The organism is Halorarum halophilum (genome assembly GCF_013401515.1).
In the GTDB taxonomy this organism is placed as follows: domain Archaea; phylum Halobacteriota; class Halobacteria; order Halobacteriales; family Haloferacaceae; genus Halorarum; species Halorarum halophilum.
The window spans coordinates 1-221,222 of the sequence record NZ_CP058529.1 but is presented as its reverse complement, the minus strand read 5'-3'; the positions used below and the strand labels follow the sequence as shown (position 1 = coordinate 221,222).

The following is a 221,222-nucleotide window of genomic DNA, read 5'->3' as shown; positions in this document are numbered from 1 at the left end:
GTAGGTGCCGTCGGCTCCGTCCGCGTCCGGGTGGTTCTCCGACCGCAGGTGGAGCCCGCGCTCCCTGGTCGGCAGTTCGGTCGGCGGCGAGTCGTACTCGTCGAACGGGTCGATCGTCAGCTCCGCCGGGACGAGGTGCTCGGCGGTGACGTTCGGCAGTTCTGGGAGGTCGTACACCGGCGTTCCGTCCAGTTCCGGGACGGCGTAGGGCAGCGCGAACCCCTCGTCCCGGGGGAGCCCGTACGCCGCGGGGATGTCGATCAGGTCGAGGACGCTGTTCGTGATGTCGGCGATGTCGCCGCCGAGGGGGAAACGCTGGAACGTGTCGCGCTCTTGGTTCATCCCCAGCGCGCTCGAGTGGCTCCCCACCTCCGAGATGACGGCCGGCCGCGTCTCGTCGGGGTCGAGGAACTCGTTGTTGGGCACCTTCCGCGAGTGGGAACTGGCGACGAACAGTTCGGGCTCCTCGCTCTCGAGGTCGAAGAACACGTGGAGCACCTCCCAGTCGTGCCAGTGGAAGTTCACGGAGAACTGGTCGAACGCGGAGTAGAACCAGAACTGGATCACGCCGAGGTCGGTCCCCTCGTAGAACCGGCCGTGGTAGAACGCGATCGGCGCGGGCAGGCCATCCGCCTCCGTGACCTCCCTCGCGTAGCCGTCGAGGGCGTCGAACCCGTCCACGATGGTCCTCCCGTCGTCGGTCTCCGACTCGTAGTTCCGCGGGTCGGTCGGGTACCACGCCTCGGCGGCGCCGAAGTAGAGATCCGGCGCGAACAGTTCGGCGAGCCGTCGCTCGCGATCCTCCTCCATCTGTTTCGTCGGTGGCGGGGTCGGCGACCCCCTTTCGGAGAGAAGAGCGGCGGCGCCGATGGCCGCCGCTCCCGTCGCCCCCCCTACCAGTAGCTTGCGTCGCGTGAGTTGCACGGTCGTCTCCCCCCGTCTAGTCACGGCTTACCCGCTCCGGGATGAAAGGTCCGTCGCCGTCAGGACACCGACGAAGTGATACCGCGCGGGGCGGTGGTAGTTCACATGCAGGCCGCGCTCGTGATTCTCGACGGCTGGGGGCTCTCGGAGCGGGAGTCCCCCGAGCACAGGGACGCCGTGCGGGCCGCCGACACCCCGACGTTCGACCGGCTCCGTTCGGTAGGCGCGTTCGGGACGCTCGGGTCGTACGGGCGGAACGTGGGGCTCCCGAACGACCAGATGGGTAACAGCGAGGTCGGCCACGTGAACATCGGCGCCGGACGCACGGTGTACCAGGAGTACACCCGCATCAACGACGCCATCGAGGCCGGCGACCTCCCGACCAACGAGGCGATCGCCGGCGCGTTCGACCACGTCGAGGCCACCGGCGGCCGCGTCCACTTCGCCGGACTCGTCAGCGACGGCGGCGTCCACTCCGACGAGGAACACCTGTACGCGCTCGTCGAGGCCGCCGCCGACCGCGGGGTGGAGGCCGTGACCCACGCCTTCACGGACGGCCGCGACACGGCGCCCAAATCCGGCGCCGGCTTCCTGGCCGATCTCGAAACCGTCGTGGAGGCGCGGGGAACCGGCGACGTCGCGACGGTCACCGGGCGCTACTACGCGATGGACCGCGACGAGAACTGGGACCGGACGAAGCGGGCGTACGACGCCATCGTGAACCGCGAGGCGGAGCACGTCGCCCCCTCGGCAGTCGAGGCCGTCGAGGCGAGCTACGAGCGCGGCGAGACGGACGAGTTCGTCGAGGCGACGGTGATCGAGGGCGGGCCGGCCCTCGCCGACGGCGACGCGCTCGTGTTCTTCAACTTCCGGGCCGACCGCGCCCGCCAGCTCACCCGGATGCTGGCGGACATCCGCCCGGAGGACTGGGCGGCAGAGGGCGTCGTGACCAGTCCGCCCGCCGTCCACGTCGCGACCATGACCGACTACGACGCGACGTTCGACCTCCCGGTCGCGTTCCCGCCCCACCAGCCCGCGAACACGCTCGGTGAGGTGATCTCGGAGGCGGGGCTCACCCAGCTCCGCATCGCCGAGTCCGAGAAGTACGCCCACGTCACCTACTTCCTGAACGGCGGTCGCGAGGTGGAGTTCCCCGGCGAGCGGCGGGAGATCGTCCCCTCGCCCGACGTTCCCACCTACGACGCGCGCCCAGAGATGAGCGCCGTCGAGGTGACCGACACGGCGGTCGACATCGTCCGCTCGGACGACCCCGACCTACTCGTGCTCAACTACGCGAACCCCGACATGGTCGGGCACACGGGCGACTTCGACGCGGCGGTCGCGGCCGTCGAGGTCGTCGACCGCGAACTGGCCCGACTCGCGGAGGCGGTCCGGGAGGCCGGCGGCCACCTGCTCGTCACCGCCGACCACGGGAACGCGGACGACATGGGTACCCTCGAGAACCCGCACACTGCCCACACTTTTGCGCCGGTGCCTTTCGTCTACGTTGGCCCGGATGGGACCGACGGCGGCCGCCGGATTCGGACCGGCGGGTCGCTCCCCGACATCGCGCCGACGATCTTCGAACTCGTCGGTCTCGAGAAGCCGGCCGCGATGACGGGCGAGTCGCTGCTGGAGTAGTGGCGTGACGGGGGAGCAACGGGACCGTCGCGACGGGGGTCGATCCGGTAGCTAGGGGGAGAGCGCGTCGGCGGTGAGCACCCGCACCGACGTTGGGCGCTTCACGAACTCGCCCTCCGTCTCCGTGACGATCTGTTCGACGCCGCGTTGGGCCGCCACGTCCAGCACGCGCTGGGAGAGTTCGCCGTCGAGGACGAGCGCGATAGGACGACCCTCGACCCCGGAGACGGCGTCGAAGGCGTCCGCTGCCGGGACGTCCGCGAGGACGCCGTAGTCGGCGTCGAGCACGCGGGCGCGGTTCGAACCGTCCCGGATGACTCCACGGACGTGGTCCTTGAGCGTCGTCGTGGAGCCCGCGGACTCCGCCGCGGCGGCGCCGTTCGAGTCGACTCGCCCCCGGTCGGTCGGACCGTCGGCGACTTCGTCGTCGGCGGTGGCGTCGGCGTCCGCGTCGACGTCGTCCTCGGTGATGGCGTCGACTTCCGCGTCGTCCGCGACGGCCGGTTCGCTGTCCGGGGCGTCGGTAGCGCTCGACTCCCCCTCGGTACCGTCAGGGTCGATCTCCGACAGGTTCGGTCCGGGCGGGGTTGCAGTCCCGTCAGCCGATTCGGTTCGCTCCACGCCCGAGTCGCGGGAGTCGGCGTCCGGCGCCGGTCGGGCGCTACCGTCGGTCGCCGCCACGGACCCCGCGTCTGCACCGGGGCCTGACGGCTCGGCCCCCGACTCGTCGAACTGGACCCCGTCGAGTTCGAGCGTGTCGAACGGGACCTTGTCGCGGAGCCCGGCCATCACCTCGTGTCGGGCGAGGTCCTCGACCGAGCGGCCCTCGGGGGCGAACGCGACGTAGTCGACGTCGCCGACCTGCGCGAGTTCGCGGAGGATGAGTTCGCCGCCGCGGTCGCCGTCGAGGAACGCCGTGACCGTGCGCTCGGCCGAGAGGCTCGCCACCGCGTCCGGGACGTTCGTCCCCTCGACGGCGACGGCGTTCTTGACGCCGTACTTCAGGAGCGTGAGCACGTCGGCGCGGCCCTCGACGACGACGACGGCGTCGGAATCGCGGACGCGGGGGCCGGCAGGCAGGTCCTCGAACTCGCCGATCCGTTCGACCCGCTGGGCCTCGCGGACCTCCTCGAGGATCTCCGTCGAGTCCATGACGGACTCGTCGAAGGAGTCGGCGAGCAGTTCCTTGGCCCGTTCGACGACCTCGCGTCGCTTGGCGGCGCGCATGTCCTCGATGTTCGTCACCTCGACGCGGGCCTCGCAGGGCCCGACGCGGGTGATCGACTCGAGGCTGGCCGCCAGGATGGATGTCTCGACCTTGTCGAGGCTCGACGAGATGGTGATCTGTCCGAAGCTCTGCCCGTTCTCCGAGCCGACGTGGACGTCGATGCGGCCGACCTTGGAGGACTGCTGGAGGTCCCTGAGGTCCAGCTCGTCGCCGAGCAGGCCCTCGGTCTGGCCGAACACCGCGCCCACGACGTCGCTGCGTTCGACGACGCCGTCGGCCGTGATTCGCGCGTGGATGAGATATTTTGCTGAGTCGTCCATGTGAGACCCCTCCTCGGGGCGATGATGGTGATATGATGGTGACGCGTGTCACCGTTGAATATATAAGCTCGCCGTCGTGGAAATACCTGTCGTACCACGGCCCCAGCGTGTGCACAGTTCAGCGAGAGCTGTGACCGAGTCCATCCGCCGAATTCCCCCGAATCGAACCCGTCTCGCCGGCCGACCCGCCGCGATGTGGACGAACGGTCAACCTACCGAGCGCAGCGTGTCCAGGGAAACGCGCAGCGACTCGCGGGACCCTACAGCGGGGAGCCGTTCGAGGAGATCGTATCGTCGTCACCTCCCGGACAAGCGTGGGAAGCCACCGGCACGATCAGCGTTCACTCGGTTCCGACTCCCATCGTCGCACCTTTATAAATCGGCACCGAAACACTCCCGACATGACCATGCGCCGCGCCAAGATCGTCTGCACCCTCGGGCCGGCCTCCGACGACCGCGCCACGGTCCGGGCGCTGGCGGACGCCGGGATGTCCGTCGCGCGCCTGAACGCCAGCCACGGCACGACGGAGGACCGGGGGGAACTCATCGACACGATCCGGACGGTGGACGACGCGACGGACCGACCGCTCGCCGCGATGCTCGACCTCCAGGGGCCGGAAGTCCGGACCGCCGAGATCGACGAGCCGATCCGACTCGAAACCGGCTCCCAGGTGCGGTTCGTCGAGGGCGACACCGCGACGCCGGAGGAGGTCGGCCTCAGCTACTCCATCGCCAGCGCCGAGGCCGGCGACGTCGTGCTCCTCGACGACGGGCGCATCCACACCACGGTCGACCGGGTGACCGACGACGGCGCCGTCATCGCCCGCGTCGACTCGGGCGGCCAGTTGAGCTCCCGGAAGGGGGTGAACGTCCCCGGCGTGGAGCTGGGACTCGACACCATCACCGAGCGCGACGAGGCCGAACTCGACCTCGCCGCGGAGGCGGAGGTCGACTTCGTCGCCGCCTCGTTCGTCCGCGACGCCGAGGACGTGTACGCCGTCAGCGACGCGCTGGACGAGCGCGGCGCCGGCGACATCCCCATCGTGTCGAAGATCGAACGGGCCGGGGCCGTCGAGAACCTGGCGGGAATCGTCGAGGCGTCCTACGGCGTGATGGTCGCACGCGGCGACCTCGGCGTCGAGTGTCCGCTGGAGGACGTCCCCATGATCCAGAAGCGGATCATTCGAACCTGCGTGAACTCCGGGACGCCCGTCATCACGGCGACCGAGATGCTCGACTCAATGGTCCACTCCCGGCGACCGACCCGCGCGGAGGCCTCCGACGTGGCCAACGCCGTGCTCGACGGCACCGACGCCGTGATGCTCTCGGGGGAGACCGCCGTCGGCGACCACCCGGTCCGGGTCGTCGAGACGATGCACCGCATCGTCAGGCAGGTGGAGAACAGCGAGGAGTACGCCGAGACGCGGGAGGCCCGGGTCCCGAACGCCGAAGGCGACTCCCGGACGGAGGCGCTCGCCCGCTCTGCCCGCTATCTCGCGCGCGACACCGACGCCGCAGGGGTCGTCGCCGCCTCCGAGTCCGGCTACACCGCCCGGAAGACGGCGAAGTTCCGCCCCGGCGTCCCGGTCGTGGCGACGACGCCGAACGACCACGTCCGCCGCCAGCTCGCCCTCTCGTGGGGCGTCCGGCCGATGTACTCCGACTACTCGGCCGGGGTGGAGTCCATCATGGATTCTGCCGTGTCGGCCGCGCTCGAGGCCGGCGTCGCCCGGTCCGGCGACACGCTCGTCGTGCTCTCCGGGATGATGACCGAACTCGAGGGGACGAACACGACGAACACGCTGAAGCTCCACGTCGCCGCCGAGACGGTGGCGACCGGCCGGACCGTCGTGGGCGGTCGCGTCGCCGGGCCGATCCGCCGCGTCCGCGACGGCGACCTCTCAGAGTTCCCCGACGGCGGCCTCGCGATCCTCTCGGCCGACTTCGAGGGCGAGTTCGTCGGCGACACGGGCAAGCTCGGCGGCATCGTCGACGCGCGGCCCGGCATGACCGGGTACCCCGCGCTCGTGGCCCGCGAACGGGGGATTCCGATGGTCTCCGGGGCGCCGATCCCGCCGGAGATCGCCGACGACTCCACCGTAACCCTCGACGCCGAACGCGGCGTCGTCTACGAGGGGAACATCATGGCCCACGCAGGAGAGCGGTGACGGCCTACTTCGGCGGTGTACGTCCGATTCTGGCGACGTACTGGAACGCTGCCAGGCGACCCGGGGACCCCGAGGACGGCCCGCCACCCCTTTATCGCCGCGCGACGAACACCATCACATGACTGACGACTCCGACGGCTCCGACGACTCTGCCGACTCCGACAACGGATGGCGCTTCCAGCTCGACGAGGTGGACGAGAACGGGATCGTCCAGCCGGAGGCCGAACCCATCGAGCCGGAACGGATCACCCTCGAGAACGCGCTGTTCGTCACCGTCGGCGCCCTCGGCACGCTGCTCGTGTTCGTCGCGGCGCTTTAGTACCAGCCACCCAACACCCCGCTATGCTCCTGCAGTCCGACCTCCTGGGGCCCGACACGCTCCCGCTGTTGCTCGTCGCCTCCGGCCTCGTCATCTCCATACTCGAGGCGCTCGCACCGGGCGCGCACCTGATCGTCATCGGCATCGCGCTGCTGGCGGCGGGGCTGGTGGGGCTGCTCATCCCCCCGCTCGCGGGTCCGTTCGTGCTGGGGCTGTTCGTCATGCTCTTCGGCGCGCTGGCGTTCTACGGCTACCGCGAGTTCGACATCTACGGTGGGAAGGGTCAGGCGCAGACGTCCGACTCGGCCTCCCTGCGGGGCGAGACTGGGCGCGTGACCGAGACGGTGACGCCTACCGGTGGGCAGATCAAACTCGACGGCGGCGGGTTCAACCCCTACTACTCGGCGCGGTCGGTCCACGGCGATATTCCCGTCGACACGGAGGTGATGGTCGTCGACCCCGGCGGCGGGAACGTCGTCACCGTCGAATCGCTCGAGGGCGATATGGACGACATCGACCGGGAACTTGCACGCGGGCGACGCTCCCGGTCGGCCGGGAACGGCGACGGCGGACGGGCGGGCGTCGAGCGGGAACGCGAGACCGAGCGGGAGTGAGGGCCGAACCCTTAAGCCCCGGGGCGAGAAGGCTCGCACATGGTCCCGCTTCCGTTACAGTTCGCCGGACTCACCGCGGCGTTCCTCGGGCTGCTGTTCCTGCTCGTGGTCGTCGTGGCGCTGTACTCCGCGATCGTCATCGTCGACGCCTACGAGAAACAGGCCCTCACGGTGTTCGGCGAGTACCGACAGCTGCTCGAACCGGGTATCAACATCGTCCCCCCGTTCGTCTCCCGGACGTACACCTTCGACATGCGCACGCAGACCCTCGACGTGCCGCGCCAGGAGGCGATCACCCGCGACAACTCGCCGGTGACCGCCGACGCCGTCGTCTACATCAAGGTGATGGACGCGAAGAAGGCGTTCCTCGAGGTCGAGGACTACAAGACCGCGGTCTCCAACCTCGCCCAGACGACCCTCCGTGCGGTGCTGGGCGACATGGAACTGGACGACACGCTGAACAAGCGCCAGGAGATCAACGCGCGCATCCGGAAGGAGCTCGACGAGCCCACCGACGAGTGGGGCATCCGCGTCGAGTCCGTCGAGGTCCGCGAGGTCAACCCCTCGAAGGACGTCCAGCAGGCGATGGAGCAGCAGACCTCCGCCGAGCGCCGTCGCCGCGCCATGATCCTGGAGGCGCAGGGTGAACGGCGCTCCGCCGTCGAGTCCGCGGAGGGCGAGAAGCAGTCGAACATCATCCGCGCCCAGGGTGAGAAGCAGAGCCAAATCCTCGAGGCGCAGGGTGACGCCATCTCGACCGTGCTGCGCGCCAAGTCGGCCGAGTCGATGGGCGAGCGCGCCATCATCGACAAGGGACTTGAGGCGCTCGTCGACATCGGGCAGGGCGACTCCACGACGTTCGTCCTCCCGCAGGAGCTCACCTCGCTCGTCGGCCGCTACGGCAAGCAGCTGACCGGCTCGGACGTCCAGGATTCCGAGGGGCTGGATTCGATGGAGTTCGACGAGGAGACCCGCGAGATGCTCGGACTGGACGACATCGAGGAGATCCTCGGCCAGATCGACGAGGCCGCCGAGATGGACACCGAGGCGCTCGAACAGGAGGCGGCGGCGGTGAAGTCCGGCGACATCCCCGGCGACATCAAGTCCGCCGACGAGATCATCTCGGAGTCGAACTCCGAGGACACCATCAAACCCGCCGACGAGGTCATCGACGAGAGCGACGGATCGGCCGCCGGCGAGGCCGAACCCGAGTCGGAGACCGAGTAGCGACCGAACCCGGACGGGTGGTGACGCCCCCGGACCGGCGACGACATCCTTTTGCGGACCCCCACTCTACGAGGGCGTGTGACGCGCGAAGTGGACGCGAACAAACGGGCGACCCTCCGGCGGTTCGCCGCCCTGGGGGCGGCGACGCCGCTGGTGGCGAGCGGCACCGCGGCCGCCGAGGAGGACACCTCGGCCGTCCGGGACGCCATCCGCGGCTACCTCGCGACGACGCCCGGCGCCCACTTCTCGAAGCTCCGCGACGACCTCCGCCTCGGCACCGGCGAGACCCAGCATCACCTCCGCCGACTTGAGTCGACGGGCGAGGTGACCTCCACGAAGGACGGCGACTACCGGCGGTACTACCCCGCCGGACGCTTCTCGTCGTTCGAGATGGTCGCGCTCGGCTACCTCCGACGACCGACCCCGCGGGGAATGCTCGTCGAACTCCTCCGCGACCCGACGGCGACCGGTGCGGACGTGGCCCGCGCGCTCGACGTGTCGCGGGCGACCGTCAGCAACTACGCGGGCGAACTCGAGACGGCCGGCCTGCTCGACCGCTCGGACGGCTACGCGGTCGCCGACCCGGAGACGGTCATCGCCCTGCTGGTGCGCTACGCCGACTCGTTCGGGCCGGACGCGGCGGCGTTCGCCGACGACGCGGCCGAGTACATCAGCTACGACGGGTAGAACGGGGTCCGGCGGGAGGGCGAACAATCGGTCGCGGGGAGGCGAGGGGAGGACGAGCGTCAGCGTGGCGGACGTCTGTCGGGCCTCAGGCCGTGACCATCCAGGTCGTGCCGGAACTGTACCCCCACTTCTCGATGTCGAGGTCGAACTCGGCCTCGCGGATGGCCGGCATGTTCGCGCCCACCTCCTTCGCGCTCATCCCCAGTTCCTCGGCGATGAGCCGCGACTTGAAGTACGTCTGGTCGCTGGCGCGGTCACGAAGGTAGCCGAGGATGCGGAGTTGCTTGTCGGTCAGGTCGGTCACCGCGGGGGCGGACGCGGCGTCGGGCGTGCCGGTTGCACTCATACACGAAAGTGGGAACGGTTCCGGCATAGGGGATTTGGTACGTCACCTTAACACGGCACAGTCCCTCGGTTTTCCTCCCCCCGGGTTGGTTCTCGCTAGCCGCGACCCCCCACCTCGGTACGGTCGTCAAACGTCACCCTACCTGGAACCACCGGGGGCGGCGGATCGAGAAGGCGAATCATGCCGAACGATACTGTACGACCGCGTCCGGAGGGTACGGAAGGTTCTTTGACCGCCGAGGCCGACTAGTGGGGTAATGAGTCGCGCCGGTGGCGACGCGATCCCGGCCGGGGACCCCGGCCCTGTCGCGGTAAGCGTCGTCCTTCCCGCCTACAACGAGGAGCGTACCATCGAAGCCACGGTGCGAACGACCGTGGAGACGCTGTCGGGGTTCCTCCCGGACGACGCCTTCGAGGTCATCGTCGCCGAGGACGGCTGTGACGACAGGACGCCGGAGATCGCCGACCGGCTGGCGGCCGAGGACGACCGCGTGCGCCACTTCCACAGCGACAAGCGGCTGGGGCGGGGTGGTGCCCTGGAGTTCGCCTTCGAGCGGGCCGCCGGCGACACCCTCGTCTACTTCGACACGGACCTCGCGACGGACATGCGCCACCTGGAGGAACTCGTGGAGACGGTCCGCTCGGGCGAGGCCGACGTCGCCACGGGGTCGCGCTGGATGCCGGGGCGACGGGCCGACCGACCGCCCGAGCGCGGCGTGCCCTCACGCGGGTTCAACCTCCTCGTGCGGACGGTTCTGCGCTCGGACCTCCGGGACCACCAGTGCGGGTTCAAGGCCCTCTCCCGCGACGCCTTCGACCGGCTACACGACGAGGTGGAGGACGAGCACTGGTTCTGGGACACCGAACTGCTCGTCCGCGCCCAGCGGGCCGGCATGGACGTCGCGGAGTTCCCCGTCGACTGGGAGCCGAAGGGCGACTCGAAGGTCGACCTCGTCCGCGACGTGTTCGGGATGGGGAGCCAGATCCTCAGATTGTGGTGGCAGCTCTCGGTCACTCCGCACGTCACGCGGCGGCGGACCGTCGGCGCAGGCGCCCTGCTCACGTTCGCCGCGCTGGCGCTGATGACGCTGTACCTCGACCCGGATCAGGTGTTCGAGGCGTTCGGCGAGGCGGACATGGGGCTCGTCGCCGCGGCGGCGGTCGTGTACACCCTCTCCTGGCCGCTCCGCGGGCTGCGGTACCGAGACATCCTCTCGGAGCTGGGCTATCGCGAGAAGCTCGGATTCCTCACCGGGGCGGTGTTCATCAGCCAGATGGGGAACCTCGTCTTCCCCGCCCGGGCCGGTGACGCCGTCAGGGCGTACGTCGTGAAGGCACGGCGCGGCATCCCGTATCCGACGGGGTTCGCCTCGCTGGCCGCCGAGCGCGTGTTCGACCTGCTCACCATCACCGCGATGGCGGGGGTAGTGCTCGCGGGCCTGCTCGCGACGGGGAGCACGGGCGATCTGGCCGCCGCGGTGTCGGGCAACGTCTCCGGCGACGTCGTGACGGCGGGCGCGATCCAGACGGCCGTCCGCGTCGCCGCCGCCGTCGGGCTCGCCGCCGCCGTCGGACTGCTCGTCATCGTCGCCTCCGCCCGCACGGAACGCAACTACGTGCGGGAGGTCGTCGGCCGGTTCTCCTCGGACTCGTACGTCGACTACGTCGCGGGCGTCCTCGAGGAGTTCGTCGCCGGCGTCCAGACCGTCGCCGGCCAGCGCCGGTCGTTTCTGCTCGTCGGCGCCGAGTCGGTCGCCATCTGGACGCTCGACGTCGTGACGGCGCTGCTCGTCCTCGCGGCGTTCCCGGACGCGGTCGCGTCGATGTCCACCGTCCAGCTCGTCGCCGTCGGCTTCTTCGCCGTCTCGGTCGGCAACCTCGCGAAGGTGCTCCCGCTCTCACCGGGCGGCATCGGGCTGTACGAGGCCGCGTTCACGGCGTTCGTCGTCGCGCTCGGTGGCGTCGCCGCGCCTGTCGCGTTCGCCGCCGCGGTGCTCGACCACGCGGTGAAGAACGCCGTCACGGTCGTCGGCGGCGTCGGCTCGATGCTCGGGCTGAACGTCTCGCTCACCGCGGCGGTGGACGAGACGGAACAGATCGACACCGACGTGGACACGGCCGACGAGATCGACCCGACCGACGACTGAGGCCGGAGAACCGACCGACGACTGAGGCCGGAGAACCGACCGACGACTGAGGCCGGAGAACCGACCGAGACCGGGACCGCAGGAATTTCTGGTGCAGTCCGACGCACATCATCGTCGCGAGCCCGAGAAAACCGGAGGTCTTGGGGATACGTGTGGTGGTACGTCTGCCAAATGAGAATGTCAAATATTTAGATAATTTACACTACTACGGCGGCGATCGCCGCGGAATCGGAAGTCCGGTCAGTAGAGCGAGCTTACGAACGGGCCGAGCGCCCCGGCGACCGCGGTCCGAAGGGCGTCCGTCCGGTCGACGCGCCCAGCGGTGAGCGCTCCCGCGGCACCCTGTCGCCTCGCCACGTCGTCCTCGCCGAGCGTGTCGTCCATCACCGGCCCGAGTTCCTCGCCGGCACGGACGCGGTCGGCGATGCCGTCCGGGAGGGTCAGGCTCGGACCGGCGCCGCGGCCCCGCAGGTCACCATCTGTCACGACCGCCCACATCACGAGCACGAGGTGGCCGTCACCGCCGTCGGCGACGCCGCCCTCGATGCCGACGCCGAGGTCGTACCCCTCCGCGAGTACGGCCTCCGCCCGGTTCGCAGCGCCGCGGCGAGTCTCCTCGCGGCCCGACGGCTGTTCGGGGACGCCCGACGGAACCGAGCACGCCTCGACGGTCGCGTCGGCGCCGAACTCGTCCGCCTCGCTCGTCAACGCCCGTCTCGTCGCCTCGACCTTGACCGGGTTCCCGGAACCGACGCCGACTCTCATGGCGAACGTGATTCGACGGCGTCCACGTCGGTGTTGCGGTTTCGGGGATCGCCTCGGACGGCCACCTGCCGGACGACCACGAAGGCATCCGCGGCCCCTCCACCTCCACCCGGGGTTCTCGAGGCGGATCGTTCGTCGTCAGCCGAGGTCCACGCCGTGAAGTTCCCCGGCGAGCGCCTCGACGCCGTCGACGAGGCGGGGGCTCGGCTGGTTGAGCAGGTCGTCGTCGAAGGTGTGGACCGCCGCGTCGAGGTCCCAGTCGCGCTCGTCGACGACCGCGGGGTCGGAGCGGTCGCCGGCGCCGCAGACGTGGAGGACGACGTAGTCCGGGTCGGCGAGGGGCACCTCCCCGTCGTCGACCTCGCGCGACCGGTCGCCCGGATCGACGAAGGGGTAGCGCCCGCCCGCGGCGGCCACGGCCTCCGGAACCCAGTTCCCGGCCGCCATCGGCGGGTCGGACCACTCCTCGCAGTAGACGACCGGCCGGTCGCGACCGGCGACCGCATCGCGGACGCGCTCGACGCGCTCCTCGCACTCCCGGGCGAGGCGTTCGCCCGCGTCGGGGCGGCCGATCGCGTCGCCGACGGCGGCCATCGACTCGAACACGTCCTCGAGCGTCCTCGGCTCTCGGTGGTGAACGTCGAGTCCGCAGTCGCGGAGGTCCTCCCGGAGGTCCCGCTGGAGCGCGTCGTTCGTGAGGACGACGTCCGGGTCGAGGGCGGCGACCCTGTCGGGGTCAGCGTTCAACCAGCCGCCCAGGATCTCCGCGTCGTCGTGATCGCAGTAGGCAGTTACGCCGACCACCGCGTCGCCCGCACCCATCGCCGTCACCGTGGCGGTGGCGCTCGGGGCGAGCGAGACGACGCGGATCGCGGGATCGTTCATGGGTGGAGGTCGCTCCATCGGCTCAAATACCTCACGTCCGGTCGCCCCCGTTCGGGCTCGCCCGTTTGGTTCGTGTTCGCCAAGAACGGTGAAGTCGTGGACGACGGGCGTTCGACCGGAGGATGGAACGCACGCACGACACCGTTTGATTTAAACGTCTCACTCGTTTCCTTTGTACACAGAACTCGCCCGGGCCTTTTTCGGCAGTCACCCGGGAGCTTTCGCCCTACCAAATGAGCGAGAAAACAAACGCCCGTCGACAGACGACCGAACAGGAGCGGACCGAACGAGAGACGACCGACGAGACGCTATCGTGCCCGGAGTGTAACGGTAACGTCATCCAGGACGAGGAGCACGGCGAGACCGTCTGCGAGGAGTGCGGACTCGTCGTCGAGGAGGACTCCGTGGACCGCGGGCCGGAGTGGCGCGCGTTCGACGCCGCCGAGAAGGACCAGAAGAGCCGCGTCGGCGCCCCGACGACGAACACGATGCACGACAAGGGCCTGTCGACCAACATCGACTGGCGCGACCAGGACGCCTACGGACGGTCGCTCGGCTCCCGCCAGCGCCAGAAGATGCGGCGGCTCCGCAAGTGGAACGAGCGGTTCCGGACGCGCGACTCGAAGGAGCGCAACCTCAAGCAGGCGCTCGGCGAGATCGACCGGATGTCGAGCGCGCTCGGCCTCCCCGACAACGTCCGCGAGACCGCCTCCGTCATCTACCGTCGCGCGCTCGAGGAGGACCTCCTGCCGGGGCGCTCCATCGAGGGCGTCTCCACGGCCTGCACGTACGCCGCCGCGCGGATGGCCGGCGTGCCGCGGTCGCTCGACGAGATCTCGGACGTCTCCCGCGTCGAGAAGGACGAGGTCGCCCGGACGTACCGCTACGTCGTCCGCGAACTGAAGCTGGAAGTGAAGCCCGCCGACCCCGAGCAGTACGTCCCGCGGTTCGCCTCCGCGCTGGGGCTCTCCGACGAGGCCGAGCGCCGCGCGAAGGAGCTCCTGCGGAACGCGAAGCAGAAGGGCGTCCACTCCGGGAAGTCCCCTGTCGGCCTCGCCGCGGCCGCCGTCTACGCCGCCGCGCTCCTCTGCAACGAGAAGACGACCCAGGCGGCCGTCTCGGACGTCGCGGACATATCCGAGGTCACGATCCGCAACCGGTACCACGAACTCCTCGAGGCCGAGGAAGGCCTCGTCGCCTGAGAGCACGGGACCACCTCCCGGAACCAACCGGGCCGACCCGCTCCGAGAGTCCGACGGTCGGGAAACCATTTTGCGATGCGGGGGCGACACCAAGCCATGAACGTCGAGTCCTTCCTGCTCGCGGCGGCCACCGCCGACCCCGCCGAGGAACCCAATGCCCGGGACCACGCCGACTGCATCGAGTTCCGGATGGACCTGGCCGACGAGCCGCTGGACGCGCTCGACGACTACGACGGCGAACTCCCGCTGCTCGTGACCAACAGGGCGACGTGGGAGGGCGGCGAGGCGCCGCCGTACGGCCGGCTCGACGCCCTCTCGACCGCCGTCGAACACGACGCCGTCGAGGCGGTCGACGTGGAACTGGCGACCCTCCGGGGTCGCCCGGTCGGGACGAACGACGCGACGCCCGCGGACCTGGTCGGCGCCGCGCGCGAGCGCGACGTGACGGTCGTCGCGTCCGTCCACGACTTCGAGGGGACGCCCGCCCCGGGGACGCTCGACGCGCTCCTCTCGGCCGCGGCCGACGCCGGCGACGTGGGGAAACTCGCGACGACGGCCCACGGGAGGGACGACGCGCTGGCCCTGCTTTCCGCGACGCACCGGGCGGATGCTCGCGGCGAGACGGTCGCGACGATGGCGATGGGTGAGGCCGGGAAGCACACCAGGGCAGTGGCGCCGGTGTACGGCTCCAGGATCGGCTACGCGCCCGTGAGGGCCGAGGCCGCGACCGCGCCGGGACAGTACGACCTGGCGACGCTCCGGGACCTGGTCGACGAACTGCGCTGACCGGGCGGACATCGAGTACGGGACGATAAAGGAGTGCAGAAGGGTAGCGCGGAGGAGGAACCGCGAGGGGACCGGCCGTGCAACCGCGTCGGCTACTGCTCGATGATGCTTTCCTCGACTTCCTCGCCGAAGTGGCGCGCGACGTCCTCGTAGTAGACGAGCACCTCGTCCCCCTCGGCGAGGTCCGTGACCGCGATCCGGCCGTTCGCGGTGGCGACCTTCACCGTCTCGGCGTTCTGGATGAGCGTCTCGATGACGTCCACGCCCTCGTCCGTCTCGACCTCCGCCTGCACGCGGAACATCGGGCGCTTCTCGATCTTCACGCGGCCGACGATGGCGTCGCGGGTCCGGCCGTCGGTGTTCAGGAGCTGTACCTTGTCGCCGCTGCGGAGCTCCGAGAGGTACTTCGTCCCGCCGTCGGGCGTGCGGACGTAGGCGTGGACCGCGCCGGCGTTGACGCGGAACGGGCGGGAGGCGACGTACGGCGAGTCGGCCGTCTCCGCGTGGACGAAGAACAGCCCGCGCGACATCGAGCCCACGAGCATCCCCTCGTCGTCGGCCATGATGCTCCCCGTGTCGACGCAGACCCTGTCGGCCGAGCCGGTCTGCTCGACGGCCGTGACGGTGGCGTGCTGGAGGTCAAGCGACTCCCGTTCGGCCTCGTCGCGCACCTCGACGGTCCGGCGGATCTCGTCGGGGTCCTCCGTGTCGAGCAGTACGCCCTCCGCGCCGAGTTCGAGCGTCTCGAACGCGGTGCGGGCCTCGTCGGCGGAGGTGACGCCGGCGATGAGGTTCGTCTCGTCGCCGATGCGGGCGATGAGGTTCTCCAGCGGGATGATCTTCCAGTCCTCGCCGACGACGACGAGGAACTCCGCGTCGCGGGCGGCCTCCTCGGCGAACTCCTCGTACTCCTTCTCGAGGATGCGGACGTAGGCGCCCTGCGCCCGGTTGTCGGAGCGGCGGAGCGTCGTCAGGTCCGCGGAGCCGGAGAAATCCGACGGGAGTTCGACGGTGCCGTCGCCCTCGCCGTCCTTGCCGACGACGTAAGCGTCGGCGAGCGCACCCTCCTCCTCGGCGTCGCCGATGAGGTCGACGTCGGCGTCAGAGCGGAACGCTGCAACGTTCACCGCCCCGAGTTCCCGAACCTTCGCCACGTCGCGCTCGTCGACCAGGACCCAGTCGACCCCCGCCTCGAGCCCGGCGGTGATGCGGTGTTTCCGTCGCTCCCACTCCCCCACGCCGTCGTCGGCGCGAAGCCAAACGCTCCGCTTTCGTGTCATTGGGAAAGTGCTCACATCGGGGCCGCTTGAACTTGGCGGATACGGGTGCGCCGGGGAGGGTGGAGTGGTCGACGGCTATTCGATGGTGTCGAGGCGGCCGGTGGCCCGTCGAAGACAGCCTCGGGAGCGGTCGTCGCAGGGAACGTCACGGCAGGACGACACCGAGATCGGCCACCGCAGCGACGAAAACGGGGCAACCGTGCGTTTAAATCCGACCACCACCTCTCATCGATCAGAAGTGACGGTCCTCTTCGACCTGGACGGGACGCTCTGCGTCCACGACCAGTCCACCGACGCCCTCCTCGACGCGGCGTTCGACGCCGTCGGTATCGACCGGTACTGCGGCCCGACCGACCTCAGAAGCGCCGCGGCGGCCGTCGAACCGGCCGAGTCCGACGTGGAGTTCTACCGGCGCTGTCTCCGCGTCGCCGCCGAGCGCGCCGGCGCCGACCCCGCCGACGCGGGCTCGATCGCCCTGGCGTACGACGACGCCATCGACCACGGAGCCGTCTCCTTCCGCGACGGCGCTGCCGACGCGCTGGAAGCCGCCATCGACTCCGGTCGGCGGGTCGGCCTCGTGACCAACGGCGCCAGGGGCACCCAGCGGACGAAACTGGACGCGCTCGGCATCACCGACCGATTCGAGACGCGCGTGTACGCCGAACCCGAGTTCGGCGTGAAGCCCGAGCCGTACCCCTTCGAGCGGGCGCTCGGGAACCTGGAAGCCGATCCCGCGACGACGACCTACGTCGGGGACTCGCTCCGGGCGGACGTCGCTGGCGCGAACGCCCTCGGCATGGAGACCGTGTGGACGCCGACCGACGTGACGGAACTGGGTCCCGACGACCCCGAACCGGACCACACGCTCCCGTCGCTGGCGGGGCTCGCGGCGCTGGTGTAGAACGCACCTCGTAGGCGTAGAACTCCACCGAAACAGTCCGACGACCGTACTCCGTTCCCCGGTTTCCGACGGCCCGCGGCCTCTCCCCCCTATAGCCCGGCCGCGGCGAGCGCGTTCTCCACGTCCGCGTCCTCGTGGACGACCGCCGAGACGGCCGTCGCGATGGCCTCCGGGTCGTCGTGCTGGAAGACGGAGCGGCCCATCGAGACGCCCGCCGCGCCGCCGTCCATCGCGCCCCGGACCATCTCCACCGTCTCCCGGTTGGTCCCCCGACTCCCGCCCGCGATGACGACGGGCAGTCTGGTGGACTCGACGACGTGCTGGAAGCTGGCGCCGTCGCCCGAGTAGCCCGTCTTCACCACGTCGGCGCCGAGCTCCTCGGCGAGCCTGACCGCGTGGCCGAGCGCCTCGGGGTCGTCGCCCTCGACGCCGGGGCCGCGGGCGTACGCCATCGCCAGCACGGGGAGGCCGTAGTCCGCGGCGTCCTCCGTGAGCTGTGCGAGGAACTCGATCTGGTCGGGCTCGTACGTCGAGCCGACGTTGATGTGCATCGAGACGGCGTCGGCGCCGGCGCGGACGGCACCCTTCACGGTCCCCGTGACGCGCTTGTCGTTCTCGTCCGGCCCGATGGTCGTGGAGCCGTTCAGGTGGACGATGTAGCCCGCGCCGTTCGTGTTGGCGTGGACGCGGGAGGCGATGCCCTTCTGGGTGAGGACGGCATCCGCGCCGCCGCGCGTCACGCCGTCGATGGTCGCCTCGATGTCCTTCAGGCCCGTCACGGCACCCATCGTAATGCCGTGGTCCATCGGGACGATGAGGAACCTGTCTGCTGTCGAGATCCTGTCGAGTCGTGCGTCGAATCCTGCGAACGTCATCTGGGTGTGGTACTCTCTTCCAAGGGAGCGTAAATGGCTTGCGAACGGGTCATTCTGATGTGCCTTCCGGTCGCGGTGCTCGTTGCGCGAACCCGCGCTCGACGCCGGCCGTCAACTCGGCCGCGAGCGATTCCAGCCGCTCGGCGACGGCCGCGGTCGGGTCGTCGTTCTCGACGCCCTGTGCGACGACGTCGACGAGCGCGGAGCCGACGATGACGCCGTCGGCGCCCGCCTCTATCACCGTCGCCGCCTGGTCGCCCGAGGAGATGCCGAACCCGACGGCCTTCGGGAGGTCGACGTGCGAGAGCCGGTCCAGCGACGCGGCGGTCTGGCCGGACACCGACGACTGGGCGCCCGTCACCCCGAGCCGCGCCTGGACGTAGAGGTAGCCCGAGGAGACCGCCACGAGCTTCTCCAGCCTGTCCTCGTCGGTCGTCGGCGCGACGATGGCGATCAGGTCGAGCCCGAACTCGTCGCAGGCCTCGCGGAGCGGTCCGGCCTCCTCGGCGGGGAGGTCCGGGACGACGAACCCCGAGAGGCCCGCCTCGGCCGCACGCTCGACGAACGGCCGGGGACCTCGTTCCCGGCCATACTGGTAGACCAGGTTGTAGTAGGTCATGCAGACGAGTGGCACGTCCACGTCGAGGTCCTCGACGAACTCGAAGAACCGCTCGGGCGTCATCCCCGCCGCAAGCGAGCGCACGACCGCCTCCTGGATCGTCGGCCCCTCCGCGATGGGCTCCGAGAACGGCAGGCCGAGTTCGATCACGTCCGCCCCGCCGCGCTCCAGCGCCTCGACGTACGCGAGCGAGGACTCGTAGTCCGGGTCGCCGACGGCGAGGTAGGGGACGAACGCCGGGCCGTCCGCGAACGCCGCCGCGAGGTCGCTCATCGGTCCCCCCCGAACACGTCCATGTCGGGCGCGTTCGGAACGTCGCGTCTGGATGTCTCCTCGATGACCGACTCCAGGTCCTTGTCGCCGCGCCCGGAGACGTTGACGACGACGAACTCGCCGAGTTCATCGTGGTGTTCGTGGAGGTAGCCGAACGCGTGGGCCGTCTCCAGCGCCGGGATGATGCCCTCCTCCTGGGAGAGCCGGTGGAACGCCTCGACGGCCGCGTCGTCGTCGACGGTCACGGGCGTCACCCGCTCCTCGTCGACCAGGTGGGCGAGTTCCGGGCCGACGCCCGCGTAGTCCAGCCCCGAGGAGACGGAGTGCGACTCGACGATCTGGCCGTGACGGTCCTGCAGGAGCTTCGTCCGCGCGCCGTGGAGCACGCCCTCGGACCCGGTCGAGAGCGAGGCCGAATTCGGCGCGACGCCCTCGTCCTCGTCGACGTCGAGCGAGGAGCCGCCGGCCTCGACCGCGTAGAGGTCCACGTCCTCGTCCCCCACGAAGTGGTGGAAGGCACCCATCGTGTTCGACCCGCCGCCCGCGCAAGCCAGGACGGCGTCGGGGAGGCGGCCCTCCTTCCCCTCGGCCTGGCCGCGCGCCTCCTCGGAGATGAGCGCCTGGAAGTCCCGGACCATGCTCGGGAACGGGTGTGGGCCGACGACCGAGCCGATGACGTAGTGGGTGTCCTCGACGTTCGTCGCCCAGTCGCGCATCGTCTCGGAGATGGCCTCCTTCAGCGTCCCGCGGCCGGTCGTCACCGGGGTGACGTCGGCGCCGTTGAGCCGCATCCGGAACACGTTCGGCCGCTGTCGGTTGATGTCGCGCTCGCCCATGTACACCTCGCAGGGCATCCCGAGGTGGGCCGCCGCCATCGCCGTCGCCGTGCCATGCTGGCCCGCGCCGGTCTCTGCGACGATGCGCTCCTTGCCCATGTACTTCGCGAGCAGCACCTGCCCGAGCGCGTTGTTCAGTTTGTGCGCGCCGCCGTGGACGAGGTCCTCGCGCTTGAGATAGACGTCCCGTCCGTATCGCTCGGAGAGGCGGTCGGCCCGCTGGAGCGGCGTCGGTCGCCCGCCGAAGTCCGCCATCCTCCCGCGGAACTCGTCCACGAACCCGTCCTCGTTGCCGAGGACGTACCGCTCGTAGGCGTCCGTCAGTTCCTCGATCGCCGGCATCAGCGCCTCGGGGACGTACTGCCCCCCGTAGCCGCCGAAGGTCCCGTCGCCGGCGTCCGCCCTATCGGCGCCCGCGTGGTTCCCGCTCATGGCTTCCCCTCGGTCCCCGCACGGGTAAAGCGCCGCGTGTTGGCGCGAACGTCTCCGCCCGCGCCGTCGCCTTCCACACCGTCACCACTCTCGCCTCTGCCCTCTGCGTCCATGATGGCGGACCCGATAAGCAACCCGTCGGCGCCCGCCTCGCGCATCCGTCGTGCGTCGGCGGTCGTCGTGATGCCGGACTCGGCGATCAGCGTCGCGTCGTCCGGAACCTCGGGCGCGACGCGCTCGAACGTGGAGAGGTCGACCTCGAGCGCCCCGAGGTCGCGGTTGTTCACGCCGATCAGGTCGGCGCCCGCGTCGATCGCGGCCGAGAGTTCGTCCGCGTCGTGGACCTCCACGAGCGGCTGGAAGCCGCGCTCCCGCGCCGCGGAGACGAGATTCGTCAGGTCGTCGCCGACGAACCGGACGATGAGGAGGACGAGGTCGGCCGCGACGGCGTCGAGTTGCTCCTCCCGCAGGAGGAAGTCCTTGCGGAGGACCGGCACGTCCACGGCGTCCCGGACACGTTCCAGCGTCTCGGCGCTCCCGCCGAAGTGCTCCGGTTCGGTCAGCACGGAGAGCGCGCCCGCGCCGCCGGCGACCATCTCCTCGGCGAGTTCGACCGGGTCGTCGGTCCGCTCGCCGTCGGTCGTCGGACTCGTCGGCTTCACCTCGGCGATCACCGGGATCCGCCCGTCCGCCTCGGCGTCGGCGAACGCGTCCGGCAGCGACCGCGCGTCGACGGCGAGTCGCTCGTCACCCCCCGGCCGCTCGGCGGCGGTGGCGAGGATGGACCGCACCGCCGGCGCGAGTCCCCCGTCAGCTGTGTTCATCTATGTACACCGATGGCCTCTTTCGTACATAAGAATTGCGTCACACGCGCACGAGGAATCCAGTTTACGGTTACCTACCCTTCCCCGGGGGAGGGGACGCCGTCCAGTGGGTTGAAGCGTGACCGTGGCGATATCGGGGATATGAACGACGCGGACACGGGCGTGTACGCCCGGGAGTCGGACCGACTCGGGCGCGTGGTCGAACTCGGAGTCGCCGCCGGACGCGTGCTGTCGGTGTCCTTCCCGGCGGACCTCCCGTCGGACGCCGATCCGGACCACCCGATCCTCGACCGGCTGTTCGACTACGTCGACGGCGTCGAGGACGACTTCGCGGACGTGACCCTAGCCATCACCGTCCCGACGGCCCAGCGGAACGTGCTCGATTCCGTCCGGACCGTGCCGTACGGCGACACCGTCACGCTCGACCTCGTCGTACGGATGACCTCGGGGCTGGACCACGAGGACGAGGCCGACCTCGAGACCGCGCGGGAGGCGCTGCGGGCGAACCCGGTTCCGGTGTTCGTCCCTGACCATCGCGTCACCGTCGCCGAGGGTGCGACGCCGGCGGACGTGGCGGAGACGCTCAGGTCGATCGAATCGTAGCGGTCCCCATTGTAGGTCACCGGGCGACCGAAATGGTTCCTACGAGTACTCCTTCTGTTCGACCTCTGCCGTCTCGTACTTCGACTCCTGCCAGGCCGAGAAGCCGCCCTCGATGTGGGCCACGTCCTCGAACCCCATCTCGCGGAGGGTCCTCGCGGCGAGCGCCGAGCGCCCGCCCTCGTTGCAGTAGCAGACGTACCGGCGGTCGGTCTGGAAGTAGTCGCGGTAGTACTCGGTCTCCGGGTCGGCCCAGAACTCCAGCATCCCGCGCGGGGCGTGCGTGTCGCCGGGGATGGCTCCCTCCAGCCAGCGCTCTCGGACGTCGCGAACGTCGAGGAAGATGGCAGGCCCGCCGCCGCGCCACTCCTCGTGGGCCTTCTCGATACCGAGGACCTCCACGTCGCCCCCGGCCTCCGCCTCGGCCGCCATGTCCCAGGCGTGCTTGCGAACGTCTGACATACGTGGGGAGAGGCGAGGGACGGCGAAATAGCTATCGCCGCACACAGGGCGTCACACGACTGGTTCCCGGCGGTGGGTCGGTGACCCGTCGTCGACGACGCCCCGTCGATCTACCAGGTGGTCGGAGCGGGCGAATCCGAACGGAACCAGGGTGAGGGCGGACTATCGGACGGTTCCCCGGTCGAGCCCCTCGTGAACGACGAACTCCAGCGCGTTCACGAGGTAGTGCGCGACGACGACGACGAGGAGGCTCCCCGTCAGTACGAACGCGGCCCCGAACACCAGCCCCAGCACACCCGTCACGAGCATCCCCGCGCGGCCCTGCGCGCCGTGACCGAGCGCGAACGCGACCGAGGAGCCGACGACGAGGAGCCACGGCTGGACCCCGAACCCGGCGCCGAGCGCGCCGACAAGCGCCGCCCGGAACAGGAACTCCTCGACGAGCGCGACGACTGGCAGCACGCCGGCGAGGAGGAGCACCCACTCGCCCGGCGTCTCGGGCGCGAGCAGCGCCCGCAGCTCCTCGCCCCCCTCGAACCCGAACCGGGTGCCGGCCCGGCCGGCGAGTTCGTTCGCCAGCCACAGCGCGAGCCCCAGGACGACGCCGAGGCCGAGGAACCGGGGCGTCGCGTCCGGCGCGAGTCCGAGCGCCGCGTGCGGGATCCCGGTCCACCACGCGGCGACGGCGAGCACCGCGCCGAACAGCGCCTGCGAGAGCGCGGCGTTGACCAGCAGCGCCGGCTTCGGCAGGTCGGCGACGGACGGTTCCGGGGACGAATCGGGGGAGACGTGGAGACGTTCGGACTCGACGGATCCGACGGAGTCGTCGACCTCCGCGACCTCCGCGGACGCGACATCGTTCGTACCCCAGCGCCACTCCTCGGGGGAGAAGTCGTTCCTCGCGCTCGTCGAGGTGCCGGAGGAACCACGGTCGGCAGCGTCCCCCGAATCGGATGGGGCCGCCGCGTCGACGTGCTCGGTCCCGCCGGTAAGCTGTGACTGTGTCAGGTGCGCGAGCGCGAGTAGGAGAGCGAGGACGACGCCCGCGAGGCCAGCGAACGTCGTCCAGTCCGGCACCGGTCGGCTACTGTGGGCTGGGGCTGGAGGGCCCGCGGGTGCCCTGGCCCTCGCCGGCCTTCTCGAGCGCCGAGCCGGTGATGTTCTTCAGGCGGTCGACGAGCGAGTCCTTCTCGGGTTCGCCCTCGAGCGCCACGTCGAGCACCTCGGATATGTGTGTGACCGGGATGATCTCGACCATCTCCTCATACTCGTCCTCGATCATGACGTCCTGCTCGTTCGCCTTCGGGATGATGACCCGGTCGCAGCCGGACTTCGCGGCCGCCTCGATCTTGTGGGTCACGCCGCCGACCGGGAGCACGTCGCCGCGGACCGATAGCGAGCCGGTCATGGCGAGGCTCTGGTCGACGCCGACGCCCTCCAGCGCGGAGATGACCGCGGTGGCGACCGTGATGGACGCCGAGTCGCCGTCGACGCCCTGCTGACCGGTCTGGACGAATTGGATGTGGATGTCCTTCTCCGTGATGTCCTCGTCGGAGAACTTCTTGATGATCGCCGAGACGTTCTGGACGGCCTCCTCGGCCATCTCCTGCAGTTGCCCGGTGGCGATGACCTGGCCGGGACCCTGCGAGGGCGTCACCTCCGCCATGACGGGGAGCATGATGCCCGAGTCCTCGCCCATGACGGCGAGCCCGTTGACACGGCCGACCTGGAACCCCTCCGCGACCTGGAGTTCGTAGTCTTTCCGGCGCTCGATGTAGTCGTCGGCGAGCTGCTGTTCGATGGATCGGCTTCGCCCCTTCGCCAGGAGCACGTGCTCGCGGGTGACGCGGTCGGCGTCCTCGCCGCGGGCGATGTCGCCCGAGACGCGGACCAGGCCGCCGAGGTTCCGCATCTTCAGCGTGAGGTGGTCCTTCCGGCCGGCACGGCGCCGGGCCTCGAGGATGACCTCCTCGACCGCCTCCCGTTCGAACTCCGGCAGGCGCCCGTCCTTCGCGACCTCCTGGGCCACGAAGCGGGCGTACTTCCGGCGCATCTCCGGAGTGTCCTCGATGGTATCGTCCATGTACACCTCGTACCCGTACCCCTTGATGCGCGAGCGGAGGGCGGGGTGCATGTTCTCCATCGCGTCGAGGTTACCCGCCGCGACCATGACGAAGTCGGTCGGCACCGGCTCCGTCTGGACCATCGCGCCCGAGGAGCGCTCGGACTGGCCCGTGATGCTGAACGCGCCCTCTTGGATCGCGGTCATCAGCTTCTGCTGGGACCGGATGTCGAGGGTGTTGATCTCGTCGACGAACAGTACGCCCTTGTTCGACTTGTGGATGGCGCCGGCCTCGACGCGGTCGTGGCTCGGCGTCTCCATCCCGCCGGACTGGAACGGGTCGTGGCGCACGTCGCCCAGCAGCGCGCCGGCGTGGGCGCCGGTCGCGTCCTCGAACGGCGCGGTCTTCGTGTCCGCGTTGTTGACGAGGAGGTTTGGGATCATCGCGTCCGAGCCGCGGGAACTGTAGCGGAACGCGAGGTAGATGATACCCGCGGCGATGATGCCGATGAGGATGTTCCCGATGGCCAGCAGCGCGTAGCCCAGCACTACCGCGATGATGATCCACATGAGGAACGTCCGCATCTGGTTGCGCTTGCGGGCCTCCTCCTTGTGGGCCTCCACGATCTGTTCACCCTTCCCTGCGGGGACCGTCCGGACCTTCGGGTTGTTCCCGTCGTCGGGGTTGTGGTAGACGAGGACGTCCTGGAGCTCCTCCGGCGGGAGCAGCTCCGACATCGCCTTGGCCAGCATCGACTTACCCGTCCCGGGCGAGCCGATCATCATCACGTGCCGGCGCTGTTTGGCCGCCTTCATCACCACGTCCCGGGCGTGCTCCTGCCCGATGACCTGGTCGACGAGGCGTTCGGGGACCTCGATCTCGCCGGTGGAGTCGATGACGAGCCCACCGAGCAGGTCGTCCTCGGCCATCTCCTCGTCGATCTCGGCCTCGATCTCGACGTCGCTGCCGAGGTCGTCGATGTCGGCGTCCTCATCCGACGGGTCGTTCGACGTGCCTACCGTCCCGTCCTCCGAAGCTCCGTTGGACCCGGGGTCGTCGATGACGGGGAACTCCTCGTCGGGCCCGCCGCCGCGACCGTCGTTCGAATCGTTACTCATAGAATCGTTGCTAGGGAAATCGAAGGCCTGTGAACTGATATACTTTCTCCCCTTACCCGAGACCACCGCCCCCACCCGAACGGCCCGTACTCGCCCTCAGGCCGGCGTTTCCGTGGGCGGGGTCGTCTCGCCGGGCTTATAAACTCAGCGCGAGATACCGCCGAGTATGCGGGGGTTCTACATCGGGAGGTTCCAGCCGTTTCACAACGGTCACCACCACATGGTCGAGGAGATCGCCGAGGAAGTCGACGAGCTCGTGCTCGGAATCGGGTCGGCCGGGGACTCCCACACCATGCGGAACCCCTTCACGGCCGGCGAGCGCATCATGATGGTGAGCAAGTCGGTCGACGAACTCGACCTGCGGACGTACCCGGTCCCTATCGAGGACCTCGAGCGGAACTCCGTCTGGGTGAGCCACGTCCAGTCGATGTCCCCGCAGTTCGACGTCGCCTACTCGAACAACCCCCTCGTCGTCCAGCTGTTCCGCGAGGCCGGCGTCGAGGTCCGCTCCTCGCCGATGTTCCGCCGCGAGGTGCTCGAAGGTGCGGAACTCCGCGACCGGATGGTCCGCGGGGACGGCTGGGAGACGCTGGTGCCCGACGCCGTCACCGACGTCATCGAGGAGATCGACGGCGTCGAGCGCATCCGTCGCGTCGCCGATACGGACGCCAACGGCGACGACAACGCCGACCCGGAGTAGGAGGGGGATGTTCACGCTCGCCTCCGACTTCGGCTCGCCCTACCCGGCGGCGATGAAGGGCGTCCTCCTCTCGACCGCGGACGGCGACCCCCGACTCGTCGACGTCGCCCACGACCTCCCTAGGCAGGACCCCCGTGCCGCCGCATTCTGGCTCAAGTTCGTCCTCCCCGAGTTCCCGCCCGCCGTCCACCTCGCGGTCGTCGACCCGGGCGTCGGCACCGACAGGGACGCCCTGGTCGTCGTGGCCGGCGACCACGCCTTCGTCGGCCCGGACAACGGCTCGCTCCTCCCGCCCGCCCGCGCGCTCGTCGGTGATGAGGTCGGCGAGGGGGATGGCGAGACCGGCGAGGTCGACGACGCCGACACAATCGACGCTGGACTGTCGGTGTTCGCCGTCGATGCGGGGGTTCCACGGAGCAGCACCTTCCACGGCCGGGACGTGTTCGCCCCCGTGGCCGCCGCGGTACACGACGCGGGCGTGGGGAACATCAACGGCCTCGACCGCCTCGAACCAACCGACGACCACGTCGATCTCCGCCTCCCCGAGGCCGACGTCGGGGACGGCCGCGCGACCGGCGAGGTGCTCGTCGTCGACGACTTCGGCAACGCCGTGACGAACGTTCCCGGCGCGTTCCTCGACGGCCGGATCGGTGCGGACCTCCGGGTCGAGACCCCGGACGGGACCGTGATCGCGCCAGTCGTGGAGACGTTCGCCGCCGTCGACCCCGGCCAGCCGCTGGTGACCGTCGGGAGCCACGGCTACGTCGAGTGCGACGTGAACCGCGGGCGCGGTGAAGCGGCGTTCGGGGTCGGCCCCGGTGACGAACTCGTGCTCACTGTCGTCTGAACCGGCCGATTGGGTCGAATGGACTCGGCGTCGGCGATAGTATCTGACGGTGCGGAGAAAAATGGAACTCCAGGGTCGAACGCTCAGTTCGCCGCGATGACGTCGTCGATGCGGAGGATCATCGTCGCCGCTTCGGTGGCGGACTCAAGCGCCTCGCGCTTCACGGCGGCCGGGTCGTACACGTTGGCCTCGGCCGGGTCACCGACGCGGCCGGACTGGCCGTCGGCGATGACGCCCGCGACGCCGTCGCGGTCGAACGTCGCGCGGAGCTCCACGAGCGCGTCGATCGGGTCCATGCCGACGTTCTCCGCGAGGGTGCGCGGGAGCGTCTCCACGGCGTCAGCGAACGCCTCGACCGCGAGCTGCTTGCGGCCGGTGACCGCGTTCGCGCCCGAGCGGACGTGGTCGGCGATCGCGATCTCGGTCGCGCCGGCGCCGGGGACGACCGCGCCGTCCTCGTAGGCGGCGGTGACGACGCCGATGGCGTCCTCCAGCGCTCGCTCCAGTTCGTCGACGACGTGCTCGGTGCCGCCGCGGACGAACAGCGTGACGGTCCGGGAGCCCTCGTCGCCCTCGACGAACGCGACGTCGTCCTCGCCGACCTTCTCGACGCGGACCTCGTGGGCGGTTCCCAGGTCGGACGCCTCGATGTCGGCGACGGTACCGAGCCGAGTGGCGCCCGTCGCGCGGGCGAACGCGCGGGCCTCCGCGCTCTTCACGTTGGAGAAGGCGAGGATACCCTCGTCGGCCAGGTGGGCGGCGACGCGGTCCTCGATCTTCTTCGAGCAGACGACGACGTCGACGCCGGCGTCGGCGAGCGCGGACGCGATGGAGCGTCGTTCCGCGTCCTCGGCCGAGAGCGCCTCGTCGAGCTGGTCGACCGAGGTGATGGTGTACTCCGAGTCGATCTCGCCGGTCCGGACGTCGAGTTTGGTGTCGAGGACCGCCACCGAGGCGTCCTCGACGAGCCGGGGCATGTTGTCGTTCGCGGGCCCCTCCTCGAGGAGGACGCCGTGGACGAGTTCCGTCGCGGCCGCCGAGGCGCCCGTACGGGTGAACGTCCGGATGTCGTCGCGGTCGATCCGGTCGTCGGTCGCCACCTGCGTCACCGCGTCGACGACGAGTTCCGCGAGACGGTCGGCGGTCACGTCACCCGTACCCTTGCCCGTCATCGCGGACTCGGCGACCGCGAGGAGTACGTCCTCGTCGACTTCGCCGTCGGCCACCATGCCTGCGACGGCGTCGAGGCCGAGCCGGAGCGCCTCGTAGTAGCCTTCCACGATGGCGGTCGGGTGGACGTCGTTCTCGAGGAGGTCCTCGGCCCGGGCGAGCAGTTCGCCGGCGAGTACCGCCGCGGTGGTCGTGCCGTCGCCGACCTCGTCCTCCTGGGACTCGGCCACCTCGACGAGCATCTGGGCCGCGGGGTGCTCGATGTCCATCTCCGTCAGGATGGTCGCGCCGTCGTTCGTGATGACTACGTTGCCCGACGAATCGACGAGCATCTTGTCCATGCCGCGCGGCCCGAGCGTGGTTCGGACCGCGCCCGCGACGGCACGGCCGGCCGCGATGTTGGACGTCTGTGCGTCACCCCCGCGGGTGCGCTGGCTGCCTTCCGCGAGGATGTAGAGTGGTTGCTGCATGTACGACATATGAGTCGACAGTAATGTGGTCGTGGTTCAATATGAAGTTTTCGAGAATTCAGTCTCGAATTATGGCAGCAGGAGGCGTGATAGCAGCGTTCACGGCCGAAGCGATAACCATCGTTCGTCCCCGTGACCTCACCTCGTGTCGTTCTTCGCCCCCTTGAGGTGGAGTTCGTTCCCTCGCCGTTTGATCGTCCGCAGATAGAACCCGAACCCCGCGAGCGTCGACTCGAACCGCTCCCTCGTCCATCCGAAGTCCTCGATGGAGGGACCGGTCCCGGGGAGGTGGACCTCGCAGTAGAGCAATCGACAGCGGTCGTCGGACAACGTGTTCCGCATCCCCTCGACGACCATCGGTTCGCAGCCCTCGACGTCGATCTTGACGATCGTCGGCTGTCGGATCTCCCCGCCGGCGACGAGTTCGTCCGCGGTCGCCGTTCGGACGGTACGGTCGGACTCGACCGTCTTCGACAGGACGTCGGCCGGCAGCGTCACGCTCCCCGACGTGTCCGACAGCGCGAGCCGGTGCGCGTTCCCGTCCACGCCGTTCAGATCGAGGTTCCGCTCCAGCCGACGGTGAACGATCGGAGCGGGCTCGAACGCCTCGACGAATCCGTCGGCGACGTGGTTGCCGAAGAAACAGGAGTGGTACCCGAGATTCGCGCCGACGTCGACGAGAACGTCGCCGGAACGCGATTCCGAGAGCATGTCCGCGACCATCGTCCGTTCAGTATCGAAGATTTCGAGCGACCGGGCGGATCGACCCTCCGTCAGGAACGTCGCCTCCGTGCCGCGGATCTCCTTCGTTCGCTGCCCCCTCGCCTGCCAGTAGCTCCGTTTGACGCGTCTGGAAAGATACGACGTGGATCGGCGCGCCAACTCCATCCCCCCCTCCGACGCGTACACCTCGCGTACCCGGTTCGCGAGTTTGGCCATGACGTTGTTGGCCGCACTGGGGACACAAATACCTGTGTGAACGAACCCTGTAAAATAGCACAGAAAAAGCCCCGGCTGCCGAATCCCAACACCGCCTCTTCACCGGACCTCCGGTCCAGCTGGAGGCCGGGGAATGTATCAGGGACGACCCACGGGGTACCGAGTTCGTCACCGATGTCACTTGACCTCCCGGATCACTCCGTCGAGCGACGGTGAACACTGGTGCGACGGGCTCCCCCGGGACACCGAGCGAACAGGTCCGCGGGTCCGTCCGCGGACGGATTTCATCTGTAACAACTAAGGGGTGTCCTCTCGTTCCCCCGCTGAATGCTCGAACTGGAGCACGGCTTCCGCGTGGTGGACGTGCACGCGCGGCTCGATCCCGACGAGGAGGCCGTCGCCACACGCGGCAGGGAGATCTCCCCGGAACGCCTCCAGCGCGAGATGCACCAGGCCGGGGTCGTCCGGGCCGCCGTCTCCCCCGGCCCGCGGCCCGCGGGCGAGGGCTACCTCCGCGCCAACAACGCCGTCGCCCGGCTCTCGGTCGACCGACCGTTCGTCGCGATGGCCCGGCTGAACGGGCCGCGCGACATCGGCGTCGGCACGGCGGCGAGGCTCCGGAACGTCGCGGCGACGACCGCCGACCACCACGCCGAACCGGGCGACGTCGAGCAGTACGCGTACAACCACCGATTCCACGGCTTCGTGCTCGACCCCACGCGCGACGGCCTCCCGACCGAGGCCGTGCTCGAACAGATCGCGGCCACCGACTCGCCGGTGCTCCTCTACAGTACCTCGCACGTCCCGCCCGCGGCCGTCGCCGAGAACGTGCTGGAGTACGACTTCCCGGTCGTGCTCTCCAGTTTCGGGGGGTTCCCGCTCGACCGCGACCGCATGGCCGAGGCGCTGACGATGCTCGACAGCTACGACGACCTGTACCTCGACACCAGTTTCGTCCGGTATCGCGACGTGCTCGAACGCGGCCTGCTCGAGCACCCCGACAGGGTCCTGTTCGGCTCCGGCGCGCCGGACACGCACCCGGACGTGGGCGTCATGGAGGTGCTGACGCTGGACGTGCCCGAGGACCTGATGACGCGCGCGTTCACGAAGAACCCCGCCCGCCTGTTCCCCGGACTCGCGCCCGGCGCGGACGACTGAGCCGTCGCTGGTCCGTCGGCCGGTTCCAATCGTCGACTACTGTTCGCGCCAGTCGTACTTCGCCACCGCGCGGTCCGCCCGCGCGCTCAGCCCGTAGGGGTTCCGCGTCGTCGACCGATCCTTCGCGCGCGCGACGAGGCCGTCCGAGGCGCCCGTCGCGATCCCCTTCACGACGTCGCGGCCGTTTCCGACCCACGAGGTCGGCGTGACGTCGCCGCGGACGACGTCCTCCAGCGTCCCGCGCGCGTCCGCCGCCGCGTGGGACAGCGTCCGGCGCAGGACCGTGGGACGGATCCCGTAGTTCTTCGCCAGCCGGTAGGCGAGCGCCCGGTACTTCCAGCCCCAGTCGCGCTCGTCACGACCGCCGTCGGCGGCCGTCGGCTCCTCGCGCCGCGCGGCCATCTCCGGGCACCACGTCACCTCGACGTCCATGCCCGCGAGCCGGTGCGAGGCGTCGCGCGAACCGCCGGTCTCGAGGTACTCGTCGAACCCGTCCAGGTCCTCGAGCACGTCCGCGCGGAACGCCGCGTTGCGACCGTTGACGTACGTCACGTTCCGGTTGGCGATGGATCGGCGCTCGGCGGCCTGGCTGGTCGCGCCGCCCTTCACCGTCCGCCGGAGCGGGCCGGTGACCACGTCCGCTCCGCCGGCGAGCGCGTCGCTCACGGTCCCGCTCCACTCCGCCTCGATCCGATGGTCGTAGCCGAGCAGCGCGATCGCGTCGCCGTCAGCGACTTCGATCCCCGCGTTGCGGGCGACGTTGACGTTCCGCGCGGAGATCTCCACGAGCACGTCCACGTCGTCCCGATCGCGAATCATCCCGGTGGTACCGTCGGCGGAGGGGCCGTTGACCACGACCACCTCGGCGTCGGGGGCGTGTGCGGCGAGCGAGTCGAGGCTCGCCGCGAGGCGGTCCCGGCCGTTGAGGGTCGGGACGACCACCGAGAGCTCCATATCGGTAGATAGCGAGTCAGCGACTTAAAAGAGGGGTTTCGTACCGCCAGCCAGCTGACAGCCGTTCGAGGGGTGTTCGACCTCGATCAGGTGTTCAGGAAGTACACCTGCTTGCGCGCGTCCTTGAACGAGTACCGGGAGCCGACGAGCCCGCACTCCTCCAGCCGGTTCAGCGCGTAGCGAACCGTGCGGTCGGGGAGCAGCGACTCGTCCGCGAGCTGGCCCTGCGAGAGCGGCGCTTCGCCCTCGAGCACTTTGGCGACGAGCTTTGCGCTCGGGGGGAGTTCGCGCAGTCGGTCACGGTACTCGGTCTCCGAGAGACGGTCCTTCGCATCCACGTCCGCGGTACTGGTGCTCATACGTCGAGCGAACCGTTGACCAATGGTAAAGGTTGCCTCAATATGACTGCAAAGGGTCCGTATTCCTTATATCCCTTATATCATGGCGGGCGGGGTCTGAAGTGGTCGGCACGCGAACGTCGACGCGTGATACCCGAGTCCCACCGCGACATCCTGGAGAAGGAGTCGTTCGGCCACGTCTCGACCCTGATGCCGGACGGATCGCCGCAGGTGACGCCGGTCTGGGTCGACCACGACGACGGGGAGGCCGTCCTGATCAACACCGCCCGCGGTCGACGGAAGGAGCGGAACATGCAGCGGGATCCCAGGGTGGGCATCTCCGTCGTCGACCCGGACGACCCGTACCGGTTCGTCTCCGTCCGCGGCGAGGCGGAACTCACCGAGGAGGGCGCCGTCGACCACATCAACGCGCTGGCCAGAAAGTACATGGGCGTCGACGAGTACCCGAACCTCGACGAGGAGTCGGGCGCCCGCGTCATCGTCAGGATCCCCGCGGACCACGTCGCGACGAACGAGTAGTCGGACGGGGCGGCCCCCAATTCGACGTGCCCGGGCGAGGAGAACCGGACGCCGACGGCGCAATCAGTACGGTTTTACCGTTCGGGAAACCACGCCGTGGTAGCGTGAAAGGGCAGGAGTGGTACCAAGCCGACTCGGTGGCCGAGGAGTACGACGCCAAGCGCTTCTCTCGCGGCGGCCGACTCATCGACCGCCGGGAGAAGGAGGCCGTACTGGACGCCGTCGCACCCGTCGAGGACAAACGCGTCCTCGAGATCGCGTGCGGTACCGGCAGGTTCACCGCCATGCTCGCGGAGCGGGGGGCCGACATCGTCGGCCTCGATATCTCGGACGCGATGCTCTCGCAGGGCCGGGAGAAGGCCCGCCGTGCTGGCGTGAGCAACCGTATCGAGTTCATGCGCGGTGACGCCGCTCGCCTGCCATTCCCCGACGACCACTTCGACATCGTCTTCGCGATGCGATTTTTCCACCTCGCGGACACCCCCGCGAAGTTCCTCGCGGAGATGGCGCGCGTCTCGAAGCGCCGCGTGTTCTTCGACACGTTCAACGGCGCCTCGCTCCGCGTGCTGTACAACTGGGCGCTCCCGATGGGGTCCCGGCTCTACTCCGGCAGCGAGGTCGAACGGCTCGTCACGGACGCCGGCCTCCACCTGGCGAACCAGACGCACGACTTCCTGCTCCCGTACGGCTTCTACCGGAAGGTGCCGAACGCGGTCGCCGATCCGTTCCGGAACGCGGACACGAAACTGGGTGCGACGCCGCTGGGCAACGTTCTCGCGTCCGTCTCGTACTGGACCGCCGAAGTCTGAACGGGGGTCCCCGGGCGCGTCCGGGGGCGGATCGGTTACTCTTCGAGGACCTCGCCGACAGCGAAGTTCGACTTCACTTCGGTCACCTCGATCTTCACCCGTTCGCCGACCTCGGCGCCGGGGACGATGATGACGTAGCCGCGCTCGACGCGCGCGATGCCGTCGCCCTGCTTCCCCAGGTCCTCGATCTCGACGTAGCGGATCTCGCCGGTCTCGACCGGGGGTTGCGGGCCGTCGCGGGCGCCCCCGCTTCCGCCCGTGCCCGACGTCCCGCCGGAGGCGGAATCTTCGGTTCGGGAGATGAGCGCGACGCGGTACACCTCGCCCGGGGCGACGCTGCCGGTCTCCACCTCGCGACGGGGCACTTCGAGCACGAATCGGTCGTCGTCCTCGCGGACTTCGGCACTGAACAGACAGAGGAGTTCGTCGGAGATTTTCACGATACAGACCTCCAATCAGCGGTTCGGCCGACGTGACAAATACCTACCGCCGTCGGTGGCGGGGGCGCCGACGTTCCGGTGGCTTCGGTCCGTGTCAGCGAAGTTGCTGGAGTGGAAGGCGGAGTTTCTTTTATGAACGATTATTATATATTTCCTCCAGCCGGTACCGTATCGCTCCGGTCCCACAATACATTCGACGGAACCACGTACGACACCACCCAGATTATTTCTAATATATATACCAAATATAAACAGTCAATTAATCTCCACAACAGGCCGCAATCGCATGGTGGACATGTCTCGACGACGGCTGATGGGAACGTCGGTAGCCGCCGCGCTCGGTGCCAGTGTGACCGGGGTGGCGAGCGCCGACGAGGTGGAGGAGTCCGACACGCCGGGCGCGCCGAGCGTCAGAGGGGAACTCAAACGGTTCTCGACGACGGCGTTCGGCGCGGAGGTGACGGGCCCGTTCGTGTTCGCGGACGGGTCGCTGCTCTACAGCCTCCAGCACCCGAGCGAGGAGAACCCGGAACCGTACGACCGCGCGGGAGTGGGTTACTTCAGCGGGTTCCAGTTCGACCTCGACGGCGACAACGACGACTTCTCCGAAGTGTCGACCCCCCAGACCGACGCGGAACAGGGTGCCGTCCGGTCCGGCGACGGCGAGTACGTCTTCCTCGCGAAGGGACGTGAGCCGATCAACGGAGGGTCCGAACTTCTGGGCGTCACTCAGACGCCCGACGGCACCGACCTCACCACGGATAACTTCGCCGGGACGATGTACGGCGACGCGGCGACCAACCCGGACTGCAACCAGTTCGTCCCCACGGACGAGGAGGGGACGGAGGGGTACCTGTTCACAAACTGGGAGAACAGCCCCGGGAACGTCTCCCGGATCCCGATCAGCACCACGGACGACGGCGAGTGGGAGGCCGACCCGGAGGGCGCGATCAACCTCGCGAACACCGGACCGCTCCGCGAACTCGGCGGGACGCGCATCAACTGCTACGGCGATCTCAGCCCGTGGGGGACGATGCTCTCCTCCGAGGAGAACTACGCGCACACCCGGGTGAACCTGACCGCGACGGTGAGCGACATCGAGGCGGCCGGGAGCGGCCACGGCCTCGTCGGCGGCGCGCAGTTCTGGAATCGGCCGAACCCGAGCAGCATCGTCGACGCGATCGACGAGTATTACGAGGACCCGTTCACCCCGCAGGGGTTCTGGGCGCTCGACGGCGTCGAGTTCCTCGCGTACTACCTCGGCGCGGAGCCTGTCGACGGGTCCGGGGACGGGGAGAACGACACGATCCCGATCGGCGACGTCTACCCGAACCCCTACCGGTACGGCTACCACGTCGACTTCCGCGAACCGGCGGCCGACCCGCCCCAGCCGGTCAAGTATTACGTGATGGGACGGGCAGCCTGGGAGGCGCCGGACGTCCAGTCCGACGAGCGGACCGTCTACGGCTGCTCCGACGGCGACAGCAAGGGCATCTACAAGTTCGTCGCCAACGAGCCGATCCCGAGCTACGACGACCCGATGGACGTCGCTGGCACGCTCTACGCCCCGAAGATCACCAACGACGAGGCCGAGGAGCGGAACTCCCCGGCCGAGGTGGACCTGGAGGTCGAGTGGCTCGAACTTGGCCACGCCAGCAACGCTGAGTGCGAGTCCTGGATCGCCGAGTACGACGACGTCACCCAGGTGGACTACCTCGAACGCCACACCGAGGACTGGGAGGAGGGAGACCCCGTCACGCCGTCGGTGCTCGAGGAGGCCGACCGGGCGGTCGTGGAGGACGGCAACCGGAACTACGTCACCGACGAGGAGATCATCGAGTGGGCCGAGCAGTACGAGGAGGAGGGGCCCGACGGCGTCGACGAGGACCTCCGGAAGGTACCGTTCCTCGAGACCCGGGCAGCCGCGAAGGAGATCGACGCGTCGATCGAGTTCAACAAGGCCGAGGGCGTCGACAGCGTCGACGACGCTGGCCCCGGCGACTTCGTCTACTTCGGGATCTCGGAGTTCAACGACGACCTCGCCAACGACGTTGGCGACGTCCGGATGGACCGCGTCGACGGTGGCGTGGTGTACCGGGCCGAACTCGAACCGGACTACGACGTCTCGACGCTCGAACCGGTAATCACCGGTCCCGACTTCACCGATCCGCCCGAGGACGCCGACGACGCGCTCCGCAACGTCGACAACGTCTACGCGATGGACGACGGCCGCCTCATCTGCTGCGAGGACGGCTTCGGCGGTCCTGCGCGCTCGTACCCCAACGACGGGCTGTACGTCTACCAGCCGAACGTCCTCGTCGACGTCGGGTCGATCGATCTTCGCACGGGTGACACGGGGACGACGGAGCTGTACGCGTCGGCGTTCCCGTCGGGCGTCTCCGAAGGGCGAGTGACCGTCTCGCTCTCGGACCACACCGTCGCGAGCATCATCGACGTCTCCGTCCACGACGACCTGTCGTCCTCGGAGCACTCGATCAGTCCCGACGGCTCGTCGGCGACGCTGGGGTTCGCCGACCCGGACGGGAACGTCCAGCCGGGCGGGAACGAGGTCACCCTCGCGTCGCTCACCCTGCGAGCGAGAGGGCCGGGCACGACCGACCTCGACGTCGACGTCCACCGACTGGACGACCAGGACGGCGACGCCATCGACGTGGAGGCCCGGAGCGGTGTCCTCGTCAGCGAAACTGATGGTCGGGGACCGTGTGCCGATGACGACGGTACCGCCGGTAGCGACTCCAGCTCCGACGACGCCGGGGACGAGTAATCGCGACGAACCCTCGATCAACGATGTCCCGATCAGACACGCCGACGGCAGCGGACGAGACGACGCCAGCGACAAGGGAATCGACGTACCGCGAGTACATCCTGGAGGTGCGAATCGTCAGGCAGGCCAGCCCGGACGGCGACGACAGCTACCGGTTCGAGGCGCCCCGGCACGAGGGGATCGAGTTCGACGACCCGGACCTCGCCACGCTGTACGCCGACGTCTACTTCGACGTCAACGGCTTCGAGGAGGCGGGGACCGGCGAGCGTGGCGTCCCGCCAACAATCATCCAGGCCGGCCGCGACACGCTCGTCGCGTACTTCCTCACGCAGCCGTACACCGACGTCCACTGGATCGCCTCCTTCTACGGGGAGAAACCGGAGAAGATCGAACGATACGTCTCCCGCGTCCGCAAGCGCGCTGCGGGGATTCGAGAAGGAGCACGCGAGAGAGGCATCGAGTGAGCAGGGCGGTAGCGACCTGAAGGCGGGAGTCGGTCAGCTCACGGTCGACCCCGATTTCGGACAGCTCGCATGTATCCGGAGCTAGCTCGCGTCTTCGAACGGCGTCCCGTCCACACGCTTCGCGCCCTCCGAATCGTGGACGACGATATCGCCCTCGTCGGCGTCGACCGGTTCGTAGTTGTCCCGAACCGCGATGGCCTCCTCCAGTTCGCGGATCGCCCGTTCCTTCAACGCGCCCGCGAGATCCTCGGCGTCCGCTCTCGGGATGTCGCGTCCGAGCCCCTCACACTCGTGGGCCCGGACCATCCCCTCCCCGTCCACGGCCTCGCCCATCGGCTGGGACGTCCCGCCGAGCGCGACGCTGAACGGGTACGTCTCGCAGATGAGCGGCCGGTCCTCGTGCACGGTGCAGGCGCCGACGCCCTCGCCGTCCTCCTCGTAGAACGTGCAGTCCCCGCACGCGTCGGTCTGGAGCGCCCACTCGAACGTCTCCCCCGACGGTCCGTCGGGGCCGTCGACGAGGCCGTACGGCATCGGCCGGGCGACGTCGCGGAAGTCGTAGTCGCCGGCGGCCTGGAGGTCCCGGATCTCGTCGGGGAACACCGTCGCCGTGTGCGGGTCCGTCCCGTCGCTCGCTTGCCGGTCGTCGAACTCCCCGCTCGCGTCCTTCGAGGCGCTCGGCTCCTCGCTCTTGCAGCAGGCGCCACACCGCGTACACTCGAACCCGATGGACTCGATGGCGTCCGCGAGGGCGTCCTCCTCGAGCGCGCGCGCCTCCGCGAGTTCGGATTCGAGCGACTTCACGACGCTCCGTCGGGCGTCCGGGCGGAAAACCCCGTCGCCTCCGGCGTCTCCGGACCGCTCAATACCCCTCCGAACACCACTTAGCGGGTGTTAAGTGGAACCCCCGACCAGATGCTGGTGATGGCCGCCCACTCCGATACCCCCGCCGCGGAATCGGATCCGCGGTTCGTGCCCCCGTCGGGTCTCGAACTGGCCGTGGTCCGGTACGACGACTCCCCGGATCGGTGCACCCTCTCGCCGCGAGACGTCGACGAGGAGGACGTGCTCACCCACTGGCTCTCCGTCGACGCGTCGCTGGCCGTGCCGCTGGCATCCATGCGCTGACTGAGATAATCTTTTGCTACCCCGGGAGAAAGCGGCGCCTCGTGCCCTGGGTGCCGACGATCTACTCCGTCCCGCCGCTCCTCGCCGCGGTCATCGCCCTCGGCGTCTTCGCGGGCGCCTGGCGTCACCGCGGCGAACCCGCCGCCAGGCCGTTCATCGCGGTGATCGGCGTTCTCTTCGCGTGGTCAGCCGCCTACGCTATCCAGATCGGCTACACCGACCCGGGGACGCAGCTGTTCTGGCAGCAGGTGTCGTTCTCGGTGAGCAGCACCATCGGCCCGCTCTGGTTCGTCTTCGCCGTCCGGTACGCCGGCTTCGACGGGGTACTCCGACGGTGGGTGGTCGCCGTGCTCGCGCTCGAACCGGTCGCGTTCGCCGCGGCGGTCTGGCTGAAGCCCGCCGGCCTGATCTGGCGGAACCCTCGGCCGGCCTCCGCCGGCGCGGCACCGATCGTCGAGTTCGGCATCGGTCCCATCTACCTCCTGCACATCGGGTACGTGTACCTCCTCATCCTGGCGGGCGTCTGCCTGCTGCTGTGGGTCGCCGTCTCCGGCTCCCGGCTCCACCGCAAGCAAGCCGGACTCATCACCGCCGCGGCGATGCTCCCGTTCGGCGCCAACGTCGCCTTCACCCTCGGGGCGAGCCCGATCCCGAACCTCGACCTGACGACGTTCACCTTCGCCCTCTCGGGGGTCATCATCGGACTGGCCCTGTTCCGGTACGACTTCCTCGACCTCGCACCGATCGCCCACAGACGCTGGGTCGAGGCGCTGGGCGACGGACTGCTGGTGGTCGACGACGCGGGCCGGGTAACGGACGTCGAGGGCGTCGCGCGACAGGTACTCGATCCTCGGCCGGTCGTCGGCGAGCCGGCCGCAGCGTCGCTCCCGGGCGACGACCTCGCGGCGGCCGACGGGGCGGTCGTCGAGGCGACCCTCGACGGGGACCACCGCTACTACGACGTCTCCGTCGGACCGATGACCGACAGGCACGGCCGCCGGGTCGCCCACCTCGTCGGCCTCCGGGACGTCACCGACCGCGAGGAGTACCAGCGGCGGATCGGCGTCGCGGACCGAGTACTCCGACACAACGTCCGTAACGAGGGGAACGTCGCGCTCGGTCACCTCACCGCGGTCGCCGAGGGCGGCGTGTTGGACGTCGACGAGGCCACGGAGCGCGCGTCGGTCGCGGCAGACAGGGTCGGGCGCATCGTCGACCTCACCGAGCGGATCCGCGGGGTGACGACCGCGCTGGAACAGCAGGGCGCTCGTGACAGGCCCATCGACGTGTCCAGAGTCATCACCGACGTCGTCGCCGACTCGGCGGACCCCGACGTCGTCGAGGTCGACGCGCCGGCGGGGACGACGGTCGCAGCGCCGAGCGACCTGCTGGTCGAGCGGGCGGTCGCGGACGTCGTGGAGAACGCGCTCGAACACACCGGGCCGGACGCCGAGGTCCGCGTGACGGTCGAACTCGGTACGGAGACGGTCGCGGTCGTCGTCGCCGACGACGGCCAAGGCATCCCGACGGACGAGCGCGTGCCGTTCGACGCCCGGGAGGAGACCCCGCTCTCGCACGGGAGCGGTCTCGGCCTCTGGATGGTGAAGTGGGCGATGGAGGCCGCCGGCGGCGACGTCTCGTTCGCGGAGAACGAGCCGTCGGGCTCGATCGTGACGCTCACCTTCAGGCGTCCGACCGTCCTGCCGGATCGAGCTACGTGAGCGCCGACAGCGACTGGCACGTGCGGGCGCCGATCAGGCGGTTCCGACGCGACCCGTCGTGGGGTCGTACTGCACTCGCCCCGCCCGCGAGAGCTTCTCCAGGTGGGCGCGAACAGTCGCCCGGGCGAGGTCCTTCACTCCCGAGAGGTCCTTCCCGTACGCGGCCTCGAGGACGGCGTCGACGTCGGCAGCGCCGCGTTCGACCGCAGCGAGCACCCGCTCCTCGCGGTCGTTCCGGTGGGCCACGAGCCGCTCGCAGGTCGCCCGGGGGTCCTCGGTGACCGGTCCGTGTCCGGGGTACAGCACCCGCGGGTTCCGCGCGTGGAGACGCCGGAGCGCGGTGAGGTACGCCCGGACGTCACCCTCCGGCGCGCCGACGACGACGCTCCCCTCGGCGACCGCCACGTCGCCGGAGAGGGTTCCGATCGAGATCTCGAATGCGACGTGGTCGGGGGCGTGCCCCTGCGTGTCCAGGGCAGTGGCGGGCCCGACGCGGTTGCCCTCAGCGAACGTCCTGTCGGGTTCGAGTCCCGTCGCGTCCGCGAAGCGCGCCTCCCGACCGCTTCGCGCCCAGACGGTCGCGTCGGTCTCGGCCGCGTACTCGGCTACTGCACCGACGTGGTCCGGATGGGTGTGCGTCACCGCGACGTGGTCGACGCCCTTCTCGCGGACGGCCGTGTCGAGGGTGTCGGTCCGTCCCGCCGGGTCGACGAGCAGTCGCTCGGTGTCGCCGTCCGGTCCGGGTCCGGAGACGAGGTAGGCGTTCGTCTGCCCGGTCGGCGCTCGCGTCGCGACGGGGACGGAGAAACTGTCGACGTGCATCGGCCTCAGTCGGCCCGCTCGGGCGTCCGTACTGTCGCGAACCGCGAGAGGTCGACCCCGGCGGTCTCGCCGGCCTCCTCGGTCGACCCGTACGGTCGGTTGACGATGATGTCGCCGGCGGTCCCCTTCCCGACGCCCGGGATGGCGACGAGTTCGTCCATCGACGCGCCGTTCACGTCGAGGGGAAACGGCACGCCCGTCACCGATCGGTAGCCCCAGTCCACGACGGTGACGTCGATCGACCGGCCGAGTTCGCGCTCGCCCGGGACGCCGACGAGGATCGGGTAAGTCCCCAGTTGGCGGCCGAAGGTGGTGCCGTCCTCGTGGTACTCCAGGTGGACGTCGGGCAGGACGGTGCCGGTCGGCATCACCCGCTCCAGCATCGGCCGGTCGACGGTCTCGCGCACCTCGCGCTTGTACCGCTGGAACTCCTTCTTGTGCTCGCGCGCGAGGTCGGCGCCTGTCTCCGCCATCTCGGTCCCCTCGAAGGCCATCACCTGCCGGATGTTCACCCGGCGGAGCATCAGCCCCTCCTCCATCACGTCCTCCAGGAACTCCCTGTTGTGCGCGAAGGTGTCCTCCGTCTCGCCCTGGAGGCCGTGGACGAGGTTGATTCCCGGAAGCAGTTTGGGGAGGCGCGTCCCGCGCTCGTCGTCGGGGCGCCACCCGGCCTCCTCGTTGACGACACGGACGGCCTCGAGGCACTCCTCGGCCGAGACGAGGAGGTTGTTCTCCTCGCGCACCGCCGGGTCGGCCGATTCGAGGCCGAAGGCGGCCGTGTCGCCGGCCGTGTTGTGCTCGGCGATGACCCGGATGGCCGCCCGCGACGCCTCCGGGTAGTCCGTGATGGTCACGGGGTTCATGTTGTCGAGGTGGAGCGTCTCCAGGTCCGGCGCCACGTCGCGGATGCCGCCGTACAGCTGACGGAGGGCGTCGGGGTTCGGCGCCTCGCCGTCGCCGCCGAACGCGAGGATGTCTGCCTGCCGGCCGAGCCGGAAGTGGCGAACCCCGCGGTCCGAGAGCGCGTCCACCTCGGAGACGACGTCCGGCGCGGTGCGGAAGTCCGGGTCGCCGTACAGCGGCTCGGTGCAGAACGAGCAGCGGTAGGCGCAGCCGCGGGAGGTCTCGAGTTCGGCGATGAGATAGTCGGGGTGGTTCGGGTGCTGTTCGACGACGAACGCGCCGAGGCTCGACCAGCGCGACACCTCGTCGTACTCGCGGATGCGGTTGCCGAACCCCTCCAGCCCCGCCTCGACGAGGTCGTAGGCGGCGGCCTCCACGTCGCCCATCGCGACGAAGTCGTAGTCGAGGTCGTCCCGCTGCATCTCCTGTGCGCCGGCGTTCTCGTCGCCGACGCCGAAGCGGACCGGGCCGCCGAGCAGGGTGACGCCGTCCGCGGTCCAGGCGAGTTCACGGACCTCGTCCGGTTCAGCGGGGGTGCCCCCGACGTACTTCCCGGGGACGGTCATCCCGCCGACGTACACCAACAGGTCTGCGTCGGCGACGTCGGCCCACTTCCGCCGGTCGTCCCGGAGTTCGTCGATGGTGTGGTAGGTGATCCCCGACTCGGGGACGCCGGCGTCGACGAGCGCCCCGGCCGTGAACCGGGGGTACGTCGAGATGTAGGGCGGGACGCCGAAGTGCGCCGGCTCGTCCACGTAGCCGTCGACGATGGTGACGGAGAGGTCGGAGGGAGCGGGTGCGCGAGACGGCACCCGGTCGCCGTCGAGCTGCGGCGCGGTCATGGGACGCCCTCGGGCCGCGAGGGGCTAAAGACGTGCGGTCCCCAGCGACGTGAGTATCCAGCGCCCTACGACTGCTCACGATCACGGATCAGCTGGCTGGCGCGCGGCGGCCGCGCCTCGGTCACGCGAGCGACCAACGGGAGCGAGCGTGAGTGGTGCGGTTCGGGTGGGACTGAAAGGGGCCACCTGCTCCGCGAACCCCGGACCAGCAAGCACCACAGGCCGGAGGCCGAGGAGCGCAGCGCGGTCCGCGGGAGCGGAGCAGGTGGGGGCTTTCGAGGCGGTCCTCCCCTAGGCACCACCGCTGATCCCCTCGAGGACGACTGACATCCACACGCTCCGGACGCCCAGCCCCCACGTCGTTTATGCCCCGCCCGCCCCTAGCGTCACCCATGCCTGCCACGAAGGAAGTCAAGTGCACGAGCGCGGACTGCGAGCTCGACATGTTCGAGAACCACTACACGTACGATATCGCGGACGACCACGCCGTCTCGGACCTCTCGTGCCCGCTCTGTGGCGGGACGGACTGCCTGGAGGAGATCGAACTATGAAGGGCCGGAGCGAGCGCCGCGGCGACCTGAAGGAGGTCGGCAAGTCGGCGGTGACGACCGTGCTCGACCGCGTCGGTCGCGGGATGGGGAAGGTCCAGGAGCGGACCCCGCTCCCATACGACCTGCTGGAGTCCGAGGACGCCTACCTCGTCGTCTTCGACGCCCCCGGAACCACCCGGAGCGACATCCAGGTGCGCTTCCGCGAGGGCGCCGTCGAGGTGCGCGTGGACCGCTTCCGCGACTTCCACGAGGGGTTCGAGATGCGCTTCCCCGGTCGGGGGCTGTCGCTCGACGGACGCGCGCAGCTGCCGCCCCACGCGTCCGTCGACCCCGCCGGAGCCGAGGCGACGCTGACGGACAACGGCACGCTCCGGGTGACGCTCCCGAAGACGGAAGAGGAGCGGAGCACGACCCTCACCATCGAGGGGGACGAGGAGGCCGACCGGGACGCCGACACCGAGGACGACGACTGGAAGCGGCCGCCCGGCGAGGACGTGGGCATGGGCGAACCCGAGGACGAGGCCGAGACCCTCGAGGAGGGTGGGGAGTACGACGAGTCCGACGAGTACGACAGCCCCGAGGAGTACGAGCAGTCGAGAGACGACGGGGAGTAGTCATGCGCCGTCCCGGTCCGTCTCCACCGCCATTCCTTCGCTGATCTCGAACGTCTCGTCGCCCGAGAACCGCCTCGGGTCGAACGGGGCGATGCCGTCCGACTTGCCCAGCACTTGCGCCGCGACGGCTTCACCGACGGCCGGCGCGCGCATGAACCCGTGGCCCTGCCACCCGGCGGCAACGTATAGGCCCTCGCGGAGTTCCCCAAGCAGCGGATCCCCGTCCGGCGTCGCAGTGCAGAGGCCGGCCCACGCGCGCTCGACCGCCGGGTCGTGATCGGCGCGGTGCCGGAGCATCCCACCGAGTTCGTCGACGAACCAGTTGTCCGCCTCCCGGTCCCAGTCGTCGGGGTCGGCCTCCACCGGCACCGTGCCGTCACCGCCGAGCAGGCCCGTCGGGTGCGGGCGGAAGTACGCCCCGGCGGTCGCGTCGTAGCACATCGGCCCGTCGTAGGCGGTCCCGGAGACGAGCGCCTGCACGCGGTACGGCTTCAGCGGGACCGGGATACCGGCGTCCACGAGCACCCGCTTCGTGTGTGCGCCCGCCGCGACGACGACCGCGTCGTACCCCGTCGCCGTCCCTCCGCCATCGGCGATGACGCCAGGCCCGTCGGGGTCGACGCAGACCGACTCGTTCGGACGCAGTTCGACGCCCGCCTCACCCGCCCGTCCGGCCATCATCTCGACGTACGACCCGGGGTCGGTCCAGCCGGCGTTCTCGGCGACGGCCGCGACGGTGACGTCGTCGGTCCGAAGCGTGGGGAACCGCTCTCCCAGTTCTGCTGGGGTGACGGACTCGACGGGCCGACCGTGGGATTGCATGCGTTCGACGCTCGCGGGGATAGCCTCCGCCACGTCCTCGTCTCCCGTTCGCGCGAGGAACACGTACGGGCACTCGCGGAACTCGAAGCCGCCCGTCCCCGAGAACTCGCGAAACCGTTCCATCGCTCGCGCGCCCAGTTCGGCGTCCACGTCCTCGGCGTACGCGTCGTACAGCACGCCCGCGGCGCGACCCGACGACCCGGAGCCGGGCTCTCCCCGGTCGTACACGGTGACCGACGCGCCGCCGGCCGCCAGGTCGCGGGCGGCCGTGAGCCCGACTGCGCCCGCGCCGATGACCGCGACCCTCATCGATGCGGTTCGGGCATGAGCGCGTCGAACGGCCGTTCGGTCAGCCACCCCACGAGCGCGTCGAGTTCGCTCACGGACTGCTCGTACAGCCGCCGCCCCTTCTCGGCGCTCCCGTCGGTCGGCCGACCGGCCGCGCCAGACTCGGAGAAGTCGGCCACGTCGAACCCGACCTCCGCGCCGTGGACCGTCCTCCCCCACGAGTCGGCGGCGCCGGCCTCCGCCTCCTCGATCGCGGCCTCGCGCACGAGGTCGGCGGCCAGGTGGGCGATCATCGACGTCTCCATCGCGTCGGCGTGACCGATTCCCGACTGGTCGAACAGCGCCTCGTCGAGGCCGTCGAGGCTCGACCACCAGTTCCACGGCGCGGCGAAGGCGATCCGTTCGCCCCGCAGCCGACGCGCGGTCCGCGAGAGCGCGTCTACGTTCCCCCCGTGACCGTTGACGACGACCAGTTTGCGGACGCCGTGGCTCGCGACGGACGCGAGGATCTCGCCGACGTAGTCCTCGAACGTCTCGGGGTCGACCCACAGCGTCCCGTCGAACTGACGGTGGTGGGTCGACACGCCGACCGGGACCGTCGGAAGGACGACCGAGTCGTCGCGGTCGAGCCCGCGCGCGACTGCCTCGGCCGCGAGGAAGTCGGTGCCCAGCGGAAGCGCCGGGCCGTGCTGTTCGACGGAGCCCGCGGGGAGCACGGCGACCTCGACCTCGTCGTCGAACAGGTCGCCCGCCTCCGTGGTGGTTTGCTCGTGCAGGAGTCGCATACCCGGCAGTCCGCGGGAACCTACTTAGCCGGTCGGGTGGGGGTGGGCGGCTGAACCGGCGACGACGAAGAACGGAGCGGACGACCTATCGGAACGACTCGACGCCTGCAGCGGGGTACCCGACCACGTAGTCCACCCCGGCCTCCTTCAGCGCCGTCACGCGCTCGGCGACCGCGTCGGGTTCCCCGACGAGCGCGTAGTCCCGGACCGCCTTCGAGAGCACCTCGCGGGCGCGCCCAGTCGCCGTCGAATCGGTGGGCGCGTCGTCGGGAAGGGCCGTCCGGACCGGCTTCCGTCGGGCGGCGTACGGTCCCACGGCGTCTAGTACGGCGTCCTCGTCGGCGGTCGGGACCGTCGGCGCGTAGACGGCGACTTCACCGTCGAATCCCGCGGCCCGGAGCCCGCGGACGTCCCGCTCGGTCGCCCGCGAGAGGAGTTCGTACTGGGTCCCGCCGGCGGCGAGCGCCAGCCGTTCGACGCCCTCGGTGCCGACCCAGGGGTCGGCGCTGACGGCGACGGCCTCGCCGAGTCGCGGGGCGACGGCCCGCGACTTCTCCCGCTCGGTGAGGTACGCCGGGTGACCCGCGACGAGCACGCGTCGAACGCCGTCCGGGAGCGATGCCGTCAGGGAGTCGTCACCCCGGGGGTCGAAGCCGTCCGCGCGGACCGGCGTCGTGAGCCTGACCTCGCGCTCGCCCGCGAGCGCGGCGAGCCGGTCGAACTCCGGGAGCGCCTCGCGCCCCTCGTAGTCCACGCAGACCAGGTCGAACTGGAGGTCCCGGGCGACGGCGACGTCGCACTCGGTCGGCTTGAGCGCGACGCCGTCGAGGCCGGTCCGGGCGGCGATGCCGGCGGCGTGGTCGGTGCGGGTCCTCATCGGCGACCCCCATTGGACCAGTAGAGTGGAAGGGACGAGCAGGGGCAGTGGCTATCGGTCATGCGAGTACCTGTCATCGAATCGGGTCGGTCAGAACGGTCGCGGAACGCGATCCATCGCCTGTGCGGCCATGTCCGAACGAGTCGGGGGGCGGGGATAAGCGTGGCGTCTCCGACAGTATCGGCGCGTTCCCCTCGGAGTTCGCTCGGCACGTCCTCGACGTGGGCGTCGTCCCGAACGACGCGTGGTGTTCGGGACAAGATACATACCTCATCGTCTGAAACGATATGTGTATGGACAGTATCGGCCCTATCGGCGGGGAAGGACGGGGCGCGGGGAAGCCGGGCGACGGGTTCGTCGAGTCCGACCGCGTCAAGACGGTGCTCGTGCTCGTGACGTTCCTCGTCCTGATCTTCGGCGCGATAGTCGTCTTCAGCTACGTGTAGTTCCCGACACGGGCGCTACTCGAGCCATTCTTCCTGACCGGCGAGTGCTCCGGTTCCTGCATCGGTCAGGACGGCAGGTCCGCGTCCGGGTCGACGACGCGGTCGACCTCCTCGGGCATCCGCCAGTCGGTGGTGAGCTCGAGCAGTTGCACGAGCATCCGCCCGGTCGCGCCCCAGACCGTGTAGCCGTCGACGTGGAAGAAGTGGATGCGGACCTGGCCGTAGTGACTGTGGTCGCGGCGCTCCGACTCGTAGTTCGCCGGGTCGGTCAGGTCGGCGACCGCGAGGACGGCGATCTCGGCGACCTCGCCGTCGTTCGGCCGGTACTCGCGGTCCGGGGCCGTGCCGACGAAGGGCGTTACCGCGAACTCGGACACCGTCGGAACGTCGTCGAGTTTTCCGACGACGCCCACCTCCGTAGGTTCGAGGCCGATCTCCTCCTCCGCTTCCCGGAGTGCCGTCTCCTCCAGGTTTGCGTCGATCGACTCGACGCCGCCGCCCGGGAAGCTCATCTGCCCCGGGTGACTGCTCAGGTGTTCCGCACGCTTCGTGAACAGGATGTGTGGCTCGCCGTCCCGGTCGATGACGGGGGCGAGCACCGCCGCTCGCTCCTCGGCGTCGGTGAACGTCACCGGCGTGTGGCGCCGCACCCCGTCGAGGTCCATGCCTCTTGTGTGCGACGACGACCCTTCAACGTTGCAGTCCTGGCCGTGCTTGCTCGCGCCGGCTACCCCGGCCTACACGATCCGGTCGTCTCGCTCGGCGAGACTCGTCTCGCGCACCCGCGTCCGCTCACTCGGTCGCGTCGTCGACGTCGGTCGCCGCGTCCGCGTCGGCGCCCGTTACGGCGTCCACGTCCGCGGCGGCTGCCGCGCCCACCGCGGACGGATCGAGGGACGTCTCCCTCCACGAGGGGAGCCTGTCGTCCGCGCCTGGCGGGCCGATCGCCTCGGCGTACGTCGCCACCTGCTCGCGCTCGTCGGCCGCGTCGTAGTCGAGGCCGTTGAACGCCGCGTCGGTCGCGTACGACCGGACGAACGAGTCGGCGGCCTCGCGGTAGCGCGCCGGCAGGGTGTCGTACGCCGGTTCCACCCCGCGTTCCTCGACCGCCCGGAGGAGCGCGGCGCCGACTGAATCGCTCATGTCCGAGAGCCCCGTCGGCCCGGAGACGGCGCGGTGGTCGTGGGTGTAGCTCCCCAGGTCGACCTGCGCCGTCCCGTCGAACCCCGCGGCCGCGAAGGCGTCCGCGAGGGTGCCGACCTCCAGCCCCCAGGTGCGCTGGACGCGGAGCGAGGCGGCGACGTCGGTTGTCGCGGCGAACTCGCCTGCGAGCGCGTAGCGGAACGAGTCGAGATACGAGAGCAACGGGTCGTCGTGGGCGTCGCAGAGCGCCCGGACGAGCGGGGCGAAGAACAGTCGGAACAGCCGGCCGTACAGCCGCCCACCCTCGACGCGGGCGTAGTACCCCTTCGAGAACTCGTAGCCGTGCGCGAGGGGGAACACCAGACGTCGGACGTACTCCCGCGAGTACGACGTGGTGTCGGCGTCGTGGAGGACGACGTACTCCGCGTCGGCCGCGTCGAGCGCGATGCCGAGCGCGAGCCAGACGTCCCGTCCCTTCCCCCGGCCGCCGTCGAGGTCGGCGTCCGCGAGGAGGTCAGCCACCCTGGGCCCGTCACACCACAGCAGGTCCAGCGGGAGGTCGAAGCCGTCGAGCCAGTCCCGTACCTCCCCGACGCGCGAGGCGGAGGCGCGCAGGGGGACGACGACCCGGCCGACGTCGAGCGCCTCCAGTTCCGACAGCACCCGTTCGGCGGCGATGCCCGCGTACTCCCGTTCGGTCATCGGGACGACGACCGACGCGCGCCCCGTCGGCACGGCCCGGGGATCGAGGCCGGGTCGCGAGTCGACACCTGGTCGGGAGTTCGATGCGGTCCCCCCGCCCGCGTCGATTCCCGTCCTCGTCCCCACGCCGAGGTCGTGGAGCGTCGCGACGCGCTCCTGGACGTACTCCATCGGGAGAGCGTGAGTCCGTCCGGCGCATAAAGCCGGTGTTCCGCTCGGCGGGCGGGATTGAAGAGAATTTGTCTTCGGAACCGGTTATAGACAGAAGGAACAGTAACACTTAGGGAGTAGACACGGGAATCCCGCTTCGATGACCCGGAAACGGACGGACTTCCTGTGGGTGCTCGCGTTCGCCGTCCTGGTGGCGCTCGCGGTCCCCTGGTTCCTGTGGCGCGACGCGACGACGGTCGCCGGCCTCCCCCTCTGGCTCTGGTGGCACATCGCCTGGATGGCGCTCGCATCCCTGACCTTCTACGGCTTCACGCGCGGGGCGTGGGACCGCGGCGTCGACGCGGAGGCGATCTACCGTGGCTGACGTCGGCCTCTCGCTCGGCATCGTCGGTGGCTACCTGCTGGTCGCGCTCGCGATCGGCCTGCTCGCCTACCGGCTCACCGACCGCAGCGCCGAGGACTACTACCTCGCGAGCCGATCGGTCGGAACGGTGGTGCTCCTGTTCACGACGTTCGCCACCCTGCTGTCGGCGTTCACGTTCTTCGGGGGTCCGAACGTCGCGTTCTCCGCTGGCCCTGAGTGGATCCTCGTGATGGGGCTGATGGACGGCATCCTGTTCGCCATCCTCTGGTACGTCATCGGCTACAAGCAGTGGCTCGTCGGGCAGGCGCACGGCTACGTCACGCTCGGGGAGATGCTCGGGGATCGCTTCGGCTCGCGACTGCTTCGGGGAGTCGTGGCGGGCGTCGGCCTGCTGTGGCTGTTCCCGTACGTGATGCTCCAGCAGGTCGGGGCCGGCCAGGCCATCGTCGGCCTGACCGACGGCGCGGTTCCCTACTGGGCCGGCGCGGCGCTCATCACCGTGTTCATGGTGCTGTACGTCGGCCTGGCCGGGATGCGCGGGGTCGCCTGGACCGACACGCTCCAGGGGCTGTTCATGCTCGGCGTCGTCTGGATCGCCGTCGCGTGGGTGCTCTCGGCCGCGGGCGGGTTCGGCTCGGTCTCCTCCGCGCTCGCGACGAACAGGCCGGAGTTCCTCGCGCTGGGCGGCGGGCTGTACAGCCCGCAGTACGTCATCTCGACGGCGGTCGTCATCGCCTTCGGCGTGACGATGTTCCCGCAGGTGAACCAGCGGTTCTTCATCGCGCGCGACGCGGCGACGCTGAAGCGTTCGTTCGCGCTCTGGCCGGTGCTCGTGCTCCTGCTGTTCGTCCCGACGTTCCTGCTCGGCACGTGGGCCGCGGGGCTCGGCATCACGGTGCCGGACGGCGGGAACGTCATCCCCGCGCTCCTGCGGGAGTACACGCCGGTGTGGTTCGCGGCGCTGGTCATCGCCGGGGCGATGGCCGCGATGATGTCCTCCTCTGACTCGATGCTGCTCTCGGGGGCGTCCTACTTCACCCGCGACCTCTACCGGCCGTTCGTCGCGCCGGACGCGAGCGACGAGCGCGAGGGATGGGTCGGCCGCGTCGGCGTCGCCGTCTTCGCGGGGCTCACCTTCCTCGCGTCGCTGGTCACGGGCGCCGGCACCGGACTGAACTTCCTCGTCGAACTCGGCGACACGGCGTTCGGCGGGTACGCCCAGTTGACCATCCCCGTCATGCTCGCGCTGTACTGGGGCGGCGTGACCCGCTGGGGCATCGCGTCGGGCGTGATCGTCGGGCAACTCGCCTACCTGTCGCACGTGTTCCTCCCGCTGCCGGCGACGTACCTCACCTGGGACTTCGCCCTGTGGTGCATGCTGCTGGGCGCGGTCGTGACCGTGGGCGTCTCGATCGTGACCTCGCCCGCAGTAGGAGAGGATGCCGCGAAGTTCGGCGTCTCCGCTGATTAGCTCTGAAATCATTCGTCGATCGCTTTCCGTTCTCGGTCATTGGTACCACCGCGGAGATCAACTTGAAAACCCCACCCGACCGCCCACAGGGGGGAATGGAAGGGGCCGCGGCTGTCGACGAAGGCGCGGACCGACAAGCACCGCAGCGCGACCGAAGGGAGCGCGAGGAGCGTGGTTCGAAAGGCGCGGAGCGCCTTTCGTCATCACGAAAGACTGCGCAAAGCGCAGTCTTTCGAACGACAGCGGCCGCACCGAGTCGACAGCCGCGGGGGCTTCCGAGGTTACGGGAACGGTCGTGGACGCGTCGGCCCTGAAAGCAGACGAACCGGAGATATCGAGCGAGTCGAATCCAACCAATCATCGCGGCACGCTTTTCCCACCCCGAGCAATACCTCACACCAATCAATGCAGACGCACGTCGTCCCGGTCGGCTTCGACTACGACCGGCTCATCGCGCCCCTCGTCCGCGACCAGCTCGACGTGGATCGCGTGGTCCTCCTCGAGGGCGCGGTGGGGAGCGAGGCGAACGTCGAGTACTCGCGCAACCTCGCCAAGAAGCTGGAGACGGACTTCGGCAACCTGCTGGGCGCCGAGACGGAGCGGGTCCCGATCGCTGACGTGTACGACTACGACGCCGCCTTCGAGCAGGCGTACGACCTCATCAACGCCGAACTCGACGCCGGCTCCGAGGTGTGGGTGAACGTCTCCGCGATGCCCCGTCCCGTCTCGTTCGCGTTCGCCACCGCCGCCCACTCGGTGACCCTGGAGCGCCAGGAGGACCGCGACCGCATCCACACCTACTACACCGCCCCCGAGAAGTACCTCGAGACCGAACTCGCCGAGGAACTCCGGGCCGAGCGCGACCTCCTCGCCGACCTCCGGGCGGGCGAGGACGTGGACGAGGACCGGGTCGCCGAGCGCCTCAGCGCGGCCGGCGACCTGCTGGAGGAGTTCGACGAGCGCGGTGTCACCATCGGCGCGAAGGAGATCGACGGGAGCCACATCGTCGAACTGCCGGTGGCCTCCTTCTCGAACGTCAAGCCGTTCGAGGAGGTCATCCTCTTCAAGCTCGGTGAGCACGGCGAGTTCGACTCCGTGAGCGACCTGGCGAAGTCGCTCGCCGCGGAGCTGAACGAGGAGTACACCGACGCGTTCCGGTCGAAGGTCATCTACAACGTCGACCGGCTCGGCCCGGGTGGGAAGGGGTACGTCGAGCAGGAGTCCGGCGGGAAGTCCTACCGGACGCGGCTCTCGCGCATCGGGGAGCTGTGGGTGCGCGCCCACCACGAGGACGGCGAGGCCGACCTACAGGAGGCCTCGTAGTTCGCCGACGAGTTCGCGGGCGAACCGTCGACGGACGGAGCGAGGACACCGTCACGCGCCGACCGACCGCTCAGAAGTCCAGCCCGCGTGGCGCGGCCGACGGCGCGAGTGGGCTCGCGGGCAGGCGCGCAGGGACCTCGTGGTCGTTGTACGTGCCGGGGGCGACGTCGTTCGGCCCGTCGGGGTAGAACAGCGACGCGAGGAGGTGGAGGTGCGACCGGCCGACGCCGAGTTCGAACTGGCCGCCGCCGTACAGCGACACGTCGCGCTCGGCTGCCCACTCAAGCGTCTCGAACAGCGACTCGATCGTGCCGAACCGCGAGGGCTTGACGTTCAGCCACCGCGGTTCGAACGGGAGCGCATCGACGCTCCCGACGCCGGTGATGGGGTAGTCCCACGAGACCCGGTCCTCCTCGCCCTCGAAGATCCGCCGTGTCTCGTCGGTCAGGTTCGGGTCCTCGAGGACGGCCTCGGGGAACGCCGACACCACGCGCTCGTAGAACGCGGGGTCCGGCTCCTGGTCTACGTCGGTCCCCTCGTACAGCCCCTTCAGGTCGAGGATGCGGACCCGCTCGACCGGCAGCCCCTCGAACACCGCGTCCGACCAGTCGCTCGTCGGGTCGAGTTTGAACTCGACGCCCGGAACCCGCTCGGAGATGGTGTTCACACGGTCGAGGCTCGGCGGGTCGCCGAGCCGCGTCGAGGCGACGAACCGAACGGGATCGCGGTCGCGCCCAAGTACCGTTCCGAGGTCCGTGTCGGCCCGCCGGAGCGCCAGGTCGAGCGCCGCGCTCTCGACGGCCCATCGTCGGTACGGTCGGGCCGTCATCCGCTCCGGGTCGCCTCGGGGGAACAGGTCCGCGTCGTCGAGGTGGTCGGAGAACTCTGCGAACGTCCACTCCCCGAGTAGTTCGGAGAAATCGGCAGCCGCGTCCCCGTCGGCCGCGGCCGCCCCGTCGGTCGCCGCCTCCGGGTCGTCGTACAGCGCGTCGTGGTCCGGGGCGTCGTAGGTGACGTCCTCCCCTCTACCGAGTTCGCCGCCGCCGCGCAGGCGGAACGTCGTCGTGACGCGCTCGAAGCCGGAGGAGGTGTCGCGTGCCCGGCGTCGCAGGGCGACTGACTCGACTGTGACGGGGAGGTCGGCGACGGCGTCGTAGAGTGCCATACGACGTTCTGGTCCGCGCACCCCTTAACGTCGTGACCTCCGAGAACTCCGCGGTTCCCTCATACCGCACGTCGACGGGCTCCACACCTCTGCGAGCCCCAACCCTCCGCGAGCTACGCCCGGCGGTCGTTCCGCGCCTTCGCCCGCCGCGTGGCCAGCGCGAGGAGCGTCGCGGTGACGGTGAGCGTGACGGCGCCGGCGGCCGCGACGGTGTGGATCTCGGGCGGGTGGGTGAACCCGCCGGCGACGGCGTCGTACCCCTGACCGGGGAGGAGCGTGTGGTGGGGGGTTCCGACGATCGGCACGAAGTAGTCCAGGACGTCGTTGAGGCCGTACCAGGCGACCGCGACGGCGACGGCGCGGAGCGGGAAGTCGGAGAAGCGGTGGAGGAGGAACGCCTCGACGACCATCGCGAGGTGCGAGAAGAAGAGGAACAGGTACATCGGCAGCGCCGTCCCGGCGAGGAAACCGTCCGCGAACGCGAGCAGGACGAACGGCGTCCAGAGCCCGAGCTTCCAGCAGCCGAAGAACGCCATGACGTTCCAGTACTCGCTGGGTCGGCCGAGCCACCAGAGCCCGAGCGCGACGGCGATGAACAGCGTCGCCACGGGGCTGTCGGGCACGAACGCCCACATGATCGACGGTTCGCCGGCGAACTGACCGGTGATGAGGGGGTCGGACAGCGGGAGGGGGTGGAAGCCGTAGTACCAGAAGCCGAACGCGGTGCCGACGAGGTTGACGAGCGCGATGACGCCGGCGAGTCGCAGGCCGAAGTTCTCCAGCCATCGCGGGAGGGGCGCGACGTACCAGGGGAGTTCGTCCGGTTCGGGCAGCCCGTCGTCGGCGAACAGCGACCGGACGTCGGCGGTAGAGACCATACGGAATCGGACGGAGCGAGGGACCGACCCGTCATAGCGGTGGCGGTCCGCCCACGAGGCGTCCTCGTCCCCCGAACTTGTCGGCGTGGGAACTGCAGCTGTCGACGAACTGGGCGGCTGGCGGGCCCGGCGGCGGGGATGGGCTACGTCCGGCCGACAGGCTGGTGACGGGCAAACCTGACCGGGGACGTGTCCCACCCCTCGAGGACATCCTTATTGAAACGGGATGCCTCCCTAGCGAGGATGGCAAAAGTCGTTTACGAGGGGCCGAGCGGGATCGAGGAGGCGGAGGTGGATGCAGACAAGATCTCGGACTCGGGGAAGGTACGCGGCGTCAGAATCAAGCTCGACGACGGTTCCTACCTCCACGTTCCGTATACCCGCCTCTACTCGATAGAGATGAGCGAGGAGGAGGGGCAGGTAGACTACTCCTCCCGGTAGCCCCCGTTCGCCCGCACATCGCGACACCACCGCTCGAAACACCGTGAGTCGAAGCGGCGAGTTCACACGCCCACGCAGCGGTCGGACACTCCCCGTAACGCAAACGACGCCCGTTGGCGCCCGGAGCAGCCGGCGCTCCACCACCGATCACTGTCGGTTCGAGGACCGGGAGGGCTATCCCACCCCCGTCCGAACCGCCGATCGTGCCACCGGACGACCTCGTCCCGCGCGAGCTGGCCGAGTTCTACCTCACTACGCCGTGGACGCTCGCGCTGCTGCTCGTCACCAACGGACTGGCGTTCCTCGTCGGCGTCCGGTACTACGTCGAGACGCTACCGTCGGTGGCGACGTACGCCTGGCCGCTGTACGGCGACTCCCCCACGGCCATCGCGCTCGGAACGCTCGTACTCGCCGCTGTCCTCCCGTTCGCCGGACGGCGACTCGCCGACGTTCCACGGAACCGCCTGCTCGATGCACTCGTCACGCTCGCGGTCGTCTGGCTCCTCAAGACGGGGCTCTGGACGTTCCTCGCGCTGAACGTCCCGCTCGTCCGTCCGGACCTCCCGAACGACCTCTACGTCGGCTTCGGCCCCGACTCGCTGTGGGCCTACTGGGGCATCCTCCTCACCCACCTCGCGTTCCTGCTGTGGGCGGGCGTGCTCGCGCACGTCGGGCGGACGAGTCGGCGTGCGCTGGCCGCGGTGCTCGTGCTCGCGCTGGCGAACGACCTGTTCGACTACGGCTTCCTCGTCGGCCTCCCGCTGTCGAACTACCCGCCCGTCCGGTACGAACCGGGGTGGCTGCTCGCGGCGGCGACGGTGCTCACGTCCCTCCTCGCCGTCGGCGTGGCGGCTCGGCTCCTCACCCGGCGGAGTGCAGGCCAGTAGGAGCGTTCGAACGGAGCGCCACCACCCGACCTGATGGCTTCCGCGGGGTCGACGCTGGCTTCCGGAATACGGGTAGTGTTCAGTTAGGAGAGAGGGGCGGTAGGAGGGCTGGTTCGGAGGGTTGCGGAATTCCCGCCCGAGAATGCTTGGCTGGCCAGTCGTCGCCAGTCTTTGTCCGGTGAGTCGCTTGACTAAACACTGCCAGCGCGACATGGCGTCGCGCGTACACCCGGCGTGCGGTTCGAGCGTCGTGCGACGCTCAGGTCAGCGTTCCCGGCGGAGGATCAGGTCCGCACCGCCCCACCAGTTGACGACGGCCTCGTCGAGTTCCCACCCGTCGTGAGCGAGTTCGTTCAGTAGCTGCTCGGTCTCGTCGTGCTTGATCCGGAACCAGAGGAGGCTGGAGGGCGCGGGGACGACCTTGTACTCGTGCTCGCCGCTCCAGGACGACTCGCCGCCGAAGCGGTCGGTGAGACTGCTCATCGAACCGGGTGACGAGGGAGCGACTCATAGCCGTTGTGGTAACCCGTGGCCGTCGTGTTTAGTTACTGAAACCACTGAAAACCGGCTCCAAACGTTCGCTCGCTGGTTGAATGGGACTATCTAAACACGACCGGGGTACGACGAGCACCTTTTATGTAGCGGGTCGCTTACCTCACGTGTATGGACTCCGCGGTACTCCTCGATCTCCTCGGCAACGAGAACCGCCGGCGCATCCTCCGGCTACTCTCGCACAAGTCGTGTTACGTGACGGAGATCTCCGAGTACCTCGGCGTGTCGCCGAAGGCCGTCATCGACCACCTCCGAAAGCTCGAGGAGGCGGGGATCATCGAGAGCCACACCGACGACCGGCGGCGGAAGTACTTCCACATCGCCCGGGACATCAGGCTGGAGGTGAACGTCTCCCGCCACGGCTTCGGCGCGAAGAGCGCCTACCCGGCGAACCCGAGCCTCGACATCGCCGGTCGCTGCCCGCACATGCAGTTCGACGCCGAGGTCCCCTCGGAGCCGCCGACCGAGAACGACGACCTCGCGGAACTGGCCGCCGAGTTCGACCGGCTCCAGGAGCTGGAGAGCGAGCTATCGCTCGCGCAACGATGGGTCCACGGTCGCATCAGCGAGACGCTCGACCGGGTGAACGATCAGCTCGGCGTCGATGCGGACTCGCGGTTCTTCGCCGAACTCCTCGCGGCGGTCGTCGCGACGGACGGCTCCGTCCCGTCGGTCGCCGACGAGGTCGGGACCGACAGGGAGACCGTCGAGGAGGGACTCCGACAGCTCGCCGACGGCGGTCTGTTGCGGAACAGGGGCGGGTCCTGGGCGCTGGCGTAGCCTTCGATCAGATTACCGGTTCGATTCAGACGTCCCGCGTCAGCCCGTCGCGGAGGTCCCGCCCGAAGTAGTAGCCCGTGAGCGACAGCAGGAGGCCGACCCCCACGCCGACGCCGACCCCCGCGACCGCTGCCGAGACGCCGAACTCCGCGACCAGGTTCGTGCCGAGCAGGAGGCTACCGCTGGTGAGCAGACCGAGGAGGAACACGCCCGTGGCGGAGAGCGCGCCGGCCGTGCCGACCTCGAGGTACGCGCGACGGGACCGGAGGAGCCCGAGGGCGAAGCCGGCGACCCCCAGGCCGAGATAGCGCGTCAGCCCGCCGATCAGCGGGACGGCGCTGCCGACGACGAGACCGGCGACACAGACGACCAGCGAGAGGAGGAACCCGCGGAGTGTTAGCGGCGTCCGTCCCAGTAGTCCGCCGCGGTTTCCGGATCCCTTCGACGCGGTCGAGGAATCGTCCGCGTCGGCTTCGCTCCCCGAACCGGAGTCGCTCACGTCGCGGTCGGCGAGTTCCTTGAGCTCCTCGACGCTCTTCGACATGTTCGAGCGTCGGTGACGAGGTGCTATGATTCTTGTGTCGCGATGCGCCGGTGTTCTCGACGGAAACCGTGGTCCCATCGGGCCCGATGGTCACGACCGCCCCGAAATCCTCCGATCGGTCCGTCAACGATAACCCGACAAGGGCAGTTTCAAGTCCGGCCACGGCCCACTCGAACGTATGTCACCGAGCCCCGGAGACCGCGTCCGCGTCACCCACGCGGACGTGACGGACGAGGGCGTGTTGATGCCCTCCTCGGACGCAGAACACCTCGTCGTGAAACTGGAGGGCGGCTACAACGTCGGCGTCGCCCGCGAGGACGCCGACGTCGAGGTGCTCGAGAGCGACGCCCACGTCGTCGGCGAGGAGGACGGAGACGAGGACGACGTCTCGGAGATCGAGTTCGACGACGACCTGCCGACCGTCTCACTCATCTCCACCGGCGGGACCATCGCCTCGACGGTCGACTACCGGACCGGCGCCGTGACCGCGCAGTTCGACGCCGAGGACGTGCTCCGCGCCGTCCCTGACCTCGCCGGCCGGGCGAACTACCGCGGGCGCGTCGTCGCCAACATCCTCTCGGAGAACATGGAGCCCAACGTCTGGCAGCGGCTCGCCGGCGCGGTCCACGAGGAGATCGAGGCCGGCGCCGACGGCGTCGTCGTGATGCACGGCACCGACACCATGCAGTACTCCGCGTCGGCGCTGTCGTTCATGCTCGACACGCCCGTCCCCGTCGTGTTCACCGGGAGCCAGCGGTCGGCCGACCGCCCCTCCTCGGACAACGTGATGAACGCCGTCTGCGCCGTCGAGGCCGCGAAGGCCGACTGCGCGGAGGTGATGGTCTGCATGCACGGGACGCCCTCGGACGACTACTGTTCGCTCCACCGCGGGACGCGTGTGCGGAAGAACCACACCTCGCGCCGTGACGCGTTCCAGACGGTCGGCGGCGAGCCGCTCGGCCGCGTGGACTACGAGACGGAGGCCGTGACGTTCGCCGACGGGAGGGAGTACGCCGAGCGCGACGGGGTCGAACTCGACGTCGCCCCCGATCTCGAACCGGGCGTTGAGCTCGTGAAGTTCACGCCCGGCATGGACCCGGCCGCGTTCGACTACCTCGACGGGAAGGCCGGCGTCGTCGTCGAGGGGACGGGCCTCGGGCACGTCCACACCGACCGGATCCCGCGGCTCGGCGAACTCGTCGACGAGGGCGCGACGGTCGTCATGACGAGCCAGTGCCTCGAGGGACGGGTCTGCGACCGCGTGTACGACACCGGCCGCGACCTGCTCGACGCCGGCGTCGTGGAGGCCGGCGACACCCTCCCCGGGACGGCGAAGGTGAAGCTGATGTGGGCGCTCGCCAACGTCGAGGATCCGGCCGACGCGATGGGCCGCGACCTCGCCGGCGAACTCACGGAGGAGTCCCGGCCGTGGGCGTGACCGACTCGAACCCCGAGTTCACCGTCCGCCAGGCCCGCGCGGACGACGAGGAGGCGGTCGTCTCGTTCACCCGGAACACTTGGGGCGACCGGCACGGCGACTACATCCCGGAGGTGTTCGGCCACTGGGTCGAGACGGACGGCCCCGACCAGCGGACGTTCGTCGTCGACGTGAACGACGGCGCCGACGTCGCCGGCGTCGCCCAGGGCGTCATGCTCTCCGACACGGAAGGGTGGGCCCAGGGAATGCGCGTCAACCCCGACTACAGGGGTCAGGGACTCTCCCCGAGCCTCTCGGAGGCGATGTTCCGGTGGACCCGCGAGCGGGGCGCCGCGGTCTGCCGGAACATGGTGTTCTCGTGGAACGTCGCCGGCCTCGGCCAGTCGCGCGCGGTCGGCTTCGAACCGGCCACGGAGTTCCGCTGGGCACAGCCCGACCCGGACCCGGACGCCGCGCCCGACCTCGACGTGACCGCCGACCCCGCCGCAGCGTGGGCCTGGTGGGGTTCCAGCGACGCCCGGACGCACCTCCGCGGGCTGGCGATGGACGCGAACGAGTCCTGGGCGGTCTCGGAGTTCCGACGCGAACAGCTCCGCGAGGCGGCCGACGACGACCGCCTGTTCGTCGCGAACGACGGCGGAACCCGCGGGTTCAGCTACCGGTCGTACGACTACGAACGGGAGACCGAGGAAGGAGACGCCGAGACCTGGGGAATCTACGGCGTCGGCGCGTGGGAGACGACGGACGCCGCCCGAGCGGTCCTCCGTGCGGTCGCACGCGACGCCGGCGAGCAGGGCTACGACAACACGCGCGTACTGATTCCTGAGGGTGCGGGCCCGGTGAGCGACGTCGCGGCCGCACGGATGAGCGTCTCCGACGAGCCGGACTTCGTGATGAGCGCGGACCTCACGGACCCCGACGTCGTCTGAGACGGCCCTCGGCCGGTGGCGCTCCGGCCGGCCACCGGCTATTTCCGAATCCCCCGTGTACAGCGGACCATGTTCACGCCTGCCGTCCTGCAGGTTCCCGGCGGAGTCGAGTTGCTGGCGTTCAACGTCCTCATCGCGCTCGTCGTCGGTTACTTCATCTACCGCGACGCGCAGAAGCGGACCGACAACGCCGCGCTCTGGGCCGTCGGCATGGCCGCGGCGTCGCTGTTCCTTTCCCTGATCGGGTTCGTAATCGCGTACGTCGTCTACTACATCGTCGTCGTGCGGAAGTGAGCCGGTCGATTTTTGTCCGATTCGGGTGACGTACGCGTATGGTCCCCCTCTTCGGCGCGCTCCCGGGCGGCGGAACGTTCGCGACCGCACTACTCGTTCGACTGGTCCCGACCGCCTGCATCGCCCTGCTGGTCGGGTGGGACGCCGGCCTCCGGAGCGACAACCCGCGGGCGTGGCCGACGGCCGTCGTGCTCGCCGGCCTCGGCTCCGTCCTCTCGGCTGTCGTCGTCAGTCTGCTCTACGTCGTCGCGGGGCGCGACCACCCGAGGCCGGATCCCTCCGGGCGGGACGGGGAGGCGCCGGAACGGGAAATTTGATACCGGAGAGGTGAGACGGGCGGAGCATGGTCCCCCTCTTCGGTGCGATCCCCGGCGGTCCGGAACTGCTCATCGTCTTCCTGATGTTCGGGGCGTTCGGCCTGCTCATCCCCGTCGGCGTCGCCTACTGGGTGTACCAGGACGCGACGGCCCGTCGTAACGACAACGCGACGGTCTGGGCGATCGCGACAGTCGTCGCCGGGCTGTTCGCCTGGATCGTCGGCGCGCCGGCCGTGGCGCTGTTGTACGTGCTCGTCGGCCGGGAGTGACGTGCGTAGCGGTTCGGTCGAACTCCTCGATGGGTTACCGGTTCAGCGGAATCCCCGCTAAGTATTGGTGGGTTCCAGATCGCTTACCCGGAAAGTCGTCAGTAAATAGAAATTACTTATATTATCACTCCGGATAGGTGAAATATGTCCTTGCTCTCGCGTCGAGCAGTCCTCCTCTCAGGGTTGACTGTTTCGGTCTCGGCAACTACGGGGTGTCTCGGTGGACTTGGAAACTCCAACGACCTTGACGTACGACTCTACAACGCTGATACGGTCAAACATGAGGCCAGAGTGGACATCACTGGTGACTTCACCGGTCGCACGAGGTCTGCCACGCTCGGTTCCGATGAGGAGACTCTATTCGAAGATCTCATACCGATACTTGACTACGACCACCAGTTCACGATCACAGTGACTGTCGATGGCACCGAGGTATCTACGACGGAACACAGATTGGAAGAGTGGCGACCGTATCTAATTGAAGTTGAAGATTCGGAAACGGTCTCGGTAACAGAAGTGATCACTCAAAAGCAACCTGACTGAGCGGTTCTTCCATTCTCGATAGCGTTTCAGTAATAGAATTCCAGCGAAGCAGCGAAGTTACACCTGCACGACCCAGGCCCGGTAGCCCTCCGGCTGTTCGTACACCTCGCGGAACGCCCGCTCCAGGAAGTCGGCGAGTCGGTTCGCGTCCGATCGGGCCGAGATGCGGACGTTCGTCCCGTCGGCCTCCTCGGGCGACTCCATCTCGTCGATGCGGAACTCCGGATACTCGTCGAGCAGGGCGTTCAGGCGCTCCAGTTCCCCGTCGGTGCAGTCGAGGTTGAACGTCTTCTCGGCGAACTGGATCCACGGGGGCGCCCGCGGTTCGTCCTCCTCGGCTTCCTCGTCCCCGCCGTCGGTTCCGCCCGCCTCGCCACCGTCGTCCTCACCGAACTGCACCGCCTGCTCGGGTTCGCGGGCCTCGACCGTGAGGAAGGAGCTGCCGCGGGTTCGGTGGGCGGTCACGGCGTCGGCGAAGAGCTTCCGCCGGTCGGTCGGCTCGTCGGCGTCGAAGCGTGTCATACGTCCGGGTACGACGAACCGGGGTAAAAACCGGGCGCTCCCCGGTCCTCGCCGGGGGCCGACCTTCTCCCCGGGCAAGGCGAGCGGCTTTCAGCACGCCTTTTACCGTGGCCGGGGACGGTTTCGACATGGGCGATCACCGAATCCTGCTGCTCGGACCGCCGGGTGCCGGCAAGGGAACGCAGAGCACGCGCCTCGCCGACGAGTACGGCCTCGACCACATCACGACCGGCGACGCGCTCCGGGCGAACAAGGGGATGGAGACGGAGTACGGGACGCCCGGCGAGTACATGGACGCCGGCGAACTCGTCCCGGACCCGGTAGTCAACGAGATCGTCGTCACCGCCCTCGAGGACGCCGACGGCTTCGTGCTCGACGGCTACCCCAGGAACCTCGAACAGGCCGAGTACCTCTCGGAGCAGACGGACCTCGACACGGTGGTCTTCCTCGCCGTCCCCGAGGATGAACTGGTCGACCGCCTCACCGGCCGCCGGGTGTGTTCCGAGTGCGGCGCGACCTACCACGTCCGGTTCGACCCGCCCGAGGAGGAGGGCGTCTGCGACGAGTGCGGCGGCGAGCTGGTCCAGCGCGAGGACGACACCGAGGAGACCGTACGCGAGCGCCTCCGCGTCTACCGCGAGAACACCGAACCCGTCGTCGAGCACTACCGCGAGGAGGGATCGCTGGTCGAGGTCGACGGCGAGGGGACGCCCGACGACGTGTTCGACCGCATCCGCGACGTGGTCGAGGGCTAACCGAGACGTTCCTTTTCGGCCAACCTAAAACCTCAAGTGATGGCCGCCCGACCCACAGGTATGAACGCGGACGTGCCGGTCGAACCCGAAACGGACCGAGCGAGCGGACCCCTCGACGGGGACGCGTCGACCGACACGGGAACCGCCACCGAGGTGCGGACCGGCACCGCCGAACCGTCCGGCGGGGAAGGAGGCACCAACGACGACGAGAATGGGTACACCTTCGACGACGTGAGCGTCGTCATGGGTACGTACAACGAGGAGGCCGCCGTCGGCCACGTCCTCGCGGACATCGATGCGGTCACGGACGGTCGCGCGGAGGTCGTGTGCGTCGACGGCTCGGACGACCGAACGCCGGAGATCGCGCGCGAGCACGGCGCCCGCGTCATCGAGCAGGAGCCCCGGGGGTACGGCGTCGCCGTCGAGGCGGCGCTGTCGGCGGCCGACCGTCCGGTCGTCGTCACCACCGACTGCGACGACACGTACCCGATGGAGGAACTGCCGGCGTTCCTCGCGGCCGTCAACGACGGCGCCGACGTGGTGGGCGGCGACCGGCTCTACTGGGGGGCCGCCGAGATGCCGGCGCTGAACCGACTCGGCAACCGGGCGTTCGCGACGCTCGCGAGCGTCCTCGCGGGCGAGCGCGTCCACGACACCACCACCGGCATGCGGGCCTACCGCCGCGAGGTGATCGAGACCATCGAGTGGACCGAGAACACCGGCCTCTCGGCCGAGCTCCTCGTCCGGCCGCTGATGCGGGGCTACGAGGTCGTCGAACGCCCCATCCCGTACGACGAGCGGCGCGGCGAGACGAAACTCGACCCGTTCGCCGGCGGCGCCGCCATCGCGAAGTCCATCCTCACCGTGACGTTAGAGGAGCGCCTCCGGCGGCTCTGACCGACTGGACTGCACTACCGGGTCGCGATCACAGTTCTGCGTCCAGATGGTCCGCGACCCGGAGCGCCAGCGCCGCGATGGTGAGCGTCGGGTTCATCGCGCCGCTCGTGACGAATGTGCTCGACGAGGGGACCCAGCAGTTCTCCAGGTCGTGCGTCCGGAGTCGCGGGGTTACGACGCTCTCGGAGGGGTCCGTTCCCATCCGCGTCGTCCCCATGTGGTGGAACGCAGGTCCGGTGTTCGACGGACCGACGGTCCACCGGACCTCGGCGCCGAGTTCCTCCAGGATCCGTCGTTGGATCTCATTGGCGCGGCGAAGCGTCCGCCTCGTGCGGTCGTCGAGCGACCAGTGGACCGTCGGCACCGGGTTGCCGTGGTCGTCGGTGCGTGACTTGTCGAGGGTGATGCGGTTCTCCCGCCGGGGGAGCTGACCGACCAGTCCGCCCATCGCGACGTGGGTGCCGTACGACTCCCGGAGCGTCTCCAGCAGTTCGTCACCCCACTCGTCGCCTGAGAGCGCCGTCTCCACGGGCGAGGGGCCGGCGTAGTTCAGGAACTCCAGCTTGATCGGGCCGAGGTCGTCGTCCGCGGGCGGAATCGAGCCCCCTTTCCCCGACATGGCCGCGCCCGGGTCGTCGTAGAACTGATGGGACTCGCTCGTGAGGAAGCCGACGTGGTTCTGCCGGGTCGGTTCCCCGAGCACCCCGCCGACGCCGGCGAACAGGTGGTCCATGAAGTAGCGACCCACCAGCCCCGAGGAGTTCGCCAGGCCGTCAGGGTACCGTTCCGAGCGCGAGAGGAGGAGCAGTCGCGCCGTCTCGACGCCGCCGCAGGCGACGACTAACTGGCGGGCCTCCTGCCGCCGCTCGCTCCCGTCCGGGGTCGCGTACACGGCGGCCGCGACGCGTTCGCCCGCGTCGTCGTGTTCGAGTCGCTGGACGGGGACCCGCGTGAGCACCCGCGCCCCTGCCGCCTCCGCCCGCTCGACGTGTCGTTCGGCGGTGTACTTCGCGCCCGAGGGGCACACGGGCTTGCAGGTCCCGTAGCCGACGCACGCCGAGTCGTCGCCGCGGGACTCGGAGAGACGTGCGTTCGGCACGGAGTGGGTCGCCACCCCGAGTCGCTCGCACGCGCCGGCGAACAGCGAGTCGCTGTAGGATGGAGCGAACGCCGGCAACGGGTGTGGTTCCTCGCGCGGCGGGGCGAAGGGATTGTCCGCTGCGCCGGCGACGCCGAGTGCCGACTCCGCGGCCGCGTAGTACGGCCGGAGGTCGTCGTAGTCGATCGGCCAGTCGGCCGCGACGCCGTCGCGCGTCCGCCGCCGGAAGTCGGATTCGTGGAGGCGCATCACCATCCCCTGCCAGTGGAGCGTCGTCCCGCCGACACCCTTCACGCGCGAGGCGTTCAGCGGGTACCGGCGGTCGCCGCGGGTGGTGAACGCGTCGCGCTCGCCGCCCATATCCCACACCGAACCTGGGCCGAACGCGGGCCGGATAGCCTGCTCCATCCGTTCGCGCCGGTCCCCCTCGAAACGCTCGCCGGCCTCCAGCACGACGACGTCGTGGCCGGCCTCGGCGAGTCGATGGGCGACGAGCGCGCCCGCCGGACCGCTGCCGACGACGCAGACGTCGACGCGCTCGCTCGGCGTTCGGTCGGCGTCGAGAGCCTGATCGACGTCGTCCTCCGGCGACTCACTCATCCTCCACCCCATCTCGCGTCCCCGTTCCCCCGTCGCCTCCCTCGCCGTCCTCCGGCGGCTGTCGATAGCTGGTGATGCCGCCCGGGAAGCCCTGTGGGTTCTCGACACCGACGAGTTGGCCGCCCGTGGGCGTCGTGTAGAGCGCGTACAGCAGTTCGTTCACGAGGTAGTGGCGGACCCGCTCGGGGTCGTCGCCGTCGGGGACCGGGTCGGCCGCGTCGACGTCCATCTCGCGGAGGAGGGCGTCGCGGGCCTCCGGGTCGAGATCGACGAACCGAGCGTCGGACCACGCCTCCGCGTACTCGTCGAGCGCCGCCACGGCGTCGGCGACGCCGTCGCGGTACGCCGGACGGTCGCGCAACCGGCCGACGCTGTACGTCTCGACGAACTCGGGGACGCCGGAGACGGCGCTCGGGAACACCGTCCGCGCCACCGCCACGAGCGTCTCCCGCTCGGCGGTCGTGAACCCCCGGTCGTCCCTGTCACCCTCCCCCCAGCGGAGCGTCGCACAGCCGCCCGCGACCCCTGCACCCCCCGCAGCGAGCGCCGCCAGCGCGTCACGACGGCTCAACTCCATCGGAACCGGATTAGGGCGGCCTAAACAAATGGCTTGTCATCCGTTCGAGGCGAGTCCGTCGGGGGCGCTCCCGTTCGCCGTCGTCAGTTCGAGATCGGCCGAGACGCCCTCCCCGGCCGTACGGGGGACGTACGCCGCTTCCCCGCCGCAGAGACGCGGCGTCGTACACACTTCGGCGTAGGGCGTCAGCGCGCGGGCACCGTCCCCCTCGACGAGAACCGGAACATCGAGCCAGTAGCTGAACGCGGCCGTCCCTCCCGTGCTGACGTAGACCTCGAGTTCGAGCGTCTCGCGCCCCCGAACCGGGACCGACGTGTCGTCGCCGACCGGGCTGACGGGACCGTCGAGGGTCGCCCGCCCGTCCGCGACGATCAGCGAGAGCGGGAGGGAGTCGGGCGTCCCGTTCGCCGCGAACAACGCGCTCCCGTTCGCGCTATCGAGGCGGACCGAGACCGACTGCGCGTCGGTCGGGATTCCGACCGCCGCGTCCATCCGGACGCCGTCCCCCGAGACGTGGCGCACGCGCTGGAGTCGGGGCTCGACTGTCGCGCCAGCCGACGGCGCCCAGGTTCCGCGGTACGTGTAGCGGTAGAGGCTCCGGTCCGGGAACGCGTCGACGACGGCGAACTGGTTCTCCCGGAGCGCGTACACCGCGTCGCCGTCGTACCCGGGATCGTTCCGAAGCGGCTGGAACGGGTGGTTGAGCCAGTCGCCGTACGGCGTCGGGAGGAACACGAGCGCGTCGTCGAACGAGCGCTCCTCGAACGGCTCGTACGCCTCCGCGTACGCCTCCGTCACGGCGGCGTTCCGCTCGACCGGCTCCCCCATCGCGGTGGCCGCCGGCACCGCGAACGTCGCCGCGCTCACCACCGCGACGGCCGCGAGGAGCGCGGCCGAGCGTCGCTCCGACGGCACTCGGCCGCGCACGAGCGCCGTCAGGCGACCCCCGCCGACGATCAGCGCGTGGGCCGCGAACGCCGCCGCGGGGACGAGCACGTCGAAGTGGTAGTACGGCCCGAGCAGCGAGATCAGCCCGTCTCCGGGCGTCTCGAGGGTGCCGAGGACGTTCAGGTTCCCCCAGAAGAGGACGTTCCCCAGCGGGATGGAGAGGGCGAGACCGGCGAGCGCGAGCCGGCGGGAGTCGGCTCCCCCCTGACCGGCGGCCCGTGCCGCAACCAGGCCGAGGCCGACCGCGGCGAGCAGGCTCCCGACGGGGCCGCCTGCGACCCAGTCGGAGAGCAACGCGGCGAGCACCCGTGCGTTCGCCTCGATCGCGAGGCCCGGCGTGTACACGACCTCGTAGCCGAGGATCTCGCGACGGCCGAACCCCAGGCCGTCCGCGGGCGCGAACGCGGCGTAGGGGAACACCAGCGGGTCGCCCGTGAGACCCCAGTTGTACACGAGCGCGCCCGTGACGCCGGCACAGCCGAGTACCGCGGTGACGAAATTTCGGTCGAGCGCGTCGCGGTCGACCCCGTCGGCGACAGCCGAGGCGTGCGATCCCAGCGATCCGACCGCCCCCCAGTTGCCGATTCGCCAAACCGCGTGGGCGACGAACGGCGCCGCGAACAGCGTCGCCGTGTACGGCCGCGAGAAGAACGCGACGCCGACCGCGACGCCGGCGACCGCCGCCCAGGGGATGGATCCGGTGCGGTCGGCCCGCAGGTACGCGAACGCGAACAGGAGGTTCCACACGGTCGTCGCCGCGTACGGGAGGAACACGCCAGACTGGACGACGAACAGCGGCGAGGCGAGGAGGAACCCGGCGGCGACGGCGCCGTGGCGCGCGTCGAACGCCTCACGGACCGTCAGGTGGGTCAGGACGACGACGGCGGCGGCGATGCCGCCGAGCGCGAGTCGGGGACCGCCGAGCAGCGTCCCGACCGCGAACATCGCCGCCGGCACGGGCGCGTACTTCGAGTACAGCGAGCCGTCTTCGGCTCGGACGAAGAACCACGGCCGGAACGACTCGGCCACCGGCGGGTCGAGGAACAGTCGCCCGTCGAGCAGCATCGCCGCCTGCTGCAGGTAGACGGCCTCGTCGTGGTTGGGCGTGTGGTAGGGGAACAGGCGCGTCGCGACGAGCACGGCGACGACCGCCGCGGCGACCGTCAGGAGGAGAGCGACGGCGTCCGCGCGAGTCACGCCCCTTCTCGCAGTGCGCGTCACGGAGTGGAGGCGCCGTCGGACCGCCCACGCGAGGCTGTCGATCATTCCCCGGCGGCGTCCGACGAGGCGGGGTACCACGCGAGCGTGTGGTCGGCGACGAGGTCGACCGCGACCCGTCGGTCCAGCGCGAACTCGGTCGCGTGGTTGTGTTCACACCGGACGACCCGGCCGCCGTCGAGTTCGACGTCGTAGACGAACGACGGGCCGGTGTACGTCCGGCCGACGATGACGCCGTCGCCCGCCCCCTCGGTCGGGACGGCGCGGAGGTCGTCGGGCCGTACGAGCACGTCGATGTCGGCCCCGTCGTAGTCGGGCGTCAGTCCCTGAAGCAGGTCCTCGCCGAGCACGCCCAGCGCCGTCTCGACGCTGCCGTCCTCGAAGCGGCCGGGGAGGAAGCTCGCCTGGCCGATGAACTCCGCGACGAACCGGGACTCGGGATGCTCGAACACCTCCTCGGGCGTGCCGACCTGCTCGACGGTCCCGTCGTGCATCACGGCGACGCGGTCGGAGATGCTGAGCGCCTCCTCCTGGTCGTGGGTGACCGAGACGGCCGTGACGCCGGCCTCCTTCAGGATACGGCGGACCTCCTCGCGCATCCGGGTCCGGAGCCGCACGTCGAGGTTCGAGAACGGTTCGTCGAGCAGCAGCACGTCCGGTTCGGGCGCGAGCGACCGGGCGAGCGCGACCCGCTGACGCTGGCCGCCCGAGAGCGCGTCGGGGGACGTGTCGGCGTACTCGGACAGTCCGACGAGATCCAGCAGGTCCGCCACCCGTCGCTCAGTTTCTCCGTTTCCGGCGTCCTGCAGGCCGAAGGCGACGTTCTCGGCGACCGAGAGGTGGGGGAACAGCGCGAACTCCTGGAACACCATGCCGACGTCACGGTCCTCGGGGTCCGTCGCCGCACCGTCGCCGGCGACCGTCTCGCCGGCCACGACGACGACCCCGTCGGTCGGCTCCTCCAGCCCGGCGATCGTCCGGAGGGTCGTCGTCTTCCCACAGCCCGACGGGCCGAGGAGGGTGAGCAGCTCCCCTTCCCGGACGGTCAGGTCGAGTCCGCTGACTGCGGTCTCGGTGCCGTACTCCCTGGCGACGCCCCGCAGTTCCAGCACTGGCTCGGCGTCGGCGTACTGATCCGAGGAGGCGTCCGCCTCGGTGTCGAGCACGTCCTCGGTCCCGTCGTCCGCTCCGCCCCCGTGACGCCGTCGTTCCCGGCCGCTTCCGACGGATGCGTCGCTCCCACCGGTCCCGTCCGCCGTCCCCTCGTCGAGCGTCCTCTCAACCATCGGTTCCCTCCTGGCGCAACAGGAGCACCATCGACAGGCCGGAGACGGCCACCAGCGCGAGCGCCGGCAGCGCGGCCCGGCCGTAGTACCCGGCCTCCTGAACTCGCCAGATGTACGTCACGAGCGTTGTAAACCCTGTCGGGTGGAGAACGAGCGTTGCGGGAAGCTCCTTCATCGTCGTGAGGAAGACCAGCGTGGCGCCGGCGACCAGCCCCGGCGCGATGAGGGGGAGCGTCACCCGGCGGAACGCGCCCCGCGGGGGCTCCCCGAGGGTCCGGGCCGCGCCCACGAGGTCCGCGTCGACGCCGAGCACCGACGACCGAGTGGTGCCCACCGCCTGGGGCAGGAAGCGGACGACGTACGCGAACACCAGCAGCGGGAGGGTCTGGTACAGCCCGGGGGCGTAGCGCGTCCCGAAGAACACCAGCGCGAGCGCGAGCACGACGCCGGGCATCGCGTAGCCGACGTACGTCGAGCGCTCCGCCAGCCTCGCCGCGACCGAATCGGAGCGCCCGGCGTAGTAGGCGACCGGCAGCGCGAGCACCACGGTCGCGGCGGCGGCGAGCAGCGAGGCGGACACCGAGTTCAGGCCGAACGACCACTCGAACGCGAGTCCCCCGCCCGCGTATGCCGGACCGCTCCTGAGCAGCCACATCGCGAGGATACTGACGGGCAGCGCGAGCGTGAACGTCGCCACGGCCGCCGGGAACAGCGTCGCGGGCCACCGAAGCCGACCCAGTTCGAGGACCGTCGACGACGACGCGGCCGACCCGTAGCCGCCGGACTCGTCGGGGCCGACCCGGGATTCGAGCGCGAGGACGAGCGCGGTGACGCCGAGCAGTTCGAGCGCGAGCACCGTCGCCCGGCCCTGCCCGAAGGCGCCGAGTTCGACGTAGATGACGCGCGTGAAGGCGTCGTACTGCATGATCGCAGGCGTCCCGAAGTCCGACAGGGCGTACAGCGCGACCAGCAGCGCGCCCGCGGTCACGCCCGGCGCGATCTGGGGCAACACGATCCGCCTGAACGCGGACCGGTAGTCGTGGTTCAGCGTCCGCGCTGCCTCCAGTTGCGCCGTGTCGAACGACAGCAGGGACGCGCGCGTCGTGAGGAACACGTAGGGGTAGACGAACAGCGTCAGGACGAGCACGGTTCCCTCGAGCCCGTAGATGGTCGGGACCCGAACGCCCAGCGGCGCCAGCAGGTCCGCGAGTTCGCCGCGCGGGCCGAACGCCGAGACGTACGCGAACGCGCCGACGTAGCTCGGCAGGACGAGCGGCAGCGCGGCGACGACGGTCCAGAAGCGGCCGAACGGGAGATCGGTCTGGACGGTGAGGACCGCGAGCGGGACGCCGAGCGCGAGCGATGCGGCGGTGACGAGGCCGACGAGCAGCAGGCTGTTGACGAGCACGCCGAGCGCGGTGGGGGAGGTGGCGAGCGCGACGGCCTCCACGACCCCGACCTCGGCCGCCCTGAGCACCAGCCATAGGACCGGCGACAGCACGGCGATGGCGACCGCCACGGCCGCGGCCGCCAGGAGCAGCCCGGCCGTTCCTCCCGCCGTTTCCTCGCCCCATCGGTGAGCGAGGACGCCGCCGCCGCCCGACGCGTCGTCGCCGTCGGTCGGCATCAGAGAACGCCGGTCTCCCGGAGCAGTTCCAGCGTCGGCTGGACGTCCGAGAGTTCGGTCAGGTCCAGTTCGGGCGGGTCCAGTTCGTCGATGGTGGGGAGGCCGCCGACCGGCGGGATCCCCGGGATCGTCGGGTACGCGTACGTCCGGGTGGCGAAGAACTCCTGGGCCTCCGCCGAGAGGAGGTGTCGGATGAAGTTCCGGGCGAGCTCCTCGTCGTCGCTCGGCGCCAGCTGTGCCGCGCCGGCGACGTTGATGAGCGCGCCCGCGTCGCCGCTGGTGAACGCGAGGTCGAGCGGCGCGTCCGGCCTGCTCGACCGCACACGGAGCGCGTAGTAGTGGTTCGCGAAGCCGGCGGCTATCTCGCCCTCCGCGACGGCGTTGGAGACGAGGAACTCGTCCTGGTACTCGGAGACGCCCGCGTCGAGCATCCCCCGCAGCCACCGTTCGGTCCGGTCGCGGCCCACGAGGACGCGCATCGCGGTGACGAACGCCTGGAAGGCGCCGTACGTCGGCGCCCAGCCCATCGCGCCCCCCAGCGGTGCCGCACCGGGGAAGTCCATCACGGTGTCGGGGATCTGGTCGGCCGAGAGCTGATCCGTGTTGTACGGGACTGCGCGGGCGCGGCCCGCGGTACCGACCCACTGGCCGTCGGGGTGGAAGGTGTCGGGAACCGGCTCGACGACCTCGTCGGGGAGCGTCGCGGTGAGCCCCTCGGCGGCCACAGCGCCGAGCGACCCCGCGTCGACGGACCAGAACACGTCGGCCGGCGTCGACTCGCCCTCGGTGACGATGGTGTTCGCGGCCTCAGCGGCGCCGTAGGCGCGGATCCGCCCCGTGAAGTCGGGGTAGATCCCCTCGAACAGCGAGACGAGGTCGCGGTAGAGTCCGCTCTCGCCGCCGCCGAGGTAGACGTCCAGTTCGCCGCTCAGTTCGGGCAGGTCCTCGATGCGGGTTCCCTCCAGGGGCGGCCGCGACTCGACGAGCGGCCCGGAGCCGCGGAAGTCCGAGAACGAGACCTCCCCGGGGGTCTCCGTGGACGATCCGAACGGGGAGCCGGACGAACAGCCCGCCAGTCCGGCCGTTCCGGCGGCGCCGGCCGCCGCGAGGAACCGCCGACGGCTCCGTCGAACCGTCCCGACCGGGTCGGCCCGCCCGACGCACCCGGCGTCCGCGTCGGAGTTCGGCGCTCCGTCAGTCATCGGCGGTCACCACCCGTCGCTCCTCGGCCGGCGCCAGCGCCGCGAGGCAATCCAGCCAGTCGCGCATGTACACCCCGCAGTGGGTCAGGAACGCGCCGTTCGCGTACTCGCTCCAGTCGCCGGTCGCGAGCCGCTCGGCCATCGCGTCGAAGACGGCCGCGTACTCCTCCGCATCGGCGACGCCATCGGTGTCGGGGGTCCCGGCGGTCGGTGGCGACACCTGGTCGACGATCTCCCAGAGGTGCTCGTTCAGTTCGAGCCCCGGCACCTCGTCGTTGAGGTCGTCGAACGTCGGTCGGGGCGCCTTGTTGTGCTCGCAGAGGGGGCTCCCCGTGACGATCCGGTCCCCGAGCAGGTCGGCCGCGCGCTTCAGGAAGACGCCCGACCAGATGTCGTCGAAGCGCCCGACGTCCCACTCGTTGTCGTCCATCGGGAGCTGGTAGAACGCGGGGACGACCTCCCGGCGGAACGCGAGGTTCATCGAGCAGACCGTGAGGTACTGGCCCGGCGCAGCGACGAAGTCCCCGTCGAAGTCCGCGGCCGACGTGCGGGTGCGGGCCTGTCCCCGCAGGTCGCCGTCCATCAGGATGCGGACGGCGTCGAGGTCGGGAACGTTCGTCCACAGCCCCTGCGAGGCGACGACGTTCTCGACGCGTGCGGTGTCCGTCTCGACGGCCTCGTCCATCGCCCCGTACGGGTAGCCCCGAGGGTAGAGGCCGTGCTCGTCGGCGTTCTGGTAGAGCACGTTCACCCACCGCTCGTCCGACCGCACCTCGGTCAGGTCGCCCTCGTACTCGAGGGTCGCGAGGTGCTCGCCGAAGAAGTCGTGGTCCGGGTGCGGGAGCGTGTCGTCGTCGACGAAGACGCCGTACTCGAACTCGTTGGCCCAGAGGTAGAGCAGGCCGAAGGAGGTCTGGGCGTGGCTGGCCGCGGGAACGAGGTGCCCGTAGTCGGCGACGCCGCGGTCCGCGAGCCACTCGTCCCGGCCGGCGCCGTCGAACACCGTGCCGGAGACGTCCTCCTCGCGGAGCATCGCCCGCATCGCGTCGGCGTCACAGAAGTCCTCGGTGACGAGGACGACGTGGAGCCGGTCGACGTCGAAGCCGTGCTGGCGGGCGTTCTCGACGTACGCCCGCACGCACTCGTACTCGCGGATCGTCGGGACGACTACGCAGATGTCCGGCGACTTCGTGCCGGCTCCCTTCCCCACCGATTCGAACGTGTCCGAAGCCATCTGTCGTCTCCACCGTTGTTTAGGCCGTCCTAAAGTCTGTCGTTCTTTAGGGATGCCTAAATGCGGCGCTCCGACGCGCATCGAAGAGTACAACCTTCTTACCCACCCGTCGCTTAGCGCCTGACAATGGCACGTATCGAATCGCGCGTCCGGGACCTGGCCGAGGACCCCGAGATGCGCGAGGCCATCGAACTCGTCCTCGAGCGCGCGGAGGACGGCGAGATCCAGTGGGTCGACGTGCGCGGGGACATCTCCAGCGGTCAGTGGGGCCGGCTCATCGAGCGGGGCATCCTCGAGGACGGCCAGTCCGGGTTCGCGCTCGCGGACCGGGAGGCCATCGAGGCGGGCCTCGAACCGAAGGAGGGCACCGACGGCGCAGGCGGCGGTGGCGACATCCCGGAGGTCCCCGACTCCGAGGGGGCCTCGTGGAGCAAGTGGGACAAGGGCGCGGCCGCGGTCACCGTGCTGTTCTTCATCGGCTACTCCTACGGCCCGGTGCGGGACGTCATCGGCGGCGGCATGGACGTCGTCCTCGGCCCGCTGCAGGACTCGCTCCCGCTGTACGCGGTCATCATGGTCATCGCCACGTTGACCGGGCTCTACTCCACGCTCCTGCGTGCGAACCTCATGGACATGGACCGCATGGCGGCCTACCAGAACCGGATGAAGGACATCCAGGGCCGGATGAAGGAGGCCAAGAACCGCGGCGACGACGACGCCGTCGACCGCATCCAGGAGGAGCAGATGGACGCGATGGGCGACCAGCTCGGGATGTTCAAGGAGCAGTTCCGCCCGATGGTGTGGATCATGGTGTTCACGATACCGTTCTTCCTCTGGCTCTACTGGAAGGTCGGCTTCCGCGGCGCCAGCGGCGACCCGTCGGCGGAGTTCGCCGACGTCGTCCTCCCCATCTGGGGGCAGGTCGCCTGGACGGACAACCTGCTCATCATGCCGACGTGGATCATCTGGTACTTCCTGTGCTCGATGGCGTTCACCCAGATCATCCAGAAGGGGCTGAACATCCAGATGAGCCCCTCGACGTCGTAACCTGACGATTCGATCGAATTTCGCGGACTTTCACTTTCGTCTGGTCGGTTGTTATTGGTGCTGCGACCAGTCCTCATAACGTGATGAAAGCTCCTGCGCGCCATTGCCGGCTGACCACCTGACGACACACACCGGTCAGCCAGGAATCGATACGCCGTCGAACTGGCCTCCGGGTGGGAATGGAAGGAGCCGCGGGAGCTTCCGCGGTCTTCGCTACGGCACTCCTCGGAGCATCCCCGTTCGGATACCACCCCTTCGGCTGCCCAACACGTCAGCGACTCCATACTCGTCGGGGATGACCGTTCTACGAACCCGAGCAGCCCAGGTTTATACAGCACGCCTCCGTAGTACGGTTTCATGCGACAGCCCCGGGACCTGTCGGCGCTCGCCGGCGACGACGTGACCGTCGTCGGCGGGGGGTTCGGCGGGCTCTCGACGGCCTGTTACCTCGCCGACGCCGGCGCGGACGTGACCCTGCTGGAGAAGAACGAGCAGCTCGGCGGCCGCGCGTCCGTCCTGGAGGCCGACGGGTTCCGGTTCGACATGGGCCCCTCGTGGTACCTGATGCCCGACGTGTTCGAGACGTTCTTCGACCACTTCGACCGGACGCCGGAGGAGTACTACACCCTCTCGCGACTCGACCCGCACTACCGCGTCTTCTTCAAGGACGGGGACCGGGTCGACATGGTCCCCGACCGGGAGGCCAACCGGGAGACGTTCGAGTCCTACGAGGCCGGCGCGGGCGAGGTGTTCGAGGCGTACCTCGAGAAGTCGAAGCGCGACTACGAGGTCGGCATGGAGCACTTCGTGTACGAGCACCGCGAGCGCCTCCGCGACTTCGTCGACCTCGACGTGCTCCGCAACGCCCGCGGGCTCTCGCTGCTCGGCACGATGCAGGGCCACGTCGAGGACTACTTCGAGAGCCCGAAGCTCCAGCAGCTGATGCAGTACTCGCTCGTCTTCCTCGGCGGGTCCCCGCACAACACGCCCGCGCTGTACAACCTGATGAGCCACGTCGACTTCACGCTGGGCGTCTACTACCCCGACGGCGGTATCGGCGCGGTCGTCGACGGTATCGCGGACCTCGGCCGCGAGCTCGGCGTGGAGTACGTCACCGACGCGCCGGTCGAGGCCATCGAGGGCAGACGGGGGGGCTTCGCCGTCGACTTGGAGGACGGCCGGCGGTTCCTGGCCGACCGCGTCGTCTCCGACGCCGACTACGCCTACACCGAGCAGGAGCTCCTCCCGCCCGGGAAGCGCCAGTACGATGCGGAGTACTGGGAGTCCCGAACGTACGCGCCCTCCGCGTACCTGCTCTACCTCGGCGTCGAGGGCGACCTCGACCCCCTCGCGCACCACACGCTCGTGCTCCCGACCGACTGGGACGACCACTTCGCGGCCATCTTCGACGACCCGGCGTGGCCCGACGACCCGGCGTACTACCTCTGCGTCCCCTCCGAGACGGACGACTCCGTCGCGCCCGAGGGACACAGCGCCCTGTTCGCGCTGGTCCCCATCGCACCAGGCCTCGACGACAGTCAGGAGCACCGGGACCGCTATCGCGAACACGTCCTCGACGACGTCGCCGAGAACACCGGCGTCGACCTCCGCGACCGGATCGTCCTCGAGGAGACGTTCTGCATCGAGGAGTTCGCGGACCGTTACAACTCCCGGAACGGCACGGCGCTCGGGATGGCGCACACGCTCCGCCAGACCGCGCCGTTCCGGCCGAGCCACCGCTCCTCGGCCGTCGACGGGCTCTACTTCACCGGCTCGTACACGACCCCCGGCATCGGCGTCCCGATGTGTCTCATCAGCGGGCTGCTCACCGCCGAGGTCATAGCCAGGGAGTGACCGATGGAAGATCCACGATGAACGCGGCTCCCGCTGCCCGGTTCGACTACCTCCTCACGCTCTCGCGGCCCCGATTCTGGCTCTACCTCGCCGGCCCGGTGCTCGTCGGGGTCGCGTTCGGCGCCGGGAGCGTCCCCGAACTCGTTACGCCGCGGACCCTGGCGCTGTTCGGCTACTTCCTCGTTCCGGCGAACCTCCTGCTGTACGGCGTGAACGACGTGTTCGACCGCGGGGTCGACGCGGAGAACCCGAAGAAGGACGGCCGCGAGGCCCGGTACGGTGGCGGTCGTCTCGTCCCGACCGTCGTCGCCGTCTCGTTCCTGCTCGGCCTCGCGCTCTTCCCGGTCACGCCCCGGGTCGCGTGGCCGTACCTCGCCGGCTTCCTCCTGCTCGGGGTGGCGTACAGCGCGCCGCCGCTCCGGTTCAAGACGACGCCGCCCCTCGACTCGCTCTCGAACGGCCTGTACGTCCTCCCCGGCACGGCCGCGTTCGCGACCGTCGCCGGCGCCCACCCGCCGCTCGCGGCGCTCGTCGGTGGATGGCTGTGGGCGATGGCGATGCACACGTTCTCGGCGATCCCCGACATCGAACCCGACCGGGCAGCAGGAATCCGCACCACGGCGACGGTGCTCGGCGAGGATCGGACGCTCGCCTACTGTGCGGTCTGCTGGCTGCTGGCCGCCCTCGCGTTCGCGCTCGTCGACCCGCGACTCGGCGCGCTCCTCCTGGTGTACCCGGTTCTCGTCGTCGGGATCCGCCGAGCCGACGTCGACGTGGACCGCGCGTACTGGTGGTATCCGGCTATCAACACGGTCGTCGGCACGGCGCTCACGATCGGCGGGTTAACGCGCATCGTGCCGCCCGGGGCGGTGCTGCCGTGAGCACGGTCGCCTCGACGGTGCGCGAGTGGTGGCCCGACGACCGCCGCGACGCGGAGACTCGGCTCGAAGCGCTCGTCCGCGGGAACCGCTTCACCATCTCCGTCGTCTTCCCGTTGATCGGGATCGTCCTGCTGCTCGCGAGCGCTACCGTCCCCGCGGTTCCGGACTGGCTGGCGTTCAACGGGACCCTCGTCCTACTGGGTACGCTCGTGATGCGCTCGCCGCTGATCGCCGCCGTCGCGCCCGTCGCGGACCGTCGCGCCCTCGCCGGCGTCGGCCTGCTGACGCTGTACGCCTACGGGATCGAGTACGTCGGCGTCCACACCGGCTGGCCCTACGGGGCGTTCGAGTACGGCGTCGCCCTCGGGCCGATGGCCGCCGGCGTCCCCCTTGGACTGCCGGTGTTCTTCCTCCCGCTGGTGGCGAACGCGTACCTGCTGTGTCTCCTGCTGCTCGGCGACCGGGCCGAGCACGCGGCGACGCGGCTCGGCGCAGTCGTCGCGCTCGTCCTGCTGATGGACGTGGTGCTGGACCCCGGCGCGGTCGCGCTGGGCTTCTGGTCGTACGACGACGTGGCTCGGGGGGGCGCGCTCGCGGCGCTCTCAGGCGGCGGGTTCTACGGCGTCCCGCTCTCGAACTTCGGCGGCTGGATCCTCTCGGCGACCGTCGCCGTCGCGACGTTCGACGCGGCGTTCGACCGGGCCGCGCTCCGGCGACGGCTCGCTGACTGCGAGTTCGCCCTCGACGACATGGTGAGCTTCGTCATCCTCTGGGGCGGCGTGAACGCCGCCTTCGGCAACGCCGTTCCGGCGCTCGTCGCCGCCCTGATCGGGTACTGGCTGGTCCGGGCGAACCGGTTCGACGCGTCGCTCCTTCGTCCCTGACTCGGGTGGCGGGAGTGTTCACGAGGGCGAAAGTATCCGTGTTGGCGAGAGTGTCGACCGGATCGCGGGAGTCTACCGGGCCGGCATACAGTCCAGGTGGTCCCGGCTGTCGCGGGTCCGCCCGTCGGGGTTCGTCGCACTCACCCGGTGGAAGACGGCCTCGGGGTCCTTCGTTCGCGCCCAGGCGCCCCGCGTCCGCACCAGGAGCCACGCCTTCCGGGCCGTTCCCAGCGACGGTGTCGCCGTGAGCGTGTCGAAACCTCGTCGGCGGACGAGTCGGTGGTGTTCGGCGTACAGGACGGCGGCGAGCAGCACGGCGAACTGGCAGTCCCGGGGGAGGTATTCGATGCCGGCGACGCCCTCCTCGTACAGCGATTCGGCCCGCCGGAGTTCGTGACGAACGGCCGCCGCGACGTTCTCGTCGAACTCGAACCGCCGGAGTTGTTCCTCGGTGACGCCGTTAGTCGCAAGCGTCTCCCTCGGGAGGTACACCCTGTCCTGGTCGACGATGTCCTCCCGAACGTCACGGACGAAGTTCGTCAACTGGAACGCCTCGCCGAGGGCGGTCGCGTGCGGAAGCGCCGCGTCGGGGTCGTCGGGGCCGATCACCGCCGTCATCATCCGCCCGACCGCGGCGGCGGAGCCGTCCATGTACGCTTCCAGGTCCGCGTACGTCTCGTAGCGGTCGGTGGTGATGTCGGCGATCATCGCGTCAACGAACGCCTCGACGTCCTCCTCGGCGATACCGTACGCCTCGCGTATCTCCGCGAACGCGGCGAGGACGGGGTCGTCCGCTTCGACCCGCCCGAGCGCGGCCTCGCGGAGTCGTTCGAGTTGCGCGTGCTGTTCCGCCGGAGGTGCGGTGTCCTCGGCGTCGACGACCTCGTCCGCGACCCGGAAGAACGCGTACAGGACGTACGTGGGGTGCCGAACGCGCTCGGGGAGCAGGCGTGTCGCGAAGTGGAACGTCCTGCCGGTCCGCTGCTGGATGCGTTTGCTCCGCGCAACAGGGTCGTCTGCTCCCGTCACTGGAGTGAGCGGACGCTCACTCGGTCACGGACGTTCGGTGCGTTCATCCTAGCTGGAACGAAGTAGGGACGCGGACACTATAACGATTGGTGGGCACGGCTCGGTCCGCCATCCAGCCCGCAGACCTCGTTCGTACCCTAGCGGTGGTAGAAGGTGTCGGCGCAGTCCATCACGACGCCGTGTTCGGGGCAGACGTACTTGCAGTGCCGGTGGTCCATCGACGCGCCGCAGAAGGGGCACGGCCGCGTTCGCACCGTCTCGACGCCCTCGGACGCGTCAACGCTGCCCGATCCGCCATCGCCGCCCGTCCCGTCGACACTGCCGCTCCCGCCAGCGTCGCCCGACTCGTCCATGCCGGAAACACGGAGCGGCGGGCCATCAGTGTTCGGCCCGCGCCAATCCGCGGCATCCCTTTATGAATAGCGTCGAAACCCTCCGGCATGAACCGGCCGACGCGGCGACGGGCGCTGGTCACGCTCGCCTCGGGAGTCGGCGTCGTCGCCGGGTCGTTCCTCGTCGCGGGCTTCGCGGAGCGCTGGGTCGTCCTCGCGCTCGCCCGAACCCTGTTCTTCCTCACGCCGGACGGGCTGGTGGCGTTCGGCATCCAGCGGCTCGGCGACCTCGCACAGCCGCTCCTGGTCGTCGGCGCCGGCCTGACGACCGTCCTGTTGTTCGGCGGGCTCGCATTCGTGACCGTCCTGACCGGCCGGGCGCTCGACCGCGAGCGGGCGGAGACCGTGTTCGCCGTCGGGACAGTGCAGGCGTTCGTCGCGTTCGCGCTCACCGTCGCCCCGCTCCCCGCGCTCGTCGGCGGGGCCGTCGGCGCGGCGGTCGTCGGCGTCGCGGGCCGCGGAGCTGTCGGCGGAGTGGACGTGGCGCGGCGGGACCTGCTCCGCTCTCTCGGCACCGCGGCAGCGACCGTCGGGCTCGCCGGCGTTCTCGGCGTACGACGGGGAGCAGGTGGCAGTAGCGATCCCAAGGCAGGGGGGAATCCCGCCAAGGAGACGTCGGACTCGCTCGTCCGAACCATGCTCTCGACCGCCGAGGACCGCTCGCTCCCGCTCGCCGACATCGATCCGCTCGTCTCGGAACGGTTCTACCAGGTCGACATCAACCCGGCCGACCCCGACGTCGACCGCGAGACGTGGTCGCTCACCGTTTCCGGGGCCGTGGAGGGGGTGCGCGAGTATTCCCTCGCGGACCTGGAGGGTCGGCCGGCGGAGCACCGGTTCGTCACCCTCCGATGCGTCGGCGACTCGCTGAACGGGAAGAAGTTGGACAACGCGCTGTGGACGGGCGTCCCGATGACGGACGTGCTCGAAGAGGTAGGTGTTCCCGACGACGAGCCCTGTTGCGTGTACGTCCGGGCGGCCGACGGTTACTTCCAGTCGTTCCCGCTGGAGGCGATGCGGTCGGCGTTCCTGGCCTACGGGATGAACGGGCGGTCCCTCCCGAAGGGACACGGTGCCCCGGTCCGCGCACTCGTCCCCGGTCACTGGGGCGAGATCAACGTGAAGTGGCTCACCGAGATCGAAGTCGTCCGCGAGGAGCGCGAGGGCTACTGGGAGAAGCGCGGCTGGCACGGCACCGGACCGGTGAACACGGTCGCAAAGCTCCACAGCGTCGACGCTTCCAGCGGCAGCGTGACCGTCGGCGGACACGCCTACGCTGGAACCCGGGGCGTCTCCGCCGTCGAGGTGTCCACGGACGGCGGGGAGTCGTGGACGGAGGCGACGCTCTCGGAGCGCCTTCCGGCGGCGATACCGGCCGACGCTGACCCGGAGGACGTCGGCGGCGAGGCGGCCGACGCCTGGCGGATGTGGCGCCACGAGTACGAGGCGACCGGGGGACACGAGGTGGTCGTCCGCGCCGTCGAGGCCGACGGTACAGTCCAGGACGACGCGGAGTCGAAGCCGTTCCCGAGCGGCGCGAGTGGATGGGTCTCCCGCCGGGTCGCCCCCTGAATCGTAGTTGTTATTAACTCCCATAATAGAATTAGTAATAAGATGGAAGCGACAGTCGACGCCGACGCCGCCCGGACGACCAGACGGACGGCGGTCCTCGGCGGTCTCAGCACGGCCGCACTCGTCGGGACGACGCTGCTCGCGCTGGGAGCCGGCCGCGAGAAGCTGTTCGGAATCGCCTGGGTGGCGTTCCTCGGGATGGCGGTGGCCGGCTGGTTCGGCTCCCGGGCGCCCAGGGAGAACGCGGGCGTCCTCGTGTGGGGGTACGGCCTCGCGAGCGGTGCGATGGTGACGAGCGCCGCCGTGTTCCTGCTGCCCCAGGCGATGGGCCAGGACCCCACCTACGGCGGGTTCGGCGTCGCGCTGGGCCTGCTCGTCGGCTTCGGCGCCCACACGCTCGGCCACCGGCTCGCGCACATGGACCTACCGATCGACCGGACGCTCGCCGAACTGACCGCCCACGCCGTCTCCGCAGGCGCGATCATCGGTATCATCTACGGCAACATGCCGGAACTCGGACCGCTGCTCGGGCTCGCAATCGTCTCGCACAAGGGGCCCGCCGGCTACGCGGCGGTGAACCGCTACACTGGACAGGGAGGGGACTGGCGTGCGATACTCCTGCCGGCCGCAGGGGTCGGCATCGCCGCGGCCGTCTCGTCGTTCCTCGCGCTCCCCGCGTCCGGGCCGGTTCGCGGGGTCGTCTTCGGCTTCGCGACGGGCGTGTTCCTCCACGTCGCGATGGACTTCCTCCCGGAGTGCGAACTCGGGAGCGAGATCCACGACTCGCTCGCACACGAGGGGAACGCCCACGTGGTGCTCGACCGGATGCGCGTCCACGCCGTCGCGAGCACGATACTGGGCGGACTCGTCGTGTTCCTCGCGTGGCTCGTCGTGGCCTGAATCCGGAGGTGCACTTTTCCCCGGGCGGTGGAATCGGGAGGTATGCCAGGACCGGTCTTTCTCGAGGGCGATGCAGTGACCCTTCGACCGGCGGAGGAGGAGGACGTCGAGTTCATCCAGCGCTGTATGAACGACCCCCGGGTGTGGCGGCCGGCGCTCGACGTCGACCCGATGAACCGTCGACAGGGAGCGGAGTTCTTCGAGGACGTCGTCTGCGGTGACGACGGTGTACGGTGTCTCGTCTGCGACGGAGAGGAGCCGATCGGATTCGTCTCGCTGACCGAGTCGAAGTACGGACCCGGGGAGACGGCCCGGTCGCGCTCGGCGGAACTCGCCTACTGGCTCGCACCCGAACACCACAGGCAGGGGTACGGCTCGGACGCCGCCGCGCGGATGGTGCAGTACGCCTTCGAGGACCGGAACCTCCGGCGGGTGAGCGCACGGCTCGGGAGTTTCAACGAGGCGTCGGCCGCCCTGCTGGAGTCGCTTGGCTTCCAGCACGAGGGCACCCTTCGGGAGGCGGCCTGGTTCCGCGGGGAGTACCACGACGTGCTGTGGTACGGGCTCCTGCGCGACGACTGGCTGGCGGAGAAACCGTGGAAGAACGGACCGTAGACCGCACTCCGGTCCAACGGTACGGGAACGAACACCGGTAAGTTCGGGCTACCGTCACCCGGGCGGCACAGTTTACCGCAGTCGCCGAACCTGCACCGAGATTCCGTACCCCGCCAGCAGCAGCAGGGCGAGATTGAACGCCGCGCGGAACAGCGACCGGTACTCGCGGACCACCCAGCGGTCGATGGTCGCCGAGACCGCCAGGTAGAACTGGAGGGCCGCGACGAGGGCGAGCAGCACCAGCGCCGCGAGCGCGATCCTGTTCAACAGGGTCGCGATGTCGCGGTCACCCCCGTCGGCGTCGGTGGCGTGGCGGTCGTCGCGCTGTTCGGTTCGGTCGGTGGTGGGTGCGTCAGTCATTGGTCCTCCTCCGTGCGAAGAGCGCCGCGGCGAGCAGTGCGACGACCGCGAGTGCGGCCGTGAATCCGGGGGTCTGGGTGTACGATGTCTCCTCGGCTCCATTGGTCGGACGGTCGGCGCCGCCGCCGCCGTCCGCGAAGTCGCCGACGCTGAACTCGATCTCGCGCTCGGTCTCGTTGGCCGAGATGGTCTCCCGCGGGTCGAGGTTGGCGACCGAGCGGGCCGAGTCGACGAGCACGCCGTCCTTGTACAGCGCGGCGTCGACGTAGTAGTTGTAGTTCGCCGGCACGGTGAGCGTCGTCGCCGCGTCCGTCGTCCGACCCGGCCGGATGTCGCCGACGTCGACGCTCGTCCGGTCCGCGACGAGGTTCGAGTCCGCCTGGCGGAGCAGGAGTTCCACGCGGAGGTCCTCGCTCGGCGCGTCGCCCGCGTTCGTCAGCGACGCGGCAACGCGGAGCGTCGTCCGGTCACCCTCGACCGCGTCGACCGACACGGCCACCGGGGGAACGACGTCGCTCTCGGTGAAGCGGACGTCCGTCTCGGCGTACGCCGGGGTCAGCGCTTCCATCCCCCTGACCTCGGTGGACGACCGGTCGACCCGCCTACCGTCGCGGAACACGGTCGTCTCCAGGCGGTAGCCGCCCTCGCGGTCGACGCGGAGGGTGGCGTTCACGGGGACCGAGGCGTCGCCCGTGAGCGTTCCGACGTCGACCGTCCGCTCGGCCGCCAGGAGCCCCGACTCGGCGTCGTAGGCGCGGAACCGGACCGACACGTTGTCGGTCGGGTTGCGGTCGTGATCGATGCGCGCGTGGAGGCGGAGTTCAGCCGTCGCGCCGCCGACGTCGCCGTGAGCGATGGCGACCTCCTCGACGCCGACCGGGCCCGGCCGAACCGGGTCGTCCTCGGCGGGCGAGGCGAGGACGCCCGGCGCGAGGGTGGCCGTGAGGAGGGCGAGCGCGAGTACGACGGCGGCCGATCCCGCCAGTAGTCTCTCGCGTGACACGAGGTCGGCTTCTCGGAGTCCGCCTAAATGTTTTGTGTAGTGGCGCTTCGACGGGAAACGAAGCAGTTCGGGCCGTGCGGGGTGGCCGAATCAGCCGGTACCGTTATTCTCCCCCCGGAGGCACCTGGTGGTATGCTGTTCGTACTCGCGACCGACTCGGTCCGCACGAGCGACGTCCTCTGTTCGTACCTGCGGGAGTGCCTCGATGCGGACGACGAGGTCCACGCCGTGAACTCGAAACCGGGGGGCGACTCGACGGACGCCGACGAGATCCGGGCGGGGGAGGACGCCCTAGAGGTCGTGGAGGAGAACCTCCGGGGCGTCGTCCGGGTCGAGACCCACCAGTACGTCCGGGGGAACGACCCCGTCGAGGACGTGCTCGGGCACGCGGAGGAGGTGGGCGCGGACGAACTCGTGATGGGCATCCGCAAGCGGAACCCGACCGCGAAGATCGTGTTCGGCAGCGTCGCGCAGGACCTGCTGTTGCGGGCGAACTTGCCGATGCGCGTCGTCCCTCGTGAGTCGGTTTAAGATAGAAACTCGGTGGGTTCCGACACAGTATCCGCTAGATTCGTCAGTCGTATCCAACCTTGTACCGCAAACGAGCAGACCACTACCCCGAGCGTGATGTGAGCCACACCCTCCCCAACCGATTGCGCTCCTCGCGCTCACTTCGTTCGCGCTGTGGTGCTCATCCCTCGCGCGCATCCGGCTGGCACGGAGGCCAGCCGGCACGCGCCACCGCATAGGTTCGACCGAGTGCCCGAAAAACAGAACCCCGACTTGCCCTACTCCAGCAGTTCGTCGGCGAGCGTCGGAACGAACATCCCCACGTCGGTGACCATGCCGACCGCCTGGGCCGACCCGCGGTCGAGCAGTTGGGTGACTGTCGCGGGGTTGATGTCCACGCAGACGACGCGCGTCGTCGAGGGGAGGCAGTTCCCGACCGCGACCGAGTGGAGCAGCGAGGAGAGCATCAACACCAGGTCGGCCTCGTGGGCCTGCTCCCGGATGGCGTTCTGCGCCTCGACCGCGTCGGTGATGGTGTCGGGCAGGGGGCCGTCGTCGCGGATCGACCCCGCGAGCACGAAGTCGCGGTCGTTCGTGACGCACTCGTACATCACGCCGTCCTCGACGAGCCCCTCCTCGACCGCCGCCTCGATACCGCCGGCGCGGACCACCTGGCTGATGGTGTAGATGTGGTGCTTGTGTCCCTTCCGCGGGTGCTCCATCGTCTCCACGTCCATCCCGAGCGACGTGCCGTACATCGACCGCTCCATGTCGTGGACGGCGAACCCGTTCCCGGCCGAGATCGCGTCGACGTACCCCTCCCGGACCAGTCGGGCCAGGGCGGGGCCCGCGCCGGAGTGGATGACCGCCGGGCCGGCGACGACGAGCACGTCGCCGCCCTCGGCCTTCGTCTCCGCGATTGACTCGGCGACCCGGCGGATGAGCGACTCCGAGGGACGCTCCGCGGAGACGCCGCCGCGCATGAACCCGAACGGGCCGGACGAACCGCGGGGGCGCTCGGGCGGCTTGACCCGGATGCCAGCGTCGCCCGTCACGACCCGATCCCCGCCTTCGATGGCGTTCAGCACCTTCGTTCGCGCGCGCACCGACCCGTCCGCGGCCTCCGACACCACGACCGCGCAGTCCATCTCGATGTCGGCGACGGGGACCCACTCGCCGTCGACGCGGACGTCCGTCGGGTGGTTCGTCGTGGAGTAGAAGCCGTCCGGGACGACGCGGTCCTCCGGCGCCGGTTCCAGCGTCGCGTCCGTCGGGGCCGCGAGCGTCGCGCCCGACTGGTGGAGTTCGTGGAGGATCGGGTGCAGCGTGTGCTCGTCCTCGGCGAAGACGCGGAGCCGGCAGTACGACGCCTCGTCGCTGTGCCGGCCGACCCGGAACTCCTCCACCTCGAACTCCGCGCCCATGTCCATCACGACGGTGAAGGCGCGTTCCATCAGCCCGGAGTCGATGATGTGGCCCTCGAGTTCGACCACCTCGCTCGTGCTCATGTGTGGCCCTGGGAACGGGGGGAGGAAAAGGTAGCTCCGTCGGCGATTACGGCACCGGGTCGTCGTGGCGGCCCCCACCGGTCGCGGCGCCACCCGGCGGTCACAGCGTCGCCCGGAGGAAGGCGAGCTGGTGGTCGACGAGTTCGGGGAACGCGTCGTGGTAGACGTCGAAATGACCGATCCGCTTCGAGACGAGCGTCGGGTCGCGGAGGTTCTCGACCAGAGTCTCGACCGGACCGTACGGGAGGATGTCGTCCTCCGTGGCCCCGACGACGAGCGTCGGCGCGTACACCTCCCCCGCGTCGGTAACCGGGCGGTACCGCGGGAGCGCGAGGGTGGTCCGCGCTCGCGTCCGGTTCCGCCACCGCGACTCGCGCGGGATGAGACGGACGTAGCCGTCCTTCGCCCCCGGCTCGTTCAGCAGCGCGAACTCGTCGGTCTCGCCGTACACCTTCACGTCCCTGGTCCGGCCGACGAACGCGCCGAGGCGGTCGCGCAGACCCGCGGCGACGGCCCGGAGCAGGAATCCCGGGGACTTCGTCCGGAGGAGCTTCCGACCGTCGAGGAACGGGACCTGCGTGAGCACCGCGTCGATGTCGTGTCGCTCGGCGGCGAGCGTGAGCACGTACCCGCCGGAGAGCGACGTCCCCCAGAGCGCGCGTCCCGTCCCGACGCCGGCGAACCCGGTCGTGGCGTCGAGTGCGGCCCGCCAGTCGTCGAGCTGGCGCCCGGGGAGCACCAGCGGCTTGCCCGTCGATCCGCCGAACCCCCGGTAGTCGAACGTGAACGCGGCGAACCCGGCCGCGGCGAACCGCTTCGCGTAGCGCGGGAGGCCGAACCCCGCCTCCGCGGCCAGCCCGTTCGCCATGACGACGACGGGAGGGTCGGCGACGTCGGCCGGGAGGTAGAGCGTCCCGGTGCAGACCTCGCCGGCCGAGTCGAAGGTGACGCGCCGCGTGGCGTACGATTCGCGCGACGGCTCGTCGCGGTCGCGCCGTCGGGCACCCGCCTCGGGGTCGCGGGACTGGGTCACGGCTCCCCCACTGCCGGTTCCTCGAGCGTGTCGAGCACGCGGGCGGAGAACTCCTCCTCCGAGATGCGGTAGGCGCCGAGGTCCCGGATCCAGTCGGGATCGAGCCGCCAGCGTCCCTGGACGTCGCCGGGCGCGCGAACGACCGTTGCCTCGACGGGTACCGGGTCCCACGCACCCTCCTCCGTGAGTTCGATGAAGGTGTTGCACGCGCGTCCCATCTCCTGGTGGTTCACCGACGCGCCCGGGAAGGCCGTCAGGTACGTCAGCGCGAGCGTGTCGCCGCGTGAGAGGGACTCGACGCTGATACCGTTGCTCCGGAGCGCCGCTTCGGGGCCCGTCAGGTCACCGGGCATACGACACAGTATCCGGGCACGTAACTTACCGGTTCCGGGGCGCAGAACGGACGGCGAGGCCGAGCGGGCGGGGGGATGACATGTCAGAGGCACACGTGCCCGCCCGACCTGTCGCCACCGGATGGGAGTCAGCACGCCACTTAACGTCTCGGTGAACTGCAGTTCACATCCAGTCAGCGTCGAGACTACTTCTCCGGTCGTGGTCGTTCGGTGGAGGCGTCAGGACGTCGAACGCGAGGGGGGAACTGTCTCGGTAACCGCGATACTACGGCAGTACGGCGTTTCGAGAGCGGACCGGGTGTCGCCGATTGTCGAGCGCGAATCCGTTGGCGAACCGACGGTTCAGGATCGGTTCCGACCGGCGGCCACGGGCGGGTTCGGTCCGGCCCAGATGGCCCCTCGAAGGGTCCTCAGGCTTCCGCGTCCGATCGCGGCAGGCTGATCACCGGTATCGGCGCCTCGGTGACCAGCCGAAGGGCGACGTCGCCCGAGAGGTAGCGCACCAGTCGACCGCCCTCGCGCGGGGTGAAGACGACCGCCGTCGCGCCGACCTCGGCGGCGACGTCGAGGATTCCGTCGACGACGTCCGTCGAGTACACCCGACGACCCTCGACGTCGGAGCCGTCGAAGGCCGTCTCGAACGCGGCGAGCGCCTCGTCCGAGACGCCGGTCCGGCCCTCCTCGCCCGTCTCCTCGGGCGGGGCGCCCGACCGCTCGATGACGTGGACGACGGTGACGCGGTCGATGTCGTCGACGTACTCGTCGAGCGCGGTGGCCGTCACGCGGGCGTCGTCGGGCGAGGCGACCGGGACGACGACGGTCCCCAGTAGGACATCGCTCACGCGAGCCACCTCCGGTGGCGAGTGTGAGCAGGGAGGAAAGCGACCGTGCTCATGGGCGAATCCCTCCGGCCGTGAGTGCCGAGCACGCCCTGCGTGTGAGGTAACTCACGCGAGCCACCCCCGGTGGCGAGTGTGAGCAGGGAGCGGAGCGACCGTGCTCACGAACGGACGTCCCACGATACGGATCGCCGTCTGAACGGTGAGGGAGGGGCGCACACGTGGCCGTCAGCGTGGTCCCGCTTAACTGTACGTCCTTCGAAAACGGGCGGTCCGGGCGGACGGCGGTTCAGCGAACGTCCACGAGCGACACCGAGTCCTTGCAGTCGGCCGTGAGCCACGCGGTCTCGAGCGCGTCCGGCGAGTACACCGTCACCGAGCGCGGGTCCTCGCCGTCGTCGAGGAGGAACCGAAGTTCGAACTCGGGCAACTCGTCCAGCGTACGTTTCCTCTCACTCCGCCAACCGTCCGTCGTACTCATCACCAGTAGGGGTGACCTGGCCGTACTTATCTCTTCACGGCCACCTATCAGGTCTGAGAGCGTCGGGGTGAGCCGGGCAGGGGCCACCTACGTTTCGCGACGGCGAACGCTCGTCGAACGACGCTGGGTCGAAAAAACGGGGTGCGGGAAGGTGAGTTCGGGCGACTGCTCAGTCGGAGCCGAACATCTGGCGCATCATCGGGTGCATCTCCATGAGCTGCTCCTCGGCGATCTCCTCGTACAGCTTGTACGTGATGGACACCGTGAGCAGCAGGCCGGTCCCGGAGACGCCCCCGAGCGTGCCGAGCATGTTCGCCAGCACGGCGAGCAGGCCGACGAGCGCGCCGCCGATGACGGTCACCTGCGGGATGTAGCGCTCCATGACCTTCTCGATGACCTGCGGGTTCCGCCGGAAGCCGGGGATCTGCATCCCGGAGTTCTGGATCTGCTGGGCGGTCGCCTCCGGCCCCATACCGGTGGTCTCCACCCAGAAGATCGCGAAGATCGCGGAGCCGACGACCGTCACGAAGAGGTCGACGAGTACGCGCAGGGCGATCTCCGAGGGCGTTGCGGCGGGCGCGTAGATGAACCACATCCAGTCCTGTCGGGTCTGGATCGGCGCGAGGTAGTAGAACACCCCGCCGACGACCTGGCCGTCGGCATACTGGCCGAGCCACGCGGGCATCGACGCCAGCTGGGAGTTGAGAATCTGTCCCAGGAACTGGACGTTCGCCTGCAGCGCGCGGATGAGGATCATCGGTAGGACGCTCGCGTAGATGAGCTTCACCGGGAAGCGACCCCGGGCACCCTTCACGCGGGCGTGGCTCAGCGGGATCTCGACGCGCACGCTCTCGGCGTACACGACGATGGCGAAGATGAGCACCGTTGTGAACAGCGCGAGGAGGTTCCCCGGCTCGAAGAGCAGCGCCTGCACGAGCGAGCCCTCGAGCTGGACGCTCCCCGTGACGATGCCGATCCAGGCCGGGAAGAACCCGGTGATGTTACCGATCGCCTCCGTGGCGAACAGCCCGGCGACGAGCTGCTGGCTCACGCTGGCGATGATGAACAGTCCGATCCCGGAGCCGACGCCCCACTTCGAGATGACCTCGTCCATGAACAGGATGAGGATCCCGCCGACGAACATCTGTGCGAAGATGAGCGTCTTGACGCCGGTGGTCGCCTCGGCAGAGCCGAACAGCGACTGGGCGATCGCGGGGTCGGCCGGCAGGAACTCGCCGGCGAACACCATGGGGAGCCCCGTCAGACAGATCATCACGACGACGAGCAGCTTCTGGAGGCCCTGGTACAGCACCTGATCGCGCGGGTCGTCGGTATCGAGCCCGAGCAGGTCCGCCCCACCGAGTAGCTGTAGCACGATCGACGCCGTGACGATCGGCCCGATCCCGAGCTGCATGATCGAGCCCGACTGTCCGGCGAGAATCGAACGGAACTGTCCGTAGAAGTCGCCGCTCGCGGTCTGCGTCTGCAGCCCGAACAGCGTTACGTTCGTCAGGAAAAAGTACATCACGAGGATCCCCGCGGTCCACGCCAGCTTCCGCTTGAAGGGCACGTGCCCCTCCGGCCGGGTGACCGTGGGCATCCGAGTGAGTACCGGTTCCGCAGCCTCCTTCCAGCTCATGGCTTACGCCTCTTCCTCGTCCGGTTGAGAATCTTCCGCTTCGGATTCGGCCGCCTCCTCGGCACGGTCGGTCAGCTCGACCGAGCCGCCGGCCTCCTCGATGAGCGAGCGCGCCTTGCCCGTGAACGCGTCGGCGGTCACGTGCAGTTCGCCGCGGACGCTACCGTTACCGAGTACCTTCACGACGTCGACGTCGTGACCGTCCTCGGCGACGTCGCGGGCGTCGATGGCGTAGCCGTCGCCCTCCTCCTCGGCGAGGCCGTCCGCGGCCAGCAGCGCCGCGTCCTCGTCGAGCTTCTGGACGGTGACCTCGGCGACCTCGTCCTGGAGCGTTGGCGGGCGGGTGAAGCCGTGCTTGCCGAGCGGACCGTAGAGGTTCCGCTCGTGCTTCTTCCGACCGGCGGCGCCGCGGCCGCCGCGGTGACCGGCGCCGCGCCGGTTCTTGTGGCTGCCGCCGCCGTGGGTCCGCGAGCCGCGCTGGCGTCGCTTCTTGTTCGTCATTATCGCATCGCCTCCAGGAGGTCGTCGATGTTCTCGTGGCGACCGAGCTCGCCGCCGTTCTTCTCGGCGTGCTTGATGCCACGGTGCCCCTTTCGCGGGGGGTGGAGCCGAATTGCCGGGGAGAGCCCCTGCTCGCGCAGGGTCGTCTCCTCGTCCACGAGCGCCTCCGCGAGCGCTTCGAGGTCGGCGTAGTCGGTGTGCTCGTCGACCCACTCGTCGTCGATGTCGGCGTCGCCCTCTAGCGGCTCGCCGCGGCGCGCGATGGTCGTCGCCACGACCTCCGCCGACGGCTCGCCGAACGCGACGTAGTCGTTCACCTTCGCGATCATCCCGCGGTAGGTGTCCTCCTCGGGAACCAGCGTCGCGTGGTTCACGGCGTGGAGGTTCAGCATCTTCAGGGTGTCGCGCTGGGCGGCCGAGGTGTCGACCTCGCCGCGCAGCTGGACGACAGCCTGCATCAGCGGGCCTCCTCGCCGCCGGCCTCGCGCTGGATCCGCGCGGCCCGGTCGGGCGTGCGTGCCTGCGAGGCGTTCTGCAGCGCGTTGAACGTCGCCTTCGCGAGGTTCACCGTCGTGCGCGTGTTGCCGTCGGAACTGGTCCAGGCGTCCTGCACGCCGGCCAGTTCGAGGATGTTGCGCACCGTCTCCGCGGCCGCCAGCCCGAGCCCCTGCGGGGCCGGGCGGATCTCGACCGTGACGGAGCCCGCTTTGCCCTTGGCGGTCCGGGTGAGCGAGTTGACCCCGCCGGCGGAGTCCTCCCAGCTACCCGACCCTCGGTCGACGCTGATGATGTTCAGCTTCGCGACCTCGATGGCCTTCTGGATGGCGCCGCCGACCTGGTCGTCGCGAGCCTCGGCGTAGCCGAGGTAGCCGTCGCGGTTGCCGACCGCGCAGACGCAGCGGAACTTCACCCGGCGCCCGGAGTCGGTCATCCGCTGGACCATGTTGATGTCGAGGACCTCGTCGTCGAGCCCCCCGAGGAGCTGGTCGACGATCTGGGGCTCCTTCAGCGGGAGCCCGGTGGCGAGCGCCTCCTCCATCGAGGAGATGTCGCCCTCCTGTACCTTGCGGCCGAGACGCGTTCGCGGCTCCCAGCCGTCGTTGTTTCTACTCATTTACTCGAATTCCTCCGTTAGCGTCTCCCGGACCTCGTCGAAGTGGTCCGGGAGGTCCGCGGCGTCGAACTCCCCCGAGTAGAGCGGCTCGTCGAGCGACTCCGCGTACGCGGCGATGTCCTCGCCGCGGTTGCGCGGCCACTCGGCCAGCACGTCCTCGTTGTGGGGGATGTCGAGCCCCGCGTCGATCGCACCTTCCTGTACAGCGAACGTCTTGTTGCCGGGCGTCGCCGTGTTGAGCCCGATGTCGAGCACGGCCTCGTCGAGGCCGGCGTCGACCGCACGCAGCCCCGCGAGGTAACCCGTCAGGTACGCGCTGGGGATGTTGCCCGTGGGGGCCTCCCAGCCGTACTCCGACAGGTCCTCGCTCGAGGCCGCGGCGTGGGTCTCGTCTCCGCTCGGACCGGGGGTGACCAGCTGCGCCCTGACGTGCTTGTTCGACACGCGCGCGACGAGTCGCGGCTTGCCGGATTTCAGCAGGCGCAACCTCTGGTGGTAGTCGGTCCGAACTTCGCGACGGCGCCGCATCGGCACCTTGTATCGTGGTCCGGTTGCCATTATTCGTCCTCCAGTGTCACGTCGTAGTTGTTCACGACGTACGATTCGAGCCGGCGCACGTCCTCGAACTCCCCGCCGGAGGCCTTGTCGTACAGCTCGCGGTACTGCGAGCGGTCGAGCGGGCCGTCGTCGCGGAGTTCCTTCAGGCGTGCACGCTGTGCGCGGATGCGGGCGATCCAGTCGGACTTCGAGTCCTGCCGGCCGCCGGCCTTCCCCTTCCGGGAGCCGGCGCCCTTGCGGTGTCCGTACGAGCGCTTCTCGTCGCGCTCGCGGGCGCGGCCGCGGGAGTTCGACTTCGCGTCCTCCGCGCGGATGTTGCCCTGCTGGATCTGCTCGCGGATGTCCTCGCGCGTGATCGAATCCGCCAGCTCGGACTGTGCCTCCGGGTTGAACCAGACGCGGCTCTTGCCGACGTCGAGGACGTCGGCGGCGAGCCGTCGCTGGGCGCTCAGATCACTCATCGTCGACCTCCACTTCCACGTAGGTCGGGTTGAGGACGCGGATCTCGCGGTCCTCACAGATGTCCTCGATGTTCTCGCGCTTGCGCGCGCCGACGCCGGAGGCGATGCGCACCGCCTCGGTGCCGGCGTCGACGGACTCGAGGTCGTCCGCGTTGTGGACGTGGACCTCCTCGAAACCGCTCGGGTGCAGGCCGCGGGCGCCCTTGGGGGAGCCGTAGCCGGCCGCGACCTTGGGGCCCTTGCCCTTGATGCCGCGACGCTGCTTCGAGAGTCCGCCGCGCGGGCGGCGCCACGAGGTCGGCGTCCGCTTCTTCTTGTGGTAGTCCTGTCGGTTGAACTGGGGCATGCCCTCGCGGTGCTTCTGGGCGAGCGCACGCGCCGTCTCGTCGTCGAGGTCGGGGGTCTTGTCGGCGTGGCCGCGCGGGCGCAGCTCCGTCTCGACCGCTTCGGCTTCCTCGGCCTCCTCGGCCTCGGGCTCCTCCTCCTCGATTTCGGCCTCGGTCTCGTCCTCCGACTCGACCTCCAGGCCGCCGACGTCGGCCTTGATGCGGGCCGCGAGGGCGTTTCCGACGCCCTCGACGTCCGCCAGTTCCGACTGGGAAGCAGCCTTCACGTCCTCGACGGTCTCGTAGCCGGCCTCGCGGAGCGCGTCCGCCTTCGAGGGGCCGACCCCGGAGATGTCCTCGAGGCTCTCGATGTCTTCGTCAGCCATCGATCAGGCACCTCCCGTCGGTTTCTCGGTGATGTACACGCCGTCCTGGAAGACGCGCGAGTCCTTGTCCGTGACGCGGGTGAGCTGCTCGATGTTGGCCGCCGTCTGTCCGACGTCCTCCTTCGAGGGACCCGTGAGGGTGAGCTCCTCCCCGTCGATCTGTACGTCCGTGTCGCCGCGGATCGCCGCGCGGCGTGGGGCCTTCTCCCCGAGGAAGTTCGTGATGACGACGTCGTCGCCCTCCACGGAGACGTCCATCGGGAAGTGGGCGTAGAAGACTTCCATCTTGTACTCCCACTCGTCGGTGACGCCGTGGATCATGTTCCGAACGTGGCTCCGGAAGGTGCCGACGGTGGCCGTCGTCTTCCGGCCCGCGTCGTCGTCGTGTTCGATGACGACCGCGCCGTCCTCGACGGAGACGCCGACGTTCGGATACCACAGGCGACGCGTCGCCGAGCCGTTCGGCCCCTCGACCGTGAGGTCGAGGTGGTCGAGTTCGGCCGACACGTCCTCGGGTAGTTCGATTTCTGTTCGTGCCATTGTCAGTATACGTATGCGATTACCTGACCACCGATGCCCTGTTCGCGGGCCTCGTAGTGGCTCATGACGCCGTGCGAGGTGGTCACGATGAGCGCGCCGTAGTCGCGGGCGGGGAGGTACCGCTTCTCCCATCGTTCGTAGTCGTCCGCGCCCACGGAGTATCGGGGCTTCACCGCGCCACACTCGTTGATGGCGCCTTTCAGTTCGACCTCGAACAGGCCGGCCTTCCCGTCCTCGACGTACTCGAAGCCGTCGACGTAGCCGCGGTCGTACAGTACTTCGAGGATGGAGCCGACGATGTTCGAGGCGGGCTTCACCGTGTAATCCAAGTGGCCGACGCTCTCGGCGTTGTCGAGACCGCCGAGCGCGTCGGAGAGGGGATCGTTGCCTGCCATTGTTATCGGTACTTGCGGAAGCCCATGTCGCGGGCGACCTCGCGGAAGCACTGGCGGCAGAGGTTGATGTCGTACTTGCCGACAAGTCCCTGTTTCCGCCCGCACCGGCGGCACTCGTGCCGCTGGCCCGTGCGCTTCTCCGCGTGTTCGCCCGTCGATTCGGGGCCCGTCTGTTCGATTTCTGCGTCGCTCATTCGTTCACCTCGACCTCGAACTCGCGCTCGAGGAACTCGACCGCGTCCTCGACGGACATGCGGTGCCTGGTCGGCAGCGACCGGCTGACCTTGTCCCGCTTGGAGACGCGGTAGCCCGGTCGCGTGAGCGCGACCGTCACGTCGAGCCCGTAGATGCCGATGCTCGGGTCGTACTCCTGGCTGGGGAACTCGGTGTGTTCCGCCACGCCGAAGCTGAAGTTGCCGTTGTCGTCGAACTGGTCGGCCGAGAGGTCGACCAGTTCGAGCGCCGTGTCGAGGAACTCGAGGGCGTTCTCGTCGCGAAGGGTGACCTTCGCGCCGATGGGATCGCCCGGACGGATGTCGAACTCGTTGATGGCCCGCTTGGCCGTCGTTCGAACCGACTCCTGGCCGGTGATCTCCTCGAGGATCTCCTCGGCGTTCGCGAGCTCGCGCCCGCCGCGGCCGACGCCCATGTGGACGACGACCTTGTCGATGCGCGGTTCGCGCATCTCGTGGATCTCGGACTCGGCCTCAGACATCAGGAATCATCCCCCGCGGTGTCGGTGGCCGCGTCGTTCCCCGTGAAGTTCTCGTCGATGACGACGACGTACTTCTCGACGGTCTCGAAGTCGTCCTCGTCGTCCCGGCTCACGGTGACGCCGTTGGCGCCTGAGCCGGGGGTGACGGAGATCTCCTCGAGCGTGCCGATCTCGCCGGAGTGGGTCCCGTCGACCGCGGTGACGAGCGCACCCTCCTCGTAGGGGAAGTGCGCGACGACCTCCTTCGTCTCGTTGTCGACGACGAGCGAGTCCTTGCCGCTGTACTCGCCCTCGTCGTCCTGGAGCGTCGTGCCGTCGTGCAGCGTGTACTGGAACCCGCCGCCGGCGACCTGCGTCTTGCCCTCGACCTTCCCGAGCCGCGAGGAGGCGGACTCCTCGTCGATGGGGGTGAGCGCGAGACGCCCGCCCTCGCCCGGGAACACGCGGAAGAACTCCTCGCGCTCGCGGAACGCAAGGATGTCGAACATCCCGACCGGGCGGGCCTCGTCGGACACCGCCACGCCGTTCACGAGCACGGAGTCGTTGTCGAGCGCGTAGCGCGCCTCCTTCTTCGAGTCGACGTACCCCAGCACGTCCCGGAGGACGATGAGCAGGGGGACGCCCGACTCGCCGTGGGGGCCCGCGCCCGCCTTCACGGTGAACGTCGATTCCTTCCGTTCGACCGGCCACGAGTTCGGGGCCGACAGTCGCTTCTGATGGTTACTCATTATGCTGCCTCCTCGTCCGACTCGAGACGCGCCTCGCGGCGCTCGTCGTCGAGGGCGAGCCCCACCACGCGCACGTTCGAGGTGTCGAGCGGCCGGGGGACTTCCTCCCCGTCGGCCGACTCGATCGTCACGTCCTCGACGTGGATCTTCGCGTCGCGCAGGTCGACCGAGACGACCTCGGCCTCCTCGCCGGCGAAGTCGCCGCGCATGACCTCGACGGTGTCGCCCGCGTTGACGCGGACGCTCCGCTGGCCGTACTCCTCGCGGAGGTCGGCCGAGAGGGTGGCGCGAACCTGCTTGTGTCGCTCGTGAAGGGGCGCGTCCCGCTGTCGGGTGCGCTGTTTGTGCGGTTGCTTTGTCATACGATCTGCGTCGCTGTCGATGCGATGCTCCCGAAGCGTTCGGCGACCTCGCGCGCGATGGGACCCTTGATCTCGGTCCCGCGCGGCTCGCTCATGTCGTCGATGACGACTGCAGCGTTGTCCGCGAACTTCACGCGCGTGCCGTCGGGGCGACGGATGGGCTTCCGTTGACGCACGATGACGGCCTCGAGGACCTGTCGGCGCATCTCGGGCGTGCCCTTGGTGACCGAGACGGTCACCTTGTCGCCCACTCCCGCTTTGGGGTGTCTGTTCTTGGTCCCGGTGTAGCCGGAGACGCTGATAACCTTCAGCTCACGCGCGCCTGTGTTGTCGGCACACGCGATGAGCGACCCCTTCTCGAGCCCCTGCGTGACGTCGGCCTTGAGGGCTTCCATCAGGAATCACCCTCCCGGATCTCGACGACCACGTGGGATTTCGTCTTCGAGAGCGGTCGCGTCTCGGCGATGCGCACCTCGTCGCCTTCCTCGACGTCGAGGCAGGGCGAGCAGTGCGCGGGGACGCGGCTCCGTCGTTTCATGTAGCGGTCGTACTTCGGTACGAAGACGTCGTACTCCCGCTCCACGACGACGGTCTTGTCCATCGCTGTGGAGGCGACCGTTCCTTCGATCGTCTGACCGCGCACGGACAGCGTCCCGTGGTACGGACAGTTCTCGTCGGAGCAGGTCTCCTCCGGTTCGTCTGTGTTCAGTCCTATTGCCATGTCGAATCACCCGCACGTTCCGTGCGGAAGGCGGGTCGTGAGAGCAGTCTGGCCCCATCCACCGTAACGTAGACCACGTCCTCGCAACCGCCCGACTGACCGGCTGTGACCCCGGCAGTATCGTCCTGCTCGGTGCCGACGGCCAGAGTGTCGGCGTCGAGCGACGGAAGTTCGCACGTGGACCCCGGGGGCTTGCGCGCCCCGGCGGCTTCATTTGTGGGCCCGCTCGCCGCCTGCCCGGCGGGAGCGGTTTCGACGGAATCGTGAGCCGAGGGGAGCGCGAACTCGAACGTCGCGCCCCGTTTGGGTACCTGTTTGTCCCCCGAGTCGGTGCGGATAGATATGGTCCGCTGGCTCTCGGACACGACGCGCCCGGCGATGCCCGCGTGGGCGTCGCTGGCGGCGGCGGCCACCCGAACGGGCAGCCCGATGAGTTCGTGTCGCGTGAGCGTCTCGGGGGTCAGTGGCATCCTTACTCCTCGGTCTCGTCGATGTCGCCTTCTTCTCGCCGGATCGTCTTGATCCGCGCGATGGTCTTTCGCAGTTCGCCGACCCGCCCGGGGTTCTCGGGCGCGCCACCCGCGGCCTGCACGGCCTTGGCGTTGAGCAGTTCCGTCTCGAGTTCGTCGAGCTCGGCCTCCCGCTCGGCGGGCGTCATGTCGCGGATCTCCGCGACGTGGAGGATCGCCATCGGCTACTCCTCCCCCTCGTCGGTGTCGTCGTCGGCCGTCTCCGCCTCGTCGCCGTCCTCGGCCTCGTCGGTCGTGTCCTCGTCGGCGTCGGATTCCGCGGAGTCGTCGGTCTCGGACTCCTCCTCGGCCTCCATCTCGGCGACGAGCTCCTCGGCCTCGGCCTCGACGTCCTCGTCGAGGTCCTCCTCCTCGGCGACCTCGACGGCCTCCTCGGATGCGGTTCCGACGTTGGACTCCTCCGGGGCGCCCTCGGCGGTCTCCCGGCTGGAGTCGGTGCTCTGGGCCTCCTCGACGACCTCCTCGACGATCTCCTCGTCGATGGCCTCCTCGGGCGACTCGTCGGGGATCTCGGGCTCGTCGTGGTCGGGGACCTCGGGGGTCTCGCCCTCCTCGACGTCGGCGAGGAGATCCTCGACGCCCTCCTCCTCGACGGTCTGTTCGACCTCGGGAGCCTCGGCGTCCTCGTTGATGTCGAAGTCGTCCGGCAGCTTCGCACCCGGCGGGATGATCTTCACCGTGACGCCGATGGTGCCGAGCTTCATGACCGCGACGCCCTGGCCCTCGTCGACGACGTCCTCCGCGGGCTCGCCGTTGTGCTTGACGTAGCCGCGGTTGAACTTCTCGACGCGCGAGCGGGCGCCGGTGACCTTCCCGCTCAGGACGATCTCGGCGCCCAGCGCGCCGGCGTCCATGATGCGGTCGATCGTGGTGTGACCGGCCTTCCGGAAGTACCAGCCGCGCTCGAGCGCGTTCGCGAGACGGTCCGCGACGATCTTCGCGTTGAGGTCGGGTTCGTCGACCTCCTGCACGTCGATCTGCGGGTCGTCCATGTCGAACCGCTCCTCGAGTTCGCGGGTGACCTTCCGGATGTTCTTCCCGCCCTTGCCGATGACCATGCCGGGCTTCTCGGCCTTCAGGACGATCTGGGTCCCCATCGGGGTCTTGGCGACGTCCATGCCGCCGTAGCCGGCGCGGCCGAGTTCGGTCTCGAAGAACTCGTTGATCTGGCTCCGCTGGAGCCCGTCCTCGATGAACTGGTGCTCGTCCGCCATTATTCGGCCTCCTCCGGTTCCGTGAGTATCATTTCGACGTCGACCTGCGTGGAGTTCCAGGGCGAGGCGCGCCCCATCGCGCGGGGCTTGCGGCCCTGCTGTTCGCCGACCTTGTGGGCGGCGACGTGGTCGATGACCATCTCGTCGGCGTCGAAGCCCTGGCGGTCGGCGTTGTTCTTGACGTTCTCGAGGAGCTTCTGGAAGTCCTCGGTCGCCTTCTCCGGGTAGCGGCCGGCGTCCCAGCCGTCGATGTCGGAGCGGTGTCCGACGCCGGAGTTGTGCTGTCTGAACGGGACGGACCGGTCGCCGGCGAGTACCGCTTCGAGGTACTCCTCGGCGTCGGTGACCGTCTCGCCCTTGATGGCGCGGGCGACGGCCTTGCTGTGCTTCAGGCTGAGTTGCCGCTCCCGGAGCATCCCCTTGGCGGAGGCGTCCGGGTCGGCGTCGACGCTGTAGTTGATTCCCATGGTTACTTGAGGGGCACGAACTTCGAGGACCGGGTCGCGCCGAGTCCGGCCTGACCGTGTTCGACGGAGTTCCGCGTGAGGTGGAACTCGCCCAGGTAGTGCCCGATCATCTCGGGCTCCACCCGGACGCGCTCGAACTCGTGTCCGTCGTAGACGGCGAACGTGAGACCCACGAACTCCGGCAGCACGGGCATGTCGCGCACGTGCGTGCGGAGCGGGTCGTTCGCCGTCTCCTCCTCGGTCGCGTCCCGGGCGTCCTCGAGCAGCTTCATCTGCTGGACGCCGAGTCCTCGGGTGATGGTTCGCCGCTGTCGGGCGGGGAGCAGTTCCGCGACGTCCTCCAGATCCATCTCCTGGAGTTCGTCGAGCGTGTGGCCGCGGTAGGTGAACTCACCTTCGCGGCCGGTTCTGTACTCGGAGCTCATGTTCAGTTGTTCCCTCCGCGGCCAGTGCGCTTGGAGGCGATGTCGCCCACCTTCCGGCCCGGCGGAGCGTTCCGCGAGACGGACTTGGGCTGGCCGGGGTGCTGGCGGCCGCCGCCACCGAACGGGTGGTCGACGGCGTTCATCGCGACCCCGCGAACGCGCGGGTACTTCGTCCCGCGCGATTTCATCTTGTGGTACTTGTTTCCGGCCTTCACGAACGGCTTCTCGGTGCGACCGCCGCCAGCGACCACGCCGATGGTGGCGCGGGCGTCGGGGTTGAGCCGCTTGACCTCGCCGCTCGGCAGCTGGACGACCGCGACGTCGCGGTCGTGGGTTAGCAGCGTCGCGTTCACGCCCGAGGCGCGGGCGAACTTGCCCCCGTCGCCGGGCTTGGACTCGACGTTGCACACCGGGATCCCCTCGGGGATCTCCGCGAGCGGGAGCGTGTTGCCGGGCTTGATCTCGGCCGAGACGCCCACCTGGAGCGTCTCGCCGACCGTGACGCCCTCGGGGGCGAGCACGAGTCGGCGGTCGTCGTCCTCGAACTCGACGTCCGCGAGCGGCGCGGAGCGCGCCGGGTCGTGTTCGATGCCGACGACGGTGCCGGAGATCGTGGCGTCGTCCGCCTCGACCTTCTTGTGGTTCTTCTCGGATTTGTAGCGGTGCGAGGGCGCACGGAAGGTGGACCCACCGCGACCGCGTCGTTGTCCCTGAATCCTGCGTCCCATTCTAGAACACCCCGATTCGAGAGGCCACTTCCTGGGCGTCGTCGTCCTCGCCGAGGGCGACGGTGGCCTTCTTCTGCCCCTTGGGCGTGATCTGCGTGTTCACGTCGTCGACGGTCACGTCGAACTGCGACTGGATCGCCTCGATCACTTCGGGCTTCGTCGCGTCGACGTCGACGATGAACTGCAGCTTGTTGCCGAAGTCCATCTCGTCCATCGCCTTCTCGGTGACGAGCGGGTGTTTGATCACCTTCATCGGTCCGCCACCTCCTCGAGCGCGCTCTCGGTGAACAGGGTGAGTCGGCCCGCGTGCGTGCCGGGCGCGAGGTCCTCCGTGTTCACCTCGGCGGCGGTCGTCACGTCGACGCCCGCGAGGTTGCGGGCGGCCTTCGACGGCTCGCCGGCGGTCACGAAGAGGATCGACTTGGGCCCCTTGTACTTGCGCCCGCGAGCCTTGCCCTGGCCCGCGCGCACCGAGCGGCCCTCGTCAGCGCGCACGACGTCGTCGTGCACGCCGAGCGCCTCGAGCAGTTCGACGACCTCCTTCGTCTTCACGAGGTCCTCGAAGTCGTCCGAGACGACGAGCGGCAGCTCGATGTCCTCGTCGAACGCGTGACCGCGCTCGGCGACGACCTCGGGGTCCGCGGTGGCCGCGAGGGCCGAGCGGACGGCGAGCTTTCGCTCCTTGTCGTTCACCTTCTTCGACTGGTCCTTCTCGGCCTTCGGCGGGTGCGCCTTGCGCCCCTTCACCGTCTGGGGCACGCGCCGGCCCTGCCCGTTCTGTCGGGGCACGTGGGCCATCCCGCGGCCGGAGCCGAACGACTCGGCGGGCGTGCGGAGCCCGGCGTACTCGTCGGCGCCGTAGGCCTGCTTCCTGTTTGCCTGCGCGGCGACCACGGCCCGACGGATCAGGTCCGGTCGGTACTGGGTCTCGAAGACCTCGGGGAGGTCCACCTCGCCCGTCGTGTCGCCGTTCAGGTCGTGTACTGTTGCCTTCATGGGTTAGCCCTGGTTCGATGCGGTGGAGACGTAGCGCACCTCGGGGTCGAGGCGCGGCTGGTCGTTCGGCCGGATGGCCGGGCGGAACCGCAGGAGCCGCTTGTCGGGGCCCGGCAGCGAGCCCTTGACGAGCGCGTAGTGGCCGTCCACCTCGCCGTAGCCCTTGAAGCCGCCCTCGACGGAGGCGTCGTCGCCCTCGCCGAAGTCGATGAGCCGCTTGTTGAGCTCGGTCCGCTGGTGGTAGCCCATCTGGCCCTGCTGGGGGACTGTCGAACGCACGCGCGAGGGGTTCCACGGGCCGAGGTTACCGATCCGGCGCCGCCACCCCTGGCGGGCGTGCTTGCCCTTCCGCTTCTGGACGCCCCAGCGCTTGACGGGGCCCTGGGTGCCCTTGCCCTTCGTGACGCCGGAGACGTCCATGTACTCGCCGGCGCGGAACACGTCGCCGAACTCGTGCTCGCCACCCTCCTCGACGAGGTCGAGGGCGTAGTCGAGCCGGTCCGACAGCGAGTCCCCGCCGACGCGGGTCTCCATCACGTCGGGCTTCTTCTTCGGGACGTTCGCCATCGCCGCGGGCTCGGTGTGGGTGATGAAGCGCAGATCGTCGATCGCGCCGTCGTCCACGAGCTCGCGGAGTTCGTCTGCGTCGTCCTCGAAGGTGTCCTCCGCCGGCAGGTCGAGCGTGCGGTCGAGCTCCTCGTGGAACTCCGAACCCCACACTTCGGTTACCGGCTTCTGTCCGTACGGCGTGTCCTCGTACGCTCGCAGGGCGACCGCCCGCATGGGGGGCACCTCCACGACCGTCACGGGAACGGACTCCTCCATCCCCTCGCGCGGGGAGTCGGATTCGTCGTTCACCATGACGACGTGGGTCATGCCCGCCTTGTAGCCCGCGAAGCCCTGGACGCCGGCCGCGCCGTCGTCCTCGGGCCACGAGCGGATGCGGGGGACTTCGCTAGTCGCGCGCGTGCGCGGGCCGAAGCCCAACGAGCCCTTGCGTGGTCTGCTTGGTTGTGGCATTGTTTGGCTTACTCCGTGAGCGTGAGGGGCGAGAGCGTGGCGAACACCGCTTCCTCCGTCCGCACGACCTCGCTCCCCTGTCGCGGAATCGTATTCAGCCAGAGATCGAACCCCGAGTCGTCCACGGCCCCGGGTTCGACCGGCACCTCCTCGGGGTCCACCCCGAGGATGGCCGGAAGCCCTCTGCCGGGGGCGCCGAACGCGATGGCGACGTGTTCGTCGCGTAGTCGCGCGTGGAGGTCGCCCAGCTCGGACACGGACAGCGGTCGTCCGTGCCGCGAGGTGGCGACCGCCACGTCGGCGGCGGCGAGGGCGTCCGAGATGTCCTCGCCCGCGACGCGGAACCCCGGTGCGGGGTCGTCCACGATGCGGGCGCGGACGGGTTCTCGCGAAGAGACCCTGACGGTGACGCGCTCCCCCTCCGCCACCTCCCGTCCGGGAGGCAGGTGAAGGGAGATCGGGTGTTGCAGTCCGCAATTGACCCGAACGCGGCCTTCAGGTCCGACCTCGGTCACGATTCCGTCTCGCAACTCCGACCCGTCTGGGCCGGAGGTGTCGGGCCGCATGGGTGGGAGCACGCCGACGTCCCGGAGTTCCTCGCGCATCCCCCACTCCTCCTTCCGGAGGTAGGAGGGGGTCGCGCAGTACTCCAGCACGGTGCGAACGTACCCGCCGCCCCAGCGGCGTTCGCCTTCCCCGTCGGGGAAGACTACCAACCGGTCCGCCCGGAAGATCGTCGCCGCACGGGCGACGTAACCGAGTTTCCGCGTGGCCTCGCGGCCGTCCTCGGCCTCCCGGACGAGCGACGACGGCACGAGCACGTCGAGTGTCGTGCCATCCATGTCGCTTCACCGGACTGTAACTCAAAGTAGCTCATTCGCGCCGTAAAAGAACATCGGAACGCCCCCGGGAGAGTGACGGCCTGACACACCCGTTTACGGTCGATTTGCATGCGACGTGGTGTCGTGGGTGACGCGGCGAAGGCATGTCAGGTACCCCCACGCCCGCCTGCGGTTACGTGCTTTCGCATTCGACAGCGTTAAGTTGGTCCCTCGGGAACTGTGAGTTGCAACAGGGCGCTGGTAGTGTAGTGGTATCACGTGACCTTGCCATGGTCACAACCTGGGTTCAAATCCCAGCCAGCGCACTTCTGTCGCCGCCGCTTCGTGAGGAATGGCCGTGCTGTTTCAGTCACCTGTTCAGTCCGTCATCGTCGATTGAGCGTCAGTCCCGAAGGCGTATCGTCGTACCGAGGCGGCGACACGAGGGAGGTGCCGTCGCCGCAGAACGAGGATGCCAAGACCGAGAACCACGTAGAACGCGCTGTAGAGAAGTAACCCCTCGTACCGTTGGAAGGCAGGATAGAACTGGGCCAGAAAGAGACCGAGCAGTGCGAGCGCCTCCCTGATGCTGATCTCGAAGTTGAGCAGGAGCGTAACGGCGAAGAAACTCTGCGCCGCCGTGAGCCAGATCTCCCCGGCCTGCTTCTGGCTGAACGAGAGCATATCGTAATAGCCAAGCGAGAGACTGTACACCAGCACGAGCGTCCCGATGAGCAGCGTCCACTGATTGAGCTTCGAGGAGATGAGCGCGTTGAACGACGCCGTCGTCCTGGCCTTCCGCACGAGGTACGCCGTGGCGATGAACTCCGGACTCTCGCTGGCCAGGGGTGCGACCCACTGAATCATGAAGAACGACGAGACGCCGAGGCGCGGGCCGAGCACCTCGAGGCCCTTCGCGAACGGTTTCACCGCGATGAGAATTACGATCGCAGAGTACGCGAACATGATCAGGATCGCGCCAACTCTGCGGGGACGTGTGAGTTTCTGGAAGTAGCCAGGCACACCGAGGTGGACTTCCTCACCCGCCTCCCCCTGGAAGATGACGTAGATGTAGACGACGTACAGTCCGACGAGGAACGCTGCATCGATCACGTCGATCCCCCCGTTAAGTGGGATAACGAAGGCGTAGACCGTAGCGATAGCGAGGAACACGATCTCGATACTGATCCGCGGTTCGAGTTCGACCGCGTCGGCGAGGAATCCCTCCCGGTTCACGACCGCGTCGCCGCCCGACCGAGTCGCTCGGTGTATCGCGTACAGCGCGATGCCCGCCCAGCCGAGTCCGATGAGGATACGGTTTGCCCCGGTCATGTTAGCCACGGCCAAGTTGGCGGCGGTCTCCGAGGCTGGTGTTCCAGGTGCAGCCCCCGCCTCCCACGCGTAGAGAGCGTCGACGGCGTACTCGGGGGCGACAGCGATGACCGCGAGCACGGCGAGCGCGAACGCTCGTGGCACGTCCGTTTCAGCGGTCTCGGCAGCCCACGTGAGGACGAATGCGGCGCCGAGCACCGCCACGCCGCTCGTGGCGATGATGGCCATCGTGGAAAGCGAGGTCACAACACCGACCGATCGGAGGACGACCCACGGGAGCGTGAGTGCGACTACCAGTGCTAGCGCTACCAGGGGGTGTCGAAACCGTCCCATCGTACGGACGTCGTTCCGTATACCGAAAAGAAGTTCCGGCCAATGTAGCGGTCCCGGAAGTGAGAGAGGTGGCGACGAACTCGGTGATGATCGTAGTTGGCGTCGGTCAGATGGGCACCGGGCGAAGCAAGGTGACCGTCTCGGCACGGTTCGCGAACGAGCACCGACGGCGCCAGTGGGTTATCTCATATCCTCGCCCGCGTCGCCGCCGTACCCCACCGCGCCGTCTGTCTCCACCGTCGCCAGTCCCTCCAGCTCGCAGAACTCGTCCACGGCCTCCTGCGCCACCCGAACCCGATAGGAGTCGAACCGCAACTCGGCCTCGACCTCGCCGCCGAGCGACTCGACGGTCTCGGCCAGTTCCTCGGCCGAGCAGTCCCCCAGTTCGACCACCAGCGTCACGTCCTCGCCGGCCACGGGGTCCTCCCGGAGCCGGCGCACCGGATGGCTCAGATACATACCGGCCCTGGCTCGCCGACGACCAAGCCGGTTTCGACTGTTCTCGGGGGTCATCCTCCGGTCGTCGATCACGAAGCGGAGAGACGGATTCAGTCGCCGCCACCGTCGCCATCGTCGTCCCGTTCGACGGTCCGATCGACGTCGGGTTTCGCCACTTCGTCCCCACCCAGACCGGTCGCCGTCGAATCGACCGCCCACCGGAGTTCCACGCCCACGTCGTGCGCGTCGAGCACCGACGGCTCTGTGTCCGTCGAGAGTCGCTGCGGCGGGGGGAAGGTGACCGAGCGATCGCCGACCGTGACCGTCAGCGCGCCCGGGTCCGCGAGCATGGACTCGAGTTCCGTGATGGCGCGGACGACCTCGTCCGAGGTCGGTCGCTCCGGTTCCCTCCCGGCCCCGCCGACGACGGGGTCGATGGCGACGTCGGCGCTCCGGTTCGAGAGGACGGCGTTCACGGACGCGCCGACGAGGATGACCAGCCCGGAGAAGTAGAGCCACGTGAGGAACACGAGGATGGCGGCGACGACGCTGGGGTCCTGCTGCGTGCCGCCCCACTGCGCGTACACCTGGAACAGCGACTCGAAGACGGTGAGGCCGACCGCCGCGAAGGCCGTGCCCGGGAGGACCTCGACGACGCCGACGTCCGTGTCCGGGAAGACGTAGTACATCGGGAACAGCGCGACCACGAGCGCCAGCACGAGGAGGATCCGACTGACGATCGGCCACAGCAGGCCGTCCCCGCCGGACGGGACGTACTGGCGGAGGAACGCCGCGAGCACTACCCCGACACCGAACACGAGGAGCAGCAACAGCGCGTCGCCGAGCTGGTCGAGGAAGGTGTTCTCGGCCTCCGTCTCGTAGATGTCGGAGAACGCGGTATCGAGCCCGCGGAAGATGCGGAGCGACCCCCATACCAGCACTCCGAGTCCGGCAACGGAGAGGCCGCGCGACTGGCCGGCGCGTTCGAGCTCCGAGAGCAGCTCCGACCCGGCGTTCTGCGTGAGCGCGCCACGGACCAGCGACTCGAACGCCGACTGCAACCCGCCGTTCCCGGCCGACGAGAGCACGAGCACGACGAGCAGCAACAAGGGGAGCAGCGAGACGAACGCGTGGTACGCGATGCTCCCCGCGAGGAAGGTGACGTTCTCCGTCCTGATCTCGTGGACGACGGCGCGGGCGACGGAGACGACGCGGCGACGGTCGGGGATCACGTCCTCGCTTCTCCCCCTCGTGCCGAGAAACCAGCGGCGGATCGTCCTCCGAAAAGGTGATCGGCGCGAGATTCGGCCCGCAATCCAGCGCGGGATCCGACCTGAAATCCAGCGCGAGATACGGGCCGGGAGTTAGGTGGGTTCGCGTCGTAGCCCGACCCATGACAGTCATCGCACTGCTCAGCGTCGCGCCCGTCGTCGAGGGGAGCATGGCCGGCGAGGTCGCGAAGGCGGTCGAAGCGCTCGACGACTTCGACGTGAGCTACGAGACGAACCCGATGGGAACGGTGATCGAGGCGGACGACATCGAGGAGCTGATGGCCGCGGCGACCGCCGCTCACCGGGCCGTCGACGGCGACCGCGTGAGCACGGTCCTCAAGATCGACGACAAGCGGACCCGAACCGAACCCGCGAGCGAGAAGGTCGAGGCCGTCGAGCGTGAACTCGGTCGGCCCGCCCGCAGCGACGCCGGGAACGAGGAGGGCGGCGGCGGAACGAACGCGGACGGCGAGGACGGCGGAACCGACTGACAAACTCTTTCCGGGGAAGCGCCCAATCGACACCCATGGACAGCCTCAATCGCATGGCGGTCGAGCTGGTCGACGAGGCGCTGGACTTCGCCGACGAGCTGAACCTGGCCGCCTACGAACTGGACTCCGGGGCAACGGTCCTCGACTTCGGCGTCGAGGCGGACGGCGGGCTGGAGGCGGGCCTGCTGCTCGCGGAGATCCAGACGGCCGGGCTCGCGACCGTGCAGGCGCGGATGGACCGCGTCGCCGGCGCACCCATCCCACACGTCGAACTGACGACCGACCACCCGGGGATCGCCCTGCTCTGCTCGCAGAAGGCCGGCTGGGAGCTCGACATGGAGGGATTCGACGGGCTGGGTTCGGGCCCGGCGCGCGCGCTCGTCGGCGAGGAGAGCGAGTTCGAGGCCGTCGGCTACTACGACGAGTTCGACCTCACCGTCCTCGCGGTCGAGAGCGTCGAACTCCCCGGCGACGCGGTCGCAGAACACGTGGCCGAGCGGACGAACGTGAACGAGTCCGCCGTCTTCCTCCCGACGTGCGCGGTCGGCTCCACCGTCGGGAGCGTCACGACAGCCGCGCGAGCGGCCGAACTCGCCGTCTTCCGGCTGTTCGAGCTCGGCTACGACCCCATGAACGTGCTCTCGGTGGCCGGCACCGCACCGGTCGCCCCGGTGAGCTACGACGAGACGGAGGCGATGGGTCGGACGAACGACGCGCTCGCGTACGGCGGCGAGGTCCACCTCACCGTCGCGGAGGACTTCGACCGCTTCGACGAACTTCCGTCAGTCGCGGCCGACGAGTACGGCACGCCGTTCGCGGACATCTTCGCCGACGCCGGCTACGACTTCTACGAGGTGGACGAGTCGGTGTTCGCGCCGGCCTCCACGACCGTGGACGTGGTCGACGGGCCGACGTACGCGCTCGGCGAGACGCGCGAGGACCTGCTCGCGGAGTCGTTCGGACTCGAGTAGACCGGTTCCGTTCGATGAAGTTCAAACTCGTCCCGGAACCGCCGGCAGACAGGGGGTTCGTCACGGACGTGCAGGCCGCGGTCCCCCTGATCCCGGAGAGCGAGGACGACTGCTGCGCCCGGCTGATGCGTCGATGCGACCTGCGCTCCCGCGACATCGCGCGGACGTGGCTCACCTTCCTCCGGGCCCTCGGCCTGGCCGAGGAGACGCCCTCGGGGTTCAGGCGGGTTCGAGCGTCGCCGACCGTCGACGACCTCCGGCGGTCGTTCCTGGACGGCGTGTACGGCGCGACCGACGTCGCGGATGCGCTCGCGTCCGCGGACGATACCGATCCGCTGACCGTCGACGAGGCGTTCGAGGCGCTCCGCGACCGCGTGCCGACCTGGGAGCGCACCCGCACGGACGACTGGGAGGGCGTCTGGACGGACCGCGCGGAGCGGATGCTCGGCTGGTTCGTCCTGCTCGATCTGGCGGAGCGTCGAGGGGAGGACTACGTGCCGACGGCGACGCTCTCGGAGTACGTCTGAATCGAACTCCGGCCCGGCTCTGGTTCCAAAAACCGATCCGCGGACGTCACTCGTCGGCGTACTCGACGTCGGTGACGGTGCCGACCCCCTTGCTGCGGCCCTCGCGGAACACGAACCGCTGCCCCTCCTCGACGAGGTACGGTCGGAACTTGAACTCAACCGTCGTCTCGCCGGTGTCCCCGGGGAGGAGCCGCCCGCCCTCGGGGGAGAACACCGCCGCCTCGCTCACCGTCTCGAGGTGGATGACGGGCTCGTACCCGTCCTGAATCCTCGTCGGGTGGTTGAGCACCATCACCTCGGCGTCGAACGAGCGGACCGGGCGGACGTCGGCCGACCGGGGAACGAGCGCCATGCCGCGCTGTACCTCGCGCTCGCGGACGCCCTTCAGCGCGATGCCGACGATGCGGCCGGCCTGGGCCTTGTCCACGCGGTGGTAGTGCATCTCGATGGAGCGCACCTCAACCTCGCGGAACGAGCCGTCCGGCATCGGGCCGAGCAGGAGTTCGTCGCCCGCCTCGACGGTTCCGGCCTGGATGGTGCCCGACGCGACCGCGCCGACGCCCTTCACGTCGTACGTCCGGTCGACGTACATCCGGAACTCCGCGTCGGCGTCGCTGGCCCGCTTGGGCAGCGCCTCCAGCAGTTCGTCCAGGTCGTCGAGCCCCTCGCGGGTCACCGCAGAGGTGGAGAACACCGGGACGACGCCGTCGCCGATCTCCTCGACCGCCGTCCGGACGCCGTGTCGCTCGGCGCGGAGCGGGGTCTGGCCGACGTCCCGGAGCATCGACTCGACCTCGCGTTCGACCTCGGCGGCGCGCTCGTCGGTGACCGCGTCGACCTTCGTCAGCGCCACGATGGTCGGGAGGTCCATCGCGAGCAGGATGCCGAGGTGCTCGCGGGTGGTCTTCGTCGGCCCGTCGTCGGCGGCGACGACGAGCAGGCCGTAGTCGAGTTTCTGGCCGACCAGCCCGCGGATCGTCGTCCGGAGCCACGGCTCGTGGCCGACGGTGTCGACGAACGAGACCAGCCGGTCGGCCTCCTGCACGACGCGGGCCCGGTCGGACTTCCGATGGGGGTTGTCCATCCGGACCTGCCCCTCGTCGTCGAAGCCGTACACCGCGTACGAGAGGTCCGCCGACAGCCCGCGCTCGACCTCGTGGGGCTGGACGTCGAGGAACGACCGGGTGCCGCCCTCGCCGTCGTCGGCCTCGCCGGTGACGAGCGACCCGACGAGCGTGGACTTGCCGTGGTCGACGTGGCCGGCCGTGCCCACGACGATGTGCTCGTCGTCGGTCTCCAGCATCGCGCCCTCGCGAACGGTCGCCAGGCCGACCAGCCCTTCCTCGTCGGCGGGACCGGAGCCGGCGCTCCAGGTCTCCACGTCGTGGATGTGCGCCTCGGCCTCCTCGGCCAGCAGGGAGAGCACGTCCATCGTCTCGGAGAACGAGTCCGGCGAGATGCCGGCGATGCCGCCGTCGTCCGTGACGCCGACAACGTACAGCGCCTCGCCGTCCCCCGAGAGGACTCGGTGGCGCAGTTGTGCGGCGAGACTCTCCAGGCGGCCGTCCGCTAGGTGAACGTCCTTGGAGAGGCGGGTCTTGAACTCGATGTAGCCGCCGTCCTCCTCGCCGCGCTCGATGGCGTGCTCGAGCGCGGCTCGGTCAGCGCTCATTGCCGGGGAGTCAGCGTTCGGCGAGTATAACGTTTTTCACGAAACAGGATGTTTACCGCGTGTAACCGGGGCCTACCGGCTGGACCGCCGATATCGTGTATCGATTCGCGGAGGGAGAGGAGAGAGAAGAGGAAGGAGAGGAAGAAGGGTCCGAGGTCGTTCAGCCGAGGACGTACTCGAGGACGGGGTAGCGCTCCAGCAGGGGAACGCCGCCCACCTCGTAGTTCTCGATGTACGCGTCGAGCCCGAGGATCCGCCCGGCGCCGAACGCGGCGACCGCGAGGAACACGAGCATGTACGCGAAGTCACCGTTGATCACGCCGTGTTCGACGCTCCAGTTCCCGAGGTAGAACGTCGCCATGAGCAGCGCGCCGAAGAACGAGGCGAGACGAGTGAACGCGCCCACGAGGAGCCCGAGCCCGAGGAGGAGTTCCCCCCACGGTACCGCGACGTTGGCGACGGTCATCAGCCACGGGACGTTCGACATCGCGACGAACGCATCGGCGAGGGGGCTGCCGTTCGCGACGGTCGCGAAGCGGAGGTAGCCGGTCGCGTCGAACGCCTCCCCCGCGACGAATGGCAGCTTCGTCCAGCCGGCCCAGAGGAACGCGGCGCCCATCATGAGCCGAAGCGAGAGGACGAACCACGCGCTGAGGCTGTGTGCTCGGGCGCGGACGGTCCGGCCGGCGACGGTGCTCTCGAAGGTGTTGCTGGTATCGATGGAAGCGGATGTTGCCATGCTAAATTCCTCCTTACACACATCTTCGACGTGTTGGGTAATAAACTAATATAGATACGTGATAGCATACTTCTCCGTAAGTTATGAGAATGTATTTCCGCCTGGGAACTCGCCGAATCCCGGGTCGAGAACCGGATCACTCCTTCAGCGTGTCGTACGCGCGGTTCACGCGCTTGAACTCCTCCTCGTCGCCGCCCGAATCCGGGTGGGCCTCCTTCACCCGCTCGCGGTACGCCCGCTTCACGTCCGCCTGCGAGGCGTCCGGCGACAGGTCGAGTTCCCGATACGCCTCGGCGGGCACCATCCCGGGATCCATCGCGGGCGACCCGGTGGGACCGCCGCTCCCGCCCGGGCCCCGCGCCCTCCCCTCGCGTCCCCGCCCGTTCCGCGCCCGCTGTCTCGCCTCGCGACCGAATCGCGATCGGGATGCCCGGGGGCCGCGGCCCGCGTCGGCGTGGTCACCCGCGCTGACGTCCGACTCGCGGACCCGCTGGGCGAGGCGGCCGGTGGCGTGCTCCCAGAGGATGTACGACACGACCCCGAACGGGAGCGCCACGACTAACAGGAACAGCGAGGAGTCGAACGCCAGCACGCCCATCAGGACGGAGATGCCGGCGAAGACGGCGGCGAGCCCCAGCAGCAGCGGATCGCGGTCCACGGCGTCACTCGGCGTTCCGCGACCGTAAACCCCGCGCGTCCGGGGTCGCCGCCAGAGGCCTGAAGGGAACGGGTGGCGAACGTGGACAGGGACCAGCAATGAGTGTCAGCGAACTCTGCCAGATCTGCGAGGCGAAGGAGGCTCGATTCACGTGTGACAACTGCGGGGCCGTCGTGTGCGAGGACCACTACGACGACGACGTTGGCTTCTGTCTCAACTGCGCCCGCACGGCACGCGGGGGCGGCGACGTCGCCGAGGGGGCGGAGGACGTCGTCGAAGGGGCCGACGACGTCGCCCCGGGAGCGGACGACGAACCGAACCCGACCTCGGAGTGAGCTATCCCGGAAGGGTTACTCGCGATGTCGGTTGAGCCGGTCGCGCAGTCGCTTCGCCGCCTGCCCGGCGACGGTCGCGAACTCCTCGCCCGCCTCGGCGCCGGCGAAGATGATGCCCCGCGAGGAGTTGACGAGACCAACGCCGTCGGCCAGTCCGAACTCAACCGCCGCCTCGGCGTCCCCGCCCTGCGCGCCGACGCCGGGGACGAGGAACGGGAGGTCGGGCACCTCCTCGCGAAGCTCCTCCAGCTCGTCGGGCGTCGTCGCGCCGACGACGAGGCCGACGTTTCCGGCCTCGTTCCACACGTCCGCGAGCGCGGCGACCCGGCGGTACAGCGGCTCCCCAGAGTCGAGTTCGAGGTCCTGGAGGTCGGCGCCGCCCGGGTTGGAGGTCCGGCAGAGGACGAACACGCCCTTGTCGCGGCGGGAGAGGAACGGCGAGAGCGAGTCGCGGCCCATGTACGGGTTGACGGTGATGGCGTCGGCGTGGTCGAGCAGCTCGGCGTACTTGCGCGCCGTGTTGCCGATGTCGGCCCGCTTGGCGTCGAGCAGGACGGGCACGTCCTTCCCCTCCGCGTAGGCGATGGTCTCGCGGAGCGACCGCCAGCCGTCGGCGTCCTCGTAGAAGGCGACGTTCGGCTTGTAGCAGGCGGCGTACTCGTGCGTGGCGTCGATGATACGGCGGTTGAACGCCCAGCGCGGGAGGTCCTTCTCGAGCAGGTGCTCGGGGATCTTCTTCAGGTCCGCGTCGAGGCCGACGGAGACGACGGTGTCCTTGCTGCGGATCCGGCTTCGGAGGTCGGAGAAGAAGGGGTTGAACTCGGGCATCCTTGTCGTTGATGTGGGTCAGCAGGGGCGGGGCTAAGTGTTCCTGTTTTCCCCGTCGTCAGAAAACCGGCGACGTCGCGACCGGTCAGTCGTCGCCGGAGACGGCACCGCGCTCGAAGCTCGAAACCGCATCCTCGCCGCCGGCGGCCTCGGGGAGTTGCTCGCGGACGTCGTCGCCGCGGCCCTCCGCGATGACCTGTGCGTAGGCGTCCGGGAGCACGCGGACGAACTCCCCGACGGACTCCGACCAGTTCTCAAGCAGGTCCGCCGCCCGCTCGCTCCCGGTGTGGGCGAGGTGGTTCTCGACCAGTCGGCGGAGCATCGCCTCGTCCGCCTCGGTGAGGTCCTCGGACAGCGACACCATGCCGCGGTTCACCTTCGCGCCGAACTCGTCGTCCGGGTCGTACACGTACGCGACGCCGCCTGACATGCCGGCGCCGAAGTTCCGCCCGGTGTCGCCGAGGACGGCGACGACGCCGCCGGTCATGTACTCGCAGCCGTGGTCGCCGAGCCCCTCGACGACCGCCTTCGCGCCGGAGTTGCGGACGGCGAAGCGTTCGCCTGCGACGCCGTTGACGTACGCCTCTCCGCTCGTCGCGCCGTACAGCGCGACGTTGCCGACGAGGACGTTCTCGGTCGGGTCGAACGCGGCGTCCGCGGGCGTCTCGATCGAGACGGTACCGCCCGAGAGCCCCTTGCCGACGTAGTCGTTCGCCGCGCCGGTGAGGCTGGCGGTGACGCCGCCCGCGAGGAACGCGCCGAACGACTGGCCGGCGGTGCCGTCGAAGTCCAGGCTGACGGTGTCCCGCGGGAGGCCCTCTCCACCGTGTTCGCGGGCGATGCGGTTCGAGAGCGTCGCGCCGACCGCGCGGTCCGTGTTCCGGAGCGTGCGCGAGAGGGCGACGGGCTCGCCGGCCGAGATCGCCTCCTCGGCCTCGTCGATGAGCTCCCAGTCGATCCCCTCGGCGACGTCACGGTGGTCCTGTTCGCGCACCTTCGTCCGTGCGCCGTGCGCGGGATCCGCGAGCACGGTCGAGAGGTCGAGGTGGGCCGCCTTCCCCTCCAGGTCGTCGCGCTGGGCCAGGACGTCCGGCCGGCCGATCATCTCCTCGACGGTACGGAAGCCGAGGTCGGCCATGATCTCGCGGAGCTCCCCCGCGATGAACGTCATGAAGTTGATGACGTGCTCGGGTTCGCCGGGGAACCGCTCGCGGAGGTCGTCACGCTGGGTGGCGACGCCCACCGGGCAGGTGTTCTGGTGGCACTGGCGGGCCATCACGCAGCCCGAGGAGACCAGCGCCCCGGTGCCGAAGGAGAATTCCTCGGCCCCGAGCAGCGCGCCGACCGCGACGTCGCGGCCGGTCTTCATCCCGCCGTCGACGGCGACGCGGATGCGGTCGCGCAGCCCCGTCGCGCGGAGCATCTGGTTCGTCTCCGCGAGGCCGAGTTCCCACGGGAGGCCAGCGTTCTTGATGCTCGTCTTCGGCGACGCGCCGGTGCCGCCGGAGTGACCGGACACGTGTACTACGTCGGCCTCGGCCTTCGCGACGCCCGCCGCGATGGTGCCGATACCGGCCTCCGAGACGAGCTTCACGTTGACGTCGGCCTCCGGGTTGGCGGACTTCAGGTCGTGGATGAGCTGCTTCAGGTCCTCGATGGAGTAGATGTCGTGTTGCGGGGGCGGCGAGATGAGCCCGACGCCCGGGGTCGAACAGCGGACGTGCGCGATGTACTCGTTCACCTTCGCACCGGGGAGGTGACCGCCCTCGCCGGGCTTGGAGCCCTGCGCCATCTTGATCTGGAGTTCGTCGGCGCTCGCGAGGTACTCCGCGGTGACGCCGAACCGGCCGGAGGCGACCTGCTTCACGTCGCACTCCCGCTCGGTCCCGAACCGCTCGGGCGGCTCACCGCCCTCGCCGGTGTTCGACTTGCCGCCGAGCCGGCGCATGGCGATCGAGTTGTTCTCGTGGGCCTCCGGCGAGAGGCTCCCGAGGCTCATCGCGGCCGTGGTGAACCGCTTCGCGATCTCGCCGACCGGTTCGACCTCCTCCAGCGGGACGGGGTCGCGGTCGGAGTCGAACGCGAGGAGGTTCCGCAGTTCGGCCGGGTGCTCGGCGTCGTTCACCTGCTCGGCGAACGAGTCCCACTTCTCGCGGTCGCCTCCGCGGACGGCCGCCTGGAGGTCGCGCACCGAGTGGGGGTTCCAGCCGTGGCGGATGCCCGAGGAGCGGTTCTCGTACTCGCCGTGGGTCTCGAGCGTCGGGTCCTCGCCGAAGCCGACCCGGTGGCGCTCGCGGACGTCGGCGGCGATCTCCGCGATGCCGATTCCCTCCGTGCGGATCTCGGTCCCCTCGAAGTACTCGCGGACGAAGTCGGAGTCGAGCCCGACGGCCTCGAAGATCTGGGCGCCGCGGTACGATTCCACGGTCGAGATGCCCATCTTCGCCATCGTCTTCAGGAGGCCCTGTTCGAGCGCCGCGCGGTAGCTCGCGAGCGCCTCCACCTCGTCGGCGCCGTCGGGGCCGGCGACGAGGTCGCGCACGGTCTCGTAGGCGAGGTACGGGCACACGGCGCCGGCGCCGTAGCCGACGAGGGTGGCGACGTAGTGGACCTCGCGCGGGTCGCCGGACTCCACGACCAGCCCGCAGCGGGAGCGCAGCCCCTCGCGGACCAGCGCGTGGTGGACCGCCGCCGTGGCGAGCAGGCTCGGGATCGGCGCGTGCTCGGCGTCGACCGTCCGATCCGAGAGCACGAGCACGTCCGCGCCGTCGCGTACGGCCGCGACCGCCCCGTCGCGGAGCGCGGCGACGGCCGCCTCCAGGTCCGCGTCGGGGTCGAACGTCGTGTCGAGCGTGGTCGACGAGAGGTCCCCGTCGGTCCGCGCTTCGAGGTCGCGGAACCCGGCAGCCTCCGCCTCGGTCAGGATGGGCGAGTCGCAGACGACCTGCTGGGCGTGCTCCGGCGACTCGCCGAGGAGGTTCCGCTGGGGGCCGAGCCGGGCCTCCAGCGAGGTGACCAGCTCCTCACGGATGTAGTCGATCGGCGGGTTCGACACCTGCGCGAACAGCTGCTTGAAGTACGTGAACAGCGGCCGGTTGTACTCCGAGAGCACCGACAGCGGCGTGTCGTCGCCCATCGAGCCGACGGGGTCCTTCCCCTCCTTCGACATCGGCTCGATGAGGTGGTTCAGCTGGTCGGTCGTGTAGCCGAACGCCGCCTGGAGGCCCCGTAGATCACCGGAGACCTCGGGGGCGTCCTCGGCGGCCACGTCGCCCAGGTCGCGCTGTTCCGCGTCGACCCACTCGCCGTACTTGTCGTCGGTCAGGTCCGCGAAGACCGCCTCGTCGGGGACGACCTCGCCCCGCTCCCGGTCGGCGACGAACACCTCACCCGGCTGGAGCCGACCGCGCTCTCGCACCTCGCTCGGCTCGTGGTCGAGCGCCCCGACCTCGCTGGCCATCACCAGCCGGTCGTCGGTCGTCACGTCGTATCGGCATGGGCGCAGGCCGTTTCGGTCGAGCACCCCGGCGACGCGCTCGCCGTCGAAGCCGATGACGAGCGCCGGGCCGTCCCACGGCTCGACGAGCGAGGCGTGGAACTCGTAGAACTCGTGCCGCTCCTCGCTCATCGCCTCGTCGCGACGGTACGCCTCGGGGATGAGCATCCGGAGCGCGTGCGGGAGCTCCCGGCCGCCCTGGAGCAACAGGTCGAGCGTCTCGTCCAGCGAGGCGGTGTCGGACTGGTCCGGGTCGGAGACGACCGGCGTGACCGCATCGAGCTCCCCGTCGGTGAAGCCGCCGCCCGAGAGGTCGGCCTCGCGGGCGCGCATCCAGTTCACGTTGCCCCGGATGGTGTTGAACTCGCCGTTGTGGACGACGTTGCGGTACGGGTGCGCGAGGTGCCACGCGCCGAGCGTGTTCGTCGAGAACCGCGCGTGGACCAGCGCGACGCCCGACTCCAGCCGCTCGTCGCGGAGGTCAGGGTAGTACGCCGGGAGCTGGCTCGCCTTCAGCAGGCCCTTGTAGACGAGCCGTTCGCGGTCGAGCGAGCAGACGTAGAACCTGCCGGCCCCCTCGACGTCGTCGGCCGCGGTCTCCAGCGCCCGACGGGCGACATAGAGCCGTCGGTCGAAGTCCTCAGTCGGGACCCCCTCGCCCGGCGCGACGAACGCCTGCCAGACGGACGGCTCGGATTCCAACGCCGTCTCGCCGAGGTCCGCCGCCTCGGCGTCCGTCGGCACCTCGCGCCACGCGACCGTCTCGACGTCGTACTCAGCCAGAGTCGTCTCGAACAGTTCCCGTAGCTCGGCGCGTACGTCCCCGTCGGTCGGCATGAACAGCGATCCGACCGCGTACGTGTCCGGCAGGTCGCCGACGACCGCCTCGAAGAAGCCGTCGGGTCGCTGGAGCATGACGCCCGCCCCGTCGCCAGTGTTCGGTTCAGCCCCGGTCGCCCCCCGATGTTCGAGGTTCTCCAGGAGTTCGATACCATCCGATACTACAGCGTGCGAGCGACCGCCGTCGAGGTCGACGACGGCACCTACACCACAGTTCGAGCGCTCGTCCGCGGGGTCCGCCAGGCCCGCGACCGGGCGCTCGGACGCGTCCGGCTCGGTCATGCGTTGGGGTGAGGGTAACCAACGTAAAGCCGTGTTCCTGAAGGGCTAAGGGTGTACCAATACCATACAAGGGAATATTAGGTCGAACGTATTCGGAATCGACTGGTCATTCGACGAAGCGCGTGTATGCAGCCAGAAATCGGAGAGTTCGAAACCTGATTGCTGCTCATTCGTATACTCCGAAAATCCAACCGAAATCAGGCGACCATTCGTCCAATTATCCAGGTGGCAGGGAGTGTCAGTACGCCTTCGCGAAGTACGCCGTCCGCCGGGCCCCCTCCCCGCAGATCGCGCACGTCTCGTCGTGGTCCTCGTTCCGGAGGTCGTCGTCCTCCTCGAACGGCACCATCACGATCTCGGCGGCGATCTGCTCCTTGATCTCGTCCTCGCAGGCCTCGTCGCCGCACCACGGCGCCTTCACGTAGCCGCCGTGCTGGCCGATGGTGCCGAGGATGCCCGCGCGGTCGTCGGCCTCCCGGACCTCGCCCTCGAGGTTCTCCTCGGCGGCGGCGTACAGTTTCGCGAACACCTCGTCGAGGTGTACCTGCGCCGCGTCCGCGATCCCCTCGCGGTCGACGGTCACCTGCTCACCGTCCGGGCGGTGGACGACCGTCACTTCGCGGTCGTCGACCTCGTGCGGTCCGATCTCGAAGCGGACGGGGACGCCGTTCAGCTCGTGTTCGTTGAACTTGAAGCCGGGGTTGCGCGTGTCGCGGTCGTCGAGTTCGACGCGGATTCCGGCCTCCTCCAGTTCCTCGGCGATGCCCTCGGCGTACGAGAGCACCTCCTCCTGGGTGTCCGACTGCCAGATGGGGACGACGACGACCTGCTCGGGCGCGACGGTGGGCGGGAGAACGAGCCCCTGGTCGTCCGAGTGGGTCATGATGAGCGCGCCGAGCGCCCGCCAGGAGAACCCCCACGAGGTCGTGTGGGCGAGGTTCTCCTCCTCGTCCTCGTCCGAGTAGGTGATGTCGAACGCCTCCGCGAAGGAGGTGCCGAGGTGGTGGGAGGTGGCCCCCTGGACCGACTTGCCGTCGGGCATCAGCGCCTCGACGGTCGTGGTCGTGTCGGCACCGGGGAACTTGTCGTGGTCCGGTTTCTGTCCCCGGAGCACGGGGATGCCGAGCAGTTCCTCGTAGGCCGACTCGTACTGGTCGAGCCGGAGCATCGTCTCCTCCCACGCGTCCTCTCCCGTCTCGTGGGCCGTGTGCCCCTCCTGCCAGAGGAACTCCTTGGTGCGGAAGAACGGCTTCGTCTCGGTCGCCTCCCAGCGCACGACCGAGCACCACTGGTTCACCCGCAGCGGGAGGTCGCGGTGGCTCCGCACCCACTGGCTGATGTAGGGGGTGATGATGGACTCGGAGGTGGGCCGCACGGCGAGCCGCTCCTCCAGTTCCTCGTGGCCGCCGTGGGTGACCCAGGCGACCTCGGGGTCGAATCCCTCGACGATGTCCTTCTCGCGTTCGAGGTAGGACTCGGGGATGAACATGGGGAAGTAGGCGTTCTGCACGCCCGTGTCCTTGAACTTCGCGTCGAGGAACCCCTGCACGCGCTCCCACAGTGCGTACGCGCGCGGGCGCGTGACGATGAATCCGGACATCCCCTCGGGGCCGTAGTTCGCCAGGCCGGCCTTCTGGACCACCTCGGCGTACCACTCGCCGGTCTCGTACTCCTTCGACTTCGTAACGCCGAGTTCCTGTTCGGCGCCGTCGTCTTCGCTCATACTCGTTGGTTTCGGACTGCGGTCTTAAACTCGGCGCGTTTCGGTCGTGGGAGGATGGACGTGGGTGACGGCGATGGGTGGGCTAGGTCCCACCCGGCGGAACCGAGGCGGGGTCGGCAACGGACGCCCGACTCTCGAAGCGGTATGAGTCGGCGGCGCCGCGACGCACGGACGTACTCATCCGGAGCGAGGCAGGTGGCAAAGCGGTACCGCCGGCGTGCTACGAGGTAGCGTGGTCAACCCCCGCCGTCCTCTCGATCGGCACGTCCGTCTCCACCTCGACCAGCCGCGGGTCGCCCCCGTGGTAGACGAACCGGCCGCGGGACGTCCCGCCCGCGAGCACCGTCGGGAGCCAGTCGCGGTCGGTCGCCCACATCTCCGAGAGTGGGAGGTCGTCGACCGGAAACCACTCAGGGACCGCCTCGTCGGTCTCCACGGGGTCGCCAGCGTACTCGGTGGCGCGGTAGACGTGGACGAGCGCGTTCCAGTCCTCGGAGTAGTACTCGAATTCGCCGACCTTCACCGGGTCGCGAACCTCGATGCCGACCTCCTCCCGTACCTCGCGGACGACGCACTCGCGCGGCGTCTCGCCCGGTTCGACCTTGCCGCCCGGGCCGACGTACTGGTCGCTGCCGACGCCGCGCTTCTTGTGGATGAGGAGGGTCTCGTCGTTCGCGGATTCAGCCCACTCTCCCGAGGCGCTTCGCGCCTCCCGGACGAGGTGGCACAGCGTCGCGTCGCGCATTACTCGAACGTCGTGTTGGAGGGGTGTGAGTAAACGATGTCGACTGACCAATCGATTCGACGTAGGCGCGACGACTACCTTGAAAGCCCCCGGGCGCTCCGGTCGGAGGGCTCGCTGCGCTCTTCGTTCCCTCGCTCTGCTCGTTCACTGCAGTGCTTGCTTCCCCCGCCTTCCCGGAGCGCCCGGCCCCTTTCAGTCCCACCCGACAGCACAGCAGCCACGCCCTCCCCCTGCCGATTCCGCTCCTCGCGCTCGCACGCTCGCACTCTGGTGCCCATCCCTTGTACGACGGTCGGCCGCCCACGATGGGCGGTCGCCGCGCCCCACTGCCAGCGGCTCCGTTACGCCATGCCGTCCGCCGGTTCACTCCCCCGTCGGTTCCACGGAGAACGGGCTCTCGCCATCCGTCCACTCCCAGCCCGGCAGCCGCGTCTGGAACCCCGCGGCGAGCGCAGCGTCGAGGTCGTCCTGGCCTGCCACGTCGATCCCGTCCTCGCCATGGGTGTGCACGTCCGCGAAGTGGAACGTCGCCTCCGCGAGCAGCGCGAGGGGCTGTTCTCCCGCGATCGTGGCGGCCAGCTCGCGCCCGAGCAGTTCGTCGACGACGAACCCCGGGTAGTCCCCCTCCACATCGAGGTCGCGGAGGACGCCACACAGGGCCGCGACGTTCACCGCGCGGTCGCCGTCCGCGAACACCGCGTCCACCTCGTCGCGGTACTCGGCGGCGGCGACCGTCGCCACGTCGGTCCCGAACAGGTCGCCGAGCGCGTCCCGAGTGTCGTTGATGACGGGAACCACCTCGTCGGCCCGGTCGCGCAGGCGGTCGCGCTCCGCGCGGACGCGGGCGGGCGTGAGTCGCATATCCGAGCGTGGGGCGCCCGCTCCTTGCGCTTTGCGAAGGCTTTTATAACCCCGACCGGATACGTGCTACCAAGCGGGTTTTCGTCACCCCACGGGGGGCCGAACCTCGAATAGAGAGTCCCGTATCATGCGATATCTCACGTTCAGTCAGACCGACGGCACCGCACCGGTTCACAGCGGCGCCCCCAACCCGATGTCCCTGCAGCTATGAGTCAAGTCGACACGCAACTCGAAGAGACGAAGGCACAGATCGAATCAGAGATCCCCGACGACATCTCCGTCACCGACGTCAAGTACGAAGGTCCGGAGCTCGTCGTCTACACGCGCCACCCCAAGGAGTTCGCGGGGAACGGCGATCTCGTGCGGCGGCTCGCGTCGAAGCTCCGCAAGCGGATCACCATCCGCCCGCACCCCGACGTGCTCTCGGACCCGACGGAGGCCGAGGGACGGATCCTCTCGGTCATCCCCGAGGAGGCCGGCGTCACCGACCTGGACTTCCACCAGGACACGGGCGAGGTCGTCATCGAGGCGGAGAAGCCCGGCATGGTCATCGGCCGCCACGGCTCGACCCTCCGCGAGATCACCCAGGAGGTCGGCTGGACCCCGGAGGTCGTCCGCACGCCGCCCATCGAGTCCTCGACGGTATCGAACGTCCGCAACTTCCTGAAACAGGAGCGCGAGGAGCGGCGCGACATCCTCGAACGCGTCGGCCGGCAGATCCACCGCGAGGAGATGGCCGACGACCAGTGGGTCCGCATCACCACCCTCGGCTGCTGTCGTGAGGTCGGCCGCGCGGCGTTCGTGCTCAACACGGCCGAGACGCGCATCCTCGTCGACTGCGGCGACAAGCCGGGTTCGGACGGCGAGGTACCGTACCTGCAGGTGCCCGAGGCGCTCGGCGCGGGCGCGCAGAACATCGACGCGGTCGTGCTCACCCACGCCCATCTCGACCACTCGGCGCTGCTCCCGCTCATCTTCAAGTACGGCTACGACGGCCCCATCTACTGCACCGAACCGACCCGCGACCTGATGGGCCTGCTCACGCTCGACTACCTCGACGTGGCCAACAAGGAGGGTCGCACCCCGCCGTACGAGTCCTCCCAGGTGCGCGAGGCGATCAAGCACACCATCCCGCTGGAGTACGGCGACGTCACCGACATCGCCCCGGACGTGAAGCTCACATTCCACAACGCCGGCCACATCCTCGGCTCGGCCGTCTCGCACTTCCACATCGGCGACGGCCTCTACAACGTCTGCTTCTCGGGCGACATCCACTACGACGACACGCGGCTGTTCAACGGCGCGGTCAACGACTTCCCGCGCGTGGAGACGCTCGTGATGGAGTCCACCTACGGCGGGCGCAACGACTACCAGACCGACCAGGAGGACTCCGAGCGCCGCCTCGTCGAGGTCATCAACGAGGCCCACGACCGGGGCGGCAAGGTGCTCATCCCGGCGTTCGCCGTTGGCCGGTCACAGGAGATGATGCTCGTCATCGAGGAGGCGATGCGCTCGGGGAAGATCCCCGAGATGCCCGTCCACCTCGACGGGATGATCTGGGAGGCGACGGCCATCCACACGACCTACCCCGAGTACCTGCGCGACGAGCTCCGCGACCGCATCTTCCACGAGGACGAGAACCCGTTCCTCGCGGACCAGTTCAACCACATCGACGGCGGCGAGGAGGAGCGCCAGGACGTCGCCGACGGCGGCCCCTGCATCATCCTCTCGACCTCAGGTATGGTCACCGGCGGCCCGATCATGTCCTGGCTCCGGCACCTCGGCGGCGAGGAGGAGTCCATCCTCACCTTCGTCGGCTACCAGGCCCAGGGGACGCTGGGGCGCCGCATCCAGAACGGCTGGGAGGAGATCCCGGTCCAGAACCGCAACGGCTCGGGCCGCACGGACACGCTCACCCTGAAGATGGACGTGGAGACCGTCGACGGCTTCTCCGGGCACGCGGACCGGCAGGGGCTCGAGAACTTCGTGAAGACGATGAACCCCCGGCCGGAGAAGGTGCTATGCGTCCACGGCGACGAGCGCTCCGTGCAGGACCTCTCCTCGGCGCTGTACCACGACTACAACATGCGGACGTTCGCGCCGAAGAACCTCGAGACGTTCCGGTTCAAGTAGTCGGCCGGGTCGCTCCGGTCGAACCGGTTCGTCGTCTCGTTCGAACCGTCGTCTCGCCCCCGTTCGAAACGACGCGACGTGCGGATTCGAACGCGCGGGAACCCAGTTCTCCCAGTCGTCCTCACCGACGGCTCTCGAAGGGAGGCCGGTCGAACAAGAGATTCACGGGAAGGGGATCGTCCGGTGCCGGACGACGCTCGCGGCCGGCCCGCGTCAGCGTCGCGCGAGCAGTTCGACCCGCGTGAGCGAGACGGCCACGAGCACCATCGACACCGCGACGAGCAGGAACACGACGCTGATGACGTTCACCTCCGGCGTGACGTTGTAGCGGATCTGGTTCCAGATGTACACCGGCAGCGTCGGGTCGCCCGACCCCTTCACGAAGTAGGTGTAGACGAACTCGTTGAACGAAAGGGTGAACGCGAGCAGGCCGCCGGCGACGATCCCCGGGAAGATGTTCGGGAGGGTGACCTGCCAGAACGTCCGGAGTTCGTCCGCGCCGAGGTCCTTCGAGGCCTCCTCCAGCCGCCGGTCGAACGTCAGGAACGTCGGGAGGATGACCAGCGTCGCGAACGGGATCGTCCTGATCACGTGGGCGATCACTACCGAGATGTAGTCCGGGAGGCCGAGCGTCCCCTTGAAGAACAGCACCATGGCGACGCCGGTCACCACGAGCGGGACGATGATCGGCAGCGTCGCGAGGAGCTGCAGCCAGCTCCGGCCCGGGAACACGTACCGGTTGACGGCGTACGCGATCATCGTGGAAAGGACGACGCTGACGACCGTCGCCGGGACAGAGATGGTCAGCGTCGTCACGATGGCGTCCAGCGCGGCGTCGTTCGAAAGGAACACCCGGTACCACCGGAGGGTGAGCTTATCCGGCGGGAACGACAGCACGCCCCCGTCGGCGAACGACATGAACACGAGCACCGCGATCGGCACCCAGAGGAACGCGATCACCAGCGCGATGACGACCGCGGCCATGCGCGAGGCGTGGGCCTGGACGGCCCGCTCGAACAGCCCCGCGAGGCGACCGCCTCGGGTCACGACTCCTCACCCCCCTGTGCGAACAGGCCGCCGCCGAGGCGCGTGCCGAGGATCAGCAGCGCCACGACGACGACGGAGATGACCATCCCGATGGCCGCGCCGAACGGCCAGTTGAACGCGCTCTTGAACTGGTTCTCGATCACCATGCCGATCATGATGTTGCTCGTCCCCCCGAGCAGCCGCGGCGTGATGAACGAGCCGAACGTGGGGATGAACACGAGGATGATGCCGGTGACGACGCCGTTGATCGTCATCGGCAGGGTCACCGAGGCGAACGTCCGCACCGGTCCGGCGCCGAGGTCCTTCGAGGCCTCGATGAGGTCCGAGTCCAGGTTCGTCAGCGACGCGTAGAACGGCAGCACCGCCAGCGGTAGCCAGACGTAGGTGAAGCCGATGAGCACGGCCGGCTCGCTGTACAGCAGGCTCAGCGCCGGCAGGCCGACCATGTTCAGCGTCGAGTCGAGCACGCCGTCGCTCTGGAGGATGTTGATCCAGGCGTACATCCGGATGATGTAGCTGGTCCAGAACGGCAGGATGACGAGCAGGAGCAGCAGCGTCGTCCGCCGGGAGAACCGGACGATGCTGTACGCCAGCGCGTAGCCGACCACCGTCACGATGGCGGTCACCTGCACGCTGATCAGCAGCGTCTGCCAGACCACCGAGAGGTACGTGTCCGAGTTGAGGAACTCCGTGTAGTTCGACAGCGTCCACGGCCCGCCGATATCGCCCGTCTGGAAGGAGACGACGACCATGGCGAGCAGCGGGATCGCGAAGAACAGTACCAGTATCGCGTACGGCGGCCCCGCGACGGCGAGCGTCCGGAGCCGGGGGCGCTCGCGGAAGAACGCGGCCAGGTCGTCGAGACGCCCGCCGCCGGACGAACCGAGCGCGTTCTGCCGGTCGGGTGCCGCCGGCTCGTCCGCGGCGTCGGAGCGCTCGGCCATCAGGTCGCCTCCGTCTCACCGTCCGCGGACGCGCCGCGCCGGTAGAGGTGGACGTCGGCGCCGTCCCACGTGACGGCGACGGACTCGCCGATGTCGAACGAGTTCCCGCGGATCTCCGCCGACAGTTGGCCCCACTGTTCGGTCTCGACCCCGTACAGCGAGTCGCTCCCCTGATAGCTCCGGTTCCGTACCACGCCGGTGGTCGAGAACCGCCCGTCGCCGGGCGTCGGCGTGCCGTCGTCGAGACGGACCTGGTACGGCCGAACGCAGACGTCGACCGCGTCGCCGGCCGCCACGTCGCCGGCGGCGTCCCGCGGAATCGCGACCTCCCCGGTCCCGGCGTCGACGACCACCCGGCCGTCCTCGACCGCGGTCACCCGCCCCTCGACGGCGTTGACGTCGCCGATGAAGTCCGCGACGAACTTGCTCTCCGGGGCCTCGTACAGCTCCTCGACCGTCCCGACCTGCTGGATCCGGCCCTCGTCGAGCACGACGAGCCGGTCAGAGACGGCGAGCGCCACCTCCTGGTCGTGCGTGACGTAGAGGAACGTCGTGTTCGTCTCCGCCTGGATCCGCTGTAGCTCGCCCTGCATGTGCTGGCGAAGCTTCCGGTCCAGCGAGGAGAGCGGTTCGTCGAACAGGACGAGCGCCGGTTCGTTGACGAGCGCGCGGGCGAGCGCGACGCGCTGCTGCTCGCCGCCCGAGAGTTCCGACGGGGTGCGGTCGCCGTAGCCGTCGAGCCGCACCATCTCCAGGATGCGCTCGGTCCGCTCGCGTCGCTCCGCGGCGGGGACGCCCCGCTGCTTGAGCCCGTACCCGATGTTCTCCGCGACGGTCAGATGCGGGAACAGCGCGAGGTCCTGGAACACCATGTTCACGTCGCGTTCGAACGGGGGCGACCCGACAACGTCCTCGCCGTCGAGGCGGATCTCCCCCGACGTCGGCTCCTCGAACCCGGCGACCATCCGGAGGGCCGTCGACTTCCCCGACCCGCTCGGCCCGAGGATGGAGACGAACTCCCCGTCCTCGATGTCGAAGCTCACGTCGTCGACCGCCGTGAGGTTGCCGAACTCCTTCGTGAGTCCGCGAACGCTCAACAGGGACATCCTATGCGGCCTTCACTGCCGTCCAGATCTCGTCGTACCGGGACCGGACCTCGTCCGAGAGCGTCTCGGAGAAGATCAGGTTCCAGTCGTCCGGCCAGTTCGTGAACTCGGCGTCCTCCTGGGAGAGCTCGTCGCTGATGTCGACGGCGGGCTGGTAGCCCATCGTCTCGAACAGCTTAGCCGCGTTCTCCGTCTCGCTGGCCCAGTTGGTGAACTGGAGGCTCGCGATGGGGTTGGGCGACCCCTTCGGGATGACGAAGAGGTCGCTCGTGTACATCGCACCCTCGTCGGGCGCCGTGTAGTGGACGGGCGCGCCCTCCTGGAACCGCGCCGTGTAGGTGCGGCCCATCGTGAGCGGCCCCGCCACGACGTCCTCGTTGACGAAGAGGCTCATCCCCTGCTGGTAGTCGCCCCAGTACGTCTGGAGGAGCGGCTTCTGCTGGACGAGGACCTCCTCGATCTCCTTGAAGTCGTCGGGCTGGATCGGGTCCTGTCCGGTGTACATCGCGGCGATCTGGCAGGAGACGGTCGCGTTGTCCCACATGCAGAGGTTGCCCTCGTGTTGATCGTCCCAGAGAACGCCCCAGGAGGTGGGCGCCGAGTCGAAGTACTCGTCGTTGTACGTGAGCGGGTACAACACGAGCGACTCCGGGACGGCGTACGTCTTCCCGTCCTGCTGGTAGGAACTCGCCTCCTTGATGCGGTCGGTGATGTTCTCCCAGGCGGGCATGACGTCGACCGGGATCTCGTGGAGGAAGTCGTTCTCGATGGAACGCTCGACCCAGTTCGTGGTGGCGGCGATGTTGTCGATCTCGCTGTTGCCCGCCTCGAGCTGGGAGTACCACTGATCCGGCGACGAGAAGCCGGTGTTGCTCACCTGTACGTCGAACTCGTCGCCGAAGGCGTCGATGGCCCACTCTGCCCAGCTGTCGTACCAGTTCCACATGTTCAGGTTCGACTCGAGGTTCTCGGGCGGCCACTCCTCGACGTCGGTGGGGACGCGGTCGCTCTCCCCGCCGCCCCCGCCGCCGAGACAGCCGGCCGCGGCAGTGATCCCCGCCGCTGCCGCTCCCTGCACGAAGCGACGACGATTCACTGTCGACCGTCCGTCGGTGCCCTTACGCATCGTCTCCCTCGCTGGCGCTGTCGGTTCCCGCTTCGTGTTCGTCGTCGTTTGCCATGTGATACCAACTCCGAGAGGGCTAAATAAGATTGTCGGATATTTCTAGGGAACTGTACATCGTTGTCAACTTCCCGTCCCGCGTGTGTCCATCAATCACGTCGAGAAACTGTCGAACAAAAGTGAACGATCCGATATCCCGCTCGGAATCCGGTAGCGGCCGGGCTGGAATCGACCAGGTTCGACCGTACTAGCGGGAGGCCCGAACACCGACTGCTTTCTTACCCCCCGCCGGCAAGTGCGGGTATGACAGCCGAGGACGCGTTCGATCGGCCGCTGGGTAGCAAGCGCGTGCGGGGAATGAACGAGTCGGTCATCCGAGAGATGACGCGCGAGGCCCATCGACTCGGCGCGATCAACCTCTCTCAGGGCATCCCCGACGAGGACGAGACGCCGAAGTCGGTAAAGCGTGCGGCTAAGGACGCGATCGACACGTCCAGCCAGTACACGATCACGTGGGGGCTCCCGGAACTCCGGGAGGCGATCGCCGAGCGCTACGCCGACTGGAAGGACGTCTCGTACGACCCGGAGACCGAGGTGACCGTCACCTGCGGGACGAGCGAGGCGATCATGTCGACGCTGCTGTCGCTGTGTGACCCCGGCGACGGCGTCGTCTACTTCGAGCCGACCTACGAGAGCTACATCCCCGGCGTCCAGTTCGCCGAGGGGCGGCCGATCCCCCTCGACATCACGGACGGGCTCGCCGTCGAGGAGGGGCCGCTCCGCGAGGCCGCGTCGGACGCGTCCATCCTCATCCTGAACCACCCGCAGAACCCGACCGGGAAGGTGTTCACCCCTGAGGAACTGCAACTCGTCGCGGACGTCGCGGCCGAGGAGGACCTCGTCGTCGTCACCGACGAGATCTACGAGCACATCGTCTACGCCGACCACTACCGGAGCCCGGTCACGATCGACGGCCTCGCGGAGCGAACCGTCGTCTGCACGGGCATGTCGAAGACGTACTCCGTGACGGGCTGGCGGGTCGGCTTCGCGCTCGCGCCCGAGCCGCTCTCGGCGGAACTGCGGAAGTTCCACGACTACACCAGCATCTGCGCGCCGACGCCGTTCCAGCAAGCCGGCGTCGAGGCGCTCTCGCTGCCCGAACGGTACTACGCCGACCTCGCCGATTCCTACGAGCGCCGGCGGGGCCAGCTGTACGAGGGGCTCCGGTCCGTCGGGCTCGACCCCGTGATGCCCGACGGGGCGTACTACATGATGACGCGCTACCCGACCGACGAGGACGACACCGACTTCGCGCTCCGACTCATCCGCGAGGCGGGCGTCGCCGCGGTTCCCGGGAGCAGTTTCTACACCGACGGGGGGAGCGACTGGGTCCGGTTCACCTTCTCGCGGAACGAGGACACCATCGACGAGGCGATCCGTCGGCTCGACGAGAACCGGTTCTGGGAGGAGTAGTCGGGAGTCCGAACCCGTCGGACGCCCACGCATCGAGGTGAACGCCGCGCGGAATCACCGATTCCGCACGTAACCACCGATGCCCGATCAGGAGAGGAGCCTACAAGTAGTGTCCGTGATGACCTCGCCGGCGGTCAGGACCTCCTCCCAGACGATCGACTCGTTCGGGAAGTGCGCCTCGTCGATGTCGCCCGGGCCGAAGACGACGGCCGGAATCCCCGCGTGGACGAAGTGGCGCGAGTCCGCGCCGTACGTCTCGCCGATGGGGTCCGTCTCCGACAGCCCGGCGGCGTCCATCGCGTCCCGGAGGGTCGTCACGACCGCGGCGTCCGGGTCCGTCTCGGCCGGCGAGAACTGGACGGAGAACCGCTCGAACGTCGGCGGGTGCGCGGAGAGCCACTCGCTGTCCGCGACCACGTCGCCGAGCGCCGCGTCGAACTCGGCCTCCACCGACTCGACGGTCTCGCCCGGAGCGACGCCGATACGGACCTCCGCGTCCAGCGACGCCGGCACCGAGGAGGCCCACGACCCCGCGTGGACGGTGCCGACGTTGACGGGCCACGGGTTCGAGAACTGCTCGTACAGCGGGTGGCGGACGCGCTCAGCACGCTCCGTCTCCAGTTCCTCGAACGCCCGGCGGATCCGCTCGAAGTGCGGCAGGACGGACTCCCCGTTCCAGCGGCGCGCGGCGTGGGCCGACCGGCCGTCGACGTGGAGCCGCTTCATGAGGCTCCCTTCCGTCGCCGTGACGGGCGTCAGCGATGTGGGTTCGGCGACGATCGCCGCGTCGCGCTCGAAGGGGTACGGGCTGTCCATCGCGGCCGACGCGGCGCCGATCCCGCCCTCCTCCTCGCCGGCGACGCTCTCGACGACGACCCGCCCGTTCAGGTCGAGGTCGTCGGCCGCGTCCGCGAGCGCCCGTCCGGCGAAGATGCACGTCGCGGTCCCGACCTTCATGTCGGCGGCACCCCGGGCGGTGATCGTCACCGATCCGTCCTCGCGCTCGCCCCAGACGGGGTCGAACGGGTCGGTGTCCCACAGCGTCTCGTCCGCCGGTACCACGTCCACGTGCCCGTTGAGGACGACGGTCGGGCCGGCCTCCGGGTCGCCGAACTCGGCGACGCCGGCGACACTCGGTCGGTCCGCGACCGGAATCTCGTCCGGGTCGTCCGGGAACTCCGGGTGGGTCGCGAGGCGCTCGGCGTCGGCCGTCCACTCGTACGTGTCGAAGCCGAACGACGCGAGCCGGTCGAGCACCCACTCCTGGGCATCGCGTTCCCCGCCGTCGGTCGTGTCGAACCCCAGGAACGACTCGACGAACGTTCGCAGGTCGTCGTCGTACCGCGTGAATCGGTTCATTCGGGTTGGTTCATGAATTCCGAACGGAGCCAAAAGGCTACCGAGGTGGTCGCCGCCCTCGCCAACGCTTTTCACCGTTACTCGCGAGGCTCCGTCATGACCGACACGTCGTTTCTCAACGCGCTCCTCTCGACGGAGCAGGTGTCGACGACCGATGCCGACCGGGACCACCACGGACGCGACTGGGGGACCGCCGAGCGCGACGCCTCACCGCCGGACGTCGTCGTCTGGCCCGAAACGACCGCCGAGGTCGCGGACGTCCTCGCCGCGGCGACCGAGCGAGGCGTCCCGGTCACGCCCTTCGCGGCCGGGACGGGGATCGAGGGCAACGCGGTTCCGACCCACGGCGGCATCAGCCTCGACCTGACGCGGATGGATTCCGTCGACGAGGTCCGGCCGGCCGACCGCCAGATCGACGTCGAGGCCGGCGTCGTCGGCGCGGCCGTCGACGACGCCGTCGCGTCCCACGGGTTGTTCTTCCCCCCGCTCCCGACCTCCGCCGAGATGGCGACCGTCGGGGGCATGATCGCGACGAACGCGAGCGGGAAGCGGACCGTCAAGTACGGGAAGGTGGCCGACTGGGTGCGCGAGATAGAGGTGGTCCTCGCCGACGGGTCGGTGTTCACGGCCGGGACCCGGGCCGAGAAGAGTTCGTCGGGCTACAACCTCCGGGACCTGATCGTCGGCAGCGAGGGCACCCTGGGCGTCGTGACGCGCGCGACGCTCCAACTCGCGGGACGCCCGGAACAGTCGCGTGTCGGCCGCGCGAGCTTTGCGAGCATCGAGGACGCGACGGCGGCCGCGGCCGACATCGTGCGGTCCGGCGTCGACGTCAGCGCCGTCGAACTCGTCGACACCCTGAGCGCCAGGATGGTCAACGACTACATCGGGTCGACGTTGCCGGAGGGGCCAATGCTGTTCCTGGAGTTGCAGGCGGACCACGCCGTCGACGCCGAGGTCGACTTCTGCCGGGGGGTCATCGACGCGCACGACCCCGTTTCGGTCGAGTTCGAGGACAGATCGACCGGCGCGGACGTGTGGGAGCCGCGGCGCGAACTCGCCGACGCAGTCCGCGCGTACTATCCGGACCGCAGGTCGCTCCACGCGGGCGACGTCGCGGTTCCCGTCAGTTCGTACGCGGCGCTCCTCGGGCGCATTCACGAACTGTCCGACGAGTACGATATCCCGATCCCGACGTTCGGGCACGCGGGCGACGGCAACGTTCACTTCGACGTGCTCGTCGATCCGACCGACGAGTCGTCCGTCGCGGACGCGGCCGACATCTACGAGGAGGTCGTCGGGATGGCCATCGACCTGGGCGGGACGGCGACCGGGGAGCACGGGATCGGTCGGGGCAAGCGGCGGTTCCTGCTGGTCGAACACGGCGAGACGGGCGTCAGGGCGATGCGGGCGATCAAGGACGCGCTGGACCCGGCCGGGACGCTCAACCCGGGGAAGATCTTCCCGGACGAACCCGACGAATCATCGGAGTGAGCCGACGCTCCGCCGATCCTGGTCCGGAGTGCTATCGGCACGGTACCGCCCAACCCGGGGCTGGGGACGTCCCGTGAGAACTGGAGCCAGAGGTATTATGCACCCCAGGGTCACCTCTGGGTACGATGCACCGACCCGTCCACTCGCTCGCCCTCGCGCTCCTCCTCCTCCTCGCCACGCTCTCGGTCCCCGTCGCCCCTGCCGCGGCCGACCCGGCCGACTGCTTCGGCACCGGCGAGGACCTCGAGATCGGGAGCGAAGGTCCGACCATCGACGTGTCGCTGTACACCTCGCTGTTCACGAACCTCCCCGGCGAGGGCGAGTTCGGCGTCTCGCTCGTCGGGACGACGGGCGAGCACCGGATCGTCACGCTCCGGACCGGCGTCGTCTTCGCCGGCGTCGGGGACGTGACCGGGTTCCTCGCGGACCCGTTCTCCCGGTTCGGGCTGGCGTTCGACTACCGGTTCGAACTCCCCATGCTGAGCGCCGTCACCGGGGACGACTACACCTACGAGGAGTCGGACCCGCCCGTCGACGGCATCCCCGAAGCCGAGTGTTCGGTGGCGTAATCACTTGGAAGGACGGCCTGTACGGGACCGTTCCGAGTCGAGGTCGTGAGGGATGAGCGGGCGTCCGCGCTGACGGACTACAGCAGGTCGAGTTCGATCAGCAGGGACGTCGCGTCGGCCCCGTCCTCCGAGAGCGCGACGAGGTCGCGCTCCTGCTCGTACGCTACGAGTCCGAGGTTCCGGAGTTTCGGTACCTCGTTGTGATACAGGCTGACGTGGACGCGCTTGACAGCCTCCGCCGGAACGTCGGCGACCGACCGGTCGTGCTCCGCAACGGCGACCTCGTCAGCGAGGTCGGCGAGCGACAGCTGGTCGTCGTGCTCGTGCAGGTAGGCGAGTGCGAGCCGTGACCGCCGGCTCCCCATCGCCGAGAACAGCCTGTTCTGGTCGACAATCGCGTCCTCCCCCTTGGCGGATTCAGAGTGCATCCTCGTGTCGTTACTCATCGGTCGCACTTGCGGCAGCCGGGGGAAGGGCGGGACGGCTCACCACTCACGCCACTCAAGTACCCCTTGGTCCGAGTCACCTTTCCGCGTCATCCTCGATGGTGAGCGTGCTCCGTAAGAGCGAGTCGCATCCCCGGCGAAGTCGCTGGGAGACGGCGTTCGAGGACACGCCGAGCAGACCGCCGAGATCCTCCATCGAGGTCCGCCGGGGCACCCCGAAGTAGCCCTTCCGGAGCGCCACCGTCAGCGTCTCGTGCTGCTCGGCGGTGAGGCCGAACTCGCGCTGACGGGCCTCCGAGGGGTGGTAGAGCCGCTGCACCTCGAACGGGTGGCCCGTCTCGTCGAAGTGGCGCTGGAAGGACGATACCTGGCTGTCCTCGACGAACCGAAGCCTGAGCCGCCAGTCCCCATCGCGACCCCTGGCGTCGATCACCGCGGCGTGGTGGTCCACCATATCGTCGACGAGGGCGAAGAACTCGTCCCTCCACTCGACCTTATACAGGAGCGTTTCCCCCAGCTCGTCGACGACGGTGACCTTCTCGACGGACGGGTCCTCCCGCATCGCGCGTGTGAACGAGCCGAAATCGCCGCCCGAGGCCCACAGGAACGGAAGGACCTCCATCGTGCTGTGCGTGGCATGCTGGTCACCCCTGACGGTCATCTCCGGGACGGCCGACAGCGCGTCCGAAAGTGCGAACGCGCTCGCCGGGACCGTGAAGTCGCCGATGACACTCATGCGGCCGTTTCGCGCCGACGGCGGATAAGGTGGGACCGACGTCTCAATCGTCCACGATGAGGCGGGGGGACGACCGAGTGGTCACTCGACCGTCTCGGCAGGATCCACGACCTCCCCCGTTAGTTCGTCGACGCCGACGCGGTCGCACAGGTCGTACAGTGGGCACGCCTCCGGTCCGTCCAGACAGGCCGGTTTCCGCGCCTTGCAGTACTCCCTGCCGAACTGGATCATCGCCGTGTGACCGAAGCCGCACTTCTCCGGTGGAACCGCGGCCTCGACGTGCTCGCGTACCTCCTCGTGGTCGGCGTCGGGCGGCGCGATCCCCATCCGGCGCGCGATGCGGTGGACGTGCGTGTCGACCGGGAAGACGCCGCCGCGGCCGCCGGCGAACAGGAGGACGCAGTCCGCGGTCTTCGGCCCGACGCCCTTCATCACGAGCAGCGCCGACCGGACCTCCCTCGGGTCGCCCCCCTTCACGAACTCGTCGAACCCCGCCGCGCCGCCGTACTCGTCGACCACGCGACCCGCGAGTCGGATCAGCGTCTCCGACTTCTGGTTGTAGAGGCCCGCCGAGGAGATAGTTTCGGCGAGGCCGTCCTGCGGGGCGTCGGCGAGCGAGACCGCGAGGTCCGGACCGGCCGCCGACGCGCTTCCGCCGGGGCCGTACCTGGTCATCAGGCTGTCGTGGGCGGGCTGGCTCGCCACGTCGCTCGTGTTCTGCGAGAGGACGGTGCGGACGAGACACTCGAACGCGTCCTGCCCGCCGTACGCCTTCTGCCAGTACAGTTCCCCGAGTTCGTCCACGACCGCCTCGGCGCGGGTGTCGGCGTCGCCGGGTTCGAACTCCGCGAACGCGCCGCCGCCGTCGGCACCCCCGCTAATGTTCACCTCCGGCTCGTCGTCGCTCATGGGTTCGCGTGGGTCGTCTCGGTACAAGAACCATCGGGGGTACGTGGGCGAGGAACACCACTCAGAGGCGAGGGACCGGATAGGGAATGAACTACTGCTGGCTCAACTGGAGTCCTCAAGCCTCCCCAGCCGATTCCCTCACGCCCTCGCTCCGCTCGGCCGCTCGGTCATCCCTCGCGCGCGTTTGTTCGCGCCACGGGGGCGCTCACGTCACGCACGCCAACCGCAAGTTCGAACGTAGATTCGGACAGGTGGCCTCACTCCACTGAAAACGTAACCGTCAGCGACGCGCCCCGGGAGAGCGCCGTCACCAGTTTCCGGTCGAGGCCCTCGGCTGACCTGTCGGCCTCGACCATCACCGTCCGTTCGTCGACGTAGTCGCTCGTCCGACCGACGAGGCTCCGGTCTCCCTCGAACGTCAGGTCGGGGTCGCCGCGGCCGGTCACGACGTCCTCGATACCGGCGGCCTCGAACGTCGCCGTGATCCGGGCGTCGGCGTCGCGGCAGGCGGTCACGAACTCCTCCGAGAAGTCGGTCGGGACGCGATCGGCCGCCACGCCGACGATGCAGTCGCCCGCCGGCGTGAGCCAGTCGTCGCTCGTGACCTCGAACGTACTCGCGTGCTCGGCGCTCACGTGCTCGTGGCCGCTCGCGGTGACGACTTCCTCCGGCATCCTACCCGACTATCGGAACGCGCGCGGGAAAAGCACCGACGGTTACACCTCAACGGCGTCCGTTGCCGTCTCGGGTCTCACAGCTCGATGCCGCCCGCCGCACGGTCCACGGCGAAGATGGCGAGCGCGCCGACCACGGCGGCGGCGGCGAACAGCCCGACGGTCTCAGGCGTCCACCCGCGACCGAGTTCGGCGAGGTTCGCCCCCGCGCTCGCGACCGGCGCGCGGAGCGCGCCCACGATGAGCCCGACGAGGAACGTCATCGTCGTCGCCCGGTCGCGCTCCAGCGCGCGGCGGACCAGGTGGGCGATCGTCAGCAGTCCGACCACGCCGCCGGCCATGAACGAGACCACGGTCACCCCCGGCCCGGCGAGCGTCGACGGGTCAGCGCCGCCAACGACCCCGACCAGGGCGTCCTGGAACGCCGACAGCGCGCCCGACATGCGCTCGTACTGCCCGAGGATGACGAGTACGAGCGACCCAGAGATGCCCGGGAGGATCATCGCGCTCACCGCGAACGCGCCGGCGAACGCGGTCGTCGCCGGGGAGTTCGGCAGGGCCGCGCCCGCCTCGCCCGAGACGACGAATGCGAGCACCGCGCCCACGAGGCCGGCGACGACCCGCCGCCGCGAGTTCAGGTGGAGTTCGCTCCACAGGACGAGCGCCGACGCGGCGATGAGCCCGAAGAAGAAGCCGAACGTCGGCGCGGGCCGCGTGTTGATGGCGACGTGGAGGACGCGCGTCACGGTGAGCACCGCCGTGAGGATGCCGGTGCCGAGCACCAGCAGGAACGTCAGGTCCGCGTCGCGCCACGCGCCCGCGAACCGGTCGCGGTCCCCGGTCAGCCCGCCGAGCGCGCGCCGAACGAGTTCCACGTCGAACGACGTGACGGCCGCGATCAGCCGGTCGTAGATGCCCGTGATGAGCGCGATGGTCCCGCCCGAGACGCCCGGGACGGCGTCGGCAGTCCCCATGCAGAGCCCCCGGAGGAACACGCCGAGCGTCGTGACCGGATCCTCGTCGTCTACCCCGCCGGTGGCGGCGTCGGCAGTCACCCCGTCGGTCGTTCCGTACCCATCAGTATCCGTCGCGTCGCCCGGCACGTCGTCCGCAGTGTCACGGGCCATCTAGGGGCGTGCAGCGGTACGGACGCCCGCGCGAACGGCGGGCGCGCTTGCTCCGCTGTGGGTCGGCGGACCCGACGCCGCGATCGAGGCGGACTCGTTGCCGCCGGTCTCGTTGCTCGCGGTTCCGTTACCCAGGGTTTCGTTTCCGGCAGTCTGGTTTCCAGCCGTCTCGTTCCCAGCGGTCTCGTTACCGCTGGTTTCGTTCCCGTTAGATTCGTTCGCACCGCCGGGTTCCTGGAGCACCTCCTCCTGGAGGGTCACCGAGGCGGTTCCGTCCTCGGCGCCGTTCACGTCGCCCTCGCTGACGTTCAGCGTCGCCTGGTCGCGGAGCAGGTAGGCGCTGTCGTTCGACGTCACCTCGCCGGTGACGCTGTACGGGCCGTCCGCCCGAACGCCCACGTCGGTGTAGCCGTTCTCCGGGCCGTACTCGTCGTATCCGGTCGTCGAGTACGGGAGGGCGAACTCGAAGTTCCCGTTCTCGTCGGCCGTCGTCTGCTGCTCGTAGGTGAACGTCGAGGCGTTCTCGCCGGGCGCCATCTTCATCTGCACGGTCGCGGTGACCGTCTCGTTCGGGTCTGCACCCGAGCCCTCGACGGTCGCGCCCGGGACGCGCTCGAACGTCTTCACCCAGTTGGGCGACGTCTTCTGGAGCAGTCCGGGCCGGAGGCCGAGCGACTGCGACTCCCGCAGCACCGACTGCTGGTACTGCTGGGACGCGTACGCCGAGGTCTCGCTCGCGTCGACGAGGCGGTAGTGCTGGAGGGCCGGCACGGGCTCGCGCGGGTAGTCACCCACGCCGCCGATCTGTGCCGTCCCGTCCTCCTCGACGAACTGCTCGGCGGCGGTCATGTTGGGGAACGTTCGGATTGCCGTGGCGTTCTCACCCTGCGGCACGGCCTTGTAATCGGGTGCCTGCGGGACGGGGTCGTAGTCGAAGACGATGACGGCCTCGCCGAACCCGGTGTTCACCGTCGGCTCGGCGCGGCTACCGTGGTACTTGTACAGCCGGACCATCTGGCTGTCGTAGTACCGTTGCGGGTGGTCGTAGAACGCGACCCCATACCCCCGCTGGGTCTCGCGGAGCACTGGCGTGTCTCGCGAGTAGAGGTCGTTCGCCGAGAGGTTCCCCTCGTCGTAGAACACGGCGGGGGCGCTGAGCTTGGACGTCTCCGTTACCATCTCCCAGTCGACCATCACGTAGCGGGTAGTGGCGTCGTCCTCGCTGTTCCGCTCGAGGACCGCTTCGGCCTGCGACTCGTTCGGCGCGAGGAGGTAGTTCGCCGCCTCGGTCGCGCCCTGCTGGAACGGGTTGGCGTTCGGGATGCGCTCGCCCTGGACCGTGATGTAGTGACCGTAGTCCCACCAGGACTGGACGCCGTAGGAGCCGTCCGGGTAGTCGAAGTCCCCGTCCTGCGGACGGTCGTACTTCCCGTAGTAGTCGAGTTGCTCCCCGTTGTTCGCGCCGCCGAGGGTTCCCTCCCGTGGCGTATTGTTCTGCATCCACTCGAGGCTCTGGTCCCACACGACGACCGACCCGGGGCCGGTACTGTTGCCGGTCTGCCACGCCGTGCTGGTACGGTCGATGGAGGCGCTGCCCGAGTTCCCGAGCGAGAGCGGGAGCATCAGGACGGGGACGAGCACGACCATCACCGCCAACGCGACCGCGATCAGCTGGTAGGTCTCCACGTCGGGGACCGACTCCCGCGAGAGGTCGACGTCGATGGCGCGCAGGAACTCGGCGATGAAGTAGGCGTTGAACGCCGCGACCCCGACCGCGAGGTAGTAGTTGAACCGGACCTGGGTGAACGCCGCGGCCGTGATGAAGGCGACCCAGACGAACGCGAACAGGTGTTCGGCGTCGTACCGGACGCGGATGACGGCGGCGAACACGAGCGCGCCGACGATGGCGAGTCCGAGCAACTGCGGGTTGACGCCGAGTGCCCCGGCGAAGTCGTTGTACAGCCCGCGTCCGACGAACATGAACAGGACGAGGAGCGTGGCACCGCCGAGCAGGAGGTAGTCGTCGTCCTCACCCCGCTGCCAGAGCGGCTTGGCGAGCATCCAGACCGCCGCGAGGAGGGCTGTGACGAACGCGAAGCCGTACTCGGCGAGGACGACGCCGGTGTCGGAGTAGTACCGGGAGAGCCCCGACGAGAGGAACGGCTGGGCCTCGCCGATGGTGCGACTGGCCGCGCCGGCGCTGAAGCCGACGAAGCGGAGGAGGTTGTTGCTGATGGTCGAGAACGGCTCGACGGGGATCAGGACCACCGCGAGAATCGCGACGGCCCCCAGTGCGGAAACCGCCACCGGGAAGCCGAACGCGGTGAGCCGGTCGTCGGAGAACTCGCGAGCATCGAACTGGCGAGCGAGCCAGGCCAGCCCGGCGGCACCCACTGCGACGGTGGGGATGAACGAGAGGTGGAGGAGGCTGATCGACGAAGGGCTGAATGACGCTTCGTCGAAGCTGATGACGGCGAACAGCAGCGTGGTCGCCATCGACACGATAGCCACGAACGCGACGTGGTCCGGGGACCGACCGCCGACGTAATCGCTCACCGACTGGAGGGTCACATAGACGGCGAACACGCCGACGAGGAGGATTCCCGGCGGCCATACCCAGAGGTAGAGGCCCATCGCGACGCCCGCGAGCGCGCTCCACTTTGCCGGTTCGCGGAGCGCGTCCCAGTCGCGGGATTCGACGAGTTCCCAGATCGGGCGGTCCCGCTGTGCTACCGCGAGTGCGACCATGATGGCGACGACCGCGAGGCCCTGGAAGAACGGCTCGGCCCCGTTGTGATCGGCGAAGCCGACGAGCGTCCGTCGGAGGAAGGTGCCGGGTAGGAGCAGGAGGACGACGGACGCGAACAGGCCGCCGATGCGCCCGCCGAGCCGTTTGCCGATGAGGTATGCCGGAATGACGGTCAGCGCGCCGAACACGGCCGGGGAGACGAGGAGCGTTCGTGCGATGAGTTCGGAGGAGGGGTCGCCGAGCCCGAGAATCAGCGCGGCCAGCGCGACGAGCTGGTCGAACAGGCTCCCGAACTGCCCGCCCGACGCCGTGCCGGTCGGAAAGTTCGTCCACGGGTCGAACGGCATCGTGAACGGCCAGTGCTGGACCGCGTAGATCGTCTCGCGGAGGTGGTACCACGCGTCGTTGCCGCTGAAGTAGATCTCGCCGCCCTGCGTGAAGCGGTCGTACGACTGGAGGCGGATCCACAACATCGTCGCGAAGACCGCGAGGAGCACCGGGACGTGGTAGAGGTCCCGGAGGATGTCGAGAACCGACTTCCCCTCGAAGTCGTACTCGAGGCCAGGGACGGAGGGTGAACCCGTGGCGCTCGCGTCACTATCGCTGCCGTTACTCATTACGGGGATGGATTCGGAACGCGTGAATAAGCCTTCTGAAGTAGGGCTCGCAGTGGCGCGGCGCGCGAGAGGAAAACAGGTATGACCGTCGCATCAGATACCCGGATGTGCGAGTCTCCGTCGTCCTCTGTACGTACGCCGAGTCGATGTACGACGACTTCCGGGAGGCAGCGGACGCCGTCCTCGACCAGACGTACGGGGACGTGGAGTTGGTCGTCGTGGTCGACGGAACCGACGCGGTGTTCGAACGCGTCGAGGCGGAATACGGGGGGAGCGAGGACGTCGTTCTCCACTGTAACGAGGAGAACGTCGGCCTGTTGGAGAGCAGAAACACCGGGGCGAGGCTGGCGACGGGCGACGTAGTGGCGTTCATCGACGACGACGCCGTTCCCGATGGGGAGTGGGTGGAGCTCCTCGTCGAGGCGTACGAGGAGCACGATCGGATCGCCGTCGGCGGCAAGATGACCGGCCGGTGGGTCGCCGGGCGGCCGTCCTATCTCCCCTCGGAGTTCGACTGGCTTGTGGGGGTGACCCATCGCGGGTTCGCTGACGGGGCGGGCGAGGTCCGGAACACGTTCGGGTCGAACATCTCGTTCCGGCGGGACGTCTTTCTGGAGTTGGGGGGCTTCGATACGGCGATCGGCGGGCGAAAGGGGGAGGCGAACCTCCAGGGCGGCGAGACGGAACTTGCGGCGCGTATGCGCGAGGTGTACGGCGAGGGGGTGTGGTACGTCCCGGAGGCGGAGGTGGAACACAAGGTGTTCGAGTATCGGACTGATCTCTGGTGGTTGCTAGATCGGGCTTTTTGGCAGGGGTACTCGAAGCGGGCGATGGAGACGTTCGTGGAGGATTCGGGCGGGGAGGAAGGGGAGTTCCTCGGGAAACTACTCTTTGGGTTTGGCCCTAAGCGAGGCCGACGATTAGTTCGCCAGCCATCAGCGACAGAAGCTGAGAGGTTCTTCTGTCTTTGGGTGTTGACCGCACTCGTGGGCTTTGGCTACCTGTACGGCTTTACGAAATACCGAGGTGGTTTCGCGTGAACGCTCACCTCCAAGTGTTGTGGCTCACACCGGACAAGCCAGCGAATATCAGCGTCGGCCGTCAGCGAATCGCCGACCACCTTGAAGCCGATGGTTTCGCAGTTACCTTGCGAGGAACGACCCCTTACACGCTACTACAGTCGCTTCGCGACGCCGACGAGTACGATGTCGTCGTCGGTACTACACGTGCGGGCGCCATCGCCGGCGCGCTCGTCAAATCCGTAACTGGCACACCGCTCGTCGTCGATCACGTTGACCCTATCCAACAGTTCACCGACACCCACCTCCGATGGCTCGCCGTCGTCGTACGCCTGCTGGAGAACTTCGCATTCCATATCGCCGACCACGTACTATACGTCTACGGCGAGGAGCGGAACCGAGTGGAACGATACGCAAAAGTGATGACTAAGACCGACCTCGGAGTGGAGTATGAGCGTTTTGCTGATCCCGATTCAGAGGCGGTGACGGCCGCGCAGGAACACCTTGAAGGCCAGCAGTTGTGCGAGAACGTCGCCATCTACGTCGGCGGTCTGGAACCAATTTATCACATTGAGGAACTACTCACGGCGATGGAATACCTCGACAACTGGTCGCTGGTTATTCTCGGCGATGGGAGTCTGCACGAACAGGTGCTGCAGGCTGACGACGCGCGCAGTAATGTCCACTACCTCGGTACCGTTCCTCACGAAAAGGTTCCAGGCTACGTCGTCCTCGCTGATGTGGGCGTATCGCTCGTTGACGACCCTCATACGTTGAAGGTACTCGAGTACGGTGCTACTGGCCTTCCGATCGTCCAGATCGAAGGTCGGGCCGTGGAGCGGTTTGGAGACCATCTCGTGTATACCGAATCAGACCCTGAAGAAGTGGCAGAAGCCATTCAGCGAGCGGGGCTGATGGATCGTGACTTACTGCGGGGTCTCGTCCGCCAGTTCGACTGGCAAGAAATAACAGCGGATTACCGTCGCGCCATCACAAGCGTCAAATAATCCCAGTTAGGACCGAAACGTATGCAAGATACACTTCTAATCACCATTGACTCCCTCCGTGCTGACCACGTGAGCCATTTGGGCTATGAACGCGATACGACTCCGAACATCGACAAGTACGCTGCCCAAGGGACGACATTTACCAATGCCTTCGCGCACGCTTGCAGCACCCGGCCGTCCTTCCCCTCCATTTTGACCTCCACGTACGCCACGATGTACGGTGGGTACGAGAGAGTTTCAGACGAACAGACGGTCGTTTCCGAGGTTTTTCATGACGCTGGATATCGAACTGCTGGCTTCCACTCCAACCTCTATTTAAGTGCTGATTTCGGCTACGACCGGGGATTCGACACCTTCTTCGACTCGAAAACGCATCCATCGCCGACAGCCCGCCTTCGGCAAGCGGTGAAGGACCGCCTCAACGAGGACGGTGTCGTGTACCAGACACTCGCCCGTGCATTCGAGGTCGCTGAGCGTCAGGCCGGTGCGAACATCGGCTCGGCGTACGTCACCGCCGACGAAATTACGGACATGGGCGTGGAGTGGATTCAAGAGGCAGATAACGAGCAACCCAACTTCCTCTGGGTTCATTACATGGACGTCCACCACCCGTATGTGCCACCAGTGGAACAGCAGCTGGCATTTCGTGACGAGCCGATCGACAAGCGGCGGGCGATCAGGCTCCGGAGGAAAATGTTAGAAGAGCCTGGCGAAGTGACCAGCGAAGAGCTTTCGGACATCATCGACCTTTATGACGCTGAAATTCGCTTCTCTGACACGGAAATCGGACGGCTCGTAGAAAGTGCGCGAGATGTGTGGGGAGACGTGAACGTGATGGTTACCTCGGACCACGGGGAGGAGTTCACCGAACATGGTAGATTTAGCCATCAAAACCGCTTCTACGATGAGGCCATCCACGTGCCGCTCGTCTTCGACGATGGCGAACACGACGGTGAGCACAATGACCTCGTCGGCCTCCTCGACGTCTCACCGACGTTGGTCGACAGCGCCGGACTAAACGCCCCGGAGAATTTCCACGGTGAAAGCTTGCAACGGCTGTTTGACGGAGACTGGGACCGCAACGTCCACATCGCAGACTGGAAAAGCACGAATACCGGTGAGAAACGATTTGCCTATCGGGACCACGAGTGGAAGTACATCCGCCGTGGGAACGAGGAGGAACTCTTCTACCTGCCTGATGACCCTATGGAGACAGAGAACGTCATTAGCAAGCACGAGTCCATTGCCGACCGATGTCAAGCGGTCATCCGCGAACACGAACGCGAGGTCGAGGTAACCGACGTAGGAGTCGGGGAAGTTGAGATGGAAGAGGGGGTCAAAAAACGCCTTAGGCAACTCGGCTACCGAGAGTGATTATTATGAAAAGGTCGGGGTGGGCGCACTGCTTTAGAACATTATGAGGATCGGTCAAACGTCGTTCACGGGGTTCGTCTCCCAATTCTCTGCCTCGGTCGTCGGCTTCATAGCGACGATCTACATCACCCGGAATCTCGGGTCGGCGGTGTTCGGGGAATACATGCTCGTCATCGCGCTGGTCATCTGGCTCCAGGTTATCGGTATCCTCGGCATCGAGAACGCGGTGACGAAGCGGCTTAGCGAGACAGGGGAATCCGATCCATACCTGACCACAGGAGCCGGATTAGTCCTTGCGGCGTTCGTCGTCCTCTCCGTCGTTGTGTTAACCTTTAGCAAGCAGGTTAACAGCTACATCGGTGAGCCCGTCGCAGTATACATTCTGGGCCTGTTATTGGCTGGGATGGCATTCAAGTTCGTCACCGCCGCCCTCAGTGGACAACACAAGGTTCACGTCGCCGCATTACTCCAGCCCGTGGACCGCACCGTCCGAAGCGTGCTTCAAATCCTCGCTGTATTCTTCGGCCTCGGACTCGTGGGATTGTTGGCCGGCTACGTCATCGCCGGCATCGTCGCCACCCTTGTCGGCCTCGTCTATCTCTCGGTTGGCATCGAACTACCTGAACGGCGTCACCTCAAAGGAATCACCTCTTATGCACGCTACGCCTGGCTCGGAAAGTTCAGTTCGCGAGCGTTCTCTTCGATGGATACCGTCGTTCTCGGACTGTTCGTCACTTCGTCGTACATCGGTTACTACGAGGTGGCCTGGAACCTCGCATCGATGCTCGCCATCTTCAGCGTGGCCATCGCCCAAGCGTTGTTTCCGGAGATGAGCCGCGCCGCAAGCGAAGGCGATCCGGATCGCGTCGGAAGCTTCGTCGCTGATGGCCTCTCCTACACCGGTCTGTTTCTCATCCCAGGATTGGTCGGCAGTCTGCTCGTCGGGGACCTCGTCCTGCGAGTATATGGCAATGAGTTCCAACAGGCCACGACCGTACTTGTTGTGCTGGTCGTTGCCCGCTTGGTGTACGAGTACGGCAACCAGTTCCTGAACGGTCTTAATGGGCTGGATCGTCCCGATCTCGCGTTCCGTGTGAACGCGGTATTCGTCATCGCGAACGTGGGCCTCAACGTGAGCTTGATTGCTGCGTTCGGTTGGACCGGTGCTGCGATAGCGACTGCCCTCTCCGCCGTTGTCACGGCAGTATTTGCCTACCGGTCGTTCACCCATCTAGTGTCCGTCGACCTTCCTCTTATCGAGATATCGAAACAATGGATAGCAGCCGCCGGAATGGCAGTCGTTGTCTATGCCGGACGGCTGGTTCTCCCAAATCGGGTGCTCGTTGGAGTGGCACTCGTCGGCGTCGGCGCAGTGAGCTACCTGCTGTTATTGGTTGTACTGTCCGGGGACTTCCGAGCCACCGTCCGGAGAAATCTCCCACTAGAAGCCTAACTCAGATACTCTTGGACGCGCTCAAGATGCCAGAGAGATCGCCGATGGTCAACTGGAAGGATCGAAATCGCCAGCAATACTGCCAATCGATAGTCGCGGTGGCCCGCCAACGTCGCGGTGATGAAGTGTCTGCGTGCCTCGCCAGGGCTGCCGCTCCGCAGCAAGCGTTTGCCGTATTTGTACTCAGCTAGGGCTACTAAGTCCTCATAGCAGTTCGCCACTGACGGAAACTCGTCAGCAAGATGTTCTAGCGAGATCATCTCGGCCTCGTACATGGTCGCCGCATCTGAACTCATAGACCCCTGTCGTTGACGGTACACGGCAAGCGGTTCTGCAACTCTAGCCGGTTCGAATACCGCGAACAGTTGGGTCAAGAGGTTACGATCCTCAACGGCCGGAAGGTCCTCATTGAAGCGATTCTGTTCGAAGCATTCCCGCCGGACGACCACCGACAGTATCGGCACTCCTCCCTTGTAGAGGAACTCGATGTGATGATTGTCAGGATCAGAGATGGGAAGCGCAGACAGCCGACGTCTCTCCCCATCATCGGTCAGGACGCAGACATCGCTGTACACTACGTCCGCACCACCTGCGTCCATCTCGGCCATCTGACGCTCCAACTTCTCCGGGTACCAGCGGTCGTCTGCGTCAAGGAAAGCGATCACCTCACCGGAGGCTGCCTCTATTCCGCGGTTTCGAGCCGCTGCTAGTCCCTTCGGCTCCTGATAGACGTAAACGATACCTTCAGTATCAGCCGCTAGGTCCTCTAACCATCCAACACCGCTGCTGTCGACTATGATTATCTCTACGTTTCCATACGTTTGGTTGGCAATGCTCTGTAGGCCGGGTGAGAGAAGGTCGGCGTCCCCAAACGTGGGGACGATAGCGGAGACGAGAGTCTCATCGTCGTTCCGCTCTAAATTAGACAGGTCGACGTCCGGAAGGTCCGTCATCCTCAGTTATCGCTGTAACCGAGTGCTTGGAGGCGGTCCGCGACTGACACATCTTCTTCGGCTCCTGAATCGACCCGCTGGTTCGGTTCGTAGGAATCCTCGTCAATCGCCGTCGTCACGTACCACGGTACTTCCCGCAGTACGTTAATGGCGACGTTTGGATGACCGTAGACGCCCCACTCCCCCTTCGCGTTTCCATGGTCTGCTGTGAGCACCACCTTTTCCGCATCCAAGTTTTCGAGGAGGACTGCCACGTCGTTGAGAACGTACCTGAGATTGGCGACGTAAGCGTTCCAAACCTCCTGCTCAGTGAATCGACCTCTGCGCAGCCCTTGCCACGCCATCTCACGTCCGTCAATCCACTCGTTCAAGCGTGTGCCACTGCCCATCGGTTCTGGCACGCTCGGGAAGTGTGGCTGCATGTAGTGGACCAGCAGGCGGTCAAACTCGTCGTCTCGCTCCCTCGCCGCGCGAATCGCCCCGTCGGTCACGCTCCGGGCTGGAACGATGCCGACATCTTCGTTCCAGGCATTCCGCCAGACCTCGTCGAGGAGCGCCCACTCCGCAGGGTCGCAGAACTCGTCGGTAAACGGGTTGGCCGTGACGTGGGCAGTCCGTGCCATCTCATCGGCGTACTCGTCGGTGAAGGTCCGCTCCATCCACTGGTAGGACGCCGATCCAACGGATCGGTGCGAACCCGGATCGTCGAGGAACTCATACTCGTCGGCTACTTCCGCCATCGCGTCAACCCGGCACCCGTCGAGGATCAAGAGCACGTCCCATTCGTGATCGAACACGTTGGTACCAGGGTCGGCAAACCGTTCGAGCCGACGCAGTGCCCCCAGTCGAAGTTCGTAGATGCTCTCTTTGACGCCGTCCCAGCCATCCTGTGCGATCTGTTCGCGCGTCGACTCGATCCAGTTAGCAAACGTCATTCCACTCGCTGTACTTCTGGAAGGGTGTAGTAATTCATGCGTATCCGAGCTCTTCGAGTCGTCGACGAACGACGTCTGAAACTTCACCTGCGTCCTCAACGACCCGAATCGTTGCTTGTGACCGATGGCGCTTGATCGTATCTGCGGCTGTCGCAGGATCGCCGTCCGCGGAGGATTGGACGCCATCGAGAGTTTCGTAGGCATACGGAGTCGTTGGCGACTTCACGCCGTACAACTGTTCATCGAACGGTGATGGGTCGAAGCCGGCTTCTACCACTGCGGCCCTGTTTAATGGGTTTACGCCGTGATACTCCGTAAAGTACGAGCTGTCGGGCGGCGTAACCGTCAGCTTCTCCGAATCGTCGACTTCGACCAAGCTCGTTCCACAGGAGTTCGCGTCGAGACCGGTAAGCGAGCGAACCGTACTGTGGACATCAATCAAGCTGACTGTCTCCGGGAACGATTCGTCTGGGATGCCATCACCCGAGATGACGAGTGGGACATGCGTAAGTTCCGGGTAGACGCCGTAGGCGTGCTGCCAAGCATCGTGCTCACCAAATAGCTCACCGTGGTCGGAGAGCGTAATGACATAATCGAACGACGCCCGTAACTCTTGGAACATATCTCGGTAGATATCCGAGAGGTAGCGAACTGCATCGTCGTACGTCCGGCGGAGGTATTCGGCATCATTCGGAGGTCTATCGGCCACAGTCGCCACTAGTCCATTGTACGTGGTCCGCTCGACGACCTCCTCTCGCGATCCAGTCGTGATGTACTCCTCTGGGGGTGTGTAAGGGCCATGTGCCTCCATCAAATTGACGAAGAGAAACTCAGGACGGTCGAATTCTGCTCGGCGGATGTAGTCGAGAGCTTCACACGCGCCATCATCCACATGTGCGGTCGCACTTGGGGTGAGCGAGTAGAGTTTGAGTCGAAATCCCCGCTTTATGGATGGCCAGGTCGCACAGTCCTCGTGAATACATTGCCAAAGTGCTTCAAGATACCTCCTTATCCCATCGCCGCGTGTCTCGGCGATGAACGACTGCCAGTCGAAGACGTTCTCCTCGAGACCACGGAGCCGCCAGCTTCCGTGGAACTCGTCAAACCCACGGTCGAATGCAAACGGTTTCGAGATATTCGGATTACACGAGAACGCACGAGTCGTGTAACCTGCGTCCGCGAGCTGTTCAGCGAGTACTGGCTCCGGGCAATCGAGATACTGATTTCCCACGTGGACGCCTAGATCACTAGCGTACTTCCCCGCGAATAGAGATGCATGAACCGGAACTGTCCAGTGACTCGTCGACCAGGCGTTCTCAAAGCGCAACCCTGGAAGCCAGTCGAATGCCTCGTCGAACGCGTCCTTGCGAAGCGTATCGAGTACGACGACGGCAATCGAAGGACTCTGAGTCATCGTTCAATTTTCTCCTACTTCTGATTACAGTGGCCACGATTGAAGGTTTCGGTAATCACCAAGTCTCATGGCCCTGTCCTTGGGGGAAAAGTGCATGCAGTGGCGTCGTAGTGAAGAGATAAAATCGCCCGAGAAATATGCAGGTATAATGATGATTGATTATTCAGCACTCCAATCGAGATTGTCATGTTATCTGCTCCGCAGAGCCAGTCAAACATTTATTATTTGAAAGGAATTAGAGTCGGTTGTGACCATTTCGATATGAAGTAAATCCATGTATTAATTGCAGGCGGCATTCGCTCTGGCTTCCACCTCTGCTTGAACCTCTGTATGAGTATCGGACTATGTACGAAGTTGGCTGCCGACTCGCAACGGTTGGGACTCCGTTGGGTCCGGATGTGGAAAGACAGAAATGGTAATAATGGATACGCTCGCTACCCGCCTACCACTGTGTCGCTCTAACGGATGATTCCTCAGATAGATGTACATCATGGATACAGGCTAAATTGCGAGTGAATTCGGAGGTCTATGGGGAAATGGGAACCTAGCCTGCAAAACGTACAGGGACCAGTATCCGCAGTGTATACTCCCGTGACGCCGTGTACGCTACGAATTCGGGTAGAGGCCCGGACAAGGAACTGATGTATGAACCGGTTCTCCACCCGAATATGCGTCGAGAGGGTGTGTATCTACAGATTTCCCCGCGTCTCGCCACGATCGATCCACCAACGACGAGCGCTCCACCCCGGATATCGGGGGTACAGAGCCCGCTCGCGAGTCAAATCGCCGGATGCAGTATCACCGAATTCGCCGAAGAGCTAGCACCACGCTGGACGCAATATCACGTCGAGAGGACCCCAATCCAGTGAATTCGCCCACGGATGTGTGAGGGGCCCGAGACAGACTCGGTTCCAAGCCGAATCGGCGATTCAGCGATCGACCGTCTCACCCCAGGTACACGGCGGATTTCACTCGTATCGTGTGTCCATAGTGGGTGACCAACGACGGTTTGCCGAACCGAATCCGGACAGTTCAGGCACGCTCCGTACAGAATTCACCAGCCTGCTCTGCCACCACGTTAGTGGAGAGCCGATCGAAACCGAGCAAACCAGTACATCGATAGGGAGAGTGGTTACTGCGGGAGAATACGGGTGTGTACCTTCCGAACCGGTTCGTCCAGTGGCCGAGCGGCGGGAGGGTTATCCACGGTGACGCACGTGGGGGTAGCCTCAGCGCCGCGCATGTGGCGTCGATCGCCTCGATGTTATTGCTTGATTCGCGACAGAACTCGGAACCGAGCGGATGGTGACCGGGGGCGAACGGGATGAGAAGTCGCTGGTGTCGTCAGGCGGTCGAACAGCCAGGCAACGGACGCGAGCGTCCACCGATGACCTGCGCTGCTCGCGCCCCGTTCTCGAAGGCGGACCGACGGCGGGCATGCCGCGACAGCATCGACCTGCCCTCCCGTTGCACGCACCCTCGAATGAGACCCCGGTCGCAATCTATCCAGGGAGCGGGCGACCGACTCGACCCACTCCCGAAGGTGTTAACCGCCATCCATCTGACCAACCCACTAATGAACAGGGACGCCGTCACCGTACTCCTCCCCGCCTACAACGAGGCCGAGACCGTCGGCGACGTCGTACGGGACTTCCGCGAGCACGGCTTCTCGAACGTCCTCGTCGCGGACGGCGACTCTACCGACCGAACACGCAAACTCGCCGAAGAAGCCGGCGCACGCGTCGTCATCCAGAGGGGCACGGGCAAGGGCCAGGCGATTCGAGAGGCGGTCCGTGACCACGTCGATACAGAGTACGTCCTCATGGCCGACGCCGACGGCACGTACCGCGCGAAGGACGCCGACGCCATGCTCGAACCCCTCTTCGAGGGCCGGGCCGAACACGTCGTCGGCGACCGATTCGCCGACATGCACGAGGACGCCATGACGGGGTTCAACCGAATCGGCAATAGGACCTTCAACTGGCTGTTCGGCTTCATCCACCGCGAGGACTTCGGCGACATCCTCTCGGGCTACCGCGCGTTCACCCGCGACTCCTTCCGCCGACTCACCCTCTCGGCCGACGGGTTCGGCATCGAGACGGAACTCTCAGTGGAGTGTGCGCGCCACGGAGTTCGGACGGCCGTCGTGCCAATCACCTACCTGCCACGCCCGAACGGGTCGAACACGAACCTCCACCCGGTGAAGGACGGCGGCATCATCCTCATGGCCATCTATCGACAGGCGAAGACCTCCAACCCACTATTCTACTTCGGGAGCGCAGGCGTTCTCTCGGGGCTGTTCGGCATCATCATTGCGGGCTACGTCGCTTACGAGTGGTTCATCTACGGCGTCTCCCACGAAGTGCTCGCAGTCGTTTCGGGGGTCTCGCTAATCTTCGGCGTCCAACTACTCATCTTCGGTGTGCTCTCCGATCTCATCGTCACCCTCCACCGGGAGACGCTCGACCGTATTGAGGCGAACGACAGTGGACGGAATCACGACTCAGTACCGGAACGAGAGACGAGTCGGGAAGACGAACCGAGACGGCCCGAGGCGAAGTGAACTCGAACTTGGATACCGGAGCTGTCCGACGAGAGCGGAGACTGACGGAAGGACTACGTTATCGGAACGTTCGACAGGTCGAACCGTAATTCACATCGGAAGGAGCGCCCGGAGCCGCGCGATCAGCGAGTCGGCCGCCCGCTTGCGTCGCGCCTCGAAGGCCGGGTAGACCGCGTTGAGCAGTTCCGTCTCGGACTCGAAGCGCTCGGCGTCGACCTCCGCGAAGGCATCCCGGAGGTCCAACGTGTGACCCGAGGCGTCGTACGCGACCTTCGTGTCGTCGAGTTCCGACAGGACCTCCTCGGCGGTCGCCGGGAACGTCACCCCGGCGTCGTCGAGTCGGGCATCTAGCACGGCGATGCCGAACTCGACGGCCTCCCGGTCACCGGAGCCACCCTGCGGCGGTCTGCGTGCCATCGCCGTGGCGTTGTCACCGGGGGACCTAAAACGCGGGGGTGACGGGGCGGTCGCCCGACCGCGGAGGGCTCCAGGGAGGCCGTGTTCGGGAGAGGCGCCGCGCTTATGCCGGTGACGACCGGACCCGAATGTGTGACCGAGTACACCACCGTCTCCATCCCGAAGGACCTCGCCGAACGTGTGGAGGAGACGATCGAGGGGACGAGTTTCTCCTCGACCAGCGACCTCGTGCGCTTCCTCCTCCGGAGCATCGTCATCCAGCATCAGAAACAGGGCGCGCTGACGGAGGCGGAGTTCGACGAGATCACCGACCAGCTGCGCGACCTCGGCTACCTGGAGTAGCGTCGAGATCCGTGGTTCGACCGCTCAGGGCTCCTCGATCCGTTCCTCCGGCGGCGCGGCGTCGACGATCCGGAGGTCGAGCCCCGTCCCGCGCCGGTCGTACGCCGAGACGTCGCTCTCGCCGAACGGGGGGACCGTCACAAGCACCACGGCCGCGAGGTCGTCCGTCTCCCTGAGCGTCGGATCGCCGTCGGGGTGGGAGATGAACCGTGCCCGTCCGGCGGGCGTCCCGAGGTCCATGCCGAACACGGCCCTGACGGAGCCACCCGCCTCGGGGAAGTAGAAGTGCGTGAGCACGGGCACTGACGGGTCGAGGCCGCCGGTGTCGCCCTGGAGTTCGCCCGCCGGAGTCATATCGAGCAGGACGTTCACACCCTCGGGCTCCGCCGTCGCGGCCCGCTCGAGCAACACGGTCAGCAGGTCGCGCGTGAGGAGTACCACGGGGGATAGTGCAGTCGCGCCCACCAAAAACCCGCGGACGGTCGCGGTCGTCACCAGACCCGTCCTCGGCCGCATCCAGTGACCTATCTCAGGAACGAGCGGAGCGTCTTCAGGTACAGGCTTGGCGCGTTCCCCCGTGACTCGCGAAGCGCCGTCTCCAGCGCCGCCCCCGCGCCGTCGTGTACGCCCGACCCGTGGCCGACGAGCACGCGTTCCGGGGAGCGTCTGCCGAGCGCCCGACGCGGCGGCACGAGCCGGAGCATCGGGTGGACCCCGAGCCGCTCCCCCCGCGTCAGGAAGTACACGGACGTCCCGACCGCCTCGGGCACGTACAGCGTCCCCGACTCGGCGTCCACGAGCGCGACCTCCTGCCACGGCGGGATGGTGGAGTCCCGGACCCGGATCGCGGAGAGGCCGCCGAGTTCGCGTCCGAACCGCTGGACGGGCGCGTCGAGCTCCGAGGCGACGCCGGTCATCCAGTCGGGCACGTAGACCGGGACGTCGTGCCGGGTCGCGATCTCGGCGGCGTCTCGCGAGTGGCGATCGAGACAGACCACCGTCCCGGCGACGTCCCCGTCCAGATCCGCGAGGAGGTCGTCGACGCCGGGCGCGTCGACGGGGTCGACCACCCACACGTCCCCGTCCACGGCGAGTGCGTGACTGGCCCGTGCCATCGACTCGTCGGGGTACGCGAGCCAGCCGACGCCGCCGTCGAACCGATCTACGACTTGCAGGTCGGGTTCGCCGGACGCTTTCATCGGCATAGCCGAACCCATGGACGCCTCGGGCTTAAGTGCCGGCGCCGCGCACGCTCACTGGTGAGACGGACCCCCGCGCTCGCGCACCTCGCGCTGGAGGTACACGACCTGGACCGGGCCGCCGACTTCTACGCGGACAGGCTCAGTCTCGTCCCGACGCGACGCGGCGACACGGAACTCGCGTTCGACGTCGGCGGGACCGAACTGGTCTGCCGGCGACCCACCTCGGTCCCGCGCGGCGGTCTGCACGTCCACTTCGCCTTCGAGACGCCCCGGACGGAGTACGACTCCTGGCGGGCGCAGTTCCCCGACGCCGAGGAGGTCGCCTTCGGGTCGTTCCGCTCGCTGTACCCGTTCGACGACGACAGTCACTGTCCAGAGATCGCCGGGTTGGCCGACGGCGGACGGGGTCTCGTCGGGGTGTTCGAGGTGGTCCTGGAGGTGGCGAACGTCGACGCGGCGGAGCGGTCCTACCGAGCGCTCGGCTTCGAGCCGGTCGACCGGGGCACGAAACGCAGGCGGGTGCGGCTGCGCGGGCCGACCGTGGACGACGGGTCGGACGCGGACGCGAGCGGCGGTGACCCGGAGACGGACGGAACCGGAATGGGGAGCGACAGCGACGCCCCTCGTCCGTTCGACCTGGAGCTCTGGGAGCCGCAACTCGGGCTCGCGGGCGCACGCGGGGGCGCCCACGTCGACTTCGGCGTCAGGGTCGCCGACCCGGCGGCGGCCGCCGAACGCGCGTTCGGGGACCTGCCCTCGGTCCGGTTGCTGGAGCACGACGACGGTAGCGTCGAACTCTACGACCCCGACGGGCACCATCTGGTCCTGCTGCCGGCGTAGCCGGCGCTCGCGAGAACTGGACGCGAACGCTCAACTCCGCAGCCGGTCGGTGTTGATGGCGACGTTCGGCGGGGAGACGATGAGGAACCCCCGGAAGTGGGAGAGCTCCCCGCCCATGTCGGACACCTCGCGGGCGAACCCGCCGGCGAGTTCGTTGAGGTCCCCGGCCACTGCGAGCACGAGGACGTTCCCGTACTCCACGTTCCGGATCCACACCGTCGGGTCGGTGGTGCCGTCGAGCACCCCGAGGACGACCTCGCCCGCGACCTCCTCGTCCAGTTGCTCCTCGGCTTCCTGGAGGTCGAGGCCGAACTCGGTCATTGGCCCCAACTCGGAGTGACCGGGCAAAAGCGTTCGGTAGTCGTCCGACGCCCGTCCGTCGATGTGTGCTGGGGAACCGTCGTTCTGTCGAGGTGAACGATGCTTGGGGACCTCCGCTCGGGAAGATCCTTCGGGCGCCCCACGAGCGGGCCGTGGGACTCGGCGGAAGTGGACGACTGCCGGTCGTGGCGTGCCGCCACTGCGACAGATGTGAACGAACGGCCACCGCATCGAAGACAGAATATTAATACGTATAAGGTATATGGGTTGGATAGTAGTCGCCGCAGTCCGTCGATTTTCGGGTGAGAGCGTCACCCAAAGGGTCCACGTCGGGACCGTACGATGTGTCCGACCACAACGCTTTACAAGGAGTTCTCCCCCACGGTCTGTTGATGTCCCATAATCAGGACTCGTCGGTACCCAGTCCGGCGGAACGAGTTCTTCCAGGGCACGCTGAGTGCAACTGACGAGTTCGAGACGGTCAGGATTTTCGACACGACGCTCCGTGACGGCGAGCAGTCGCCACGCACGTCGTTCGACTACGAACAGAAACGCGAGATAGCCGCGGTGCTGTCGGAGATGGGGGTCCACGTCGTCGAGGCGGGGTTCCCGGTCAACTCCGACGCCGAGTTCGAGGCGGTCTCGGACATCGCCGCGGCCACCGACGCGACGACCTGCGGGCTCGCCCGCGTGGTCGATGCCGACATCGAGGCGGCGCTCGACTCGGGGGTCGACATGGTCCACACGTTCGTCTCCACGAGCGACGTGCAGATCGAGGACTCGATGCACGCCACGCGAGAGGAGGTCGTGGAGCGTGCGGTCGAGTCGGTCCAGCGCGTCCGCGACGCCGGCGTCGACGTGATGTTCTCGCCGATGGACGCCACGCGCACGGACGAGTCGTTCCTCGTCGAGGTCATCGAGGCCGTCGACGAGGTCGGCGTCGACTGGATCAACGTCCCCGACACGTGCGGGGTCGCCACGCCCCGGCGCTTCGGCGACCTCATCGAGGTCGTCCGCGAGCACACCGACGGCCGCGTCGACGTGCATACGCACGACGACTTCGGGCTGGCCGCCGCGAACGCGCTGGCCGGCGTCGAGGCCGGCGCGGCCCAGATGCAGGTGTCCGTGAACGGCATCGGCGAACGCGCCGGCAACGCCGCGCTCGAGGAGGTCGTGATGGGCGCCGAGTCGCTGTACGGCGCCGACACCGGCATCGATACGACGCGCATCACCGAGCTGTCCCGCATCGTCGAGGCGGCGAGCGACATGCCGGTGCCCGCGAACAAGCCGGTCGTCGGCCGCAACGCCTTCTCCCACGAGTCCGGCATCCACGCCGCCGGTGTCATCGAGAACAGCGACACGTTCGAGCCCGGCGTGATGACCCCGGAGATGGTCGGCGCGGAGCGGGAGTTCGTGATGGGCAAGCACACGGGCACCCACTCCGTCCGCCAGCGACTGCGCGAGGACGGGTTCGACCCGACCGACTCGGAGGTCCGCGCGGTCACCCGTCGGGTGAAGGACTACGGCGCGGACGAGCGCGTCACGATGGACGACGTCCGGCGCTTCGCCGAACGAGAGGGCGTCGATCGTCCGGACGACGAGCGGGAGCGGGGGGCGACGGTCTGATGGCTCCCCCGACGGCCGACCGCCCCGTCCAGCGGCGGGTGAACCGTCCGCGCAACGATTGCCGGGCGGGACAAGGTTTTAGCCGTCGGGCCGATACCGGAGGACGAGATGAAGACGGCACCGGTCACTCACGCCCGCGTTCCCGGCGTAGTGACGGCCGTCGCGATTATTGTAGGGGTCTAGCTACCCCTACACAACACCGTTCTCAAGACCCCGTTCGACCGTACCGCCGACCGACAGGATCCACAACGACCAGCAGATGACACGACACCCGACAGGAGACAGGACATGAGCGAATCCGCCAACCCCGCGGCCGACGCGGCCGAGGACGAGGAGGCGAGCGCGGACGCGACTACCGTCGCGCCGGCGAACGGTGCCGCCGCCGTCGTCGCCGCCCTCGAATCGGCCGACGTCGAGACCGCATTCGGCGTCCAGGGGGGCGCCATCATGCCCGTCTACGACGCGCTGTACAGTTCGAGCATCGAGCACGTGACCATGGCCCACGAGCAGGGCGCCGCCCACGCCGCCGATGCGTACGGCGTGGTGACCGGCACGCCCGGCGTCTGTCTCGCCACCTCGGGCCCGGGCGCGACGAACCTCGTCACCGGCATCGCCGACGCGTCGATGGACTCGGACGCGATGCTCGCGCTGACCGGTCAGGTTCCGAGCCACATGGTCGGCTCCGACGCGTTCCAGGAGACCGACACGACCGGCGTCACGGCGCCCATCACGAAGCACAACTACTTCGCGAGCGACTCGAAGACCGTCGGCGACGTCGTCGGCGAGGCGTTCGCGCTCGCCGAGGTCGGCCGACCGGGCCCGACGCTCGTCGACCTCCCGAAGGACGTCTCCTTCGGCGAGACCGACCGCGCGCCGAAGCTGCCCGAGGCGCCGGCACGCTCGAAGCCCGACCCCGAGGCCGACGCCGAGGAGGTCGAGGCGGCCGCGAGCGTCATCGAGCGCGCGGAGAAACCGCTCTGCCTGTTCGGCGGCGGCGTCGTCAAGGGCGACGCGACCGACGAGGCCAGGGCGTTCGCGCGCGAACATGGCATCCCCGTCGTGACGACGATGCCGGGCATCGGCTCGTTCCCGGAGGACGACGACCTCTGTCTCTCCTGGGCGGGCATGCACGGCACCGGCTACGCGAACATGGCCATCAGCCACACCGACTGCCTGATCGCGGTCGGGACGCGCTTCGACGACCGCCTGACCGGCGGCGTCGACACGTTCGCGCCCGGCGCCGACGTCGTCCACGTGGACATCGACCCGGCGGAGATCTCGAAGAACGTCCACGCCGACTACCCGGTTGTCGGCGACGCGGGCACCGTGCTCGAACAGCTCGAGGTCGCCATGGAGCGCTCGCCCGACGCCAAGGAGTGGTGCGAGCAGTGCACCGCGTGGCGCGAGGAGTACCCGATGGACTACGCGGTCGACGCGGACGAACCCGTCAAGCCGCAGTTCGTCGTCGAGGCGTTCGACGCCGCGACCGGCGACGACGCCATCGTCACGACCGGCGTCGGACAACACCAGATGTGGGCGGCCCAGTACTGGACGTTCACCGAGCCGCGCACGTTCGTCTCCTCGCACGGCCTCGGGACGATGGGGTACGGCCTCCCGGGCGCCATCGGCGCGCGGCTGGCCGCCGACGACGACCGCGAGATCGTCTGCTTCGACGGCGACGGCTCGTTCCTGATGACGATCCAGGAGCTCTCCGTGGCCGTGCGCGAGAACCTCGACATCACCGTCGTCGTGCTCAACAACGAGTACATCGGGATGGTCCGCCAGTGGCAGGACGCCTTCTTCGAGGGGCGCCACATGGCCTCGGAGTACGACTGGATGCCCGAGTTCGACAAGCTGGCCGAGGCGTTCGGCGCGCGCGGGTTCCGGATCGACTCGTACGACGAGGTCGCCGACGTGGTGGGCGAGGCGCTCGCCTACGACGGCCCATCCGTCGTCGACGCCCACATCGACCCCCGCGAGAACGTCTACCCGATGGTGTCGAGCGGCGGCGCCAACGGCGAGTTCGCGCTCACGGAGGACCAACTATGAGCGATTCCGACGACGCGACCGGCGCGGAGAGCCGGGACGGGGCGACCGACGCGACGGACGGCGCCGCCGGCGCGGGGGCTGCGAGCGCGGGGTTCGACGCCCACCCGTCCGACGCTCCGGCGGCCGAACACGCGACGCGGACCGGCGCCGAGTCACACGTTCCCGAGCGCGGGATGGCCGGGCCGCGGCCGGACGAACGGCCGCAGCCGACCGCGCGGCGGAACGCCCAGGGCATCCGGATCGACCCCGACGCCGAGGCCGAGCCTGCCCAGCGGACGGCCGTCATCTCGGCGCTCGTCGATCACGAGCCGGGCGTGCTCTCGCGCGTCTCCGGGCTGTTCTCCCGGCGCCAGTTCAACATCGAGAGCCTCACGGTCGGGCCGACGACCGTCGAGGGACACGCGAGGATCACCCTGGTCATCCACGAGACTGAGCCCGGCATCGACCAGGCGAAGAAGCAGCTGGGAAAACTGAAGCCCGTCATCGCCCTCGGCGAGCTCGGCGATAACGCGGTGCGTTCGGAGCTGGTGCTCCTGAAGGTCCGCGGCGACGAGCCGGACAAGGTCCACGCCATCACCGAGATGTACGAGGGCCGGACGCTCGACGCCGGGCCGCGTACCATCACCGTGGAGATCACGGGCCACGAGCGGAAGATCGACGACGCGGTCGACGCGTTCCGGCAGTTCGGCATCATCGAGATCTCCCGGACCGGCCAGACCGCGCTCGAACGCGGCGACTCCCCGACGACGCCCGGCGAGGAGCCGGGGCACTCGGCGGCAACGGACGACGCGACACCAAACTACGATGACTGACGACGACACCTTCGAATCCGCAGTGTACTACGACGACGACGCGAATCGCAGCTACATCGACGACAAGACCGTGGCCGTGCTCGGCTACGGCAGCCAGGGCCACGCCCACGCCCAGAACCTCGACGACAGCGGGGTCGACGTGATCGTCGGCCTCCGCGAGAGTTCCTCCTCGCGCGCCGCCGCCGAGGCCGACGGCCTCCGCGTCGCGACGCCCGTCGAGGCGGCCGCCGAGGCCGACATCGTCTCGATGCTCGTGCCCGACACGGTCCAGCCGGACGTGTTCGAGGCCATCCGCGACGAACTCGAGGAGGGACAGACGCTCCAGTTCGCGCACGGCTTCAACATCCACTACAACCAGATCAGGCCGCCCGAGGGCGTCGACGTGACGATGATCGCCCCCAAGTCGCCGGGCCACCTCGTCCGCCGGAACTACGAGGCGGACCAGGGGACGCCCGGCCTGCTCGCGGTGTATCAGGACGAGACTGGCCGCGCGAAGGAGGAGGCGCTCGCGTACGCCCAGGCCATCGGCTGCACCCGCGCCGGGGTCATCGAGACCACGTTCCGCGAGGAGACCGAGACGGACCTGTTCGGCGAGCAGGCGGTGCTGTGCGGCGGCGTCACCGCGCTGGTGAAGCAGGCGTACGAGACGCTCGTGGACGCGGGGTACAGCCGCGAGATGGCCTACTTCGAGTGCCTGAACGAGCTGAAGCTCATCGTGGACCTGATGTACGAGGGAGGGCTCGGCGACATGTGGGACTCGGTGTCCGACACGGCCGAGTACGGCGGGCTCACCCGCGGCGACGACGTGGTGAACGACGAGGTCCGCGCGCGGATGGAGACCGTGCTCGACGACGTCCAGAACGGGACGTTCGCCCGCGAGTGGATCGCCGAGAACCAGGCCGGCCGCCCGTCCTACACGCAGCTCCGTGCCGCGGAGAAGAGCCACGACATCGAGGCGGTCGGCGAGGACCTCCGGAGCCTCTTCGCGTGGGGCGGCGAGACCGAGGGGAGCGAGACGGAGGAGGACGAGGAGGGCCGCGTGGGGATGCGGGGATGACCGACCGACACGACCCGGACGGATCGTCGACCCCCGACGACCAGTCGGACGGGGACGACCGGACGATGGCCGACGTGAGCCACGTCAACCCCGACACGAGCGAGACGTTCTGGGCGGTGTACCGCCGGGGACCGGCGATGGCCGACGGCGGCGAGGAGCCACCGCGACCCGGCGCCGACGACCGACACGGACGTACCCGACGGAACGGTTCGGGCCGACCCGACGGGACCGACGAGTCGATGGCGGACGTGAGTCACGAGCCGCCGTACCCCGAAGCGAACGACGTGTGGACCCGTGGGTTCGAACGACCGAGCAACGTAGGGAGCGACGAATGAGCGAGGGAACGCTGTACGACAAGGTGTGGGACCGGCACAAGGTGACCACGCTCCCGACCGGCCAGGACCAGCTGTTCGTCGGGCTCCACCTCATCCACGAGGTGACGAGCCCGCAGGCGTTCGGCATGCTCCGCGAGCGCGAGATGGAGGTCGCGTACCCGAAACTGACGTACGCGACCGTCGACCACATCGTCCCGACCGCAGACCAGTCGCGCCCCTACGGCGACGACGCGGCCGAGCGGATGATGAGCGAACTCGAGGAGAACGTCCGCGACGCGGGCATCGAGTTCGCCGACCCGTCGACGGGCGACCAGGGCATCGTCCACGTCGTCGGTCCGGAACAGGGGCTCACCCAGCCGGGCAAGACCATCGTCTGTGGCGACTCGCACACCTCGACGCACGGCGCGTTCGGCGCGCTGGCGTTCGGGATCGGCACCTCGCAGATCCGCGACGTGCTCGCGACCGGTTGCGTCGCCATGGAGAAGAGTGACGTGCGCCGGATCGAGGTGACCGGCGAACTCGGCGACGGCGTCGAGGCGAAGGACGTCATCCTCCAGATCATCCGGAAGCTCGGCACCGACGGCGGCGTCGGCTACGTGTACGAGTACGGCGGCGACGCAGTCGAGTCGTTGGGCATGGAGGGCCGGATGTCCATCTGCAACATGTCCATCGAGGGCGGCGCCCGCGCGGGCTACGTCAACCCCGACGAGACCACCTTCGAGTGGCTGGGCGACACCGAGGCGTTCCGCGACGACCCGGACGAGTTCGAGCGGCTGAAGCCGTACTGGGAGTCCGTCGCTTCCGACGGGGACGCCGAGTACGACGACGTCGTCACCATCGACGGCGACGCGCTCGAACCGATGGTGACCTGGGGGACGACCCCCGGCCAGGGCGTCGGCATCTCGGAGCCGATCCCGGCCCCCGAGGACCTCCCCGCCGACAAGCAGGACACAGCACGCCGGGCGCAGGACCACATGCGCGTGGAACCCGGCGAGACGATGCAGGGGTACCAGGTGGACGTGGCCTTCCTCGGCTCGTGTACGAACGCGCGCCTGCCGGACCTCCGGCGGGGGGCGCAGGTCGTCCGCGGCCGGGAGGTCCACGAGGACGTCCGCGCGCTGGTCGTCCCCGGCAGCCAGCACGTCCAGCGGGCCGCCGAGGAGGAAGGGCTCGCCGACACGTTCCGCGAGGCCGGCTTCGAGTGGCGCAACGCGGGCTGCTCGATGTGTCTCGGCATGAACGAGGACCAGCTCGAGGGCGACGAGGCCTCTGCGTCATCCTCGAACCGGAACTTCGTCGGCCGGCAGGGCTCGAAGGACGGCAGGACCGTCCTGATGAGTCCCGTGATGGTCGCGGCCGCGGCCGTCCGCGGCGAGGTGACCGACGTCCGCGACCTCGAGACCCTCGAGGAGGCGGAAGCGTGAGTTCGAACGACGACGGTACGGGGAGCGCGGACGCGGACGGCCCCGCCGAAACGGTCGAGTACGTCTCTGGGACGGGCGTGCCGGTCCGCGGCAACGACATCGACACCGACCAGATCATTCCGGCGCGGTACCTGAAGGCGGTCACCTTCGAGGGGCTCGGCCAGTTCGCCTTCTTCGACCTGCGCTACGACGACGAGGACAACGAGAAGGAACACCCGTTCAACGAGGATCGGTTCCGCGACGCGAGCGTGCTGGTGGCGAACGCGAACTTCGGCTGCGGCTCCTCCCGCGAGCACGCGCCCCAGGCGCTGATGCGGTGGGGTATCGACGCGGTCGTCGGCGAGTCGTTCGCGGAGATCTTCGCGGGCAACTGCCTCGCGCTCGGCGTCCCGACGGTGACGGCCGACCACGAGTCGATCAACGCGCTCCAGCAGTGGGTGGACGACAACCCGGACGGGGAGATCGACGTCGACGTCGCGGCGGAGACCCTCCGCTACGGCGACAACGAGATGAGCGTCTCGGTCGACGAAGCCCAGCGGCGCGCGCTCGTCGAGGGCGAGTGGGACACGACCGCGCTCATGAAGGCGAACGCCGGCGCCGTCCGCGAGACGGCCGGCTCCCTGCCGTACGTGACCGACGACCACCTCCCGGAGGCGAGCGACTGAGATGTCCGGCGAGGAGATCATCGTCGTCCCCGGCGACGGCATCGGAACCGAGGTCGTTCCCGCTGCAAGGCGTATGCTGGAGCACGTAGGCGAGTTCTCGTTCGTCGAGGCCGACGCGGGCGACGCCGTGAAGGCGGAGACCGGGGAGGCGCTCCCCGAGGAGACGTACGACCTCGTCGCCGCCGCGGACGCGACGCTGTTCGGCGCGGCCGGCGAGACGGCCGCGGACGTCATCCTCCCGCTGCGCGAGGCGGTGGACTCGTTCGTGAACGTCCGGCCCGCCCGCGCGTACCCCGGCGTCGACGCGGTCCGGCCCGAGACCGACGTCGTCTTCCTGCGCGAGAACACCGAGGGCGTGTACTCGGGCCACGAGGACCGGCTCTCGGACGACCTCTCGACGCTCACGCGGGTGATCACCACCTCGGCGTCCGAACGGCTCGCCGAGTTCGCGTGCGAGTTCGTCGCCGACCGCGACGCGGACGGCTTCCACGTCGTCCACAAGGCGAACGTGATGCGCGAGACCGACGGGCGCTTCCGCGAGGCCGTCCTCCGGGTGGCCGAGGAGCGCGGGGTCGATGCCGACGAGGTGCTGATGGACGCGTTCGCGACGCACGTCTGTCTCGACCCGACGCGGTTCGACACGGTCGTCTGCCCGAACCTGGCGGGCGACGTGCTCTCTGACCTCGCGGCGGGACTGGTCGGCGGGCTCGGGCTGCTCCCGTCGGCGAACATCGGCCCGGAGCGCGGGCTGTTCGAACCGGTCCACGGCACCGCCCCGGACATCGCCGGCGAGGGCGTCGCGAACCCGGCAGCGGCGATCCTGTCGGCAGCGATGCTGCTGGAGTTCCTGGGCCACGAGGAGGACGGCGCGGACGTCCGCGCGGCCGTCGAGGACGTCCTCTCGGACGGGCCGCGAACGCCCGACCTCGGCGGGGACGCGGGAACCGACGAGGTGACCGACGCGGTGCTCGACCGCCTGTAATCTTTTACGCCCGGGCGGCCAACCTCCTCCCATGCCGGAAATAGAGGTGAGCGAGGAGACCCTCGAACGGCTCGAGAGCCTCCGCGAGAACGGGGAGAGCCACGACGAACTGATCGCGGAGCTCATCAACATCTACGAGGCCGAGGAGCTGACGATGTTCCGCTCGGGCGACGTGCCCTGAGGGCCCGGGTAGAGTAGAGAGGGATCCGAGCGCCGTCGAACCGGGTCGCTACTCCTGGTAGGAGATCCGCACCTGTTCCCAGGTCCCCTTCGACTCGAGGTGTCGCTGGAGTTCCGTCGCGTACTCGCCCGTAAGCCGTTCGGCCGCCTCGAGCTTCTCCGCGTCCACGCCGCCGGACCCGCCCCCGAACAGGGTGTCCCTGACGCCGCCGAGGAGCTTCCCGAACGTTCCCCCGTCGGACGACCCGCCGCCGGCCGTCGCGTTCATCTGGTTCGAGATGTTCTCGAGTTCCGGGATGATGCTCGGGAGTTTGCTTGTGTCCGCGACGATCCGGGCGGCCTCCGGGTCGTCCGCGTCCTCGATGTCGAACTCCGTCGCCGTCATGATGAGCCCCCACTCCTGGTTCGAGAAGCGCGAGTTCCGCACCCGGTCGCCGAACTCGCGGTCCACGGTCATCCGGTCGCCAACGATCGCGTCGGTCCAGTCGCTCATGTCGGACCGATGGGGGGCGAACGGTATGTGGATTTCCCTCCGGCCTCGTACCCAGCCAACACGCGCTCCACTGCCCGTAACTCCCCCGTGACCCCCCTCACTCTGCCCGCGAGGAACCCTCCGCCCCGTCACCGCCGCCCTCGGCCGCCGGCGCGCCGACGTCCACGTCGAGGCCGAACGACTCGGCGCGTTCGCGCCAGAACTCGGTGTACCCCTCGGTCTCCTCTGCGGACGGTATCGGGAAAAGTCAGGGGGCGGAACGGGCGTCGGCGCGGGGGAGTTACTCGTACTCGGTGATGGTCACCGTGTAGCTCCCGCTCCCCGAGTAGGAGTCCACGAGGAGGTGGAGTTCCGTCGAGGTGTCGGGATCGTCGATGGCGATGGTCTCCTGGCTGTCCGTCGACCACGAGCGGTAGTCGTAGCTCGAGGTGCTCGGACACGATCCGGTGCCGTCGTTCGCGTACAGGTCGAAGTCCGCGTTCGACGGCCCCTCGAGTTCGAGGACGACCCGCGAGGGGTCCGAGTACTCGAACCCGTAGCTGTAACACGTGCCGTCCCAGTACCCCGAGAGCGACCCGGAGACGCTGGAGGTCGTGGAACCGTCACCGCCGCCGCCGTCGCCCGGCTCCGTCGTGACGGCGTCGCCGGCGTCCACTCGACCGCTCCCCTGCTCGTCGCTCGACAGGCCGACGTCGGCCGCGGTCGCCTTCAGGTGGTCGCGCAGTTCCGCGTTCGTCAGGTCGTGCGCGGCGAGCGTGAGCCCGGCCACCCCGGCGACGACAGGCGTCGCCATCGAGGTGCCCGAGATGGAGTCGTAGCCGTCGTCGGTCCACGTCGAGAGGACGTTCGTGCCCGGCGCGGCCAGTTCGATGTCCGAGCCGTAGTTGGAGTAGCTCGCGAGCGACTCGTCGGGGTCGAGCGCCGACACGGCGAGACACTCCGAGTACGCCGCCGGGTACGAGACGCTCCCGCTGCCGTCGTTGCCGGCGGCCGCGACGACGAGCGAGCCGTTGTCGGTCGCGTAGCTCACGGCGTTCTTCATCGTGCTGGTGTAGTCGCCGCCGCCCAGCGAGAGGTTGATCACGTCCGCGCCCTGGTCGGCCGCCCACTGGATGGCGTCCGCGATGTCGGCCGTGCTGCCCGACCCCGACTCCGAGAGCGCGCGCCCGGAGAGCACCGTCGAGTTCCCGATGCCGGAGACGCCCTCGCCGTTGTTCGTCTCGGCGGCCGCGATGCCGGCGACGTGGGTCCCGTGGTACTCGTCGGACATCGAGTCCGGGTACGGATCGGAGTCGGAGTCGACGAAGTCGTGGCCCTCGTCCGACCCGACGTTGCCGTCGAGGTCAGGGTGGTCGTACTTCACCCCCTGGTCGACGACGGCCACCGTGACCGACGAGTCGCCGTACGTCGTGTCCCACGCCGTCGGGGCGTTCACCATCTGGTCGGCGTACTGGTCGTCGTACCGCGGGTCGTTCGGCACCTCCAGCGACTCGAACGTCTCGTTCGTCTCCGCGTACTTGACGTGACGGTTGGACGTGATCGCCTCAATGAAGTTCTCCCGGGCCACCTCCGAGGCCTGGCTCGGGAACTTCACCGCGACGTAGCGCAGTTTCCCGTTGACGTGGACGACCTCGGCGTTGCCGGGCACGTGCTTTGCCACCTCGCCGGCCACCTCGTCGGCGGCCGCCGAGACCCCGACGAGCACCTCGTCCTCCTTCGCCCCGGGCGACCGACCGGGCGTCGCGCTCGTCACGCCGGTCAGCGCCGCACCGCCGGCGGCCGCGCCGGCCGCCGTCAGGAATCCGCGTCGGTACAGGTCGAGCCTCGTGTTGTCATCTGACATGCAACGGACACACAACCGGGGAACGAGGTAATAATTCCTTTGATGAGAAAGTAAATATAATAGAAATAATCTTAGTCTCTATACTGGAATAAACAAATGGCACGTTGTCGGAGCGGTATGCCGCTCACGACCGCTGTGACTCCCTCGGACGGCACGAACGGCCATTATTTCTCAAATAAAGAATGTTAAATCAGACTGTCACCCTCCGTCACACTTTAGTGACCCCCCTCAATCGGAAGTCGTATCGGGACACGAACTGAGCACCTGGCATGGGGCTGCTGGGGCGACTGTTCGGGCGGATCGAGGGACGGGACGCCGGACGAGGCGTGGCGCTGTTCGTCGACGGGCCGAACGTCCTCCGCGCGGAGTTCGACGTGGACCTGGCCGACCTCCGGGCCGCCGCGAGCGACGTCGGCGAACTCGTCACGGCGAGGCTGTACCTGAACGAACACGCCTCGCCGGGGCTCATCCAGGCCGCCGAGGCGAACGGGTTCCAGGTCGTCGTCACCAGCGGCGACGTCGACGTGAAACTCGCGGTCGACGTGGCGACGTTCGCTGCGGAGGGTCGCGCCGACACCATCGCGGTTGCCTCCCGCGACACCGACTTCAAGCCGGCCCTGGAGGCCGCGAACGAGCGCGGCCTCCGGACGCTGGCCATCGCGCCGGGAACGTACGGCCGGTCGGACGCGCTCCCCAACAGCGCCGACGAGAGCGTCACGCTCGGCGAGTAGGCGACGAACCGACCAGTACCGGCGGCGTTTCTCCCAGTCCGAACCTGTGTGGCCTACACTACACCGTGCCCGCGGCCTCCTCCTCGCGCGACTCCGCGACCGCGAACGTGAGCGTCGAGAGCACGCCGAGCAGCGTGCCGATGGTGAGCGCGATCGCGAGTTCGGAGAGGCTGAGCCGCACGACGATACCGCCCGCGGACGGCGGGACGAAGTAGCCCGAGAGCCCGTACAGGACGATCGCGATCGCGACGACGTAGAACGGCGCGTTGAGGTAGCGCCACCGGAAGCGGTCGCTCAGGTACTCGTCGGTCACCTGGCCCATCGAGGAGGTGACGCCGGCCGCCGCGGCCCACCGGACCGCTGCGTGGACGAACACGGCGACCTGGGCCTCCGGCTGGAGCGAGCCGACCGTCGACTCGACCGTCTCGAGCGTCTCGAGCCCCTGGACGCCGCCCACGAAGAGCAGCGCGAGGGCCACGACGTACGTGATGATGGTGACCCGCCCGGCGTACAGGCTGTTGCGTACCCGGTCGGCGGCCGAGTCGACCGCCCGTTCGAGCCCGAGCCCGCGGAACAGGGTGTACAGCCCGAGGAGGGCAGACACGAGCCCCAGCACGACCGCGCCGGGGATCTCGAGGATGCCCGCGATGACCGAGAACGGGTAGATGAGCAGCAGCACGCCGAGCGGAACGAGGATGGTGCCGCGGGTCTCCGGGTCCGCGAGCACCTGCTTCATCGTGTAGTAGATCGACTCGAGGTCCTGTGCCTGCCGGACGACGACTCGACGGACGCCGTCGAGGGGGACGCGCGACCGGATGACGGGGAGCACCGACTCGTCCTGCGCGCCGTCGGTGATGACGATGGCGCGCACGTCCTCGCCGGTCGAAAGCGCCGCGAGCACCGTGTCGACTTCGGCTCCCACGGCCCGGTTCGCCTGCACGTCGCCCCCGTCGACGCCCGTGACGGCCGCGACGGCGACCTCCTCGTTCACGGTCTCGTCCGCGACCAGTTCGTCGTAGGTGTGGACCGCCTGGAAGAGCACGTTCAGGTCGGAGTCCTCCGGGTCGGCCGTCGCCAGCTCTACGGCGGCCGCCTCGACGTCGTCCCGGCCGATGACCGGCGTGGAGAACCCGGTCTTGCGGCCGAGGTCGTCGTCGAGGTCGACGGGGAGGACCAACAGCATCGTGGTGCGGTAAGACGTGCCGGGTATAACTGTTTTCGGGGGACGGACGAGGGTGATCCGGTCGACCGGTAGCGGTTCGCCCCCGGAGTGGGACCTCGCGTCGGGGCTCCCCCCGTGACCGGCTCAGTCGTCCCCGTGCTGGATCGCCCGCATCATCGTCCGCACGGAGTCGGCCTCGCCGGACGCCAGCGTCGGGTACGCGCCGATGGCGACCACGAAGTCCTCGCCCGCGCGGACCGCCTCGGCGACGTGGATGCGGACCTCGGTCGTCACGCCGGCGGCGATCTCGGCGTCGGTGAGGAACAGCCCGACCTCGGTCTCGGTCCCGAGGACGGTCACCGTCTCGGTCCCCTCCTCGCGGAGGTTCCCGAACCCCTCGTAGTCGGCGAGCACGCGTCGGGCGAGCTCCCCGGTCCCGAGTTCCGCGACCGGGTTCATCGTCCGACCGAGGACCTCGATCGCCGGCGTCGTCAGCACGGCGAACAGCGCGCCCTGGTAGCTGTCGCCGGTCGGCAGGGTGATGGACCGATCGTACTGGGCGAGCTGGTTCGTCACCTTCACCCGCCGCTCCTGTCCGGCGACCGAGAACGTCTCATCGATCTCCAGCGGCTCGACCCCGACGAGCTCGTAGCCGGTCTCCTCGAGCGCCGACCCGGGCACCGTCGCGGTGCCCGAGGAGAATTCAGCCGGTTCCGACCCGGTGATCACGCCGACACAGCCCGCACTCGCCCCCGCAACCCCCAGCGCGCCTACCGCACGGAGGAACGACCGTCTGTTCGTCATGTAGGGACCGGATGCGTTCGAACGATATGAGTCTCGTGGTGCGTCGTTCAGGCGTGATAACTGGCGTTCCCGCACGCATCCACTCACGGACCGTCGGCTCACCTCCACCCCGTCACGACGCCCGGGAGCGCGACCCCCGATCGCGGAGACTGACCTACGGTCGACGGTGTCGACCGGAGTCGGGGTGCTTTTGCCGCTCGACGGCGAACGCCAGGTACTGAATGATCTCGAAGGGCTGTGAACAGTGCGCGATGGGGGGCAAGATGGTGCTCTTCGTCTACGGCTACTGCGACCAGCGTGACTGCTTCTACTGCCCGCTCGGCGAGAACCGGAAGAACGTGAACACGGTGTACGCGAACGAGCGGGAGGTCACCTGCGACGAGGACGTGCTCGAGGAGGCACACCGGATGGACGCGCTCGGCACCTCCATCACCGGCGGCGAGCCCCAGGAGGCGATGGACCGGACCTGTCGCTACCTCTCGCTGCTGAAGGACGAGTTCGGCGAGGACCACCACACGCACCTCTACACCGGCATCACGGGCGGCCGCGAGAACATGCGGCGCCTCTCCGAGGCGGGCCTCGACGAGATCCGCTTCCACCCGCCGTACGAGCTCTGGGGCGACATGCACGGCACGGAGTGGGAGGACATCCTGTACGTCGCACGCGAGGAGGGACTGACGCCGGCGTTCGAGATCCCCGGCATCCGCGCGGAGGAGGAGTTCCTCGAGTTCCTCGACGAGGGAGCCGCGGACTTTTGCAACGTCAACGAGTTCGAGATGAGCCAGGGGAACTACCGCCGGATGCAGGAGGAGGGGTTCGAACTCCAGGAGGGCCACATGTCGGCGGTCGACGGCTCGAAGGAGGAGATCCTCGAGGCGATGGGCGACCACGAGCGCGTCTACTTCTGCACCAGCGTGTTCAAGGACGCCGCCCAGCACCGGAACCGCCTGAAGCGGATGGCCAAGAACGTCCGGCGCCCGTTCGACGACGTGACCGAGGACGGCACGCTGGTGTACGGGAAGACGTACGCCGACGCCGCGCGCCTCGCCGACCTCGGCGTCCCCGAGGAGTTCTACACGGTAAAGACGGACCACGTCGAGGTGGCGTGGTGGCTGCTGGAGGAGATGATCGAGGAGGGCGACCTCGAGGACGGCGAACTCGTCGAGCAGTACCCGACCTACGACGGGACGGTCGTCGAGCGGACGCCGCTGGCGTAACCCTGACGTGAGGTGCTGCCCGTGAGCGACCGAGCGTGAGGAGGGAGCGAGCGGCTTTTTGGTCCAGATTTTTCCGAGGAGCGTGACGCGAGCAGGACGAGGCCGGAGCAACGCGGAGGCCTCGGACGTCCGAGCGTCATCGACGAGGAAAAAGGTGGGACTGGGACGGTCGTCGAGCGCACGCCGCTGGCGTAGAACCGTAGCGGACGCCGGCGTAGAACGGACTGCGGAACTCGTTTCGAAGGTAGTCGAATCGTGCGAACGTCCACTACCGCGTACAGTTCCGACACCGCGATTGCTTTGAGGGAGGCCCCACACCGCCACGCATGGACTCCACGCGGGGGCCGATGGACACGCTGCGGGCGATGCTCGCTGTCGGTCGGGAGGAGCAGATCGGGGTGAGCGCGGCGAGCCTCGGATACTACGCGTTCAACGCGCTGCTTCCCCTGCTGCTGCTGGTGATCACCGTGTTCTCCGCGACGGGGAACCTCGCGGGTATCCCCGCCTTCGTCGAACGCGTGGCCGGAGTCAACCCCCAGCGGCTCCAGTCGCTCCTCCAGCAGTTCGGCGGCGACGCGCCGGGGCAGAGCCGTGCGGTCGTGCTCGCGCTGGTCATCACGAGCTGGAGCGGCCTCCGGATGTTCCGCGCCGTCGACAGCAACTTCGTCGCGCTGTACGGCGAGCGGAAGAGCCGCTCGCTGGTCCAGCATCTCCTCGACAGCCTGCTCGTGCTGGCGACCGTCTCCATCGGCCTCGTCGGCCTGGCCGTCGGTGGGGCCGCGCTCGCCGTCGCGGTCTCGGGTATCCTGTGGGTGTTCCTCGGCCCGGTGCTCCTGTTCGCGGGGCTCGTCGCGCTGTTCGTCCCGATGTACTACCTGCTCGCGATCGACTCGACGGTCCGCCAGGTGCTCCCGGGGGCGGCGTTCGCGGCGGGGCTGTGGACCGTCTCCATGCTCGGGTTCCGGCTCTACTTCTCCACGGCCGAGAGCGTCAAGCTGTACGGCCTCGCCGGCGGCGTCCTGCTCGTCCTCTCCTGGCTGTACGTCGCCGCGCTCGCGCTGCTGCTCGGCGTCGTCCTCAACGCGCTTCTGGCCGGTCGCGTCGAACCGGACCACGGCTGGCTCCCCCACGTCGACGCGGAGTGACCGGCGGACCGACGATCGGCGACGGGCTGGAACCCGGTGACGATGTGCGAACGACACGCACGCCGTCGACGACGGACCAAATGCGTTTTAAGCGGTGCCCCAGTACGGACGTCCAAGAGGAGATTTCGCTATGGAGATGCCACGACGCCTGAACACGTACTGCCCGCACTGTAACGCCCACCACGAGGTCGAAGTGGAGAAGGTCCGCCGGGGCCGCGAGACCGGCATGAAGTGGACCGACCGCCAGCAGGCCCGCGGCACGTCCGTCATCGGGAACGCCGGCAAGTTCTCGAAGGTGCCGGGTGGCGACAAGCCGACGAAGAAGACCCACCTCAAGTACCGCTGCAGCGAGTGCGGCAAGGCCCACATGCGCGAGGGCTGGCGCGCCGGCCGGCTGACGTTCCAGGAGTAACGATGGCAGGGAACTTCTTCCGCATCCAGTGCCCGGACTGCGACAACGAGCAGGTCGTCTTCGGCAAGGCGTCCTCGGTGGTCAACTGCGCCGTCTGCGGCACGACGCTCGCCACCCCGACCGGCGGCGACGCCACGTTCGCCGGCGAGGTCGTCGAGACCGTCGAACAGCGCGCGTAAGCGGCCCGAGCCGGGCGACTTCTTCCGCACTCCCCGTTCCCGAGCGGCTGCGCTCACGTCAGCGATCCCGGAGCCGCGTCAGTGAGCGGCTCCGGCCGACCGAGCCCCGCGAACGCCGCCGCAAGAGGGAAACCGTATTACGCTCCGGTCGTAACAAGCGGACATGAAATTCAGCGGCTGGCCCGAGAAGGGCGAACTCGTCGTCGGCGAGGTCGACGAGATCACCGACTTCGGCGTGTTCGTGGACCTGGACGAGTACGAGGACAAACGCGGGCTCACGCACGTGAGCGAGGTGGCGAGCGGGTGGATCAAGAACATCCGCGACCACGTGAACGTCGGCGAGCGCGTCGTGGCGAAGGTGCTCGACGTCGACGAGTCGTCCCAGCAGATCGACCTCTCGATCAAGGACGTCAACGACCACCAGCGCTCGGACAAGATCCAGGAGTGGAAGAACGAGCGCAAGGCGGACAACTGGATGACCATCGCGTTCGGCGAGGACGTGAGCGACGACAAGTACACGCGCGTCGCCGAGGCGCTCTACCACGAGTTCGGCTCAATGTACGACGGCTTCGAGGCGGCCGCCATCCACGGCGAGGAGGCGCTCAAGGACACCGACCTCGACGGCGAGGAGATCGCGGCCATCGTCGAGGCGGCCCGCGAGAACGTCTCCGTCCCGTACGTGAACGTCACGGGCTTCGTCGACCTCGAGTCCGCGGAGGCGGACGGCGTGGACGACGTGAAGGCGGCGCTGAAGGCCGCGGAGGGCAACGGCGAGGTGCCCGACGAGGTCGAACTCGACGTCTCCTACGTCGGCGCCCCGGAGTACCGCATCAGGGTCCGTGCGCCGGACTACAAGGTCGCCGAGAACGAACTGGAGGAGTCGGCTGAGCGCGCGCGCCAGTCCATCGAGGCCGCGGGCGGGAAGGGTTCGTTCCACCGCGACCGCGAGACCGAGGACGAGTAGTTCGACGTCGCGTGGGCTCGGAGGTGAGGAACTCGTGAAATCGGACATCAAAGTTTGTTCGGCGTGGGAGGGCCGTCACGAGCGACCGGTGTACACGCTGCATTCGGAGTGCCCGGAGTGTGGCGCGGACGCGGTGAACTCCGCGCCCGCGCCGTTCAGCCCCGAGGACCCGTACGGCGAGTATCGGCGTCGTGCGCGTGAACGGTCCTCTTCGTCGGGTTCCGAGTAGTCGGGATCACAGCCGTGGAATTCGGCGAGTCCGGATCGTGTGAGACGGTTACTGATGGCTTGAAAGCCCCCTGACTTCTGCGTTCCCGCGCCTCGCTGCGCTTTACCTCGGAACAAGCTCCCCGGAAGTCGCGTTCGCTAGCGCTCACCTGACCCTCGCGCTCCCTTCGGTCGCGCTGTGGTGTTTGCTTCGTCGGGGTTCGCACAGCTACGGGAGAGCCGAGAGCCGCGGGGGCTTTCGGACCATTCCGATTCTGTGGAGAAAAGGGACCTACACGCTCCGAGCCAACGAAACCACCAAAACCCGATTCCAAGCCGACGACCCTTTATGAAGCGCACCCCCGTCTCACGAACATGGAACCTATCGACATCGAGGTCGTGTCGGACCCCGACCTCGAGGACCCCACGTTCATCGAGGGGCTGCCGGGCGTCGGCCACGTCGGAAAACTCGTCGCCGAACACCTCGTCGAGGAGTTCGACGGGACGCTCGTCCGACGCGTCTACACCACCCAGTTCCCGCCGCAGGTGACCGTCGACGACGAGGGCGTCACCGAACTCACACACGCCGAGTTCCACCACGTCGACGCCGAGGGCGTCGACCTGCTGGTCCTCACTGGCGACCACCAGGCCGCGAGCAACGAGGGCCACTACACCCTCACGGACGCGTTCCTCGACGTGGCAGAGGAGTTCGGCTGCGAGCGTGCCTTCGCGCTCGGCGGCGTCCCCACCGGCGAACTCATCGAGGACGACGAGTACGACGTACTCGGCGCGGTGAGCGACCGCGACGCGAGGGAGGGGCTCGAGGAGGCGGGCGTGGAGTTCAGGGAGGACGAACCGGCCGGCGGCATCGTCGGCGTCTCGGGGCTCGTGCTCGGGCTCGGCGGGCGACGCGGGCTGAACGCGGCGTGCCTGATGGGCGAGACGTCCGGCTACCTCGTCGACCCCAAGAGCGCGCAGGCGGTCCTCGAAGTGCTCCAGAACGCGCTCGGCTTCGAGGTCGACTTCGCTGACCTCGAGGAGCGCGCCGAGGAGATGGAGGAGGTCGTCGGCAAGATCCAGGAGATGCAGGGCGGCGGCGGGATGCCGAGCGAGGACGAACTCCGCTACATCGGGTGAGTCGTCGGCCCCGCGCGTAGGGAACCACGACGTCGTTCACACAACATCGCCCGACGCTACCACACCGCAAACCGGCAGAGGGGAGCCCTGTCACAACCCCTTTCCCCGTCACGACAGTAGGTTCGGTGATGACCGACCAGCAGTCGCTCTCCGCCGAGGAGGCACCGCGCGCGAACGACATGCCGATGCTGGGGCTCGGCACCTGGCAGAACGACGACCCGGAGGAGTGCCGGTCGAGCGTGGCGACGGCGCTGGACATGGGATATCGCCACATCGACACCGCACAGGTGTACCGCAACGAGGCCGCCGTCGGGGACGGCATCGCCGACGCCGACGTCGACCGCGAGGACGTGTTCCTCGCGACGAAGGTGTGGAAGGACAACCTCGCGCCCGAGGACGTCCACGAGACGACCCGCGGGAGCCTCGACGATCTGGGCGTCGACTCCGTCGACCTCCTGTACGTCCACTGGCCGGCCGGCGAGTACGAGGCGGAGGCCACGCTCGACGCGTTCGACGAACTGTACGACGAGGGGCTCGTCGACCGGATCGGCGTGTCGAACTTCCTGCCCGAGCAGATCGAGGAAGCGGCCGGACTCTCGGACGCGCCGATCTTCGCCAACCAGGTCGAGTGCCACCCGCTGCTCCAGCAGGACGAGATCCGCGAGACGTGTGCCGAGCACGACGTGGAGGTCGTCGCCTACTCGCCGCTCGCGCGCGGCGAGGTGTTCGACGTTCCCGAGATCCGGGAGGTCGCCGAGAAGCACGACGCCAGCCCCGCGCAGGTGAGCCTAGCGTGGCTGCGCGAGAAGGGCGTCACCGCCATCCCGAAGGCGACGGGGGAGGCGCACATCCGCGACAACTGGGAGTCGCTCGCGCTCGACCTCGACGACGAGGACGTCGCCGCCATCGACGACATCGATGGGTCGGACCGCCAGATCGACCCGGACTTCGGTCCGTGGAACCGGTGAGTCGACGGATCGTTCGGCCGACTGCAGTGCCGGATAGGTAGACGAGGTAACACGACCGACGACCGGTCCGAACCAAGTGGTCGGAAAGTCGTAACCTTCAATCGGCACCCCCGGCTCTACCCCTCCGATGGAACGACGCGCTTCGCCGGGACTGCTGGGCGCGCTCCGAATCGACATCGAGCGCCTACACGCGACGTGGATGGAACTGGTGTTCCCGCGACAGCTCGATCCGGGGCGCGTCGTCGGCAAGTGGCACCCGGAGACCGACCCGCAGAAGCTCGCGTACTACCTCTGGGCCGCGCTGGGCGCCCCACTCGTCGCGATCGGCTACCCCCTGTTGCTGGTCGGGTTCGCCGCCCGCTTCTACGCTAGCCGGGTCGACACAGCCGTGGCCCGCGTCGGCGTCGTCGGCGTGGTCCTCGCGTCCCTGCTCGTGTGGGGGTCGCTGACGGCTGCCACGTGGCTCAGCCAGATCTCCTTCAACGGCTTCGTCGCGGTCGCGGTCGCGAGCGTCGTCGCCACGGTGTCGGCCGCGCTCGCGGTGTTGTTCTCCAGGGTCGGCGGCCGGATCACGAGCATCGTGTTCGCGTACCCCGCCGCGATGACGGCCTTCTTCCTCCCGCCGGTCGTCGCCGCGCTCTACTCGCCGTCGCTCGCCGACGTGGTGTTCGCGAACAGCCAGACGTTCGCGATCTGGCTGCTCGACAACGTCCTCGCGGTCGGCGGCATCGACGAACTGCTCCGTTCGCGGTTCCAGCTTCAGGGCGTCGCGTACGTGCTGATGTGGTTCGCCATCGCCGTCCCGCTCGGCTGGCTGCTCGGCGTGCTCGTCGCGCTCGCGGACGTCGTCCGGCCGGCGTCCGAGTGAGAGGAGTCCCCTCCAGAGTCGGCGTCGACTACCTGTTCTCGCTGCCGCCGAACCCGTCGTCGATGACGTCGTCGAGGGCCTCGTCGGACATCGTCGCCGCGACGCGCACGCCGACGAGCGCGAGCAGGATTGCGGAGACGATGAACAGGGCGAGCCGTTCGGTCGGGGCCAGCGGCGCCCCGAGGACGTAGAGCGCCGGCCGGCCGGCCTCGCGTTCGAGGAACCAGCCCGTGAACCCCCGCACGACGAGCCCCAGCGCGACGACGCCGAACGGGAGGTTGAGGTACGGCGTCCGCACGCCCTCGTCGCGGATGAGCTCGTCGAGCAGGCGGCCGAACGAGGCGGTGAGCGCCGCGAGCGCGAGCCACGGGACGGCGCTGTAGGCGAACTCCATGACGGCGACGAACGTCACGCCGTCCGTCGGGGAGGCCTCCAGCAGGCCGAGGAACGCGCCGACGAGCGTCAGCCCGAGGCCGACGACGTAGGTGACGACCGACACCTGCCCCGAGTAGAGCGCCTCCCGCGCCCGGTCCGGGAGGCTCTCGACGAACGTGTCGATTCCGAGCCCGTAGTACAGCAGCATCGCGCCGAACAGCGAGGCGACGCCGGCGACGGCGACGGCGGTCGAGAACTGGTAGAGTAGCGCGGGGAGGATGAGCAGGCCGACGCCGACCGGGACGAGCACCGTCTCGCGGAGCTCCTCGTCGGCCAGGAACTGCTTGAGGAGGTAGTACGTCGACTCGATGTCGCGGGCCTGCCGGACGACCACGCGGTCGACCGAGTCGACGGTGAGTCGCGATTCGACGATGGGGACCGCGCGCTCGTCGGCGGCGCTGTCGATGACGACCACGGCCGAGTCGACGTCGTAGTTCGCGACGAGGTCGTCCACCTGGCGGGCGATCGCGCGGTCGGCCCGGACGGCCGAGTCGCCCGCGCCGGAGACGACCGCGACGACCGCCTCCTCGCCGCCGTCCTGGAGGTCGCGAGCGACGCGGAGCGATTCGAGCAGCGTATTGACGCCGACGTCCTCCGGGTCCGCCAGCCCGAGGTCAGTCACGAGCGAGCGGACCGCCTCCCAGCCGACGACCGGGGTCTCGACGCCGGCCTTCCGGCCGACGTCGTTCGATCGGTCCACGCAGAGGACCAGCGTCGTCACGGTCGTGCCGAGGGAGTCCCCGGTGAAAAACCCCTCACATGAGTACGACGGAGGGTTTTCCCCGCCCGGACGAGAGCCGCCAGCATGGCACGGAAACGGGTCTCTTCGGGCACCGAGTGGGAGTCGGCCGTCGGCTACTCGCGGGCGGTCCGGGTCGGCGACCGCGTCGAGGTCGCCGGCACCACCGCGACCGGCGACGACGGCGAGGTCGTCGGTCGGGGCGACGCTGCAGAGCAGACGAAGGTGGCCATCGGGAACGTCGAGACCGCGCTGGTGGAAGCCGGCAGCGGACTCGAAGACGTCGTCCGGACCCGGCTGTTCGTCACCGACGTCGACGACTGGGAGGCCGTCGGACGCGCCCACGGCGAGGCGTTCGGGGAGGTACGGCCGGCGACGACGCTGGTGGAGGTGTCGGCGCTGGTCGACCCGGCGATGCTCGTCGAGGTGGAGGCGGTGGCGGTCGTGGACGACTGATCGCGAGGGACCGGCGGTTCCGATCCGCTACAGTTCCAGCCCGCCGTCCTCGCCGGCGAGCACGGACGCCGCGCCGGCGCCGAGCGCGTAGGCGACGGAGGCCGCGCCGAAGCGGAACCGTTCGGTCAGCCCGCGCCGGGGTTCGAACTCCTCGCGGACCGGTTCGACGCCGATGAGTTCGCCGACCCGCTCCTCGGCGTCCTCGTCGGTGCCGAGCGCGGTCACGAGCCCCATGCTCGCGGCGTCCTCGCCGAGGAACACGCGCGCCTCGGTGTCCCGCACGGCGGTCTCGGTCAGGTCGAACGAGTCGGCCACGCGCTCGACGAAGTTGTCGTACCACGCGTCCGAGAGCCCTTGGAGGTACTCGCGCTCGCGGGGTTCCAGTTCCTTGAACGGGGCGCCGAGCGAGTCCTTGTAGTCGCCCGAGACGATGCGCTCGTAGGAGATGCCGTACCGGTCCGCGAGGTCGTCAAACCGCGTCTGGGAGAAGCGCACGCCGATGCTGCCGACGAGCGACGCGTCTCGCGCCCACAGTTCGTCACAGCCCGAGGCGATCCACATCCCGCCCGACGCGCAGAGGTCGGTCGTGTACGCGACGGTCGGCCCGTCGAACTCCATCGCCGCGAGGCGGATGTCGTCGCTCGGGACAACCTCACCCCCGGGCGTGTTGAGCTTCAGCATGAGCGCCTCGACGTTCGGGTCGTCATCGGCGCGCTCGATCTGCTCGACGATCTCGTCCGCGTCAGGGGTCGTCGGCGAGGAGGGGAGGGGCCTCCCGCCCCCGCTGTCTCGGGTGATCGGCCCGGCCACCTTGACCTCCGCGACGGTGTAGTCGGCGAACCGATGCGCGAGCACGCGGGACGCCAACCGAACCGCCAGCAGGACGAGTCCGACGGTGAGCAGGATGCCGAGCAGGTCGGTGATGTCGGCCGGAACGCGGTACAGGAGGACGTACCCGAGGATCGCAGCCAGGAGTGCGGCCGCCAGAATTCCGAGTATCCGGACGGCGTTTTGTGTCGAGTCTTCCATACTCGGGGCAGGAACGGCGGCGACGTAAAAGTGGGTGCGGGGGCCCGCGAACGAGAAACGGCCAGCCTGTCCACCCGAGAGAGCCACAGCTACCTGAGTGAATAGATACAGCGCAAAACGAAACTCGAACGCCGGCTTAGAGAAGCCCCGTCTTCTGGAGCTTCATCAGGTCCTCGGTGTCGAGAGTCTCGCCTTCCTTGAACTTCTGGTAGATCTCCTCGGCCTCCTCGCGTTCCTCCTCCATCTTCTCCTCGCGCTCGGCCTTGCGCTCCTGCTCCTCCTCCTTGTCCATCTCGCGCAGGCGCTTCTGGACGCTGACGAAGTCTTCGTGGTGGCGGTCGGCCGCCTCCTGGGCCTCGACGAACAGCTCGTGCATCTCGTCGGCCTCGTCGCGGATCTCGTCGGCCTCGCGGTAGGCCTCGATCATCTGGTTGTGGTGCTCCTGGGCCTCGTCCGCGAGTTCGGTCACCTTCTGGTGGTGGGTGGACGCCTCGCTGCGGACCTCCTCGGCCTCCTCGATGAGCTCCTCCAGGTCGCCGCTCTGCTCGACCTTGCCCTTCTTCTCCGCGAGCTGTTCGCGCTTCTCCTCGATCTTCTCGATGAGTTCGCGCTCGTCCTCGGTGGAGAGCACCTCGGTCTGCTGCTTGAACTCGAGGTCCTCGATCTCCTCCTTGAGCTCGTCGATGGACTTGCCCGAGCTGAGTTCGAGGTCCTGCTTTCGCTGCTCGACCTCGTCGAACAGCTCGTTGGCCTCGGCGTTCAGCTCGTTGCGTGACTCCTTGTGTTCTTGAACCTGCTCGTTCAGCTCGTCCCGCTTCTCGCGGTGTTCCTGGGCCTCGTCGACCTGTTCGCGCGTCTTGGCGTTCAGGTCGTCGCGCTTGGACGCGCGCTCGGAGGCCATCTGGTTGAGCTCGTTACGGCGGTCGCGGAGCTGACCTGCGAGTTTGATCAGTGCCCCTTTGGAGCCGTTTTCGAGCTTCTCGTCGTTGAGTTCGACGTTTCGCGATTCTTCGAGCTGGTCAAGTCCGTACTCTTCGAGAACTTCCTCTTTCGTTACCATGATTCGTTACCTCGACACCATACTGCTCCGGATGTGGCGATCGCTACGGGAAATCTGCGAGCGTTCGGATGTGTGTGAGAACCCCGTATCATTCAGCGTGCGGTGCCACGACGCCCCGGAGGCGTTCTGGTACTCATTGCTACAGGGCTGGCATACATAAACCCTCCGGTGAGTGAGGTGGATGAAAACGGCTAGCACACGCCGTGAAACCGTCGGAAACGTGTGATAACCGGTGACGTGATATTCGCTCAGACGGCGCGATACTCGCCGAGTCGCGTTCCGTCCAGCAGGTACACGTCACCCCGTTCCAGGCCGTTGGGAAGGAACGGCGAGAGGAAGGACTGGCCGGCCACGTTCACCCACGTTCCCCCGGACCGCTCGTTGAACGCCGGGAAGACGACGAGTTCGGGGTCGCCCCACTCGCCGACGTCGACCGCGTCCGCGAACGCCTCCCGCGCGAGCGGTCCGCGCAACCACGCCCGTTCGACACGGGCGCCGCCGACTTCGTCGGCCAGCTTGACCGACGGGTGTTCGTGCCCCATACAGACCACGTCGGCCGCGAGCACCTCCGGCGCGGGCCAGGTGTGCCCGTGGAGGATACCCACGTCGCCGAGGCGGGCCCCGTCCGCTGGCGTCACGTCGATGCGGTCGCCGAACGCCTCGGCGACGCCGGGGTCGTGGTTCCCGAGCGCGAGCGTCACCGGCACGCCGACGGCGTCGAGCAGGTCGCGGAGTTCCTCCCGCTCGGTGCGGCCCGTCTCGCCGATCCGATGCCCGAAGTCGCCGAGGACGACGAGCCGGTCGGCGCGGGTCTCGGCAAGCAGTCCACACAGCCGCTCGCGGCGCTCGTCCGCCGCGCTCGCCAGTTCCACGCCGCGCTCGTACCGCAGTCCAATCTCGATCCCCGCGTGGTAGTCCGCGACGAGGAGCCCCGTCTCGTCCCCGAGGTCCGCGGTCGCCGCGGGCGCGTCGGGCACCGGTTCGACGAGCGCGTCCGCGGCCATTCAGATGGACTTCAGCGTCCCCTCGCTGGGCTCGTAGCACTTGCCGCTCATCAGCGCGTCCTGAACGGCGTCGTCGGCCTCGTCCTCGGTCACGCCGAACCGCTCGGCCGCGGCCGAGACGACCGCGCCCCGGTCGGCACCGTCGCCCTCGTCGAGTTCCTCCATCAGGTCGACGACCGCGTCCTCGAGGTCGACGTCCTCCCCCGGCTCCTCGTCGGTGGAGCCGTCGGCCGCGTCCGCGGACGCGGGTTCGTCCGTCTTGGCCTCCTCGTCGACATCCCCCACCTCACCTCCGGGTTCGGCGGTCTCGGCGGCCTCGGCACTCCCCGTCCCCTCGGATTCGGAGGCCTCGTCGGCCTCCGGTTCCGGCGTCTCGATGCCGGCGTCGCCGGGTTCTGGCATCTCGCTGCCGGACGCGAACTCGACACCGTGCTCCTCCTCGACCTCGCGGCGTTCCTCGTCGGAGATCGCGTCCTCGAAGTCCTCGGGATCCGTGTCCTCGAAGTCCCCAAGCCCCTCCTCGTCGAAGTCGCCGAGTTCCCCGTCGGACTCGTCCGACTGTGGGGACGTGTCGTCCTCGGTCGAGGTCGACTCGGCCGAACCCGCGTCGTTCGACTCCGCCGAGACGGCGTCCACTTCGGCCTCCGTCGCGGCCGCGGCCGTCGAGCCGGCCGCCGCCGTCTCCGGTTCCGTCCCGGTCCCCTCTTCCACGTTCGCCGGCGAATCCGTCCCTGCGTCACCGTCCGTCTCGGCGGACGGTGCCGAGTCTGCGGTTCCCGCGGCGGGCGCCTCGGCCGATTCGGCCGAGGCGGTCGATTCGGCGCCGTCGTCCGACGCCTGCTCCGCCGTCGTCGAACCGGCGGACGCTGTCGTCTCTGCGTCGTCCTCGGAGGCGGACGCCGCCTCCTCGGAGTCCGAGGCGCCGGCGGCCGACTCGGTCGTCGGTTCGGCCGTCGTCGTCGGTTCCGCTGCCGGCTCGTCGGGGGCCGCAGCGAGGTCGAGCCCGTGGTCCGGGAGCGGACCGATCTCGGTCGGTCCGGACGCGTCGGGAGTGGTCTCCAGCGCGCGGACCTCCTCGCGCTCGTCGGCGACGACCTCCAGCGCGTCGACGGCGAGACGGCGGACCGCCTCGACGTAGGCGGGCGTCGTCCCGTAGTGGTCCAGCGCGCGGGGGATGCCGCTGGCGAGCGCCTCCGGTGCGCCCGCGGCGTCGAGCCGGGCGCGGAGCTCGTCGCCCCGTTCGTCGAGTTCCAGTGCGGCGGCGAGGATGGCCAGGCGATCGAGCGTCGCCTCCGCCGCGGAGACGGTCCAGCGGTCGCGCGTGTCGGCATCGACCTCGCTGATGCTTTCCGGGCGGACCGAGGTGTAGACGACGTCCGAGTCCTCCGGCTGGAACGTCCGGGCCTTGCCCGTGAGCGCGACGAACGCCGGGGGCGTGGTTCGGTCGAGGAAGGCGAGTTCGTCGGGCTGGTACTGCCCGGCGTAGGTGACGAACGCGCCGGTGGTGTCGACCACGCGGCCGCGGACCGTCTCCTCGTTCACCGACTCGACCTCCGTGAGCACGCCGACGGCGAACAGGCGGTTCACGCGCAGGCCCGTCGGCGTGACGACGTAGTTCGGGGCGCGCTCCTCGTCGCTCTCGGAGTACTCCAGCGAGGCGTCGTCGAACTCGGCGGCGAATAGCCGGTGAGCGACCTCGCGGGCGCCCGGCCCGGAGTCGTCGCCGTCGCCGTTCGAGCTCATTGGCTCACCTCTCGTAACACCGCAGTCGCACGCTCAGCGGGATCGTCCTCGCTGTCCTCGAACTCGTCCGCGTCCAGGTTCGCGCCGTACTCGTCGACGGAGAGGTGTCCGCGGACGCGGTACTCCCGGCCCACGAGCTTCCCGCGCACGTCCTCGGCGACGACCTCGCGGCTCATCGCCTCGCGGGCGGCCTCGAGGGCGTCCTCAAGGGTGCCGCCGTAGACGGCCTCCGTGATGTCGCGGTCGAGGATGGCGGTGACGGTGTCGGTCCCGTCGTCGAGGATGGCCTTCACGCGGAGGTCGTCCTCCGGGTCGACCTGGCCGTGGCTGCGGCACTGCCCGTTCTGGACGAGCCGGCCGCACTCGGGGCAGCGCTCGATGAGCCCCGAGCCGTCGCGGACCTCGAGCACGTTCCCGACGACCTCGACGTCGTACATCCCGCCGGAGCCGACCGCTTCGGCGATGGAGACGCGGGGCGCCTCGTCGGTCACCTCGACCGAGGCCTCGGAGACGGTCGTGAACTCGGTGAGGTTGATCGAGGGGACGCCGCGGAACTCCCGGACGTACACGTCCTCGATGCGGAGTTCCGCGCCCTCCTCGACCTCCGGCGTCGGGTCCCAGTCGGTGAACGGGAGCCGTGCGGTCTCGTCGCCCAGCACGCCGGAGAGGATGGTGGTCTCCCCGTCGCGACCGTCGATGACGCGCTCCTCGACCTCCATCACGCGGGCCTCGACGGTGAGGCCGCGGTCGCCGGCCTCGACGTCGACGAGGTCGCGCTCGCCGCCGATCACGTACTGGACCTCGAGGGGGTCGGACTCGAGCGCCACCGAGGACGACTCGCCCATGTTGAGTTCGGGTTCGCCGTCCCACTCGCGCACGCCGGCGTTGCCGACGGTGATCGTTTCGCCCTCCTCGAAGCCGAAGTCCTGCCAGGCGGTGTAGCTGATCGTCCCGGTTTCGTCGGCGAGTTCGCCCTCGCGGATGGTCGTGTCGTCACCCTGGTAGCGGATGCTGCGGGTGCCGACGGTCAGCACGCGCGCGGTGACGCTCACGTTGCCCGAGTCGGTGGTGATGTCCGCGATATCCATCGACGTAGGGGTCGCGTCGACGCCGCCGCCGCCGCTGTACTTCCGGCGGACCGACTGCTTGGCCTCGTCGATGGGGACGCTGTACTCCAGTAGGTTCTGCAAGTCCTGCTTGACCTCCTCTTTATCTTCGCCGAGAGCGGAGGCGAGCTCCTCGGCGTGTTTGTCGACGTCCATCGCTCGGGTCTAGTTCGGGACCACTGTTAAACTCTCCGTGCTGATTGGCGGACGTTGGGTGCTGAGTGGGGCCGATTGGCGGGTTCGACGGTGCCTCGCGACGGCGACGACCGCCCCGTAGATTCCCAGTGATCTCGACGGAACGTACCGCTCGTGCATGTCACGCGCCCGACCGGGAAAACGGCCTGTCATCCCGTCACGTTGTCAGTAGTATGACGAACAGGCGTCGAACGGTGCTCGCGGCGATCGGCGCGGGGGCGGCGCTCGCCGGCTGTCTCGGCGGCGTCCGCGGCGGGGACGGTGGCGATAGCCGTGCCGGAGGTGACGGGAACGGTGACGACGGCGGCGACGAGGACGCAGAGACGCTCGGCACGCACCCGGCGAGTCGAGGGCTCGACGACCAGCCCTCCCTCGGCGAGGCCGACGCCCCGGCCACCGTCGTCGCCTTCGAGGACCCGTCGTGCCCGACGTGCCGGAAGTTCGAGCGCGGAGCGGGCGCTCGACTCCGCGAGGGGCCGGTTGCCGACGGCCGTCTCCGCTTCGTGGTCCGCACCTACCCCATCATCTACCCCTGGGGCGAACCCGCGACGCAGGCACTGGAGGCGACGTACGCCCGCGACGCGGACGCCTTCTGGGGGCTGTTCGACCACTACTTCGCCCAGCAGGGTTCCTTCGACGGGGAGAACGTGCTTCCGCGGACCCGCGACTGGCTCGCGGACAACACCGACCTCGACGCGGACGAGGTCGTCGCCGACGCGAGGACGGAGGCGTACGACGACGCCGTGCAGGCCGACCTCGACGCCGGTGAGGCCGCCGGGGCGAACCGGACGCCGACGCTGTTCCTGTTCAGCGACGGGACGTACCGCACCCGCGCGTCCGGCAGCGTGAGCTACGAGACCGTCGCGTTGGCCCTCGAACTGTGAGCGTTCGGGGACGGCTCCCGCGGCTTCCGCGCTCGCGCCGGGACGCGAGGCTCGTCGGTCGGACCGTTCGGTTGGTACTCGGTGTCCCCCTATACGCCATCGTCGCCCTCGGCGCGGCGGCGCTCGCGCTCTCCGGATTCGTCCTCTCGCAGAACGTCGCGCTCGTCCGTGACACCGTGCTCGGCGGGGCGCTCCCGCTCGACGCGCGACTCACCATCCTGGTCGAACAGTACCCGTTCGTCGGCACGAGCTACGGCCCGCTGGCGGGTCTGTTACTCGGTCTCGTCGCCCTGCTCACCGGCGTCAACGTCGCCGTCGCGGCCTACCACGTTCGCGAACACGGGATCTCGCTCGGACGCGAGGGCGGGGACGTGAGCGATGTCGGTGATTCCGGTAGCGTGGGAGGGGCAGGCGGGGCCGGCGGGGCCGGCAGCGCCATCGGCGTCCTCCTGGGCGCGCTCGGTGCCGGCTGTGCCGCCTGCGGGTCCGCGGTGCTGGTCGGCCTGCTGTCGCTCGTCGGCGGGTCGGGGCTGCTCCTGTTGCTCCCGTTCGAGGGAGTCGAGTTCACCCTGTTCGCGCTGGTACCCCTCGGACTCTCGCTGTACTGGCTCGCGGAGGGCATGCGGGGCGGCGAGATACGCGGGTGTCCGGTCGATCTGGATTAACTGGCCAGACAGGACGCCAGCACACGAACGAATTTAGGGACGGTACCGCGTACGTCGGGCGTGTCCCTCGCCGCCCGCATCGCCGACTCGGACTGGTTCTGGGAGCGCCACGCGAACCCGCGGAGCGGCTGGTCGCGGTTCCTCGCGACGCCGCTGATCCTCTACGCGGCCTACGCACGCGACCGCCGCGCCCTCGCGCTGGCGCTCGGCTTCACGCTCGTGAACCCCGTGGCGTTCCCGCCCGTGGACCGCGACGACGACCTCGCCTGGATGACCCGCGTCGTCGACGCGGAGCGCGCGTGGCTCCGCGAGGAGTTCGACCCCGGCGCCTGGACCCGCCTCAACCTGCTGAACTCGATCGTGTTCGGGTACGCCCTGCTCTCCGCGTACCGGAGGCGACCGGCCAGGGCCGTACTCGCGGCCGCGGTCTCGATGGCGCTGAAGCTCGTTTTCGTGGGAGCACTCGCACGAAAACACGCGACCGAGTCCTGATCGAGTAGTTGGTCCGACGCTCCGTTACGGCCGAGGGAGTTCCACTTCCTCCCCGTCCGCTGTAACCGTCGGGTCCCGGACGATCCCGTCGAGGTGGAGCGGCGCCTCGGAATCGCCGCCGATGCCCGCGTCGTCGCCGATGGCGACGTGGACGGTGCCGGCCGCCTTCTCGTCGAGCAGGACCGAGCCGACGAGTTCCGTCACGCCGACGTTGGTTCCGATGCCGAGTTCGGCGAGGTTGTACGCGGCGTCGCCGACCTCCTCGGCCGCGGTCTCGACCTGTTCGCGGATCTCGTCGTCGGAGATCTCGGTGACGTACCCGTCCGCCACCTCGAAGGAGAGCTCCCGACCCTTCTCGAGCAGGCCGTGAGGCATCATCGTCCCGTCGACGACGTAGGTTCCGTCGGCGCTCTCGGGCGCGAGGAACACCTCGCCGGCGGGAAGGTTCGACATCCGGCCCGCGTCGTGGACCATCCCGGTGTCGGAGAGCCACTCGCGGTCCCCGCGGGTGAACGTGATGTCCGTCCCCTTCCCCGTCGTCACGCGGATCTTCTCGGCGGTCGCGACCTGTTCGAGCACGTCGTGGCAGTGTTGCTCGATGGCGGCGTAGTCGGCGTCGAGGCCGGCGAGCATGACCTCGCGCGTGATGCCCGGCATCGTCGCCACGCGGGCGCCGTGGTCGTTCGCCTCGCCGCGTGCACGGGTGTGGCTCAGGCTCTTCGTGGTCGGGGCGACGACGACGTCCGCGTCGCGCATCGCGGCCGCGACCGGTCCCGGCGGTTCGGCGCCGTGCTGGTCGCCCGGCGGGTAGCGGGCGACGACGCTGTCGTCGGTGACCTCGCTGCCGACCGCGTAGAGGGCCTCGCCGATCTCCTCGCGCTCGTCGTCGGTGACGACGAGGAAGGACTCGTCGCCCCCGAGGTTCATGCACTGGTGGACCGCGGTCTCGGCCGCGACCCGGAGTTCGTCGTCCATGTGGACGGGGTCGGCCGCCGGGCGTTAGGGTTTATCGGAGCGCGACTGGCGGTCAAACCGGCGACGATCCGCGGGAGGCATCGGAAAGTATCTATATCGGATTCGCCCGCCTTACTCGCTCTGTAGTTGTTTTCTCGGGGTTTCGTCCGTAACGATTAACCCTCGCGGCGGGCGTTGTTCGAGTGATGATTCAGGTGGGCGTCAACGGCTACGGCACCATCGGCAAACGCGTCGCCGACGCGGTAGCTGCCCAACCGGACATGGAACTCGCGGGGGTCGCGAAGACCCGACCGAACTACGAGGCCGAGACGGCCGTCCGGAAGGGGTATCCCCTGTACGCGGCGATCCCCGACCGCGCGGACCAGTTCCACGAGGCCGGCATCGACCTCACCGGCGAGGTCGAGGACATGGTGATGAAGGCCGACGTGGTCGTGGACACGACACCCTCCGGCATCGGCGCACAGAACCGCGAACTGTACGAACAGTACGACACGCCGGCGACGTTCCAGGGCGGCGAGGATCCCGACGTCGCGGACACGAGCTTCGTCGCGCGCGCCAACTACGACGGTGCCACCGACGAGGACGTCGACTACGTCCGCGTCGTCTCCTGCAACACGACGGGCCTCTCGCGCCTGCTCGCCCCGCTCCGCGAGTCCTACGGCGTCGAGAAGGCGCGCGTCACGCTCGTCCGACGCGGAGGGGACCCGGGACAGACGTCCCGCGGTCCGATCAACGACATCCTCCCCGACCCCGTCACCGTTCCCTCCCACCACGGCCCGGACGTGAACACCATCTTCCCCGACGTCGACATCGACACGCTCGGCGTGAAGGTCCCCGCGACCCTGATGCACCTCCACTCCGTGAACGTCACGCTCGACGCGGAGCCCTCGGCCACGGACGTCCGGAAGTTGCTCTCGGACGAGTCACGGCTGTTCCTCGTGCCCGAGGAGGCCGGCATCGACGGCACGGGCAAACTGAAGGAGTTCGCCCAGGACACCGGACGTCCGCGAGGCGACCTCTGGGAGAACTGCATCTGGGAGGAGTCCATCTCGACGGAGGGACGGGACCTCTACCTGTTCCAGTCGATCCACCAGGAGTCGGACGTCATCCCGGAGAACATCGACGCGATCCGCGCGCTGCTCGACCGCGACGACAAGCAGACGAGCATGGCGACGACCGACGAGACGCTCGGCGTCGGGCTGGAGTCGCTGTTCCACGGCGCTCGCCGGCGGGTCGTACCGCGGGAAGCGGACGACTAAACTTCGACCCGGTTCGCGGCTCGCTCCTCAACCCAGTTCTTCGAACTCCACGTCCCCGGTCCCCGTGTCGATCAGTATCCCCGCCGGTTCCTCCTCGTTCCCCGGAATCGGTACGCCGCCTGGGTTGAGATGGATCGTCCCGTCGCGTTCGTCGTGGACGCGCTCGTGGGTGTGCCCGCGCAGGACGTAGTCGTAGCTCCCGCACTCGACCAACGCGTCCACGATGGGCTCGCTCGTACCGTGGTAGACGGCGAACTCGTACCCGTCGAAGGTGAGTTCGCCCATCTCGCCGAGGTACGCGCCGAAGGAGCGAACGGTGTCGGCGAGCGCCCACTCGCCGTCGTTGTTGCCGCGGACGGCGTAGAACTCGAAATCCTCGTCGAACGGTGTGGCCGAGAACGGGGCGACGATATCGCCGCAGTGGACGACCGCGTCGGCTGTCCCGGAGAACAGGTCGACTGCGGCCTCGACGTACCGCTCGTTGTCGTGGGTGTCGGAGACGACGCCGATTCGCATGGGACGTCGTTCGCGCGGACGGCGTATCAAGCCTGTCCCGACCGGGACACAACCCCGTTCAGCTCGGTCGACGGTGCGTCGAACCGACCGGCGACGGCGACAACCCTCATGGACCCGGAACTCGATGTGCGCACCATGGCAGGTGAGACGACGTGAGCTTCGCCGACGACGCGCGCCGCGTGGTCGGAACGACTCGCGACCGGAACGTCCCGTTCATGGCGGCCAGTTTCGCCCACTACGCGCTCGCCTCGCTCGTACCCCTCCTGCTCGTCGCGCTCGCCGTCCTCTCGTATCTCGGGGCGGCGGAGGCGTTCGTCGCGGCGATCCGTTCGTACCTGTCGCCCAGCGGTGCCACGGTACTCGAACGGGCGCTGACCGGGGGGAGCGGCCGGGGCGTCGCCGGCGTCGCGGGGCTCCTCCTGGCACTCTGGAGCGGACTCAAGGTGTTCCGGGGCCTCTCGACCGCGTTCGCCGAGGTGTACGACACCAAGTCCGACCCGTCGCTCGTCCAGCAGCTCAAGGACGGCGTAGTGGTGTTCGGACTCGTCCTGCTCGCATTCGGCCTGCTGGCGGCGACCGGACTCGCGCTCACGTTCGGCTCGTTCCGGATCCCCTACCCGCGTCTCGTCGGGAACGTCCTCGCCGTGGTCGTCGTCGCGATCGCGTTCCTGCCGCTCTACTACGTGCTCCCCCCGGTCCCAGTCACCGTCCGACACGCGCTCCCGGGGACGGTGCTCGCGGCGGTCGGGGTCGTTCTGCTCCAGGTAGGGTTCACGTACTACGCCGGACAGGCGAGCCGATACGCGGCGTACGGTATCCTCGGTGCGATCCTGCTGTTCGTCCTGTTCCTCTACTTCGCGGGGATAATCCTCCTCGTCGGCGCGGTACTCAACGTGGTGCTCGAACGCCCCACGCCGCGTGCCACGATGGAGCGGCGGCGGTGACCCGCCGAACGGTAACGCCTCCGCCGTCAGTGCCGGCCGTGAGGAGTCAATCGTCGAACTCGCCGGCCGCGTTCCGCTCCAGTAGTTCGACCGCCGGCAACGGCTCTCCCGTCAGCGCGCGGATGTACGCACCGCCGGCGATGGAGACGTGCGAGAAGTCGGCCTCGTCCATGCCGTACATCTCGATCGCCCGGGACGTGTCGCCGCCGCCGACGACGGAGAAGCAGTCCGTCTCGGCGATGGCGCGCAGGACGCCAACGGTGCCGTCCTTGAAGCGCTCGTCCTCGAAGACGCCCAGCGCGCCCTTGACGAAGACTGCCTCGGAGTCACGGATGACCGACTCGTAGTCGGCTACCGTCTCGGAGCCGACGTCGAGGAAGGCGTGCTCCTTCTCCTCGATGTCCTCGACGGCGATCTCGGTGCGCTCGCCGTCGTCGCCCTCGAACGCGAGGTCCGAAGCGAGGTCGACCCGCTCGCCGCGCTCGTCCAGCACGTCGCGGATCGTGTCCTCGTTGGCGTCCCACTGCTCGTCGAACAGGTCGGTGTCCACGTCCCGGCCGACGGGGTACCCCGCGGCGCGGAGGAACAGTTCGCCGGCGACGCCGCCGAGGCAGAACGTGTCGACCGTCGCGTCGAGGGACTCCATCACGCCGATCACGTCGGTCGCCTTCGTCCCCCCGACGACCATCGTGACGTCGCCCTCGAACTCCCGGGAGGCGATCGCCGTGTTCGCCTCGTACTCGGTCTGCATCACACGCCCGGCGTAGCTCGGGAGGCGGAGCGGGAAGCCGACGAGCGAGGCGTGCTTGCGGTGAGCCGCGGAGAAGGCGTCGTTTACGTAGGCGTCGAACTCCGGCGCGAGCGTCTCGACGAAGTCGCTGTTCGCGTGCTCCTCGGGCTCCTTCTCCGGGAGTTCGTCGTCGGTCATCCGGGTGTTCTCGAGGAGGAGCACGTCGCCCGCGTCGAGTTCCCGGATGGTCTGGACCGCTTCCTCGCCGAAGGTGTCCGGGACGAAGTCCACGTCGACGCCGGCGTGCTCCGCCAGGATGTCCGCGTGTTGCTCCAGCGAGACGAAGGTATCCCTGCCCGGGCGGCCCTGGTGGGCGAGGAGCGCGACGCGGTGGCCGGCCTCGGCGAGTTCCGCGACGGTCGTCGCGTGTCGGTCGAAGCGGCGGTTGTCCTGCACTCGTCCGTCCTCGACGGGGGAGTTGAGGTCGAGGCGGACGAGGACGCGGCTGTCGGCGGGAAGGTCCTCCAGCGTGCGGAAGCCACTCATCGGGTGAACGAACGGCCGACCGAGACTTAGAAGGTGCGGAAGTCGAGGCGGCTGGCGGGTCCGGCGTCGCTCGGTGATGGCTGACAGGCGGCCGTGCTCGGGGCCGTTCCGGCGCACCGTCGGGCCGCACGACCGCATCCCGGCGCGCCGCCGATCTCAGCGCACGGGGACGGTGGTCCCGTCTTCGGATAAGAACCTTCAGCCGGAGAGGGGGGTCTGGGCGAATCGGGGGCGGGGAGGGGGTCGGCCGGTCAGTCGTCGTTCGCCTCGGCCTCGGTTCTGGACGCCCGGCGGGCGGCGCGGTCGATGAACTCCTGGGGGAGCTCGTCGATCTCGCCGGCCTGGACGCCCCAGAGGTGCGCGTAGAGCCCGTCCTCGTCGAGCAACTCCTCGTGCTCGCCGCGCTCTGCGACGCGGCCGTCCTCGAGGACGATGATCTGATCCGCGTCCCGGATGGTCGAGAGGCGGTGGGCGATGGCGAACGTCGTGCGGTCCGCGGTGAGCTGGTCGAGCGAGCGCTGGATGAGCATCTCAGTCTCCGTGTCCACGTCGGAGGTCGCCTCGTCGAGGATCAGGATCTCGGGATCCTTGAGCACGGCGCGCGCTATGGAGAGCCGCTGACGCTGGCCGCCCGAGAGCTTCACGCCGCGTTCGCCGATCTCCGTGTCGTAGCCCTCCGGGAGGTTCTGGATGAACTCGTGGGCCTCGGCCGCCTTCGCGGCCTCGACGACCGCCTCGTCGTCGGCATCGAACGTGCCGTAGGCGATGTTGTCCCGGACCGTGCCGTAGAACATGAACGTCTCCTGGCTGACGTAGCCGACCTGCCGGCGGAGGCTCGGGATGGTGACGTCCCGGAGGTCCTGGTCGTCGATGGTGATCGAGCCCTCGTTCACGTCGTACATCCTGAGCAGGAGCTTCAGGACGGTCGACTTGCCCGCGCCGGTGGGGCCGACGAGCGCGAGCGTCTCGCCGCCGCCGACCTCGAAGCTCACGTCCTCGATGATCGTCTCCTCCTCGTCGTAGCCGAAGGTGACGTCGTCGTACACGACCTCCCCGTCCCCGACGACCAGTTCGTCCGCCTCGGGGTCCTCAGCGATGCGAGAGGGTTCGTCCATCAACCCGAAGATGCGCGAGGAGGACGCGCGCGCCCGCTGGTACATGTTGATGATCTGCCCGAACTGGGCCATCGGCCAGATGAACCGCTGGGTGAGCGTGATGAAGATGACGAACTGGCCGAGTCCGAGCTCGCCCGAGAAGATCCACGGCGGCCCTGAGAACACCCAGAGGCCGCCGACGAAGAACGTGAGGATGAAGCCGATTCCCGCGATGATGCGGAGGCCGGGGAAGAACAGGATGCGCGTCTCGATGGCGTCCCAGTTCGCGTCGAAGTAGTCCATCGACACGTCGTCGACGCGGTCGGACTCGAAGCTCTCTGTGTTGAACGTCTTGATGACCTGGATGCCCCCGAGGTTGTTCTCCAGCCGGGAGTTCATGGCGCCGACCGACGAGCGCACGTCGGCGTACTTCGGCTGGATGGTCTCGATGAACTTCCAGGTGAAGAAGGCGATGAGCGGGACCGGAACGAGCGCGACCAGGGCGAGTTGCCAGTTGAGGGAAAAGAGGATGGCCGCGATGGCGAGCACCATCACCGCGAGCCGGAAGAAGGAGTTCATCCCGTCGTTGAGGAACCGCTCCAGGCGGTTCACGTCGTTCGAGAGGATGGACATCATCTCACCGGTCTGCTTGTCGGCGAAGAAGTCCATGTTCAGCCGCTGCATCTTGTTGTACGTGTCCACGCGGATGCTGTGCTGGATGTTCTGCGCGAAGGAGTTCCAGCCCCAGTTGCGCGACCAGTGGAAAGCGGCGCCGCCGAAGAAGCCGACGCAGATGAGCGCGATCGAGAAGTTGAACTGGCCCTGTCTACTGGCGGGGACGACGCCGGCGAGCATCGCCGGACTGACGGCCGGGAAGAGGGCGGCGACCGCCTCGGCGTACGAGACGTTCGCGTCGGGGTTGAACAGCGCGTCGATGGCGACGCCGAGCACGAGGGGAGGGAAGAGGTCGAGGACCCGCGCGAAGACGCTCGCGACGAACCCGACGAGGAACTGGTACCAGTTCTCGCGGCCGTACTCACGGAACAACCGCGGCATCGCGTTGTCCGTTCGCTCGCGGACGTCCTCGAAGGGATCGTCCTCCTCGGCGGGGTGACTCATTGGTCGATTCGGACGAAGCGGGCGCCCTAAAGGGTTCGCTTCGAATCGAAATGGGCCGACTCCGAGCTCAGTAGTCGCCGGCGATGACGACGCGGTCGCCCTCGTCCACGCCCGTCCGATTCGTGTAGCCGTACGGCACCTCGAGGACGTACTTCCCGGTCCCCCGGTACCGGGTGCGGTCGCCGCTCCCGTCGGCGGGGAGTCGGGCGTGGTGGATGCGGGTTATCGTGCCGTTCGCGGCGACGAAGACGATGTCGATGGGGAAGTCCATCTCGCGCATTACGTAGGCGTGTTTCCCGGTCCCGGAGTGGACGAACAGCATCCCCTCGTTCTCGTCGAGCGACTCGGTGTCGCTGAGGCCGACGTAACGCTTCGGGTAGGTGTCGGCAACGCTCACGTTCACGGTCGCTAGGTCCGTCCCGTCGGCGTCGTAGATCGCGACGGTAGTCCGGTCGTACTCGCCGGTGACCAGGAGGCCGGGCGCGAACGCGAGAACGCCGGCAAGTGCGAGCGCGAGGACGAGGAGTGCGAGGGGAACGATTCGACGGCGGTCCACACCGCGGCATCGCGTTCCGGGTGTGAAAGCGTGTCGTCGCGTGGGGAAAAGGACAAGCGTTATTCCACCCGACCCGATTCGTTCGGATACGGGCTCGTGGTCTAGTGGTTATGACGCTTCCCTTACAAGGAAGAGATCGGTGGTTCGACTCCGCCCGAGCCCACTTTTCGGCGACACACCGACGGCGAGCGAAGCGAGCCGTCCGTGTCGCCGAAATGGCGTACGCGGAGTCGAACCAGGGAGCACGCAGCGCCGAGCGGTAGCGAGGCGAACGTGCGACCGTGGTTCGGCGATCGGTGTGGGGGGGGAATGAACCGATCCGAGATCAGTGACAACGTCGTTCAGAGGACGAGATACGGGATCAGCCTCGGAAGCGGATCATCCGGGAACGTCATCTCGAACAATACGGTCGAGGATGTCGACCGGGCCATCTCTGTAAGCGGAAGCAACAACACCCTGGTCGGGAACAGTGCACTGGGTGATGACCGCGGAATCGTCGTTCGCGGCTCGAACCACACGGTCGCGAACAACGATGCAAGTGCGTTATGGTGGGCTGTCAGCGTATACGGAGTCAACCACACGTTCCGGAACAACGAATTCAGCGGCGGCGAGATCCAGGACGGGGAGGGCGGTTCGATTCAACTCCGCGGGTCGGGCCACGTGATCGAGAACAACTCGTTGACCGGCTACTACGGTGTGTACGTCGAGAGCGCGGCCGGGCCGATCTCCCTGCAGCACAATAGACTGTCCGCGGTCAGGCAAGTAGAGGTCGAGGAGACGAAGCTCTGTCCCGACCCCGGCGTGGTGATCACCGCCCACGAGAACGTGTTCGAACTCGCGTTCGAACCGTACAGTGAGTGGCGGTACGGGATCATCAACCACGACGACGATATGGTGAACGCGACGAACAACTACTGGGGTGCAAGCGACGGCCCCTCCAGTCACGACGGGGAGAACGTGACCGATCCCGTGACGGGTGAACCCGCGAACGGAAGCGGGATGCCCGTCTCCGAGGGCGTCCACTTCGACCCCCACCTGGAGCAGCCGCCGGCCAACGAGACCGACTCGTAGTCGGCCCGTGATTCGGTAGCGGACACGGTTTCCGACCTCGGCTCACACGGGCCGAGTCGGAAGCCGGTCATTGTTTTCTTCGACGGCGTAACTCGCGGTGCACCACCTCGGGAACGGATCGTCACAGTCGAATCCGTTCGACGTGGTACCGCCCTGCTGCTGCCGGGCGATTCGCCGACCGAGAAGAGTCAACGAACGAGTAATCAGACCTTTTTGCGACGGATACATACCACGTGGTAATGACGAGAACGGGAACGTCGACGAGGGGGAAGTAGAGTGGAAACCGGAAAAGCAGCAGCGATCGGCGTGGTGGCGCTGTTCCTGGTCGTCGGGACCGCCGGGGCGTTCGTCGCCGGCGTCGGCCCGTTCGACACGGGTGAGGAGGACATCGGCGAGTTCCCCACGCAGACGCCGACCGCGAGCGGGAGCTCCGGGGGCGGCGGCGGCGATTCCGGCGGTTCGGGTGACTCCGGAGGCTCCGGCGACGACGCGGGGCAGGACCTCCCGCCGTACTACTTCTCGGTGACGGAGACGGAGAAGTGCGGACAGACGTGCCGCGACGTCACGGTCGAGCTGACGAACAACCGGGACCGGAGTGCCAGCAACGTCAACGTCTACGTCCGGATCTTCGCCGGCAACGAGACTCAGTCGAAGGACCCCGTCTGGCAGGGCAAGGAGGAGGTCGGGGGGATGGACGCCGGCGAGACCACGACTGCGACCAAGCGCGTGAAGCTGAGCTACTCGGAGGGGTTCAAGGTCCGCCAGAACGACGGCTGGATCACGATCCAGACGACCGTGCGGTCCGAGGACGTGACCCGCACGTTCACCGAGCGGCGCGACGTCCTCTGACGGGACCCGTTTCGAAACCCTTTTTCCGGTGCCCGCAGTCGATTCGGATGAGCCGCCTTAGCTCAGACTGGGAGAGCACTCGACTGAAGATCGAGCTGTCCCCCGTTCAAATCGGGGAGGCGGCATCCTTCTGATTCCGGCACTGCGAACGAGGGAGCGGAGCGACCTAGTGGGCCGCCGGAATCGGTCGATGGCCTCCCGAGCCGATTTGAAAAGACGAGTCACAGCGGCTAAGCGCATACGGAAGTCGGTCCCCTCGCGGGCATCGAGTTGGAATTCGAACGCTTAGGGCGCAGGGTTTTCCCTGTCTCTAGCGTAGGGATATCGATCCCCGCCCATGAGCGCTACCCCTACCCGTTCCGAACCTGACCGGCTCACGGAGCGAATCGAAGCGGAGATAGACCGCGTGAAATCGACGTTCAACGAGGACGAGTCCGGTGCCTCGTTGGCGGGACCGGTGAAGGAGCTGTTCGACGTACTCGTATCGACCGATGCGCTCCTCGAAACGATCGATCTCGACGAGTTGCCGGACGTCGTCGAAGTGGGTGAGCTTCCGAATCTCGTAGATCTCGATCGCCTCTCGGAGGCCGTCAGGGAACGCAACCCCGACCTGGCCTTCGACCTGAGTCACCTGGAGAGGGTCGTCCACGTTCGGGAGCTGTGGAACGCGGTCGACTTGCTCGAATTCGAGAGAGCGAGGCGACGGTTGGAGGAGGAACTCGAAGACCTGCCCGGAGGAGGCGCCCTCGATGGCGTCAGTGGCGACTCGAAAGCGGTTTCGGACGCCAGGGAGTTCGTCTCGTCGCTCCTTCCCGAAGCAAAAAACGCGGTGGCAGAACAGGAGGCCCAGGCGAAGTCGAAGAACGTTCGAGCAGCGGTGATAGAACAACACGCGGCGTCCGAGCGGCTTTACGAGTCGAACAAAACACGGGTCAGGAGCGCTAACAGGCAGTCGGCCGTTCGAGATCCAACGAAGGTTTCGTCGCTTCCGTCGGGGCCGCTTCCGAACAGCGTCTCGACCCGGTTATCGACCGTTCCATCGAAGGTTCCGTACTCGAAGGCCGACGCACTGCCCCGGATCTACGGCCATCGGTGGCGAAAAGCTGAATCCGACAGGTGACGTCGAATCCGACCTCCACAGCGCGGGTGAGGCGTCCGCTCGCGAACGTCGGAGAGCGGACCGATGGACGCGACGCCGGCGGATTTCGGATCGCCGAGTGAGCGTGGGATGGGAGCGAGGATCGTTTTCGGGAGGCGGGGTAGTACCGCCGACCACGACGCGAACGTCCCCGATCAACCCTCGTCGGCGAATCCGGTTCTACGACCGCGAGTCGAACCGCCAAAGATGCGTGCCCTCACACGCCCTCATTCGGCGGATTCCCGGCAGGCGTCGTGGACGGTCTTACCGTTCTCGTTCGGACCGCGTGCCTGTCCCGGGACGATGGGTTCACCGCAGATCGCACAGCGGAGTCCGGCGTCCTCGTCGGTCGTGCCGATACCGATGGTCTCCGCCAGGTCTTCCGACTGGGACGTCGCGGTGTATCCGAGTACAGCAGCCCCCGCACCAGCGAGCAGCCCGTTCAATCGCCTCCCCTTCCGGAGCGAGCGGATCGCGACGCCCGTCAGGCCGGCAGCGAGGAGTGTGCGAACGAGTCGCTTCCGATCACCGACAGTTTCCTTCAGGTCCATGGAGACGAATCGGACCGTGGCCCCTTGTAAGTCATCGCCGACGAGCGAGGATGGGGCGCGAGGGCTTTGTGCTCCAATCACCCTAATTCGACGCTGTATACCAGCGATTCGGCTGTTCTTCCCGGTCGAACGCTGGATCGACCCCCTCTCGTTTCGACCACACGAATGAGGAAGCGACGCGACCATCCCCCGCGGCGATCCGTCGATGCGTTCCCGACTCCGAGGGGGGAGGAAGGCGATACCCGTGTGTCCGCAGGCGAACGTGCTCCGGAATCGATGGAATCGCCAGACCCCCAGTTCCAGCACCGCGAACCGCCTGATTAGACAGCCATAGATCGAGGCGCATCCGTACTGGAAATTCCGAGACAGGATTCGACAACACCCGGACGTTCGTCCGGGATTCGAGACGGTTCCCGGACGAATAGCGAAGCCTTATCCGTCGCCGAGGGGGAGTAGTGGATGCAATGGCGAAAGGCGAAGTCGATTTCTTCAACGACACTGGCGGCTACGGTTTCATTTCGAGCGACGACGAGGACGACGACGTGTTCTTCCACATGGAGGACATCGGCGGTCCGGACCTCGAGGAAGGGCAGGAAGTGGAATTCAGCATCGAACAGGCACCGAAGGGCCCGCGCGCGACTAACCTCGAGCGCCTGTAATCAGGTTCGTGACGTCGCCTCACGGCGACCGAACGATTCGCGTTCTTATCGGATCTACTCCCCCGAGCGACTGCGCCACGTCGATTACCCGACGAGCGAGCGTCAGGAATCGGGGCAGGGGCCGCTACTGCACCGAGGTCCCGACCGCGGGTTCCCTCCAGCATCCATCCTATCTCGGAAAGGTTATACACGGTCGGGCACTTTGACCGGTATGGCAAAAGGGAAGGTCGACTTCTTCAACGACACCGGCGGCTACGGGTTTATCGAGAGCGACGATGCGGACGAGGACGTGTTCTTCCACATGGAGGACATCGGCGGTCCGGACCTCGAAGAGGGTCAGGAGGTCGAGTTCGACATCGAGCAGGCCCCCAAGGGCCCGCGCGCGACGAACCTCGAGCGCCTGTAACTCGGCACAGACACCCGACATCGGGCGAGCAATCGATCCGACTTCTTTCGACGCTACACCGACGAGCGGAGCGGCCGCGGTCCGCCGGGTTCCGCCCTGCGGACCCTCCGTCGAGTCCCGAGTGATCGATCGGAAGGGCCGTCAATGACGGTCGGCACCTGCCCGGAGCGTTCCCCTTTTCCGGGTTCCAGACCTACGCGGGGCCACAGTGACGTCGGTTCCCGAGACCACAGCCCCGCAGTCTTTCCGGGGGTGCGTCGGATGAGCGTCGTGAGCCTCCACGAGCCGAGCCATCGCGAGACGCTGTGGGAGCTGGAGGCGGCGTTCGCACGCGGGGACACAGTGTCGGTGTTCGGCGAATGCACCGTCGAGTACGACGGGCGGGCGGCGTCGTCGCTCGGGCCGGGCGCTCGCCTGCTCGTCCTCAAACCCGACGGCACCGCGCTCGTCCACACCGACGAGGGGCGGACCCCGGTGAACTGGCAGCCGCCGGGGAGCGAGCACCGCGCAGCGGTCCGCGACGGCCGCCTCCGCGTCCGGAGCACTCGGACGAACCCGTCCGAGACGCTCAACGTCCGGTTCTCCGCAGTGGACCACCTGGCGGCGTACGCCGTGACCGGCGGCCGGAGCGTCGACGTCGTCGGCAGCGAGGCGGATCTGAAGGCCCGTATCCTGGAGGAGCCCTCGCTCGTCGCCGATGGGTTCGAACCGCAGGCGACCGAGCGGGAGACCGACGCCGGTCCGGTGGACGTGTTCGGCGTCGACGCCGACGGCCATCCGGTCGTCGTGGAATTGAAGCGTCGACGGGTCGGCCCGGACGCCGTCGGCCAACTCGCACGCTACGTGAGCGCCGTCGAGCGCGAGGAACCCGACGGCACCCCCGTCGGCGGCGTGCTCGTCGCGCCGTCGGTCACGGACCGCGCCGCGGAACTGCTCGCGGAGGAGGGACTCGACCACGTGGCGGTCGACCGACTCGTCGCGGAGACAGACGGTACGGAGCTGGAGGAAACCGATGTGGTCGGGGACGACGACACAGTGGGGTGAGGCCCGAACCGCGAAGGGGACGGGCAGGCGACGCCGGTCGTCTCGGGCTCGTCCCGTCCCCGCCTCGACCCGTCGCGTCCGGCAACGGGCTTCGAAGGCTTTATTCGCGGGAGCACCGTCGTTCCGCTCAAGTAACCATGTCAGACAAGCCGGCCTCGATGTACCGGACTATCGACAAGCCGTCCTTCACGCGGCGCGAGTACATCACTGGTATCCCGGGATCGAAGATCGCACAGCACAACATGGGGAACCTGCAGACGGGTCCCGAGGACTACCCGGTGCAGATCTCCCTGTGTGTCGACGAGGACGTGCAGATCCGGCACGGCTCGCTCGAGTCCGCACGCCTCTCGGCCAACCGCCACCTCCTCACCGAGATCGGCGAGGAGAACTACAAGATGGTCCTGCGCAAGTTCCCCCACCAGGTGCTCCGGGAGAACAAGCAGGCGACCGGCGCCGGCGCGGACCGCGTCTCCGACGGCATGCGCCAGTCGTTCGGCAAGCCCGTGGGCACGGCCGCCCGCATCAGCGTGAACGAGCCGGTGTTCACGGCCTACGTGAAGCCCGAGGACGCCGACGCGGTAAAGGAGGCGTTCCGTCGCGCGTACAACAAGATGTCGCCGCCGTGCAGCATCGTCGTGGAGCGCGGCGAGGACCTGCTCGTTCGGTAACCGACGCGCGCCGTTTTCGGATTCTCCCGCCGAAGAGTGGGGACACCGTTCTCGTGAACGCTGTCGCTCGGGTGCGCTCGGAAGGCGCTCTACGGCGAGCAGGTACACGACGCTCGACTGCGGGCACGGAGACGGCGAAGATCACTACCCGGATTCGAGTCACGATTTTCCCGAAACGTGTCGCTCAGACACGACTCCGGCAGGCCTTTAGCCGGTCCAGGCCCTAGGTTCTCGCATGACTGGAGTCCGAGTCGCCGGCGTCGGTCTCACCCCGTTCGGCAGACACGAGGGCCGGGAGGGTCGCGACCTGTTCGCCGAGGCGGCGCTCTCTGCGCTCGCGGACGCGGGCGTCGAGTCCGGCGACGTGGAACACCTGAACTACGGCAACTTCATGGGCGCGCTCGCCGAGCGCCAGGGCCACCAGGCACCGTTGATGGTCGAGGCCGCCGGCCTCCGGTGCCCGGGAACGCGCTACGAGGAGGCGTGCGCCTCCGCTGGGGTCGCCGTCCGAGAGGCCGTCCGGGCCATCCGGTCGGGCGAGGCCGACATGCTCCTCGCCGGCGGGATGGAGCGGATGACGAACCTCTCGACGGCCGAGGTGACCGAGTCGCTCGCCGTCGCGGCCGACGAACTGTTCGAGGTCCGCGCCGGCGTTACGTTCCCCGGCGCGTACGCGCTGATGGCCCGCGCCTACTTCGACCGCTACGGCGGCGACCGCGAGGACCTCGCGCACGTCGCCTCGAAGAACCACTCGAACGCGCTGAACAACGAGTACGCCCAGTACCAGCGCGAGGTCACGGTCGAGGAGGTGCTCGACGCGCCGACGGTCGCCTCGCCGCTCGGCCTGTTCGACGCCTGCCCGATCACCGACGGCGCCTCCGCGCTCGTGCTCGTCTCCGATGAGTACGCCGCCGAGCACGACCTCGACGCGCCGGTCTCGGTGGCCGGGACCGGGCAGGGCGGCGACCGCGCCGCGCTCCAGGACCGCGCGGACATGGCTCTGACCCCGGCGGCCACCGACGCGGCCGACGAGGCGTACGCCGACGCTGGTATCACCGCCGACGACGTGGAGGTGGCCGAGGTCCACGACTGCTTCACCATCGCGGAGGTCGCCGCGCTCGAGTCGCTTGGTTTCTACGAACCGGGCGAGGGGATCGGCGCCGCCCGTCGCGGGGAGACGACCCGCGACGGCGACCTGCCCGTGAACCTCTCGGGGGGTCTGAAGGCGAAGGGTCACCCGGTCGGTGCGACCGGCGGCTCGCAGCTGGCCGAGATGACCCGCATCCTCCGGGGCGACCACCCGAACAGCGACGCGGTCCCCGACGCGACCGTCGGACTCACCCACAACGCCGGCGGCACGGTCGCCAGCGCGGTCGTCCACGTACTGGAGGTGGCGGAATGACGGGGGAGGGAGAGGGCGAGGAGACGCCTCGGAACGGGAGCTACGAGGAGTGGGTCGACGCGCTCGCCGAGGGTGGCTTCTACCTCGAGTGCGGCGACGGCCACGGCTCGCTCCCGCCGCGTCGGGTCTGCCCCGAGTGTGGCTACACCGACCTCGCCGAGCGTGCGCTCCCGGGGACGGGGACCGTCGCGACGTTCTCGGAGGTCCACGTCGCCGCGCCGGCGTTCGCGGACGAGACGCCGTACGTCACCGCAGTCGTCGACTTCGGACCGGTTCGGCTCACGGGCGTCCTGCGGGACGTTTCGGCCGACGAGGTCGCCATCGGCGATAGCGTGGCCCCGGACGTGGAACCCGACGGACCGGACGGCCGCCCGCTCGTCGTCTTCCGACCCGCCTGAGCGACCCCGCTACGCGCTCACTCGCTCGACCGCGTCTCGACGGAGTCGTCGGGGCGGTCGCCCGCGACGGTCGCGGCGAACTCCTCGGGGAACTCGACGTGCGGGAGCAGCATCGCGTTGTCGAACACGATCAGTTCGGCGTCCGCGCGCTCGGCCAGCGTGCGGCCCTCGGAGAGCGGCGGCAGGTCCGCCTCCCGACCCCAGACGATCGTCACGGGGACGTCGAGGTCGGCGAGCACGTCGCCCAGTTCGAGGTCGCTGTCGAGGTCGCCGGCGAGGAACGAGGCGGCCGCGAAGCGCGCGTTCGGCTGGTGGGTCGTCCGCCACTCGTAGTCGGGCCACTCGTCGCCCACCTTCTCGGGGTCCCAGTAACCGTGGTCGGCGTTGAAGTACCGGATGGACGCGCGGGTCGTGAGCATGCCGAACGCGGCGTCGCCGAGCACCGGCGCGCGGACCAGCTCCCGGAGCCACGCCTTCGGCGGGTCGGCGCCGGCGCCGCCGGTCGGGCAGACGAGGGTGAGTCCCGCTACGTCGACCGTGTCGGCGACGGCCGCGACGTAGGCGCCCGAGAGGGACGAGGCGACGACGCGCGGCTCCTCGAACTCGGTGAGGAAGTCCCGGACGAAGTCCTCGTATAGCGCGGCCGAGTAGCGCAGCGGCGGCCGGTCCGAACAGCCGAACCCCGGGAAGTCGGGCGCGACGACGTGGTAGTCGTCGGCGAGCAGCGGGAAGACCTCGCGCCACTCGCCGGAGGTGCCCGCCGCGTTCATCCCGTGGAGGAGGACGACCGTCTCGTCGTCCGCGTCGCCGGCCTCCGTGTACGCGACGTCCATCCCGCGCCACCGGAACGCGCCCTGCCGACCGGACAGCGGCGGTTCGAGATCGCCCGCCTTCGCGCGGAGTGCCCGCGTGGCCGCGACGGTTATCCCCGCGCCGAGGAGTGTGAACTTCAGCGCGCCGCCGATCTTTGACCGGAAGCTCATACCCCCTGTAGGGCGGCGGGAGACTTAGTTCGGGCGGCGGAACCCGATTGGAGGCGCGGGAAGATGCAAGCGGTACCCCCCAACACGTACTACTGTTCTCGGAGACGCGGACGCTCGCCGACAGGGTCGACCGCTCGATCGGCCGACACACGGTCCGGAACCCGCCGAACCGCCGCGTTGCTGAGCGATCGAAGCCGGTCGCAAACGGGGGCGCGACTCACTCCCGCCGTTCGCGGACGCACTCCTCGATTGGTTCGATGACCTCGGCGGCGACGGTGTACGGGTCGGTCTCGCGGTCGACGACCCGGTCTGCGAGCCCGTCGACGCCGCCCCGGTCGGCCAGTTCCTCCTCGAGGATCCGCGCGGCGTCCGCCCGGAGCAACTGCCTGATCTCCGCGGCGTAGCGGGTGCGCGCCTTCTCCGCCAGCGCGCCGGTGTCCTCCAGCCACGTCCGGTGGGCCGCGAGCGTCTCCACGAGTTCCTCGATGCCGTCCCCGCTCGTGGCGACCGTCTCGACGACCTCGGGGTCCCACGCCTCCTCCTCGGCGTCGTCAATCGCGACGTCGGCCATCTCGTCCTCGTCGACCGGGCCGTGGTGGCCGGTGTCCAGGTTCTTCCCCGGGTTCTGCCGCATGTGGATCATCTCCTCCAGTTCGGCGACGGTTCGCTGGGCGCCGTCCATGTCTGCCTTGTTGACGACGAACACGTCGCCGATTTCGAGGATTCCCGCCTTCAGCATCTGCACGTCGTCGCCGGAGCCCGGCTGGACGAGTACGCAGACCGTGTCGGCGGTACGGACGATGTCCACCTCGTTCTGGCCGGCGCCGACCGTCTCGATGATGATCCGGTCCTTGCCGAAGGCGTCGAGCGCCTTCACGGCGTCCGCGGTGGCCGTCGAGAGCCCGCCCAGGGTGCCGCGCGCGGACATCGACCGGAAGAACACGTCCATGTCGCCGACGTTCGAGGCCATCCGGATGCGGTCGCCGAGCACCGCGCCGCCGGTGTACGGCGAGGACGGGTCGACGGCGATGACGCCGACGGTCTCCCCCTGGTCGCGGTACGTCCTCGCCAGTTTGTCCACGAGCGTCGACTTCCCGGCCCCGGGCGAGCCGGTGACGCCCAGGACCTCGGCGTGGCCGGTGTGGCGGTGGAGCTCCGAGACGATGTCGCGGTAGCCCGGCGACCGGTCCTCGATCTTGGAGATGACGCGGGCGAGCGCCCGGTGCTTCCCGTCGAGGACGTCGGCGACGAGTTCGGACTCGACCGACGCGCCGTTCGACCCGTCGCTCGGTTCGCCGTCCGCCTCGGCCCCGACCTCCCCGTCCGATTCGGCCGGGCTCATTTCCGTTCGTGGACGTTCTCCCGGACGAACTCGATGGTGTCCTCCATCGGGGTACCGGGACCGAACACGGCCGAGACGCCCATCTCCAGCAGCTCCTCGCGGTCGTCGTCGGGCACGATGCCGCCGACGAGGATGAGCGTGTCCTCGAACGCGTCGTACTCCTCCAGGCCGGCGATGATCTTCGGCACGAGCGTGTTGTGCGCGCCCGACAGGATCGAGATGCCGAGCACGTCCACGTCCTCCTGGACGGCCGCCTGCACGATCTCGTCGGGCGCCCGGTGGAGCCCCGAGTAGATGACCTCGAAGCCGGCGTCGCGAAACGCCCGGGAGATGACGTGGGCGCCGCGGTCGTGCCCGTCGAGCCCGACCTTGGCGATGAGACAGCGGATGGTCCGCTCCTCCTGCTCCTGCGTGCTCATATCCCCGATATCGGGGGCGCATCGTTTGACTCTAACGGACGTTCACGTGGTTCCCATCGACGCGGGATCGGTCTTGTCGGTAATGATAACCGTCCGGGATGGATAGCGGGGAACTCCGGCGCCGTCGGGACCCCGTCGGCGATTCCTCGCGGCTACCGGAACGGCTTTACCACTCTCGGCTGTCGGACCTGTCATGAGTCGCCCACAACCGCGGATGGACACCCACGGGGACGTGTTCGGCGCGCGCATCGTCGCGTTCATCATCGACAGCATCGTCATCGGCATCGTGGCCGCCGTCCTGGCGCTCGTCGTCGGCGGTATCGGCGTCGGCCTCGGCGGCGAGAACGGCATGACCGGGGCCATCCTCCTGTTGACTCCGGTGTTCATCCTCCTCCAGTACGGCTACTTCATCTACTTCGAGGGCAAGTCGGGTCAGACCCCCGGCAAGAGCCTCATGGGCATCGTGGTCGTGAAGGACGACGGCACCGACTGCGACTACGGCGCCGCCGCCATCCGGAACGTCCTGCGCATCGTCGACCAGCTCGGCATCGTCATCCCGTACCTCGTCGGCCTCATCGTGATGTACGTCACCGACGAGCACCAGCGCGTCGGCGACATCGTCGCCAACACCGTCGTCGTCCGGACGCGGTAGGACCGGCCTGACCTCCCCGACGACCGCCCCAGAGGGTTTTTCTCGCGACGCGACGACCCGGCCGCCATGAAGCGACCCGACCCGGACCTCGACACCGTCGGCGGTACGTTCGACCGCCGCGTCGGCGCGGTCCTCGTCGACCTCGTCCTGCTCGCGCTCGTCAACGGCGCCGTCTGGGCGCCGCTGGCGGTGTTCGGCGAGGCGGGGTCAGCCTCGGCGAGCGCGCTCGGGACAATCACCACCTTCCTGTAATTCACCGCGCTGGAGACCCACTCGGGTCAGACGCTCGGCAAGAAGGCGCTCGGCCTCGTGGTCGTGACGGAGGAGGGCGGCGCGCCGGACGTCGCCGCGGCCGCGATCCGGAACCTCCTCCGGTTCGTCGACTGGCTCCCCGCGTTCTACCTCCTCGGCGCGATCGTCGTCGCCATCAGCGACCGGGATCAGCGCCTTGGCGACCTCGCGGCCGACACGCTCGTCGTCCGCGTCGCCGACACGGAGGAGCGGGTCGGTGGCCCCGACGGTGATGGGATACCGGACGAGCTAGGAGCGGGGGACGGGGACGGCGAGGTGGCGTAGAGAACCGACTACGGGAGGGAGACGTCCGTGACGTAGACGACGAACCCGGCCGCATCGAGGCCAGCGGTCTGCACGGGGACGAGCGTCACGTACAGTTCGCAGTCCGGCGTCGCGGCGGTGTCCCGTTGGATCAGCTTCGTGACGCTCCCGTCGGCGCGGATCGACTCGCGGACGAGCGCCCGCTCCTCGGCCGTCGGGAACGCCTCGTCGACGGGCGCGCCGACCGGCGCGCCGGGGAACGCGCCCTCGTAGGCGGCGTTGGCGTCGCGGAGCACGATGGACTCGGTCTCGTCGGCCTCGACGTACACCGTCGGCGCGGGGAGGCCCTCGAAGAACGCGTGCAGTCGGTCGCGCTCGACGCGGAGGTCGGTCTCGCGGCGGAGCCGGGAGAGCGCCTCGCGGGCGTGCGAGCCGACGATCTCCAGGAACTCGGCGTCCCGCTCGTCGAACGCGTCGTGCTCGTCGGCGGTGACCTGTAGCACGCCGTGGTCCCCGACCGGGACGCTCAGCACGGACCTGACCTGGTCGGTGGCCCGCTGTCGCTTCGAGTGGGACTGGTAATCGCCGACTATCTGCGTCTCGCCGGACTGCAGCGTCAGCCCGGCGATGCCCTCGTCCGTCCGGAACCGCACGCTCCCCTCCTCCCGGAGCGTGTTGCCGTACGGGACGATCTCGTCTCCCTCGCGGAGTCCGAGGACGCAGCGGTCGTACGCGAGCGCGTCCGTCACCGCGCTGACCACCTTGTCGGTGACGTCTTCCGGCGTCTCGCAGGCGGTTATCCCGCGGGTGTAGGTGTTGAGCGCGTTGAGTTTGGCGTTCGCCTCGTCGAGTCGGTCGCGCTCGCGGCCCCTGCGGATCTCGTCGGTCACGCAGGCGGCGAGCACCCCAGTCCCGCCGTCCCGTGCGACGATGCCGTCCACGGGGGCGGTCGGTGCGTCGGCGGCGTACACGACGACCGGAACGGAGGGCGCCGCGTCCGCGATGTCGCCGACCCACGAGGCGCAGTCGCCGACGCAGATCACGCACTCGACGGTCGGTCCGAGTTCGCGCAGGTACTCGATCGCCATCGCGCCGCGCTTGGTGATCACCTCGATACCGAGTTCGTCCGCGAGATCGGTCACGTCGGCCGAGTTCGGTGGCTCGTCGGTGTCCGGCACCGCGACGAGGACCCGCGCGCCAACGAGGGAGTTCGGCATCTCACGAAGGACGTGAGACCGACCCGCAATAATTCATTCGTCGCGAGCGGGGCTGAATTCCCACCGGCTCGAGGAGAACAAACTGGCCAGGTTCAGACGTGTTCGTCAAGGAACTCCACGACCGCTCTGTACGCCTCGATCCGGTTCTCCAGTTTCGCGAAGCCGTGTCCCTCGTCGTCGAAGATCAGCTTCCGCACGGGAACGCCCTGTTGGCGGGCCTTCTCGACGATCTGCTCCGCCTCGTCGACCGGGACGCGGGGGTCGTTCGCGCCGTGGAGGACGAACAGGGGCGCCGCGATGCGCTCGATGTTGTTGATCGGCGAGACGGACTCGAGGAACTCGCGATCCTCCTCGAGGCTTCCGTACTCCGCCTCGCGCAGTTCGCGGCGCCAGTCGCCGGTGTTCTCCAGGAACGTGACGAAGTTCGCGATGCCGACGATGTCGACGCCGGCCGCCCAGAGGTCGGGGAACTCCGTGAGCGCCGCGAGCGTCATGAAGCCGCCGTAGGAGCCGCCCATGACGGCGATCCGGTCGGGGTCGACCGCCGGGTAGTCGTGGAGCCACTCGACGCCCGCCCTGACGTCCTCCACCGAGTCCATCCGGTTTTCCACGTCGTCGAGGTGGGTGTACGCCTTCCCGTAGCCCGAGGAGCCGCGGACGTTCGGCTCGAACACCGCGTAGCCCTGCGAGAGGAGGTACTGCTTCACGCCGTTGAACGACGGCCGGCGCTGGCTCTCGGGGCCCCCGTGGATGTCGACGACGACCGGCGTGTCGCCCTCGTGCGATTCGTCGGTGCCCGAGGCGGCATCCTCGTCGCCGTCGAGGTGGGTGCCCGAGGTGGCACGGGGCGCCGCCGAGGTGGGGGTGGTGAAGAACGCCGGGATGTCGCGGCCGTCGAAGGTGGGGTAGTGGACGAGTTCGGGTTCGACGAACGTGTCCGCCGGGATGCCGGCCGTCGCCGCGTACGTCCACCGCTCGGCCCCGCCGTCGGTCGCGTCCGCGACGTAGACGTTCGCGTTGACGGTGCTCCCGGAGACGGTCAGCGCGTATCGGTCGGCCTCCTCGGTGAAGGAGACGCCGCCGGCGGTGCCGTGCGGGAGGTCGGGGTCGGGGAACGGTTCGAGGTCGTCCGGGCCGACCAGTTCGCCGGCCGTGAGCTCCGTGTACCCGTCCACGTTCCGGGAGTAGACGAGCCGCCGGGAGTCCTCGTCGAGCGCGACGCCGTCGACGTTCCAGCCGTCGCCGTCGACCAGTACCGTCAATTCGCCCGTGTCGAGCCCGAGGCGTTCCAGTCGGAGGGTGTCGGTGTCGCGGTCGGTACAGAGGTACACCGAGTCGCCGTCCGGCCCCCACTCCGGGCTCTGAAACCGGGCGTTCCCCTCGTGGGGCGTGAGGTGGATGAACTCGCCCGTCTCGACGTCGAGCGAGTGGAGGTCGTGGTCGAAGCTCGAGTGGGCCTCGTGGACGAGCAGTCGCCGGTCGTCCGGCCCCCAGCCGGCCACGGAGAGCCAGCCGTCGCCCTCGTGGATCAGCTCCGCGTCCCCGCCCGTCGCGTCGCGGTCCTGCACGTACACGTCGAAGACGGCGTTGTCCCGGCGGTTCGAGGCGAACGCGAACCGCTCGCCGTCTGAGCGCCAGCCGCCCCAGCGGTGCTTCGCCGCGGGTCGCCGAGTGAGGTTCCGGATGCGTCCGGTGTCGGGGGTGAGCCGGTAGAGCTGCGCGCGCTCGTTGCCGCCCTCGTCCATGCCGAAGACGAGTTCGCGGCGCTCGGGCGACCAGTCCACGAACGTCACGCGCTCCTCGAAGAAGGTGTGCTGGACGGGCCAGGTGCCCGGCTCCTCGAGCGTCCACACCTGCGGCGTGCCCGTGGTGTCCATGAGGAACGCGAGGGTGTCGTCGGGCGCGAAGTCGGCGCCGTGGGCGCTCCTGATGTTCAGGTAGCGCTCGATGTCGTACCCCTCGTCCGGGGCGAGGGGGGCGTCGGGGGAGTCGCTCATTTGTGGGGTCCACTACCGCCGGACCGGGGGAAAGCGTTCGGGTGGGAAACACCGTGTCCGGGAGCGCGATGCCTCACCAACTGGCCACGGGAGACCGTTCGCCCGACTACCGACGGCGAGCACAGCGGTAGTCGGGTTTTCGCGCCCGGCGAGAGCAACTCCGGGTGGGACTGAAAGGGGCCGACCGTTCCGAGAACCCCGGACTCGGTGAGCCGAGCCTGCGAGGCGAGCCTCGGGAGTCGCAGCCCGCACAGCGAGGCGAAGCCGAGCGAGCAGGACCGTCTCCCGTAGTAAGCACGCGAGCGACCGGAGGGAGCGCGCGCAGCGCGGTCCGCGGGAGCGGAACGGTCGGGGGCTTTCACGGTCGTCCCGTCGTGGACGGTAGCGACGAACCGGGGCGTTCTCGCCCGGCATAATCGGACCACACGGATTTTTATCGCCCCGAGGCAAGCGACGGCTAACGATGCGCGTCGCGTTCGTCTCGATGTTCACGCCGGACCACCGGGACACCCCGGCGTTCCGGCGAGCGCGTCGCGTCGCCGAGGGCCTCGCCGCCCGCGGACACGTGGTGATCTGGCTCGGCGCGAAGTGGTGGGAGGGCGAGATCGACCGGTTCGAGCACGAGGGGGTCGACTACCGCGCGCTCACGGAGGCGCCCGCGGCCGGGACGTTCCGCTCGAAGCTCCCGTTCGCGCTCAGGAAGGCCGACCCGGAGGTCGTCCACGCGGTGAACGTCCCGCCGGCCCACGTCGCGACGGCGAAGACGGCCGGTCGCCTCCTCCGGACGCCCGTCGTCGTCGACTGGTGGGAGCGCGACCCCGAGATCGGTTCGCGGAAGCAGTACCGCAAGGCGGCGAGCAAGCCCGACGCGGTGTTCACCCCCTCCGAGACCGTTCGGACGGCGGTCCGCGAATTCGGCGCGGCCGCCGAGGACGTGACCGTGGTCCCCAACGGCATCGACTTCGACCTCGTCCGCGAGGCGCCCGTCGACGACGGCGTCGACGTCGTGTACGCCCGCCACCTCGACGGCGACGCGAACGTCGGGACGTTCCTCCTCGGCCTCGCGGAGCTACGGGACCGGGACTGGACGGCCGCGGTCGTCGGCGACGGCCCCGCGCGCGGCGACGCCGAGCGGACGGCGCGTGACCTCCGGATCGACGACCGCGTGACGTTCCTCGGGGACCTGTCGCCCGAGGAGTTCGTCCCGCTTATGAAGGGAGCCCACGCGTTCGCACAGACCGCGACGTACGAGCCCTTCGCGACGAACCTGCTGTGGGGGCTCGCCTGCGGCTGCGTCGGGATCGTCGAGTACCAGGCCGGGTCGAGCGCCCACGAACTCGTGGAGGGGCTCGACCGCGGCCGACTCGTCACCAGTCCCCAGGAACTCGCCGACGAGATCGTCGCGAGCGGCGAACTCGAGACGATGGCGGTGAACGAGGGGTTCGCGGGGTTCGACCACGACGCGATCCTCGACGAGTACGAGACCCACTACGAAGCGGTCGTCGCGGACCAGGGGCTGTTCTGAGCACGCCTGGCGAGCCTTCTTGCCGGCGGCGGTCCAACAGATCCCGGTGGCGACCGACCGTGACGCTCGCGTCCGCGACGTCGATTCCGGTGACGCCGAGCGCCGAGAACCGGGGTGGACCGGCGAGTGAAACGACCGCTCGTCTTGGCGGCCGGCTTCGTCGCCTCGCTCATCCTGGTCGGCGGACTCATCCTGCTCGTCGGCGTCGGCCGAGTCGGCGAGGCGCTGGTCCGGGCGGATCCGTGGTGGCTCGCCGCGGTCGCGGGGTTCGCGCTCGCACAGATAGCGATCTGGGGGCAGACGCTCCGGACCGTCCTCGGCACGCTCGGCGTCGCCGTGACCCGTCGGGCGGGCGCGCTGCTGTACGCGGCGGCCGCGTTCTCGAACAACGTCACGCCGCTGGGGCAGGCCGGCGGCGAACCCGTCACCGCGCTCGTCGTCAGCCGGACCGCGAGAGTCCGCTACGAGACGTCCCTCGCGGCCGTCGCGAGCGTCGACGCGCTTAACGTCGTCACCTCCCTCACGCTCGTCGCCGTCGGCGTCGGGTACTACGGGGTGAGCATCTCGGTGAGGGCCGATGCGATCGGGAACGACGTACTGTTCGTGGCGATCGTCGCACTCGCGGTGCTCTCCCTACTAGCCTGGCGGTTTCGAGGGGCCATGGTCAGATCCGTCACCCGGATCATCGCCCGGTTCGTGACGGCCCTCGGGCGCGTCGTCCCGCCGGTACCGACGCTGGACCCCGATCAGGTTCGCGAGCGCCTCGACGGGTTCCTCGCCGACGTCGAGCGAGTGGCCGGGGATCGGTCCCGACTGGCCGCCGCGCTCGCGTTCTCCCTCGCGGGGTGGCTCGCGCACGTCGCTGCGCTGTGGGCGGCGCTGTCCGCGGTCGGCTACACCGTCGACCCGGCGACGCTGCTCGTCGTCGTCCCCGTGGCGAACGCGGCCGGGTTCACGCCGCTCCCGGGCGGGTTCGGGAGCATCGAGGCGGCGTTCGTCGCGCTCCTGGCGACGATGACGGCGGTCCCCGCGGCCGATGCGACGGCAGCAGTGCTCGTCCACCGCGCCGGGGTCTACTGGCTGCCCATCGTCGTCGGCGGGGCGGTGACGGGCGCGCTCGGGGCCGATACGGCCGCCAGCGGTGCCGAATGAAGCAACACGGATAACAGCTAAGTGTGTGAACACCAAACGATGACGACCACGCCCCCCGACCAGAACGTCGTCGAGGAGGAGTGGGACTACCTCGTCGTGTTGGACGCCTGCCGGTACGACTTCTTCGAGGAGTTGTACGACGAATACCTGGACGGGACGCTGGAGAAGCGGCGGAGTCGCGGGTCGGCGACGCCCGAGTGGGCGGCCAAGACGTTCACCGACCACGTCGACCTGACGTACCTGTCGGCGAACCCCTTCATCAACAGCCTCGGCATCCCGCTGAACGAGCTGAAGTGGGGCGCCTCGTGCGAGTACGACTGGGCCGCGGCCGACCACATCGCCGAGGTGGTCGACCTCTGGCGGGAGGCCTGGGACGACGACCTCGGCGCGGTCGTGCCGGAGGCGGTGACGGCCGCCGCCAGGGAACGACTCGACGGGGCTCGCGGGAGCGACCGGATGATCGTCCACTACCTCCAGCCCCACGCGCCGTACCTCCGCAGGGGACGGGGCCGAAAGCTCGAGCGCATCCGCGGCGGGGTTCTCGAACCCGAGGGCGCCGGCGAAAACGGCCACCGGGACTGGCCGGGCGTCGGCGCCCTCCGTCGGCGCTTCGAGCGCCGTCTCGGACGGAGCCAACTGGCGATGGCGCTGGGGATGCTCGTGGAGCTGGACCCAGCGAGCGTGTTCGACCTGGGAACCCGCGGGCTCCGTCGGACCATCGAGACGTACTACGAGGAGAACCTCAGGCTGGCCCTCGCGGCCACATCGGACCTCGCGGCGGACCTCGAGGGGCGAGTCGTCGTCACCTCGGACCACGGCGAGGCGTTCGGCGAGCAGGACGTGTGGGAACACCACGTCGAGACGCACATCCCGACGCTCGTGGACGTGCCGTGGCTGGTGCTCGACTGACGGATCGGCGTCGAAGGCGGACGGTCGAGAAGGCCGGGGAGTTCGGGAAACGCGACCCGAGTTACTCCTCGGGGGGTTCGTAGTCGCCGCCGTACTTCGTGAAGAAGAACGCCAGCCCGAGCGTCGCGCACATCGCGATGAACGAGGCGACGCCGAGGCTCTTCGCGGAGTCGGGCACCTGGGGCGGGCCGGCCGCGGTGGGCGCCGCCGTCGGCGTCTGCTCGACGACCTCGATGGTGCCGACCATCCCCTGGCTCTCGTGGGGGTCACAGTGGTACTCGTAGGTACCGAGCGTGTCGAAGGTGCTCTCGAACGAGAAGCCGGTGTTCTCGATCGGCTCGTGACCCTCCCAGCCCGCCCCATCGGGCTGGCTGTCCACGACGACGTTGTGGTTGTCCGACTCCCAGGTGAACGTCACCGTCGTCCCGGGCGTGATGAAGAGGGGTTCGTCCGTTCCCGGCGTGTACACGAAGTCGCCGCCGGGACCGACCGTGACGGAGGCGCTGCCGCCACCGCCGCCGCCTCCTCCGCCACCACCTTCGCCGGTCCCCGTTCCGCCTCCACCGCCGGTTCCTGTCCCGCCGCCACCGCCTCCTTCGCCGCCGGTTCCGGTGCCGCCGCCAGTTCCGGTTCCGGTGCTCGTGCCGGTACCGGTCCCAGTTTCCTCCTGCGCGGCCGCGGCCCCGGCGCCGGCCGAAAGCGCCGTCGCCCCCGCGACCCCCCGGACGAAGCTCCGGCGGCTCATCTGGTCGCTCATGCACCGGGATTGGCGCGTCCCTAAGGTGAATCCGTCGGTTCGCCACCGACCGCTTTTGACGGGGGTCCTCCTCGCTCGGCCTTCGACCTCGCTCGTCGAACCCCCGCAAAACCCCTCGTCGACAAAATGCCGCTCGCTCGGGCCTCCGGCCCACGCTCGCGGTGGGAGTCGGAGTGCGACCGCGGAGGAACCCCCGACCTACAGAAGGAAGGTTTACCGTCGAACGGGGCGATCCCGAAATCCGATCGTGGAGACGTCGAGGAGTTCCTACAGCGAGTAGTCGTGCTCGCCGGTCTCCGAGTCGAGGAACGCCGTCAGGAGGTCGACGGTGTCCGCGATGTCGTCGCCGTGGGCCGTCTCGGTGACGGTGTGGAGGTAGCGCGTCGGGACGGAGATGGCGCCGACGGGCTTCGCGCCGTTCGTGTTCTGGAAGCCCGCCGTGTCGGTGCCGCCCGAGGGGAGCACCTCCAGCTGGTGGTCGATCCCCTCGGCCTCGGCTACGTCGCGGAGCCGGCGGTGGACCTTCGGCGTCGTGATGACCGAGGAGTCCTTCAGTTTGATCGCGGTCCCCTCGCCGAGTTCCGTCACGTGCTTGTCCTCCTTCACCCCGGGAACGTCGCTCGCGACGGTCACGTCCAGCGCGACGGCGAGGTCGGGGTCCACGTCGACGCCGAGCGCCGTCGCGCCGCGCAGGCCGACCTCCTCCTGGACGGTCGCACAGAAGTGCACCGTCACGTCCGGGTCCTCGATGCGACTGGCCGCCTCCAGCATCGCGAACACGCAGACGCGGTCGTCGAGCGCCTTCCCTGTGACGCAGTCCCCGAGTTCGACCGTGGACTGCTCCATCGTGACGAGGTCGCCGACCGAGACGGCCTCCGCCACGGCCTCGGCGTCCATCCCGAGGTCGACGACGGCGTCCTCGACGCTCTCCTCCGTCCCCTTCTCCTCGTCCGAGAGCGTGTGCGGCGGCACGGAGCCGATGACGCCCGTGACGTCGCCCCCGTCCGCGTGGACGCGGACGCGCTGGGCCCGCAGGACGCGGGCGTCCCACCCGCCGAGCGCGTCGAGTTTGAGGAAGCCGTCGTCGGTGACGTGCTTCACCATGAAACCGATCTCGTCCATATGAGCCGCGACCGCCACCTCGTAGTTCCCATCTCCGTCCGTGTCGTCGCCACCGTCGGCGTGGACCGTGCCGACGACGTTCCCCATCGCGTCGGTCCGCACCTCGTCGGTTCGCTCGGCGAGTTCGCGTCGGACGACGTCGCGGACGCGATCCTCGTAGCCCGGGACGCCGCTCGTCTCAGTCAGTTCCCGCAGGAGGTCGAAGTCGAAGTCGAATCCCATGTCCCCCCGTGTCGGGTCGCCGGGGTTAAAGCCACGAGTTCCGGCCGACGCGGCCGCCAGTGGAAACCCCGCCGGCGTTTTCGGGGGTTCCGGAACGTTTTTTGGGGCAACGGCCGGGGTACGTGACATGACCGACGACGACGTCGAAGCCGAACTCCGTTCCCAGCTCACCGAGGCGTTCGAGGGCGCAGACTACCCGGTCTCGAACCAGATGGACCTCGTCCCTGCGCTCCCGAACGGGCCGGGAACCCGCTTCGAAGCCGGCGACACCTCCTTCACCGCGATGGAGATGGCGGCGAAGCTCGGGTCCCACCAGGAGTTCCCCTACGACGACGTCGACACCCTCGTCGACGACGTCATGACGGGGCTGAAGGCGGAAGGGATGATCTGACGGCCCGGAACCCGACGCGGCGCGGAGCATCACGTCCCCGTTTCGTTCTCCGAACTCCGCTCCAGTAGCTCCAGTTTTGCGCGCGCCGAGGGGTTCAAATTCGACGCCCCCTAACGGGAGGTGTGTTCGAGGAGTGGCTCGCCGGGTTCCCGGCGTGGCTCGTGCTCGGTGTCGGTCTGGGGGCTGGCGCGTCCGTCCTCGTCGCGGCCGTCTTCCTCGCGGCCAACCGGTGGTTCCCCGACCCGCCCGCGGAGACGGTCGGGGAGTCCGACGGCTCGCTCCGCCGCAGGGCCGAGATCCGGGCGTTCCTCCGCGCCATCGACGAACCGTTCGCGGAACGGCACGTCGTCGACGGCCAGGAGGTCGCGTTCTACCTCCCGGAGCGTCGAGTCGCCATCACCTTCGACGCGCAGGCGTACTTCCGGCTGACGAACGCGGAGAGCGACCTCCACGTCGTGCTCTGCGAACACGAGATGCCGGGCCACCAGCTCGGTCGTCGCCTCCCGTTCGACGTGCCCGACGTCCGCCGTCGCCGCGGGTCGGGCGCCGACCCGGTGCGGGCCGCCTTCGAGACCCTGGGACTTCCCCGGGGTGCTGGGGAGGACGCCGTCGAGTCGGCGTACCGCGAACGGGTGAAGGAGGCCCACCCGGACCGCGGCGGGAGCCGGGACGACTTCACCCGCGTTCGGGAGGCGTACACGACCGCGCTGAACCACGTCGAGGAGTGAGACCGCGCTGAACCACGTCGAGGAGTCCCGGTCGTCGGTCAGTCGTCCGAGGATCTACGACCGAGCGGGACCGTGAGGACCTGGACGGGGGCCAGCCGTACCACGCGCTCGGTGACGCTTCCGAGGTGGACGAGCCGATCGATGCCCGTCCGTCCGTGCGTCCCCATCGTCACCAGGTCCGCGCCGTACGCGTCGATGGCCGCGAGGATCTCCTCGTGTGGAACGCCCCACCGGACGTGCTTTTCGACCCGGACGCCGATCTCGTCCGCCCGGTCACCGACGGCGTCGAGCGCCGCCTCCGCCTCGCGTTCCGCCTTCTCGACGACGTGGTCGTACTCCCGCCTGACGTACCGTTCGTCGATCACGAAGAGCGCGTGGACGGTCGCGTCGTGTCGGGCCGCCAGCCGGAGGCCGACGTCGACCCCGACCGCCGCGCCCTCGCTCCCGTCGGTGGGGAGCAGAACGGTCGAATACATGGTCGCCCCTCTTCTCCCGGTGACATAAAGTCGGGCGTCGATTGCACGGTTCGTGAAAATTCCGGCGACTCGTGGGGGGCGACGGTGGGCTTATGGGCCGGCGAAGGGTCACGATAGACAATGACGAGCATCCCGAGGGACGACGCGCTCGCCGACGAGTTCGCGGTCCCCGAGGACGTCGAACCGGTCGTCGACCGCGTGCTGACGTTCATCGAGGAGGAGGTGCTCCCCTTCGAGGAGGAGCACGCAGAGCACGTCGGCGGCCCGCTCGACTACCTCGACGACGAGGGCCGGATGACCCCCGAGGCGCGCGCCCTGCGCGACGAGATCGAGGAGCGGGCGGGGGAGGCCGGCGTCTACGCGCTCCACATGCCCGAGGAGGTGGGCGGCGGCGGGCTCTCCCCGGTCAAGCACTTCTACGTGCAGGAGGCCGTCTTCCGGTACGGCACCGGGTTCGGGTCGAGTCTCGCGCGGGCGGTCATGGCGTGGACGGAAGGTCCCTCGCCCATGCTCACCCACCTCGACGACGACCAGCGGGCGGAGTGGCTCGATCCGCTCGTCGACGGGACCGAGTCCGCGTGCATCTGCATCACGGAGCCGAACGCGGGCTCCGACGTGACGGCCATCGAGACGGAGGCGAGGAGGGACGGCGACGAGTGGGTCATCGACGGGCACAAGCGCTACATCACGAACGCGGTGTACGCCGACACCGCGCAGGTGCTCGCCAGGACTGATCAGGCGGACGGGACCGAGGGGATGGCGATGTTCCTCGTTGACACCGACAACCCGGGATACGAGGTCGGGCGGATGAACGAGAACATCATGATGGACGGCATCACCGCCGACGTCCACCTCGAGGACTGCCGGGTCGGCGACGACCAGCTCGTCGGCGAGATCGGCGACGGCCTCCCGCTCGCGCTGACCTGGGTGAACTGGCGGCGGGCGTGCCGCCCCGGCATGTGCGTCGGCATGGGCCGGTACCTGCTCGACCGGATGCTCTCGTACGCGAAGGAGCGCGAGACGTTCGGCGAGCCCATCGGGAGCAACCAGGCGATCCAGTGGCCCATCGCCGAGACGGCCACCGAGATCCACGCGGTCCGCAACATGGCGACCACGATGCTCGCGGAGTACGAGGGGATGGCCGACCTCGCGGACCTCCGCCAGCCCGAGGCGGCCAGGCGCCGGCTCTCGATGCTGAAGTACTACCCCGAGGACCGGCTGTTCGACTGGTCCGACCGGGCGATCCAGGTGCTCGGCGGCTACGGCCTGATGCGCGCCGGCGGCGTCGAGCGCGTCTTCCGGGTTGCGCGGAACCTGCGCATCCCGGCCGGCACGACCGAGGTGCAGAAGCGAACCATCGCGCGCACCCTCGGGCTGGAGTGAGATGCGGAGCGTGAGACCCAGCGGGACCCGCCGGGAGGAGAACTGAGATGCGCGGGAAGGACCGACGGATCCTCCTCCTGTTGCTCGACGGCGCCGCGGACCGCACCGCGCCGGCGCTGGACGGCCGGACTCCCCTGGAGGCGGCCGACACGCCGAACCTCGACCGCCTCACCGCCGCGGGCATCAACGGCCAGATGGACGTCTCGGCGCCGGGGACGCCACTGTCGAGCGACCGCGCGCACACCATCCTGTTCGGCTACGACCTCGCCGAGGTTCCTGGTCGCGGGGTGCTGGAGGCAAGAGGATTCGGCCGCGACCCGAAGCCGGGAAGCGTCGTCTGCTCCGCCTCCTTCGCCGAACTCGACGGACCCACCATCGTCGACCGACACCTCCCGGGCGACGCCGCCGACTTCCCGGCGCTGGCCGAGCGCGAGGGCGTCGCCCGCGTCGAGACGACGGAGGCGACCGTCTCGTTCGAGTACACCTGGAAGAACCGCGGGCTGGTGACCGTCGAATCGCCGAACACGCTCTCGCCCGACGTGACCGACGTGGACCCGTTCGCCACGGGGTTCCCCGTCCTCGCGGCCGAACCGCTCGCGGATGCCGCCGACCCGGACGCCGCCGAGCGAACCGCGTCGGCGCTCCGGACGTACACCCGTCGAACGCGCGAGGTGCTCGCCGACGCCGGCGAACCCCTCGGCCGAACCGAAAAATCGCCCGCGGACGTGGTCCTCTCAAAGTGGGCGGGCGCCCCGACCAAACCCGAACCCTTCCGCGAACGACACGGCCTCGACGCGGCGAGTCTCACGCCGAAGCCGGTGCTGACCGGCCTCGCGCGAACCCTCGGCATCACCCACGAGGACCCGCCCGAGGGGTACGACGCCCGCGCGGACGCCGCGCTCGCGGCCGTCGAGGCGAACGAGTTCGTCCACGTCCATTACCCCGAACCGGACGAGGTGTCCCACGCGGCCGGTCCCGCGGCCAAGCGCGACGAACTGGAAGCCATCGACGCGTCGCTGGAACCGGTCGTCGAGCGCGCTCTCGCGGACCCGAAGCTCGTCACGGTCGTCACGGCGGACCACACGACCCCGAGCACCGAGGACGTGGTCCACTCGGGCGAGCCCGTGCCGCTGACGGTGGCGGCCGAGTCGGTCCGGACCGACGACGTGACCGCGACGGGCGAGCGCCCCGCCGCGGGGGGCGGACTGGGGCGCGTCCGCGGGCGCGACTTCCTCCGGATCGCACGGTCGGCGGCGGATCGGGTGCTGCTCGACGGCCTCCGGCGGTCGCCGCGAGTTCCCGACTACCCGACGCGGGAGGTTCGACCGCTATGGCCCGAGGAATGAACCGCGAGGCCGCCGTTCGGTGCGGCTGTGCGGGCAAGACGCCGCTCGACCGGGTCGTGCTCCCCGCCCGCGAGCGCATCCGCTCCCGACTCGCGGACACGTCGGTGTCGCTCGGCCCCGACCGGGACGCCGCCCTGCTCCCGCGATGCGACCGCGTCGAGTCGGACACCGAGGTCGTGGCGCTGAACGGTCGAGCGCCGACCGGGCCGACGGACGACGGGGAAGCGTGGACCCTCGCCGCCGCGTTCGCCGGCGACCGACTCGCGGACTCCGAGCGGTTCGCCGGGGCCGTGGGCGAGGCGTACGCCGCCCTCGACGGCCAGCCGGTCACGATCGGGAAGGGCCACGCCGTGCAGGTTCCGGGTGCCGACGACGGGGCGCTCTGGCTCGAACACCTCCGCCCGCGAGGGCCGCGGCGCGACGGCGTGCTGGCGGCGAGCGTCGACGTTATCCACGGTTTCCCCGGACTGTCGCCCGCCGAGTCGCTCCGGATCGCGATCCTGAACGCCTGCAACGACCTCCACGCCGTCGGCGCCGTCGCCGACCGCGAGGTCCGACCGCTCGTCGCCGCACCGCGCGGTGAACTGCCCGCGGACGACACCGTCGCAACGTGGACCGACGACTCGGTTCCGGTGGACGCGACGGCGCTTCGGCCGGCGACCGTCGAACACGACGGTGGGGGGTGGCTGTTCGGCGCGAGCGTCCGCGCGGTCGCACAGCGTGCGCCGGCTCGCCCCCCGCTCGAACCCGGGGTCGAGGTCCTGCTCACCCGTCCGCTCGGAGGGCTGGCGCTCTTCGCTCACGGCGTAGCATCCGATGACAGGGAGTTCCGCGAGCGCGGACTCGAACGGCTGCGGACCGACACGCGACCGATCGCGGAGGCGCTGGCATCCTTTCGACCTGACTCGGGCGAGCCGTTCGACCCCGACCGCCACGTCGCCCGCGTCACGGACGTGTCAGGCGAGGGGGTCGCGGGCATCGGGCGGGTCGTCGCCGACGCCGGGCGGTCCCTCCGGGTCGAGGCGCTTCCGCTGCTCCCCGGCGTCGACGAGGTCGCCGACGCGTGGACCGTGCCCGACGTCACCGTCGAGACGAACGGCCCGCTGGCGATCGTCGCGCGGTCCGGCGCCCTCGATCGGGTTGCCGACCGACTCGTCGAGGTATCGGGTTCACGACCGACGCGACTCGGGACGGTCGTCAGGGGCGGCCCGCGGCTCTCTGCTGCACCGGGGTGTGAGGCCTCCCGGTACGTCGAGCGCGCAGCGCGGTGGGACGGGGGACTCGGGGAGCGTGACTCCGCGTGAGCCGGGAAATCGTCGGGCACGTCCACGGACGCTTCCAGCCGTTCCACGGCGGCCACCTCGCGTACCTCCGGTGGGCGGCCGACGAGTGCGACGAACTGTTCGTCGGGGTGACGAACGCCGACCCCTCGCACGTCCGCGACGAGTCGGCCGACCCGGAGCGCAGCGAACCCCGGAACAACCCGTTCCGGTACCACGAGCGGGACCGGATGATCAGCGCCGCCGTCGCCGACGCCGACCTCGGCGTTCCAGTTCGCGTGCTCCCGTTCCCGGTGAACCGCCCCGAACTCTGGGAGCACTACGCGCCCGCCGACGCGGTCCACTTCCTCAGGGTGCTGGAGGACTGGCACGAGGTGAAGGCCGACCGCCTGCGCGAGCACGGACGGGAGGTGCGGACGGTCCGCGCCGAACGGACCGTGAGCGGGACGGAGATCCGTCGACGGATGGCCGCGGGCGACGACTCCTGGCGGGAGGACGTGCCGGCCGGCGTCTCCGCGGTGCTGGACGACGTCGACGGTCCGGCCCGCGTTCGCGACCTGTGGTGACTGCGCATCGGGCCGTGCCGCACGACACCCGCGAGGTCCGACCGCGAAGTTACTCCTCGCGTCGACCCGCGTGGCCGGGGTAGTCCCGTTCGAACCGGTCCTCGATCTCGCCGCGGCCGAACTCCACGAGCACGGGTCGGCCGTGCGGGCAAGCGTACGGGTTCTCGCAGTCGTCGAGCGCGGCGAGCAGGTCCGCCACGGAGCCCTCGGTGAGCGAGGTGTTCCCCGTGACCGAGGGGTAGCACGCGAGGTCCGCGAGCAGGGCGTCGGCCACCGCCGCGACCGGCCGGTCGTCCGCGGCGACCTCGTCGGCGAACGCCGCGAGCACGTCCCGCAGGAGGTCCGGGTCGAGCGTCGCGTCGAACACGGCCGGGACGGCGGTGACGGCGACGGTCCGGTCGCCCGCGCGCTCGGCCGCGAAGCCGACCTCGCGGAGCGCGTCGCGGAACGTCTCGAACAGTTCGGCCTCGCGGGCGGTGAGTTCTAGCTCCACCGGCTGTGAGAGCGTCTGTGCGGGCGCGTCGCGCCGCGCGGCCGCCCGGAGGCGCTCGTAGTTCACCCGCTCGTCGGCGGCGTGCTGGTCGACGAGCACCAGCCCCTCGTCAGTCTCGCAGACGACGTACGTCCCGTCGTACTGGCCGAGTACGCGCATCGCCGGCAGGGAGTCGTGCTCCGACCGCTCGTCGGTGGTGCCCCCGCCGAGGGTCGACTGGCGGGGCGCGCTCCACCCCCGGTCGTCGTCTTCGGGGTCCGGGTTCTGCCACCCGCGCGGTGACGGCCGGTCGGCCCCCGACGCGCCTTGGCCCGGCCGGCGGACCGGGTGGTCGGTGGGGCGGTCGGTCGCCTCAGTTCCGGCGGGATCGTCGGATGAGGATTTAGTCGCAGACTCGGCGACCGTATCGGTCTCCGCCGGGGAATCAGCGCCGGAGCTGACATCGTCGACCGGGTCGTCCGGAATATTATCGTCCTCCGTTCGTTCCGGCCCCGTCGCGGACGAACCGCCCCATGCGTCGAGCACCGAGGAGGTCGTGTCGGGCGTCGCGTGGTCACCTGCTTCGACGTCGCCTCTTGCGTCCGCGGCCGCCCGCTCGTGCTCGGTCCCCGCACCGCCGACGACTTCGGGATCCACCGCGGCCTCGTCGGGCGCGGAACGACCTCGCGGGGCGGAGCTCCGGACGAGCCCGTGGTCCAGCAGCGCCTCGCGGACCGCCGAGCGGACCGCCCCCACGACCCCGGCGTCGTCGTCGAAGCGGACCTCGGTCTTCCGGGGGTGGACGTTCACGTCGACGGCGCCGGCCGGCACCTCCACGAACAGGGCGGCGAACGGGTAGCGGTCGGGGGCGAGTTGGCCGCCGTAGGCGTCGACGACGGCACCGCGGAGGTCGCCGTCGCGCACCCAGCGGTCGTTCACGAACGTCGTGAGGTACTCCCGACCCGCGCGGGTCGTCTCGGGGTGGGAGACGAGTCCGGAGACGGAGACGCCGGCGTCCCCCTCGCGGTCGACGTCGACCATCGACTCCGTGACCTCCCGGCCGTACACCGCGAGCACGGCCGAGCGGAGGTTCCCGTCGCCGTTCGAGGCGAACACCTCGCGGCCGTCGTGCTCCAGCGAGACGGCCACGTCGGGGTTGGCGAGCGCGTACGCCGAGACGACCGCGTTGATCCGGTCGAACTCGGTCGCGGGCGTCTTGAGGAACTTCCGGCGCGCGGGCGTCTCGCCGAACAGGTCACGCACCTCGACGGTCGTGCCGACCGGACAGCCCGCCGGCTCGACGCCGCCGTCGTCGCCGTGGTCCACGGTCAGTTCCGCACCGGCGTCGGCCTCCGGCGGGCGCGAGCGCACCGTCAGCTCCGCCACTGCGCCGACGGTGTGGAGCGCCTCGCCGCGGAAGCCAAGCGTGGCGACGCCCGAGTCGAGGTCGCCGATGTCGCCGAGCTTGCTCGTCGCGTGCTTGGCGACGGCCTTCGGGAGCTGGTCGGGGGACATCCCCGCGCCGTCGTCCCGGACCCGGATGCCGTCGATGCCGCCGTTCTCCACGGCGACGGCGACGCGCCCGGCGCCCGCGTCCAGAGCGTTCTCGACGAGTTCCTTCACGACGGAGGCGGGGCGTTCGACGACCTCGCCGGCGGCGATCTCGCGGACCGTTCGGTCGTCGAGGGCGCGGATCTCGTCCGCGTGCTCGTCCCGGCGGTCGCTCATCGGATCGCGCCTCGGTCGACTTCGTGGCGTGTGCGACCGCGACTGTTCATCGGGTGTACCGTGGCGGGTGGTCCCTATGAA

General features: G+C 68.8%; 232 protein-coding genes and 3 tRNA genes (1 of these 235 running past the window's edge). 109 read left to right on the top strand and 126 right to left on the bottom strand.

The features are described 5' to 3' along the window. A protein-coding gene (locus tag HUG10_RS01175; protein ID WP_179167809.1) for a hypothetical protein crosses the window boundary here: on the bottom strand, positions 1-810 show its beginning. Its footprint begins 1,632 nt before the window's first position; the window shows 810 of its 2,442 coding nt (coding positions 1-810); it begins with the start codon at positions 808-810; its stop codon lies beyond the left edge, outside the window. 219 nt (positions 811-1,029) lie between these two features. Between HUG10_RS01175 and gpmI the strand changes: the two genes are divergently transcribed. Further along, positions 1,030-2,565 carry a 2,3-bisphosphoglycerate-independent phosphoglycerate mutase gene (gene gpmI / locus HUG10_RS01170; RefSeq protein ID WP_179167808.1) on the top strand — a complete coding sequence of 512 codons (1,536 nt, stop codon included), beginning with the start codon at positions 1,030-1,032 and terminating at the stop codon, positions 2,563-2,565. 51 nt (positions 2,566-2,616) lie between these two features. Here the strand turns inward: gpmI and dnaG are convergent, their stop codons facing one another. Continuing rightward, complete coding sequence (dnaG, locus tag HUG10_RS01165) at positions 2,617-4,113, bottom strand: DNA primase DnaG (RefSeq protein WP_179167807.1); 1,497 nt, start codon at positions 4,111-4,113, stop codon at positions 2,617-2,619. A 407-nt stretch (positions 4,114-4,520) separates the two neighbouring features. On the opposite strand from dnaG, the gene pyk reads away from it, so the two are divergent. The 5 genes from pyk (at position 4,521) to HUG10_RS01140 (ending at position 9,128) form a co-directional block, all read left to right on the top strand. After that, the gene (pyk, locus tag HUG10_RS01160; protein ID WP_179170960.1) at positions 4,521-6,281 is read left to right on the top strand and encodes a pyruvate kinase; all 1,761 of its coding nucleotides are present in this window, start codon (positions 4,521-4,523) and stop codon (positions 6,279-6,281) included. Positions 6,282-6,399: 118 nt separating this feature from the next. Then, a complete protein-coding gene (locus HUG10_RS01155) occupies positions 6,400-6,600 on the top strand; it encodes a DUF7312 domain-containing protein (RefSeq protein WP_179167806.1) in 201 nt (66 codons plus the stop codon). A gap of 23 nt (positions 6,601-6,623) precedes the next feature. Continuing rightward, positions 6,624-7,214 (top strand): NfeD family protein, encoded by a 591-nt coding sequence (locus tag HUG10_RS01150; protein ID WP_179167805.1) that lies wholly within the window; start codon positions 6,624-6,626, stop codon positions 7,212-7,214. A 39-nt stretch (positions 7,215-7,253) separates the two neighbouring features. Next, a complete protein-coding gene (locus HUG10_RS01145) occupies positions 7,254-8,441 on the top strand; it encodes an SPFH domain-containing protein (RefSeq protein WP_179167804.1) in 1,188 nt (395 codons plus the stop codon). 78 nt (positions 8,442-8,519) lie between these two features. Continuing rightward, entirely contained in the window at positions 8,520-9,128 is a 609-nt protein-coding gene (locus HUG10_RS01140) for a winged helix-turn-helix transcriptional regulator (protein ID WP_179167803.1), read from the top strand. Positions 9,129-9,213: 85 nt separating this feature from the next. On the opposite strand, the gene HUG10_RS01135 is transcribed toward HUG10_RS01140, so the two are convergent. Then, positions 9,214-9,474, bottom strand: a complete 261-nt coding sequence (locus HUG10_RS01135) for a DUF7123 family protein (protein ID WP_179167802.1) — start codon at positions 9,472-9,474, stop codon at positions 9,214-9,216. 256 nt (positions 9,475-9,730) lie between these two features. On the opposite strand from HUG10_RS01135, the gene HUG10_RS01130 reads away from it, so the two are divergent. After that, positions 9,731-11,620 carry a flippase-like domain-containing protein gene (locus tag HUG10_RS01130; protein ID WP_179167801.1) on the top strand — a complete coding sequence of 630 codons (1,890 nt, stop codon included), beginning with the start codon at positions 9,731-9,733 and terminating at the stop codon, positions 11,618-11,620. Positions 11,621-11,860: 240 nt separating this feature from the next. On the opposite strand, the gene yjjX is transcribed toward HUG10_RS01130, so the two are convergent. Both yjjX and HUG10_RS01120 read right to left on the bottom strand, forming a co-directional pair. After that, the gene (gene yjjX / locus HUG10_RS01125) at positions 11,861-12,385 is read right to left on the bottom strand and encodes an inosine/xanthosine triphosphatase (protein WP_179167800.1); all 525 of its coding nucleotides are present in this window, start codon (positions 12,383-12,385) and stop codon (positions 11,861-11,863) included. A 138-nt stretch (positions 12,386-12,523) separates the two neighbouring features. Then, on the bottom strand, positions 12,524-13,270 hold the full coding sequence (locus HUG10_RS01120; RefSeq protein ID WP_179167799.1) for a cobalamin-binding protein: 747 nt from the start codon (positions 13,268-13,270) through the stop codon (positions 12,524-12,526). Positions 13,271-13,503: 233 nt separating this feature from the next. Between HUG10_RS01120 and HUG10_RS01115 the strand changes: the two genes are divergently transcribed. Both HUG10_RS01115 and HUG10_RS01110 read left to right on the top strand, forming a co-directional pair. Further along, entirely contained in the window at positions 13,504-14,472 is a 969-nt protein-coding gene (locus tag HUG10_RS01115) for a transcription initiation factor IIB (protein WP_179167798.1), read from the top strand. 96 nt (positions 14,473-14,568) lie between these two features. Then, positions 14,569-15,258, top strand: coding sequence for a type I 3-dehydroquinate dehydratase (locus HUG10_RS01110; RefSeq protein ID WP_179167797.1), 690 nt, complete (start codon positions 14,569-14,571; stop codon positions 15,256-15,258). Between the two features lie 92 nt (positions 15,259-15,350). Here HUG10_RS01110 and HUG10_RS01105 read toward each other — a convergent pair whose 3' ends face one another. After that, complete coding sequence (locus HUG10_RS01105; protein WP_179167796.1) at positions 15,351-16,538, bottom strand: 3-dehydroquinate synthase II; 1,188 nt, start codon at positions 16,536-16,538, stop codon at positions 15,351-15,353. 238 nt (positions 16,539-16,776) lie between these two features. Between HUG10_RS01105 and HUG10_RS01100 the strand changes: the two genes are divergently transcribed. After that, the gene (locus tag HUG10_RS01100; protein ID WP_218780631.1) at positions 16,777-17,439 is read left to right on the top strand and encodes an HAD family hydrolase; all 663 of its coding nucleotides are present in this window, start codon (positions 16,777-16,779) and stop codon (positions 17,437-17,439) included. Between the two features lie 89 nt (positions 17,440-17,528). On the opposite strand, the gene HUG10_RS01095 is transcribed toward HUG10_RS01100, so the two are convergent. Genes HUG10_RS01095 through trpC form a run of 4 tightly spaced genes read right to left on the bottom strand, consistent with a single transcriptional unit; the run spans position 17,529 to position 21,298 of the window. Further along, positions 17,529-18,314: a 2-amino-3,7-dideoxy-D-threo-hept-6-ulosonate synthase gene (locus HUG10_RS01095; protein WP_179167795.1), complete on the bottom strand. Its 786-nt coding sequence runs from the start codon at positions 18,312-18,314 to the stop codon at positions 17,529-17,531. A 49-nt stretch (positions 18,315-18,363) separates the two neighbouring features. Further along, on the bottom strand, positions 18,364-19,206 hold the full coding sequence (trpA, locus tag HUG10_RS01090) for a tryptophan synthase subunit alpha (protein ID WP_179167794.1): 843 nt from the start codon (positions 19,204-19,206) through the stop codon (positions 18,364-18,366). Then, positions 19,203-20,474, bottom strand: coding sequence for a tryptophan synthase subunit beta (trpB, locus tag HUG10_RS01085; protein WP_179167793.1), 1,272 nt, complete (start codon positions 20,472-20,474; stop codon positions 19,203-19,205). Before trpB ends, trpA begins: the two co-directional genes overlap by 4 nt. Next, positions 20,471-21,298: an indole-3-glycerol phosphate synthase gene (gene trpC / locus HUG10_RS01080; protein ID WP_179167792.1), complete on the bottom strand. Its 828-nt coding sequence runs from the start codon at positions 21,296-21,298 to the stop codon at positions 20,471-20,473. Before trpC ends, trpB begins: the two co-directional genes overlap by 4 nt. A gap of 141 nt (positions 21,299-21,439) precedes the next feature. Here trpC and HUG10_RS01075 point away from each other — a divergent pair, with 141 nt between their 5' ends. Continuing rightward, complete coding sequence (locus tag HUG10_RS01075; RefSeq protein ID WP_179167791.1) at positions 21,440-21,901, top strand: MGMT family protein; 462 nt, start codon at positions 21,440-21,442, stop codon at positions 21,899-21,901. A 39-nt stretch (positions 21,902-21,940) separates the two neighbouring features. On the opposite strand, the gene HUG10_RS01070 is transcribed toward HUG10_RS01075, so the two are convergent. From HUG10_RS01070 to lonB, 3 genes are all read right to left on the bottom strand, one after another. Beyond that, positions 21,941-22,360, bottom strand: coding sequence for a rhodanese-like domain-containing protein (locus tag HUG10_RS01070; RefSeq protein WP_179167790.1), 420 nt, complete (start codon positions 22,358-22,360; stop codon positions 21,941-21,943). 162 nt (positions 22,361-22,522) lie between these two features. After that, positions 22,523-23,437 carry a CPBP family intramembrane glutamic endopeptidase gene (locus tag HUG10_RS01065; RefSeq protein ID WP_179167789.1) on the bottom strand — a complete coding sequence of 305 codons (915 nt, stop codon included), beginning with the start codon at positions 23,435-23,437 and terminating at the stop codon, positions 22,523-22,525. A gap of 7 nt (positions 23,438-23,444) precedes the next feature. After that, positions 23,445-25,541 carry an ATP-dependent protease LonB gene (gene lonB / locus HUG10_RS01060; RefSeq protein WP_179167788.1) on the bottom strand — a complete coding sequence of 699 codons (2,097 nt, stop codon included), beginning with the start codon at positions 25,539-25,541 and terminating at the stop codon, positions 23,445-23,447. Positions 25,542-25,707: 166 nt separating this feature from the next. Between lonB and HUG10_RS01055 the strand changes: the two genes are divergently transcribed. Beyond that, positions 25,708-26,241 carry a nicotinamide-nucleotide adenylyltransferase gene (locus HUG10_RS01055; RefSeq protein WP_179167787.1) on the top strand — a complete coding sequence of 178 codons (534 nt, stop codon included), beginning with the start codon at positions 25,708-25,710 and terminating at the stop codon, positions 26,239-26,241. A 7-nt stretch (positions 26,242-26,248) separates the two neighbouring features. Next, positions 26,249-27,088, top strand: a complete 840-nt coding sequence (locus tag HUG10_RS01050; RefSeq protein ID WP_179167786.1) for an SAM hydrolase/SAM-dependent halogenase family protein — start codon at positions 26,249-26,251, stop codon at positions 27,086-27,088. Positions 27,089-27,171: 83 nt separating this feature from the next. Here HUG10_RS01050 and thsA read toward each other — a convergent pair whose 3' ends face one another. Then, positions 27,172-28,728, bottom strand: coding sequence for a thermosome subunit alpha (gene thsA / locus HUG10_RS01045; RefSeq protein WP_179167785.1), 1,557 nt, complete (start codon positions 28,726-28,728; stop codon positions 27,172-27,174). A 138-nt stretch (positions 28,729-28,866) separates the two neighbouring features. Further along, positions 28,867-29,667, bottom strand: a complete 801-nt coding sequence (locus tag HUG10_RS01040) for an FkbM family methyltransferase (RefSeq protein ID WP_179167784.1) — start codon at positions 29,665-29,667, stop codon at positions 28,867-28,869. Between the two features lie 327 nt (positions 29,668-29,994). Between HUG10_RS01040 and HUG10_RS01035 the strand changes: the two genes are divergently transcribed. Beyond that, positions 29,995-30,825: an amidohydrolase family protein gene (locus HUG10_RS01035; protein WP_179167783.1), complete on the top strand. Its 831-nt coding sequence runs from the start codon at positions 29,995-29,997 to the stop codon at positions 30,823-30,825. Positions 30,826-30,861: 36 nt separating this feature from the next. On the opposite strand, the gene HUG10_RS01030 is transcribed toward HUG10_RS01035, so the two are convergent. Then, positions 30,862-31,779 (bottom strand): glycosyltransferase family 2 protein, encoded by a 918-nt coding sequence (locus tag HUG10_RS01030; RefSeq protein ID WP_179167782.1) that lies wholly within the window; start codon positions 31,777-31,779, stop codon positions 30,862-30,864. A gap of 86 nt (positions 31,780-31,865) precedes the next feature. After that, entirely contained in the window at positions 31,866-32,138 is a 273-nt protein-coding gene (locus HUG10_RS01025) for a MarR family transcriptional regulator (RefSeq protein WP_179167781.1), read from the bottom strand. Positions 32,139-32,264: 126 nt separating this feature from the next. Here HUG10_RS01025 and HUG10_RS01020 point away from each other — a divergent pair, with 126 nt between their 5' ends. Continuing rightward, on the top strand, positions 32,265-32,657 hold the full coding sequence (locus HUG10_RS01020; protein ID WP_179167780.1) for a PPOX class F420-dependent oxidoreductase: 393 nt from the start codon (positions 32,265-32,267) through the stop codon (positions 32,655-32,657). A gap of 104 nt (positions 32,658-32,761) precedes the next feature. Continuing rightward, a complete protein-coding gene (locus HUG10_RS01015; protein ID WP_179167779.1) occupies positions 32,762-33,466 on the top strand; it encodes a class I SAM-dependent methyltransferase in 705 nt (234 codons plus the stop codon). A 35-nt stretch (positions 33,467-33,501) separates the two neighbouring features. On the opposite strand, the gene HUG10_RS01010 is transcribed toward HUG10_RS01015, so the two are convergent. Next, complete coding sequence (locus tag HUG10_RS01010) at positions 33,502-33,906, bottom strand: TRAM domain-containing protein (RefSeq protein ID WP_179167778.1); 405 nt, start codon at positions 33,904-33,906, stop codon at positions 33,502-33,504. Positions 33,907-34,192: 286 nt separating this feature from the next. On the opposite strand from HUG10_RS01010, the gene HUG10_RS01005 reads away from it, so the two are divergent. Beyond that, positions 34,193-36,691: an alkaline phosphatase PhoX gene (locus HUG10_RS01005; protein WP_179167777.1), complete on the top strand. Its 2,499-nt coding sequence runs from the start codon at positions 34,193-34,195 to the stop codon at positions 36,689-36,691. Between the two features lie 23 nt (positions 36,692-36,714). Continuing rightward, positions 36,715-37,155, top strand: coding sequence for a hypothetical protein (locus HUG10_RS01000; RefSeq protein WP_179167776.1), 441 nt, complete (start codon positions 36,715-36,717; stop codon positions 37,153-37,155). A gap of 81 nt (positions 37,156-37,236) precedes the next feature. Here HUG10_RS01000 and HUG10_RS00995 read toward each other — a convergent pair whose 3' ends face one another. Further along, positions 37,237-37,959 carry a YkgJ family cysteine cluster protein gene (locus HUG10_RS00995; RefSeq protein ID WP_179167775.1) on the bottom strand — a complete coding sequence of 241 codons (723 nt, stop codon included), beginning with the start codon at positions 37,957-37,959 and terminating at the stop codon, positions 37,237-37,239. A gap of 87 nt (positions 37,960-38,046) precedes the next feature. On the opposite strand from HUG10_RS00995, the gene HUG10_RS00990 reads away from it, so the two are divergent. Then, complete coding sequence (locus HUG10_RS00990; protein ID WP_218780717.1) at positions 38,047-38,283, top strand: DUF7511 domain-containing protein; 237 nt, start codon at positions 38,047-38,049, stop codon at positions 38,281-38,283. A gap of 41 nt (positions 38,284-38,324) precedes the next feature. After that, positions 38,325-40,004, top strand: coding sequence for a sensor histidine kinase (locus HUG10_RS00985; protein WP_179167774.1), 1,680 nt, complete (start codon positions 38,325-38,327; stop codon positions 40,002-40,004). 33 nt (positions 40,005-40,037) lie between these two features. Here HUG10_RS00985 and HUG10_RS00980 read toward each other — a convergent pair whose 3' ends face one another. Both HUG10_RS00980 and HUG10_RS00975 read right to left on the bottom strand, forming a co-directional pair. Beyond that, complete coding sequence (locus HUG10_RS00980) at positions 40,038-40,826, bottom strand: MBL fold metallo-hydrolase (RefSeq protein ID WP_179167773.1); 789 nt, start codon at positions 40,824-40,826, stop codon at positions 40,038-40,040. A gap of 5 nt (positions 40,827-40,831) precedes the next feature. Further along, positions 40,832-42,571, bottom strand: a complete 1,740-nt coding sequence (locus tag HUG10_RS00975) for a radical SAM protein (protein ID WP_179167772.1) — start codon at positions 42,569-42,571, stop codon at positions 40,832-40,834. A 392-nt stretch (positions 42,572-42,963) separates the two neighbouring features. Here HUG10_RS00975 and HUG10_RS00970 point away from each other — a divergent pair, with 392 nt between their 5' ends. Both HUG10_RS00970 and HUG10_RS00965 read left to right on the top strand, forming a co-directional pair. Then, entirely contained in the window at positions 42,964-43,122 is a 159-nt protein-coding gene (locus tag HUG10_RS00970; RefSeq protein WP_179167771.1) for a DUF7559 family protein, read from the top strand. After that, positions 43,119-43,736, top strand: a complete 618-nt coding sequence (locus HUG10_RS00965) for an Hsp20/alpha crystallin family protein (RefSeq protein ID WP_179167770.1) — start codon at positions 43,119-43,121, stop codon at positions 43,734-43,736. The genes HUG10_RS00970 and HUG10_RS00965 overlap by 4 nt, the downstream gene beginning before the upstream one ends. On the opposite strand, the gene HUG10_RS00960 is transcribed toward HUG10_RS00965, so the two are convergent. The 3 genes from HUG10_RS00960 to HUG10_RS00950 form a co-directional block, all read right to left on the bottom strand. Beyond that, the gene (locus HUG10_RS00960) at positions 43,737-44,867 is read right to left on the bottom strand and encodes an NAD(P)/FAD-dependent oxidoreductase (protein WP_179167769.1); all 1,131 of its coding nucleotides are present in this window, start codon (positions 44,865-44,867) and stop codon (positions 43,737-43,739) included. It abuts the gene before it with no gap. Continuing rightward, positions 44,864-45,631, bottom strand: a complete 768-nt coding sequence (locus HUG10_RS00955; protein WP_179167768.1) for a creatininase family protein — start codon at positions 45,629-45,631, stop codon at positions 44,864-44,866. Before HUG10_RS00955 ends, HUG10_RS00960 begins: the two co-directional genes overlap by 4 nt. 85 nt (positions 45,632-45,716) lie before the next feature. Continuing rightward, positions 45,717-46,508, bottom strand: a complete 792-nt coding sequence (locus HUG10_RS00950; RefSeq protein WP_179167767.1) for a DUF7388 family protein — start codon at positions 46,506-46,508, stop codon at positions 45,717-45,719. 293 nt (positions 46,509-46,801) lie between these two features. Here HUG10_RS00950 and HUG10_RS00945 point away from each other — a divergent pair, with 293 nt between their 5' ends. Beyond that, a complete protein-coding gene (locus HUG10_RS00945) occupies positions 46,802-46,954 on the top strand; it encodes a hypothetical protein (protein ID WP_179167766.1) in 153 nt (50 codons plus the stop codon). A gap of 65 nt (positions 46,955-47,019) precedes the next feature. Here HUG10_RS00945 and HUG10_RS00940 read toward each other — a convergent pair whose 3' ends face one another. Beyond that, the gene (locus HUG10_RS00940; protein WP_179167765.1) at positions 47,020-47,619 is read right to left on the bottom strand and encodes an NUDIX hydrolase; all 600 of its coding nucleotides are present in this window, start codon (positions 47,617-47,619) and stop codon (positions 47,020-47,022) included. Between the two features lie 127 nt (positions 47,620-47,746). Then, on the bottom strand, positions 47,747-48,970 hold the full coding sequence (locus tag HUG10_RS00935) for a glycosyltransferase family protein (protein ID WP_179167764.1): 1,224 nt from the start codon (positions 48,968-48,970) through the stop codon (positions 47,747-47,749). A gap of 139 nt (positions 48,971-49,109) precedes the next feature. Between HUG10_RS00935 and HUG10_RS00930 the strand changes: the two genes are divergently transcribed. The 3 genes from HUG10_RS00930 to HUG10_RS00920 all read left to right on the top strand — a co-directional run bounded on the left by HUG10_RS00930 (position 49,110) and on the right by HUG10_RS00920 (position 52,128). Next, positions 49,110-49,334, top strand: a complete 225-nt coding sequence (locus HUG10_RS00930) for a DUF3311 domain-containing protein (RefSeq protein WP_179167763.1) — start codon at positions 49,110-49,112, stop codon at positions 49,332-49,334. Continuing rightward, positions 49,327-50,805, top strand: coding sequence for a sodium:solute symporter family protein (locus tag HUG10_RS00925; RefSeq protein ID WP_179167762.1), 1,479 nt, complete (start codon positions 49,327-49,329; stop codon positions 50,803-50,805). The genes HUG10_RS00930 and HUG10_RS00925 overlap by 8 nt, the downstream gene beginning before the upstream one ends. Before the next feature lie 405 nt (positions 50,806-51,210). Then, the gene (locus HUG10_RS00920) at positions 51,211-52,128 is read left to right on the top strand and encodes an HFX_2341 family transcriptional regulator (protein ID WP_179167761.1); all 918 of its coding nucleotides are present in this window, start codon (positions 51,211-51,213) and stop codon (positions 52,126-52,128) included. 70 nt (positions 52,129-52,198) lie between these two features. Here the strand turns inward: HUG10_RS00920 and HUG10_RS00915 are convergent, their stop codons facing one another. Next, complete coding sequence (locus HUG10_RS00915) at positions 52,199-53,293, bottom strand: enolase-like domain-containing protein (protein ID WP_179167760.1); 1,095 nt, start codon at positions 53,291-53,293, stop codon at positions 52,199-52,201. Positions 53,294-53,406: 113 nt separating this feature from the next. Beyond that, complete coding sequence (locus tag HUG10_RS00910) at positions 53,407-54,171, bottom strand: DUF1405 domain-containing protein (RefSeq protein WP_179167759.1); 765 nt, start codon at positions 54,169-54,171, stop codon at positions 53,407-53,409. Between the two features lie 243 nt (positions 54,172-54,414). Between HUG10_RS00910 and HUG10_RS00905 the strand changes: the two genes are divergently transcribed. Both HUG10_RS00905 and HUG10_RS00900 read left to right on the top strand, forming a co-directional pair. Further along, entirely contained in the window at positions 54,415-54,612 is a 198-nt protein-coding gene (locus tag HUG10_RS00905; protein ID WP_179167758.1) for a hypothetical protein, read from the top strand. A gap of 203 nt (positions 54,613-54,815) precedes the next feature. After that, a complete protein-coding gene (locus tag HUG10_RS00900; RefSeq protein WP_179167757.1) occupies positions 54,816-55,499 on the top strand; it encodes a DUF1405 domain-containing protein in 684 nt (227 codons plus the stop codon). A 264-nt stretch (positions 55,500-55,763) separates the two neighbouring features. Here the strand turns inward: HUG10_RS00900 and HUG10_RS00895 are convergent, their stop codons facing one another. Then, positions 55,764-55,982: a DUF4177 domain-containing protein gene (locus HUG10_RS00895; protein WP_179167756.1), complete on the bottom strand. Its 219-nt coding sequence runs from the start codon at positions 55,980-55,982 to the stop codon at positions 55,764-55,766. 180 nt (positions 55,983-56,162) lie between these two features. On the opposite strand from HUG10_RS00895, the gene HUG10_RS00890 reads away from it, so the two are divergent. Continuing rightward, on the top strand, positions 56,163-56,831 hold the full coding sequence (locus tag HUG10_RS00890; RefSeq protein ID WP_179167755.1) for an ArsR/SmtB family transcription factor: 669 nt from the start codon (positions 56,163-56,165) through the stop codon (positions 56,829-56,831). Positions 56,832-56,856: 25 nt separating this feature from the next. Here the strand turns inward: HUG10_RS00890 and HUG10_RS00885 are convergent, their stop codons facing one another. After that, positions 56,857-57,375 (bottom strand): hypothetical protein, encoded by a 519-nt coding sequence (locus HUG10_RS00885; RefSeq protein WP_179167754.1) that lies wholly within the window; start codon positions 57,373-57,375, stop codon positions 56,857-56,859. A 178-nt stretch (positions 57,376-57,553) separates the two neighbouring features. Between HUG10_RS00885 and gatD the strand changes: the two genes are divergently transcribed. The 6 genes from gatD to HUG10_RS00855 all read left to right on the top strand — a co-directional run bounded on the left by gatD (position 57,554) and on the right by HUG10_RS00855 (position 61,165). Further along, a complete protein-coding gene (gene gatD / locus HUG10_RS00880) occupies positions 57,554-58,813 on the top strand; it encodes a Glu-tRNA(Gln) amidotransferase subunit GatD (protein WP_179167753.1) in 1,260 nt (419 codons plus the stop codon). After that, positions 58,804-59,742: a GNAT family N-acetyltransferase gene (locus HUG10_RS00875; RefSeq protein ID WP_246310194.1), complete on the top strand. Its 939-nt coding sequence runs from the start codon at positions 58,804-58,806 to the stop codon at positions 59,740-59,742. The genes gatD and HUG10_RS00875 overlap by 10 nt, the downstream gene beginning before the upstream one ends. A 69-nt stretch (positions 59,743-59,811) precedes the next feature. Then, positions 59,812-60,036 (top strand): hypothetical protein, encoded by a 225-nt coding sequence (locus tag HUG10_RS00870; protein ID WP_179167752.1) that lies wholly within the window; start codon positions 59,812-59,814, stop codon positions 60,034-60,036. A 38-nt stretch (positions 60,037-60,074) separates the two neighbouring features. Then, positions 60,075-60,353, top strand: a complete 279-nt coding sequence (locus HUG10_RS00865; protein ID WP_179167751.1) for a hypothetical protein — start codon at positions 60,075-60,077, stop codon at positions 60,351-60,353. A gap of 26 nt (positions 60,354-60,379) precedes the next feature. Continuing rightward, the gene (locus HUG10_RS00860) at positions 60,380-60,622 is read left to right on the top strand and encodes a hypothetical protein (RefSeq protein WP_179167750.1); all 243 of its coding nucleotides are present in this window, start codon (positions 60,380-60,382) and stop codon (positions 60,620-60,622) included. Positions 60,623-60,766: 144 nt separating this feature from the next. Continuing rightward, on the top strand, positions 60,767-61,165 hold the full coding sequence (locus HUG10_RS00855; protein ID WP_179167749.1) for a hypothetical protein: 399 nt from the start codon (positions 60,767-60,769) through the stop codon (positions 61,163-61,165). 57 nt (positions 61,166-61,222) lie between these two features. On the opposite strand, the gene HUG10_RS00850 is transcribed toward HUG10_RS00855, so the two are convergent. Then, complete coding sequence (locus HUG10_RS00850) at positions 61,223-61,687, bottom strand: hypothetical protein (RefSeq protein ID WP_179167748.1); 465 nt, start codon at positions 61,685-61,687, stop codon at positions 61,223-61,225. A 128-nt stretch (positions 61,688-61,815) separates the two neighbouring features. Here HUG10_RS00850 and HUG10_RS00845 point away from each other — a divergent pair, with 128 nt between their 5' ends. Further along, positions 61,816-62,442: an adenylate kinase gene (locus tag HUG10_RS00845; RefSeq protein ID WP_179167747.1), complete on the top strand. Its 627-nt coding sequence runs from the start codon at positions 61,816-61,818 to the stop codon at positions 62,440-62,442. Between the two features lie 60 nt (positions 62,443-62,502). Further along, complete coding sequence (locus HUG10_RS00840; protein ID WP_179167746.1) at positions 62,503-63,339, top strand: dolichyl-phosphate hexose transferase; 837 nt, start codon at positions 62,503-62,505, stop codon at positions 63,337-63,339. Between the two features lie 28 nt (positions 63,340-63,367). Here the strand turns inward: HUG10_RS00840 and HUG10_RS00835 are convergent, their stop codons facing one another. The 7 genes from HUG10_RS00835 to HUG10_RS00805 are packed head-to-tail and all read right to left on the bottom strand — an operon-like array spanning position 63,368 to position 73,130. Beyond that, positions 63,368-65,038, bottom strand: coding sequence for a GMC family oxidoreductase (locus HUG10_RS00835; protein ID WP_179167745.1), 1,671 nt, complete (start codon positions 65,036-65,038; stop codon positions 63,368-63,370). Then, on the bottom strand, positions 65,031-65,615 hold the full coding sequence (locus HUG10_RS00830) for a gluconate 2-dehydrogenase subunit 3 family protein (protein ID WP_179167744.1): 585 nt from the start codon (positions 65,613-65,615) through the stop codon (positions 65,031-65,033). The genes HUG10_RS00835 and HUG10_RS00830 overlap by 8 nt, the downstream gene beginning before the upstream one ends. A gap of 36 nt (positions 65,616-65,651) precedes the next feature. Next, complete coding sequence (locus tag HUG10_RS00825) at positions 65,652-67,829, bottom strand: ArnT family glycosyltransferase (RefSeq protein ID WP_179167743.1); 2,178 nt, start codon at positions 67,827-67,829, stop codon at positions 65,652-65,654. After that, complete coding sequence (locus HUG10_RS00820) at positions 67,826-69,067, bottom strand: ABC transporter ATP-binding protein (protein WP_179167742.1); 1,242 nt, start codon at positions 69,065-69,067, stop codon at positions 67,826-67,828. Before HUG10_RS00820 ends, HUG10_RS00825 begins: the two co-directional genes overlap by 4 nt. Then, the gene (locus tag HUG10_RS00815; RefSeq protein ID WP_179167741.1) at positions 69,060-70,694 is read right to left on the bottom strand and encodes an ABC transporter permease; all 1,635 of its coding nucleotides are present in this window, start codon (positions 70,692-70,694) and stop codon (positions 69,060-69,062) included. Before HUG10_RS00815 ends, HUG10_RS00820 begins: the two co-directional genes overlap by 8 nt. Continuing rightward, complete coding sequence (locus tag HUG10_RS00810) at positions 70,694-71,896, bottom strand: extracellular solute-binding protein (protein ID WP_179167740.1); 1,203 nt, start codon at positions 71,894-71,896, stop codon at positions 70,694-70,696. Before HUG10_RS00810 ends, HUG10_RS00815 begins: the two co-directional genes overlap by 1 nt. Beyond that, positions 71,889-73,130: an alpha-1 4-glucan-protein synthase gene (locus HUG10_RS00805; RefSeq protein WP_179167739.1), complete on the bottom strand. Its 1,242-nt coding sequence runs from the start codon at positions 73,128-73,130 to the stop codon at positions 71,889-71,891. Before HUG10_RS00805 ends, HUG10_RS00810 begins: the two co-directional genes overlap by 8 nt. Positions 73,131-73,256: 126 nt before the next feature. Here HUG10_RS00805 and HUG10_RS00800 point away from each other — a divergent pair, with 126 nt between their 5' ends. The 4 genes from HUG10_RS00800 (at position 73,257) to cruF (ending at position 77,796) form a co-directional block, all read left to right on the top strand. Next, positions 73,257-74,177, top strand: a complete 921-nt coding sequence (locus tag HUG10_RS00800; protein ID WP_179167738.1) for a DUF106 domain-containing protein — start codon at positions 73,257-73,259, stop codon at positions 74,175-74,177. A 357-nt stretch (positions 74,178-74,534) separates the two neighbouring features. Then, entirely contained in the window at positions 74,535-76,031 is a 1,497-nt protein-coding gene (locus HUG10_RS00795) for a phytoene desaturase family protein (protein WP_179167737.1), read from the top strand. Between the two features lie 17 nt (positions 76,032-76,048). Continuing rightward, a complete protein-coding gene (locus tag HUG10_RS00790; protein ID WP_179167736.1) occupies positions 76,049-76,912 on the top strand; it encodes a prenyltransferase in 864 nt (287 codons plus the stop codon). Then, complete coding sequence (gene cruF / locus HUG10_RS00785; RefSeq protein WP_179167735.1) at positions 76,909-77,796, top strand: bisanhydrobacterioruberin hydratase; 888 nt, start codon at positions 76,909-76,911, stop codon at positions 77,794-77,796. The genes HUG10_RS00790 and cruF overlap by 4 nt, the downstream gene beginning before the upstream one ends. 72 nt (positions 77,797-77,868) lie before the next feature. Here cruF and HUG10_RS00780 read toward each other — a convergent pair whose 3' ends face one another. Both HUG10_RS00780 and HUG10_RS22140 read right to left on the bottom strand, forming a co-directional pair. Then, a complete protein-coding gene (locus HUG10_RS00780; RefSeq protein WP_179167734.1) occupies positions 77,869-78,825 on the bottom strand; it encodes a phytoene/squalene synthase family protein in 957 nt (318 codons plus the stop codon). A 137-nt stretch (positions 78,826-78,962) separates the two neighbouring features. Beyond that, a complete protein-coding gene (locus tag HUG10_RS22140; protein WP_179167590.1) occupies positions 78,963-79,178 on the bottom strand; it encodes an HVO_2523 family zinc finger protein in 216 nt (71 codons plus the stop codon). A gap of 87 nt (positions 79,179-79,265) precedes the next feature. Here HUG10_RS22140 and HUG10_RS00770 point away from each other — a divergent pair, with 87 nt between their 5' ends. The 3 genes from HUG10_RS00770 to HUG10_RS00760 are packed head-to-tail and all read left to right on the top strand — an operon-like array spanning position 79,266 to position 82,304. Beyond that, entirely contained in the window at positions 79,266-80,789 is a 1,524-nt protein-coding gene (locus HUG10_RS00770; protein WP_179167733.1) for a molybdopterin-dependent oxidoreductase, read from the top strand. Positions 80,790-80,831: 42 nt separating this feature from the next. Next, positions 80,832-81,689, top strand: coding sequence for a ZIP family metal transporter (locus HUG10_RS00765; RefSeq protein ID WP_179167732.1), 858 nt, complete (start codon positions 80,832-80,834; stop codon positions 81,687-81,689). 42 nt (positions 81,690-81,731) lie between these two features. Then, positions 81,732-82,304: a GNAT family N-acetyltransferase gene (locus HUG10_RS00760; RefSeq protein ID WP_179167731.1), complete on the top strand. Its 573-nt coding sequence runs from the start codon at positions 81,732-81,734 to the stop codon at positions 82,302-82,304. Positions 82,305-82,376: 72 nt separating this feature from the next. Here the strand turns inward: HUG10_RS00760 and HUG10_RS00755 are convergent, their stop codons facing one another. Both HUG10_RS00755 and HUG10_RS00750 read right to left on the bottom strand, forming a co-directional pair. After that, complete coding sequence (locus tag HUG10_RS00755; RefSeq protein WP_179167730.1) at positions 82,377-82,664, bottom strand: hypothetical protein; 288 nt, start codon at positions 82,662-82,664, stop codon at positions 82,377-82,379. Then, on the bottom strand, positions 82,657-83,667 hold the full coding sequence (locus HUG10_RS00750; RefSeq protein WP_179167729.1) for a DUF7490 domain-containing protein: 1,011 nt from the start codon (positions 83,665-83,667) through the stop codon (positions 82,657-82,659). The genes HUG10_RS00755 and HUG10_RS00750 overlap by 8 nt, the downstream gene beginning before the upstream one ends. 132 nt (positions 83,668-83,799) lie before the next feature. Here HUG10_RS00750 and HUG10_RS00745 point away from each other — a divergent pair, with 132 nt between their 5' ends. Next, positions 83,800-84,198, top strand: a complete 399-nt coding sequence (locus tag HUG10_RS00745; RefSeq protein ID WP_179167728.1) for a universal stress protein — start codon at positions 83,800-83,802, stop codon at positions 84,196-84,198. Positions 84,199-84,455: 257 nt separating this feature from the next. On the opposite strand, the gene HUG10_RS00740 is transcribed toward HUG10_RS00745, so the two are convergent. The 30 genes from HUG10_RS00740 to HUG10_RS00595 form a co-directional block, all read right to left on the bottom strand. After that, positions 84,456-85,685 carry an ornithine cyclodeaminase gene (locus tag HUG10_RS00740; protein WP_179167727.1) on the bottom strand — a complete coding sequence of 410 codons (1,230 nt, stop codon included), beginning with the start codon at positions 85,683-85,685 and terminating at the stop codon, positions 84,456-84,458. A gap of 100 nt (positions 85,686-85,785) precedes the next feature. Next, the gene (locus HUG10_RS00735) at positions 85,786-86,718 is read right to left on the bottom strand and encodes an alpha/beta hydrolase (protein ID WP_179167726.1); all 933 of its coding nucleotides are present in this window, start codon (positions 86,716-86,718) and stop codon (positions 85,786-85,788) included. Then, positions 86,715-87,071: a hypothetical protein gene (locus HUG10_RS00730; RefSeq protein WP_179167725.1), complete on the bottom strand. Its 357-nt coding sequence runs from the start codon at positions 87,069-87,071 to the stop codon at positions 86,715-86,717. The genes HUG10_RS00735 and HUG10_RS00730 overlap by 4 nt, the downstream gene beginning before the upstream one ends. Positions 87,072-87,481: 410 nt before the next feature. Beyond that, positions 87,482-87,913 (bottom strand): universal stress protein, encoded by a 432-nt coding sequence (locus HUG10_RS00725; protein ID WP_179167724.1) that lies wholly within the window; start codon positions 87,911-87,913, stop codon positions 87,482-87,484. Between the two features lie 286 nt (positions 87,914-88,199). After that, positions 88,200-88,391 (bottom strand): hypothetical protein, encoded by a 192-nt coding sequence (locus HUG10_RS00720; protein ID WP_179167723.1) that lies wholly within the window; start codon positions 88,389-88,391, stop codon positions 88,200-88,202. 169 nt (positions 88,392-88,560) lie between these two features. Beyond that, positions 88,561-90,030: a preprotein translocase subunit SecY gene (gene secY / locus HUG10_RS00715; RefSeq protein WP_179167722.1), complete on the bottom strand. Its 1,470-nt coding sequence runs from the start codon at positions 90,028-90,030 to the stop codon at positions 88,561-88,563. A gap of 3 nt (positions 90,031-90,033) precedes the next feature. Beyond that, on the bottom strand, positions 90,034-90,531 hold the full coding sequence (locus HUG10_RS00710; RefSeq protein WP_179167721.1) for an uL15m family ribosomal protein: 498 nt from the start codon (positions 90,529-90,531) through the stop codon (positions 90,034-90,036). Continuing rightward, positions 90,531-90,989 carry a 50S ribosomal protein L30 gene (locus HUG10_RS00705; RefSeq protein ID WP_179167720.1) on the bottom strand — a complete coding sequence of 153 codons (459 nt, stop codon included), beginning with the start codon at positions 90,987-90,989 and terminating at the stop codon, positions 90,531-90,533. The genes HUG10_RS00710 and HUG10_RS00705 overlap by 1 nt, the downstream gene beginning before the upstream one ends. Next, complete coding sequence (locus HUG10_RS00700) at positions 90,989-91,645, bottom strand: 30S ribosomal protein S5 (protein WP_179167719.1); 657 nt, start codon at positions 91,643-91,645, stop codon at positions 90,989-90,991. Before HUG10_RS00700 ends, HUG10_RS00705 begins: the two co-directional genes overlap by 1 nt. Then, on the bottom strand, positions 91,646-92,203 hold the full coding sequence (locus HUG10_RS00695; protein ID WP_179167718.1) for a 50S ribosomal protein L18: 558 nt from the start codon (positions 92,201-92,203) through the stop codon (positions 91,646-91,648). Then, positions 92,203-92,664: a 50S ribosomal protein L19e gene (locus HUG10_RS00690; protein WP_179167717.1), complete on the bottom strand. Its 462-nt coding sequence runs from the start codon at positions 92,662-92,664 to the stop codon at positions 92,203-92,205. The genes HUG10_RS00695 and HUG10_RS00690 overlap by 1 nt, the downstream gene beginning before the upstream one ends. Beyond that, complete coding sequence (locus HUG10_RS00685; RefSeq protein ID WP_179167716.1) at positions 92,657-93,376, bottom strand: 50S ribosomal protein L32e; 720 nt, start codon at positions 93,374-93,376, stop codon at positions 92,657-92,659. Before HUG10_RS00685 ends, HUG10_RS00690 begins: the two co-directional genes overlap by 8 nt. Positions 93,377-93,379: 3 nt before the next feature. Beyond that, positions 93,380-93,916 carry a 50S ribosomal protein L6 gene (locus tag HUG10_RS00680; RefSeq protein ID WP_179167715.1) on the bottom strand — a complete coding sequence of 179 codons (537 nt, stop codon included), beginning with the start codon at positions 93,914-93,916 and terminating at the stop codon, positions 93,380-93,382. Positions 93,917-93,918: 2 nt separating this feature from the next. Continuing rightward, positions 93,919-94,311 carry a 30S ribosomal protein S8 gene (locus HUG10_RS00675; RefSeq protein ID WP_179167714.1) on the bottom strand — a complete coding sequence of 131 codons (393 nt, stop codon included), beginning with the start codon at positions 94,309-94,311 and terminating at the stop codon, positions 93,919-93,921. 2 nt (positions 94,312-94,313) lie between these two features. Further along, positions 94,314-94,505 carry a 30S ribosomal protein S14 gene (locus HUG10_RS00670; RefSeq protein WP_179167713.1) on the bottom strand — a complete coding sequence of 64 codons (192 nt, stop codon included), beginning with the start codon at positions 94,503-94,505 and terminating at the stop codon, positions 94,314-94,316. Beyond that, entirely contained in the window at positions 94,502-95,029 is a 528-nt protein-coding gene (locus HUG10_RS00665) for a 50S ribosomal protein L5 (RefSeq protein WP_179170956.1), read from the bottom strand. The genes HUG10_RS00670 and HUG10_RS00665 overlap by 4 nt, the downstream gene beginning before the upstream one ends. Continuing rightward, positions 95,026-95,754 carry a 30S ribosomal protein S4e gene (locus HUG10_RS00660; protein WP_179167712.1) on the bottom strand — a complete coding sequence of 243 codons (729 nt, stop codon included), beginning with the start codon at positions 95,752-95,754 and terminating at the stop codon, positions 95,026-95,028. Before HUG10_RS00660 ends, HUG10_RS00665 begins: the two co-directional genes overlap by 4 nt. Next, positions 95,754-96,116: a 50S ribosomal protein L24 gene (gene rplX, locus HUG10_RS00655; protein ID WP_179167711.1), complete on the bottom strand. Its 363-nt coding sequence runs from the start codon at positions 96,114-96,116 to the stop codon at positions 95,754-95,756. Before rplX ends, HUG10_RS00660 begins: the two co-directional genes overlap by 1 nt. Beyond that, the gene (locus tag HUG10_RS00650) at positions 96,113-96,511 is read right to left on the bottom strand and encodes a 50S ribosomal protein L14 (protein WP_179167710.1); all 399 of its coding nucleotides are present in this window, start codon (positions 96,509-96,511) and stop codon (positions 96,113-96,115) included. The genes rplX and HUG10_RS00650 overlap by 4 nt, the downstream gene beginning before the upstream one ends. Beyond that, complete coding sequence (locus tag HUG10_RS00645; protein ID WP_179167709.1) at positions 96,511-96,837, bottom strand: 30S ribosomal protein S17; 327 nt, start codon at positions 96,835-96,837, stop codon at positions 96,511-96,513. Before HUG10_RS00645 ends, HUG10_RS00650 begins: the two co-directional genes overlap by 1 nt. Further along, on the bottom strand, positions 96,828-97,307 hold the full coding sequence (locus tag HUG10_RS00640; protein WP_179167708.1) for a ribonuclease P protein component 1: 480 nt from the start codon (positions 97,305-97,307) through the stop codon (positions 96,828-96,830). Before HUG10_RS00640 ends, HUG10_RS00645 begins: the two co-directional genes overlap by 10 nt. A gap of 2 nt (positions 97,308-97,309) precedes the next feature. After that, on the bottom strand, positions 97,310-97,528 hold the full coding sequence (rpmC, locus tag HUG10_RS00635) for a 50S ribosomal protein L29 (RefSeq protein WP_179167707.1): 219 nt from the start codon (positions 97,526-97,528) through the stop codon (positions 97,310-97,312). Between the two features lie 3 nt (positions 97,529-97,531). Next, positions 97,532-98,581, bottom strand: a complete 1,050-nt coding sequence (locus HUG10_RS00630) for a 30S ribosomal protein S3 (RefSeq protein WP_179167706.1) — start codon at positions 98,579-98,581, stop codon at positions 97,532-97,534. After that, positions 98,581-99,048: a 50S ribosomal protein L22 gene (locus HUG10_RS00625; RefSeq protein WP_179167705.1), complete on the bottom strand. Its 468-nt coding sequence runs from the start codon at positions 99,046-99,048 to the stop codon at positions 98,581-98,583. The genes HUG10_RS00630 and HUG10_RS00625 overlap by 1 nt, the downstream gene beginning before the upstream one ends. Positions 99,049-99,050: 2 nt before the next feature. Then, a complete protein-coding gene (locus HUG10_RS00620) occupies positions 99,051-99,473 on the bottom strand; it encodes a 30S ribosomal protein S19 (RefSeq protein WP_179167704.1) in 423 nt (140 codons plus the stop codon). A gap of 2 nt (positions 99,474-99,475) precedes the next feature. Further along, on the bottom strand, positions 99,476-100,201 hold the full coding sequence (locus HUG10_RS00615) for a 50S ribosomal protein L2 (protein WP_179167703.1): 726 nt from the start codon (positions 100,199-100,201) through the stop codon (positions 99,476-99,478). A 1-nt stretch (position 100,202) separates the two neighbouring features. After that, positions 100,203-100,454, bottom strand: coding sequence for a 50S ribosomal protein L23 (locus HUG10_RS00610; RefSeq protein WP_179167702.1), 252 nt, complete (start codon positions 100,452-100,454; stop codon positions 100,203-100,205). Next, entirely contained in the window at positions 100,451-101,197 is a 747-nt protein-coding gene (gene rpl4p / locus HUG10_RS00605) for a 50S ribosomal protein L4 (protein ID WP_179167701.1), read from the bottom strand. The genes HUG10_RS00610 and rpl4p overlap by 4 nt, the downstream gene beginning before the upstream one ends. A 3-nt stretch (positions 101,198-101,200) precedes the next feature. Next, positions 101,201-102,217, bottom strand: a complete 1,017-nt coding sequence (locus HUG10_RS00600; protein WP_179167700.1) for a 50S ribosomal protein L3 — start codon at positions 102,215-102,217, stop codon at positions 101,201-101,203. Positions 102,218-102,225: 8 nt separating this feature from the next. Beyond that, a complete protein-coding gene (locus HUG10_RS00595) occupies positions 102,226-103,059 on the bottom strand; it encodes a putative RNA uridine N3 methyltransferase (protein WP_179167699.1) in 834 nt (277 codons plus the stop codon). 234 nt (positions 103,060-103,293) lie between these two features. Between HUG10_RS00595 and HUG10_RS00590 the strand changes: the two genes are divergently transcribed. Beyond that, positions 103,294-103,364 (top strand) — tRNA-Gly (locus HUG10_RS00590). Positions 103,365-103,416: 52 nt separating this feature from the next. On the opposite strand, the gene HUG10_RS00585 is transcribed toward HUG10_RS00590, so the two are convergent. From HUG10_RS00585 to HUG10_RS00575, 3 genes are all read right to left on the bottom strand, one after another. Next, the gene (locus HUG10_RS00585) at positions 103,417-104,703 is read right to left on the bottom strand and encodes a sodium:calcium antiporter (RefSeq protein ID WP_179167698.1); all 1,287 of its coding nucleotides are present in this window, start codon (positions 104,701-104,703) and stop codon (positions 103,417-103,419) included. A 180-nt stretch (positions 104,704-104,883) separates the two neighbouring features. Further along, positions 104,884-105,162 carry a hypothetical protein gene (locus tag HUG10_RS00580; protein ID WP_179167697.1) on the bottom strand — a complete coding sequence of 93 codons (279 nt, stop codon included), beginning with the start codon at positions 105,160-105,162 and terminating at the stop codon, positions 104,884-104,886. Positions 105,163-105,251: 89 nt separating this feature from the next. Further along, entirely contained in the window at positions 105,252-106,373 is a 1,122-nt protein-coding gene (locus tag HUG10_RS00575; RefSeq protein WP_179167696.1) for a YihY/virulence factor BrkB family protein, read from the bottom strand. A gap of 161 nt (positions 106,374-106,534) precedes the next feature. On the opposite strand from HUG10_RS00575, the gene HUG10_RS00570 reads away from it, so the two are divergent. Genes HUG10_RS00570 through HUG10_RS00560 form a run of 3 tightly spaced genes read left to right on the top strand, consistent with a single transcriptional unit; the run spans position 106,535 to position 108,401 of the window. Beyond that, positions 106,535-106,903: an MTH1187 family thiamine-binding protein gene (locus tag HUG10_RS00570; protein ID WP_179167695.1), complete on the top strand. Its 369-nt coding sequence runs from the start codon at positions 106,535-106,537 to the stop codon at positions 106,901-106,903. A 35-nt stretch (positions 106,904-106,938) separates the two neighbouring features. Beyond that, positions 106,939-107,874, top strand: a complete 936-nt coding sequence (mch, locus tag HUG10_RS00565) for a methenyltetrahydromethanopterin cyclohydrolase (RefSeq protein WP_179167694.1) — start codon at positions 106,939-106,941, stop codon at positions 107,872-107,874. 14 nt (positions 107,875-107,888) lie between these two features. Then, positions 107,889-108,401 (top strand): hypothetical protein, encoded by a 513-nt coding sequence (locus HUG10_RS00560; RefSeq protein ID WP_179167693.1) that lies wholly within the window; start codon positions 107,889-107,891, stop codon positions 108,399-108,401. Between the two features lie 46 nt (positions 108,402-108,447). On the opposite strand, the gene HUG10_RS00555 is transcribed toward HUG10_RS00560, so the two are convergent. The 3 genes from HUG10_RS00555 to HUG10_RS00545 all read right to left on the bottom strand — a co-directional run bounded on the left by HUG10_RS00555 (position 108,448) and on the right by HUG10_RS00545 (position 111,470). Then, positions 108,448-110,073 (bottom strand): GTPBP1 family GTP-binding protein, encoded by a 1,626-nt coding sequence (locus HUG10_RS00555; RefSeq protein WP_179167692.1) that lies wholly within the window; start codon positions 110,071-110,073, stop codon positions 108,448-108,450. A 160-nt stretch (positions 110,074-110,233) separates the two neighbouring features. Continuing rightward, on the bottom strand, positions 110,234-110,812 hold the full coding sequence (locus tag HUG10_RS00550; protein WP_179167691.1) for a DoxX family membrane protein: 579 nt from the start codon (positions 110,810-110,812) through the stop codon (positions 110,234-110,236). Positions 110,813-110,948: 136 nt separating this feature from the next. Then, complete coding sequence (locus HUG10_RS00545) at positions 110,949-111,470, bottom strand: J domain-containing protein (RefSeq protein ID WP_179167690.1); 522 nt, start codon at positions 111,468-111,470, stop codon at positions 110,949-110,951. 98 nt (positions 111,471-111,568) lie between these two features. Here HUG10_RS00545 and HUG10_RS21720 point away from each other — a divergent pair, with 98 nt between their 5' ends. Further along, the gene (locus tag HUG10_RS21720) at positions 111,569-111,805 is read left to right on the top strand and encodes a hypothetical protein (protein ID WP_179167589.1); all 237 of its coding nucleotides are present in this window, start codon (positions 111,569-111,571) and stop codon (positions 111,803-111,805) included. Positions 111,806-111,820: 15 nt separating this feature from the next. On the opposite strand, the gene pyrF is transcribed toward HUG10_RS21720, so the two are convergent. From pyrF to HUG10_RS00515, 5 genes are all read right to left on the bottom strand, one after another. Continuing rightward, on the bottom strand, positions 111,821-112,633 hold the full coding sequence (gene pyrF / locus HUG10_RS00535) for an orotidine-5'-phosphate decarboxylase (protein WP_179167689.1): 813 nt from the start codon (positions 112,631-112,633) through the stop codon (positions 111,821-111,823). 85 nt (positions 112,634-112,718) lie between these two features. Then, positions 112,719-117,251, bottom strand: a complete 4,533-nt coding sequence (gene gltB, locus HUG10_RS00530) for a glutamate synthase large subunit (protein WP_179167688.1) — start codon at positions 117,249-117,251, stop codon at positions 112,719-112,721. Positions 117,252-117,489: 238 nt separating this feature from the next. After that, positions 117,490-118,974, bottom strand: coding sequence for a proline--tRNA ligase (gene proS, locus HUG10_RS00525; protein WP_179167687.1), 1,485 nt, complete (start codon positions 118,972-118,974; stop codon positions 117,490-117,492). Positions 118,975-119,194: 220 nt separating this feature from the next. Next, positions 119,195-119,719, bottom strand: coding sequence for an 8-oxo-dGTP diphosphatase (locus tag HUG10_RS00520; protein WP_179167686.1), 525 nt, complete (start codon positions 119,717-119,719; stop codon positions 119,195-119,197). A 363-nt stretch (positions 119,720-120,082) separates the two neighbouring features. After that, on the bottom strand, positions 120,083-120,580 hold the full coding sequence (locus tag HUG10_RS00515) for a hypothetical protein (protein ID WP_179167685.1): 498 nt from the start codon (positions 120,578-120,580) through the stop codon (positions 120,083-120,085). Positions 120,581-120,787: 207 nt separating this feature from the next. Between HUG10_RS00515 and HUG10_RS00510 the strand changes: the two genes are divergently transcribed. Further along, complete coding sequence (locus tag HUG10_RS00510; protein ID WP_179167684.1) at positions 120,788-122,713, top strand: beta-CASP ribonuclease aCPSF1; 1,926 nt, start codon at positions 120,788-120,790, stop codon at positions 122,711-122,713. Positions 122,714-122,926: 213 nt separating this feature from the next. Here HUG10_RS00510 and HUG10_RS00505 read toward each other — a convergent pair whose 3' ends face one another. Genes HUG10_RS00505 through HUG10_RS00490 form a run of 4 tightly spaced genes read right to left on the bottom strand, consistent with a single transcriptional unit; the run spans position 122,927 to position 126,888 of the window. Continuing rightward, complete coding sequence (locus HUG10_RS00505; protein ID WP_246310193.1) at positions 122,927-123,760, bottom strand: ABC transporter permease; 834 nt, start codon at positions 123,758-123,760, stop codon at positions 122,927-122,929. Beyond that, positions 123,757-124,704, bottom strand: coding sequence for an ABC transporter permease (locus tag HUG10_RS00500; protein WP_179167683.1), 948 nt, complete (start codon positions 124,702-124,704; stop codon positions 123,757-123,759). The genes HUG10_RS00505 and HUG10_RS00500 overlap by 4 nt, the downstream gene beginning before the upstream one ends. Further along, positions 124,704-125,810, bottom strand: coding sequence for an ABC transporter ATP-binding protein (locus tag HUG10_RS00495; protein WP_179167682.1), 1,107 nt, complete (start codon positions 125,808-125,810; stop codon positions 124,704-124,706). The genes HUG10_RS00500 and HUG10_RS00495 overlap by 1 nt, the downstream gene beginning before the upstream one ends. Before the next feature lies 1 nt (position 125,811). Beyond that, a complete protein-coding gene (locus HUG10_RS00490) occupies positions 125,812-126,888 on the bottom strand; it encodes an ABC transporter substrate-binding protein (RefSeq protein WP_218780629.1) in 1,077 nt (358 codons plus the stop codon). A gap of 348 nt (positions 126,889-127,236) precedes the next feature. Between HUG10_RS00490 and HUG10_RS00485 the strand changes: the two genes are divergently transcribed. Continuing rightward, the gene (locus tag HUG10_RS00485) at positions 127,237-128,406 is read left to right on the top strand and encodes a pyridoxal phosphate-dependent aminotransferase (protein ID WP_394354977.1); all 1,170 of its coding nucleotides are present in this window, start codon (positions 127,237-127,239) and stop codon (positions 128,404-128,406) included. Between the two features lie 87 nt (positions 128,407-128,493). On the opposite strand, the gene HUG10_RS00480 is transcribed toward HUG10_RS00485, so the two are convergent. Next, on the bottom strand, positions 128,494-129,765 hold the full coding sequence (locus HUG10_RS00480) for a M20/M25/M40 family metallo-hydrolase (protein ID WP_179167680.1): 1,272 nt from the start codon (positions 129,763-129,765) through the stop codon (positions 128,494-128,496). A gap of 96 nt (positions 129,766-129,861) precedes the next feature. Between HUG10_RS00480 and HUG10_RS00475 the strand changes: the two genes are divergently transcribed. Further along, positions 129,862-131,259, top strand: a complete 1,398-nt coding sequence (locus HUG10_RS00475; protein WP_179167679.1) for an FAD-binding oxidoreductase — start codon at positions 129,862-129,864, stop codon at positions 131,257-131,259. Between the two features lie 125 nt (positions 131,260-131,384). Then, positions 131,385-131,828 (top strand): DUF7332 family protein, encoded by a 444-nt coding sequence (locus tag HUG10_RS00470; protein WP_179167678.1) that lies wholly within the window; start codon positions 131,385-131,387, stop codon positions 131,826-131,828. A 77-nt stretch (positions 131,829-131,905) separates the two neighbouring features. Here HUG10_RS00470 and HUG10_RS00465 read toward each other — a convergent pair whose 3' ends face one another. The 6 genes from HUG10_RS00465 to HUG10_RS00440 form a co-directional block, all read right to left on the bottom strand. Continuing rightward, positions 131,906-132,274, bottom strand: a complete 369-nt coding sequence (locus tag HUG10_RS00465; RefSeq protein WP_179167677.1) for a DUF7344 domain-containing protein — start codon at positions 132,272-132,274, stop codon at positions 131,906-131,908. A 76-nt stretch (positions 132,275-132,350) separates the two neighbouring features. Further along, positions 132,351-133,010 (bottom strand): helix-turn-helix domain-containing protein, encoded by a 660-nt coding sequence (locus HUG10_RS00460; RefSeq protein ID WP_179167676.1) that lies wholly within the window; start codon positions 133,008-133,010, stop codon positions 132,351-132,353. An 81-nt stretch (positions 133,011-133,091) separates the two neighbouring features. After that, positions 133,092-133,919: an endonuclease III domain-containing protein gene (locus HUG10_RS00455; RefSeq protein ID WP_179167675.1), complete on the bottom strand. Its 828-nt coding sequence runs from the start codon at positions 133,917-133,919 to the stop codon at positions 133,092-133,094. A gap of 257 nt (positions 133,920-134,176) precedes the next feature. After that, entirely contained in the window at positions 134,177-134,593 is a 417-nt protein-coding gene (locus HUG10_RS00450; RefSeq protein ID WP_179167674.1) for a DUF371 domain-containing protein, read from the bottom strand. A gap of 77 nt (positions 134,594-134,670) precedes the next feature. Next, positions 134,671-135,567, bottom strand: coding sequence for a DUF368 domain-containing protein (locus HUG10_RS00445; protein WP_179170953.1), 897 nt, complete (start codon positions 135,565-135,567; stop codon positions 134,671-134,673). 153 nt (positions 135,568-135,720) lie between these two features. Then, positions 135,721-139,086 (bottom strand): oligosaccharyl transferase, archaeosortase A system-associated, encoded by a 3,366-nt coding sequence (locus HUG10_RS00440; protein ID WP_179167673.1) that lies wholly within the window; start codon positions 139,084-139,086, stop codon positions 135,721-135,723. A gap of 107 nt (positions 139,087-139,193) precedes the next feature. Between HUG10_RS00440 and aglG the strand changes: the two genes are divergently transcribed. The 4 genes from aglG to HUG10_RS00420 are packed head-to-tail and all read left to right on the top strand — an operon-like array spanning position 139,194 to position 143,939. Continuing rightward, positions 139,194-140,126: a glucosyl-dolichyl phosphate glucuronosyltransferase gene (gene aglG / locus HUG10_RS00435; RefSeq protein WP_179167672.1), complete on the top strand. Its 933-nt coding sequence runs from the start codon at positions 139,194-139,196 to the stop codon at positions 140,124-140,126. Next, positions 140,123-141,112, top strand: a complete 990-nt coding sequence (locus HUG10_RS00430; RefSeq protein WP_218780627.1) for a glycosyltransferase — start codon at positions 140,123-140,125, stop codon at positions 141,110-141,112. The genes aglG and HUG10_RS00430 overlap by 4 nt, the downstream gene beginning before the upstream one ends. 21 nt (positions 141,113-141,133) lie before the next feature. Continuing rightward, on the top strand, positions 141,134-142,486 hold the full coding sequence (locus HUG10_RS00425) for a sulfatase (protein WP_179167671.1): 1,353 nt from the start codon (positions 141,134-141,136) through the stop codon (positions 142,484-142,486). Between the two features lie 43 nt (positions 142,487-142,529). After that, positions 142,530-143,939: an oligosaccharide flippase family protein gene (locus tag HUG10_RS00420; RefSeq protein WP_179167670.1), complete on the top strand. Its 1,410-nt coding sequence runs from the start codon at positions 142,530-142,532 to the stop codon at positions 143,937-143,939. Here the strand turns inward: HUG10_RS00420 and HUG10_RS00415 are convergent. The 3 genes from HUG10_RS00415 to HUG10_RS00405 are packed head-to-tail and all read right to left on the bottom strand — an operon-like array spanning position 143,936 to position 147,241. Continuing rightward, positions 143,936-144,892 carry a glycosyltransferase family 2 protein gene (locus HUG10_RS00415; protein ID WP_179167669.1) on the bottom strand — a complete coding sequence of 319 codons (957 nt, stop codon included), beginning with the start codon at positions 144,890-144,892 and terminating at the stop codon, positions 143,936-143,938. The genes HUG10_RS00420 and HUG10_RS00415 overlap by 4 nt on opposite strands. A gap of 2 nt (positions 144,893-144,894) precedes the next feature. Then, complete coding sequence (locus tag HUG10_RS00410) at positions 144,895-145,827, bottom strand: alkaline phosphatase family protein (protein ID WP_179167668.1); 933 nt, start codon at positions 145,825-145,827, stop codon at positions 144,895-144,897. A 34-nt stretch (positions 145,828-145,861) separates the two neighbouring features. Next, positions 145,862-147,241 carry a sulfatase-like hydrolase/transferase gene (locus HUG10_RS00405; RefSeq protein ID WP_179167667.1) on the bottom strand — a complete coding sequence of 460 codons (1,380 nt, stop codon included), beginning with the start codon at positions 147,239-147,241 and terminating at the stop codon, positions 145,862-145,864. A 1,576-nt stretch (positions 147,242-148,817) separates the two neighbouring features. On the opposite strand from HUG10_RS00405, the gene aglJ reads away from it, so the two are divergent. Next, on the top strand, positions 148,818-149,804 hold the full coding sequence (aglJ, locus tag HUG10_RS00400; RefSeq protein ID WP_179167666.1) for an S-layer glycoprotein N-glycosyltransferase AglJ: 987 nt from the start codon (positions 148,818-148,820) through the stop codon (positions 149,802-149,804). Between the two features lie 90 nt (positions 149,805-149,894). Here the strand turns inward: aglJ and HUG10_RS00395 are convergent, their stop codons facing one another. Next, positions 149,895-150,221, bottom strand: a complete 327-nt coding sequence (locus HUG10_RS00395) for a DUF5789 family protein (RefSeq protein ID WP_179167665.1) — start codon at positions 150,219-150,221, stop codon at positions 149,895-149,897. A 132-nt stretch (positions 150,222-150,353) separates the two neighbouring features. Here HUG10_RS00395 and HUG10_RS00390 point away from each other — a divergent pair, with 132 nt between their 5' ends. Continuing rightward, a complete protein-coding gene (locus HUG10_RS00390; RefSeq protein ID WP_179167664.1) occupies positions 150,354-150,563 on the top strand; it encodes a ribbon-helix-helix domain-containing protein in 210 nt (69 codons plus the stop codon). Between the two features lie 24 nt (positions 150,564-150,587). On the opposite strand, the gene HUG10_RS00385 is transcribed toward HUG10_RS00390, so the two are convergent. Both HUG10_RS00385 and HUG10_RS00380 read right to left on the bottom strand, forming a co-directional pair. Further along, positions 150,588-151,004: an MPN domain-containing protein gene (locus HUG10_RS00385; protein WP_179167663.1), complete on the bottom strand. Its 417-nt coding sequence runs from the start codon at positions 151,002-151,004 to the stop codon at positions 150,588-150,590. An 83-nt stretch (positions 151,005-151,087) separates the two neighbouring features. Beyond that, positions 151,088-151,768 carry a hypothetical protein gene (locus HUG10_RS00380; RefSeq protein WP_179167662.1) on the bottom strand — a complete coding sequence of 227 codons (681 nt, stop codon included), beginning with the start codon at positions 151,766-151,768 and terminating at the stop codon, positions 151,088-151,090. A gap of 54 nt (positions 151,769-151,822) precedes the next feature. Here HUG10_RS00380 and HUG10_RS00375 point away from each other — a divergent pair, with 54 nt between their 5' ends. Continuing rightward, positions 151,823-152,605, top strand: coding sequence for a VOC family protein (locus tag HUG10_RS00375; RefSeq protein WP_179167661.1), 783 nt, complete (start codon positions 151,823-151,825; stop codon positions 152,603-152,605). 30 nt (positions 152,606-152,635) lie between these two features. On the opposite strand, the gene HUG10_RS00370 is transcribed toward HUG10_RS00375, so the two are convergent. Further along, positions 152,636-152,926 carry a DUF5779 family protein gene (locus HUG10_RS00370; RefSeq protein WP_179167660.1) on the bottom strand — a complete coding sequence of 97 codons (291 nt, stop codon included), beginning with the start codon at positions 152,924-152,926 and terminating at the stop codon, positions 152,636-152,638. 399 nt (positions 152,927-153,325) lie between these two features. Between HUG10_RS00370 and HUG10_RS00365 the strand changes: the two genes are divergently transcribed. From HUG10_RS00365 to HUG10_RS00325, 9 genes are all read left to right on the top strand, one after another. Further along, on the top strand, positions 153,326-154,552 hold the full coding sequence (locus HUG10_RS00365) for a LeuA family protein (protein ID WP_179170951.1): 1,227 nt from the start codon (positions 153,326-153,328) through the stop codon (positions 154,550-154,552). Between the two features lie 288 nt (positions 154,553-154,840). Beyond that, on the top strand, positions 154,841-156,601 hold the full coding sequence (ilvB, locus tag HUG10_RS00360; protein ID WP_179167659.1) for a biosynthetic-type acetolactate synthase large subunit: 1,761 nt from the start codon (positions 154,841-154,843) through the stop codon (positions 156,599-156,601). A gap of 173 nt (positions 156,602-156,774) precedes the next feature. Further along, complete coding sequence (ilvN, locus tag HUG10_RS00355; RefSeq protein ID WP_179170950.1) at positions 156,775-157,413, top strand: acetolactate synthase small subunit; 639 nt, start codon at positions 156,775-156,777, stop codon at positions 157,411-157,413. Then, on the top strand, positions 157,406-158,470 hold the full coding sequence (gene ilvC / locus HUG10_RS00350; RefSeq protein WP_179167658.1) for a ketol-acid reductoisomerase: 1,065 nt from the start codon (positions 157,406-157,408) through the stop codon (positions 158,468-158,470). Before ilvN ends, ilvC begins: the two co-directional genes overlap by 8 nt. Continuing rightward, positions 158,467-158,805 (top strand): hypothetical protein, encoded by a 339-nt coding sequence (locus tag HUG10_RS00345; protein ID WP_321169541.1) that lies wholly within the window; start codon positions 158,467-158,469, stop codon positions 158,803-158,805. The genes ilvC and HUG10_RS00345 overlap by 4 nt, the downstream gene beginning before the upstream one ends. Further along, on the top strand, positions 158,802-160,229 hold the full coding sequence (leuC, locus tag HUG10_RS00340; protein WP_179167657.1) for a 3-isopropylmalate dehydratase large subunit: 1,428 nt from the start codon (positions 158,802-158,804) through the stop codon (positions 160,227-160,229). The genes HUG10_RS00345 and leuC overlap by 4 nt, the downstream gene beginning before the upstream one ends. Beyond that, positions 160,226-160,894, top strand: a complete 669-nt coding sequence (gene leuD, locus HUG10_RS00335) for a 3-isopropylmalate dehydratase small subunit (RefSeq protein WP_179167656.1) — start codon at positions 160,226-160,228, stop codon at positions 160,892-160,894. Before leuC ends, leuD begins: the two co-directional genes overlap by 4 nt. Before the next feature lies 1 nt (position 160,895). After that, positions 160,896-161,876, top strand: a complete 981-nt coding sequence (locus HUG10_RS00330) for an isocitrate/isopropylmalate dehydrogenase family protein (protein WP_179167655.1) — start codon at positions 160,896-160,898, stop codon at positions 161,874-161,876. A 31-nt stretch (positions 161,877-161,907) separates the two neighbouring features. Next, positions 161,908-162,057 carry a DUF7557 family protein gene (locus HUG10_RS00325; protein WP_179167654.1) on the top strand — a complete coding sequence of 50 codons (150 nt, stop codon included), beginning with the start codon at positions 161,908-161,910 and terminating at the stop codon, positions 162,055-162,057. Between the two features lie 48 nt (positions 162,058-162,105). Here HUG10_RS00325 and HUG10_RS00320 read toward each other — a convergent pair whose 3' ends face one another. Continuing rightward, positions 162,106-162,549 carry a DUF5799 family protein gene (locus tag HUG10_RS00320; RefSeq protein ID WP_179167653.1) on the bottom strand — a complete coding sequence of 148 codons (444 nt, stop codon included), beginning with the start codon at positions 162,547-162,549 and terminating at the stop codon, positions 162,106-162,108. Between the two features lie 280 nt (positions 162,550-162,829). Next, positions 162,830-164,392, bottom strand: coding sequence for a S8 family serine peptidase (locus tag HUG10_RS00315; RefSeq protein WP_179167652.1), 1,563 nt, complete (start codon positions 164,390-164,392; stop codon positions 162,830-162,832). 269 nt (positions 164,393-164,661) lie between these two features. Between HUG10_RS00315 and HUG10_RS00310 the strand changes: the two genes are divergently transcribed. After that, a complete protein-coding gene (locus tag HUG10_RS00310; RefSeq protein ID WP_179167651.1) occupies positions 164,662-165,123 on the top strand; it encodes an NYN domain-containing protein in 462 nt (153 codons plus the stop codon). Between the two features lie 58 nt (positions 165,124-165,181). Here HUG10_RS00310 and HUG10_RS00305 read toward each other — a convergent pair whose 3' ends face one another. Together HUG10_RS00305 and HUG10_RS00300 are read right to left on the bottom strand one after the other, a co-directional pair. Further along, positions 165,182-166,306 (bottom strand): DUF373 family protein, encoded by a 1,125-nt coding sequence (locus tag HUG10_RS00305; protein ID WP_179167650.1) that lies wholly within the window; start codon positions 166,304-166,306, stop codon positions 165,182-165,184. Between the two features lie 123 nt (positions 166,307-166,429). Continuing rightward, on the bottom strand, positions 166,430-167,089 hold the full coding sequence (locus HUG10_RS00300; protein ID WP_179167649.1) for a DUF6517 family protein: 660 nt from the start codon (positions 167,087-167,089) through the stop codon (positions 166,430-166,432). A 221-nt stretch (positions 167,090-167,310) separates the two neighbouring features. Here HUG10_RS00300 and HUG10_RS00295 point away from each other — a divergent pair, with 221 nt between their 5' ends. From HUG10_RS00295 to HUG10_RS00255, 9 genes are all read left to right on the top strand, one after another. After that, the gene (locus HUG10_RS00295; RefSeq protein ID WP_179167648.1) at positions 167,311-168,306 is read left to right on the top strand and encodes a radical SAM protein; all 996 of its coding nucleotides are present in this window, start codon (positions 167,311-167,313) and stop codon (positions 168,304-168,306) included. 326 nt (positions 168,307-168,632) lie between these two features. Continuing rightward, positions 168,633-169,451 carry a YihY/virulence factor BrkB family protein gene (locus HUG10_RS00290; RefSeq protein ID WP_179167647.1) on the top strand — a complete coding sequence of 273 codons (819 nt, stop codon included), beginning with the start codon at positions 168,633-168,635 and terminating at the stop codon, positions 169,449-169,451. 130 nt (positions 169,452-169,581) lie between these two features. Further along, positions 169,582-169,863 (top strand): 50S ribosomal protein L44e, encoded by a 282-nt coding sequence (locus tag HUG10_RS00285; RefSeq protein ID WP_179167646.1) that lies wholly within the window; start codon positions 169,582-169,584, stop codon positions 169,861-169,863. Positions 169,864-169,865: 2 nt separating this feature from the next. Next, positions 169,866-170,042, top strand: coding sequence for a 30S ribosomal protein S27e (locus HUG10_RS00280; protein WP_179167645.1), 177 nt, complete (start codon positions 169,866-169,868; stop codon positions 170,040-170,042). 163 nt (positions 170,043-170,205) lie between these two features. After that, the gene (locus HUG10_RS00275) at positions 170,206-171,006 is read left to right on the top strand and encodes a translation initiation factor IF-2 subunit alpha (protein ID WP_179167644.1); all 801 of its coding nucleotides are present in this window, start codon (positions 170,206-170,208) and stop codon (positions 171,004-171,006) included. Positions 171,007-171,040: 34 nt separating this feature from the next. Beyond that, entirely contained in the window at positions 171,041-171,235 is a 195-nt protein-coding gene (locus HUG10_RS00270) for an RNA-protein complex protein Nop10 (RefSeq protein WP_179167643.1), read from the top strand. Positions 171,236-171,588: 353 nt separating this feature from the next. Continuing rightward, entirely contained in the window at positions 171,589-172,350 is a 762-nt protein-coding gene (locus tag HUG10_RS00265) for a proteasome assembly chaperone family protein (protein ID WP_179167642.1), read from the top strand. 128 nt (positions 172,351-172,478) lie between these two features. Further along, the gene (locus tag HUG10_RS00260) at positions 172,479-173,318 is read left to right on the top strand and encodes an aldo/keto reductase (RefSeq protein WP_179167641.1); all 840 of its coding nucleotides are present in this window, start codon (positions 172,479-172,481) and stop codon (positions 173,316-173,318) included. Positions 173,319-173,472: 154 nt separating this feature from the next. Next, complete coding sequence (locus HUG10_RS00255; RefSeq protein ID WP_179170948.1) at positions 173,473-174,186, top strand: hypothetical protein; 714 nt, start codon at positions 173,473-173,475, stop codon at positions 174,184-174,186. A gap of 28 nt (positions 174,187-174,214) precedes the next feature. Here HUG10_RS00255 and HUG10_RS00250 read toward each other — a convergent pair whose 3' ends face one another. Beyond that, on the bottom strand, positions 174,215-175,342 hold the full coding sequence (locus HUG10_RS00250) for a DUF373 family protein (RefSeq protein WP_179167640.1): 1,128 nt from the start codon (positions 175,340-175,342) through the stop codon (positions 174,215-174,217). 84 nt (positions 175,343-175,426) lie between these two features. Between HUG10_RS00250 and HUG10_RS00245 the strand changes: the two genes are divergently transcribed. Then, a complete protein-coding gene (locus HUG10_RS00245) occupies positions 175,427-175,816 on the top strand; it encodes a RidA family protein (protein WP_179167639.1) in 390 nt (129 codons plus the stop codon). A 27-nt stretch (positions 175,817-175,843) separates the two neighbouring features. Here HUG10_RS00245 and HUG10_RS00240 read toward each other — a convergent pair whose 3' ends face one another. The 5 genes from HUG10_RS00240 to HUG10_RS00220 all read right to left on the bottom strand — a co-directional run bounded on the left by HUG10_RS00240 (position 175,844) and on the right by HUG10_RS00220 (position 181,914). Further along, positions 175,844-176,845 carry a S49 family peptidase gene (locus HUG10_RS00240; protein WP_179167638.1) on the bottom strand — a complete coding sequence of 334 codons (1,002 nt, stop codon included), beginning with the start codon at positions 176,843-176,845 and terminating at the stop codon, positions 175,844-175,846. A gap of 136 nt (positions 176,846-176,981) precedes the next feature. Continuing rightward, a complete protein-coding gene (locus HUG10_RS00235; protein ID WP_179167637.1) occupies positions 176,982-177,905 on the bottom strand; it encodes a coiled-coil protein in 924 nt (307 codons plus the stop codon). Between the two features lie 248 nt (positions 177,906-178,153). Beyond that, positions 178,154-178,909, bottom strand: a complete 756-nt coding sequence (locus HUG10_RS00230) for a metallophosphoesterase (RefSeq protein ID WP_179167636.1) — start codon at positions 178,907-178,909, stop codon at positions 178,154-178,156. Further along, positions 178,910-180,652: a hypothetical protein gene (locus HUG10_RS00225; RefSeq protein WP_179167635.1), complete on the bottom strand. Its 1,743-nt coding sequence runs from the start codon at positions 180,650-180,652 to the stop codon at positions 178,910-178,912. It abuts the gene before it with no gap. After that, the gene (locus tag HUG10_RS00220) at positions 180,649-181,914 is read right to left on the bottom strand and encodes a Single-stranded DNA binding protein (protein WP_179167634.1); all 1,266 of its coding nucleotides are present in this window, start codon (positions 181,912-181,914) and stop codon (positions 180,649-180,651) included. The genes HUG10_RS00225 and HUG10_RS00220 overlap by 4 nt, the downstream gene beginning before the upstream one ends. 212 nt (positions 181,915-182,126) lie before the next feature. On the opposite strand from HUG10_RS00220, the gene HUG10_RS00215 reads away from it, so the two are divergent. From HUG10_RS00215 to HUG10_RS00205, 3 genes are read left to right on the top strand one after another with little or no spacing between them, the layout of a single operon-like run. After that, positions 182,127-182,837 carry a DsbA family protein gene (locus HUG10_RS00215; RefSeq protein ID WP_179167633.1) on the top strand — a complete coding sequence of 237 codons (711 nt, stop codon included), beginning with the start codon at positions 182,127-182,129 and terminating at the stop codon, positions 182,835-182,837. Then, positions 182,834-183,502 (top strand): hypothetical protein, encoded by a 669-nt coding sequence (locus HUG10_RS00210; RefSeq protein WP_179167632.1) that lies wholly within the window; start codon positions 182,834-182,836, stop codon positions 183,500-183,502. The genes HUG10_RS00215 and HUG10_RS00210 overlap by 4 nt, the downstream gene beginning before the upstream one ends. Before the next feature lie 60 nt (positions 183,503-183,562). Beyond that, positions 183,563-183,994: a DUF6653 family protein gene (locus tag HUG10_RS00205; protein WP_179167631.1), complete on the top strand. Its 432-nt coding sequence runs from the start codon at positions 183,563-183,565 to the stop codon at positions 183,992-183,994. A gap of 24 nt (positions 183,995-184,018) precedes the next feature. On the opposite strand, the gene HUG10_RS00200 is transcribed toward HUG10_RS00205, so the two are convergent. Then, complete coding sequence (locus HUG10_RS00200; RefSeq protein ID WP_179167630.1) at positions 184,019-184,969, bottom strand: aminopeptidase; 951 nt, start codon at positions 184,967-184,969, stop codon at positions 184,019-184,021. Positions 184,970-185,154: 185 nt separating this feature from the next. Here HUG10_RS00200 and HUG10_RS00195 point away from each other — a divergent pair, with 185 nt between their 5' ends. Next, entirely contained in the window at positions 185,155-186,228 is a 1,074-nt protein-coding gene (locus tag HUG10_RS00195; RefSeq protein ID WP_179167629.1) for a type II glyceraldehyde-3-phosphate dehydrogenase, read from the top strand. A gap of 27 nt (positions 186,229-186,255) precedes the next feature. Here HUG10_RS00195 and HUG10_RS00190 read toward each other — a convergent pair whose 3' ends face one another. Next, entirely contained in the window at positions 186,256-186,744 is a 489-nt protein-coding gene (locus tag HUG10_RS00190; RefSeq protein WP_179167628.1) for a metallophosphoesterase, read from the bottom strand. A gap of 152 nt (positions 186,745-186,896) precedes the next feature. On the opposite strand from HUG10_RS00190, the gene HUG10_RS00185 reads away from it, so the two are divergent. Further along, positions 186,897-187,688: a YihY/virulence factor BrkB family protein gene (locus HUG10_RS00185; RefSeq protein ID WP_246310192.1), complete on the top strand. Its 792-nt coding sequence runs from the start codon at positions 186,897-186,899 to the stop codon at positions 187,686-187,688. A gap of 46 nt (positions 187,689-187,734) precedes the next feature. Here the strand turns inward: HUG10_RS00185 and HUG10_RS00180 are convergent, their stop codons facing one another. The 3 genes from HUG10_RS00180 to HUG10_RS00170 all read right to left on the bottom strand — a co-directional run bounded on the left by HUG10_RS00180 (position 187,735) and on the right by HUG10_RS00170 (position 191,733). Continuing rightward, positions 187,735-188,964 (bottom strand): phosphoglycerate kinase, encoded by a 1,230-nt coding sequence (locus HUG10_RS00180; RefSeq protein WP_179167627.1) that lies wholly within the window; start codon positions 188,962-188,964, stop codon positions 187,735-187,737. Between the two features lie 251 nt (positions 188,965-189,215). Beyond that, the gene (locus tag HUG10_RS00175; RefSeq protein WP_179167626.1) at positions 189,216-191,177 is read right to left on the bottom strand and encodes an ABC transporter ATP-binding protein; all 1,962 of its coding nucleotides are present in this window, start codon (positions 191,175-191,177) and stop codon (positions 189,216-189,218) included. Positions 191,178-191,244: 67 nt separating this feature from the next. Then, a complete protein-coding gene (locus HUG10_RS00170; RefSeq protein ID WP_179167625.1) occupies positions 191,245-191,733 on the bottom strand; it encodes a DUF192 domain-containing protein in 489 nt (162 codons plus the stop codon). A gap of 90 nt (positions 191,734-191,823) precedes the next feature. Between HUG10_RS00170 and HUG10_RS00165 the strand changes: the two genes are divergently transcribed. The 5 genes from HUG10_RS00165 (at position 191,824) to HUG10_RS00145 (ending at position 194,773) form a co-directional block, all read left to right on the top strand. Further along, positions 191,824-191,896: transfer RNA gene (locus HUG10_RS00165), tRNA-Val, on the top strand. A 146-nt stretch (positions 191,897-192,042) separates the two neighbouring features. Then, on the top strand, positions 192,043-192,804 hold the full coding sequence (locus tag HUG10_RS00160; RefSeq protein WP_179167624.1) for a NosD domain-containing protein: 762 nt from the start codon (positions 192,043-192,045) through the stop codon (positions 192,802-192,804). Between the two features lie 276 nt (positions 192,805-193,080). Beyond that, entirely contained in the window at positions 193,081-193,653 is a 573-nt protein-coding gene (locus HUG10_RS00155) for a hypothetical protein (RefSeq protein ID WP_246310191.1), read from the top strand. Positions 193,654-193,704: 51 nt separating this feature from the next. After that, a tRNA-Phe gene (locus HUG10_RS00150) sits at positions 193,705-193,778 on the top strand. A 281-nt stretch (positions 193,779-194,059) separates the two neighbouring features. Continuing rightward, positions 194,060-194,773 carry a hypothetical protein gene (locus HUG10_RS00145; RefSeq protein WP_179167623.1) on the top strand — a complete coding sequence of 238 codons (714 nt, stop codon included), beginning with the start codon at positions 194,060-194,062 and terminating at the stop codon, positions 194,771-194,773. Between the two features lie 245 nt (positions 194,774-195,018). On the opposite strand, the gene HUG10_RS00140 is transcribed toward HUG10_RS00145, so the two are convergent. Beyond that, positions 195,019-195,342 (bottom strand): DUF2892 domain-containing protein, encoded by a 324-nt coding sequence (locus tag HUG10_RS00140; RefSeq protein ID WP_179167622.1) that lies wholly within the window; start codon positions 195,340-195,342, stop codon positions 195,019-195,021. Positions 195,343-195,806: 464 nt separating this feature from the next. On the opposite strand from HUG10_RS00140, the gene HUG10_RS00135 reads away from it, so the two are divergent. The 6 genes from HUG10_RS00135 to HUG10_RS00110 all read left to right on the top strand — a co-directional run bounded on the left by HUG10_RS00135 (position 195,807) and on the right by HUG10_RS00110 (position 199,919). Next, complete coding sequence (locus HUG10_RS00135) at positions 195,807-196,001, top strand: cold-shock protein (RefSeq protein WP_179167621.1); 195 nt, start codon at positions 195,807-195,809, stop codon at positions 195,999-196,001. Positions 196,002-196,212: 211 nt separating this feature from the next. Next, complete coding sequence (locus HUG10_RS00130) at positions 196,213-196,407, top strand: cold-shock protein (RefSeq protein ID WP_179167620.1); 195 nt, start codon at positions 196,213-196,215, stop codon at positions 196,405-196,407. Positions 196,408-196,668: 261 nt separating this feature from the next. After that, positions 196,669-197,451 carry an endonuclease NucS gene (nucS, locus tag HUG10_RS00125; protein WP_179167619.1) on the top strand — a complete coding sequence of 261 codons (783 nt, stop codon included), beginning with the start codon at positions 196,669-196,671 and terminating at the stop codon, positions 197,449-197,451. A 137-nt stretch (positions 197,452-197,588) separates the two neighbouring features. Further along, a complete protein-coding gene (locus tag HUG10_RS00120; RefSeq protein WP_179167618.1) occupies positions 197,589-198,119 on the top strand; it encodes a 50S ribosomal protein L16 in 531 nt (176 codons plus the stop codon). A gap of 235 nt (positions 198,120-198,354) precedes the next feature. Continuing rightward, positions 198,355-199,521, top strand: a complete 1,167-nt coding sequence (locus tag HUG10_RS00115; protein WP_179167617.1) for a thiolase domain-containing protein — start codon at positions 198,355-198,357, stop codon at positions 199,519-199,521. Next, positions 199,518-199,919 (top strand): Zn-ribbon domain-containing OB-fold protein, encoded by a 402-nt coding sequence (locus HUG10_RS00110; RefSeq protein WP_179167616.1) that lies wholly within the window; start codon positions 199,518-199,520, stop codon positions 199,917-199,919. The genes HUG10_RS00115 and HUG10_RS00110 overlap by 4 nt, the downstream gene beginning before the upstream one ends. A gap of 17 nt (positions 199,920-199,936) precedes the next feature. Here HUG10_RS00110 and HUG10_RS00105 read toward each other — a convergent pair whose 3' ends face one another. The 3 genes from HUG10_RS00105 to HUG10_RS00095 all read right to left on the bottom strand — a co-directional run bounded on the left by HUG10_RS00105 (position 199,937) and on the right by HUG10_RS00095 (position 202,663). Further along, a complete protein-coding gene (locus HUG10_RS00105; protein WP_179167615.1) occupies positions 199,937-200,902 on the bottom strand; it encodes an alpha/beta fold hydrolase in 966 nt (321 codons plus the stop codon). 217 nt (positions 200,903-201,119) lie between these two features. After that, complete coding sequence (meaB, locus tag HUG10_RS00100; protein WP_179167614.1) at positions 201,120-202,244, bottom strand: methylmalonyl Co-A mutase-associated GTPase MeaB; 1,125 nt, start codon at positions 202,242-202,244, stop codon at positions 201,120-201,122. Next, entirely contained in the window at positions 202,241-202,663 is a 423-nt protein-coding gene (locus HUG10_RS00095) for a cobalamin B12-binding domain-containing protein (protein WP_179167613.1), read from the bottom strand. The genes meaB and HUG10_RS00095 overlap by 4 nt, the downstream gene beginning before the upstream one ends. 193 nt (positions 202,664-202,856) lie before the next feature. On the opposite strand from HUG10_RS00095, the gene HUG10_RS00090 reads away from it, so the two are divergent. The 3 genes from HUG10_RS00090 (at position 202,857) to HUG10_RS00080 (ending at position 203,891) form a co-directional block, all read left to right on the top strand. Beyond that, positions 202,857-203,315 (top strand): RDD family protein, encoded by a 459-nt coding sequence (locus HUG10_RS00090; RefSeq protein WP_218780625.1) that lies wholly within the window; start codon positions 202,857-202,859, stop codon positions 203,313-203,315. Between the two features lie 66 nt (positions 203,316-203,381). Beyond that, the gene (locus tag HUG10_RS00085; protein ID WP_179167612.1) at positions 203,382-203,567 is read left to right on the top strand and encodes a hypothetical protein; all 186 of its coding nucleotides are present in this window, start codon (positions 203,382-203,384) and stop codon (positions 203,565-203,567) included. 9 nt (positions 203,568-203,576) lie between these two features. Continuing rightward, complete coding sequence (locus tag HUG10_RS00080; protein WP_179170944.1) at positions 203,577-203,891, top strand: RDD family protein; 315 nt, start codon at positions 203,577-203,579, stop codon at positions 203,889-203,891. Between the two features lie 8 nt (positions 203,892-203,899). On the opposite strand, the gene HUG10_RS00075 is transcribed toward HUG10_RS00080, so the two are convergent. Beyond that, the gene (locus HUG10_RS00075) at positions 203,900-205,087 is read right to left on the bottom strand and encodes a GAF domain-containing protein (protein WP_179167611.1); all 1,188 of its coding nucleotides are present in this window, start codon (positions 205,085-205,087) and stop codon (positions 203,900-203,902) included. A gap of 92 nt (positions 205,088-205,179) precedes the next feature. Further along, on the bottom strand, positions 205,180-207,084 hold the full coding sequence (locus tag HUG10_RS00070; RefSeq protein ID WP_179167610.1) for a S9 family peptidase: 1,905 nt from the start codon (positions 207,082-207,084) through the stop codon (positions 205,180-205,182). Between the two features lie 463 nt (positions 207,085-207,547). Here HUG10_RS00070 and HUG10_RS00065 point away from each other — a divergent pair, with 463 nt between their 5' ends. The 3 genes from HUG10_RS00065 (at position 207,548) to HUG10_RS00055 (ending at position 210,670) form a co-directional block, all read left to right on the top strand. Beyond that, a complete protein-coding gene (locus tag HUG10_RS00065; RefSeq protein WP_179167609.1) occupies positions 207,548-208,609 on the top strand; it encodes a glycosyltransferase in 1,062 nt (353 codons plus the stop codon). Between the two features lie 126 nt (positions 208,610-208,735). Next, positions 208,736-209,761 (top strand): lysylphosphatidylglycerol synthase transmembrane domain-containing protein, encoded by a 1,026-nt coding sequence (locus tag HUG10_RS00060; RefSeq protein WP_179167608.1) that lies wholly within the window; start codon positions 208,736-208,738, stop codon positions 209,759-209,761. Between the two features lie 39 nt (positions 209,762-209,800). Then, positions 209,801-210,670: a hypothetical protein gene (locus HUG10_RS00055; RefSeq protein WP_179167607.1), complete on the top strand. Its 870-nt coding sequence runs from the start codon at positions 209,801-209,803 to the stop codon at positions 210,668-210,670. Positions 210,671-210,731: 61 nt separating this feature from the next. On the opposite strand, the gene HUG10_RS00050 is transcribed toward HUG10_RS00055, so the two are convergent. Next, the gene (locus HUG10_RS00050; RefSeq protein WP_246310189.1) at positions 210,732-211,427 is read right to left on the bottom strand and encodes a plastocyanin/azurin family copper-binding protein; all 696 of its coding nucleotides are present in this window, start codon (positions 211,425-211,427) and stop codon (positions 210,732-210,734) included. Positions 211,428-211,694: 267 nt separating this feature from the next. Next, positions 211,695-212,771 carry a M42 family metallopeptidase gene (locus HUG10_RS00045; protein WP_179167606.1) on the bottom strand — a complete coding sequence of 359 codons (1,077 nt, stop codon included), beginning with the start codon at positions 212,769-212,771 and terminating at the stop codon, positions 211,695-211,697. 127 nt (positions 212,772-212,898) lie between these two features. On the opposite strand from HUG10_RS00045, the gene HUG10_RS00040 reads away from it, so the two are divergent. After that, complete coding sequence (locus tag HUG10_RS00040; RefSeq protein WP_179167605.1) at positions 212,899-213,162, top strand: MTH865 family protein; 264 nt, start codon at positions 212,899-212,901, stop codon at positions 213,160-213,162. 122 nt (positions 213,163-213,284) lie between these two features. After that, positions 213,285-213,890, top strand: a complete 606-nt coding sequence (locus HUG10_RS00035) for a J domain-containing protein (protein WP_179167604.1) — start codon at positions 213,285-213,287, stop codon at positions 213,888-213,890. A gap of 38 nt (positions 213,891-213,928) precedes the next feature. Here the strand turns inward: HUG10_RS00035 and HUG10_RS00030 are convergent, their stop codons facing one another. Further along, a complete protein-coding gene (locus HUG10_RS00030) occupies positions 213,929-214,366 on the bottom strand; it encodes a universal stress protein (RefSeq protein WP_179167603.1) in 438 nt (145 codons plus the stop codon). A gap of 120 nt (positions 214,367-214,486) precedes the next feature. Here HUG10_RS00030 and HUG10_RS00025 point away from each other — a divergent pair, with 120 nt between their 5' ends. The 4 genes from HUG10_RS00025 to HUG10_RS00010 are packed head-to-tail and all read left to right on the top strand — an operon-like array spanning position 214,487 to position 218,941. After that, entirely contained in the window at positions 214,487-215,749 is a 1,263-nt protein-coding gene (locus HUG10_RS00025; RefSeq protein ID WP_179167602.1) for an acyl-CoA dehydrogenase family protein, read from the top strand. A 47-nt stretch (positions 215,750-215,796) separates the two neighbouring features. After that, the gene (locus HUG10_RS00020) at positions 215,797-217,095 is read left to right on the top strand and encodes an alkaline phosphatase family protein (RefSeq protein ID WP_179167601.1); all 1,299 of its coding nucleotides are present in this window, start codon (positions 215,797-215,799) and stop codon (positions 217,093-217,095) included. Further along, entirely contained in the window at positions 217,080-218,399 is a 1,320-nt protein-coding gene (locus HUG10_RS00015) for a hypothetical protein (protein WP_179167600.1), read from the top strand. The genes HUG10_RS00020 and HUG10_RS00015 overlap by 16 nt, the downstream gene beginning before the upstream one ends. Next, positions 218,396-218,941, top strand: coding sequence for an adenylyltransferase/cytidyltransferase family protein (locus HUG10_RS00010; protein ID WP_179167599.1), 546 nt, complete (start codon positions 218,396-218,398; stop codon positions 218,939-218,941). The genes HUG10_RS00015 and HUG10_RS00010 overlap by 4 nt, the downstream gene beginning before the upstream one ends. Positions 218,942-218,990: 49 nt before the next feature. On the opposite strand, the gene mutL is transcribed toward HUG10_RS00010, so the two are convergent. Further along, entirely contained in the window at positions 218,991-221,141 is a 2,151-nt protein-coding gene (gene mutL, locus HUG10_RS00005) for a DNA mismatch repair endonuclease MutL (protein ID WP_179167598.1), read from the bottom strand. Between the last annotated feature and the right edge of the window lie 81 nt (positions 221,142-221,222).

Excerpts from the sequence above, each read along its gene's own strand:
- gpmI (WP_179167808.1), top strand. The coding sequence starts at position 1,030 with ATGCAGGCCGCGCTCGTGATTCTCGACGGCTGGGGGCTCTCGGAGCGG.
- dnaG (WP_179167807.1), bottom strand. The coding sequence starts at position 4,113 with ATGGACGACTCAGCAAAATATCTCATCCACGCGCGAATCACGGCCGAC.
- pyk (WP_179170960.1), top strand. The coding sequence starts at position 4,521 with ATGCGCCGCGCCAAGATCGTCTGCACCCTCGGGCCGGCCTCCGACGAC.
- HUG10_RS01155 (WP_179167806.1), top strand. The coding sequence starts at position 6,400 with ATGACTGACGACTCCGACGGCTCCGACGACTCTGCCGACTCCGACAAC.
- HUG10_RS01150 (WP_179167805.1), top strand. The coding sequence starts at position 6,624 with ATGCTCCTGCAGTCCGACCTCCTGGGGCCCGACACGCTCCCGCTGTTG.
- HUG10_RS01145 (WP_179167804.1), top strand. The coding sequence starts at position 7,254 with ATGGTCCCGCTTCCGTTACAGTTCGCCGGACTCACCGCGGCGTTCCTC.
- HUG10_RS01135 (WP_179167802.1), bottom strand. The coding sequence starts at position 9,474 with ATGAGTGCAACCGGCACGCCCGACGCCGCGTCCGCCCCCGCGGTGACC.
- HUG10_RS01130 (WP_179167801.1), top strand. The coding sequence starts at position 9,731 with ATGAGTCGCGCCGGTGGCGACGCGATCCCGGCCGGGGACCCCGGCCCT.
- yjjX (WP_179167800.1), bottom strand. The coding sequence starts at position 12,385 with ATGAGAGTCGGCGTCGGTTCCGGGAACCCGGTCAAGGTCGAGGCGACG.
- HUG10_RS01120 (WP_179167799.1), bottom strand. The coding sequence starts at position 13,270 with ATGAACGATCCCGCGATCCGCGTCGTCTCGCTCGCCCCGAGCGCCACC.
- HUG10_RS01115 (WP_179167798.1), top strand. The coding sequence starts at position 13,504 with ATGAGCGAGAAAACAAACGCCCGTCGACAGACGACCGAACAGGAGCGG.
- HUG10_RS01110 (WP_179167797.1), top strand. The coding sequence starts at position 14,569 with ATGAACGTCGAGTCCTTCCTGCTCGCGGCGGCCACCGCCGACCCCGCC.
- HUG10_RS01105 (WP_179167796.1), bottom strand. The coding sequence starts at position 16,538 with ATGACACGAAAGCGGAGCGTTTGGCTTCGCGCCGACGACGGCGTGGGG.
- HUG10_RS01095 (WP_179167795.1), bottom strand. The coding sequence starts at position 18,314 with ATGACGTTCGCAGGATTCGACGCACGACTCGACAGGATCTCGACAGCA.
- trpA (WP_179167794.1), bottom strand. The coding sequence starts at position 19,206 with ATGAGCGACCTCGCGGCGGCGTTCGCGGACGGCCCGGCGTTCGTCCCC.
- trpB (WP_179167793.1), bottom strand. The coding sequence starts at position 20,474 with ATGAGCGGGAACCACGCGGGCGCCGATAGGGCGGACGCCGGCGACGGG.
- trpC (WP_179167792.1), bottom strand. The coding sequence starts at position 21,298 with ATGAACACAGCTGACGGGGGACTCGCGCCGGCGGTGCGGTCCATCCTC.
- HUG10_RS01075 (WP_179167791.1), top strand. The coding sequence starts at position 21,440 with ATGAACGACGCGGACACGGGCGTGTACGCCCGGGAGTCGGACCGACTC.
- HUG10_RS01070 (WP_179167790.1), bottom strand. The coding sequence starts at position 22,360 with ATGTCAGACGTTCGCAAGCACGCCTGGGACATGGCGGCCGAGGCGGAG.
- lonB (WP_179167788.1), bottom strand. The coding sequence starts at position 25,541 with ATGAGTAACGATTCGAACGACGGTCGCGGCGGCGGGCCCGACGAGGAG.
- HUG10_RS01055 (WP_179167787.1), top strand. The coding sequence starts at position 25,708 with ATGCGGGGGTTCTACATCGGGAGGTTCCAGCCGTTTCACAACGGTCAC.
- HUG10_RS01050 (WP_179167786.1), top strand. The coding sequence starts at position 26,249 with ATGTTCACGCTCGCCTCCGACTTCGGCTCGCCCTACCCGGCGGCGATG.
- thsA (WP_179167785.1), bottom strand. The coding sequence starts at position 28,728 with ATGCAGCAACCACTCTACATCCTCGCGGAAGGCAGCCAGCGCACCCGC.
- HUG10_RS01040 (WP_179167784.1), bottom strand. The coding sequence starts at position 29,667 with ATGGCCAAACTCGCGAACCGGGTACGCGAGGTGTACGCGTCGGAGGGG.
- HUG10_RS01035 (WP_179167783.1), top strand. The coding sequence starts at position 29,995 with ATGCTCGAACTGGAGCACGGCTTCCGCGTGGTGGACGTGCACGCGCGG.
- HUG10_RS01030 (WP_179167782.1), bottom strand. The coding sequence starts at position 31,779 with ATGGAGCTCTCGGTGGTCGTCCCGACCCTCAACGGCCGGGACCGCCTC.
- HUG10_RS01025 (WP_179167781.1), bottom strand. The coding sequence starts at position 32,138 with ATGAGCACCAGTACCGCGGACGTGGATGCGAAGGACCGTCTCTCGGAG.
- HUG10_RS01005 (WP_179167777.1), top strand. The coding sequence starts at position 34,193 with ATGGTGGACATGTCTCGACGACGGCTGATGGGAACGTCGGTAGCCGCC.
- HUG10_RS01000 (WP_179167776.1), top strand. The coding sequence starts at position 36,715 with ATGTCCCGATCAGACACGCCGACGGCAGCGGACGAGACGACGCCAGCG.
- HUG10_RS00980 (WP_179167773.1), bottom strand. The coding sequence starts at position 40,826 with ATGCACGTCGACAGTTTCTCCGTCCCCGTCGCGACGCGAGCGCCGACC.
- HUG10_RS00975 (WP_179167772.1), bottom strand. The coding sequence starts at position 42,571 with ATGACCGCGCCGCAGCTCGACGGCGACCGGGTGCCGTCTCGCGCACCC.
- HUG10_RS00970 (WP_179167771.1), top strand. The coding sequence starts at position 42,964 with ATGCCTGCCACGAAGGAAGTCAAGTGCACGAGCGCGGACTGCGAGCTC.
- HUG10_RS00965 (WP_179167770.1), top strand. The coding sequence starts at position 43,119 with ATGAAGGGCCGGAGCGAGCGCCGCGGCGACCTGAAGGAGGTCGGCAAG.
- HUG10_RS00960 (WP_179167769.1), bottom strand. The coding sequence starts at position 44,867 with ATGAGGGTCGCGGTCATCGGCGCGGGCGCAGTCGGGCTCACGGCCGCC.
- HUG10_RS00955 (WP_179167768.1), bottom strand. The coding sequence starts at position 45,631 with ATGCGACTCCTGCACGAGCAAACCACCACGGAGGCGGGCGACCTGTTC.
- HUG10_RS00950 (WP_179167767.1), bottom strand. The coding sequence starts at position 46,508 with ATGAGGACCCGCACCGACCACGCCGCCGGCATCGCCGCCCGGACCGGC.
- HUG10_RS00945 (WP_179167766.1), top strand. The coding sequence starts at position 46,802 with ATGGACAGTATCGGCCCTATCGGCGGGGAAGGACGGGGCGCGGGGAAG.
- HUG10_RS00940 (WP_179167765.1), bottom strand. The coding sequence starts at position 47,619 with ATGGACCTCGACGGGGTGCGGCGCCACACGCCGGTGACGTTCACCGAC.
- HUG10_RS00935 (WP_179167764.1), bottom strand. The coding sequence starts at position 48,970 with ATGGAGTACGTCCAGGAGCGCGTCGCGACGCTCCACGACCTCGGCGTG.
- HUG10_RS00930 (WP_179167763.1), top strand. The coding sequence starts at position 49,110 with ATGACCCGGAAACGGACGGACTTCCTGTGGGTGCTCGCGTTCGCCGTC.
- HUG10_RS00920 (WP_179167761.1), top strand. The coding sequence starts at position 51,211 with ATGCAGACGCACGTCGTCCCGGTCGGCTTCGACTACGACCGGCTCATC.
- HUG10_RS00915 (WP_179167760.1), bottom strand. The coding sequence starts at position 53,293 with ATGGCACTCTACGACGCCGTCGCCGACCTCCCCGTCACAGTCGAGTCA.
- HUG10_RS00910 (WP_179167759.1), bottom strand. The coding sequence starts at position 54,171 with ATGGTCTCTACCGCCGACGTCCGGTCGCTGTTCGCCGACGACGGGCTG.
- HUG10_RS00905 (WP_179167758.1), top strand. The coding sequence starts at position 54,415 with ATGGCAAAAGTCGTTTACGAGGGGCCGAGCGGGATCGAGGAGGCGGAG.
- HUG10_RS00895 (WP_179167756.1), bottom strand. The coding sequence starts at position 55,982 with ATGAGCAGTCTCACCGACCGCTTCGGCGGCGAGTCGTCCTGGAGCGGC.
- HUG10_RS00890 (WP_179167755.1), top strand. The coding sequence starts at position 56,163 with ATGGACTCCGCGGTACTCCTCGATCTCCTCGGCAACGAGAACCGCCGG.
- HUG10_RS00885 (WP_179167754.1), bottom strand. The coding sequence starts at position 57,375 with ATGTCGAAGAGCGTCGAGGAGCTCAAGGAACTCGCCGACCGCGACGTG.
- gatD (WP_179167753.1), top strand. The coding sequence starts at position 57,554 with ATGTCACCGAGCCCCGGAGACCGCGTCCGCGTCACCCACGCGGACGTG.
- HUG10_RS00870 (WP_179167752.1), top strand. The coding sequence starts at position 59,812 with ATGTTCACGCCTGCCGTCCTGCAGGTTCCCGGCGGAGTCGAGTTGCTG.
- HUG10_RS00865 (WP_179167751.1), top strand. The coding sequence starts at position 60,075 with ATGGTCCCCCTCTTCGGCGCGCTCCCGGGCGGCGGAACGTTCGCGACC.
- HUG10_RS00860 (WP_179167750.1), top strand. The coding sequence starts at position 60,380 with ATGGTCCCCCTCTTCGGTGCGATCCCCGGCGGTCCGGAACTGCTCATC.
- HUG10_RS00855 (WP_179167749.1), top strand. The coding sequence starts at position 60,767 with ATGTCCTTGCTCTCGCGTCGAGCAGTCCTCCTCTCAGGGTTGACTGTT.
- HUG10_RS00850 (WP_179167748.1), bottom strand. The coding sequence starts at position 61,687 with ATGACACGCTTCGACGCCGACGAGCCGACCGACCGGCGGAAGCTCTTC.
- HUG10_RS00845 (WP_179167747.1), top strand. The coding sequence starts at position 61,816 with ATGGGCGATCACCGAATCCTGCTGCTCGGACCGCCGGGTGCCGGCAAG.
- HUG10_RS00840 (WP_179167746.1), top strand. The coding sequence starts at position 62,503 with ATGAACGCGGACGTGCCGGTCGAACCCGAAACGGACCGAGCGAGCGGA.
- HUG10_RS00835 (WP_179167745.1), bottom strand. The coding sequence starts at position 65,038 with ATGAGTGAGTCGCCGGAGGACGACGTCGATCAGGCTCTCGACGCCGAC.
- HUG10_RS00830 (WP_179167744.1), bottom strand. The coding sequence starts at position 65,615 with ATGGAGTTGAGCCGTCGTGACGCGCTGGCGGCGCTCGCTGCGGGGGGT.
- HUG10_RS00825 (WP_179167743.1), bottom strand. The coding sequence starts at position 67,829 with ATGATCGACAGCCTCGCGTGGGCGGTCCGACGGCGCCTCCACTCCGTG.
- HUG10_RS00820 (WP_179167742.1), bottom strand. The coding sequence starts at position 69,067 with ATGGTTGAGAGGACGCTCGACGAGGGGACGGCGGACGGGACCGGTGGG.
- HUG10_RS00815 (WP_179167741.1), bottom strand. The coding sequence starts at position 70,694 with ATGCCGACCGACGGCGACGACGCGTCGGGCGGCGGCGGCGTCCTCGCT.
- HUG10_RS00810 (WP_179167740.1), bottom strand. The coding sequence starts at position 71,896 with ATGACTGACGGAGCGCCGAACTCCGACGCGGACGCCGGGTGCGTCGGG.
- HUG10_RS00805 (WP_179167739.1), bottom strand. The coding sequence starts at position 73,130 with ATGGCTTCGGACACGTTCGAATCGGTGGGGAAGGGAGCCGGCACGAAG.
- HUG10_RS00800 (WP_179167738.1), top strand. The coding sequence starts at position 73,257 with ATGGCACGTATCGAATCGCGCGTCCGGGACCTGGCCGAGGACCCCGAG.
- HUG10_RS00795 (WP_179167737.1), top strand. The coding sequence starts at position 74,535 with ATGCGACAGCCCCGGGACCTGTCGGCGCTCGCCGGCGACGACGTGACC.
- HUG10_RS00790 (WP_179167736.1), top strand. The coding sequence starts at position 76,049 with ATGAACGCGGCTCCCGCTGCCCGGTTCGACTACCTCCTCACGCTCTCG.
- HUG10_RS22140 (WP_179167590.1), bottom strand. The coding sequence starts at position 79,178 with ATGGACGAGTCGGGCGACGCTGGCGGGAGCGGCAGTGTCGACGGGACG.
- HUG10_RS00770 (WP_179167733.1), top strand. The coding sequence starts at position 79,266 with ATGAACCGGCCGACGCGGCGACGGGCGCTGGTCACGCTCGCCTCGGGA.
- HUG10_RS00765 (WP_179167732.1), top strand. The coding sequence starts at position 80,832 with ATGGAAGCGACAGTCGACGCCGACGCCGCCCGGACGACCAGACGGACG.
- HUG10_RS00760 (WP_179167731.1), top strand. The coding sequence starts at position 81,732 with ATGCCAGGACCGGTCTTTCTCGAGGGCGATGCAGTGACCCTTCGACCG.
- HUG10_RS00755 (WP_179167730.1), bottom strand. The coding sequence starts at position 82,664 with ATGACTGACGCACCCACCACCGACCGAACCGAACAGCGCGACGACCGC.
- HUG10_RS00745 (WP_179167728.1), top strand. The coding sequence starts at position 83,800 with ATGCTGTTCGTACTCGCGACCGACTCGGTCCGCACGAGCGACGTCCTC.
- HUG10_RS00740 (WP_179167727.1), bottom strand. The coding sequence starts at position 85,685 with ATGAGCACGAGCGAGGTGGTCGAACTCGAGGGCCACATCATCGACTCC.
- HUG10_RS00730 (WP_179167725.1), bottom strand. The coding sequence starts at position 87,071 with ATGCCCGGTGACCTGACGGGCCCCGAAGCGGCGCTCCGGAGCAACGGT.
- HUG10_RS00720 (WP_179167723.1), bottom strand. The coding sequence starts at position 88,391 with ATGAGTACGACGGACGGTTGGCGGAGTGAGAGGAAACGTACGCTGGAC.
- secY (WP_179167722.1), bottom strand. The coding sequence starts at position 90,030 with ATGAGCTGGAAGGAGGCTGCGGAACCGGTACTCACTCGGATGCCCACG.
- HUG10_RS00710 (WP_179167721.1), bottom strand. The coding sequence starts at position 90,531 with ATGACGAACAAGAAGCGACGCCAGCGCGGCTCGCGGACCCACGGCGGC.
- HUG10_RS00705 (WP_179167720.1), bottom strand. The coding sequence starts at position 90,989 with ATGCAGGCTGTCGTCCAGCTGCGCGGCGAGGTCGACACCTCGGCCGCC.
- HUG10_RS00700 (WP_179167719.1), bottom strand. The coding sequence starts at position 91,645 with ATGAGTAGAAACAACGACGGCTGGGAGCCGCGAACGCGTCTCGGCCGC.
- HUG10_RS00695 (WP_179167718.1), bottom strand. The coding sequence starts at position 92,203 with ATGGCAACCGGACCACGATACAAGGTGCCGATGCGGCGCCGTCGCGAA.
- HUG10_RS00690 (WP_179167717.1), bottom strand. The coding sequence starts at position 92,664 with ATGAGTGATCTGAGCGCCCAGCGACGGCTCGCCGCCGACGTCCTCGAC.
- HUG10_RS00685 (WP_179167716.1), bottom strand. The coding sequence starts at position 93,376 with ATGGCTGACGAAGACATCGAGAGCCTCGAGGACATCTCCGGGGTCGGC.
- HUG10_RS00680 (WP_179167715.1), bottom strand. The coding sequence starts at position 93,916 with ATGGCACGAACAGAAATCGAACTACCCGAGGACGTGTCGGCCGAACTC.
- HUG10_RS00675 (WP_179167714.1), bottom strand. The coding sequence starts at position 94,311 with ATGGCAGGCAACGATCCCCTCTCCGACGCGCTCGGCGGTCTCGACAAC.
- HUG10_RS00670 (WP_179167713.1), bottom strand. The coding sequence starts at position 94,505 with ATGAGCGACGCAGAAATCGAACAGACGGGCCCCGAATCGACGGGCGAA.
- HUG10_RS00660 (WP_179167712.1), bottom strand. The coding sequence starts at position 95,754 with ATGAGTAACCATCAGAAGCGACTGTCGGCCCCGAACTCGTGGCCGGTC.
- rplX (WP_179167711.1), bottom strand. The coding sequence starts at position 96,116 with ATGACAAAGCAACCGCACAAACAGCGCACCCGACAGCGGGACGCGCCC.
- HUG10_RS00650 (WP_179167710.1), bottom strand. The coding sequence starts at position 96,511 with ATGGAAGCCCTCAAGGCCGACGTCACGCAGGGGCTCGAGAAGGGGTCG.
- HUG10_RS00645 (WP_179167709.1), bottom strand. The coding sequence starts at position 96,837 with ATGGCAATAGGACTGAACACAGACGAACCGGAGGAGACCTGCTCCGAC.
- HUG10_RS00640 (WP_179167708.1), bottom strand. The coding sequence starts at position 97,307 with ATGCCACTGACCCCCGAGACGCTCACGCGACACGAACTCATCGGGCTG.
- rpmC (WP_179167707.1), bottom strand. The coding sequence starts at position 97,528 with ATGGCGATCCTCCACGTCGCGGAGATCCGCGACATGACGCCCGCCGAG.
- HUG10_RS00630 (WP_179167706.1), bottom strand. The coding sequence starts at position 98,581 with ATGGCGGACGAGCACCAGTTCATCGAGGACGGGCTCCAGCGGAGCCAG.
- HUG10_RS00625 (WP_179167705.1), bottom strand. The coding sequence starts at position 99,048 with ATGGGAATCAACTACAGCGTCGACGCCGACCCGGACGCCTCCGCCAAG.
- HUG10_RS00620 (WP_179167704.1), bottom strand. The coding sequence starts at position 99,473 with ATGAGCTCCGAGTACAGAACCGGCCGCGAAGGTGAGTTCACCTACCGC.
- HUG10_RS00615 (WP_179167703.1), bottom strand. The coding sequence starts at position 100,201 with ATGGGACGCAGGATTCAGGGACAACGACGCGGTCGCGGTGGGTCCACC.
- HUG10_RS00610 (WP_179167702.1), bottom strand. The coding sequence starts at position 100,454 with ATGAAGGTGATCAAACACCCGCTCGTCACCGAGAAGGCGATGGACGAG.
- rpl4p (WP_179167701.1), bottom strand. The coding sequence starts at position 101,197 with ATGAAGGCAACAGTACACGACCTGAACGGCGACACGACGGGCGAGGTG.
- HUG10_RS00600 (WP_179167700.1), bottom strand. The coding sequence starts at position 102,217 with ATGCCACAACCAAGCAGACCACGCAAGGGCTCGTTGGGCTTCGGCCCG.
- HUG10_RS00595 (WP_179167699.1), bottom strand. The coding sequence starts at position 103,059 with ATGGATGGCACGACACTCGACGTGCTCGTGCCGTCGTCGCTCGTCCGG.
- HUG10_RS00585 (WP_179167698.1), bottom strand. The coding sequence starts at position 104,703 with ATGGGACGGTTTCGACACCCCCTGGTAGCGCTAGCACTGGTAGTCGCA.
- HUG10_RS00580 (WP_179167697.1), bottom strand. The coding sequence starts at position 105,162 with ATGTATCTGAGCCATCCGGTGCGCCGGCTCCGGGAGGACCCCGTGGCC.
- HUG10_RS00570 (WP_179167695.1), top strand. The coding sequence starts at position 106,535 with ATGACAGTCATCGCACTGCTCAGCGTCGCGCCCGTCGTCGAGGGGAGC.
- mch (WP_179167694.1), top strand. The coding sequence starts at position 106,939 with ATGGACAGCCTCAATCGCATGGCGGTCGAGCTGGTCGACGAGGCGCTG.
- HUG10_RS00560 (WP_179167693.1), top strand. The coding sequence starts at position 107,889 with ATGAAGTTCAAACTCGTCCCGGAACCGCCGGCAGACAGGGGGTTCGTC.
- HUG10_RS00555 (WP_179167692.1), bottom strand. The coding sequence starts at position 110,073 with ATGAGCGCTGACCGAGCCGCGCTCGAGCACGCCATCGAGCGCGGCGAG.
- HUG10_RS00550 (WP_179167691.1), bottom strand. The coding sequence starts at position 110,812 with ATGGCAACATCCGCTTCCATCGATACCAGCAACACCTTCGAGAGCACC.
- HUG10_RS21720 (WP_179167589.1), top strand. The coding sequence starts at position 111,569 with ATGAGTGTCAGCGAACTCTGCCAGATCTGCGAGGCGAAGGAGGCTCGA.
- pyrF (WP_179167689.1), bottom strand. The coding sequence starts at position 112,633 with ATGCCCGAGTTCAACCCCTTCTTCTCCGACCTCCGAAGCCGGATCCGC.
- gltB (WP_179167688.1), bottom strand. The coding sequence starts at position 117,251 with ATGACCGAGCCGGACGCGTCCGAGCGCCCGGTCGCGGGCCTGGCGGAC.
- proS (WP_179167687.1), bottom strand. The coding sequence starts at position 118,974 with ATGAGCGAAGACGACGGCGCCGAACAGGAACTCGGCGTTACGAAGTCG.
- HUG10_RS00520 (WP_179167686.1), bottom strand. The coding sequence starts at position 119,719 with ATGCGCGACGCGACGCTGTGCCACCTCGTCCGGGAGGCGCGAAGCGCC.
- HUG10_RS00515 (WP_179167685.1), bottom strand. The coding sequence starts at position 120,580 with ATGCGACTCACGCCCGCCCGCGTCCGCGCGGAGCGCGACCGCCTGCGC.
- HUG10_RS00510 (WP_179167684.1), top strand. The coding sequence starts at position 120,788 with ATGAGTCAAGTCGACACGCAACTCGAAGAGACGAAGGCACAGATCGAA.
- HUG10_RS00500 (WP_179167683.1), bottom strand. The coding sequence starts at position 124,704 with ATGGCCGAGCGCTCCGACGCCGCGGACGAGCCGGCGGCACCCGACCGG.
- HUG10_RS00495 (WP_179167682.1), bottom strand. The coding sequence starts at position 125,810 with ATGTCCCTGTTGAGCGTTCGCGGACTCACGAAGGAGTTCGGCAACCTC.
- HUG10_RS00485 (WP_394354977.1), top strand. The coding sequence starts at position 127,237 with ATGACAGCCGAGGACGCGTTCGATCGGCCGCTGGGTAGCAAGCGCGTG.
- HUG10_RS00480 (WP_179167680.1), bottom strand. The coding sequence starts at position 129,765 with ATGAACCGATTCACGCGGTACGACGACGACCTGCGAACGTTCGTCGAG.
- HUG10_RS00475 (WP_179167679.1), top strand. The coding sequence starts at position 129,862 with ATGACCGACACGTCGTTTCTCAACGCGCTCCTCTCGACGGAGCAGGTG.
- HUG10_RS00470 (WP_179167678.1), top strand. The coding sequence starts at position 131,385 with ATGCACCGACCCGTCCACTCGCTCGCCCTCGCGCTCCTCCTCCTCCTC.
- HUG10_RS00465 (WP_179167677.1), bottom strand. The coding sequence starts at position 132,274 with ATGAGTAACGACACGAGGATGCACTCTGAATCCGCCAAGGGGGAGGAC.
- HUG10_RS00460 (WP_179167676.1), bottom strand. The coding sequence starts at position 133,010 with ATGAGTGTCATCGGCGACTTCACGGTCCCGGCGAGCGCGTTCGCACTT.
- HUG10_RS00455 (WP_179167675.1), bottom strand. The coding sequence starts at position 133,919 with ATGAGCGACGACGAGCCGGAGGTGAACATTAGCGGGGGTGCCGACGGC.
- HUG10_RS00450 (WP_179167674.1), bottom strand. The coding sequence starts at position 134,593 with ATGCCGGAGGAAGTCGTCACCGCGAGCGGCCACGAGCACGTGAGCGCC.
- HUG10_RS00445 (WP_179170953.1), bottom strand. The coding sequence starts at position 135,567 with ATGGGGACTGCCGACGCCGTCCCGGGCGTCTCGGGCGGGACCATCGCG.
- HUG10_RS00440 (WP_179167673.1), bottom strand. The coding sequence starts at position 139,086 with ATGAGTAACGGCAGCGATAGTGACGCGAGCGCCACGGGTTCACCCTCC.
- HUG10_RS00425 (WP_179167671.1), top strand. The coding sequence starts at position 141,134 with ATGCAAGATACACTTCTAATCACCATTGACTCCCTCCGTGCTGACCAC.
- HUG10_RS00420 (WP_179167670.1), top strand. The coding sequence starts at position 142,530 with ATGAGGATCGGTCAAACGTCGTTCACGGGGTTCGTCTCCCAATTCTCT.
- HUG10_RS00415 (WP_179167669.1), bottom strand. The coding sequence starts at position 144,892 with ATGACGGACCTTCCGGACGTCGACCTGTCTAATTTAGAGCGGAACGAC.
- HUG10_RS00410 (WP_179167668.1), bottom strand. The coding sequence starts at position 145,827 with ATGACGTTTGCTAACTGGATCGAGTCGACGCGCGAACAGATCGCACAG.
- HUG10_RS00405 (WP_179167667.1), bottom strand. The coding sequence starts at position 147,241 with ATGACTCAGAGTCCTTCGATTGCCGTCGTCGTACTCGATACGCTTCGC.
- aglJ (WP_179167666.1), top strand. The coding sequence starts at position 148,818 with ATGAACAGGGACGCCGTCACCGTACTCCTCCCCGCCTACAACGAGGCC.
- HUG10_RS00395 (WP_179167665.1), bottom strand. The coding sequence starts at position 150,221 with ATGGCACGCAGACCGCCGCAGGGTGGCTCCGGTGACCGGGAGGCCGTC.
- HUG10_RS00380 (WP_179167662.1), bottom strand. The coding sequence starts at position 151,768 with ATGCCGATGAAAGCGTCCGGCGAACCCGACCTGCAAGTCGTAGATCGG.
- HUG10_RS00370 (WP_179167660.1), bottom strand. The coding sequence starts at position 152,926 with ATGACCGAGTTCGGCCTCGACCTCCAGGAAGCCGAGGAGCAACTGGAC.
- ilvB (WP_179167659.1), top strand. The coding sequence starts at position 154,841 with ATGAGCGAATCCGCCAACCCCGCGGCCGACGCGGCCGAGGACGAGGAG.
- ilvN (WP_179170950.1), top strand. The coding sequence starts at position 156,775 with ATGGCCGGGCCGCGGCCGGACGAACGGCCGCAGCCGACCGCGCGGCGG.
- ilvC (WP_179167658.1), top strand. The coding sequence starts at position 157,406 with ATGACTGACGACGACACCTTCGAATCCGCAGTGTACTACGACGACGAC.
- HUG10_RS00345 (WP_321169541.1), top strand. The coding sequence starts at position 158,467 with ATGACCGACCGACACGACCCGGACGGATCGTCGACCCCCGACGACCAG.
- leuC (WP_179167657.1), top strand. The coding sequence starts at position 158,802 with ATGAGCGAGGGAACGCTGTACGACAAGGTGTGGGACCGGCACAAGGTG.
- HUG10_RS00330 (WP_179167655.1), top strand. The coding sequence starts at position 160,896 with ATGTCCGGCGAGGAGATCATCGTCGTCCCCGGCGACGGCATCGGAACC.
- HUG10_RS00325 (WP_179167654.1), top strand. The coding sequence starts at position 161,908 with ATGCCGGAAATAGAGGTGAGCGAGGAGACCCTCGAACGGCTCGAGAGC.
- HUG10_RS00320 (WP_179167653.1), bottom strand. The coding sequence starts at position 162,549 with ATGAGCGACTGGACCGACGCGATCGTTGGCGACCGGATGACCGTGGAC.
- HUG10_RS00315 (WP_179167652.1), bottom strand. The coding sequence starts at position 164,392 with ATGTCAGATGACAACACGAGGCTCGACCTGTACCGACGCGGATTCCTG.
- HUG10_RS00310 (WP_179167651.1), top strand. The coding sequence starts at position 164,662 with ATGGGGCTGCTGGGGCGACTGTTCGGGCGGATCGAGGGACGGGACGCC.
- HUG10_RS00305 (WP_179167650.1), bottom strand. The coding sequence starts at position 166,306 with ATGCTGTTGGTCCTCCCCGTCGACCTCGACGACGACCTCGGCCGCAAG.
- HUG10_RS00300 (WP_179167649.1), bottom strand. The coding sequence starts at position 167,089 with ATGACGAACAGACGGTCGTTCCTCCGTGCGGTAGGCGCGCTGGGGGTT.
- HUG10_RS00295 (WP_179167648.1), top strand. The coding sequence starts at position 167,311 with ATGATCTCGAAGGGCTGTGAACAGTGCGCGATGGGGGGCAAGATGGTG.
- HUG10_RS00290 (WP_179167647.1), top strand. The coding sequence starts at position 168,633 with ATGGACTCCACGCGGGGGCCGATGGACACGCTGCGGGCGATGCTCGCT.
- HUG10_RS00285 (WP_179167646.1), top strand. The coding sequence starts at position 169,582 with ATGGAGATGCCACGACGCCTGAACACGTACTGCCCGCACTGTAACGCC.
- HUG10_RS00280 (WP_179167645.1), top strand. The coding sequence starts at position 169,866 with ATGGCAGGGAACTTCTTCCGCATCCAGTGCCCGGACTGCGACAACGAG.
- HUG10_RS00275 (WP_179167644.1), top strand. The coding sequence starts at position 170,206 with ATGAAATTCAGCGGCTGGCCCGAGAAGGGCGAACTCGTCGTCGGCGAG.
- HUG10_RS00265 (WP_179167642.1), top strand. The coding sequence starts at position 171,589 with ATGGAACCTATCGACATCGAGGTCGTGTCGGACCCCGACCTCGAGGAC.
- HUG10_RS00260 (WP_179167641.1), top strand. The coding sequence starts at position 172,479 with ATGACCGACCAGCAGTCGCTCTCCGCCGAGGAGGCACCGCGCGCGAAC.
- HUG10_RS00245 (WP_179167639.1), top strand. The coding sequence starts at position 175,427 with ATGGCACGGAAACGGGTCTCTTCGGGCACCGAGTGGGAGTCGGCCGTC.
- HUG10_RS00240 (WP_179167638.1), bottom strand. The coding sequence starts at position 176,845 with ATGGAAGACTCGACACAAAACGCCGTCCGGATACTCGGAATTCTGGCG.
- HUG10_RS00235 (WP_179167637.1), bottom strand. The coding sequence starts at position 177,905 with ATGGTAACGAAAGAGGAAGTTCTCGAAGAGTACGGACTTGACCAGCTC.
- HUG10_RS00230 (WP_179167636.1), bottom strand. The coding sequence starts at position 178,909 with ATGGCCGCGGACGCGCTCGTCGAACCGGTGCCCGACGCGCCCGCGGCG.
- HUG10_RS00225 (WP_179167635.1), bottom strand. The coding sequence starts at position 180,652 with ATGAGCTCGAACGGCGACGGCGACGACTCCGGGCCGGGCGCCCGCGAG.
- HUG10_RS00220 (WP_179167634.1), bottom strand. The coding sequence starts at position 181,914 with ATGGACGTCGACAAACACGCCGAGGAGCTCGCCTCCGCTCTCGGCGAA.
- HUG10_RS00215 (WP_179167633.1), top strand. The coding sequence starts at position 182,127 with ATGACGAACAGGCGTCGAACGGTGCTCGCGGCGATCGGCGCGGGGGCG.
- HUG10_RS00200 (WP_179167630.1), bottom strand. The coding sequence starts at position 184,969 with ATGGACGACGAACTCCGGGTCGCGGCCGAGACCGCGGTCCACCAGTGC.
- HUG10_RS00195 (WP_179167629.1), top strand. The coding sequence starts at position 185,155 with ATGATTCAGGTGGGCGTCAACGGCTACGGCACCATCGGCAAACGCGTC.
- HUG10_RS00190 (WP_179167628.1), bottom strand. The coding sequence starts at position 186,744 with ATGCGAATCGGCGTCGTCTCCGACACCCACGACAACGAGCGGTACGTC.
- HUG10_RS00180 (WP_179167627.1), bottom strand. The coding sequence starts at position 188,964 with ATGAGTGGCTTCCGCACGCTGGAGGACCTTCCCGCCGACAGCCGCGTC.
- HUG10_RS00175 (WP_179167626.1), bottom strand. The coding sequence starts at position 191,177 with ATGAGTCACCCCGCCGAGGAGGACGATCCCTTCGAGGACGTCCGCGAG.
- HUG10_RS00160 (WP_179167624.1), top strand. The coding sequence starts at position 192,043 with ATGAACCGATCCGAGATCAGTGACAACGTCGTTCAGAGGACGAGATAC.
- HUG10_RS00140 (WP_179167622.1), bottom strand. The coding sequence starts at position 195,342 with ATGGACCTGAAGGAAACTGTCGGTGATCGGAAGCGACTCGTTCGCACA.
- HUG10_RS00135 (WP_179167621.1), top strand. The coding sequence starts at position 195,807 with ATGGCGAAAGGCGAAGTCGATTTCTTCAACGACACTGGCGGCTACGGT.
- HUG10_RS00130 (WP_179167620.1), top strand. The coding sequence starts at position 196,213 with ATGGCAAAAGGGAAGGTCGACTTCTTCAACGACACCGGCGGCTACGGG.
- nucS (WP_179167619.1), top strand. The coding sequence starts at position 196,669 with ATGAGCGTCGTGAGCCTCCACGAGCCGAGCCATCGCGAGACGCTGTGG.
- HUG10_RS00120 (WP_179167618.1), top strand. The coding sequence starts at position 197,589 with ATGTCAGACAAGCCGGCCTCGATGTACCGGACTATCGACAAGCCGTCC.
- HUG10_RS00115 (WP_179167617.1), top strand. The coding sequence starts at position 198,355 with ATGACTGGAGTCCGAGTCGCCGGCGTCGGTCTCACCCCGTTCGGCAGA.
- HUG10_RS00110 (WP_179167616.1), top strand. The coding sequence starts at position 199,518 with ATGACGGGGGAGGGAGAGGGCGAGGAGACGCCTCGGAACGGGAGCTAC.
- HUG10_RS00105 (WP_179167615.1), bottom strand. The coding sequence starts at position 200,902 with ATGAGCTTCCGGTCAAAGATCGGCGGCGCGCTGAAGTTCACACTCCTC.
- meaB (WP_179167614.1), bottom strand. The coding sequence starts at position 202,244 with ATGAGCCCGGCCGAATCGGACGGGGAGGTCGGGGCCGAGGCGGACGGC.
- HUG10_RS00095 (WP_179167613.1), bottom strand. The coding sequence starts at position 202,663 with ATGAGCACGCAGGAGCAGGAGGAGCGGACCATCCGCTGTCTCATCGCC.
- HUG10_RS00090 (WP_218780625.1), top strand. The coding sequence starts at position 202,857 with ATGAGTCGCCCACAACCGCGGATGGACACCCACGGGGACGTGTTCGGC.
- HUG10_RS00085 (WP_179167612.1), top strand. The coding sequence starts at position 203,382 with ATGAAGCGACCCGACCCGGACCTCGACACCGTCGGCGGTACGTTCGAC.
- HUG10_RS00075 (WP_179167611.1), bottom strand. The coding sequence starts at position 205,087 with ATGCCGAACTCCCTCGTTGGCGCGCGGGTCCTCGTCGCGGTGCCGGAC.
- HUG10_RS00070 (WP_179167610.1), bottom strand. The coding sequence starts at position 207,084 with ATGAGCGACTCCCCCGACGCCCCCCTCGCCCCGGACGAGGGGTACGAC.
- HUG10_RS00065 (WP_179167609.1), top strand. The coding sequence starts at position 207,548 with ATGCGCGTCGCGTTCGTCTCGATGTTCACGCCGGACCACCGGGACACC.
- HUG10_RS00055 (WP_179167607.1), top strand. The coding sequence starts at position 209,801 with ATGACGACCACGCCCCCCGACCAGAACGTCGTCGAGGAGGAGTGGGAC.
- HUG10_RS00050 (WP_246310189.1), bottom strand. The coding sequence starts at position 211,427 with ATGAGCGACCAGATGAGCCGCCGGAGCTTCGTCCGGGGGGTCGCGGGG.
- HUG10_RS00045 (WP_179167606.1), bottom strand. The coding sequence starts at position 212,771 with ATGGGATTCGACTTCGACTTCGACCTCCTGCGGGAACTGACTGAGACG.
- HUG10_RS00040 (WP_179167605.1), top strand. The coding sequence starts at position 212,899 with ATGACCGACGACGACGTCGAAGCCGAACTCCGTTCCCAGCTCACCGAG.
- HUG10_RS00030 (WP_179167603.1), bottom strand. The coding sequence starts at position 214,366 with ATGTATTCGACCGTTCTGCTCCCCACCGACGGGAGCGAGGGCGCGGCG.
- HUG10_RS00025 (WP_179167602.1), top strand. The coding sequence starts at position 214,487 with ATGACGAGCATCCCGAGGGACGACGCGCTCGCCGACGAGTTCGCGGTC.
- HUG10_RS00020 (WP_179167601.1), top strand. The coding sequence starts at position 215,797 with ATGCGCGGGAAGGACCGACGGATCCTCCTCCTGTTGCTCGACGGCGCC.
- HUG10_RS00015 (WP_179167600.1), top strand. The coding sequence starts at position 217,080 with ATGGCCCGAGGAATGAACCGCGAGGCCGCCGTTCGGTGCGGCTGTGCG.
- mutL (WP_179167598.1), bottom strand. The coding sequence starts at position 221,141 with ATGAGCGACCGCCGGGACGAGCACGCGGACGAGATCCGCGCCCTCGAC.